The following is a 230,686-nucleotide window of genomic DNA, read 5'->3' as shown; positions in this document are numbered from 1 at the left end:
TATCATAATATTGGAAGGATTTATCTGTTCTTCACATTTCAAATCATTAACTCGAATTGATTGTCCATTTGTAAAGTGATAGCAAAATATCATCAATACAAAAAAACAGAACCTAAGAAATGCTTCTTTTTTATGTAATACTCTATGTTCTGAAATCATATGATAACATCTATAGCACCTAACATTAAATTGACTCCAATAAGTTGACAAACCAAGTCCTACAAAGTGTTTTTTTATTTTTTCTTCATTTTTGGATTCCATAATTTCTTTATCATTTACTTTTTTGGTTATTTACTAATTAAGCTGCTCCTGTTTATCCCAAAGGCTGAGGTTCAATTGTTATTTAGAGTATGCTCAAGTTAATTTTATAGCACTTTCTTACAAGGTTTGAGTTCGTCTTGTACAAATTTCTTGATTCAAAAACAACCCAAAGGGAATAGAGATTAATGCCTTAGCTTTATATTAATTCAATATCGCTACTTTGGAGATCACAATTCTCACTGGACCTAATAAACCTGATGGTAATAGTTTTGAATCTTTTTTCCAATGTTTAAAAGCTACAAAAGATATACGCTCTGTTGGGCGTTTTGTTTTATTTACAAGCCAATCGGGCCATTCGTTAACAATAGGCCCCTTATGTGTATAATCAGCGGGTAATTGTTCATCTCCAATAAGGCGATTTGGCCAAAGATTAGTTACTTTAATTTCTAGTGTATTTGTGCCCTCTACAACGGCATCATCAATATTAAATCTAAATGGTGCTTTCCATAAAACACCAAGCTTTATACCGTTTAAATAGACTTCAGCTATCTCTTTTACGTCTCCTAAATCTAACTGTAATGAGTTTTCCGATTTAATAAGTTCATTAGGAATATTAAATTGTTTTGTATACCTAGCAGTACCTGAAAAATATTGAATATCTTTTTCCATTACATTTGTCCACGATATCAATTCATTGAATGTTGTATCAATAGGAGTATTATTTATTAAGGGAAAGTTTACCTCCCAGTCACTACTTAACTCAATAGGTTGAGGAACAGATTTAACTTTTAGTAAATTTGTTTTTCCAGAAGAAGAGCGATAGGTAATTTCACCTGCAACAGGAGTTACCCATTTTACTTTTTCATCCTCGTATATCAGTTTTGATTTTGGAGTTGGTTGTGTTAATTTTATTATTTCTCCATCCGTGGCTGTAGTTATTTTTTCTTGCCCATTCGTGCAATAGACAATGCGTAAGGTATACTTTGATGGAGTAAGGTTTCCTGGAACAATACTGTTACTTACTGGAATTTCAAAAGTTCCTGAAGCTACTAGCTCCTTTATTTTATCCGTTATATCATATATCGGATTATTAGGAGGAATACCTGCTAAGCCTCTTTGAAATTTTCCAAAAACCGCTTTGATAATTTCTAATTTTTTATCTTTAGAAGGGTCAATGTCTAACCATTCCCTCTCCATAGCATTTTTTTCAAGTGTATCCTTACCTATTTTGTACAGAACACGCAACTCTTTTTTATAACCTGGAGCAGGATCTCCAATAGAAAGTTCTCGAGTTGCTTGTACTTTTAATCTATTATTTCGAATATATTTTTTTAAAGCTTCTGTTACATCTACCAAACCATCAGGTAAGAACATACCATATTGTGCTTTAATAACCTTTAAGTCTGATAAGGGCTTCTTTATTCCTTCTTTAAGCGTTATTTCAGTATGCAATATGTGTTTATTTGAATGTACAGGATGTCTAAAAACCACAAAAACAGAACCTTCTGATTTAAACGGAATAGATACAGTAGTGGTATTATCTCCATTTTCATGCCAAACGGCAGCCTTTTCTATTTCTCCAGTTTCAGCATTCCAAAGTTCAGGTTGTTTTCCTGACACCCGAAAACGACAGTCTAACACTCTAGATTCTTTTTTTGAGTTAACAACGAAATAGATATCAGTATTTTCTGTTTTTCTATGTATGTAATCTATTAATTCACCATTTTCTTTTTCTACTGAAAAATCAGGTGACATTGTGTTATTCTTTAATACATCAATGATTGAAGTATTTTTTATTTGTCCAGTACTCCATAATTTATTGGCAATTTCTTGAATATAATAATCGCTCTCCGGATAATTTTTAAGACTAGGTGATTTTCTTGGTTTATCACCTAAGACAAGCGCACCCTTATTTACTAAGTTTTGTATAACTTCAAGTGTTTCTGGTGTCATCCACTGGCTTTTTGGAAGTACCAAAGCGCTGTATTTATTACCTGTAGGTGTGCAAATCAATCCTTCACTAACCGATAATTCGTAAATCTTATTTGTACCAATTAAATCATAATCGTATCCCATAGCCTTTATTTCGGGCATTAACAAGGCATCATTAGGAGAGGATTCTCCAGTAAATACTAAAACATCAGCCACAGATTTTCCTTGTTGTAATAAAACCTGTCCCCTACTTATATAATCCACAAAATATTTACCTTGGTTCCACCAAGTATTTAAACGATTAAAGTCAGTTCCAAAAGCTTGTAATGTTAATCCAGGACCAATATTCCAAGGCTGATGTACATAACAATGAAAAACAAATCGATTAATTCCTTGGGCCCAAGCTAAATCACCGATAGCTTTTAATTTACCTGGATGTTGATCCCATCCACCTATACCTGTAAAAGATTCCGCCTCGGCAATAGGACTCCCATTTAATTTAGCTATAGATGCCACAAACTTAGGTGAATCGAAAAATGCCAAGCTTCCGCTCCAAAACTCTGACATTACAATATCCGTATTCTCGCCTACTTGCATGTTATCGAAAGGCCCCCAATAAGGTTCCGCTGAAAATAACATACCATATTGATGACTGAGTTCTTTAAAACGTCCATAATAATTTTCAGCAATTAAATCACCTATGGTACGACGAAAGTCCCAAAGGAAACGCTCCGTCTCTTCACCACTTTCCACATAATAGCCAGCTAAGGTCGGCAAATACAATTCACAGTCGTACTCACGTAGTTCACTAAATTCACTAGCAAAATTTCCAGTCCAATTTGTTGTTCCCACTTCATAACTATCGATATGGCACCTTTTCACTGTGGTGCCTATCAAAGTATCTAGTTTCTTAACTATGGGTATAATACCACCTTCCCAGAAAATATCCACGGCCTGTTTACTCATCTTATCACATTCTAATCCAAGTCCACCATCACTGGGAAAACGATTCATCTCTCCTGTCGGTGTATGTCCTAATCTCAAAACAACCCACTCACCTTCAGGCACATACCATTGTAAAGAACCATCATTTGTAAGCTTTGAGGTTAAATCGATAATGTCTGATTTTTTTACTATTGCTAAATCAGAAACATTTCTTTCAGTTGGGGTTAAATGATTTCTAACTTTATGGGAGATAGTTTTTATATCTAAATCTTTGATACGAATATCATTTTTAGGTTTTGGAAAGGCGAGTGTGACAATATCTTTATAGTACCCTAACTTGGTTTTAGGCTGCTTCAGCTTACCTCTATACTCTTGCCCTCCTTGAAGGACGGTTTCAGAAAATGTCACTTCTTGCATGGCATACTCTGGAGTAATAACCGGTCCACCAGACGACGACCAACCAGCGCCGTTATGAAACCCAAGTTCAAGCCCCAAACGTTTAGCTTCAATAGCTGCGTAATTAAATAGGTTTAACCATTCTGTGCTTAAATAAATTGCAGATCCTGGAGGGTTTCCTAAACTTACATTAAAAATTAATGCGCCCTGAATCCCTACGTTTTTCATGGCTTCTAAATCAGCAGTAATACCTTCTTTGGTAATACTTCCATTTATCCAAAACCAAATAGTAAGTGGTTTTGCCGATGATGGAGGATTTTGGAAATGCTGCTCTATGGATGCATTTTGAGCTTTTAAGTCAACTAATGTCATACTTACTAACATGATTACCAAAAGAAAACTTCTAAGTAATGCTACTAATTTCACTTTATATAACCTTCTAAATACCATATAATCGAATACTTATTTCGTTGAATCCTATAAACATTAATTGTTATAAATTTTCATCTCTGAAATTGATGGTGCCCTTTTAGCCTCCATGATAAATACTCTACATTTTGATGTAGTAACAGTTTCAAAACGATGCCTTTTATCGCTTCCGCATGCTGCACCATCCAAAAGATCGATCCAATCACCATTATCAAAATATTGAAGTTTATAATTCGTAATATTACTTCCTATCTCATCAATAATAATTTGGTTAAAGGTTTGTGGTTTTATCCATTCGACTTCTAAGTATTGTTTATTGGGAGCGTTTGCCAACCATCGTGTTTCCACATTCTCATCATTAGCTTTAAAAGCTTCAAAACCTGGTAATTTCTCAGTTTTTATAAACATAGACGAAGCATTCATTCGGCCTAAAGTTGATAAATTTTGTGTCTCCGCTATCGGGTCAGGAAAAGATACTTTAGGCAATTCTTCTACGTAGAAGTTATAAACACCCGAAGCCACATCATAAATGACATAATTACCCACAACATCACTTTTTTCACTTCCTACATATGCTATTCCTTCTGAATTATCTGCTAGTTTGTTTCCTTCCTTTATTACCTTTTTACTTGTAGCTGGTAAAAATACTTTAGCCGTTGTATTTACAGGAATTTCTATTTGAAACTTGGCACTTTCTCCATCCTTTTTCCAATTTACAACCACGTTACCATAAAGCGATTCATACTCAGTATTGGCAAAAGTTAAATCATCAATTAATGCTGGTTTTATAATTATTTGCTTCATTCCGAGATTATCGGGGTTTGGTCTTATACCTCCAAATCCCTTAATAAAATATCCTCCAATACCCGTATAACACGTGTGAATCTGACTCACTCCAACTGCAGACCAGCGCTCAGGCCAAACCGTTTTACCCTTCTCTATGAAATAACCATAGCTGGGGTGATGCTTATCTTTAAGTAACTCATAAATTAAATCCATCCGTTCACCCGATTCAATAAAATAACGTGTGTACAGGGCCTGACCAGAGCTACCCGTATCATAATAAGGAAACTTATACAACATATTATCTACTAAATTATCATATACTTTTTTCTTTTCAGATTCCGGTGTTACACCTGCTAAAAGTGCAAAAGCTTGATCTACTTGCTGCCCGTTTACATACTTACCTGTTTCTGGATTATAGGATAAATTATGTGTAGCTTTTCGCTGAATGTATAACCTTTCGGAATATAATTTAGCATCTTCTGTTTTTCCCAAAGCTTTAGCCATCTTAACAGCATTATCTAGCATATAAGCGTACGTACAGTTATTAAAATGTAATGCTTCGGGAGAATTAAAACTCGACCAGAAATTACCTCTTGGCGTACACCAATCTCCTAAGCCTGGAAACGCTCTTGTACCTTGCTCCCCTGCTTTTAAAGCCCCTCCACTGTCGTTATTTGAATTTTCATACATCCATTGCATCCACTTTTGCATTGAAGCATAATTATCTTTAAGTACTTTTTTGTCCCCTAACATTCTATAAGTTTCCCAAACGGTTAGAGGACTGTTCGCTTTCCACATTAAAAAAGGTCTATCGTTTTCGTTAATAATGGCACGTATCTGTCCATCTGGAAGTTGTGCATCGCGAGTATATTGCAGATATTGATCCATATAAGCACCACTTTCAAAATTTGGCAAGGCATCTCCATACATAGCAGCAGCCGTAACTTCTCCCCAACCTCTTCTTTCGCGATGTGGACAATCAACCAAAATACCATCCATGGTATTGGCTATATAGGTATCTAGATTAATTTTATAAATTTGATTGAGCAGCTGGCTTGAAGACTCGAATTTGCTAATTAATTTTCTATTGTTTGTTACCACATACCCTTTAACATCTTCAATTTTTGGTTTGTAGCCTAAATTATGAACCGTGATCCAACGCCCTCCAGCAACATTAAACCTATTGGCGAATGTACCTTTTCCAGAATTTCCGTAGATATATTTACTTTTCTGGTTCCAATTAGAACGTACTTCTACTCTATCACTAATATCAAATAAAACGGAATCACCTTCAACACCATTGTATAGGTTCATTTCGAAAAAGCCAGTATAATTTTCTCCCATATCTATGCGATACGTACCATCTTCATTCTCTTTTATTTCAATAGGAGTTAGTTCTCTATATCTTACTTGGGGCTCTACCATTTGAGGACTCAATTGAGCAGTTATCTCACTATAAAGTCTATTCTTAAACTTCCCTCTTCCAATTAATCTATCCTCTTTAACCTGAATAGTATCATTTATTGTTGTGCGTCCTTCATTGAGTTTTTGGTGGTTATAAATGGTAGCATTATCCCAATTACTATCATCATACCCTAAAGTGTTCCAATTATCTTCTTTTAATCTATCGTCTATGATTTCACCACCAAAATCAAGAATATCCCAATCACCATAATACGAACTATGACTTTTTTTACATTTCCAAGACTCGTTTGTTCCTATGTCCATGTGACCATTTTTGGTTATAATATTGGCTTGTGCTTTGAATGCAAATGGTGGATTTCTATACTCAATTATTCTATCCCATCGTGCCCAACCTGCCGCATGCCAAATAGCAATAACATTATTTCCTTTTTTAAGAAAGTCTGAAACATCATAAGTCAAATAGGGTATTCTTTTTTTCATGTAAGACGACACTGGATTCATTACATTGTCGGTCACTTTTTCACCATTTACATAAAGTTCATGGTAACCAAAAGAGCCAACGTAAACAAAGGCAGATTCTACCTTATCTTTTAGGGAAAAGGTTTTTCTATACCAATTATGGTCAGTTTTCCTTTGGTCTTTCTTATGTATCCATTCTGCTTTCCAATCTTCACTCTTTAAAAGACCCATTGAGAACTTTCCTGTTTCACTCCATGCTGTTGCCTTTTCTGTAACGTCCCATACTTTAACTTTCCAGAAATATAGTTTACTAGCTTCTAAAGACTTTCCAGAATACACCGTGTTTACGGATTGATTAGACGCTACTCTACCTGAATCCCATACATCTGCCTCATCGTTACTTAATTTACTTAAAGTACTTGCTACTATTACCCTATAAGACGTTTGCTTTTGCCCTCTGGATGGTGCATCCTCAATCAACTTCCAGCTAAACCTAGGTGAAGTATTATCAATCCCCAATGGGTTTGTACGATACTCACACTTTAGATCAACAACTTGTACTTTTGATTGTTTACAACTAGATACAGTTATAGAAAAGAATAGAACTAAAACTATATATTTTATTATGCGTCTTTTATTGATTTTTAATGTTTTCATTATTTGAACAATAACAAGTTTAGGATTGAGTTGGATATAAGATTGATTTTTAAAAATTTAAATTTCTATATTTAATTGATGTTTTACAATTAACAATTTGATATATTAGTTGCACAAAATGATATGACAAATCCATACAAAAAATATCTAATTGTACTCGATCAAGATAAAAAATGGGGCTTTTACATAAATAACTTAGGACGAAATGTTATTAAAAAAAATGCACCATATCCTTCGAGTGCGCATCCAGACAGTTATATGTTTTCATGGGAAAAAGGCCGTATTTTAGATGAGTTTCATTTAGTTTTAATTACCCAAGGTGAAGGTGTTTTTGAATGGAAACCCAATGGAAAAATCAAAATTTCAGATGGAGATGTTTTTTTATTACATCCAGGTATCTGGCATCGCTATAAGCCAAAAAAACAGACTGGTTGGACGGAACGTTGGGTAGGTTTTTCAGGTGAAATTGCCCATAAATTACTATCCAATAATTTTTTCAATCCAGAACATCCTGTCATTACCAAATGTAATACCCCTCAAGTATCAGATCTTTTCAATGCGCTTTTCAAGTTATTTGACGAACAGCCTTTTGGTTTTCAACGAACAGCTTCTGGTGTTTGTATTCAATTGCTAGCTGAATTACAAAACATTAAAAGTGGTGGAAACAACATTAAGCACCTTAACTCACTTATATTTAATGTTAAAAATATTATGTATAAGAACATTCATAAAACAATCGATTTAAAAAAAATAGCTTCTGATTTGGGTGTCAGTTACTCTAAATTAAGAATAGATTTCAAAAAGCAAACAGGGATATCTCCGCTACAATATTTTCTTTTGTTAAAAATTGAGAAATCAAAGGAACTCCTTGTAAATACGAATAAGTCTCAAAAAGAAATAGCCTTTGAACTAGGTTTTGAATCAGACTATTACTTTAGCCGATTATTTAAAAACAAAACGGGCTTAACGCCTAGTAAGTATAGAAAAACGAGCCTTTCATAAGTACAGATTAACTTACTGAAATAGTCATAACCAATTTTTTAGATTGCTCTTCAAAAAACACTTCAAAAGGCACCGTTTGAATTCCCGGAACCATATTAAACAATCGATCTCCATGTATAGCTTTAAGTTTTATAGGAGCATTTGCCTTTATAGTAACAAGTCCTTTTTCTTTTTGAATACTTACTTCACTCTCACTTATGAATTCTACATGCTCTCCTTTAGGTGAAGCAATGGGAAGTACAAATGCGGTAGGCTTTTTTATTTCTTCGTCTGTTGTTATCTGTATTTTCATAACCTCCTTAGAGCAACTATACTTTAAATGAAATTTTGATGCCGTTTCTAAGACAACTTCTCGAGCTTCATTTTTAAGTTCGACCTCAGAAAGCAACTCAATAATATCATTCTGATCCTTAGATTTAATACATGAAGTTAAATCAAAAAGATTTGTATACCATTTATTATCCTTATATGTTTCTATTCTAGGAGTTAGTGCGATATCCTTTCCTGGTTGCGGTTGTTGATTATTTTTTTCAACCAAATGATAAATAGCCATACTAGCGGCACATAATAACCCTACTTTAGTATGATACAACATCCCTAAACTACTTCCTGTTGCCTGCCGATAATCATACTTATAATGATACTCTGCATCATAAGCACTCACTGTACCTCTCCAATCACCACGTGCGAATAATGAAACATCTAAATCTTCAAAATGCTTTATACCATCTGCTAAAACTCTTGGCAAAGGTGTTTTTTTATTTATCTCTGGGAGGTATTTCCAATGATCTAATAATGTAGCTAATGGTTTTGCATGTGCAAACGTATGATGTACACATGGCAGAATTCCTGCAGATACATAATGAGGTCCACCGTGAATCAAGCCATTATGGGTACACTGTTTTAATAATTCGGTATTCATAACTGCTGCTGTTCCAAATGCAGGGCTTATATGAGCCATCATAGCATAAGCAGGTTGACTACCGTCACAAGTTCTGCTCCCCCAATAACTCCATTTATACATTCGGTTGCCCCAACTATTATCCCATCCACCATCTGGTAACATAAAGTCTAAATGGCTATGTAATGATTTAGTAATTAGCTGCTTCAATTCTTCATCATTATTTTTCAAAGCATACATTACCAAACTATTTAAAGTTTCTTCTACATTATATCCTAAATCTACACCATGTAATCCTTTTGCACTTAACTTACCTACTTCTGGTTTACACTCTCCAAACAATAAATGCTCTTTTTTAGTAAAATAAGATTTTACCTTATCAGCCATTTTTTTACTTTTAGCTTTAAAAGATTTATTATCTAGAACCTCTCCAATTAAATCTAACCCATATATGGCAGTTCCCCCATAATTAATGTTTGTAAAATCAATACTGAAAGTATTATATATATATTGACCGGCTTTTTCTAGTCGATTCGTCCAAGAAATACGTGTTTTATCTTCTAAAACATGCCCATGATAATGCAGGGCTTCAGCCAATGCTATAGCTCCGAAAACAGTAATTCCTTTCCATGATTTTGGGTTTGAAATAACGGTCCACGATCCATCATCTTGCGAAACATTATTTTCGGCCCAAATCATTACCAATGATGCTGCTTTTAAATATTTCTTATCACCAGTTATATCTGCCATATAAAGAAAAGGATACACTGCATCCATACATCGTCCATGGATATGTGCACAAGAAGGGCATCCCAAAGCTCCATGTTCCTTTAAATCATTCGGATTATTAATCTGGACTTTAATCATTCCGTCACACCAAACCCTTAAGAGATCTGATGTTAATTTCTTAAATTCTTGGGAATGCTCTGAATAGTCTTTACATGAATTAAAAAAACCTGTTAGAGGTAAAGATAAACCTATGCTAGATAATACAGATAATGTTATAAAATTACGTCTTTTAATTGGGGTACTCATTCTTATAAAATAATTAGTATTATATCTATGTATGGTTACTTATTTAGATTCTGAAACATATTTAATTGTATTACTTGGAAGATATCCAATTCGATGTGCCTGAACCTCAAGGATTGAGCCTTCTGGCACAGAAATTTCTTCTTGATAAATATTCCATGAATTCACATCATCTGAGCCTTCTTTTTCTACAATTCTATACCCTATTGAAGCTCCCGCTGTTGAAGATGATATATTTATTTTCCCACTATTAAGAGAAATAACTGGGTCTGAAGTTATTGGTTGCTTATCATTTCCATTCCATAGTTTTCGAATTAACTCTGATTCAGGCAAATTAGGATTATCTCCTATTTCTGCTAACCAACGATCCATTTCAAGACTCAATCTTTTCAATTCCTTTTGGTAAGCAGTATCTTCGGCCAAGTTATGTAACTCGTATGGATCAACTGAACAATCAAACAATTCTTCTTTGGGCTTACGCTCTCTAAACCACTGCATTTGAATCTCGTTAAGTTCACCTTCCTTTTTCAGCCTTAATAATTCATCCATCATTGGAATGCGCTCCCTATAAGTTATAGGCAAATAATACCCCTGTTCAGGTCTATAATTTCGAATGTATTTAAACTTCTCACCTCTTATGGCTCTAATTACATCTGTTTCTGCATCAAAACGATCGGCTGCCGCATAAATATAATCCCGTTCTGAAGCTTTAAACCCTCCTAAAAATGCTTGTCCTTGCATATAAGACTTAGGTTGCTCTCCTACTAAGGATAATAAAGTAGGGGCAAAATCCACAAAACTTATCAATTGGTCATCTTTAGTTCCTGCTTGGACTTTATTTGGAAAGCGGATTATCATAGGTGTATTTAATCCTGAGTCATAAATTAACCGCTTCTCCCTAGGTAATGGACCTCCATGGTCGCCATAAAAAAAGATGATTGTATTTTCTAAGAGTCCATCCTCCTCCAATTGATTTAATATAGCCCCAACTTGACTATCCATTTCGGCAATGTTATTATATAACTTCCACATATCTCTTTGGGCAATAGGAGTATCCGGCAAATATGGTGGTAATTTAAAATGAGTATCCTTGGAAAGGTGTTTAGGTGTCTCTTCCTCAGTCATCCTGTTATTGGCCGGTGATTCTCCTTTATTTTTCCAATTATAATTTCTATCTCCAGCATGATAATGTCTAGTTTCTATTTCTCTAAATCCATATGGCTCGAATAAACCTGATTCATGTGTTTCGGTAAAATTAAAAACAGCAAAGAAAGGTTGATCTTTTTCTCGATTACGCCAATGCGCATAGGGGCTACTTTCATCCCATGCAGTTACGGGGGCTTTAAATTGATAATCTGTTTTATAGTTATTTGTACAATAATAACCTTCCATTCGCAACCATTCGCTAATAATCTTAACTTCCGAAGGAGGAACAGCTTCATAGGCTGGAAGTCCTCTTTCTTTAGTAAAACTATCGGTTCGCATGTGATTTGCTCCTATACTTGAGGGATACATCCCTGTAGCAATAGCTGCGCGACTAGGAGCACAGACACCAGATGTAGAATATAAGTTCGGATAAATAACACCCTCATTTGCGAGACGACTTAAATTAGGTGTTACTACTGTAGAATCTCCAAATGGTGGTATATAAGCACCCATATCTTCCGTTACTAACCATAAAATATTTGGTCGCTTAGGTAATTCTTCTACTGTAGATGCTACTTTCTCTTTTATTTCCCCATTTTTTTTGTTCTTACAACTTATACATCCCAAAGAAATAATAGCTATACATGTTAACAACTTTAAATACGAAATTTTAGCCCTAGTTTTAAACATTTTCTTAATAAACTTTCATTTAGAATTAATATAATTTGAGAACTTCACTCCCGGCCATTAAAAAGGCTCCTGTACCAAAATTCTGCCAACTATCTTTTGAAGCTGGTTCTGGAGAAGCACCAATGTTTTGTACCCATCCTACTCTTCCATCTTCATGCTGACACTTAGCTATTGCTTCCCATGCTTTTTTTACTACTGGTTCGAATTTTGACTTATTTAATATACCATGATTTACCCCCCATGCTAAAGCGAATGTGTAAAACCCACTTCCACTTACTTCACCATGATCGTAAGCTTCAGGATTTAATAAACTGGTTCGCCATAAACCATCTGCTGGTTGAAGTTCTATTATTCTTGAAGCCATCTCTTTGAATAAATTTTCATAAAATGAACGATGTTCAAAATCTTTCGGCATATCATCAAGTAGTAAAGCTAAACCTGCTAATACCCAACCATTACCTCTAGACCAAAAGATTTTTTCACCATTTTCTTCTTTCTTATCTTTCGCCGAATCTTGCCATACATAACGCATATCCCTTGCAAAAAGTCGCTCTTCCTTATCGTATAATTGATTATACGTTTCCATGTAGTACTTATGCATTTCATCCAAATACTTAGGTTGATTAGAGTATTTTGCATATAAATTTAGTACAGGAGGAGCCATAAATAATGCGTCACACCACCACCACAATATAGTTTTACCTAAATCACTTTTATCTGTACCCGCTTTCCATGGGTCATCGTCGTATAAATGAGCATCTAAAAATTTTTTAGTAGGTGCTAAATCCACAAAATTCGGACGATTATCGTTCATCCCAATGTAAATATAACTGTATGAAATAGCCACATCATCTGCATGATGTAACCTGTCATACGTTTGCCAATCATTCCAATACGCTTGATTTTTTAGGGCGGCCATATACATCATATTCTGTGTAGTTTTATGCGCTCTAGCTACGCCTGTATAATAGGCTCCATTAGTCCAATCGGTAGGCGCTAAAGCCAATATAGGATGCGCTTCTTGCCATTCTAATGCTTTAATCATAGATTTTTCTATCGCTAATTTATCTAATGAGTTTTGTGCTATTATGTTTTGGTTAGATAAAAAGCCGAAAAGAATAAATATTGTAAATAATTTTATTACGAATTTTTTCATTATTTATTTTTTAAGATTAAATATTGTTTCTAAATAATTCACAGATGAAGTTCCTACCCTAACCTTATACGCACCGGGTTCTAAGATTTTTGTCATGTTAAGACCAGTAAACTTTAACATCTCAGGAACTATTTTGAAATACACTCGTTTACTTTCTCCTGCATTAAGTTCTATCTTTTCAAATCCTTTAAGCTCTTTATCAGGTCTAGTTACAGAACCTATTACATCCTTAATATACATCTGAACTACTTCTTTGGCTTTCACTTTTCCTTTATTAGAAACCTTAATACTTACCTCTATTTCTGAGTCCGGAGTAATTTCAGTATTTGACAATTTAATATCGGAATATTCAAAGTCAGCATAACTTAAGCCATAACCAAATGGATAAAGCGGTCCATTCTCCAGAAATAAGTATTCTTTTTTATAATTTATTTCTTTCATACTATAATGAAAGGGCAATTGGCCAATAGAACGAGGTACTGTTACTGGTAATTTCCCTGATGGGGATATTTCCCCGAAAATAATTCTTGCTGTGGATTCATCTCCAAATTCACTTAAAACCCATGTATCTAATATTGCATCTGCTTTTTCAGATATTTCATTTATTGCTAGAGTACGGCGATGTTTCAATACAACAATAACTGGTTTACCTAAAGCTTCTATTTTTTCTAATAATTTATTTTGTGGACCAACTGGTTCGATAGTGGCACGATCACCAATAGCATTATTAAAAAAAGCCTCCTTAGAAGTATATTCATCACCTCCTAAAAATAAAATAGTTGCATCAGCACCTTTAGCTATTTCCAACATTTTATCTATTTTCTTTGGATCAGCGTCTAATAATTTAGGAGTCCCCCTAGTTTCGTCCGTTAAATTAAAACCTTTATCTACTACAAAATCAATGTTTTTCCCTGCTACCGACTCAAACATTTCTTGAGTATTTTCTTTTACTAGAGGGCCTAAAAGGGCTATTTTTGAGGTTTGTTTCTTATTTAATGGAAGTGTTTTATTTTTATTTTTAAGTAAAATAATAGATTCTAAGTCAGATTCTTTTGCTAAGGCTAGAGAAGAATTAGCACGTACGCCCTTTTTAACTTTCTTTATATCGACATAAGGATTGTCAAATAATCCTAAAATAAATTTAGTTCTTAAAACTCGTCGTACCGAACGGTCAATGAGTCTTTCTAATTCAGGGTTTTTCTTAACCATTTCTGGAAGATACGCATATGAGTCCTCCGCGTATAAATCAATGTCAATTCCTGCCTCTAAACCCATTTGAGCTGCAGCCTCTGGTGACTCTGCAACATGCATAAAGTAATATAATCGAGCAATATCATTTGAGTCTGAAATCACATAGCCATTAAACCCCCATTGATCTCTCAGAACACCAGTTAATAATGCTGGGTTTCCATGACTCGCTATACCATTTAAATCGCCATGTGAAGCCATAATACCAAGCGTATTCGCTTCTTTAACCGCAGCTTCAAACGGCGGATAAATCTCGTCTATAAGGGTACGTTCGGAAATCTCTATAGCTGCAAAATTTGTACCTCCTAAAACTTGTCCATACCCTGCAAAATGTTTAGCAACAGCTCCAATATGTGTACCCTTGTTCAATCCCTTATAATCCCCTTGCACCCCTTTAATAGCACTAGTTACCATTTGTGTTGTTAAATAAGTATCTTCGCCAAATGCTTCGCTCATTCTTCCAAAACGAGGATCTCTCACAATATCGGCCTCTGGAGAATGGCACATGTGCATACCACGTAATCGAGCTTCTCTTCCTATAACATCCCAAATACGATAAACTAAATCTGGATTAAATGAAGCTGCAGAAGCAATAGGCCTTCCAAAACGAGTTGAACCCGCTGCATCCACTCCATTATAAGATTCAGTAACAAACAGTGCTGGAATACCCCATCTACTATTTTCAATTATGTATTTTTGAAGCTCATTATTAAATTTTGCAGCGTCAACAGGATCCATGTGCTCTGCTGGATTTTTAATCCCAGCAATTCCTAATTTCAATTTATCAATTACTTTATCCGATAATTTTAAACCTCCATCATTGTTTTCATCCACTCCTATACTAGCGTGAAAAATTCTCATTTGAGCAACTTTCTCTTCTAAAGATAATTTTGGCAGTAAAGCTTCTACCCGTTCCTCTATACTTAACGAGGAATCCATATAATCCTTAGTTTGAGATACTCCACTTTGATATGCTAAAAAAATAGCTCCTAGTGATATTAAAAATTTTTTAATCTTTTTTTTCATTTTATCTGAACTAATTTTACTCTTTTACTTCAATTATCCATTTATGATTCCAACATAGTCCCACAATTAACTTTAACAATATTGCTCTTTTCAATTGAATAAAAATTTAAGCTACACTCTAAAACAATCGCTAACAATTTTACTTATATTCCTAAACCAAAACACTAATTGATCATTTGTTTTGTTTTCAATACATCCATAAATGAATTTTTAGGAAAGATTATGTTTAAAGAGTTTTTCTAAAATGAATTTATTTTTAATTGAATAATATGTTTCCCTGGAGACAATTGAACAGTCTTAAAAGCTGGAGGAACTTTAGCCCCATTATGGATTAAATCCTTTCCTTCTATATTATTCAATGAGAATTCTGCTACCATATTACCCGGTATTTCAATTTCATAAGTTTGTAACCGTGGTCCGTTGTGGGTGTATTTTGCCTTTATAGATCCACGAACTGTAGGAACTGTAATTTCGCTAAACTTTAACTTACTCATCTGAGGCTTTATTGTAGCTATACCGAATCCTGGAGTCTTAGGTTTAATACCCCATAAACCTCTAGGAATAATATTTGCTGGCACCGCGCCCCATGCGTGATTCCAATCTAAATTATTTTTATATTTATTATCCCATGCTTCCAGTGTAATTGTAGATCCTATACGAATCATATTATACCAACTTCTCTCTGCTGTACTAGCTAATAAATTTAAAGCATAATCCTCTTCTCCTGCATTATATAGTCCATCCATTAAAAACTGTGCACCGTATACACTACATGCCATGCCACGTGACTTTACAAACTCTACGACAGATTTTTTATGCTCATCAGGTACTATATCGAATGCTAAAGGCATCATATTCGCATGTAAAGAAGCATGCTGTGTTCCTATTCCATCTACATAAACACCTCGTTTTTTATCAAACATTTGCTCATTTATCGATTTTTTAGCCTTTGCTGCTCGTAATTCGAAATCAAGTACTTCTTGCGTCTTTCCTAGGATTTTAGCAAACTCCGTCATTATTATCATGTTTTCATAAAAAAATGAATTTATAACGGTGCTGTATGGTTTAAAAACAAAACCATCTTGTTCGCCTTCCGTATTACTACCATTAAAATTCGCTGGGGGCCAATCTACGATATCTGTAAGTGGCTTTTTATAGCCCTCTTGAAATCCAAGCTTACGCATAAACTCTGCATCCACTTTTGTTGAAGTTATTAAACCATCTTCGTTGGAAAGTTCATAAAGTGATTTATGTTTTAGTGCTTCATAATAGCGTTCAATTAATTCTGTATTTCCCGTGTACATATAATCAGCATAAATCAATAATGCAACATGTTGTTGCCATTCAGTAGGCCAAGTCGGATTTTTCATAAAATACTCAATTGTCCTTCTTGCCATAGCAAACTCCCTATCTGTAGTATAATGGCTCAATTGGTTTAAATAAGCATCTGCTTCATAGGGTATACGCTCTCGATCTCCATCTACATACAACCCATTAAAGGTAGTTGCCTTTATTGTGTATTTACATAAATCCCATACTTGATTTAAAATATCATTATTACTATCGAAACTACTAGCTTTTTCATCCCAATAAGTATGGAATGCTAATTGTTTAAAATCATCACTAGAAATATTTTCTTGATTCCCCTCAATCTCAACATACCTAAAAGGTACTAATGGTGGAAATCCATCGGGTAAAGGAATCGCTTTATTAGCCCTTGTATTTCTTTCGTTTGTCTGTACAGGAATTTTATACGTTGTTTTACCTGGTACTACATCTACACTTAGTTCTTGATATCTTATATTACTTTTGGCAGGAGGAGTTCTATTAACATTTCCATTTTCGTCTAACATCTCTCCAATTCTTAATTTTAAAGTATGCGGTTTCTTTGCTTTGTATTTAAAATCCATCGTTCCAAAAGCTGCTTTACCAAAATCTATAAAATAAAAAGCACCCCTATTCTCAAATTTTTGCGGATTTATTGTATCTATTTCAAATTTATTTTCAGTTGAAATTATATAACTCTCACTTTTATCTGTTGTAAATTTTTGAGCCTTAGAGTAATCTACTAATCGATTTTCTTCATCCCAAATTCTTACTTTCCAATAATAGGTTTTATTGAGTTCTAAAGGGGTGCCTTGGTATTCTACATTTGTAGATTCTGAAATACGGACCTGACCACTATCCCAAACATCACCATTATTTGCATTAATACTAGTCTCATTAGAAGCTACTAGTATTTGATATGCGGATTGAAATTTAGCTCCTAAAGGGACTGACCATCCAAATTCAGGTTTTAAATCAAAAATCTTAACATCAGATTGAGGCTCTCTAATAAGTTCCACCGATAAATCTGTTGGAGCTGCTCTAAACTCATTACTATTAGTTTCAATTAATTCTTCTAACTTGGCACGTAATTTATCTGCAACTTCGTTATATTTCTTTTTCCCTATTAAATTATTAATCTCCTGAGGGTCTTTTTTAATATTATATAATTCTTCAATAGTTTTATCATTTACATATCTAAAATACTTCCAATCCTCTGTTCGTACACCCTCGCTAGGAGGAATATTCTCAAAATCCCATAAATGTTCAATAAGTATGGTATCTCTATTAATGGTTTTAGCTTCTTCATTAACTATAGGCATTAAACTTTTACCTTGCCAAGATTTAGGAGCCTCAATTCCAGCTATATCTGCAATTGTATATGGCACATCTATATTTAGTACCATATCATCAATATCTTGATGCTTATTTTTTCTTGGGTCATAAATTATTAAAGGAACACGAATAGAATTGTCATACATTAACCATTTTCCAGCCAATTGACGTTCTCCTAAAAAATACCCATTATCTCCCATTAAAATAATTACGGTATTCTTATCTAAACCTTTCTCCTTTAGTTTTTCTCTTATTTTTTTTATCTCTAAATCAATCCCAGAAATCATACGGTAATATCCTTTCAGACTATGTTGATATTTCTCCGGAGTATCATAACGCCATGTCCAACGTAACCTATTAAAACCATCTTTTACGGCTTGGGGTTGGGCGTTAAAATACTTGTCATCTGAAAGTTCTGCATCTGGTATTGTTGTATTTTGCAAAAGATCATCTGTTGTATCTTGCCAAAAATATTGATCTGGAGCACTATCGTGTGCATGTGGTGCACTAAAACTTAAAGAAAGACAAAAGGGCTCTTTATTTGTAGCATTTTTATCAATAAAATCAAGAGCTTGTTGTCCAGTATAACGTGTTAAGTGAACTGTATCATTATCTATTGTTTTATAATAATACCCTCTTTTATCATCATATCGATTATTTCTATCATAAGATTCATACTCATCAAATTGACTCTCTAAATCATCATATCGAACACCATATTTACCAAAAAAACCAGTGTAATATCCGTTACTTTTTAAGAGCTTGGGGTAAGAGTTTGACATATATTCTTCTCGCAAATTTCCAGTTTGAAAGTTAAAGTTGTGGGAACGCTCATGCAGTCCTGTCCACAAGGAAGCTCTACTGGCTGCACAAATGGGTGTTGTTACGATTGCTTTTTTAAAATAAGTACCCTCTTTTGCTAAATTATCCATTTCAGGAGTACTCACATACTTATTTCCGGCATATCCGATTGCATCAAAGCGTTGATCATCAGTAAGAATAAATATTATGTTAGGTTTGGAATTATCACTTTGTTGTGCTTTTAAAGTAAAAATACTTCCTACGGAAAATAAAAGCCCTACTATAATCTTAATATTTGTCATTTAAATAATTTTTAAAAAAAAGGATAGTACTAAAACTAGCTATGAAAAGACTATGAATTAAATGTTTTGATACTCTCCATCATTTCTGATGGAGAGCAACAACAAAACTCAAATAAATCAATTAGTCAAAACATTATAAAAACTTATTTTATAAATCAATTTTAGGCTCCCCAAATTTATACCTCCTTGTCATCTTTGCATTATTACCCGTTGCCAAGATATGTGCAACACAATTACCATCCGAAAAAATATAATTGTGTAAACTTACGTTTGAATTAATACTACCTAAAGTTCCGGTTGGTAGGTCTGGAGATCCATTTAACCCCATATTATAATTCCAATCCCTACTGATTGTCATTGTTTTATTATTGATGTCCTGAGAAAGAGTATTAAATGTATAATGCACATCTAGAGATACTAAGTTATCTGGTCCTTGATCTACATATTTATCTACTATTAAGTGTAGTAATGCATTTTTAACTATTTCCAAGTCTACTTTTGGATCAGCGAATACTTCTGCTGGATCTTTATCCGCAGTATCTTTCAAGTTAAACTCTTTGCTAAAAAAACCGGCACCATTATTTGTCCAATTTGCATCTTTCATGAAGAAATAAGTATAATTATAAGTCTTATTATCATATACACCTTCTAACCCTGTTTGTTTTATAGCTTCAATCATAAATCCAAATTCGCCTTTTGGGTTAGCCTCTAACCACTCCCAAGGTGTTGTTGAACCAAATGTAACTTGTGGAGACACTTCTGGATCAAATCTAAATTTTTCTTGAGGCTCTAAATCACAACTCACAAAACCTAAGGTTACTATAAAGAGCAGTAACACAGAACCCTTTTTATATATTTTTTTTGTATTCATTTAGTTAAATTTTAAAGTTAAAATAGCTAGTCTAGTTATAGGCATCATTTTGCTCTAACTTTGGATTATCTATTAGATGTCTAAACCAAATCGGCCAACTTATTGTTTGTTCAGTTTGACCATTAATAGGACCGAGAATTTCTACAGCCTTACCTGTTCTAACAAGATCCCACCATCTATTACCTTCTGCCAACAATTCTATACGTCTTTCTGATAATATAAAATCTTCAAGCTCATCTTTATCACTTACGTTAACAACATCTGGAACAGTGCCTTCATTAACTAATGGTAACTCCCTGGCTTCTCTAATTTGATTAATTATATCTATGGCCTCATTTGGTCTTCCCAACTGATTCAATGCCTCTGCTTTTAGAAGTAACATATCCGCGTATCTAAACAAAATAATGTCAGTATCATCAATACTTGGACTAATATTAGTTTTATGGTATTTTGAAACCCTTAAATCCTCTCCTGTGTCTCCTAACTCATCAATAGATTCGTAATAGCGATAATCTCCATATAGATATGTTTCCTCCTCACTGTCTTCATTTACTTGGACAACATGTGGGGGTATATTTGGGTATTTTGCTACCCATTCTGTAGAATCAATAGGAAATTTATTTTCCCATACATCAACTAATTCAGGTGAAACCCAATACGATGGCACACCAGGATAAAATAAAGTATAAATCCCTGAAGCTCTATTACCATCTTCTTCAAAATCATATCTAATAGACATAATAAGTTCTGGTCCTTCCTCTCCTTCTCCCGGATAATTTATTTCATCATTTAAAAATAAATTACGCCATTCAGTCCTACTAGTTGCTAAAGAAAACAGGTTACTATCTATTAAGCTAGTTAATACCTCATTAGCTTCTTGATAACGGTTTAAATACATTAAAACTTGCGCTTTAAAAGCTAATAAACTTGTTTTAGAAAAAGTATGTCGTGCTGAAATTACAGTAAGATTTTCTTCAGCAGAAGCTATATCGGACAATACTAAATCTAATACTTCTTGCGCTGTGGCTCTAGGCTTAATAGACTCCTCTGAAAAAGAAAGTGCTGCTTCTGTAAATAATGGAACTCCGCCCCACACTCGGTAAGCATCAAAATATGCATAAGCTCTCATTGCATACGCTTCTCCTAAGTATTGAGTTTCGTAATACGGAATCTCTTGAATTTTTTCAATGGCCAAATTCGCTCTATAAATCATAGTATATAACGCATCCCATTGTAAAAAATCTGCAGAAGATTCTGGATTTAAATTATTGTTTATCAAATCCTGAGTATTTGGCTGCGGAGCATCGGAGTCTATATAATTATCTGCTCTAAACTCACCCCAATAGAACTTTTTTGTTCTGTAGGCACTTTGCATAGCGTCATAAGCCGCCGCTACTCCTAGTGCCGCATCTTCGTTAGTTTGCCAATAAGCTTCATCTGACAACTGACTCTCAGGTTCAACTTCTAAAATATCATCACAAGAACTCAATGTTCCTATAGCTAGGAGCACACTAAATAAATATGGTACATAATTTCTTTGTTTCATCTTTAAATTTTTGAATTCACACTTCATTTTAAAATTCTAAGTTTAAGCCTAAAATAATTTCAGTCTTATTTGGGTAACGTAAACTATCCCATCCTGGTTGTAATGGATTTCCTCTATAACCTAATTCTGGGTTATAACCTTCATAATTAGTTAGCATTAATAAATTATTAACAGTAACATTTAATGATACTCTATTGATAAATCCTAATTGCTCTAAGGTTTGTTTGGATAAATCATATCCTATCCTGATATTTTTTAAGCTGATAAAATCTCCATCACTAACATAATTGGACTCAAATCCACTTCGGTTATTTGCACGACTACTCTCTAAACTTGGATATCTTGTAATATCACCTTGATTCACCCAAGCGTCATCAATTCTATCTGGAGATGGTGCGTATACCGAATTACTAGCTTTGTCTCTTCTATGATCATAGTTTCTATATATATCATTCCCAAAATTATAGTTGAACAAGAATGAAAAACTAAATCCTTTATAATCAAATCTGTTTGAAAAACCTCCAGAAAAATCAGAAAATCCATTCCCTATAATAGTTCGATCATTTGCAGCATCAATATTGAAATCTCCATTTAAATCTTTGAAAATAATGTCTCCTCCTTTTAAAACTCTATTGGAAAATGTCAATTGTTCTACATCTCCAGAATACTCTTGCCCATTTAAGGTATAGTTTACAAAATTTTGATTTTCATCAAAATTAGGTGTTAATTGAGCTCCCTCAGGTGTAAATGCATTTGATTCATCATATCTAAAAACACCTAAATTCTCATAACCATACATGTTCCCTAAAGACTCTCCTTCTTCTATCAAATAGCCACCCGTTTCAAATCCATCTTCATCTGCCAATTCTAAAACTTCATTTTCATTATATGAAATATTAAAGTTTGTTGACCATGTAAAGTTTTTTGTTCTTATAGGTTTTGCTGAAATTCCTATTTCCCAACCTTTATTTTCTACTGAACCAATATTTGATCGAATACTTGAAAAACCTGTTTCTTGAGGAATTGGCACTTGATAAAGTAAATCTTCTGTAGTTTTAATATACCTATCTACAGTAATATTTAATCGCCTTTTAAACATTGATAAATCGACACCGTAATTTTGTTGAGCCGTTTCTTCCCAACCTAAATCGGCATTACCTAACTGCGTTGGAGCAAAACCATTAACTGAATTATAGTAGTAACCTGGCTGATAAAGAGCTATACTTTCAAAATCTCCTATTCTCTCATTACCTGTTATAGCGTAACTAGCTCTCAACTTAAAGTCATCTAAAAATGTGAGCGAATCCATAAAACCTTCTTCAGAAATTCTCCAACCCGCCTGTATGGCTGGGAAATTACCCCACTTTTTATTTTGTCCAAATCTTGACGATCCATCCCTACGAATAGAACCTGATATTAAATATTTCCCATCAAAATCATATTCTACTCTTCCAAATACAGATGATAAGGAATGAACTGTAGCAGTTGTTCCTGTTGAATTAAGATTATATTCTTGTACATTATTGAAAGTATGGATATAATCATTATTAAACTCAATAGCATTTAACTCTGAATATTCGCTCCACCATTTTTGAACAGAAAATCCGAGTAGCGCTGAAACGTTATGTTTTTCGTTGAAAGTTTTTTGAAAATTAAAGAAGTTTTCATTCTGAAAATCATAAAAGGTACGATGTCTTTCACTTCCATTAATTTTACCATTATCAATATTAACGGTTTCCTGAGGATTAAATTGATTAAGTTTCTGATCTCTATAATTAAAACCTAAAGTTGTTTTAAATGTTAAAAAAGGAGCAATATTAAATTGTACATAGTTAAAAACTGAGGATCTAAATTGTCTATCGTCATTTACTTGCAGATCAGCGCGGGCTATAGGATTTGTTCTTCCGTACCTTTCTCTAATATATGAACCATCAAAATCTATTAATAATACATTTGGCTGTCTATATGATAAATTTCGAAATACACTTCCTTCATTAAGTCCATCTTGAAATTGGTAAGTACCATTAATTCTTGTTCCAGCGGTTATAAATTTATTTAAGTCGAAATCTACTTTTAAGTTGGTAGTAATCCTTTTATAGCCACTACCTCTAATTATTCCCGTTTCATCCAAATAACCACTGTTCCAATAAAACTTAGCTTTATCACTTCCTCCGCTAAATGCAAGATTTAATTGATTTTTAACTCCCAATTGCTTTATTTCATCTTGAACATCAACTACTAATTGATTTCTTATTCCAAGTGAATCCTCTACTTTCCCAGAGTCATCATCACTTCCAGTTCTCAAGGACTCAAATTTGTTCCATTGTCTTGTATTTGAAACAGGAACTAAGGTATTTAAAAAGCTTACAGAACTTATATAGTCCACAGTCATTTTAGGATGACCTGGTTTACCTTGTTTTGTTGTAATCAACACCACTCCATTTGCTGATTTTGATCCATAAATAGCTGCAGAAGCCCCATCTTTAAGAATATCCATACTTTTAACATCAGATGGATTTAAATTACTAATATCATCCACTTGTTGACCATCAACAATGTATAATGGTGTAGAACCTGCACCAAATGTAGATATCCCACGAATATAGATTTCTGAATCAGAACCCGGGCCTCCATTACTTATAACTTGCACCCCCGCTACACGTCCTTGAGCACCTTGTAACACATCAACAGGAGCAACTGTATTTAACTCCTCCGAATCAACAGAACCGACGGCACCAATAACATCTACTTTCTTTTTCTGACCATACCCTATTACAACAACTTCATCCAATCCTTGAACATCTTCCGTTAAGGAAACATTGATAACAGACTGTGACGCTACAGCAACTTCTTTACTTTCAAAACCTATATAAGAAAATGTTAAGGTTTGCTCTCCATTACTTAAATTTATATTATAGCTTCCATCAAAATCTGTAACCACCCCAACATTAGTCCCTTTTTGGATCACATTAACTCCTGGAAGAGGAACTCCCCCACCATCAGTTACTGTTCCTGAAACTTGATTTTGTGCATTCAAATTAGTTATTGAAAAACTGCAAAATATTAACATTAATAAAAAAGATAAACCAGGAGCTGAAAAGCGCCTTTGAATCTTAGGTTTCATTTTTAACTTTTGTTTAATCATATTGTTAGTTTTTATTGGTTAATCCGCTAGTCAAATTATAACTAGGTTCATTAGAACAATTTTACATCTTGTTATAATTAGTTCTATCCTGTGTTGTATGGTGACAATACTTATTAGAAACAAATAGTTTATTTTATACTAATAGGTTCAATTACTATAGTTCCTATGATTTGTTGTCAAAAATCTTCCTTAAGGGAAACATTATTACTTTTATAAAAAATAAAGAATCAGTAATGACATTAATACAACTACAATTAGAAGAAACACTTCAAGAAATTTTTCATTGTTAAATTTCATAACTTCAATTGTATATTTTATTTGTATTTGAAGTCAAAAGTACATTGCTAGAAGTGCTTTTTTGTACATAAAAAGTGTCAAATAATACGTTTTAAACAATATATATGCTTTATATTTAGATATTTACTAAATAACTAATCTTTAAAATAAATATATCTTATTTTAAACGTTAAAGGTTTTAATGTAGTCTGTAGGTGTCATTCCGAATTTTTTACGAAAACATTTACTGAAGTATTTAGGATTTTTAAATCCTACTGAATAGCTTATCTGGGAAATTGTAAATTGATCTTGCTCTAAAAGATCCGCTGCTTTTTTCAAGCGAATATGTTGTATGAAGTCTTTTGGAGTATAATTGGTCCAAGCCTTTATCTTTTTAAACAATACTGTTCTACTTACACCTAACTCTTCACAGAATAATGGTATATCAAATTGTTCGTTTGTTATGTTTTTTTCAACGATTTGAAGAGCTTTCTTATATAAGCTTTCATCAATAGACGTCAGTACTAAGTCATCAGCTTGAAGTACTTCGTTTGCATCCATTTTTTGTTTTAAACGAGAAATAGAATTTAATATATTTTTTATTCTTAATTTAAATTCTTTGATATTAAAAGGTTTACTTATATAATCATCCGCCCCACTTTCCAAACCTTCAATCTTATAAATCAATGAAGATCGAGAAGTTAATAAAATTAATGGTATATGGCTTGTTCTTATATCTTCCTTTATTTTAGAACATAATTCTGTACCTGTCATAATAGGCATGATTACATCACTAATAATTAAATTCACCTGTTCCCTTAATGCCACTTTAAAAGCAACATCTCCATTTTCTGCCTCTAAAACCTGATACTCATTTTTTAACAAACTTCGCATAAATTTTCGTAGAGGTTTATTATCTTCAACCAGTAGCACAATAGGTTTTTCTTCAGTATTTAAATTTTCAAAAATATCCTCTTCTATGACTTCTTCTGAAGTGTTTAATTGAGTAATATACTGTTCTATATCATCACTAAACTTAAAATTTTCAATAATATCTGTATCGCGAAGATGTGTTCTCCCTAATAATAATTTAACTTTGAATATGGTGCCTTGTCCATTAATATTATCTTCCACATTAATAGCACCTTTATGTAGGTCTATAATATTTTTAACAATAGACAAGCCAATTCCAGTTCCCTTATTATAATCATTATCTGGCTTTTTGTTAACGCTCAACTCAAAAAAACGTTCGAAGATTTTATCTCTATACTTTTCAGCTATACCAACTCCCGAATCTTCAACTTGAATTATAATATGGTTGTCTTCTTTAAGAACACGAAGAATAATTTTACCATTTTTAGGAGTGTACCTAAATGCATTAGAAATCAAGTTATAAATAACACGTTCCAACTTGTAACGATCATAATAAACTAGAATACTTTCCGATGGACTATAAAACTCATATTGATAATTTCCATCTTTGGCATACTCCGAAAAGGATAAGAAAATTTCTTTTAGAAATTTCACTATATTTCCCTCAGCAGTTTCTAATTTAACCAAATCATTCTCTAATTTTCTAAAATCCATTAACCTATTAATAAGCTGTAATAAATGATTAGAATTACTTTCTATAACTTTAAGTCTTTTATACATTTCGCTAGTTCCCCTATAGTTTTCTAAGATTTGACTTAAAGGGCCTAAAATTAAAGTTAAAGGAGTTCGAAACTCATGAGAAATATTTGTAAAAAATTCGAGTTTAGATTTATTATTATTTTTAGTTTGCTCAGATTCAATTTTTTCTAAAATTAATTGATTACTTAACTTTTGTTTTGATTTTAAAATATTAAGAAGATAGTATAGTATTGAAAAGATTATTATACCATAAAGTAGAAAAGCCCACCAGGTTCTCCATGGTGCAGGTCTTACACTTATTTTTAATTTAGTCGATTCATTATTTATAACACCATCATTATTTATCCCCTTTACCTCAAAAACATAACTACCAGGTTGTTGAATTGTGTATGAAACAGAACTATTTGAAGTTTCAATCCAATCATTTTCCAACCCTTTTAAACGATATATATAATGATTGCTATCTGAATTTATATAATTTGGAATTGAAAAAGATATATTAAAATTACCTTGCTTGTATGATAATTCTATGTCATTCGTAAATGCAATCGTTTTGGTTAGTAAAGATTTATCATGGTTAACACTTACAGATTCATTTTTTATTTTAAAGTCTGTTAAAATTACTTGGGGAGAATAATCATTTTTTAATAATTTTTTTGGGTTAAAACTAATAACACCGGCAGCGCCACCAAAATAAATAGTTGAATTTAATCCAATTAAACTAGCGTTGTTATTAAACTGGTTACTTATCAGTCCATGTTCTCTACCATAACTTTTTATAACATACTCATTTGTAACATCAAAATCTATTATTCCTTGATTCGTAGTTGATATCCATAATTTATCTGAATGACTTTGAACAATACTTCTAATTCCTATAACATTTTCACCATTATCAAGCTGTAAGTCAATGCTTTTAAAATCATTACCAACAAGCTTAAATAACCCGTCTACTTCGGTTCCTACCCATATGATTCCTTTGGCATCCTCAAATATACAAGTGATACCATAGCCAATTTTTAAGTCTTCATCATAAAAATACTGCTTACTATTTCCTTCAGAGTCAAGTATCGATAAACCATTGTATGTCCCAACCCACAAGTTATCTTTTGAATCAATATTTACAGCTTTTACTATGTTATGGACCAACTTACCTTTATCTGTGTCAACGCTAATAATATCATAAGACCTATCTTTAACATTAAACTTAAGCAAGCCTTTTCCTAATGTTCCTATGTATATAAGATCGTCTTTTTGGGATATACTACTAATGCCAACATCTTTAATAAATAACGCTACTTCTTTAGGTAAAATTTCAGTTATAAATTTTTCTTTCTTTAAATCAAATATTGCCAGTCCTCTATTAAATGTTCCTATCCAAAGATTATTATCATCACTACAAAACAGGGCTTTGATATTATCGGTTGGTAACGCAGGGAATTTTTTATTTCTTATATATTTATAGCTATTTGTAATAGTATCTAGAATCGAAATACCTCCTCCCTCAGTACCAAAAAATATGTGATTTTGATATTCAACTATAGAACTAACCGATTTAAAACTTAAACTTGAGTTTCCAGGTCTTTGAGTTATTTTCACAAAATTAATATTCGATTTATCCCAAATATTAATGCCTCCTAAATAGGTTCCTATCCAAATTGATCCATTTCTATCTTTAAATAATGACTTAATGAAATTATCACTTAAAGACTCATCATCATTGATATCATTACCTAAAGAGACTAAACCATTACTTTCATCTGCTATTTGAAGCCCATTATAACTCCCAAGCCATAACTTTCCTTTTGAATCAAATAGTAATTTTCTTATGTTTTTATTTTTTCCTTTTAATACTTCCTCTTTAAAATATGGTTTTACATCATCATTTATAATATCGTATTCTAAAACATGATTTTCTCTCGTTGCTAATAGCAATGTTCGAGAATCATGTTTTATCAAATCCTGCACAAAAAAATTGCTGGTTTTCTGTATTGCTTTAGTTTTGTAACTATCATCACTCGCTTTCTGTATGAGCAACAGGCCATTATTTGTTCCTACAGCTACTACATTCGAGTCAATTTGTTCAATAGAAAATACGTTGATTCCTTTTAGAATTGATTTAAAAGTCTTTGTCTCCTTATCATATATTGAAATACCTGATGCAGTCCCTATCCAAATTTCATCATTCGAAAATTCACTAATTGTCCGAATAGCATTGTGAGATATAGAAGTCTTACTATTTCCAGAGAAGTAAGTTTTAAATGTATTTGTTCTAGGATTATACTTATTTAAACCGATATTAGTTCCCACCCATATGAAACCTTCTTTATCTTCCTCAAGACACAATACATCATTATTACTTAAGGAGGTGGAGTCGTTCTTATCATGTCTATATATGGTGAAATCAGTGCCATTATATTTATTAAGACCATCTCTTGTTCCAATCCATATTTGCCCTAATTGATCTTGAGTTATTGCAATTACAGAATTATGAGATAAACCATCTGAGGTAGAAATTTTATTAAATTTATAAGTATCCCTTTGCCCTACTATAGTCCACGAAATAAAAAAGACAAATAAATAAACTAAGTTATGCATGGAGCCAAAATACAAATTCCTGAAAAATTTAAAGTTAAATTAACAAAAGTGTTATTAACATAAACTTTAATTAACATCATAGTATTTTGAAGTTAAATTAATAGTAGTTACTGTAAAAATGAAATGTTTTTTATTAAATTGATTTCCTGTCAATAAAATTGAAAGGCACTTTTATTCTTCCTGTTTGATTTTCTAAAATCATTTTAGCTGCTGTCTCTCCCATAACTTTAAAATCTGTAGACATTACTGTTATACCTAACAAATCTTTTAAGGGAGTATCATTATAAGAAATAACGCCTATATCTTCACCAAACTGAAGCTCTTGTTCTCTTATTTGATTAATTAAGTTAACAAGATCTGCTTCTTCTATAGTTATGAATAAATCCCCCTTTTTAAAAACCATGTCTTCACAAACTTCGTTCATGATTTCAAAATCCACTTCATTCTCAAGACAAAATCTTCTAAAACCTCTCAATACTCGTCTTGGATAAGGATAAATTGATTTTTCTGGATATATTAAAATTAGTTTTTGATACTTTGATATTTTACTTTTACCTTCAATCAATGCTTCATAAATATCTTTATCAAATTCTTGATATACCGCTCTTATATCTTCCTCTAAAGGGGGGATGATATTATCTAGTATTAATAGTTTATCTTTTGGTATGGTATTTATGGCTTCTAATGTCTTATCTGTAAAACTTGCATGTTGTAAATTCTCCTTTTTAAAATGCGGCATAATCACATAATAATCATATACCATTTTACTATTCTTAATAGTATTTAAAAATAGAAACTCATCGCAATGATAAATAACTAAATCAATTTTAGAATTCAATCCTATCCTATCTAGAAAAGAATTATATATTCTCATTTTATAGGTACTTAACTTATTAACTAGAAATAGAATATTTAACTTACAGCTAGTATCATTTTTTAAAACATAATAACCTCTCCTATGTATTGATTGGATTATATTCCTTTCTTTCAATACATTGTATGCCTTTTCTACAGTATCTCTAGACAAGTAAAAATCTTCACTTATCATATTTATTGAGGGCAACTTTTCATTTAGTTTTATATTTCCATTAGAAATATTTTTAATTATAGAATCAACTATCTGTTGATACATTGGTACTCTAGAATCTTTATTGATTTCTATATAACTTAAGATATCCATAAATATTAAAGTTTTAATTAGTGTAGATGCAATATCACAAATGTGAGGTGATTTATAATACCAATTAGGGTATTCAAAAATACCGATTACCATCATTTTCATAAATTACACTTATTAAAAAATATAATATCTATCTTTTAATCATATAATTTTACGAATTTGACAACCACTAAAGACTATAACAAATACTACTAATCTTGTCAATATCGATAATTGAACTTCAATATAAATAGGATAGATTGTATGTAATTTATCATCCTTTTATTTATGCCAAAAACAATAAAAATGTTAAAGTTTGTTAAAAAGAGAAACATTAGGTGTCAGTAATTTTCCGTGCTTTTCGCAGCCCTTTAAAATCAATAAAACAAACTAAAATGGTTAGTTCCTCTTTCTCCGCAAAGAAAAACCATAACGAAAGTTATGGTTTTTTTGCTTTTACATACTATTTCAATTAAGACTGGTCTAAAATAGCCATTAATCTATAATTGAGATATAATTTCTCTTTACCCACTTTTTCAGAAGTTAAAAAGCCTGCATTTTCCAAATCTTTTAAATAGTTACCTACTGTTTTTGGAGTCCCTAATTTTTCATCAATTAAAAATTGACGTTTGGTATATGGTAATCTAAATAATATTTCTACAAGCTCTTTAGTATAAACTTTTGGTAACTTTTCTTTAATTTCTGTAGCCATATGCTCCATTAGCTCGGTTACTTCTTTTAAACGCTTTAAACCTTTATTTGCAGTAAATTCCACCATTTCTAGCATGTATAGTATCCATGACTCCCAATTATTATTTTCAGTAACCTCACGTAATTTATTATAATAGTCAGCTTTGCTTTTTATTATATACTCACTTAAATAGATAGCAGGTGTATCTAATAGATTCTCTAACTTTAAATACAATAACAATAAAATCCGCCCTGTTCTACCATTACCATCACTGAAAGGGTGTATTGCTTCAAATTGATAATGCATTAGCGCCATTTTTATTAACGGATCTATAGTATTATTCTCATTAATAAAAGTTTCTAAATTGGCTAACTTCTCTCTTATAACAGCCTCTCCTGCTGGTGGTGTGTAAATAGTTTTTCCTTTAGCATTTTTTAAAGCAGTACCAGGAGTCGTTCTAATCCCCGCAGTATTCTTTTTAATATTCTGTACAATATCTATACATAAATTTGTGCTTATAAAAGGGCGTACTTCTATTTCGTGTAAACCATTCCAAAGTGCTTCTTTATAGCTTAACACTTCTTTAGTCGCTGAACTATCAAACCTTTTATCTGCAACTAACGATTTATATAAATCATCATTAGTTGTTATTATGTTTTCTATTTCTGAGCTTGCTTTTGCTTCTAACAAGTGTATGGTGTCTAAAAATAACGTTGGGTTAGGTAAATTAGTCAACATACCATTAAGGTGGGCTAATGCTCTACTAGCAACTATAGTTTTTCGTAAAACTTTAGTTGTTTCTAGCAACTTTTTTGGAGGTAATAGCGGTAAATCATTGTAAGATATGTTTCTATCAAAATTTTCCATCATAACAAGGGTAATAATTACTTACGTTTTGCAAACAAAGGTAAATATAGCTAAAAATTACTCTCGTTTAGATATTCAAGATAAAAATTACTCTCATAATATTCTTATGCTCTCAACACTAATTCACCTCAAACTCAACTAAATCGAAGGCGTACTACATAAGCCCTAGAGGGGTCAGAACACCCCTTATAGCGGTTACGGAAGACCTTATTTGGGTCGTTTTATAGCCAAACACCCCTATTAAGCCACCACATAGCCCTATCTACAACCCCTTTGCCCCCTCTCTTCATGGGGTGTTGCCCACCTCAATACCCCTAAAAGGCCATAGCAAGTGGCAAAAAAGCCTTCTTTTATCGCTTATAAGCATTAATTTAACGGTTAGAACCCATCTTAACACCCCTCTAGGGGGTATTCATAAGGGGGGAAGCCCCCTATTGCCCCCCCTATTTTCCTTTATTTATAATTATGCTTCTCCCTCTTTATTAACTTGTAAGTTAGAATATTCTTGCTCCATCCTTGAAGCTATAGTACTTATTAATAATAATTGTACAGCATGATATAACATTAAAGGCAGTAAAATCATACCTAGTACCGCCATATTTCCGAAGATTATTTTTGAGAAAACTGTTCCATGCACTAAAGATTTTTTAGTCCCACAAAATGTTGCTGTAATTTGATCTTCTCTGGAGAAAGAGAGCTTTTTTGAAATAAAATTTGTTATCATAAACATGAACATAAATAAAGCTAATACTCCTAAAAGAAGAAATGACAGGTCCTTTATAGATATAGTTTTGAAAATATCCCCATTAAAAGATTCAGCAAAACTTTTATATATAATTAATAAAATAATCGACTTATCAAAAAATGTGAGTTTTGCATTATGTTTTTGAGCAAAATCACCCAAAAAGCGCTGTAGTAAAAGTCCTAAGATTACTGGGAGGACTATTTGAATAATTAATTTGGTATAAATTTCTGTAAAATCAAATTCTGTTTGCTGTCCTTGCACAAAAAGTCCCATCCAAAGTGGAGTAATTATAATCCCGATAATACCTGAGATACTAGCATTAAAAATAGCAGCTGGAATATTTCCTTTAGCCATAGAAACCATTACTACAGAAGATGATACTGTAGATGGTAGCGCGGCTAGAAAAAAGAATGCCAACCAAATAGTTTCTTGCTCTTCATTTTTAATTAATGGTTGAAACATTAATACTATTAACGGAAATATTAAAAATGTAGATACTTGAACTAGCAAGTGAAGTTTCCAGTTTTTAAGTCCTGCTTTTAATTTCGTAGGACTTAATTTAAGTCCGTAGAAAAAGAATATTAGCGAAATTCCTATCGCACTTATTGTGTCAATAGGAATTTTACTTTCTTTTGTTCCCCATTCCGGAAAAAAATAGGCTATTATAATAATCCCGATAATAGAGAGAACAAATTTATCTATCTTAATTTTCATCTATAATTTCTTTGTCTTTATTACAAAATGGAATACTAGCGGTAATACTGTAAACGAGTTATTAACGAATATTTAATAGTACCAAAGTTAAAATATAATAAGAACAAAATTAGCAATAATACCGCAGGAACAATTGTCGTTAATCATTTACCATCTCTATTTTCACTATTAAACTCACTAATCCTTGTCCTTTATCAACCTTTGAAAGTTTAACATTTCATGTTTTTATTCACATTAAATTAACAAGGTTTTTAATTTTATTTAGTAGGTTTGCTTCTTATGAATAATGGTTATCTAAAAAATAGTATCACCTTTATATTTCTAGCCCTTTTTCTTTCTGCAAAAATGGTTGGATTACATGCGCTTACACATGCGGATGATAAAGATCATGCTATACACTGTACTATATGTGATCATGCCATTGCTCATGAATTAACTCCTGTTATAGCATCAGACTTTCAGGAAGTAAAAATTGTAAATCCACATTTTTTCGTTGAAAACGATATTATTAATCATTATGATTTTTACAATTGTGGTACCATTACTACCGATCAGCTTTTTTCACGCCCCCCTCCTTTTTTATTATAAGTAATCCTATACATTTTAAGAAACAATCAAAACAGCTTTAATTTCATTTATGGTTGCTATTTTGCGTAGACACCTTTTAATATTGTAAATTAAAACTCCTTTAATTATATCTCGTTTAATTAAGTTATATAACTATGACTTAGTGATACTAGCTAGGCTATAAAGGCACGATACGCTGTATAATTCTATGTATAGGTTTTGCAATGGTTCTGCACTTAGAACAATCATTCAAATCTTATAATATTCAATATGATAATCTCTAAAATACTGAGCTTATGGCTATGCTTTGCCATATGCTCTACAGTATTTGCACAGGAATCTTACACCGTTAAGGGATCTGTGTTGAATGCTAACACATTAAATCCTATAGAGGGAGCAACTATAGTTGGTGAAGGTTTTCAGGCTATATCTTCATCAACAGGCCAATTTATAATTAATAATCTTTCTCAAGGAACACATACATTATATGTTTCTCATGTCGGATTTAAGCCTAAAGAGCTTACCCTCCATGTAATAGAAGATATGCAAACGCCTGTAATTACTTTAAATATAGCTACTACTAATCTTGATGAAATTGAGGTACATGGCAAATCTAAAAATAGAAAACTCCAAGAAACTCCTACAGTTTCTTACGAGATAGATGAGGAGTTTTTAAAACAGAATAGGGAAAACAGCTTAATGCAAACACTAGATAAGCTACCTGGTGTGAGTACCATTAATATAGGATCTGGACAATCTAAACCCGTAATACGCGGACTTGGATTTAACCGAGTTTCTGTAGTACAAAATGGAATTAAACATGAAGCACAACAATGGGGAGGCGATCATGGATTAGAAATTGATCAATACGGACTTGAAGCTATTCAAATAATTAAAGGACCTGCATCTCTGTTATATGGTTCTGATGCTATTGCTGGTGTAGTAAATATAAAACCCTCCGCAATACCAATAAAAAATTCTTTTAAAGGGGACGTTAACCTTTTAGGAGAAAGTAACAATGACTTATTTGGAATTTCAGCAGGAATACAGACTAGAAATGATAAATGGTTTTATAATGGGCGAATAACATACCGTGATTATGGAGATTATAAAGTCCCTACGGATGAGATTAATTATGAAAACTACATCTTTGAATTGCATAAAGATAATTTAAGAAACACTGCGGGGAAAGAGGCAAATGCAAGCTTTAGTGTAGGTTTTATTACAGATAACCTTAAAACGGTTACTTATATAAGCAATGTAAATGCTAAAAATGGCTTTTTTGCCAATGCCCATGGTTTGGAAGTTAGAACATCAAACATTGATTATGATAGTTCTAATCGAGATATCGATTTGCCTTTTCATACAGTTAATCATTTTAAGTTAACCAACAACACCACAGTTTTTAAGGGAAACCATCAGCTCAATTTTGATATTGGTTATCAGAACAATTACAGAGAAGAACACTCAGAGCCAGTTCCCCATGGATATATGCCTAAACCTAATGATAGTAAGGAAAGGTTATTTAATAAAAATACGTTTACCCTAAATGCTAGAGATCAATTTAAACTAGGAGAAAATCATGAGATTGTTGCTGGTATAAATGGAGAATTTCAGGATAATAGCATTGGAGGATGGGGGTTTTTAATTCCTGCCTACCAACGATATACCGCAAGCTTGTTTGCATATGATCAATTTGAAATTGATTCAGATTTGCATTTGCAAGCAGGAGTACGGTATGATTACGGGGTTATTAACACAGAATCATATTTTGACTGGTATCCTTCTACAATTAACAATTCTGATGGCTCTACCTCTTATGTGTATTTACAAAGAGCACAGGATAAAACTTTAAACTTTGGAAATTTTAGCGGTTCTCTTGGATTGAGTTACATCAACAATAACACATCTTATAAAGTTAACCTAGGTAAAAGTTTTAGAATGCCTTTAGCAAATGAATTAGCTTCGGATGGAGTTAACTATCATATGTATCGGTATGAAAAAGGAAACTTAGATTTAGATGCTGAAGAATCTTATCAGTTAGATCTAGAAATTACCCATACTCAAGATGAGTTTTCAGTAGGAATAAGTCCATTTGCCAATTTTTTTGACAATTACATTTATCTAAATCCAACTTCCAATTATTATGAAACCTTACAAATTTATGAATATACACAAAGTAAGGTTTTTAGAATAGGAGGAGAAATTCAAGCAAGCACTAGATTGTTTAAGAATATACAACTAGATGCTGCCGCAGAATATGTGTATTCAAGACAAACAAGTGGTCCAAAAAAGGACTTTACATTACCTTTTTCGCCACCGCTATCTGGACTTTTTACGGCTAGTTATCAGTTTAAAAAATTACTTTTTCTCAGAAACCCACAAATCGTTGCAAATTATAGGGTTACTGCAGATCAAAATGAAATTGTTCCGCCAGAAGAACCTACTGATGGATATCAAGTTTTAAATATGTCATTGCTCACAGAAATCAATGTACTAAAAAACAAACTTCCACTTGATATGAGAATAAAAGTTAACAATATTTTCAATAAGAAATATTTCAATCACACTAGTTTCTATAGACTTATAGAAGTCCCGGAGGCTGGAAGAAATATATCTCTATCCCTAACGCAAACATTCAATTAATATTAATAATTAAACACAATCATTATGAATTTCAATTCTAAATTTTTAGCAGTCGTCGCATTTTCAGGAATCCTATTAACTTCCTGTAGTAGTGATGATGACAACAACATTAGCGTAGAGGCTCCTGAAATTTCCAACTTTGAATACGGAGAAGGAAGCTCACATTCTACGGATCAAGTAGCTTACAAAGGCTCCGACATACACCTGGAAGCAGAAATTAATGCTCCTGCCGTAGTAAGTAGTATTGATGTGTCAATCCACGGACACGATTTAACTCCTGAAGAAGGAGAAGTTGATTGGGATTTTGAGAAAGTTTATACAGATGAAAAATATCTGGTAATCAATCCTACATTTCATGAACATATCGATATTCCGAGTGATATTCCTGCTGGAGAATACCATGTGGTTCTTACGGTAAATGATGAACTTGGAAACAGTACTGAAGTAGAAGGGCATGTGCAAATATTAGATGCCATTGTATTAAGTAATTCCTCTATTGATGCTACTGCGGTTAGAGGTAGCGACTTCCATGCCGAATTTATGATTAATGCTGTTAATGGAGTTCATAACATTACCGTAGATATCCATGCCCATGGCATAACTCCAGGAGCTGGAGAGGCAGAATGGCATTATGAAGAAACTTTTGAAGAAGGATATCATGAATTATCAGAAGTAGAATTTCATGAGCATATAGATATTCCAGCTACTGCACCAGCTGGAGAATATCATATGGTTTTTAAAGTTGAAGACGAAGAAGGAAATATTAAAGAATACAGTTCTCACATTGATGTAACTGTTGAATAATATAAACAAATGAAATACAACTCTCTCAGGTTACTCTTGAGAGAGTTGTATTAAAACAGCTTTAACTCTATTGAAGCACCGATCGAAGAATTATAGCTTCTATAAAAGATTTAATTACTTAAATTTTCACAAATGAAATTAATTATAAAACATTTATTCCTTTTTTCATTGCTCACATTAGTCATTTCATGTACTAGTGATGATAGTATAGATAAAGATGAAGAAAAACCTTCTATCACAATTAATTATACAGAAGGATTTCCTAAAGCTTGTACGGAACTTGTAAAAGGAGAGACATACAACTTTAGAGCTAAAGTAACAGACAACATGGCGCTAGCCACTTATAGCATAGATATTCATCATAATTTTGATCATCATACACATGACGATCAAAGCGAAGAATGTGTATTAGAGTCTATTAAAGTAGCTGTAAACCCATTAATTTTTATGGAGAATTACACTATTGAAGATGCTCCGACAAATTATGAAATTAATGTTCCTATAACAATCCCAAATGATATAGATACTGGGGATTACCACTGTTCCTATTCCGTAACAGATGAAACAGGTTGGCAAAGTAGAACATCAATAGACATTAAAATAATTGACTAAAATTAGTCTGTTAACTAGTATAATTAGAGGTTAATTTTTTATGTATGATTCAGTGTCGGGTTTTGGAGTCTGGCACTGTTCCTAATTTAAAAGTATTTAACTTTATTACTATAGGATTACATAATAATTCAGTAACCAAAAAAATGCACACTCAAATACGGAAAACCGCAATTAAGTGTGCATTATATTATCTATTTATAAAGCTTATTAGCTGTTCTGAATAGCTAAAAGAAAATGTCAGAAACTAACTTCTTCCTTTTAGGCGTTTTTCTATTTTCTGCTTTTTAAGCGTGAGTCTTTTCATGAGATCCATCAATTCTTCATCCTTGGTCTCTTTATAGACTTCATTTATCCTTAAAATCAAATCTTTAGCTTTCCTAGAGGCTTCTACTCTATCGCTAGTTGACATATTAGCCATCTTTTCATTCTCAAAAGACTCTGCTTCCTTTACTAAATCCATACTAATTATCCTTTCCCTTTATACTTACTTATATTCCGAATACAGTGTTTATAACTCGTTGAAACTTTAAGGTTTCCTATATTAAATAAACGAAATTAACTCCTAAGAAAAAAATCAGTAGCAATAAATACTACGCTTCACAACTGGTACATTCTTTTCGCTGCTTGAATTTTTGAGCTGCATTCATACTATGCTGGTAGTATAAAGATTTTAATCCAAGTTTCCATGCAGTTATATGAATATTATTAATTTCTTTTACAGGCATTTCTGGGTGTATAATAATATTTAATGACTGCCCTTGATCGATAAATGGTTGTCTTGCTGCTGCTTGATATATAATATCCATCTGATCAATTTCAGAATAGGTCTTAAAAACCGACTTTTCATGATCTGTTAAAAAATCTAAATGCTGAACAGAACCGTCCATATCTCTTATACTTCTCCAAGTTTCCAGTGTATTTTGTCCCTTTTCTTCCAGCAACTCCTCTAAATATGGATTCTTTATAGTTGTTTTTATTTTGGCGATATCTTTCACATAAATATTAGACCAAATTGGCTCAATTCCCTGTGATACTTGTCCCAAAATGAATGCTGATGAAGTGGTTGGCGCTATAGCATTTAATGTAGCGTTTCTTCTACCGTACCCCTTTAATACTTTAGGTTCTCCAAATAGTTTAGCTAATTCTGCTGAAGCTTTATAAGATCTATCTTGTATTGTTTGAAAAATCTCATGATTTAGATTAAAAGCATCTTGACTTTCAAAAGATAATCTCTTAGACTGTAATAATGAATGCCATCCTAGAACTCCTAATCCTAAAGCACGATTTTCTTTTGCAAAATTATAAGCACGCTCCATAAATAAGAAAGTCTGACGGTCATCTCTATTTTCTGAATCTCGATATGTTTCTAATTTTTCTAAAAACTCCGTTATCACCGCATCAAGAAAATATATCATCGTTTCTACGGCATCAGTATCTTTCCATTTGTCATAATGCAAAACATTTAAACTTGAAAGAACACATACAAAAGACCAATCTTCATTAGAAGGCAGCATGATTTCAGTACATAAATTACTTGCTAGAATACGATGCGATTTATCTTTATAAACATCCACACTCCCATCGTTAGCATTGTCTGTAAAGAACACATATGGATACCCCATTTCCCCACGACTCTGAAGTACCTTTGCCCAAATAGTTCTTTTATCTACATCGCCTTCGATCATTTCTTCCATCCATTTACTCGTAACAGTAACCCCGTGTGTTAACTGCTGAATAGGATTTCCTTCAGAACCAATTTCCAAAAACTCTTTTATATCTGGGTGTTCTACAGGTAAATAAGGAGAGAACCTACCACGACGCACTGAACCTTGACTAACCACATCGACCATGGATTCGAATAATTGCATTATATGCACAGCTCCAGAAGCTTCACCGTTATTCTTAACAGTAGCACCTCTATGACGAAGGTTCCCAAAATACCCAGAAGTACCACCCCCAAGTTTGGACATCATTCCAACCTCTGATTGTGTATATAGAATGTTCCCCATATCATCATCCAAATGAGATCCGAAACAACTAATTGGCAATCCACGTTCTTTTCCAAAGTTTGACCATACTGGAGACGCCAAAGAAAAGAAACCTTGAGACATATACTTGTAAAACTTATCGCTATAACCAGGGATTTCTAAAATAGCTTCTGCTCTATCTGCAATTTCACGGATACGCCCCTTTGGAGTAACATCTTTAGTAAGATATCCAGATGCTAAGAACTGCTGACTGTATTCATTTAACCATTGGAAATCATCAACTTCTTTGCCAGCTGCATTAGCTTCTAGAAATTGTTTACGAGCATTTATTAATTGTTGCGTATTGGTATCTTTTTGCTGTACCTCTTGTTCTTTTAATTCTCTATTTTCCATGGTTTAAAATAAGTCGTCACTGGTTATACTTTGTGTTCTTTTACTATAATTGATAGAGCGCTTAACGAAGAAATCTCCATGCTTTGTGCCTATAATTTCATCATCAAACCATTCGGTTTCATTTAATAAAGCCTCATCAATCTCAAATATTTTTTTAATCCCTATACTTTCTAGCGATTTATTAAATCGGTTTTTTATAAATTCATTTACAACTGCCTTCGGTAAAAAGTCTAATTCTCCATCTTCAAAAATCCAATCTACCACTTGCTTTTCTGCTTCGTATGCCTCTTCACATAATTGCTGAATCATTAAATCGTGATCTTCATCAAACCAAGAAGGACGCTCTTCTTTAATGATATTTATAAGCTCAATTCCGAAATCTCCATGTATTTGCTCCTCTTTTGAAGTTGCTTCTACAACATTAGAAATCCCTTTTAATTTATTTTGGTGCTTATTAAAAGCCATAATGATCAAAAACTGAGAAAATAAGGATACATGTTCTATAAACAACGAGAATAATAATATCGATTCTGTATATTCCTTTTCGTGTTCACTTTTTGAATTTTTAAGAGCCGTTTCAAGGTAATTTACACGTCTCATAATAGCAGGCTTCTTTTTAAGTTCTTCGAACTCTTTATTTAGACCCAATATTTCCAGCAAATGTGAATATGCATCGTGGTGTCTTACCTCACTTTCTGCAAAAGTTGCGCCTACAGATCCTATTTCTGGCTTAGGAAGCTTCATGTATATATCTCCCCAAAATGTTTTAACAGCCACTTCAATTTGAGAAATTGCTAACATGGTATTCTTTACCGCATTCTTCTCAACATCACTCAGATTGAATTTAAAGTCCTGTATATCACTCGTAAAATTAAACTCTGTATGGATCCAATAAGAATGACGAATTGCAGGTACATATTCGTATAATTCTGGGTATTCATAAGGTTTCAGATTAAGACGCTTTTCAAAAATATTTTTCTTTCTACTTTGCGCCTGTTTATTTCTATAAAGAATATATGCTTTCGCTACATCGTAAAATCCACCATCCATCAATCTTTCTTCAACAACATCCTGTACCTCTTCTACCGTAGGAATGTAATCAATATGTTGTTCTTTACGCTTTAGTAATGCATCGTAAACGCTATTAGCTATATTTTGCGCATCATGAGTCTCCCCATGATTTACAGCGTTCATAGCTTTTAATATTGCGCTACTTATCTTACTGAGTTCAAAGGGCTTCTGTATGGAATTTCTTTTAGTTAAATGAGTTATGGCCATGAAAAAAATGTAATAAATTAATTAGAACAGTTCTAAATAAATAGAGAATATAAATTTCCGAAATAATTTAAAACTATATCCTCTATCACCTTTTTTGTTCTTAACATCTTATCAACATTTCAAGCTTCATGAAGTCAAAAATGAATATGAAATCTAGCATTTATCTATTAACAAAAGGCTTTTAGAGATATCTACTTATAAAGTAAGGATAAGATGAATTTATTATGCACATAAAGGCAAATCAAGCAAAAGTAAAATCGCTCAACTTTATAAATTACGCTGATGAGTACCCATTTTAAAAACTATTGTACTAACTAAACTACGTCGTAAATAAAGGCTTAAATGCCATTTAAGAGTTGACAGTGGCCTTTTTCTTAGCTTGATTAATTTGTGCTTAAATAGGAATGAAAAACAATCCCCGTTACAGAGTTTATTAATTTAGAAAAGCAAATCTCACTTTAAAACCAAAAGCAGAAAATCTAAGTTTTTCTGAGTTTTCAGATTGCGTTACTGAGTTATATTTTAAAATTACTGGAGATTCATTTGTAGGATATTCAATAACCTCCCCTTTCTTTTGAGATAGTATTGAATTAAGACCTGTGTCAAAAAATAGCCCTACATAAAAAGCATTCTTTTTATTTAAATAATGCTTTATTCCTACTTCAAATGTACTATACCAAGCCATTTTTGTATCTAGGTCTTGATTGGAGATATCTACATCTTCAAAAGTACCAAAGCCCATAAATTTAGGGTCGTTTAACAATGCGTCATATTGCTCATAATAGCCGCTAGTTTCCAACTGCTCTATATTTGTTTGATACGTACTATTCAAAATAAAACCTGCCTTAACTCCTCCTAAAGCATAGAATCTTGTATTTCCTTTTGAGGTTTCATATTGTATTGTTATCGGAAAGTTTAAATTATCTATTTCTAGATTTTCTTTGTAGTTTTTTACATTGTATCTGAATTGAAAAGGATCTCCATCAAAATCTGTTGTATTATAGCGCTCATTAACGTTATCAAAAGAAATACTAGAGCGGTAGGTTTGATAATCCACTCCAACTCCTATACTCCAATTATCATTTATATAATAGCCATAAGAGATCCCTACAATAGCTCCAAGCTTACTCCTTGTGTCATCATTATTTAAGCCATGAGAAACTAAGTTAATTGTACTCCCTCCATTTACTGAAAACTCATGTTTATTCTCTTGGGCATTGGTTAAATTATGTCCAACTAAAAAAGCAACAATGCCTATTATAAATTTAATACGGTAATTATCTAGATTCATATCTATACTTTTAATAGACGATTAATTTTAATGTTTTAGTTTGCTTTTTAGTATTTACCCGAACTAAATAAGTAGCAGACGAAAAGTTATCTGGTACTTTAATTTCTGTAGTTCTTGAAGATGATTTTACTTCTTTTATAAGTTCTCCAGAGATAGAATAAATTCCAATATTCATATCTTTAAGATCTTCGTCAGGTAAATCCACTTTTACCGTAAACATCTTTCCTTTTTGAGATGGATTAGGGTAAAGTGTCATTTTATGCGAATAATTTAAATCGATATTAAAATCACATGTTTGGTATACTTCTCCTCCAGTAGTTGTCATTTTTACATGATATGCTGCTGAAGCATCTAAAATATCATTTGCATTCTCTCCAGCAGAATAATATTGACCTGTACCTACTAGTTGTCCGTTTTTGAACCATTCATATGAAACAAATTTATAACCTCCATTTGTACTACTATTATTATTGACCAATAAAATATTATCAAACTTTTGAATTACAATATCTGAAAACTCAAATCTCCTTTCTATAATTAAAGTATATGTTTTTGAATTACTCTGATCTTCAGAGGTTATTACTACTTCTTGAGTATAGATTCCAGCTTTTGGTGTGGAAATTGTAAAATTCTCACTAGGCGATACAGAACCTTTGTCTTCTGTTACTATGGAAACATCTACACTATCATCACCAGAAGAACAATCCATAAGGTAATATATTTCTTCTCCTGGGTTTGTATAGGTTTGGTTTCCTAAACTGATACTTTCAATTGAAGCAACATCACTTTTATTTTCAACAATAACAGTTTGCGACTGTGTAGTTGTATTTCCACTAGCATCTTCATAGAACCAATCTATAATAAAAGTACCTGGTGTATTGTATGTAAGAGGGTCTGTAGTTGTTGCAGTTAGAGTTCCTATACAATTATCTGTAGCAGTTGGTGCAATAACTGTAACACTAGATATTCCTGATACTTCTGGTAAAGGATTTATATTTGGAACTGGTGCTAAATCATCTATAATAGTTACAATAGCAGTACAACTACTAGTGTTTCCTCCTTTATCTTCAACAGTTAATACTACATTATTAGCTCCAATATCAGTACAAATAAAATTCGTTTTGTCTATAGTAATTGAAGCTATTTCACAATCATCATAACTACCATTATTTATATCGTTTGCAGTAACAAGGGCAGTTCCCGAAGCGTCTAATGCTACCGTTATGTTTTTACAAATAGCCACTGGATTCTCATTATCCTTAACCGTTACTGTAAAACTACATGTATTTGTATTTCCAGCGTTATCTGTAACCGTCCAAGTAATTACAGTTCCATCAGGAATCTGTGAGCCATCTAAAGTGCTTAGATTATTAAAATCGTTTGTAATACTTGCTATTCCGCAATTATCTGTTGCGGCTGGATCAAATTCAGTTGCAACAACCGTATAAAAACATTCCCCTACATTCGCTGTTTTACTTTGATCGCTAATACAACTAATTGTTGGATTCTCATTATCGGTAACCGTTACTGTAAAACTACAATCTTCCGTATTCCCTACATTATCAGTAACCGTCCAAGTAATTACGGTTCCATCAGGAATCTGTGCGCCATCTAAAGTGCTTAAACTATTAAAATCGTTTGTTACAGAAGCTATTCCGCAGTTATCATTTGTAGCCGTTGGATCAAACTCTACGCCAACAACTGTATAAAAACATTCCCCTGCATCCGCTGTTTTATTTTGGTCGCCAACACAGCTAATCGTTGGGTTTTCATCATCAGTAACAGTTACGGTAAAACCACATGTATTTGTATTTCCAGCATTATCTGTAACCGTCCAAGTTATTACGGTTCCATCAGGAATTTGTGCGCCATCTAAAGTACTCATACTATTAAAGTCGTTTGTAATACTTGCTATTCCGCAGTTATCTGTAGCGGTTGGATCAAATTCAGTAGCTACAACCGTATAAAAACATTCCCCTACATTCGCTGTTTTACTTTGATCGCCAACACAACTAATCGTTGGGTTTTCATTATCGGTAACAGTTACGGTAAAATCACATGTATTTGTATTTCCAGCATTATCTGTAACCGTCCAAGTAATTAGAGTTCCATCAGGAATCTGTGCGCCATCTAAAGTGCTTAAACTATTAAAATCGTTTGTTACAGAAGCTATTCCGCAGTTATCATTTGTAGCCGTTGGATCAAACTCTACGCCAACAACTGTATAAAAACATTCCCCTACATCCGCTGTTTTATTTTGGTCGCCAACACAACTAATCGTTGGGTTTTCATCATCAGTAACAGTTACGGTAAAATCACATGTATTTGTATTTCCAGCATTATCTGTAACCGTCCAAGTAATTACAGTTCCATCAGGAATCTGTGCACCATCCAAAGTACTTAAACCATTAAAGTCGTTTGTAAGAGAAGCTATTCCGCAGTTATCATCAACAGAAGTTGGATCAAATTCTGCTCCAATAGCAGTATAAAAACACTCACCTGTATCTGCTGACACACTTTGATTCGCTAAACAACTAATCGTTGGGTCTTCATCATCAGAAACCGTTAATGTAAAACTGCATGTATTTGTATTCCCAGATAAATCTTCAACAATATAATTTACTGTCGTTACTCCAATATTGAAAGCCTGACCGCTAACATCATTAATTCCTGTTGAAGGACTACTTCCTATAGTGTCTCCAGATAGAAACCAAACAAGCGATGAGATTCCACAATTATCATTTATAGTAGCTCCTAAGTTATTTACAACTGTTGAACAGCTCCCTGTATCATTAAAAACAGAGACATCTGAAGGACAGGTAATTGTTGGTTGTTCAGTTTCCCTTCCTGTTAAAAAGGTAAAAATGGCTCCATCTGATAATGTTAGTCCATCGAAAACTAATATGTTTGAAGTTATATCCGTAGGAATAATAGCTGTTGCTCCCGTAGTAAAATCATTATCTCCATCTGTATCAATTAACATTTTAAAATCATCAATTACAGTACCTGAAATAACTAAATCTTTTAAATCGAACGTAAGTCTTACCGTTCCAGGATCATTAGTGGTTTTAGCTTTCCATACTCTGTTTAGGCGAACAAAGCAAGATTCTGAAGCTGGTATATCTGTTGTCTGCTCTGTTAAAGTCCCATTATCGTGCCCTATAATTAAGAAATCTCCTCCTTCTAAGGATGAAGGATTGTTTATTACAATATTTCCTTTCCCACTTTGGCCAGCTCCATTACCACTCCCCGTCGCAATACTATTAGATTGAGATTGATTTAGTCCACTATCATCATCTTTTCCTATCCCAAATACATCATTCCAATATTGAGTATCATTCCATATAACTATTCCTTCTGAAGTAAGATAATTTGTTATGGAAGCATCTAATGTAATCCCATATTTTATTGCTAAATATGACTCTACTTCAATGCGTTCATTATTTGTTAATGAACTTGGAAAAGCAACAATTTCTGCAACACTTCCGTTAAGTTTTAATTTACTATTTCCACCTCCAATTACAGGTATATTAAAATTAATAGAAGTAAAATTGGCTCCTGAAATAGATACTATCGTATTTAGTGCATTGATATAAGCAAGGTTGTTATCAATATTTATAGCATTTATTGAATATGCATCACCAATATCTGAATTTGTAAATGAATTACTATTAGTGTTATTATCTGAATTACTTATTACATTATTGACTCCTGAAAAAATTGCATTCTGAGACGTATCTTCTCCCAACAGCGTCCCTTGTGAAGAAGCCGACTCATATTTATAAACTGCAAAAAATTCATGGACTTCTATTTGTTTATTTCCAGTAAGTCCATTCTCTGGAATACCAAAATTAGTAGTATTAGAAAAACTAACTACAGGATTAAAGTTAAGAGCGTTATTCTCATATACTGGCTGACCTAAAACAGTAAACGAGTTCAATCCTGATTGATCTGCCCAATTGGTTAAATCGCCATTATTTAATCTTACTCCAGTATCTGCTTTAAGCCATAAAGCCTCATTTCCAACAGCTCCAATAGTAGGAACTTCGGTAATAAGTGAAAACGCTTGATTATTAGGTAAATCTAAGGCCGTAAAAGTAATTATTCCACTTGTAATGTCGTCAGGCTCTATAATAGTTAATTTTCCTGTTGTTAGATCTCCATCACTGTCATTATCAATAATTAGCCTAAAATCGGAAGCCGTAGTCCCAGTTACCGTTAGTCCATTTATATCAAGTTTTAAATCCACTTCTCCTACATCTCCAGTTTCCTGCACCCACCACTCTCGATCGAGCCTTTTAAAATTTGAAAAGTTAATAGGTAATTGTTCTCCTGAATTTAATTGAACCAATGGATCATCATTATGTCCGATAATTAAGAAATCGCCATCCTCCAAAGAAGATGGGTTTTCCAATACTATATTTCCTGCTCCGCTTTGCCCAGTACCATCACCAGAACCAGTATCAATACTATTAGACGCACTTTGGTTTAAAGTACTAGCATCATCTTTTCCTATTCCGAAGACATTATTCCAATGCGTGGTTTTATTCCAAAGAACATTTCCTTTTGAGTCTACATAGTTTACTACTGAAGGATCGAGGCTTATTCCATATTTAACAGCAAGATAGGATTCAATTTTTAATTTATCTTCCACACTTAAGCTATTGGAATACGTAACTACTTCTGCTAATTCACCTTGACCATGTGCCCAACCATAAGGAACACTACCATTATCAGTACCTCCTATTCGTGGTACAAAAGAGATATTAGTATAGTCACCTGCTGAACCTGTGCTTAACACTTGGTCTTTTCCATTTAATTTACCAGAAACATATGGTGATGATGTAGGAGAAACATCAAGGTTTACTAAATTGTAAAAACCTGTTACACCAGATGCTGAGAAATGAGAGTATTGATTTTCTGCCCCTGAACCTATCCAAACAGAATTTTCTCCAGAACTATTAAAAAAAGCTGCTCCATATTTGTTTGATGAGGTATTCCCAATGCTCCCCAATAAAGTTGAATTATTGTTTGTGTTTTTATAAACTGCAAATGCATCTACAACCTGTATTTCTGTGTTTCCATCGAGTCTATTTGAAGGTGTATCGGTTACAGCATTAGAATTAGAAAATGATACTGTAGGGTTAAAGTTAATTGCATTGTTAATGTAACCTACTGTTCCTTGTTTTGTAAAAGTATTTTTTCCAGATAGATCTATCCAATCTGTTACATCATTCCCACTTGAGGTAATTCCTTCATCCCCTTTTAACCAAAGGTTTGCCCCTAAAACACCTGGTCCAACTCTGGTTCCAGTAAGCAATGTAAAAACAGTGTTATCTGGAATGGTTATTCCTGTAAAAGATACAATGTCATTAGAAAAAGCGTTGGCAACAATTTCTGTTAGTGTTCCTGTTGTAAAGTCTCCATCTCCATCTTGGTCTATTAATAATTTAAATTCTGAAGCTTGAGTTCCTGCAACCGAAATTCCCTCTACTGATAAATCTAAGTCTATAGTCCCAACATCTCCAGTTCTCTTTACCTTCCATGCTCTTCCAAGTCTTACTTTTCCTTTCATAGAAACCGGTAAGCTTGTATTTTGTTCTGTTACCAAATCATTATTATGACCAATCATTAAGAAATCGCCATTCTCAAGAGAAGATGCATTTTTTATTACAATATTCCCTTTACCAGATTGTCCGCTTCCATCGCCACTCCCCGTGTTAATACTATTAGATTGGGTTTGATTAAGTTTACTGATATCGTCTTTACCAATTCCAAAAACATCATTCCAATAAGTTGTATCATTCCATAAAACAGTTCCGCTAGAATTTACATAATTTACTACTGAAGGTTCTAAATTAATTCCATATTTTATAGCTAGGTAAGATTCTATTTTAATTCTTTCTTCTGCTACCAGTGAAGTAGGATAAACGATTAATTCAGCTAAACTCCCATTCAATCTTCCTCTATTTGCTCCGCCTCCTATAACTGGAGCATCAAAATTAATTGCTGAAAAATCACCTCCTTGATCTTGTGTAACACCTGTAGACAATCCATTAATGGATGCATTTGCCAAGGTAGGTGCAACGTCTACATTATTAATAGTATATGTAGTTGAAACATTCGGATTCACAAAAAATTGATCATTCCCTGCATTATCTGAATTCTTCAACCCATTAATTAGACTTGAAAAGATAGCCTCTTCTCCTGTTGTACCTCCTAAAATAGTTCCTTGACGATCAGCAGAGTTTTCGTATTTAAAAACACCGAAAGCCTCTACAGCAGTAATTGCTGTAGACCCTACGAGTCCATTATCTGGCAATGAACTATCTAATACGTTTGTGAAATTTACAACCGGATTAAAATTAACCGTATTTTCTGAAACGGTTGGACTTCCAGAAACAGTAAAAGTATTTTTTCTTGTTTGATCAATCCAATCTGTTAAATTACTTCCACTTGTAGTAACACCTGTATTTGCTTTCAACCATAAATTAAATTCCACAGGGAAACCAGTTAGTTTATCATCATCAACAACATTTATGGTATATGTTTGTTTAAACCCATCTCCATTGCTATCTGCATTCGATAAATCTCCAGTAGTAGAAGTAATATTAAGTTCCAAGGTATAATCCCCTTGACTAAGTGTATTATCGATAATAGACAACCCTATAGGAATAGAATCTGCTAATGAATAATTATTAACAGGTACGGATACAGTATTATTCGAAAATGTATAATCTCTGCCTTCGACAGCATTTGTTGAGGTTAGATTAAAAGTAATAGAAGAAGCCGTTTTTACAGAACCATTTACCAAAATAGCAGGGTTAAAACTAGCTGCTTGTGACTCATTGATGGTTATAGCGTCATTTTTAAACTCTGTAATAGCTTGCATCCCTATGGTAATATTATCAAGAAAATTACCTGTACCACCACTTACAGGCTGTACAGCTTCAAAACCAATTTGGTATACACCAGTAGTTCCTGTGAAAGTATATGATCCAGAAACCTGATCCCATGTGTTTGTACCAGATGCAGTATGCGAATCGATGGTAAATAACTTTGATAATCCATCTGTACTATAAATAGAAAACTCAACAGTTTCTGTTTGAGAATCTACTCTCTTTCTATGGTAATATTCCCAATCTATATTCTCCCCATTAACCAAATAAACTACCTGAAAAAGCCTTGATGGCTGCGTAACATTTAGTTCTGCAAAATAAACTCCCTCTTGAGCTGGAATACTATTAAACCCACTTCTCCAATGTTCAATAGGTCCTGTTGCATTTTGAAATTCTGGGTGGTTAGAATACCAACCATCTATTTGTGGATTATCTCCTGTTTGCGATTCAGGATACGCCACACCTGTATGTGGTACAATAGAACCTGTTTCGAAAGAAGGGTTTACAATAATTCTGTTTGCATTGTCTGTAGTAGCTGGAGTTCCTGACCCAGGAACATTTGGCAACCCAGATGTAACGGTAATTGTATAATCATTACCTAATGAAAGAATTGATCTCACCAAAATAAAAATAGCTTGTAGGTTGTCAGAACTCGTCCATGAAACAGAATGACTTTCACCAAATGCGTATCCATCATCAACTCCAGCTGTGGGATATACATTTACAGGAGTTTCGGAACCACTATTATCTACTGTTTGAATCTGCCAATAAGAAAATCCATCATTAGAATCTACATTAAACTCAATACTTCCAGAAGGTTTGCCAGAAACATCGATATACCAATAATCGGAATCGTCGGGTTGAGAAAAGTCAAAATCACCCGTGTAGCTTCCCTTAAACTCAATAACATTATTACTCGAAATAGCTTCTAAGCAAGTTTCATTTGGATTTATTTCAGCGGTTTGAGCACTAATTCCAAAAGGATTACAAATAAAAAATAAAATAAGTAATATGACTGCTCTACTTAAAGAACATCCTATTATTTTATTTTTAATAGTGAAAATAGTAGGTAAAAATCTTTTCATATGTCGTAAATAAAAAGACATTCGTTCTCTTTTACTAAGAACAAATGCAGTATTTTACAATAACTTCTTTAATATCAGTTGGTTTATAACACAAAAGAAGTAGGATAATTTGACCGCAATTTAACACTTTATCTTACACGTTAAGATTTTTTTATGATAAAATTCTATCTAATTACTGAATTTAGTCCTTAGGAAATAATCTTAATAAAGATCCATTATCTACTTAAACTTTTTACTTTGTAGTAAAATAAGAATCAACTTTAATGATTCACTGTCTCAGAATAAATTTAAATTTTGGAACACAAAAAAAGTGCTCAATTTCTTGAGCACTTTTGTAAGAATTAAGATTTATTTCAATCTATCCTTTACATATTCAATTTCTGTTTTATTATGTGGAAGTGGATTCTATTTAATTGTAACTTCAACTGATTTAGCTCTATAATTTCCATAAAACACTCCTCCAGCAGAAGTAGATTCCATTTCTCTTAAAACATCTTTCCTCTCTATATATAATCTTCCTGGTTGAGGATCTATTTCTCCCAATATCGTTGGATTTAATACTACCGTTTCAGCATTCTCATCTGCCTCAATAAACACTTTGGATTGCCCTAAATTATTTGGAACAACAGTTACAACTACTGAAGAATCATTACTCCCTACAGGACTTCCTCCCCAATTAATATCATAGGATTTGCTTCTATCAATAGTCATTGGAACACTTTTAGTAAAAGATATTGGATTAATAGTAAAACTGTTACTAAAAGTATTTCCTTCTAAATCTTTATAAGTAAAGCTTCCAGAGTCAACTAGTCCAGACATTTCTAATTCGTAGTTCCCTAATAAACTATTAAAAGGAATTTTTGTATTGTTAAAGGTAATAGATGCTCCTTCTGAAAGTTGAAGTCTTGTTCCTTCGCCATTACCAAAAGTGAATAAAGCTTTCGCTATTGTTTTATCTTCATCTTGGATGTATAAAATTTCGTAACTGGTATAAATTCTGTCCTGAGTTACATCTTCCGAATTTTCTGTCTCACAACTAGAGAAAAGCGACATTAATAATGTACAAATAATAAATAATTTTTTCATGGTTAAATTCGATTTTAGGGTTTTATATTATTTTTTATCAGCTACAAATTTAATATTAAAATGAAAAATCTTCATCACCTTTAATTGCTAAAATCGATAAGAACAAATTATTAAATACAAAACAAAAAAAGCGCTCAATTTCTTGAACGCTTTTGTAAGAATTTAGGTTTATTTCAATCTATCCTTTACATATTCAATTTCTGTTTTATTATGTGGAAGTGGATTACCATCTTTATCTAGATTCACCATTATAATTTTATCGATCGTAATAATAGTTTGCCTTGTCATTTTATTACGAACCTCACAACTTAATGTTAAAGATGTTTTTCCAAACTTAATAACTTCTATTCCTATTTCTATAATATCTCCTTTTTTTGCTGAAGAGATAAAATTTATTTCGGACATGTATTTAGTTACAACAAAATTATTTTCTAGCTGAATAATACTGTATAAAGCTGCTTCTTCATCTATCCATGCTAATAATTTTCCTCCAAAAAGAGTTTCGTTGGCATTTAAATCTTCGGGTTTTACCCATTTTCTTGTATGAAATCTCATGTTTTAAAAAATTACATTCTTTTTTATTTTGAAACTACTGCAGAAAACATCCAAACTAATTTTTCTTGTTCAGCAATGTAATCACTCATTAAAGATACGGTTCCCTCATCATTTATTTCTGATGCTACTCCTAAAATTTCACGTTCGATAATAAGTAATTGTCTTAATCCGTTTAAAACTGTGTTTAAAGCTTCTCCACTATCAAAAACATTTTCTGCTTCTTCAATTTTAGAAATCTTAGTGTAGGCCTTATAAGAATGTAAAGGCGTTACCCCTAACGTTAAGATACGCTCTGCTATTTCATCAATATTCTCTAGAGAACTGTTATATAATTCTTCAAACTTTTCATGTAATACAAAAAAATCTTTCCCTTTTATATTCCAATGCAAGCCTCTTACATTCATATAAAATATTTGATAGTTCGCTAAAAGCTCATTTAACTTTTCTGCTGTATTTTCAGAACCCTCTTGGGTTAATCCTATTTTATTTAACTCTTGTAAATTCATCTTAAATTATCTTTATTTTTTCTAGGTGCAAGATACTTATAGATATAATCATAATTAAATACTATCGATATCTAAAAATTATATAACGATAATCTATAACTATGCGCTGTATAAATGATGATTAAAGTTCTAGAAGTCTTTGAAATAGATACAAAACCAATAAAGCTAATTGATAAAATATTTAAAAGATAAATTAAATTACGTTTGATCATAAAATAAAAAACCTGAAGATATACTTCAGGCTTTCTAATATTATAAGTTATTTTCAATAAACTCTTTCAAAGCAATATCTGGATAATAGCCAGAATGGTGTCCTCCCCAACATGCAGTTAAAGTAAAGGTACTATCTTCTATTTTTAAAGACTTATTAGCTTCTGCATCTTCATTTGGAATACAATTAACTTCAATAGTGTTTATACTTTCTTGGATTGACTCTTTTCCTAAATCGTCCTCACATACATTTTTTATAGCATCTGTTAAACGCTGTAAACAAACACTTGGCACGAATTTAATATACTCCAATTCAAAAGTATCCCAATTAATTTTAATTGGTAATTCCTTTCCTACTGTAGTATTAATTTCATTTTGGTAGTCGCTTAAATATTGCTCTTCTACCATTCTTATCGCTTTCTTTTCTTGTAATCCCATAATATTAATGTGTTTTTAGTTTTATAATCTCTTTACAAAACTACTATACGGCACTTCCTTAAATAAGACCTGATTTGGGTAAAAAAAACACTCACTGAATTCCGTGATATAAAAAAAGAAATACGAATGTAATTTAGTGATATGGAAATAGGACTTAAACAAATCACGATTGGAATCGGAATTTTTATATTAATTGGAGGTATTGTTATAAACGTTGCGAAGTCAAAATTTATGGTATCTAAGAAGGTAGCCGCTAAGAATCTGCATTCCTTTCTAGAAAGAAACTATAACAATAAGTTAGATCACAGTGATTTAGATCGTTTTTTTAATTCGGGGAATATGAACCCCAATTGTTTTATTGCTCGAGTTTTTGAAAAAGAGAATCCGAAAGTAGAACTCATAATTACTTTTGATGCCAAAAAAATTAATGATCTGAAAGATATCCCTTCCGATTCACCTGGTGGGTTGTCTTTTAATGAGCGGTATTTAGAAAGAGTTCTAGCCGTGAGAAAGCAAAATGAGATTTCAGAATTAATGGAACCTCTTGGGGTAACTTTAGAATGGGGTTACAATGAAATTATTTTCTCATTTAAAAAAGAATATACAGAGGCTGAAATTCTAGATAAAGAAGAGTATTTTTTAACCCTTTTCAATAAAGAGAAGTCAGAAATTCTAGGGTATTATCATGAGATCCCGTTGCTATTAAATATTCCTCCAAATACTAATATTTCTCTTGAACATAATTTAGAACAAGTAGACTCAATTTGGGAATTAAAAAACTACCGGTTGCATAAAAAAGGTGAAGCTTTTAATGACATAAAAGAGACTGTTGATACTGAAATAAATAAGTACTTAAAAAAATCACATCCTAAACAAAAAACTTATGATTATTATGATAGTTACATTAATCCAAACAATTTTAACAATGTACTTTGGATAACTGCTACAGAAACGATAAAAACCAAAAAAGAAATAGAAGAACGAGAAAAGGGTGTTTGGGTTTCTCCTATTACAGGCTATATTAAAGTGTACTATAACAGCGAAACAAAAGAAGTTCATTCTATTGACTTCGTTCCTATTTCTACCCATTTATCAATGGAGGAAATGATAGCAAAAGAAGAAGAAGCATTTTTATCTACAAAGTGGTAATCACTCTTAATTGTTAATAGAGTACTTCAGAAATAAACGCTTAAACGTAAAGTTAATTAAAAGTATCCCTGTATTCAGTGATAAAAACCTCTTTTTCACCCTCTACTTTTGTATAAACAATCTTAGTTATGGAAGACAATAAATTAAATGGAGCATTTTTAGATTCGTTAAAACGCAATAACGAAAAGATTAGAGACGATCGTGCAAGAGCCATTGTTGAAGATGCACAATTGCTTTATAAGCGTGAGGCTGAAGATTTAAGCTTATTACTAAAACGCTTAAAAAGGGAACAGGAAAACATGCTTGATATGAGTCCAACAGACGCTAATAGTCTTGTGTTGGCAACAGATTTCGATGCAAAGAACTATGTCTCTAAAGATTTAGAAATGACAGTTAAGATTAGAAATTTAGAAATTAAACTAGAACTCGCTATTAAAAGGTATACATATCTATTTGGCGAAAAATTAAATATCATATAAAATGGGAGGAGGAAAATTTAGCTATGAAGCCTATACGCGCTTAAGGTTCTCAAAAGGTTATAATAACAAATCTAGAGAGCAAATATTTACTTCTCGAGAAATTGATCCGGAGATGGATCCCAGTAATGTAATTGCTAGAGAATCTAGAGATTCGGAGGAGCATCCAGAGTCATTATCTATAATTGTAGCGCTTGATGTTACAGGAAGTATGGGGTTTGTACCCGAAGTTATAGTGAAGGAAACTTTGCCAGATCTTATAAGTTCTCTAATGGAGGGTGGAATTGAACACCCACAAGTTCTATTTATGGGGATTGGAGATTTTGTTTATGATAATGCTCCTTTACAAGTTGGTCAATTTGAATCTTCGGCAGAATTATTAGATCGTTGGCTTACAAAGGTATATTTAGAAAGTGGCGGCGGTGGAAATAACCAAGAAGGTTATAATTTGGCTCATTTATTTGCTGCAAGACATACCAATATCGATTGTTGGGAAAAGAGAAAACAAAAGGGCTTCTTATTCACTATTGGAGACGAACCTGTTTTTGATAAAATACCTGCTGAAGTGATCAAAAAATATACTTCTGAAGAAGAAGCTAAAACTATTAGTACAAAAGCTATTATTGAAGAAGCTCAAGAGAAATATAACGTGTTTCATTTACATTTAGAGCATTCAGAATATTCTAAACATTCGCTACGAAAAGGAAACTGGAAAGAACTCTTAGGAGAACATTTTATTGAAATACCAGACTATATGAAGGTTGCCAAACGTATTGCCGAAATTGTAATACAACACCATAAACCAGCTTCTGGAAGTCAAACAAATAATACGCTTGATAATCCAGAAATTGAAAATATGCTTTAAATGGCAAAATGTAGTATAGTTATAGATTTAGGGTTTGGTGATGCTGGAAAAGGTTTAACGACAAGTTTTTTGGCATCCCACAGACCTAAAGAAACGTTGGTAATACGATTTTCTGGAGGCCATCAGATTGGGCATACAGTAAAAAACGAGGAGCTTTCTCATACTTTTAGTAATTTCGGTTCTGGGACTTTACAAGGTATTCCAACCTATTATTCTGAGCACACTACCCTATTTCCTCCTGCAATTTTAGAAGAAGGAAATTACTTAAATAAATACCAACCAAAACTTTATTTTAATCCGCTCGCAATGGTAACCACCATTTATGATATAGCATACAATCGTGCTATTGAGAAGCAACAACATCATGGTTCTTGTGGGTTAGGTTTTGGAACTACCATTGCTCGAAATAAGGAAGATGTCTATTTCTATGCTAACGATTTGCAATTTACCTCTATCATAAAGCAACGTCTAAATAGTATTAGAGTTTACTATAAAAAATTGATTCTTAATCAACCTAAAAGTGTCCAAGATTACTTTGAAAAGGAATTAAAAAACTATGACGAGGCTTATTATATAGAAACGTGTTTGGCTATTCAAAAGTTTTATAGATTAGAAGGTTTGTCCACATTAGCTTCTTCTTATAGTGATTTTATTTTTGAAGGCAGCCAAGGAATATTGCTGGATACACAACATGGTTTCTATCCGCATACTACGTGGAGTAATACGACTTCTAAAAATGCCATTCAGCTTATAAAAAAGCACTTGGGAAATCATGTAGAAATTGCAATCTATTATGTTACTCGTTGTTATCAAACTCGACATGGAAATGGCCCAATGGCAAACACCGAATCGGTTACCCTAGAGAATAATGAACATGAAACTAATGTTACAAATGAATTTCAGGGAGAATTCCGAGTAAAAGCATTGGATAGAGAGTTATTAAATTATGCTCTTAGCTGTGATGCAATTTATCATGAGGAACTTAAAACAACTAAAAATCTAATCATTACTTGTTTGGATCAACTCCCTGAATTTTCATCTACTGATCTGCTACAAAAAATCAAAACTAACTTCAATACTGTATATGGTAGTTATAGCCCTATGTCACAATTTATCAAGAAAATATCGGAGTAATTTCAGTCATAATATCACAATCAATCTAATGGTAAACGCCTTTAGAAGTATTCAAAATCATTAGTTTCAGTGATGAGAATTTAAATGTTCAAAGGTAATTTAACCCTATCATAGAGTTAAGAAAATGAGTAATAATATACTATATTCAGAAGGTTTTAAAGCTTTGAAATGGGATGATTTCAATTTCGATAAAATTCAAATAAATACATTTCCAGTTCTTGAAAATCCAGATCATCATAAAAACTCTTTTATATTTAGAGATGTCCTCATTAAAGCCATTGAAAGAGTTACCAATAAAAAAGTATTTAAACTCTTATTTATTACACCCGATTATAAGTCTATTACCAAATTCTACGGGATTTCCTATTCTGAGGATAAAATAGTTTTCACATTTGAGATTGAAAATACCTCCCCATTTAAAGAATGGTTTTTGGCTATAAATGATAAAAAGGAAAAGGCTACTTCAACCATTTATGAGTTTAGTCATAATAGTTTTATTTCTCAGCCAGAGTCAAATTTTAAAGACATTCATATTTATAAAGATACAGGTGCTTTTATCGAAAAGTTTATTCCTTATAGATTTATTGCTGAAGAATTAGCCAAAGAAAAAGCAGATTACCTAGTGCCTTTTATTCAGCTAAATGTGGAAGAAGATTTTGATATAATTAAAAAAGAATTTGAAAATTTATTAGTATCCAAAAATCTTAAAGTCCACCCTCCCATTACAAATGACAAGGTATATCTAGAGTTTGAGAGAGAGGCAGGTTATGCGTTCCCGAAACTTTTAAAAGATTTTTTTAAACTCCATAATGGAGTTGAAGGTTTTTATTTTTTGAATGCACAGCAAGTCCTAGAAATATGGAAAGAATGGAATATCGAATTCGAAGATTGGCGATTAAAAGAACTGCTAATTCCTGCACCAAATAAAAATAAAAGAACAACAAGGATACCCTTTGAAGGACCACACCATGTTTCGTATTTAGATTTATCTTTTACGGAAGAGAGTGACGAAAAAACACTCCCAATGTTTATGACACCTTATTGGATTCCATTTTTAAAATTAGAAGATGGAAATTATGCAGCGATAGACTTTGCCCCAAATATATTAGGGAAAGCAAGACAAGTAATCTGCTTTAGCAAGCAAAAGTTAACCGTACATCAAAAAGCGGACTCCCTGAGTGCCTTTCTAAAAAACCTTACAGATAAACGAGATTGAATAATCTAACAACTAAATACCAAATGTTAAGCTTCATTCTTCAATAACGAAGAAGTTCAATCTATTAAAAAATAATTTGACTAAGTACCGATATATGTCTTCAATTTTTAAAAATAAAGTAATTCAAAAATTAAATATCACGCTTTTAGAACCTTCAGAAGGAAAAGCATTACTTGATATTTTAGGACTAATGGATTGCGAAAAGAGCATTCTTTATAAGAATCTAGAAAATAGTATTACCAATAAAAATTGCAATTCTATTTTTTCTGAATCACTTGCAAAACAAATTTACTATCATCCAGAGATTTATGCGAATGAGAAAGAAGGTTTAGAGTTTATTGCTTCGTGGCTACCGCTATTAGAAAATGGCTTTTATCCAGATGAAAAGAGTAGTTATAAATTGACTGATTTTCTCTATTTCAGTCTTAGCTTTTTACAATCGGAAGACATTTCAGGAAATCTAAGAGATCAAATTTTTACTGTTATCAAAAAGCTAGTACATAGCGAATCTGAAGCCTCACTCCCAATTACTCGTTTTCTGATACATCGCGCATTCGATATTAGAGATTATTTGAGTTCAGATTTTATCATTCAGCAGTGTTTAAAACATACTATTTTAAATGAAACTTATGCCGTAGTTAACTCATCTAAAGAAGCCACAACACATTCCTTTAAGGTTAATAATGACTTTATTAAGCATTTTTTTAATGATGATTGGCATGAATTTATAACAGCTTTACACCAAATATTACCCGTAGGAAAAACATATCTTTTAGGTGCTTATAACTTAATCCAACCATGGCTTTCGGAAGATTTAGCTGCTTTTTATAATGATAATTTAGAATATGCTTTCGCAGCGCACAAAGCCCTTCAAGAACGCTTAGTTTTTGTAGAAGAAGAAAGTATCGATTTACTAAATATAAAAACTGCAAATGGTATTTATCCATTAATCACTTCTTTAGGACTTAAAGAGTGGAATGCTGGAGATGTTTTACTTTTTAATAACCGAAATAAAGATATTCCGACCATACAATTAGAAAAGTGCTATCTAAAATTTTTAGATTGGTTAAATGCAGATGGCGGGAGTAATTTTTTCACGGAAGCTTTCCAGGATAATGGTAAACATATTTTAGAAGACATTAATACTTCTATAATCCCAATCGATTTCTTACCATTTTGGTTCGAGAAATGTAATCAAAAGTCAGGGAACCCAGAACAAGTTAAGCTTTACAACACTATATTTTTAGGATATTTAAAAGGTTTTCAAACTGGATGTTTACCTATAGTTTTTCATGAAGGAAAAGAATTCCAAGTTACGGGAGTGTTTATAATTAGAGACTTATTTAAAATTAATAGTTCCCTAAAAAACTGGCTTGATCATTTTAAAGAGTTTGGTATTAACGATCCATTGAACCAATTCTTAGTGCTTTCGTTTTATGATGCACGCGCTTCTCTACTGGAACTTTTTGATCAAGAGGATCAAGAAACTCTGTATAAATATTTAATAGAAATGGCTTATACAGCTAGAAATACTTCAGAAGATATTAAAGTAAATAGCCTTACTCTAATTGTAGAGACACTATCGGGATTGTGTGAGCAAACAGAGAAGTTTAATATTGTTAATGAAGTTTGGGCTTTAAAAAATATTGATAGTCGTATTTCTACCGCTTGTAATGAATTTGCAAGAACTCATTATAGCAACGAAAACCGCCCTCTTTCTCTAAACCATATTGAGAGTTGGTATAATTTTTTAAGCGATTATTATTACAGCGCCCGCAGAGAAGCAGTATGGGTTTCAGCTGTTTTAAAAACGCAAGGTACACGTACAGCCAATCATTTTAATGCTATTGAAGACGATATATCTTTCTTTTTAAATAAAACATTTAATCGCCTACTCGTTTTGCATCAAAAGAGTACAATTAAAGGGGAACACATAAAAGCACTAGCGACAGTTGGTACAGAAATTGAAAAATATCTTAAAGATTTACTTCAACAGTTAAACAAAGAAAAGCTCACTAAGCCTATTGTACAGTCTCTTTATGAATATAACAATGCATCTGAAGTAAATTTTTCTAATAACAAACAACTACAAGCTATTGTAAATGAATTTTATGATTATCATTTTCAGCAAGAAATAGAAAAAGAAACAATTGTAGTTGAGGAGAAAAAGGAAAAATTAGAAGCTGATATATCTAGTTTCGAGATAAATCAAAAATACATTGAAATCCTCTTAAATAATCTTGAAAATTATAAGCAAACTAATGATTATGAGATTGAACTCCTTACTGCTTTTAACGAAAATACATCGCAATTAAAAATTTGGTTTGAAGAACACCCAGCGATAGAAATGCAACTTAACCAAGCGCTTTATATGACATTATTAGATGCAGACTTAGCTCCAGGGACAACGCTTGAAACATATGGAAGCCTCTGTAGAAATCTATTTGTTTCAGTAGCAAAAAACACTAAAATGGCAAGTTCTTATGAGTTGGGTTTAAAGGCTATGGCAAACTCGGGAGCCTACTCAAAGGAGTTAACAACAGCTTTATTAGAAGTAGTTAACGATTTAAACACATAAATAATGACGCAAGATATTACACCGACAATACAAGATCAATTAAACCTATCTGCTTTGATTTTAAGAAGCAATCATAAAAATGCAGAATTAACAAGTTGGTCTGGTTTTAATTTAGAAGATGAGATTCATGTAAAGCATGCAAAAAGATTATTAAAGCTTTATGGGATTAAATCTGGCTTACATCTACGTAACAGTTTACAACGCTATGAAAATGGCAGCATGGTCTCTAATAGTTTTGAAAAATTAGCAGCAAAATTTAGAAGTTTAACAACGCAAGATTTTGAAGCCGAATATAATAAATTGGAGAATCCAAGTACTAAAAATATCTATAAACGGGCGTGGAAATACCGCTTTAGCTTGCAAAAAGAGAAACTTATTGGTTACGAACTTGCATACTATATTTTCTTAATGCGTTTGGGTATTGTCTTAGATTTTATAACTCTTGATGAAGTTATATTAAGATTAGAGGATGTAAATACCCGCATAAAGTCTACTTTTTCTAGCTGGGGAGAATTTCACCAGAATGTATGTATTGGTGATGAGTTTGTTTCAGGAGCTAAAGAACAAGATAATAGTAGATTTCCTGGAATAGAGACTCTTTGGGAACACTACCAACGGTTATACATACAAAATGGAGAATGGTTTAAAGAATGGAAATTATGAGTTTATCAAGAGAAGAAGTAATTAAGCATATCGAAAGAGCAGAAATGCTTTATAATAAAAAGTATTATTCTAATTTAGAATCACATTTACTGGCAATTCAAGAAAACTATAGTGCTTTAGGAAATGATTCCCTTGAATGGAATGCACGTTATATTAGAATTTTCACACGCTATTTAGGGGTTTTTAAAGATGTTAATGTAGGTTTAATGCAAACATATTTAGAAGCACTAGAAAATATTAAAGAAGTTCAAGCCTCTGATTATGAATTTATTTGTAGCTATTATAAGAAATGTTCGCAAGAGGTATATGAAAAAGCGCTAATAGCGTATCCATACAACGACACATTACACATTCATTACGCGTTAAAGCTGCAAGTAGAAAAGCGTTATACAGAAGCTATTGAAGTGCTAAAATATGTGCTTGAATGTTACCCCGCAACTACAGAAGCTCGAATTTTACTATGGGAAATTGAAACGTCCTTGCTAGAAGAATTGTGTAACTCCCCTGAAGAAGCGGACTGTTATAAATTGTTGGATTTGGCATCGTCTACTCACAATCTCAAAGTTTTAAAAGGTCTTCAAATTGATAATCGCTTGGATGCAATAAATAAAAGCCTAGCCTATATACAAGTCGCTTTATGGGAAAATCGACCTGTAGAGGTTGTGGAACAATGGAATAGCGAATGGAAGAATTTAGAACTAACGGATAGAATACGTTATCTATTAGCAGATTATGCTAAGTCGTATATGAAGTATGATTTGGTTATTCAAGTTTTAAAAGCTCCAAAGAGTCCAAATTTACCTGATGAAAATTATATAGATTTTTCTGACTACAGAAATTATATGAATGCTCTTGTTTCCTCTGAATGGCAATTAGCTCAACATCATTATGTGCTATTAGGAAATGCTGCATATCACTACACAAAAAATAATAAAGATCTACGCTTCTGTGTTGAACATGGCTTAGCTATAAATCCTAAAAACCCATTGTTGTTGGTGCTAAAAGCAGAGTTTTTCTATTCTGAACTAGATTATAATGAAACGGCAGCTGCTTACCATGAAGCCTATAGAAATGGACTTTCGATAAAGGAATATTTATTTTACCTACTAGAAGTAAATAATAGAACCCAAAGTTGGCAGACAATAATAGATATTGTTGAGCAATTTCATCTAAAAAATCTACCAACACTAAAAACACTATTCTTTAAAGCGCGTGCTTTAGTGATGCTAGAAGATTTTGATAAGGCTCACGAGGTTATAAATGAAGCCTTAGAAGGTTTTCCTTTACCACCGCACTCATACGCTCCTTGGTTGTTTAATTTACGAATGATTATCCATAAAAAGAATCATAATTACAAGGCCTTTTTAGAAGATATGCAGGAAGAGGTAAATTATTACAACATTGGAGACAGTGAATATTGTAGTACTATAAACATGTGTGTGGAAACAATCTTCGAAATGGGAGATTATGAAGAATGCTATAAATTTGCTATCTATAACTATGAACAAGAACAGCTTTCACCAGAATTATATCCTATATTCCATTGGTTATGCTATTATGACTTTTTAATTGAAAAGCCAGAAGATTTAGCTGATCTTACTGAGGAAGATTTAATTTTAAATCCAGAGACATTTTCAGATTATAGAAACAACGGATTAATCTATTGGGTTTTAGAAAACCATCAGGCAGCAGCAGAAGCATTAGAACTTGCTGCCACAAAAGCTACAAACAAAGCTTACTATTTAAAATTAGCTTTTACTTGTGCTAACGAAGGCTTGCTGAAACAAAAAAGTATTGCTATTTGCGAAACTATTAAAGTAGAAACTCCAGCGGCAAGAGAATGGAAAACAGATTATTATTATGCTGGTTTATTAGTTGAAAAAGAACGACATAAAGAAGGACTCGAAGCCTATTTAAACCTAATTTTAAATTATCCAGATCGCGCATTCTATGATTGCCCTAAAGATGACATCAATTTCTTTGGTAATGCTATAAAGACCTGTGCTAAAAAATTAGACGATGTAAATCAATTTACAAAGTACAACGCAATGTTTTTGAGCAAAGACAATCCCTCTGTAAAGGCATTAAAAGAACATCAAGAAATAGCTAGAAAAGCTGGTAAAGACGACTTGTTTTTAAGACATAATTTACTAGAAGGAATAACTAGAATGGATATAGCATTGAGTGACGAAGAGCAAAAAGAATTAAAGCAACTGAAATCTATAATAAGAGAAACCTATTTTGCCTAAGTAGCTATTAATAGCTTAAAAATAAATTAAAAAACTTCTTTATGTTAAGTGTCATAAAGAAGTTTTTTTTAAGCTTTAAATATTCTTAAATCAGCTCATTTTTAAATTGTTAAGAAATACATCCTGCAAAACAGCCGTAAAGTAAGCATCATGCGCATAGGTGTTATTTTCAATGAAAGACTGGCTAAAATTACTTACTGAAGAACTTCCAAACGTAAGAGTAAGCTCTGGAGTATCATTATTTTTAAAAAATAATTTAATAGAACCAGACCAATCTCCTGGCTGATTTGAAATCCATTTTAAGAAAAGTTCTGTTATAGTAGCATTTATAGATCCCGATATGTAAACCTCTATTTGTCTATCAGAACTATCATTTGAACTACATCCTGAAGAAAAATTATAATCAAATTGACTTAGCTCAAATTTTTGGTTTGTATTCTCATCTTCATTTAAAACAAATTCTATTCGGTCTATTACATTGTTTTGTTGCATAATAATGGGTTTAAATTATAAGGTTTTTTCTATTTCAGTTTGTAATTGGTTGGCTGTTAAAGCGCTTTTTAGTCCTTTTGAAACATCTATAACTACAGAAAGTACATCGTCTTTTAAAGTACATTCATTTGTATTCTCTAAACTAAAATTAACTACTGATGTCACTTCTCTAAAAGATTCTTTAGCCAATTTATCTCCAGCTATTTTAGAGAGTGTTTCTTTTAAAAGTAACAATACTTTTGAAGCATAAAATTTATCTAAATCTTCAGGTGTTCCTTCGTATTTATAAACAATAGAAATTTCTTTATCAAATGTTTTGTTAAGATCTAATTCCAACTCTTTAATCTCTTTTTTCAACTGAAGTAATGTCGGTATGTCGCTAGTATCTGGAGTGAATGGAATTTTCCCATCAGATAGTAAATGGATGTATTTATTGAATTTCACTAGAGAAATTGAAGAAATAGCATGAGACTGCACATATTGCAATTCTGGATTATTATCATACCAATTTCCAAGAAGTATTATATTTTTACTCGTATCATAATTTATAAAGTAACCAGATACATTCCCTGTAGTCGTGCTTATTATAACTTTGGGCATATTAGGCTTCTCTTTAGTTCGCTCTTGGTCTGCAATCTCTTGAAGTATTTTTATAACCTGACTAATCTCTAAAACAGGTAACTGCAACATTGTATTAAAATCCATAATTATATTTTTTATATAACAAATATTGCCTACTAAGAAAGAATTTTAGTAACTGTTTTCAGTGATATTTTAGAATAAGGAATAAGCACGTAGGTTTTCGTAACCTTTAATATTCGTCTAATTGTAATTCTTTTAGTTGAATATTACTATTTTCATTTATAAATTGAAATGTTCCTTTACCAGTTACTTGCTGTGAAAAAATAACAACATCCTCTCCGTGAGAAACACCAAAATCTAAGTCGAAGGAAAACGTTGCGCTATTAAAAGTGAAGGTTTTATCAGTTAAGTTTACAGCTACATTTATTGGGTTTAATGCTATGTCATACATATTTGGAGCATAACTTCCTAAATCCATATCAACTAATAATTTAGACCACGAAGCGTGGCTTTCTACTATGCTTTCTACTAGCTTATCTTGTATGCTTCTTATTGTCATCTTTTGATAATTTTTAAAGTATTATTTTACCAATACGTCCCTACCAAAAATGTCATTCTTATAAATGCAATCACACTTTCTGAAGTTAATTCTAAAGGCTCTTTTAATTCGGTTACTTCATTATCATCTACAAATACAACAAAAAGCCCATCTTTAAAAGCTAACAATACATTATCTATAGCTTGTTGCAAGTTAGCTTGATCTGTATTTGATATATCGCCAAAATCCACTTTCCCACTTTGCGCTTGTTCTTGAATTTCTGACGGACTCAAAAAGCCAACTACATTAACTTCTAATCGTTTTTTATTAAACGCATCAACTTGGTTTTTCACACAAGAGATTAACAGTTCTTCTAAATTATTGGGTGTTTTAGAAAGTGTAATTGGGACTTGTTTGATCTTTTTTTTTCCTAGTTTTTTTAGCTGAAGTGTTAATTCCATTTTTTATAGTTTTTTGCGTAAAAGCTGTCGTGAGAAAGTATAAAGTCTTGCCACAAAAGCATACCCCACCGAAGTGGGGAAACGCTCTTATAATTATATGATTAACTATTTATTTGTGCCAAAATAGTTGGATCTTGTATTTTATTATCTTCGGACAGTAATTTCATTTTAGAAATGATCTCAGCAGATTTCGGATCATCGTCTACAAATGGTAAAAACATACGCCCTCGATGCTGACTATGAACAGGGATAATAGATAAAGACAGACCGTGTTTACTAACTTGTCCGCTCCCCAAATGGATGCTATATTCGCCAAGTTTCCCTTTTATAAAAATGTGTCGCTCTTTAACAGTTACATTTTTAAGCTTGAATAATCTTGCTGACTCTTCTGCTAGAACCGCACGCATCTGCATCGTACTATGACTCGCCTCAGGATCTACACCACCAACGTGAGCAACACTTACCACAAGATCTATATCTCGCATAATCTCACTAAATACCACGGAAGGAATTTCCGAAAGCGGGATAATTTGATAATCATCTATAGAATGAAAACAGATGTCTTCGAGCGTTGGAGCTTCTATATCTGAAGGAGAGTACCAATCTGCCATTGCATACATAGTGGCGATAAAACCTCGCTTATGAAATACCTTCTGCAATCCATCTTCCATACTTACCGTCCAACCGCGACCCCTTAAAAGCGCCACCGTTTTTTTAGGTTGTACTTGGTGACCTTGATAGCGTTCCGACCTATTACTATTTTCGCGCTCATCATCTGTAATTATGTATAATTCTCTAAATACCTGTTTAAATGGCTGTACGATACGCTCAGCAAAAAGGTGCTTTTGATATACATCCCACTCCACTGCTTTGTATAAATGAGAAGCGTGCATAATTTGCAATGTATCATTCTCTTCTAATAGATGTGTTTTCCCAGTAACAGCTACTAAACTTCCGTCTTTATAAAATCCTGAAAATTCTTTTTCTGGGGCGAATAAAACCAATTTACTAAGCATCACTTTTACGATAGGATGCTGCATCATATTATGAATCTCAAGAGCGGTAAATTTGTCTTCGTTTACCATTGCATTCTCAAGAGATAAGCGCGTTCTACTGTACTGTCGAGAAAGATAGTTTTTGCTCTCTTTTAACGCTAAAACTTGTTTATCTTTTCTATATTTTGCTGGAATTGATTTAAGAGATTTACCAGCTTTATTTACCTTAATTACCGTTTTACCAAGGTCATTAATTACTAATTCTATTTCTGTTTCATCAATAGTAATGACTGCATTTTTCATGATATCTTGGGTGGCTTTGGTTTCCATAGCCCAATTAAAGCGCACTCGATCTTGGTAACCTGCATTTCTGGATAAATTATCTAAAGCAATTTCTACTGCTGCAAGTTCACTTTCTTGACGTTGAGCACCAAACTGTTTACTTTCTCTCAAAAACTCTTGTAAGAGGTTGTATCGTTTAAGTAAATCTTTTTCTGGAACAGTTTTACTGAGCGGAATTAAACCTAAAGCACGAACATAATCTTTATCGCGTTTGTCTTTAATCTTCTTTAGCGTTTCAGTAATTTTTACCTCGCCTAGCATTACGCTAGAATAAAGTTTTACTTGTCTATGCCCATTCCCATCTGTAATATATTTGGCGGCATCATGAAGTATTTTCCAGTTCGTTTTACCTAAACTAGTGTATACTTTATTAAACCAATCTATATCTATTGCACCTAGGGCAAAATCAGATTTTGGGATATTAGAGTATCTTGAAATAATGGTTTCCTTTTCACTATTCATATAATCTGAAGCGTGTGCTTGAAACCACCATACGGCATTTTCTAATTTTTCTAATCCTAAATATTCTCCTACTATACCTGCCCATTGTGTGGCGTAGCAAGCAAGTTCTATTAAACGTTTTTTTGGTAGATTAGCTTCATCTGCTAATGTGGCAAAATCTAAATAACTTTCAGCATCACTAAAGGTGCTCTTTTTAAGCATAGCACTAAACTTAGACTTTTTACTGTCTCCATAATAACTATAACCACGCTCAAAATTTTCTTTTCCTAAACGCTCTAAAATTCTAAAAACATATGCTACACCTTCTACCTTGTTAATAGCATTAATATACTCCGAGGCTGGAGTTGCCAAATCTCCTCGCTCTAATTCTGTATCTAATAAATTAGCTTTTAAACTTGCAAATACTTGCTTAGGGACACTTCCTCTTTCTATCCTCTTATAATTCATCCTATAATTGAAGCCGCCATCAATGATTGTCATTAATTCATTAGAATATAATGCCTGTAACAATAGATCGTCTTCGTTAATTAAACCTTGTTTATAGAGCTTTAAAGTGACAAAAAGGTTTGGAAGTATAAGTTTGTTAGATCTATTTTTCTCGTTGGTAATAATTTTTACATCTGAAATACTATCAGGGTAACCAACATATTGTGCCATTAAATACACATATATTCCCCAATACCTTTCGAGCTGTTCGTGAGAAAGTAACTCTAAATCTGGCTCATTTATATATCCTGAATACGAAACTATTACAGTTGACCAATACTTGACTTCAGTATAATAGCTCCCATTAGATTCGAACTTATATAGCTTATACTTTTCAGGAAAATTAGCAACCATATCTTCAAACATATCTAATTTAAAGGATACAATTGTTTTTCTGTCTACATAAACATCAAATAAACGGTTTAAAATAGTGAGGTATAATCTAGACTTCGAAGAATACTTATCCTTTTCATCAAGATTTAACGCTTCTAAACCAGGAATATATTGCTTTATAAAAGGTTCTAAATCTTTATAAAATCCATAAGGAGCATCTTTACTGTTGATGTAATTTATAGCAGCATATAATTCAAAATCATTTAATTTACTCTCCTCATACCATGAGATCCATAAATTTGCTAAAGGAATATTGTTCAGATATTCTACGGCTGTTGCATCACGATCTAAGTCTTTTATATCACGAATTCCTTTTTCTAAATATATCGTTTGTATTTCCCCTTGATATCCCGCTACCTGATATTCGAAGTTTCTATTTTTATGAACGATATCAATTAATCTATTAACGGTGGTAACTATTTTTTTTACGTCAATAAAGTCTTTAAATATAAAACTTGAAGATTGCGATGTAGAAATTCCCAATTTATCAAGAAAACTATTCTTCCGTTCAAAACGAGATTGTGGATGGTATAGCGGACTTAAATTATCATAATCTACTGCTCCAAAACCATTACTAAAGTTATATTCTTCAGTATTATTAGAAAGTTTATCTAAATATACTTGCTCATTTTTAGTGATTTTAGGTCGTTTTCTATAAATATCTACTTGTTGCTCAATAAAATCTGGTTGCCTATTATCATCGTGTAAAAGAGTTAATATTTCTAACCCTGCTAAACGTTGCTCTACACTTTTTGAGGTCACCAAGTTTGTAGTACTTCCCTTTAAGCGATCTACTGGTAATTCTATTAATAATTGAATCAATGAGGTGCGTAAACCTTTGTTCTTACGTCTTAATAAGTCTTCGGCGATATGTAAATCTTCATCATAAAGATGCATTTTACTAAACAAGTTAAGTCCAGTAGTCATTAGCAATTCATTCCTATTGTAAATTGCCTTTCTTGCTAATGTTCTCTTCCATGAATTTTCATCAAAATTTAAACGTTCCTTTTTTGCTGACTTTTGATTGTAATTATAAAATGAATAACTATAATGCTTAGGAAAAACTTTACGGATATAACTTTCTCTAAATTCTGTTGGCAGCTCTTCTAAATCATCAGCCATAGATTCTAGCTGCTGCTCTGTAGCTCCATTAATAAGAAACTGATAAAAATAATATGGACTAGGAGTAAAACTCCACCAAGAGAATATTTTAGTTTCGAACTTTTTCCCGCTTTCTGAAACGTTTTTAGTAACGGTTAATAATCGTTCAAAAGTATCATTCTCTAAAGTAGTTGGAGGTAAATTTACAAGCATCCAGTGATCTAAAGCTGGATCTTTCCCCAATTCATTCACAAAATAATTTACCAAAGAATCGTTTGTGCGTTCTGTTGTACTCATAAAGTACAAAGCAAGAATCTTTTTGTCTCTACTCTGAGAATTATAAACAATCTCTAATGCTTGTTCATTGGCACGATCTACATTCAATATTCCTATCGACCATAAGCCTACAAAAACTTCTAAATTATCTTTACTCTTTAATAAAAGACCTACGTCTTTTATATTTAAAATATGAGATTCAGCGAGTTCTAAAATACGATTTATGGGTGCTTTTTTTGGAGTTTCCCAATGCAAGCCAAACCACATAGAAACAGCTCTAATCACACTACTAAAACGTGTAAGGTCATTTTTTAAAACAACACCAATCATGTACTTAAGCGCACTAAGGCCTGTTTCGTCTAAGGTTTCTAAAATTGTTTGCCTTAATCCTTCCTGACGTTGTGCTGCTAGTAATAAATTAGCGACCAACTCCCAATGTTTTTCTTCTTCTGAAAGTAATAACGCATGAATAATATCCTTGCTTACTCCTCCTATTTCATCTTCCCCTTGAAGAATATCATTCAATAACTCATCAAATAAACCTCCTGAATTATGAAGAACAGCAGCAAAAAAATAGCTATTACTTTGAGGAAAGTAAGTGCTGTATTGAAAATGTTCCTGCAATGAAAGTCCTCCAAATCCTAAACGACTATTTTTTAAAAATCTAATAAAATAGTTTATTTTATTTACTAAAACCTCTTTTGTAGGTTTTGATCTAAACGCTTTTCTATCATACCCCTTTTGGTAAGGTAACGTATTGATAAAATCCCACATCGAAGCTAGGTAAGGCGCTTGTATTACACCATATAACTGAATCCCCAATCTCATGCCTTCTTCGGTTGCCCAAGGATTTACAGTTAGGTAATCGTCAAATTCTTCTATAAAATCTTTTACATAATACCTTGAATCCTCATCTTTTTCAATACACCCTAAAATTTTACCTAGAATATTATAAGGTCTTGAGAACCGACCGAATTCAAATCTATCAACATCAGGTTTTTGATGTTTTTTTACGTATTTATTAGCTTCTTCTTCTGGAATCATAATTTTTGTTCCTTTTAATATATTGTAACTGCTCTTTGTTTATTCTTTCAATAGAGATAACTCTAAAACTTATTTATAACCATTCAGTATCAATTCCCATTTCTATAAACTCATCGTAAATAGCATCTTTTGCATAACATAATGTTGCCTTTTTAAGATTGGGAAAATGCACCATATCATCACTACTTATAATATCCCATTCATCTTCCCATCCGCCAGAAAAACGAATCAAATTCATGTAAATATCATTTCCTCCATCCTGATAGATTTCTGTAACCTCCGAAGCAAACCGTTTTGGAATTTGCAAGTCTTTAAAATATTGGGTAACCTCAGCAATTTGGTCGTACCCCTCCTCTTCAATATCTATTTCTCTGTGAGGATACCATTTTACAAATTCATACAAATCAAATTTCGGTTGTAACAATCCTTTTTCATACATAAGTACTTGAATGATGGCTACTTTAAATCCAAAATCAACAAAAGGAATAATCTCTTCATTTAATTCTTTAATAGTGTATAAATCTTTAGGAATTCCATCACTCCTATTGTAAGGCTTATATTTACTAATTTCTATAGCATCAATAGCGTTTTCCCTCACATAAAACCAAGCACTAATATTATTTAATACCAAAGCACCACTATCATCACCTTCAAATAGTTTTACATGCTCTTCCTTATAAGTTTCATAGTAATTGGTAATTTCCTTATTGTTGAAGTAAAATATGCCTGTAAATGTTTCTTTAGGACTAAATTTAAAGGTTTCTGAAGTTAATTCTATTGTTATAGACTCCACCAATTCTCCATTCTTAGAATGTGCTATCACCCCCAATTCGTCCCACGTAAAAATTGTATTATACTTTGCTTTATGTCTAATACAAGTGCTCTTTAAAATGTCTTTCAATTGATTTATTCCAATAGGAAACTCTACGGAAACCGAATTAATTTGAAAATCATTTGAAGTTAGCTGTAATACCATTTTTAGCAATATTTTAATTTTTAATTATAAAGACTCCCGTGTTTTATCGCAATTAGCATAGGTTTTAAAAATTAACTTCACCATAATTTTATCCTGAAAAATAAGATTATACTCTATATCCAAATATAAGTGATCTTCATTTTATATGCCAAGCACGATTACAAAGATGGATACTTATGTTTAAAATTTGCTAACTGTTTTCAGTGATATTATAATTCCATAAACCCAAATGTTGAAAAACATAAATCGAAGAAGAGTTCATAGCAAATAAAAAATCGGATTACTTCACTAGCTTTTAAATAACTAGTAGAAGAAATCCGACTCACAAAAAATACTTTCTTTTATTTTAACTACTATGTGTCGAATAATCCGCTTTCAATTCCATATTTCACAGCTCCTGTAGTAGTTTTAGAACCTGTTTTTAGTAATATATTCTTACGGTGTGTTTCCACAGTATTTACAGATATAAAAAGCTTTTCGGAAATCTCTTTAGAAGTAAGCTCTTGAGATAGTAATTCCAACACTTCTTTTTCTCTTTTAGAAAGCTCTATATCTTTATACTTTTTTCTTTCAAATACACTTTCCATATATTTTTGCTTAATACTTTCTGAAAAATATTGTTGACCATCAATTACAGTTTTCACTGCTTTCTGAAGTTCCTCTTTACTAGTAAATTTAGGTACAAATCCATCCGCCTTTTTCTGAATAATTTTATAAATTGTACGATGATTATCTAACATACTTAAGATAATCACTTTTGGAGGATTGCTCTTTTTCTTCAGTTCCGTTAATAGCTCCAATCCATCCATTTTAGGCATATTTATATCACTAATTACTATATCTATAGTAAACTGATCTAAAAGACGTAATACTTGTTTTCCTTCCGTAGCAATATGGATTTCGTTTACTCCTTCTATTTCAGCTAAAATGGTATTTAGACCTTCTAAAAACATTAAATGGTCGTCGGCTATTATTAGGTTTATCTGTTTCATTATCAATATTATTAAAAAGGAAAATTAATAGTTATAGAAGTCCCGTGTTGAGGAGAGCTATCTATACTAATATCTCCATCTCTCTTTTGTACACGCTCCTTGATATTTCGGAGTCCTATACCTTGTTTATTGTTTGTCTTAAATCCTGAACCATTATCACTCACTACCAAATTTAAATACGCATCGTGCTTTGTTAATTGTACTTCTACATCTGTAGCATTGGCATGCTTTAGAATATTATTAACCAACTCCTGAATGATGCGATATGTATCTGCTAATAAAGAATCTGATAGGTCGTCAATTTCTTCTTCTGGATATAAAAAGGTTGTAATAGAAAGTGAGCTATTGCTTTTAATTTGCGTTAAGGTTTCTTTTAAAAAACTACTAAATCCAATTTTAGAAAACGGTAAAGGATGTAATTGGTGCGAAAGTGAACGGATATCTTTACATGAATTCCCTATAGCATCTAATAAACGTTTTGCTTTAGGCTCCGATTTATGGTCTTCCAAATAATGTTCAAAACCAATTTTAATACTTGCTAAATCACTCCCAATTCCATCATGAATTTCTCTTGCTAAACGCGATCTTTCCTCTTGCTGTCCTTCTTGATATTTTTCAATTACAGAAAGCTTATGATCTTTAACCAATTCTGTAATCTCTTTCTTGGCATTTTCTTCTTTTTGATACGTTAACTGTTGCTGAACCTTCATCCTCTTTAAATACGAATAACGCAGTAGAATTAATACCCCAATTAATAGTATACATCCAATAATAAAAATATTACGCACCATACGTTGCTTATCCAAATCTAAAGCTGTTTTTTCTAAACTCAATGCTGTTTTCTCTAGCTCTGTTTCATTAAGTTTTTTCTCCTTCTCTAATAACTTAATTCGAGTTTCTTTTAATTCCGTTTCATAACGCTCTTGGAGGTTCGCAACATATTTTTCTTTATCAACAGAATTAATGTCATCAGAAACAATTATCCCTTTTTTGTAATAAAATAATGCTTGCTTGTAATTACCTACATCACTGTATAAGTCAGAAAGATTTTTGTAGAATTGAGAATTATAAGAAGCCAGAGATTTATCTTTTCCTATTTTTAAAGACCTTTCAAAATAGGATATAGCATCTTTGGTATTTCCTAATTTACTATGACACAATCCTAAATCATTTAAAACAATGGCTTTATCCGATATAAAATTTAATTCTTCTAATAAATCTAACGTTTCATTAAGTTTAGGAATAGCCTCCGCATATTTTTCTTGCTCCACCAATAATTGAGCAACATTTATCTTAACATAAGCAATAGCGGCCTTATTCCCTTCTTTCTCTCTATAATCTAAAACGGTTTTATAGTGTTTCAACGCTTCATCGTAGCGCTCTTGCTCCTTTAAAATATTAGCATAATTAAAAAGTGTAACTAATACTCCATCGTCATCTCCTAATTCTCTGTATAGGTTTGCAGCTCTATCCAAATTATTAGCTGCTTTAGTGTAGTCTTTTTGTAGGATGTATAGCGTTGCTATATTTTGATAAGCATTGGCTTGTTGCTGTTTATCATTCGTTTTTTCAGCATAATCTAAACATAGTAAAAAGTTATCCATTGCTTCAGGATACCGTCCTAAATTCTTATACCCCAATCCTAAAATATTATAACATGCAGCTAAGCCATTAATCATATTCTTAGCTTTTAACAATGCAATAGCCTTTGGCGCCTCTGTTACTACTTGTTTATAATTACCAGTAATATTACCGAGATTTGATAAAGAATAATAAGCTTGAGCCTGTTTTATAGAATCCTTCGACTTAATACTTAAAGCTAGCCACTCGTGCACAGCTTTTTCAGCTTTTATGGGATTGGTATTTAACTCTGACCTATAAACAGAAATTAGAGAATCGATTGAACTATTTTCTTGAGCTACGCTATATTTAATACATAGCAAGCAATAGGTGGCTAAAAGTAGGTGTTTTATACGCATATTCTAAACAAAAATAGCGCTTTTCCATGTCTTGTAAGAATAGTATTTATTAATTTCTCTGATTCCAAGCAGAACCAAAAACAATATAGTAACCAAAATCATTATTAGACCAAGCAACATCAAGTCCCATTCGTATTTTAAATTTCCTAGCTATTAGATAACGTATTCCTGTACCATAACTATAAATAAGAGAAGCATCTTTAAAATTTGTATTTTCTTCTATAGCTTTTGCCAATCCTCCAAACGCAACTCCACTCCATCTTTTTGTAAAATCATAACGCTGTTCACTTTCAAATACAAAAGTATTTTCTCCTTGATATCTGGCCATAGGCACACCCCGTAATTGCACTCCTGGTTTGGCGTAGAAAGGAGAGTCACCAAATTGCATATCTGCATGAACTCTAAAACCACTAATCCATCTACTAGTTACAGAAATATATTTTAGGGCTATAATTTCTAAATTCTGAAAATTATAATCACTCCCAGTCCATGTCCCATTTAAATGAAAATTTGTATTCATATAAAACCCTCTGTCTGGAGTAAAAACATTATCACGGTGATCATACTCAACAATTACACCTGGACTACTTATGATACTTGAAAAATCTTTCTCTTTAACAAAGGAAGGAAGTTTATCAAACTCAAAAGTGGGATCTATATTATTTTTCACAAATAGATATTCAAACCCGACATAAAAATTAGAATACTTTACTTGCTTTAAAATAGAGCCCCCAAATGCATAGGAGCTAAAATTAAAACCAAACTTCTTTTCACCAACGATAGGAAGCGTTCTATAAAAATCTAGATTAACAGAACCATAACCTAATGCTGCTGTATATTTAAACTTGTATTTAGGTACATATCCCATACGAAAACCACCTACAAGAAAAGAATTATTAGCCGTGTAAGCAGCTAATAAAGTAGTTACATTTGGAGGTGTATATCGATCTTTCTCTGGGTGCTTATTTGGTTTTATAAAAACAGGTGTTATTGCGGCTCCAATTCCCCCTAAAGCAGGTTCTGTTATCGGTTGAATTAAAGGAATAAAACCTGATGGATTTGATAAGAAATCGCTGAAGTCGACTTTATTATCTAGCGAATCTCGAAAAACTCGCTTTTTCTGCTTGTCTTGAGAATAACTAGAGAGCACTGCTATTTGAAAAATACAAAATAAACATACCCGTATACAACCCTTTATGCACAAAGCTTTTTTATTTATGAAAATAATACTTTTTTTAATATTAAGACAAAAAATAGTCTATAAAAGATAATCTAAATTACCGATATTCTTATCATTATGTGTATCAAGGCTGCAAGCTTCATTAGATGAAAGAACACTGCTTTTTAGATAAAACAAGGTAAATTTCTCTTGAATATTTTTATATTAGGGGTAAAATTTACTTTTAACCAACCACTATAAATGAAAAAAACTAATTACACTACTAACAGAAAAATCACAAAAGACTCAAGAAGGGATTTTATAAAAAAGAGTGCACTTACATTAGGTGCTTTTACTATTATCCCAAGACACGTAATGGGTAATGGCTTTCTTGCTCCAAGTGATAAAATTAACTTAGGAATAATTGGACTTGGAAAACAAGGGAATATTTTAGCTAATAAATTTATTCACAATACAGACACACAAATAGTTGCTGGTAGCGATGTTTGGGATGGAAAAAGAAGTTCCTTTCAGCAAAACATACAACAATTATATGCCGAAAAAAGAAATATTGCCAACTACAATGGCGTAAAAACATATCTTGATTATCAAGAGTTATTGGAAAGAAATGATATTGACGGAATCATTGTTGCAACTCCAGACCATTGGCATAAAATCCAAGCTGTAGACGCTATGAATTCAGGAAAAGATGTGTATTGTGAAAAACCGCTAACCAATACTATTCATGATGGAATTGAAATGGTTAAAGCAGCAAATAAAAATAATACTGTCTTCCAAACAGGAAGTATGCAACGTTCTTGGGATATCTTTAAAAAGGCTAAAGAGATTGTCGATTCTGGGAAACTAGGAACAATTAAAAAAATATTAGTTGATGTTGGAGACCCTGCTATAAGTTACAACCTACCTGCAGAACCACTTCCAAGTGGCGTGGACTGGAATAAATGGTGTGGCCCTGCTCCATTACTTGACTACAACAGTAAAATTGCACCAGAGATTGTAAGCTCCTATCCAGACTGGCGAGATTATACAGAAACTGGTGGCGGACTTCTATCCGATTGGGGAGCTCATATGTTCGATATTGCACAGTGGTGCTTAAATATGGATAATTCAGGTCCAGTAAAATATATTCCGCCAACAGACCCAACAGCTGTAAGGGGATTAAAAATGTATTATGATAATGGAATAGAAATGGTTCATGAAGACTTTGGAAGAGGTCGAGCTGTTAGATTTATTGGTTCAGAAGGAAGTATGGATGTTAGTAGAAGCTTTATAAATACAAATCCAACTACCATATTGTTCCCAACTCCTGTTGAAGATCCTAGCGGTTTATTCAAAAATCAAGGTAATCATTATCAAGATTGGATTTCTTGTATGAAAACTAGAGAGAAAACTATTTGTCCTATTGAAGTTGGTCATCGTACCGCTACAGTCTGTAACGCTGCTAATATTGCTTACGATATAGGAAGAACGCTACATTGGGATCCTAAAAAAGAACGTTTTAAAAATGATTCTGAAGCTAATAAAATGACTAAAAGAAAAGATCGCAGATATTAGAATATAATAGTTAACAGCTATATCTAAAAATATAAACCCCATTAAAATGGGGTCTATATTTATTATAAAACGAAATAAGTTTTAAAGTCTACACGTCAAGAGATTTCATGTACTTAGCATCATATTTTAAACTCTCTAATGAAGAATTTGGATATTCTTCTTGCTCCACAATAAAGTACTTAATATTGCTTTTTAATGCAGCCGTAAGCGTTTTCTCAATATCAACATTTCCTTTTCCTAAATCATTTTGATGGGGTTTACCATTTACTATTTTATAATCCTTTATATGACAAAGCTCGTAGCGATCTCCATACTTTTCAAGGTGATCTATAGTATTCACACCAGCAACATCTATCCAACATAAATCAAGCTCAAACATCACATTAGTAGGATCTGTATTTTCTAATAAATAATCTTGAGGTAGTTTACCTTCCAAAGGTTTAAAAGTGTAATCATGATTATGATACCCAAATTTTAATCCTGATTTATTCACCTCTTCCCCTACTTTATTTAACTGATCTGCTATTTTTTTCCAATCGTCCCAACTTTCTTGTGCTCCGATATACGGAGATAAAATATATTTTAATCCAGCATTTGCAGCCATATCAATATTCTTCTTCAGCTCATCAGGATTTTTAACAGCACCCATATAATCAAAATGTGTACTCACCATATCTACACCTATATCACCTAAAAATGTTTTCATCTCTTTTGGAGACAATCCCCATAAAAAACCTTCAGAACCACTATAACTTTCAAATTGCTTATAGCCCATATTAGCCAGTTTAGTCATTACACCTCGAGGATCTTTTGGTAATACATCTCTAACGCTATAAAGCTGAACTCCAAAAGGATCTATAGTCTTACTGCTTAAAACGTTAGCCATTAAATTAGTTTGACTTAGTGTATAAACTCCTGCAGTAACTAAACCAGTTTGTCTAATAAATTTTCTTCTATTCATAATTGAAATATTATTGGTAAGGTTATTAACTTAAAAATCATCGTAAGATACTCAATCTTATAAAGTTTTAAAAAAATCATGTATCTTATTTAACGAAATATAGTAGTTCTTTACTCAAAAAAAGCTCAAACTAAATGGGTTGCAATAAAATAAAATTTAAAAACATTAATTTTATAACCAATAAAAGCGAATGCACTTTTAATGATAGCTATTGATAAAACCGACATCCCAAATACTCCAGGTGTTTACTTTTTTTATGATGAAAGAGATACTCTTATTTATATTGGAAAAAGTATTAATATTCGAAAAAGGATCCAGCAGCATTTTTCTGGAAAGGATAGAAAATCAATTAAAATTCAGCTCTTCACAAAGAGAGTCTCTTTTGAAGTTATGGGTTCTGAACTCATTGCTTTACTTTATGAATCCGATCTTATAAAAAAACATCAGCCCCTATACAACCGTTCACAACGGAGAACGATTTATCAATATGGTCTTTATTTAAATGAAGATAAAAATGGCTATAAAACTTTACAAATTGATAAGATTAAACTTAAAAACGAAGAAATAACATCCTTTTCTACCCTAAAAGAGGCTAAAGATTATTTATTTCGGATTACAGAAAAATATAAACTTTGTCAGAAATTAAACGGACTCTACAAAACTTCTTCTTACTGTTTTCAGTATCATATTAAAGAATGTAATGGAGCATGCATGGAAAGAGAACCCCCAAAGTACTATAACCAACGTGTGGAAGAATTTTTAAATCGTACTAAACTAAAAAAATTCACAAAACTCTTTAATGTAGAAGGAAGAAACAAAAACGAAATAGGATTGGTTTACATAGAAAATGGAATATACAAAGGCTTTGGATATTGCTCCTTAGATACTCCAAAAAAAGATTGGAAACATCATATTTCTCCACGCCAAGATAACAAAGATGTTAGGCGGATTTTAATGAGGTATGTAATACAGAATGTTGTATAAATAATTTCATTCTATTTATCATAAATAACCATTACATTTATTAACGACTTTAACTAATTAGTTTTCTTTTTGTACTTATAAAAAATATTATCTATACCTAAATATGAAATATTACATGGTGTATAACCTTTTAATTATTTTTTTAAAGGTTAATTATTCTAATTCTAGGTATCTACCTATTTTTTTTAATCTTTCAGACTCTAAATCACTTTTATTTATATAAAATTCATTTGTTGAAGAAATATTACTTGAGTTCTTCACATTATCCTTCCAAAGTAAACCTTTACCATTAATAACGCTACCTCCTATATATACTAGTAAATGACTAATAAACAAATCTTTTTCTAATGGCTGCACTTGCAAAGAAAATTGAGAATAAGAAGTTTGATTTTTTTCATCAAACTCGGAAATTAAATAATTTTCAGTTTTAATCAATCTACCTATACCCTCAAAATTAGTATTATTGATTTTAAGTTTAATTTCTCCTAATTCATTAATAACTTCAAAAAAAATAGGTATTAAATAATCATTTTTATCCAAATAATATCCTCTGTATTTACCAATTAAAAAATTAATAATTTCCAATCGATTAATTGAAACCGATAAATCGGAATTTTTATGTGGTAAAATACCATCTACGACCAATCTTTGAGAATAAAGATAATGATGAAAAATCGGATTAATTTCATTATTCTTTATTCTAGAATTTTGTTCTTCAGCGTTGGTTACTTCTTCAAAGATAAGTTTACCAATCACAGGATTATTACTTCTGTCAAAACCACAATAAGCACCTAAAAGTATAGGCTTATTATTCATATTATTACCATAAAATAGATTTACAAAGCATTCTTTATTTAAGCTAGAATCTTCTTTACTAAAATAAAAAGATAAAGCACTATCACCAGTCGGAACACATTTACCCATATATGAATACAATGTTGCCTCTTTATTACCTTCCCAATATAAGATCTCCCATGATGCAGATTTCATTTGATAAATAGTAAATTTTGATTTTATATAATATCGTCTATCCTCTACGTAATAACCAACATAATACCAAACATGATCATCATTAATAGAGCCCTCCAAAATACCCTGCTCAACCTCTCTAACATCCGCACTTATATATATAGAATTCTGTAAATAATCATTATAATCTTTATAACCCGCAGCAATTATTAGTATTGATAAATAATCTCTTTTTATTTTAATCTTTGTTTTAAGACTTAGATCAATTTCTCTCCTTTTATTATATAAATACTTCCCATTAATCCACTTACCAGTTCTCTCCATAATAAAAGACTTAAGGTTTGGTTTTTTTTCTTCATGATTTCCAAAACCATAAAGCTGAAATACAGTTAAGGTTTTAATCTCTATGGAATTATACTTAGAAAAGAGATCTAAAAGCTCTCTATGTAAGCCTAAGTAAAAATTATTTGATAATTCAATTCCTCTTATACTCATATCATTAATTACTTAATATTAGATAATTATAAATAAATTCCTAATAAATTCCTAATAAATAAGCAAAACAATAAATTAATTGGAATAATTCCTGTTAGATTAAATTACATCTATATTGCCTAATAATAACCTAAATAAAAGCTAACAAAACAATTAGATTATGAAAAAATTAATTTTACTATTTGTTTTCATCTCACAGGTATGTATTGCCCAACAAAAGAAGGATATAGAAGGTGTTGTAGCTGATAAACTAGGAGATCCCATTGTAGGTGCAACAATAATTGATAAGTCTGAACCTACTAATGGGGTAGTTTCAGGTTTTGATGGTCAATTCACTATTTCGATAGCTGAATCATCAAAGGAATTAGAAGTATCATTCTTAGGTTTTAAAACTCAAATAATAACAATCGAAAGTAATTTTCTTAATGTGATATTAAACGAAGATGCAGAACAATTGGAAGGAGTTACTGTTCAAGGATTTGAATCTGTCGCAGGTAAAGCTAGAGTTAGAATCCAAGCAATACAAAGCTCACCTGAGACTACCGTAGCCTTGAACTCATCAAGTATTGAAACTAGTGGGATTAATAATATACAGGCTTTTACATCACAAATATCAAATGTCTCCTTTAACCAGGCACAGCAACCAGGGGTAAATTTTTTAACAGTAAGAGGAATTTCACAAATAAGAAATGGTGAATCTCCTGTGGCAGTTGTCATAGATGGAATGACATTACCCGATGCAAGCGCTATGAATATGTCATTATATGATTTAGAGTTATTAGAGTTTGTAAAAGGTCCACAAGGAACATTATATGGTAAAAATGCTATTGCAGGAGCTATAAATATTACTACTAAAGATCCTACTAATATCAATAAAAATAAATTTACACTATCAACTGGTAACGGAGGCCTTTTTGGATTGGGGTTATCCTCTTCTGGTGCTGTAGTAAAAAACAAACTTTACTATAGCATCACTGGTAGATATAAAACTTTCAATGGATTAATTAACAATACATTTCTAAATGAAAAAGTTGATTTCTCAAAAGAATATAATGTAAGGGCTAAATTAAAATATCGAATTGGGATCCATTGGTCAGCAACACTTGTACAAGATAACTTTAAGGTAAATGCTGGAGGAAATTATTATATCACTAAAACAGATATATTAGATCCCTCAATTCCTGTATTAGCAGACGATGATTATTCAAGAGAACCTTTCGGAGATATACAAGGAGATTCAGAACTTTCAAACTCATTAAGCAGTTTTAAAATAGAAGGCTCACTAGAAAACGTAAAAATCCAATCGGTAACCTCCTATAATGCTACAAAACGATACTACATTGGAGAAAATGATTATTCTCAGTATGCCTTCAGTAAAGTTTCACAACAATCAAATTCCAATACATTTAGTCAAGAAATTCGATTAATTTCTAAAGATAAAGAAAGCACAAAACTCAATTACAATTTTGGAGGTTTATTTCAGAATAGCAAAAGGTATTTAAATACTTATACTTTCTTGAATAGAACTTACTATGAAGGAGGATTTCTGGACCCCTCTGCAGCAAATGCTGATTACAGCACAGATCCATTAATTGGTAATGATGATAACAATACCATACAGACTCTTGCTGGATTTGCTTTTTTCGATTACAAGCTAACAAAGAAAATTACACTATCTGCAGGTGTCCGGATAGATTATGATAAACTTCAAAATAAATCCAAAATTAACGATTCTACCCTTAATAATAACATTACAGTATGGCAACCTAAACTATCATTATCTTATCAATTAACTGAAAAGATTTTAGCCTATGCTAATTATGGTCGTGGTTATCGCAGTGGTGGTTTTAATTCAGAAGCTACTGTTAAGTTTGATAAAACATATGACCCCGAATTCACTAATAGTTATGAGATAGGAATAAAAACAAGTTTTCTGAATAACAGAATTATTTTTAATAACTCATTATACCTTATTGATTTTGAAAACCAACAACAGTATACGTTCATTCCAGTTACTCCTTCTGTTTTGGGTATATACAATTTTGAAGAGGCTAGGATCTCAGGGTTTGAATCTGAAATAAAGTTTAAAGCAACCAATTATTTAGACTTCTTTGCAAGTTTTGGTTTTAATAGCGGTGAAATAAAGAAAGGAGTTTATAATAAATTAACTAATTCTGCAAACTTTGATTATGAAACACATGAAACTATTGATGTAAGCGGTAATGCATCTCCATATTCGGTAAAAAGTACAATTCAATTTGGTGCTAATTCATACTTTTCAATTGGAGAGAAATCAGACATGAGTCTTCATCTAAATTTAGACAGTAGAGGTAAACAATATTGGGATCCTCTAGAAGAATACGTACAAAATCCATACACCCTAGTTAATGCTAGAGTAAAATTCAATTATAATAAGATCGGACTTGCATTCTGGGCAAACAATATTTTAGATACAAAGTATAATCAGGAATTTTTTCCAACTGCTGAATTTGGTTTTAATAATATAAGATTTCCTAATGTACCTGTTACCGTTGGAATAGATCTATCGTATAAATTTTAACATCTCTCACAACTACATTTATAACAAATATTAATAGTCATTTAAAAGAAAACTAATATCTAATCTAAAAAATATCAAAATGTCATCAGGATTTTATACTATCCACCCTACTATAAAAGAACCTATAAAATCATATAAAAATGATAGCCCAGAGTTTATTGAGCTTTTGACTACTTATAAAAAAATGTATCATTCTCAAATAAATGTTCTTTTATACATCGATGGTGAGAATATGAAATCTAACAATACTATTCCAATCTATCCAACACCTGAGCATGAACATAAAATTGGAGAGCTTCATCCAGCAGCTCCCGTGATGATGGAAAATGTATGTATTTGGAAACCTTCTAATAGTCAGATTTATTCAGCCAAGGTATTAAAGTCATTATGGAAACAGATTGGAAATAATATCAGTACTTACAGAACATATCCAAAAATAGCTGGAGAAACTGGCGGAAAAGATTCTATTTGGGTACATTCCTCAGCTAATTTAAAACAAGTAGCTACTGCAATTACAAGAGGTGATTTTGAATATAAAGGACAAAAATGCTTAACAGCCTCTCGCGTATATATACCTATAAGTCTTTGCCCAACAATCAAAAAGAAATTGATATCAGATGTCAAGTCTATAACAATTGAAAGTTCCTTGAATACAAAAGCCTATATAAATGCAGTTATAAATGAAAACTCTTTTGATAGAATAGCAAGTTTAATTGAGCAGGTAAAACTGGGGTCAGCCTCTGAAATAATAGTAAGAGGCGGTTGTAATAAATCCGAAGGATGTTTTATCGAACCGACGGTAATCTTGATCAAGAATCTTAACTATACTATGTTCACTGAATTATTTGGACCTGTTATAACAATATTCGTTTATGAAGATAGTGATTGGATAAATTTATTAAAGATAATTGACCAAACTTCAGAATATGCATTAAAAGGAGCAATATTAAGCGAAGGTCGATACGTTATTGATTATGCATCAGATGTATTGGAAGATGCAGTTGGTGATTTTAATATCAATTATAAACCTACAGGAGCTTTAGTAGGACAACAACCTTTCGGGGATGCAAGAAGTTCAGTAACTAATGACAAAGCTGGATCTATTTTGAACCTTCTAAGGTGGGTATCTTCACATACGATCAAAGAAACATTCTTTGCAGCTAAAGACTATAAATACCTTTTTTTAGGATAATACTATAAATTATAAACCAAATATTATGAGAGTAGCTACAGATATAGGAGGAACTTTTACCGATCTTGTCTTCTTTGAATACGACAAAAAAAACAAAGAAGTTACAAATGTTAAAGTTTCAAAATCAAGTACAACACCAAAAGAGTTTGAAAAAGGGATTATCAATACTATTAACAAAATTAACTTAGACCTGAAAACAATTGAGTTTTTTGCTCATGGAACAACTGTTGTTATAAATGCGATTACTGAACGTAAAGGTTCAAAAACAGCATTATTAACCACTAAAGGTTTTAGAGATGTTTTAGAAATTGCCAGAGGTACTCGACCTGACCTATATAACTTTAATTTCAAGAAAAAGCCCCCCTTTGTAGAACGGTTTCTTAGACAAGAGGTAGAAGAAAGGATTAATTACTTAGGAGAAATAGTAATACCGCTAAAAGAAGACAATCTAGATGAAGTGATTCAGAAATTTAAAAAAGAAGGTGTAGAAGCTATTGCTATTTGTTTTTTACATGGATATAAAAACCCATCACACGAAAAAAAATTAGCAGAAACAATTCGTATAAAATATCCTGAATTTGAAGTCATATGCTCTCATGAAATTACACGAGAATGGCGTGAATATGAACGAACAAGTACAACAGTACTTTCTGCATATGTAAAACCGATTGCAACTAAATATCTAAATAATCTGAAAGCAAGTTTAAAAAAGATGGGATACACCCACAATCTTTATATCATGCAATCTAATGGAGGGATTACAACCGTAGAAGATGTAAAAGCAAATCCAATCACACTTATCGAATCAGGTCCTGCTAGTGGAATGCTTGGAGCTGTAGTCTTAGGTAATACTATAGGAAAAAAGAATCTAATTGTATTAGATATTGGAGGTACAACAGCTAAATGTTCACTAATTGAAAACGGAGCTTTAAAAATCGTAACTACATATAATATAGAGAAAACAAAAACTGAAGCTGGTTTTCCGATCTTAACACCTGTAATAGATATCGTAGAAATAGGAAATGGAGGCGGTAGTATAGCTTGGCTAGACGATGGAGGAAAAATGAGAGTTGGTCCTAGGAGTGCTGCGGCAAGTCCAGGCCCTTCGTCATATGGAAAAGGAGGCTTACATTTTACTACAACTGATGCAAATGTGGTATGCAACAGAATTTATAAAGACTATTTTCTTGGAGGGAAACAATTACCTGATTACGAAAACTTGAGCAATGCTATTAAACCTCTTTGTGAAAAATTAAATATGAATAAAGAAGAAGTCGCTCGTGGGGTAATCAGGGTTGCTAATTCTAACATGGTAAATGCTTTAAAAAGTATATCTGTGAACAAAGGGTATGACCCGAGAGATTTCTCATTAGTTGTTATAGGTGGAGGTGGCCCAATGCATGGTACTTATTTGGCTGAAGATCTACAAATAACAGAGGTTATTGTACCATTGAATGCTGGTGTTTTCTCTGCATTTGGTATGCTTATGTCAGATTTAAGAAGGGATTATATTCGTACTGATGTTATCGGCCTTTCTGAAAACAACAAATCATTGATTATAGATACATTCAACGAAATGAAAGACGTTGCTAGCCAAGCATACCAAAAGGATGGATATAATTTAAATGAAATTATATTCGAGTTTTATTTAGATCTTAGATATAATGGTCAAGAACATTCAGTAAAGCTAAACATTGGCAAAATATTATCGATGACAATTATAAAAATTGAATCAGATTTTCATAAACTACATCAAAGACGATTTGTTTTTCAATTGAATGATTCCGCTATCGAAATTGTAAATTTTCATTTGGTAGCAGAAGTAAAGGTCAATAAACCTCTTATTGCTAAGATTTCTCCTAAAGGTAGAGATATCAAAGATGCAATTCTTACTCAAGATATAGTTGACTTTGACGAACTTGGTATACACTCAAGCATATTCTATGATAGGGAGAAACTAGATGTAGGAATGGTACTGAATGGACCTGCAATTGTTGCTGAAAGTTCTACTTCAACAGTAATTCCCCCACACCATACTCTCAAAATAGATGAGTTTGGAAATCTAATAATCAATAAAAACGTATAGAAATGGTACTTAACAAGTTTACATCAGATATTATTCAAGATTCATTGATTTCAATTGGTGAGGCCATGTTTGAAACAATTCAAAGAACAAGCATGAGCCCTATAATTTATGAAGCCTTAGACTACGCCGTTGGGATTACAGATAATGAAGGAAAATTACTAGCGCAAGGCAATGGGGTAATAACATTTTTAGCTGCAATGAGTTTGGTCGTTGAAGAAACATTAAAACACTACGATAAGAATAATCCTTTAAAAGAAGGTGATGTTGTTATTGCTAACACCCCTTATGTTGGAGGAGGTACTCACCTTTCCGACATAGCAATAATTACACCAGTTTTTCACAAAAGAAATCTTGTGGCATTCACTGTAAATAAAGCACATTGGACAGATATTGGTGGTGCAAATCCTGGGTCAGTATCAACTGTTTCAACTGAAATCTACCAAGAGGGACTTCATTTTCCATTCATCAAAATCAAAGAAGAAGGCGTTTATAATGGTAGCATTATTAAAATAATAGAAGCTAACGTAAGACTACCTAAAAGCACAATTGGTGATCTAAGGTCTGGAATTGCTGCAAACGATGTAGGGGCAGATAGGATATTAAAATTGATTGATAAATATGGTTTAAAAGCCTATAAACAAGCTGCTATAGAGTTTATGGAATATGGAGAGCGAATAAGCTTAAAAGAATTAGAGAAAATTCCAAATGGCATCTATGAGAACACTGGATGGATAGAAAATGACGGCTTGGGTAACGGTCCATTCCCAATTAAACTTAAAGTTGAAATTAAGGACAATTTAATGATTTGTGATTTCACTGGATCTCACGAGCAATTAAAAGGTCCTATAAATCTTTCGAGGACAGGCCTTCAAACCGCTATACGAGCTGCTTTTAAAGCTATAACCACACCTACTTTGCCTGCCAATAATGGATCTTTTAAACATGTTAAGCTAATCTGTCCAGAAAATACGGTTGTAAGCGCCAGTTCACCAGCCCCTATTTCTGTATATTATGAGGTATTTCTTTCTGTCATTGATTTGTTACTACATACATTAGGGCCAATAGTTCCTGAAAAGCTTCCCGCAGGTCACTTTAGGTCGGTATGTGTGACATACATATCAGGAAAGCACCCTGTAACCAATGAATTCTATGTACAAGCAGAACCACTTTCAGGTGGTTGGGGAGCATGTGCTTTCCATGATGGAAACAGAGGTCAATTTTCTTATGCTCATGGGGAGTCCTACAATATTCCAGCAGAAACCAGAGAAAGAAAATATGGAGTCATTGTCGATGAATATGCCTTCCATAACGAAGGAGGTGGATATGGTGAATTCCAAGGTGGGAATGGTCAGTATCTAACATTTGAGATCCTTTCTGAAGAAGCATTTCTTACAGGTGCATTTTTAGGATACTCAATACCTACTTGGGGATTAAATGAAGGTAAAGATGGAAGTTATAATTACTTCATTGTTATCCGTAAAGACGGAACGGAAGAAAAATATAATATTGTCACTAATGTTAAGCTAACAAAAGGTGATCGTGTAAAATTGGTGACCGCAACAGGAGGTGGCTATGGGAAACCAAGTAAAAGAAATCACAATAAAGTAAAACAAGATATCAAGAATGGTTATATCACTTTAGAACAAGCGAAACAGAACTATAATTACAGTAATGCATAACTATTTTAATAAATAAGGTTTACAGAGATGAAAGGACTGTTCAAGGTTAGTAATATACACGAGCTGTATTATGAAATATGGGGAAATCCGAAAGGAATACCTATAATATTTTTGCATGGTGGCCCAGGAATGGGCTTTAATCATTCTGATAAAAATTTCTTTGACTGCAAAAAATATCGTGTATTGTTTTTTGATCAACGCGGAGCCGCTCGAAGTAAACCTTACGGTTGTGTAAATGAGAACACAACAAACTTACTCGTGGATGACATAAATACCCTAACCGAAGAACTCAACTTTAAGAAGTTTTATGTTTTTGGAGGTTCTTGGGGTAGTACATTAGCACTTGTTTATGCTATAAGAAATCCATCAAGGGTATTAGGATTACTACTTCGGGGTATTTTTCTTGCCAATAAAAGTGCAATCAAACACTACATAGGAGGTGGTGTAGAAAAGTTTTTTCCAAAAGTCTGGGAGCGTTTAATTAGCATAGTCCCTATTGAAAAACAAGGCGACGTAGCTGGATATTATTATAAAAAAATGTGTTATTCTGAATCTAAAACAGCTACGAAATTCGCAAAAGAATGGGCAATTTATGAGCTCTCCATATATAAAATCGGTCTAAACGAAAAAAATATTTTGGATTTAGTTAATTCCATTCCCTTTAAATCACTTTCAAAACTTGAAGCACACTTTATATCTAATGAATGCTTTTTACCAGAAAACTATATTTTAGATAATTGTTACAAAATAAAAGATATTCCAACTTTTATAGTGCATGGGCGATATGACATGATTTGCCCACCGATATATGCCTATCAGCTTCATCAAAAACTTAAATCATCAAAACTTTATATCCTAACTGCAGGACATGCTTCTTCTGAACCGGAAATAAAAAAGAAACTGACTAAAGAACTAGAGTCTATGGTAGGAACTATCATCAAATAAAGTTAAATTTTAAAAATTAATCAAATGGAGTTGAATCAAATAGAGTTCCCAAAAAGAGGAGAAAATTACCTCAAGCATATCATTCAAAAAGATCAAGATGGTATTGACGTGAAATGTGGAACCGTATTTTTAGAAAAAGGTAAGGTTTTACCTTACAAAGCTATGGATTCACATGAAATTGCTCTTCTAGTTTCTGGTAAGCTAGCCGTATCAACCAAAAAAGGGGGGAGAATTGAAATGAACACAGGAAGCTTAATTTATCTTGATATGGAAGAAAACAGAAAAACTGTATCGTTAGAAGATAGTGAGATCTTCTTCTTTTTATTTAAAAAGAAAGAATAGCCTGTAGTTATTCCAAATTCTTAATAAAACAGCTATAACTCTCTTTTTATATCAGAAAAGTGATTTCTAATCAAGAAAAACAAACCATATATTATATATCGTAAAATAGTTCATAATCATTTTATCTATTTCTAGATTAAATTCATTTATCGTACTAATTCTTTTAGTAAAGAAAAACTAGACTGTTTATTAAGCACTTATATTTTAATAAGACAATTAAAATAAATACAAATCTTATCTCAAAAAAACATAATTAAATGCAATATATCCAAGAAGAGTTTATTAAAAACAGTCTCACATATCAAGAACTAATCCATGAACTAAAACTTGCTTTCAGAACGAATCAAATTCAAAGTCCTTCGAAATCAGTTTATGAATATACTGGTATTCCAAAATTTAATAATAATTTTTTATTCATGCCTGCATGGGATAATAAAACAGTATTCGGCACAAAACTTATTACAACAACACCTAATAATGTCAAGATAAACGAACCCTACATAAAAGGCGTATATATATTATTTGATGCAAGAAATGGATCTCCTCTTGTATGTATGGACGCTAAGTTTATGACCAGTATGAGAACAGCTGCCGCTTCTGCTCTTGCAGCATCCTATTTAATCTCAAAAAAAGCGAAAACTCTTTTAGTTCTCGGTAATGGTAATTTAGCTCCCTTTTTCATTAAAGCTCACTTCTCAGTTCATGAATACAAGAAGATATATCTATGGGGTAGAAACATTTCAAAATCCAAAATAATTAAAGAAGCTTTAAAATCATCCAATAATTTAGAAATAGAATTAATAGATAATTATAAAAACATTACGGCTAACATGGATGTTATTAGTTGTATAACCTCTTCTAAAGATTCTTTATTGGAAATATCTGATATTAGTAATGGCCAACATTTAGATTTAGTTGGGTCTTACACGCCTAAAATGCAAGAAGTATCCACAAGTATCATTCAAAATTGCAGAGTTTTCACAGATAACCTGGACTCAACTCCAAATAATTCTGGTGAAATTATAAAGGCTATATCGGAACAACTTATTACAAAGCAACATATTCTCGGTGATCTTTCAAGTTTATGTCAAGATGATTTTACCAAAAGAAATTCGGAAACCGAAAATACACTTTTCAAGAGTACTGGAATGGCACTAGAAGATTTAGTAACTGCAAATTTAATTTATAAAAAATTTAAAACTAAGAATAAATAGAACATGAAGACTAGTTTTGACAATACCGAAGTGGCATTGGCTTTAAAGTCAAATTCAGAACTTAATAGAGCACTTTTTCTTTTTGAAATTATACGACGTGAGCCTTTGATAAAAATAGGAAGTGTAATTACCAAAATTTCACTTAAAGCTCATTTACCGGTTGAAAAATTGATTAGATTAACTATTTTTAATCATTTCTGCGGAGGAGAGTCTGAAGCTGACTGCTTAGCTGTAATTGATAAAATGTACTCTAAAAATGTTCATTCTGTATTAGATTTTTCAGTAGAAGGAAAAAAGGAAGAAAATCAATTTGAAATTGCAAAAAATAAAATTCTAAAAAATATAGAATTTGCTAAAAATAATCAAGCCATTCCTTTCATTGTTTTTAAACCAACAGCTTTTGGTAGTATAAATATTTTTAAAAAATTAACTGAAGGTAAACTCCTAAACTCAGGAGAAAAAAAACAATGGAATAATATCAAAAATCGTTACAATCAGGTTTGTAGAAAAGCGTATGATTGCAACGTAAAAGTATTAATAGATGCTGAAGAAAGCTGGATGCAATGCGCTGCTGATGAACTTGCTGAAACAATGATGTCTAAGTATAATAGGAAAAGTACTACTGTATATAATACTCTGCAACTATATAGACATGACCGATTTGATTATTTAATAAATCTACATAAGAGAGCAGTTAAAAGTGATTATAATATTGGAATGAAACTGGTTCGCGGAGCTTATATGGAAAAAGAACAAGAAAGAGCATTAAAATTAGGGTATAATGACCCCATTTGCAAGGATAAAGCTACTACTGACTCCCTATTTAACCAAGTTATTATATATATGATAAAAAACTTAAATAATATGTCTATTTTCACAGGTACACATAATGAAGAAAGTACTTATTTAGTATTAAAACTAATGGAAGAGAACAATATTTCTATAAAAGATAAAAGAGTATGGTTTGGGCAGCTTTTTGGAATGAGTGATCACATTAGTTACAATCTTGCTAAATGCGGATATAATGTAGCAAAATACTTACCTTATGGCCCGGTAAGGGATGTAATACCATATTTGCTAAGAAGGGCAGATGAAAATATCTCTATTACAGGGCAAACTTCAAGAGAGCTTGATTTAATAAAAAAAGAAATCAAAAGAAGGAAAGTAAAAATTAAATCCTGACAGAAAAAAACATTTTAATGTCCTAAACAATCGAATGATGATAATCATCAGATAACACTAATAAAGTGGATGTTTTCTATTCAATTATTTTTGAGACATTTGAATAAAATAATATTAAATAACTCTCCTTTTGTGACAGTATCCAAAATTTTGTGTAAACAAAACTAAACTACTCTGCACTGCAAGTGCAGAGGTTTATGATTACTGGGGACTGAAAGTCCCCTTTACTATTCCAATATAAAATTGGAATTATCACTCGAATCCCGACGATGATGTTCCAAATATTCATTGACCATCTCTTCAGTAATATTACCCGTACTCCATACACCGTAACCACTTGCCAAAAAATGCTGTCCCCAATAACGCTCTTTCAGCTTGGGGAACTCTTGCTGGAGCTTCCGAGACGTCCTGCCTTTCAGCTTTTTCAATATAGTGCTCACATTCAACCTTGGGGCATATTCAATGTGCATATGAACATGGTCCAAACTAACCACCCCCTTCAAAATCTCGATGCCTTCAGACTCGCAAATTTGGATTAAAAGCTCTCGACAACGGATTTGAATGTCACCTCGAAGCACTGTATAGCGATATTTTGTAACCCAAACTATATGACAGGTTAAATAACTTACTGTATGACTACCCTTTCTCTGATAACTCATATCCCGAAAATATAGATTTTTTCGCAATACTAAAGTGCTGCAATAAATTGCAGGGTTTAAATCCCATTTCTCAGACCAATTAAACAAAAAATTAGGCGGGGTTTTAAAACCCCGCCTAATTTCTGTTTACACAGTTTTTTGGACACTACCTTTATTCACCTATTATTTAAAAGCTAATCTATTTGCCTCCCTACTAACGGCATTTTAAAAGTAAAAGTGGTTTTATCATCATTAGATTTTACACTTACTTCACCATTGTGTGCTTTAGAAATCTCAGAAACGATATAAAGTCCTAATCCTAGTCCTGTTTCATTTTTAGGATTCTGTTCTTTATAGTAAGGTTTAAAAAGATTGTTTATTTTTAGGTCAGATATTTTTTCTCCTCCGTTACTTACAGCTATTTCAAAGTTTCTATCCACAATCCCTACCGAAACATTGATTGGCTCTTCTCTACATCCGTGTTTTAATGCGTTTCCTAAAAGATTGGATAATAATTGAGCTAATCTATGTGGATCGCACAACACACTTTCATCTAGCTTGAAGCTACTTATTATTTCCCTAGAAGGATCTAATCCCCTAGCCTCAGCAATTACTTGCTTTAATTCAGTTGTCAATTTTTTACGATTGCGATCAAGCTTTAATTTAATACCGTCACCTAAATGACCTTTAGCAAAATCTAATAAATTAGTTATCAGCTCTTGCATTCTATAAGAAGATGCTTTTATTATTTCTACTTGTCTTAATATTGGTTTTGGAAGATCTTGTTTTAAAATAATATCTGCAGATAATCTGGTTGTACCTACTGGATTTCTTAAATCGTGACCTAAAACAGCTATAAAAGTTTCTCTAAGCTCTGCTATTTTTTGTTCCTCTCTAAGCGCAAGCTTAACAGACCTAAGCTCATCTGCCATCTCTAAGTGTAAAGAAAGTAAATCAGCATACATCTTAAACATTTCTAAAACCTCAGGACTCTTTAGTTTTGTAGGTTTAGCATCTAAAGCTAATAATGTACCAAAAAAGTCTTTATTCTTACGATAAATAGGAACTGCTATGTAACTTTTATATCCATAAAGTGAAGGGCTTGGGTGTGAAGAATAATACAAATCTTCATTAGCATCTTCTATTATTACTTTTTCACCATGCTCCCTTATTTCATTACAAATCGTGTTGTTCAATTCTAATTGATCGCCAGATTTTAACTTGAAATTTATTTTGTCTATTGAACTACAAGCAACCCAATTCTTATCTGTAACTCTAGAAATTGCAGCAAATCCCATTCCTGTAGTCTTACAGATAACATTTAGAATAGAAGGAACAATTTTTATTTCCTGAATGGAATCCACATCCATTTGGATATCAATATCTAATTCTTGATACATATATTCTTTTGATGGTTAGTTTAGTGCTTAATAGGTCAAGCAAGCTAAAATAGTATTTAAATTTGATATACTTAATATGGTTTTATAATAGATTTTAAAAAACTATTAATCAATACGTATCAACTATTTAAATCAATTCCCAAAAGAGCTTAAACTCCTACTTACAGCAAAAAGCATCCATTATCTCCATGACTAACATTCCTTCATCAACAGAACACGGATTTTTATGGCCATTTAAAAAATAATTTACAGTCTTGGAAATCATCGGTTGCTGTATATGTGTCGGATTCTTATACGTAAATTTCTCATGTTTTCCATTATTCAACTCTAAACGGACAACTTCACCATAAAATGAAAATGAAATAGTTCCTTCCTCTCCATAAATATTACCAATACTTCTGTTCTATTCGAGATAAAAGCGTTCTATGTGTTTTTTATACTCGGATGTAACATCATGGATCGATATGCAATTTATATAAGCGTACATCTAGATTCTAATTTTGCCTTTTATACTATATGATTATGGTAAGAGAATTTTGTAATAATTTTATAGAAACACTAGACTCTAACAAAGGCTTATACTCACCATCAATTTGAGAATCAAAAAAATTTCCTTTTACACTTATTAAATCTAATTTTTTAGTTTGGTAATGCATTACATCCTTTAAATATATATGCTTTTTAAAAAGCATTAAAACTCCAAACAATAACAACTTAACTTTATGCATTTTAGGGACTATTAGCACATCTAACAAACCATCTTGTAAACGTGCTTTTGGTGTTAAACTAAAGTTGTAACCTAACTCATTAGAATTCGATATAAATATAAGAAGTGGTTCTTTATAGTACTTAATACCGTCAATAATAACCTCCATAGAAGCTTCATTATTATTATTGCATTTTATAAATGTTCTGAAGCATGCCTTTAAATAACTCTTTAGATTACGTTTTTTAGATTCCTCGTAACTCCTAACTACTTTAGCATCAAATCCAAAACCAGTATTGCTAAAAAAGTACATTCCATTACAACATCCAACATCTATCTTTGTTGTTATTTGGTTTTTGATCACAGTCAAGGCTTTTTCAATATCCCGAGGGATTTTTATATTTGAAGCCAACCCATTCCCTGATCCTATTGGAATGATTCCTAGGATGACATCTGTATTTACCAAGATAGAAGCTACCTCATTAACAGTTCCATCTCCACCACACGCAACAATAATTGTTGCTCTCTCTTCTACAGATGCCTTAGTCAGTTCTATTGCTTCTTTCTTATAGCTTGTATATTTAATCTTTATGTCATACATATCCATAGGGAAATAAGCTCTTAAAAGATTCTCGCTAATACAATTATTTCCTTTACCAGCAATCGGGTTTATTATAAAGTGAATACTTTTCATTCCGCCAAACTTTTTAAAGTTAGCTTCCCGCTAGTATATAATTCGTCTGCCGTTTGGTAATAGGAAATTGTTTTATCTAAAAAAGAATTTGACAGTTTTTGCTTTGAAAGTTCATTGGTATTATTATCCCATTTATAGAAGTTAGCTGTCTTTTGATCTCCAAGTATCATTACATCATCTCCATTTAAAAGTCCTAGCTTTCTATAGTTACCTATAAATGCTCTTCCGTCTTCTAAAGAATCTTTAATTATATCTTTACCAAAAAAATTCGAAGTATACTCCCAATCTAGATATCCGAATAGAGTTGGAAACAGATCGATTTGGGAACATAACCTTGATATTTCTTGTGGTTTTGTATTCGGAAGATTGTATATCATTGCTGGTATATGATAATTATTTATGTCCAACTCCCATCTGCCTGCACTACTCGCGCAATGATCACTCATAATAACAAATACTGTATTTTTAAACCAAGGTTTTGATTGTGCTTTTTTTATGAATTCTCCGATGGCATAATCAGTATATTTCACAGCACCGCTTCTACTACTTCCAGAAGGAATATCAATTCGCCCGTCTGGATACGAATATGGTTTATGATTAGAAGTGGTCATTATAAAATCAAAGAAGGGCTCCCTTTTTTCATAGTATTGATCTGCAACTTTCAATACTATATTATAAATATCTTCATCGCAAACTCCCCAAGCATTTTCAAAAGTTACTTCATCATCCTCAATATTTGTTCTTGTCGTTTTTATATCATCTCCAATAAGAAATCCACGTCCTCTATCCACTATATTAAATCCATTTCCACTAAAAAAAGTGTTCATATTATCAAAATAACCATCGCCCCCATAAAAAAAGTTACGTTGATATCCCTTTCCTTTAAATACTTCACCAATTGTAAACATCCCAGTATTGTTCTCTCTTTTCACGATACTTCTACCAGGTGTTGGCGGTATTGATAAGGTAATAGCTTCCATTCCTCTTACCGTTCTAGTCCCTGTAGCATATAAATTAGAAAATAAGATGCTCTTTTTAGAAAGCGCATCTAAATTGGGCGTAATAGGTTCTTCATGTCCAAAAATCCCTAAGTATTTAGCACTTAAGCTTTCTATACAAATAAAAATCACATTCGGTTTTAATATTTTTTCGATTGTATCGTTAACTTCAATAGTTCTATAAAGAGGATTCTTTTGTTTATTTATTACTTTTCCTGACCTAGCATATTCTTCTGTAATAAGACCATATGTTTGCTCTTTAGATAAGGTTTTATAGAATTCTGTAAAAGATAATTCATTATTTCTAAAAGCAGCAAAGAAAGAATAGATTCCTGATTTTGAAAGCTCGTTATTATATCGATTAACTGACCAATCCGCGTCTTCATTAGAGATGAAAATTGTAAAAAACAAAGCAATTACTACCCATGGAATTGCGATCAGTAATTTATTTTTCAGAAGAATTTCAGAAGAAAACACATCGTTAAAGACTCCTAACTTATGAACTAAATAAAGAGTCGCTACAACTAATAATAACATCGCAGTTATTAATAATGGCAACGGATAGGATTCATTGATGTTTTGTACCACCTCATAAGTGTAAATAAGATAGTCTACAGCAATAAAGTTAAACCTTCTATGGAACTCATCCCAAAAGGTAAATTCAGCAAAAAAAGAAAAATATAAAGTTAATATGCCAATCGAAAAGCCCACGTAGGTAGCTATACGATCAAGAAGACTTCCTATCCAATTATTTGGGATTATAAGTAAGTATACCGAATATGGAATTACAAAAAATGAAATCGTTCCAATATCAAAGAAAAGTCCATTAACAAATACTTTTAAGAGGTCTAAAAGACTTTTATCTGTTTCTGAAAAATTCCAAATGAGAAAACTTGCTCTCACCAAGAATGAGAGAATTAAAAATATTAACACGAAAGTTTTTAATAACTGAAAGCGTTTGGGGAAAATTTTATACTTCATAATTTATTGTTTCTTCTAAATTTATGAGGTAAAAATATGTGCAGAATCTAAAGGAAATTTAAAGACGTATTTACTATCATAGCATTACTAAAATGTAGAATCTTATTCCCAGAAAAATAATATCAAGCTGAATATTGTTTAATGACAACGTAAAAAAGTATTTGCTATAAAAATTGAGAAGGAATAATCTGTTATAAAGGAAACTAATTGAAGAAATTAACAGAAAAAACATGTAATCCGCTTCTAAAATGGTAGCTAACTTTAAAATTGTATAGATCACATATTTTCTTAACGATAGCTAAACCTAAACCTGTAGATTTAATACTTTCATTTTCCCTATAAAAACGATTAAATATCTGATCCGCATTTAATATCGAATTTGTTCCTTGGTTGCTTATAAATAAACTATTAGATTTAGTTTCTATAATAATTTCTCCAACACCCGAATTGTGTTTTATTGCATTAGATATTAAATTATTACATAAAATTTGTGCTAAATATAAATCCATAGTGACTAATAATTCATCCTCCTTATTATACTGAATCACTTGGGGAGAAATCTCTTTGAAATTTTTCAAACTTTCCTCTATCAGAAAAGCGATAGAAATCTCTTTAGCATTTAGAAACTGATTATTCTCAATCTTGGTTAATAATGTTAGTCCCCTATTCATTTGAGTAACTCTTTTTATATCCCTCTGAATCGAGGTCAATTGAGTGTATTGTTCATCGCTTAATGGATCTCCATTTATTATATTATCAACTTTTACTTGCATAATTGATAATGGAGTCTGCAGTTCATGAGATACATCTTCGGTAAATTGCTTTAAATTGTTGTAATCGGCACGTACTTTACCCGTTAACTCTTCTATTTGATAGTTTAGTTCGCTAAACTCTTTTATGTCTGTCGATTCTAACATTATTACTTCTCTATTAGTAATAGAAAACTTTTTAATTTCTTGCAGCGTACTAAAAAATGGCTTCCATAGGTATGAATTTCCTACTCTATTGAAGTAGAAAAGTATAATAAAAACTAGTAAAATAATAACTATATAAGAAACGATGATAGCTATTAATATGCCTTCAGATTCTACCACTAAATCTCTGACAACTATCTTATAATTTATTCCTTTAATTTCTTTAAAGCTTGTGAGCTCCCTAAAAACCTCGTCTTCATTCTGAGATGGATCAAATATTAGTGTATCCTTAATCGTTTCTTTAGAAAGTATAGGCGTAGAGTTTACTTCAACTACTGGGGGTAAAGAAAACGGTGCAGCTCCTTGTGCTAACAAATGTTCAATTCTGGCTGTAGTAGAATACAACTCCTCTTCAATTTCTTCCCGTAAGATACTACGAACATAAAAATAAAGCAAGACTGCACTAAGACTCATCAGTACAATACTAGATATAATAAATATACCTGAAGTCTTTTGTATGAGTCCTATTTTATTTTCTTTACTCATTCATCTATAAATTTATAACCACTTCCATAGGCAGTTTTAATATATTTTGCTCCTTCTTGAGTAAGTTTCTTTCGTAAATTATTGACATGAACATATATAAAATCAAAATTATCTATTAAATCGCTATTATCCCCCCATAAATGCTCTGCAATAATTTCCTTAGACAAGACCTTATTTTTATTAATTATAAAAAATAATAATAAATCGTATTCCTTCTTCGTCAACACAACCTCTTCTTTATCTACGGTGACTACATGACTATCAGTATCTATTTTAATTTCATTAAACATAACAACATTGCCACCCCCAAACTTCTGCCGTCTTAAAATTGCTTTTACACGAGAATTTAGTTCTGCTAAATGGAATGGCTTTGTAAGATAATCATCCGCTCCAAGATCTAAACCTTCTAGTTTGTCATCTAATGAATTATTAGCTGAAATAATAATTACCGAAGTAATAACACCTTGTTTTTTCTTTAATTCCTTTAAAATATCAATTCCGCTCCCCGTTAATAAGTTAATATCGAGAATCACAATATCATATTCATATATAGCTATTTTATAAGAAGCTTCATTAAAATCTGAAGCAACTTCACAAACATTACCTTCCTTTTCAAGATATGTGGCGATAGATTGTTGTAAAGAAAACTCATCTTCTGCTACTAATATTTTCATAATACTAAATTTAGCATTTCATTTAAAAAAAGACCTCTTAAATAAACTTTATATTTCACCCTATACTAATAATATAAATTTAACTATCATAAACAAAGAACCTTATATCACCCCAAATATATTCCTGAATTCTAAAGCTAATTTAAAGAATACTATATTTTTAATATATATAACTTAATTACCCAACTTATAACTTAAAATCTAAACCCCCAATCCGTTAAAAATTATACAAATAAACTACATCAAAGTATTTTTTTATACTTTTGCAGTAATATGAAGAGTTTTTCACATAAAATATTAGCAATTTCCTTGGCGATTTTAGTGTTTCTCACTACAACGTCATTCCAAATGGATATGCATTATTGTGGAGATACTCTAGTAGATTTTTCTTTATTTCATGGTACTAGTTCATGTGGAATGGAAAAACACCAACAATCGAAAACCGATTGTGATATTGAAATTTCTAAAAAATCTTGTTGTTCGGATCAACAAATAGTGAACAAAGGGCAAGATAATTTTAAAGCTTCCTTTGATAATCTAACTTTCGAGCAGCAGACTTTTATTGCTTCTTTTTTCTATTCTTACCTTAATTTATATAATAGTTTAGAAGAAAAAATTATTCCTTTTAAGGATTATACTCCTCCCCTTATTATAAAGGATGTACAAAAACTACACGAAACATATTTAATCTGATTTTTTTAAACAGTATCCCCATAATTTATGGGGCGATTTTACCTTAATGGCTCTTATCATTAGGGAAACTATATTGTATTTGAATTTTTGACACTTCATAAATTCATTGTTTTATAACTGTTTAATTATCAACTTATATGCTAAATAAAAGCATTAAATTTCTTATAGAAAACAAACTAGTAGCCGTATTATTATTGGTTCTCTTTGTTGGCTGGGGGATTGTAAACGCCCCTTTTAACTGGAATACTGGTATCCTCCCTTCAGATCCTGTAGCTGTTGATGCTATTCCTGATATTGGTGAAAACCAACAGATTGTATTTACAAAATGGGAAGGACGGTCTCCTCAGGATATCGAGGATCAGATAAGTTATCCGCTTACTTCTACTTTATTGGGTATTCCTGGTGTAAAAACAATAAGAAGCTCTTCCATGTTTGGGTTTTCTAGTATCTATATCATTTTTGATGAAGATATAGAGTTCTATTGGAGTAGAAGTCGAATTCTCGAAAAACTAAATTCACTTCCTAGTGGATTACTTCCTACAGATGTAAATCCAACACTTGGCCCAGATGCTACAGGATTAGGTCAAGTGTATTGGTATACTTTAGAGGGGCGAGATAAAGACGGTAACGTTACTGGAGGATGGGACTTACATGAATTAAGGAGTGTTCAAGATTATTTCGTTAAATATGCCCTTTCCTCTGCTAGTGGTGTTTCCGAAGTTGCTTCAATAGGTGGTTATGTACAAGAATATCAGATTGATGTAGATCCAGAATTAATGCGTCAATATAACGTACAATTAAATGAAATTGTAAACGCTGTTAAGAATAGTAATAAAGATATAGGAGCGCAAACATTAGAAATTAATAAGGCGGAATATTTAGTACGCGGATTGGGATACGTGAAGTCGATTTCAGATATTGAAAATGCCGTTGTTACTTCTGAAGATTATGTATCTATAAAAATTAAAGACATTGCTAAGGTAAATTTAGGTCCTGCTCCTCGTCGTGGGGTTTTAGATAAAGAGGGTGCAGAAGTTGTTGGCGGTGTTGTGGTAGCAAGACATGGTGCCAATCCTATGGAGGTAATCAATAATGTAAAAGATAAATTACAAGAAATTAAGGCTGGCTTACCTTCTAAAACGCTGCAAGATGGGCGTACTTCGCAACTTACAGTTGTTCCTTTTTATGATCGATCTGAACTTATTCAAGAAACATTAGGAACTCTCAATGAAGCGCTCACTTTAGAAATATTAATTACCATTTTAGTAATTCTAGTGATGGTTTTTAATTTACGTGCTTCCATACTTATTTCTGGATTACTCCCTGTTGCAGTACTAATGGTTTTTATTTCCATGAAACTTTTTAATGTAGATGCCAATATTGTGGCACTTTCTGGAATTGCCATTGCTATCGGTACTATGGTAGATGTTGGAGTGATTCTCGCTGAAAATATGATTCGTCATTTTGAGGAAGATAAACTGTGCTTTGATGATGACGGAAGGAGATATACAACTAACGAAGTGGTTTACAATGCAACTTCAGAAGTTTCTGGAGCCATCTTAACTGCAGTACTAACTACCATTATCAGTTTTATTCCTGTTTTTACAATGATAGGTGCAGAAGGAAAACTGTTTCGTCCCCTTGCGTTCACCAAAACAATGGCGCTAGCAGCATCATTAGTAATTGCACTATTTCTAATCCCTCCCTTTGCAGCCTTTCTATTTAAGAAAAGAGAAGTAAGGAAATTTACAAAATATGTAATCGGGAGTATCTTAATTCTTTTAGGACTTACCGCTATTTTCTACGGATATTGGTTAGGACTTATATTAATAGCTTTTGCAGGGATCGACATATGGTTTATAAAAAGTAATAAAAAAGAATATGATTTACAGTTCTTTAAATACAATTTAAAACTAAATCAGAATATTTTTAATATTATAATATCTGTTCTTGCTATTGTTTTTCTTCTTGCTGAATATTGGAGACCGCTAGGATTTGATAGAAGTATTGTTATGAATCTCATTTTTGTTTCTATAATATGCTTCGGACTTTTAGGTGTGTTTTCCATTTTTAGAAAGTACTACGTAAGTATTCTACAATGGGCACTAAATAATAGAATCTTGTTTTTAATAGTTCCAACAACAGTATTGATTCTAGGAGCTATTATCATGAGAAATACAGGAAAAGAGTTTATGCCAGCTCTCAATGAAGGTTCCTTTTTATTAATGCCAACCTCATTACCTCATGCTGGTGTTGAGGAAAATAAGCGGGTTTTACAAAATCTCGATATGGCGGTTGCTGGTATTCCTGAAGTGGAAACAGTGGTTGGTAAATCTGGTCGTACAGAATCTGCCCTCGACCCTGCTCCTCTTTCCATGTACGAAAACATGATTCAATATAAATCTGAATACATGCGCAATCAGGAAGGGGAACTTCAGCGCTATAAGGTGAATGAAGATGGGCTTTTTATATTGAAAAATGGAAAACTTGTTCTCAATCCAAATAGTAAAGAAAATACTGAAACGACATATAAAGCTTCAGAAATTGAAAATCCTAAATATATAGACAATACAGACCTTGTTCCTGATGATGATGGTGAGTATTATAGAAATTGGAGGCCTCACATCAATAATCCTGATGATATTTGGAACGAAATTATCAAAGTCACAAAAATCCCTGGGGTTACTTCTGCTCCAAAACTTCAGCCAATAGAAACCCGATTGGTAATGCTCCAAACTGGAATGCGTTCTCCAATGGGTATAAAAGTTAAAGGTCAAGATCTAAATGAAATCGAAGCTTTTGGAAAGAAACTAGAAACTATTATTAAGCAAGCTGAAGGAGTAAAAAAAGAAGCTGTTTTTGCTGATAGAATTGTTGGAAAACCCTATTTATTAATTGATATAGATAGAGCACGATTATCTCGATACGGAATTACCGTTGAAGATGTTCAACAAGTATTGCAAGTTGCTGTTGGTGGAATGCCCTTAACACAAACCGTAGAAGGTCGAGAACGTTATGGCATCCGAGTAAGATATCCAAGAGAACTCCGCGGAAACGCTGATGATATAAAGGATATCTATGTTCCTGTGGAAAAAGGGAGTCCAGTGCCGCTGGGAGAGCTCGTAAATATTAAATATGAGCAAGGGCCACAAGTAATTAAAAGTGAAGACACTTTTTTAATTGGTTATGTTCTGTTTGATAAAATAGATGGTTTTGCTGAAGTCAATGTCGTTGAGAATGCTCAAAAATTGATAACTAGTAAAATTGAAACTGGAGAACTTAGTGTTCCAAAAGGAATTACGTATCAATTCACAGGAACTTATGAAAACCAAATACGGGCGGAAAAGACATTGTCTATCGTTGTTCCTTTAGCACTACTAATCATTTTTATGATTTTATACTTTCAGTTTAAATCTGTTTCTACATCACTTATGGTTTTTACGGGAATTGCTGTTGCATTTGCTGGAGGTTTTATAATGATTTGGCTCTATGGGCAAGATTGGTTCTTAAACTTTAGCTTTTTTGGAGAAAATCTCCGGGATCTCTTCAATATGAAAACTATAAATCTTAGTGTTGCCGTTTGGGTAGGTTTTATAGCGCTATTTGGAATTGCAACTGATGATGGCGTTGTAATGGCGACTTATTTAACACAAACATTTGAGCGTAAAAATCCTGTGGATAAAAAAGAAATCCGTTTGGCAGCATTGGAAGCTGCAAATAAGCGTATTCGTCCTTGTTTGATGACTACCGTTACCACAATATTAGCGCTCTTACCAGTTTTAACTTCCACAGGAAAAGGAAGTGATATTATGATTCCAATGGCTATTCCAATATTTGGTGGAATGGTTATCGATGTTACCTCCTACTTTATAGTCCCTGTATTGTATAGCTGGAAAAAAGAGTTTCAATTAAAAAGACAAAACGCATGAGATATACATTCATAATAGGAGCCTCTTTGTTGATTATGACCAAGGTCTCTGGGCAAGATTTAAACGCTTATATCGAAGAAGCGATCGATAATAATCCTGAGATACAGAGTTTTGATTTACGTTATCAGATTGCTGAAGAAAAAATAAATGAAGTAAATAATGTTCAAAATACAGAATTCAGCGCTGGTTATTTTGTTAGTGAACCAGAAACTAGAACTGGACCACAACGTGCAAAATTATCAGTAAAACAAATGCTTCCATGGTTTGGAACTGTTGGTAAGAGAGAAGATTATGCTGCTGCAATGGCAGATTCTGAATATGTAGAAATGGTTATCGCAAAGCGAAAATTAGCTCTTTCTGTGTCTAATTTATATTATATATTATATGGAATTAGAGCTAAACAAAATGTATTAGATGATAATTATAATTTACTAAAAACCTACGAACAGCTGGCTTTAACTGCTACGGAAGTAGGAAAAGCAAGTGCTGTGGATGTTTTACGACTACAGATAAGACAAAATGAAGTTCAACAAGAGAAAGAAGTGCTCATGCAAAAATCTAAGGGAATTCAAGCTGCTTTAAATAACTTGCTGAATAGAAACTATGATGAAGAAATCCTTGCCGTTTCTGATTTAGAAATTCCTGATGAAGATCCCATTCTTGGCTATGATGCTCTTTCTTTAAATCCAGAATTACTAAAATACGATAAGCTTTATGAGTCGGTTACGCAATCGGAGAAATTAAACCAAAAGGAAAGTGCTCCAAATATTGGTTTCGGACTCGATTATATTGCAGTTTCTGAGCGTACCGATGTAGATCTTTCTGATAACGGTAAAGATGTTGTTATGCCGATGGTTTCACTATCTATTCCTATTTTTAATAAAAAATATAAATCCATCAGTAAGCAAAACGAACTCCGTCAGCAGGAAATTAAATCTCAAAAGGATAGCAAGTTAAATGTATTACAGTCTACATTCTCTAAAGCTATATCGCAGAGAAATGAAGCTAGAATTAAATTCAATCTTCAGAAAAAAAATCTTAAGCAAGCAAAGTATGCGGAAGATATATTAATTAAAAATTATGAAAATGGTACGATCGATTTCAATGATGTTCTCGACATTCAAGAGTTACAATTAAAATTCGGAATCAATCAGATTGAAGCGATTCAGGAATATTATACCGAGTCAGCACTCATTAATTATTTAATAGACTAAAAAATAAATCACAAGAAATAATCATAAATCAAATATAAAATCATGACACATTTTAAAAAACAAATCGTAGTATTATTAGCATTAGGTGTTTTTACTATCTCCTGTAAAGAAGCAACCGATAAAAAGCGTGACGATGCAGAAATAGCTTCAATTGCTTTTAAAAATGATATCGCTGATAAAGTATTTCAGCATTACAATCATATTAAAACTGCACTTACTAAAGGTGATGTTCAAGAGGCAAAAAGCGGAGGTAAAATGCTTTCGGAAACCATCAGCAATAACTATTTAGATATTTCTAATTTAAGTAAAGAAATTGCTACTAGTGAAAATATTGAAGCTCAACAAAAAGCCTTTTCTAAGCTTACAGCAGCAATACAGCCATTTTTAGAGTCTAATATTTCAGAAGGAGAGATATACAAACAATTCTGTCCGATGGCATTTAATAACGAAGGAGCATATTGGTTTTCAAAAGAAGAAAATATAGTAAATCCATATTTTGAAGGAAAAATGCTAACATGTGGTTCTGTAAAAGAAGTTATTAAATAAATCTAAATACCATCATCAGTAAAATCTAACAAGATAAAAAGAGTAACTAATACAAATAGTTTTCTCTTTTTATCTTGAAATTAATAGCTATTTAAAAAGTAAATCTGAATAATATGGAGGTTACCTTACACATAGAAAATATGGTTTGCAATCGGTGTATCAAGGTCTTAAAACAAGAATTTGAGCAACACCAACTTGCACTTAAAAACATTGAGTTAGGTAAAATAACTTTAGATATTAATGAAGATACTGATTTAGAAAAAGCTAAAGATATCGTTGATAGAAATGGTTTTTCGATAATAAATACTCAGAAGCAAAAAATTATTGAGAATGTAAAAATTTCGCTTATTAAGTTATTGGATAAGCTTCCTTTAAAATTAGATAAAAAACTCTCTGCTTATTTAGAAGAAGCTATACATCTAGAGTACTCAAAAATTAGCAAAACATTCTCTACCGTTGAAACAATAACCATAGAAAAGTATTTTATAAGACTTAAAATAGAGAAATCTAAAGAACTCATACAGAGCGACAAATACAACTTTACTGAAATAAGTCAGTTATTAGATTATAACAACATAAATCATTTTAGCAGGCAGTTTAAAAATGAAACTGGAATGAGTCTGACCGATTATAAAAAAGATCAAAGAAATACAAGAAAGTCACTAGACCAAATTATATAACTAATAACCATAATTATGACACTGTAAAGGAATTATATATTATAATTTTATAGTACTTAATAATTTACAATAAAGGCATCATAAAATGAAGCATATATATCACATAAATGGAATGAGTTGCAATGGCTGTCGCGGTCACGTGGAAAAAACCCTAAATCAAATTGAAGGGGTTACCAATGCTTCCGTAGATTTAGAAAAAGCGGAAGCAACCATTGAAATGGAAAACCATATTACTCTTGAGGCGTTGCAAGCTGCCATGAAAAAGGACGGTGGTTCGTACAGTATTCATAATCTTGAAGATAAATCGAAAGTTACAGCCACTGCTAAGAAAAATAAAGCCGCTAAAAAGTCAAAAACTGGTAATGAAACAGGAACATATTATTGTCCTATGCATTGTGAGGGTGATAAAACTTACGATAAAACTGGTGATTGTCCTGTTTGTGGGATGGATTTGGTAGCAGAACAAAGTCTTACAACTTCTAATTCGGAGCAATGGACATGCCCTATGCATCCTGAGGTTATAGAAGATGAGCCAGGGGATTGTCCTATTTGTGGAATGGATTTAGTTCCTATGCAACCTGAGATTTCTTCAGAAGAAAAGACTTATAAGAAATTACTCAAAAAATTCTGGATTGCACTCGCATTTACAGTACCGATCTTTCTGATTGCTATGAGTGAAATGATTCCAAACAATCCATTATATGAAATAATGAATCAAAAGTGGTGGAACTGGGTACAATTTACTCTTTCTATTCCTGTAATATTCTATGCCACTTGGATGTTTTTTCAACGTGCATATAAATCGATCATAACTTGGAATTTAAACATGTTCACCCTTATCGGAATTGGGGCAAGTGTAGCGTGGTTATTTAGCTTCTTCGGAATGCTATTTCCAGATTTCTTTCCTACACAATTTAAAACAGATTCTGGAGCTGTACATGTCTATTTTGAAGCTGCTACGGTTATACTAACCTTAGTATTAATGGGACAAGTATTAGAGGCAAGAGCACATAACAAAACAAATAGCGCTGTAAAAGAATTATTAAAATTAGCTCCTAATAAAGCAATCCGTGTTATTGATGGAAATGAAGAAGAAGTTGCTATCGATAAAATTAAAAAGGGAGATATTTTACGAGTTAAACCAGGAGATAAGATTCCAGTTGATGGCGTAATAACAGAAGGAAATTCTACGGTTGATGAATCTATGATTTCTGGAGAGCCTATTCCTGTTAATAAAGAAGTAGAAGATAAAGTGAGTAGCGGTACTATTAATGGAAATCAATCTTTCTTAATGAAAGCAGAAAAAGTAGGAAGCGATACCCTCCTATCTCAGATAATTCATATGGTAAATGATGCTAGTCGCAGTAGAGCTCCTATCCAAAAGTTAGCAGATACTATTTCTAGATATTTTGTTCCCGTAGTAGTTCTTATTTCCATTATAACTTTTATTGTTTGGGCAATTTGGGGGCCAGACCCAGCCTATGTTTATGCGCTAGTAAACTCCATTGCTGTATTGATTATTGCGTGTCCGTGTGCGCTAGGCCTTGCCACTCCAATGTCGGTTATGGTTGGTGTTGGTAAAGGTGCTCAAAACGGGGTTCTTATTAAGAATGCAGAAGCATTAGAACAGATGAATAAGGTAAATGTTCTGATCGTTGATAAAACGGGGACTATTACAGAAGGGAAACCTACAGTTGATAAAATTGGAACTTTTGGTTCTAACCATGAAGAAGATGAAATACTACATTTTATTGCTTCTTTAAATAGTTCTAGTGAGCATCCGCTAGCAGAAGCTACTGTGAAATTTGCCAAAGAGCAACATGTGAAAATTTCAAAAACAGACAAATTTAATGCGGTTACAGGAAAAGGTGTAGAAGGAATTGTTGATGGAAAGAAACTTGCTCTTGGAAATGCTAAAATGATGGCATATGCAAATGCTGATTTATCGTCAGAAATAAAAGAGGAAGCACGTTCTTATCAGCAAAAAGGAAAAACAGTTTCCTACCTCGCTATTGATGGAAATATAGAAGGTTATGTTGTAATTGGTGATAAAATCAAGAAAACGAGTGCAAAAGCTATTAAAAATCTTCAGGGAAAAGGAATTTCTGTGATTATGCTTACTGGAGATAATCAAGATACAGCAAAAGCAGTTGCAGAAGAACTTAACTTAACGGACTTTAAAGCTGGAATGCTCCCAGAAAACAAATTAGAAGAAGTTAAGAAGTTACAAGACGAAGGAAATATAGTAGCCATGGCCGGTGATGGAATTAATGATGCACCAGCATTAGCAAAAAGTGACGTTGGAATTGCAATGGGAACAGGAACAGATGTAGCTATTGAAAGTGCGATGATTACTTTAGTAAAAGGCGATTTACATGGAATTGTAAAAGCAAGAAACCTTAGTGATGCTGTTATGAAAAACATCAAACAAAATCTATTTTTTGCATTGATATACAATACATTAGGAATACCAATTGCCGCAGGTGTGTTATTTCCTTTCTTCGGAATATTACTCTCACCGATGATTGCAGCATTAGCTATGAGTTTTAGCTCAGTTTCTGTAATTGCAAATGCTTTAAGATTGAAGAATGTTTCTATTGATTAATTATTAGTTTGAAATAAAACTTTGCCTATTCTGATTATAAAAAAGGAATTATGAAAAAAAATGTATTGTTTATTGGCCTTGCTGTTGCTATTGGGGTCTTACTGGGTTGGTTAATTTTTAGCAACCCAACCAAGGAAACCAATACTTCTGCACATGATCATGAAAATGAATCTGTAGAGCAGCTATGGACGTGTTCTATGCATCCGCAAATTATGCAGCATGAACCTGGCGATTGTCCTATTTGTGGAATGGATCTTATCCCTGCGGAATCTAGTTCAGATGACCTCTCCCCCAATGAGATTTCTATGACTGAAAATGCAATGGCATTAGCAAACATTCAGACCAGTATCGTAGGAAGTAAACAATCTGAAAATTCGATTTTAAAACTGTCTGGAACAATTAAAGCTGATGAAGACAAAACCCATACGCAATCTGCTCATTTTAATGGTCGAATTGAAAAGTTATATGTAAAATCTCTTGGAGAAACAGTAGATAAAGGCCAAGCTTTAGCTGTTGTTTATGCTCCTGAATTAGTTAGTGCTCAGCAAGAATTAATTACAGCATATAAAATCAAAGATGTGCAACCTGGGCTGTATAATGCCGTAAGAAATAAGTTGAAAAACTGGATGATCTCAGATAAATATATCGATGAAATTATAAGCTCTGGAACTGCTAAAAGTAGATTTACATTACATTCCCATGTTTCTGGAGTTGTTACTAGTTTAAATGTATCTGAAGGAGGACATATGATGGATGGAATGGCAATATTTCAAACTGCAAACCTTAATACTGTTTGGGGAGTTTTTGATGCTTATGAAAAGGATATTCAGTCTCTAGAGAAAAATCAGAATATAATTATCACGTCTAATGCATTTCCTGATAAAACTATCGAAGGAACAATTTCTTATATCGATCCTATTTTAGATAATGATACCCGTACTGTCGAAGTTCGTACCGTTATTAACAACAAAGACAACAAGTTGAAGCCAGGAATGTTTATCGAAGCTTCGGTGAAAATAGATCCTAAACTATCTGAAAATTCAGAAATAAAGGTTCCTTCTTCTGCGGTTATGTGGACAGGGAAACGGTCTTTAGTATATGTAAAAACAAGTACTGATAAACCCATTTTCGAAATGAGAGAAGTGTCCTTGGGAAAAAAATTCGGAACTGATTACGCCATAACAAGCGGTCTTGAAAGTGGGGAAGAAATTGTTACCAATGGTACTTTTACCGTAGATGCTGCTGCTCAATTGCAAGGCAAAAAGTCTATGATGAATAAAGAAGGTGGCAAAACAACAACTGGTCATGAAGGTCACTTAGGAATAGAAACTGATAACAGTAAAACTAAAAACTTAGAAACACCTTCATTTCAAAAGTTTCAAAATCAGCTTTTAATAGTTTTAAATTCTTATATAGTGTTAAAAGATGCTTTAGTAAATGATGACTACAATAATGCAAAAGATGCAGCATATAGCATTGAAAATAACTTAAATAAAATAGATTTAGATCTTTTAGAAAATAAAGATGCTCGAAATACATGGACACCTATCCAAAAAGAGCTACAATCTTCTGTAAAAGCTATTGCTGATGCTTCAGAAATCAAAGAGCAAAGAAAGTATTTTAAAGAGCTCTCTGATGATATGATTAAAAGTTTAACGCTGTATGGAGTTCATAAAAAAGCCTATACTCAATTCTGTCCAATGGTAGATAATAATAACGGCGCTTCTTGGCTTAGTTTCAATCAAGAAATAAGCAATCCCTACTATGGAAAAGAAATGTCCAACTGCGGTGAAATCATCCAAACATTTGAATAATACATTATATTTCCACAAACAAAGGCTCAGAAAACACTTATTTTTGAGCCTTTGTTTTAATTAAAAAAGGCTAAAACATAGTTTATTTCTTCCGTAATTTAATTTTCATACTTGATTCTTCTTAAAATTGAGTCTAAACTATATTTAGAAAATACTCGAAAATAAACGTAAGGTATCGGTATGTAAACCGACTGATATTGTATGTAATAATCATTTATAAAACAACTTCTTATAAGTGATTTCTATATCGGGAATTTCCCCGAAATCAATTAATATTTTAATAAAATGAGTCCATTCAATTTAATCATTGGCCTTTTCGCTATGCTTATGGTTTGTTCTGATTATACAAATGAAATTTCAGAAATGCCATTACAACATACGGAAAAAGTCAAGCAAAACAAGGAAGATAAAATTATGAACATCACACAAAATACTATGATGAATCACTTTTTGAATTTGGTGATTTCTAAAGATAAAAAGGTATTAGAAAATGCAATTACTGCTATTGATGAAAACTGGCAAGAAGGATATGAAATCATGCTTATCGAGTCTATCTACTTCTCAAGAAATTCTGACCTTATATTAAAGTTAATAAGCTTGCTAGAAGAAAAGACAGATCAAAAATTTGGTTACGATTTCGATAAGTGGTTCCATTGGCTTTGGAATAAAGATGCTAATTATCAAGATGAATATTTCGAATACAAAGCAAAAGTACATTCGCTAATAGACCTAAAATTTAGAGGCTATTTTGAAGATAGAGCTTCAGAAAGTACAATCCGATTGGATGAGGTACGTTGGGGAGGTGTAAAACAAGATGGTATTCCTCCACTTCGCCAGCCAAAAATGATTACTAAAAATGACGCTAACTATTTAAATGATAGTGATATTGTATTCGGAATTGAGGTAAATGGAGATGCTCGTGCCTACCCAAAACGAATCTTAGCATGGCATGAAATGTTTGTAGATAATGTAGGTGGTATTGATGTTGCTGGAGTCTACTGTACTCTCTGCGGAACTGTTATTTTATACGAAACAGAAGTAAATGGCGTAAATCATGAAATTGGAACAAGTGGCTTTCTATATCGATCTAATAAATTAATGTACGATAAAGCAACCCAATCTTTATGGAGTACCTTAGAAGGAGAACCCGTAATTGGCCCATTGGTTGGTAAAGGCATTAAATTACCCTATAGAAGTGTTGTTACAACCACATGGGGCGAATGGAAAAAGCGACATCCAGCTACGCAAGTTCTATCATTAGATACAGGCTTTGAAAGAGATTATGGAGAAGGAAAAGCATATAATGATTATTTCTCTACTGATAAATTAATGTTTACCGTTCCTAATGAAGATACTAGTGAACTTAAAAATAAAGACGAGATTTTATCTATTAGACATGCTAGTTTCCCAAAAGAGAACATAGCCATTTCTAGCAAGTTCTTAAAGAAAAACAGCATTTATGAAACTAGCATTGGGAATATTGAATTAGTAGTGCTAACAGACAAATCTGGAGCACATCGTGCATACCAAACAAATGGTTTAAAGCTAGTAAACTTCCAATATGAAATGAGTGTAATTGATGTTACAGGGAAAATTTGGAATATTACTGAAAATAAATTAATTGCTGAAGATGGTAGTATTTTAACACGTTTTGCTACACATAATGCTTTTTGGTTTGGATACAAAGCTGCTTTTCCAAACGTGAAATTAATTAAATAAGTCAACAAGTAATAGTAGATAATACTATGTAAAAGCCCTTTAAAGCTACATGCCTTAAAGGGCTTTCTTTTTATATTAATTTTAATACATATAGCAGCCAATCTATATTGGTATGCCAAAAAAAGAAGATTGTACTCTAATATGCACCTTTGATTATACGCTCTATTTTGATGTAAGATTATAAAATTTACCCAAGATAACTGATATTAAACAGCAATTAAATAGTAAATAAGTACATACGATGGCAAAAAAAGAACAACTATAAATAGTATTTAATTTCTATTTTCAAAAAATATTTAATCTGAAATTAAATAATATAAGGAAGGGAGTCAACTAAAGTATAGTATCAAGCTTATAAATTGGTTACATAACTATAAAACAAAAATCACATGAAATATTCATTTAAGTACGTATTAATTCTGGCTGTAGTGGCTATTGTAAGTGTCATCTCTTGCAAAAATAAAGAACAAGTGTCTGTAAATTCAAATAGTGATGAAACTAACTTCGATGAGAAAACAAATTGGATCTTACTAGATATAGAAGATGCATTAGAAAATGAAAACGCTTATACTTGGGATTTTCAATCAAAACACTTAGGCCTTTTCAAAGTTCAAATCCTTTATAATGGAGATATTCCTTTAAAAGATACTTTGGTAAGCATGTCTTTTAATGAAAAAACATATGAAGCATCTATCAAAAAAACTCGTGTCGATTACGCTAATAATTCAATTTTTGAGTTTAGAGCACCTATTGACTTTAACCAAAGAGGTTCACAACAAATTGAAATAAAAACAAGAGCCCCATTCAAGCAACTTAGAATTGTCCCTGATGTCAAGAATCAAATAGGCTCAGGGAAATATCATAAGGAATGGTTACAAATGCATCAATCCCCAGAAAAGCAAAAAACCTTAAACTGGTTTAAAGAAGCTAAATTCGGTATGTTTATACATTGGGGCTTGTACTCACAAACAGCAGGAGTATGGAAAGGAACACAAATTAAAAATGCTCCATACCCAGGACCAAAGCCGTCAGAATGGCTAATGCATTCTTTTAGAATTCCTAGAGAAGAGTATAAAGAACTAGTAAAAACTTTTAAACCAGATAAATCCTTTGCAGAAAACTTTGCAAAACTTGCCAAAAATGTTGGTATGAAATACGTGGTAATTACATCTAAACATCACGATGGTTTCGCTATGTTTGATTCTGAAGTTTCTGACTATGATATCACTGATGCTACTCCTTATGATGGAGATATTATTTTAGAATTATATGAAGCGTGCTTAAATGAAGGTATAGAATTTGGAGTTTACTATTCTCTTGGAAATGATTGGTTTAATGGTAGTGATGGCAATTATAATAATACTAAGTATATTAATGATTCTTTAGGTTTACTAACTCACAAAATGGGTAAGAACTTATGGGATCCAAGCCCAAACACACATGCTGAATATCTAGAAACAAAAGCATTGCCACAAATAACCGAGCTTATTAAAAGCATGCCTAAACTACGCTTAATTTGGTTTGATGGTACTGGATTTATAAATGAAGATCAATCGTTTAAATTTTACAAACAGGTCTATAATTCTAATCCAAATATACTCGTTAATAGAAGAATTGGTTGGGGTTTTGGAGATTATACAGATACAGGTGATAACAATATTCCCGCTTCAGGTAAAACTTTAGAAAAATACTTTGAAACCTGTGGCACAACAAATAATTCTTGGGCATATAAAGTCTATGACAAAGACTGGAAGTCTCCTGGTGAATTACTCTACTATTTTGTGGATATTTTATCAAAAGGCGGTAACTATCTACTTAATATTGGACCTGATGAACTTGGTAATGTTCCAAAGGAGAGTAAAGTACGTTTGCTCGAAATGGGTGACTGGATTAAAATTAATAGTGATGCTATTTACGGAACAACTCCTTGGAAAATAAAGCGAGAAGGCCAATCAGAAATTCTACTAGAGGGAACAAGACATAGAGAAATAAAAGGTTTTTCTAAAACTTTTACTGAAAATGACTTCTGGTTCACTGCCAAAAAAAATAAAGTGTATGCAATTTCTTTAGTGAATCCCAAAGAAAAAATTTCTATTAAATCATTAAAAAAAGATAATGGCTCTATAAAAAGTGTTAGAATGTTAGGAACTGATAAGACCATTTCATGGGAACAAACAGATTCCGCTTTAGAAGTTGATTTGAATAAAATAGAAACTAATAAAAATGGATATGCTCTTGAAATACAATTTTAAAAGCTTAAATTTTTTTCTAATTACCATTACTGCCTTAATTAGTATTACTGCATATTCTCAAAATGTTGAGGATAGACCTAATATTATTTTAGTAATGACAGATGATCAGGGATGGTTTGATGTAGGTTATAATGGAAATAAAGTTGTAAAGACTCCGTTTTTAGATGAAATGGCTGCTCAAGGAATTATACTTGATAGGCTCTATTCAGCATCAGCTGTTTGCTCCCCTACCCGTGCCAGTGTTTTAACAGGGAGAACTCCATTTAGATTAGAAATTCCATATGCAAACCAAGGTCATTTAAAAGAGAAAGAAATTACACTTCCAGAAATCTTAAAAAATAAAGCCCAATACACTACTGGACATTTTGGAAAATGGCACTTAGGCACCTTGACTAAAACAGTTAAAGATGGTAATCGTGGAGGAACAATAAAAGGAGAGCAAGAATATAGCATTCCAACTATGCATGGATACGATACTTATTTGTCTACAGAATCTAAAGTTCCAACATATGATCCAATGGTTTACCCAGCAGTATTTGAAGATGATGAGAATATGATCGATGGATGGAGAGCAGTAACGAAAAATGAAGCTACAAAAAATTATGGTACAGCATACTGGGTAAACGAAAATGAAGTTGTTAAAGACAATATTGAAGGATCGGATTCTAGAGTTATAATGGATCGAGTAATTCCATTCATTGAAAACGCAGTTAGCAAAAAAACACCCTTTTTCACTACAATATGGTTTCACACGCCTCACAGACCATTAGTTGCAGATGATGAACAACGAAACCAATACAAAAATTTAAGTTTAAAAGAACAACTATACTACGGATCAATATCAGCAATGGATACACAGATGGGAAGACTTTGGCAAACTATTAATAAGCTCGATATTGATGAAAACACAATCATTTGGTTTTGTAGTGATAATGGACCTATACATCTTGAAAATAGTGCAGGTGAATTTAGAGGAGGCAAAAGAGATTTATTTGAAGGTGGCGTAAGAGTTCCAGCTTTTGTTTTTTGGAAAGGGCATTTTAAAACTCCTAAAAGACAATATTCCCCAATGATAACTAGTGATTATTTACCAACTATTCTAGATATTTTAAATATAGAGTATCCTGATAATAACCGAGTTTTAGATGGAGAAAGCATGCTAAATATTTTGGATGGAAAAGAGAACGTAAGAAAGGAGCCTATTGGTTTCCTTATTAAAGAAAAAATGTCATGGGTAAACAGTCAATATAAATTATACAGTCCAGATAATGGAAAAACCTATGAACTCTATGATTTATTAAATGATAAATCTGAAAAAAATAACATCATAAATGAAAAACCGTTAGTTGCCTCAAAAATGAAACAAGAATTGAGTGCATGGAGAGCATCGGTAGGAAAAAGCATTAACACAGGAAATTAATCCAAAATATTTTTATTTATAATTATGAGTTTAAAGACATTATCTATAGCCATACTTTATCTTCTAGTTACAACAAGCTGTAACGAAACTAATAACCAAAAACCGAAAGAAAAATTACCAAATATCGTTATCATATATGCTGATGATATGGGTTATGGAGATTTAGGAATCCAAAACAAAGACTCCAAAATATCAACTCCAAATCTTGATCAATTAGCACGTGAAGGGATGCGTTTCACAGATGCCCATAGTTCCTCTGCGATATGTTCTCCAAGTAGATTTGCTCTATTAACTGGGTCTTATCATTGGCGAAGACAACATGGTATTGTTCAAAGTTTTGGCAAGCCTTTCTTTAAGGATAGCGATTATACGCTACCACAAGCACTTAAAACTAAGGATTACACTACCGCTTGTATTGGCAAATGGCATTTAGGATGGGATTGGGAATTCAATAATGAGCCTACTAAAATAAAAAGAGGAACACGTTTTATTGATTTATATGCTGTAGAAGATGTAGATTGGGAAAAACCTATTGCAGGAGGACCACTGGCTAGAGGTTTCGATTACTATTTTGGTGATGGAACCATAAATTTCCCTCCTTATGCTTGGGTTGAAAATGATCGTATAATAGAAGCTCCTACTGAAGCCATGAAGGATCCTGAAGTTTTACCCAAAGAAGGTGTGTGGGGATTTAGACCAGGACCTAAAGCAAAAGAATGGAATCCTTTTGAAGTACTACCTAAACTAACAAAAAAAACCATAGAATGGATTGGTAACCAAGATAAGAAAAAACCATTCTTTTTATATCTATCACTTCCTTCTCCACATGAACCGATTGTACCTAATGATGAATTTGATGGAAAATCAAAAGCGGGAGCATACGGTGATTATATGGTTCAAACAGATTGGGTAGCTGGAGAAGTTTTAAAAGCTATTAAATCAAATGGATTTGAAGAAAATACCATTATAATATTTACTTCTGATAATGGACCGGAAAATACAGCATGGAAACGTGCCGAAGAATATGGACATTTTAGCATGGGAGATTTTAGAGGTCTAAAACGTGATGTATGGGAAGGCGGTCACCATGTTCCCTTTATAGTTAAATGGCCAGGTAAAGTAAAAAAAGGAACGGTTTCTAATGAAGTAATTTGCCAAACAGATATCATGGCTACTTTAATGAATATTACTGAAGTAGATATGCCAGAAAATGCTGCCCCAGACAGTTATAACTTCACTCCAGTATTAGAAGGTAAAACATATAAAAATGAACCTTTAAGAGAAGCAACTGTTCATAACACTCTTAAGTCTAGATGGGCTCTTAGAAAAGGAAACTGGTTATATATAAATAATAAAACAGGTAGTCAAGTGCCGATGCCTGTATCCTTTAAAAAGTTAGGAGGATATTCAGATTTTGATACTGAAGAATTACTTTTTAATATGAAAGATGATCAGGAGCAAAGGGTTAATTTATATAATGAACATCCAGAAAAAGTTAAAGAAATGAAAGACTTGCTAGAAGAGTATAGAACAGGAAAACAAACTAGAAAAGCGCCTTTATAGCGAGCTATCTATATACAGATGTTACATATCAATTGATACAAAATAAAACAATATGAACAAACTCTTTTCTATAATCACAATTTTAATCTTGCTTACTTCGTGTAATTCGAAGCAAAAGAATACAAGAGATAAGGAAAGTGAAACAATAACAAACATACAACGTCCTAATATTATATTAATTTTCGCTGATGACTGGGGCTATGGTGATTTAGGAATTCATGGAAGTAGTTTTTGTAAAACTCCCAACCTTGATAAAATGGCAGCTGAAGGGATTGACTTTCAAAATTTTTCTGTAGTTAATCCAGTTTGTTCCCCTAGCAGAGTTGGAGTTATTACGGGGCAGTATCCAGCGAGACAAAGTGTGCATGGCCATTTTGCTACTGTTGCATCACATATAAAAAGAGGAATGCCAGATTGGTTAGATCCAAAAGCTCCATCCTTACCTCGTATGCTTAAAAGTGCAGGGTATAAAACTGCTCATTTTGGGAAGTGGCATTTAACAAATACGCACGTAAAAGATGCTCCATCTCCCTTAGAATATGGTTATGATGAATATGGAGCTTTTAATTTACCTAGTAATTTACATCAAATGCATGTAGATTCTACATTATATAAAACCATAGATTTTGCCAAACGTAATAAAGAGCAACCATTTTTTATTAATGCTTGGATTCATGCAACTCATACTCCACACTATCCAAAGAAAAAATACATGGATAAGTTTTCCCATCTAGATGAACAAAAACAAGTTTATGCTGCTGTAGTTGCAGAATATGATGATCGTATAGGAGAACTTTTTAAAACTTTAAAAGAAATAGGAGTCGATAATAACACTTTAGTTCTTTTTTCATCAGACAATGGTCCAGAAATAACTGGAAATCATCTCAAATCTGATGATAATTCTACAGGCCCAGGCTTAGCTACTTACTATTCAGTAGGAGAAACAAATGGGTTAAGAGGACAGAAACGCTCTCTATTTGCAGGGGGAATACGTATTCCATTTATTGCAAGATGGCCTGGCACTATCCCTGCTGGGGTAATTGACAAAACAACAGAACTCACTACGGTTGATTTATTACCCACTTTTTTAGATTTAGCAAGTGCAAAGTTTCCAAAAGGCTACGAACCTGACGGCGTTAACATTGTAGATGCCTTAAAAGGCAAAGGCTTTAAGCGAGATAAAGCTATTTATTGGAACTGGTTGTTTGCCCCTAATAAACCTAATTTTTGGCCAGAAGCTGGAATTCAAGAAAACAATTGGAAGTTGTTAGTAAGTTATAAACTAGGAAAAACCGAACTTTATAACATTACTTCTGATTGGGCAGAACAAAAAGATGTTTCTCTAGAATATCCTGAAAAGGTAGAAGAATTATTAAAAAAACTTAAAACTTTTGAGAGTACATTACCAAAAAACCCACCTGCCAATACGTTTTCCAAAGAGAGAGAAACACTATAATCAATTTTCAAATTGTATCTTGCTTACTAATTAAACTTAAAAATGAAAACAACATTAGTATACCTTTGCATTATGATATCACTATTTGGAAAAGCTCAAGAGCCTGTAACACCTACAGAATCGATTTACGATATTTCGATTAACAGTATTGATGGCAACAAAATTGATCTAGGTGTTTATAAAGGAAAGAAAATACTATTTGTAAATGTAGCTTCAGAATGTGGTTTTACTGGTCAATACAAAGGGCTAGAAGAATTATATGAAACCTATAAAGATAACCTAATGATTATAGGAGTTCCTTGTAACCAATTTGGTGGTCAAGAACCTGGTAATGCTGAAGAAATCCAAAGCTTTTGTCAAAAAAACTATGGTGTACAATTTCTAATTACTGAGAAAGTGGATGTAAAAGGTAGTAATCAACATCCACTTTATAGATGGCTTACAGAAAAATCTGTAAATGGATTGAAAAATTCTTCTGTAAAATGGAATTTCCAAAAATATCTTGTTGATGAACAAGGAAGATTAATAGATTACTATATGTCGACTACCAAACCGTTAAGTACTAAAATCACTAAAAACTTAACGCTCTAGAGTAACGTCACTTTCTATTACACCATTTTTATCAAAAATTTCATCTTTATGGCATTTCATAAAATGATCACAGTATAAACAGATGTTTTTGAGTTCTTGGTTTTTGGCCTCGGCTTCCGATTTAGAAACTCCCAATTCGATTCCCATTTCCAAAGGTTCTCCTGCATTTAAAGCTTTAAAAACTGCATTATTAGAAGCCCTTTTAAGAACCTCAGATACTTTTTCTTTGCGGGCATCTCCCATTGGAAAATGAGTTCCTGGGCAACATGGATTTATTCTCCAGAGTTGAATACTTATCTCCTGAGGAATATCATCATATCCACCTAGAAAATTTCGTGCACCAGAAAGTATAGAACAGAAGTTATGATTGGGATCTTTAAGGTAAATATCATTTTTCATGGCCTTTCCTCTAGCCCAATTTCCTCCTAGCCACATATCTTCACTAGCGCCCCAATATCCCCAACTCAATGGATTTTCTGTTAAATAGTGACCACCTTCTATTAAAGGGTCTTTTTCTGTTCCAATAACTCCATGCCTTTCAAAAATGTCTGAAAGCTCCATCAAACGACTTCCAGCCTTTTTGTGATACCTATCAATACTTGCAATATCAAAGCGCTTTACTCCCTTTTTTATAAGTGTTGCTAACTTTTCATCCGTCATTAAATCTCCATTGGTTTGCAACATTATCTGAGTCTCTTCCCCATATTTTAAAGCAAGTTTATCAAGTACTGCATACAACAATTTAATATCAGCCATAGGCTCTCCCCCACTTAAAATCAGTCGATCTATTTTGGCAGGCATATTATCGATTATCTTCATGCAATCTTCCTCACTAATTCTGCTACCAAAAGGGCTAGAGTCATTATAGCAATGGTCACAATCGTCGTTACATAGTTGAGTAAACACCCAATAAACAGATTGCACATGATTAAAATCTTGTAACATATAATAGTCTATTTTTTACTAAATTGACCTCATTAGGTACAACTTTAGCTTCTTTAAATTATAATTTTCAGCGAAACAATCAGATAATAATTAATTAAATTGTTTCCAAAAGTCAATTTCTTTTTTAACTCCAGAATCATCATCATTATAAAAATCTTCTTTCGTTGCATATTGTTTTAATTTACCTTTCTTAATTCTTGCTATTTCATCGCCCATTACAATAGCCTCTTTGAGATCATGCGTTACAAATAAAGTAGAAACATTCATTTTTTTTGCTAATGCTTTGAAAAGCACTTGCATTTTACTTCTAGTAACTCCATCTAAAGCTCCAAAAGGCTCATCTAGCAATAATAATTGTGGTTCTATAACCATTGCCCTACCAAAAGAGATCCGTTGTTTTTGACCACCAGATAATTCTGTACTCATCTTTTTGGCGTGTGCTTTCATTTCAAGTTTATCAAGCATATCCCAAACGTTCTCTTCGATAATAGCTTTATCCATATTTCTTAAACGCAACCCAAAAGCTATATTTTCAAATACATTTAAATGCGGAAATAAAAGCGCGTCTTGAAATAGGTAAACAATATTTCTATCTTGAACTTTTGTATCGCTAATATCTTCGTCGTTAAGAATAATAATTCCTTTATCTTTTTTTTCAAGACCAGCAATTATTTTTAATAAAGTTGTTTTTCCACTTCCAGAATACCCCAATAAACTAAGGACTTCTCCTTTATTCAAATTTAGGTTTACATCTTTCAGAATCGATTCATTCTTAAAAGATTTATTAAGATTTTTAACTTCTAAAATACTACTCATTCTACTGTGGATTCAGAAAACATTAAAAGCATCTTATTTATATAAATAAGAAACATAGGAGGTAAAACTAGTAAACAACACGCTACTGATGCATAAAACAAATTAGCTTCATTTATATAGGTAAATACCTGTACTGTTAAGGTTTTTATTTTTCCTGTGCCTATTAAATTCGTTAGCCCATATTCAAACCAAGAGATTAAAAAGACTTGAAAAAAACATAATAGAATAGCGCTTTTTGATAGCGGAAAAAGGACTCTCTTAAATGTCTTAAAATTACTTCCTCCTAAAGTTTTACTTAACTCTTCTAAATGTTTTAAATTAGGATTCCAAAAATTACTATATATAATAATTCCAAACGGAAAAGCTATTAAAAACTGCGCTATTATTACTCCTAGCAATGTGCCTGTTAATTCTGTTATTACAAAATAATATTGAAAAATAACAGCCATTATAACTGGAGAGAGTAAATATGGGATATAAGCTAGCAGCAAGAAAATATTTTTGTACTTACTATTACAGATATGTTTTGATACTATAAAAGCAGTAATAGTAACCATAATTGCTACAGAAAGTGAAATTACTAACGAAGTAAAAAATGTTATAAATAATTCTGCATCTGTTTGTAGCAATGACTCCCAGTTAGTTATTGTAATCTCCTCTGGAAAAATACTAGGATACTGCCACTTTCTTCCGAAGGATAATATTAATAAAAATACAAGCGGAAAGCCTATAGATATAAAGAATATGTATTGAAGCACCCTTTTAAACATCACTTTTTTGAGTTTTAAAAAGGGTTATGTTCTTTAGATAAATAAAAACTAATGCAACTGTGATTATAAGTACATATAAAACGCTCATTGCATAACCCGTTGGAATATCATAAAGATTAAATCGTTGTATTTTTTGGAGAATTGCCACAGAAATCATTTGTGGGTCTTGGCGTCCTAGAAGCAAGGGCACTTCGTAACTTCCCATTACAAAAATGATAAATAGATAGATGGTGCCTGAAGCTTTTTTTAATAAAATCGGCAGGGTAACCTTTAGCAAGGTCTGTTGTTTTGAAGCTCCAAAACTCTTAGACAATGTAATAAAAGAACGCAAATTCTCCGTTTGGTATAAATTAGAAAATAAAATGATAAAAAAAGGTGTTATTAGCAATACTGAAGTAAAGATAATTCCTATTCCATAACCATCATTTATCCACTCTGGAAATGAGTTTAAACTGTCTATAAAGTCAAAATTAAAGGCAACTCTAGATAAGAACCCTGAACGAGATAAAAGTTGAAAACTAAAAAAAGCCATCACTGTAGCTGGAAAACATAGCGGAAGATAAATAGCATAAGATAGGAAGCCTTTTTGTAAGCTCTTTCTCCAACTTATAGCAATGGTAAGCGCTAATATTATTGCAGTCGTAACACTCGTTAAGGCTATATAAATGCTAAAAAGTAAAGACTTCCAAAATGGCTCTGTAGTAAAAATTGTTCTCCAAACTTCCGTAGACAAACCATCATTTAAAATTCCTATAAGTCCTAAACTATAAAATACAGCATATAGCAACCCTGAAAATACGGGCAGTAAAACAATACCTAAAAAAAATAGTTTGCTTATATGATTACTGGTTATCTTCAATAAATTACTTATTAATTATTTCTGTTCTAAAATCCTCTGCCAATCTAATCATATATTCGGGAGCAAGTTCCATATGCGCTCGATTTTGAATTTCACTTCTATCTGGAGCATGTTCTCTAGATGGAATATTCATAAATTTCTGTTTAATATCTTTCGGTAGCTTTTCTAAATCTAAAACAGTGCCGTCTCCCCATACTGAAGGCTTCATTTTCTCTAACTGAGCCTCAGGAGTGCTTAAAAAATTTGCTGCTACTAATGCGGCTGCTTTATTTCCTGATAATTTTGGGATCCCCAAATAATGTGAATTCTGAATAGTCCCAAATGCAGGAACATAAGCTCTTGTTGTTTCAGGAAACAACCCTTCCATTGTCTTACTATCTACCTCAGCATCATTATTACTCATTGTAAAAAGCAACTCTCCATTGGCAAAAAGCTGATGCATTTGCGCTACTCCCTCAGGAAAAACTTCTCCTTTACGCCATAAATAAGGCTTTAATTCATTTATATAACTCCAAAGTTCAGAACTATATTTTTTATACTTAACCTCATTAAATGCTCCAGACAAAGATTCGTTTCCACCAGCAATATCAATCAATAAAGATTTTAAAAAAGTAAGTCCTGTAAAGTGGTTATCGAAAGTGAAAGTCCCTGGGTGTTCTTTTGCAAAATTAAGTAAAGATGTTCGTGTCATCGGAGGATTCTCAACCTTAGCACTGTCGTAAATCAATGTCATTTGTACATTTCCCCAAGGAAGTTCAAATCCTTCTATTGGTTGCTGAAAATCCATTCCTATAAAAGGATTTTCAAAATCTATATATTCACCATTTGGAATTTTGGCAGTCCACGGTCCATATAAAGCTTTTATTTCTCGCAATTGAAAAAAGGTCTCTCCATTGATCCAAACTAAATCTACATCACTTCTATTCTTCGATGCTTGAATTTCTGTCATTAATAGCTGAACAATTTTTGATCCTTGCCCGCTTACAATTTCAAAATCGATGTTATACTTTTCCTTTAAATTAGGCGCAACATAAGATTTCATATACCTATTTATCTTAGTATCGCCATTCCACATCATCATAGTAAGAGTAGTTCCATTCGCTTTGCTTAAAACTTCTTCCCAGGATGCATTAGTTATATCTTCTTGTGCCTCTCTCTTTGTTGTATTACAGGAAAGGAAACAAAAAAGTAGTGTTATATATATTATATTTTTCATTGTCTATACTATTTATAGCTACTTAGATGGTTACACCCATTAATCAAAACAAATATCGTACTCCAAACTGGAACTGTCTAGGAGGCCCTGCATTTTTTTGCACAAATCTCCCTGAAGAAGCTGGTCCTACTTGAATCTGATTACTTTGTGTTGCATTATTACTATATCCACTTAAGTTTTCAACATTAAAAACATTAAAAACATCTGCTCTTAATTCCAATTTATTACTTCCTAATTTAAATTGATGTTGCAATCCTAGATCGAAGTTAAAAGACCAAGGCAACCTATCATCATTTCGAGCTTCCCCTGGTGAACGATCGCTATTACCAACATAAGAATCTCCAAAAGCAGAACCATCACCATTTAAATCTGTAGTTCCATAAATTAAAGCATCTGGAATTCTGTTTATTGGTTGTCCGCTTTGTAATAATGAAGCCAATGTAATTGTACTTCCTTTAAATGGATAGAAATTAAAAATTCCATTAATATTATGACGTCTATCATTAATGGAAGGCCCCCATTCCGCACCATAATTATTTGCATCTTGTGGACGGAAATTAATATCCTCAGTATTATTTTCTAGAGAAGATAGAGTGTAGTTAATACGGTAAGAATAATTATCTTCTCCCCTTACCTTTTGAAGGTTTAAACTCATCGCATAATAACGAGATTTCCCTTTGCTTTCTGTCATTACTACATTTCTTGCAACACCACTAACAGATTGTCCATTAATAATCCCTTCCCCATCAATAATTGGTACTGGTCTTGTAGCATCTGCCTCTGCAGGGGTTCTAACATCTTCTACTGTGAAATTCTCATCTATTGGAAACTCTTCAGCAGCATTTAAATTTTTAATTCTGAATAAATCTACTCCTCGATTATGGAACAAATCAACAAAAAACAACTTATCATCGGCTACCTGTAATTGATATCCTAAAGAAATCTGGTGTGAATATGGGTTATCATATCCGTTAGGGTTTAAGATTCTACGCTCATTAGAAAAAGCAGTTTCACGCTGCCCTTCCAATTCTGAAGCTGGTGGTCCTTGCAAATAATCTACACCTGTAATATTAGCACTTAAATTTCCATCATATGTAACGGCACTAATATCTGTATCTGCTGGAAGAATTCCTTGATCTATAAAAGCTTGTATTTGCTGTTTATAAGCATCAGAAGTAGTATTCTGTTGAAGCGCATCACTATAAATTGCATAATTTACCTTATCATAGGCAATAGCATATCCTCCACGGATGATACTATTTGGTGTTAATTCATAATTAAAATTAAAACGAGGAGCTAGATTGTTATAATCCCCTTTATTACCACCCCCTTTAGAAAGGTTATCATAGTCGTAACGCAGTCCAAAAGTTAAGTTCAATTTTTCTGAAACCGACCATAAGTCTTCCATATAAAAACTTGTGATATTCTGAGTTTTTCCAAAAGAATTAGGGCGTAATTCAACACTGTAATTAACGACCTCAACATCATTCGGGATATCATTTATATCAAGACTTCCTCCAACTCCACTCGCTGCAAGATCATTAATTTGACTTTGGGTTAAATCTACCACGTAATTCCCAACAGGGTTTCCGCCACCAAACAATTTATGATCGCCACTAATAAAATTAACTCCAGCTTTTATGGTATGGTTGTCTATATAGTATTTAAACTTCTGTTGAAACTGAAATGTGTTCTCAATCTCATTAAACGTACCTCCTGGATTCCCTATAACACCAATAGTTTCATCGGAAGGATTTCTCAAAGTTACTTGTGATTGGTTAGGGTTTTTAGCATCCGAATAATCCCATCTAAAACGACTATATTGAAAATTGGTTTCTGCACTAATTCCTCCAAATTTATAGGCGTTCTTAAGTGCCAAATTCAAACTGTTTCTTACCTGTTTAAATCCCGCTGACGGAAAAGTAACTCCTCCCTCTAATCCACCTCCTTGACTTTCTATGCCAACAACTCCTACATTCGCACGAAGAGAACTTCTAAAATTGCGACTCCATAATTGATCTAGTTTTACAGAGAAATAATCGAAGTTATTATTACCCCGAATAGTTTCATTTACTCCAAGATCATCTACATTTAATAAATTGTCTTTTACATCTGTGGTATGTTCAAAATTAAAATAATAGAACGTTTTGTCTTTTACAATAGCTCCACCTATTCCAACTCCCGTTTGATAACGAGCAAAACCATTCTTAACTTGATTCCCAGAAAGGTCTCTTTGCGCATACGGACTTTCACCATCAATAACAGGTCCTGGACGGGTTACAAAAAAAACTTCCCCTGTTAAATCATTGCTTCCAGATTTAGTAGTAATATCTATAACTCCATTTCCAGTAAGACCATATTCCGCAGAATAATTACTCGTAAAAACAGAAACGTCTTTTACGAACCCAGCAGGAATATTAAAACGTTGACCTCCTAGAAAACGCTCATTATTATCCATCCCATCTATAGTGTAAGAAGTAAATAAGGGATTTGCCCCATTAATACTAACATTAGGAGCTTCAGGATAGAAACCAGTTGCTTGTGTTACATTTGGTAATCGATATAAAACTCTAGTAATATCTCGCCCTTCAACAGGAATTTCTGTAATTTCTTCTGCTTTTAACTCAAAAGAAACTTCTGCATCTCTACGGTTAATTTTTGCAGACGTACTATTATAAAGCACTACCTCATCTAACTGCTGCTCATTTGCTATACTTGTATCTAACGGCAACAATAAATTTGCATTCTGGTTGGACCGAATATCTATATTATCTATGCTTGCACCTGCATAATCACCATTCCCTGTAAAGTATACCTGATAATCGTTAAGCGATGGAATTCCTCTGAAAACTACTTTTCCTTGTGTACTGCTTATATCTTTTAATGTGATTCCTTGACTTTGATTACTTAAAACTACTTCTACCCCAGAAACTGGAATGTTACTTTGAATATCTATCACAGAGACTGTGATGTCTTGTTGAGAAAATGCTGATATAGTTATAAATAGCATTCCCCAGAACAATAAATTTTTCATATAAAATTTAAGTTGTTGGCTATAATATTTCTTAAGATTGATTTCCACTATGATTTTAAAATCACTCATTATAAAGTGATTAAATCATAATAGTACATGTAAGTATTATGCCAACAAAGGAGATCCCTTATTAAAGTAGCGTTGTGATTTTCTGTTCTCGAAAAACTGAAGGGATTGATAAAAAATAGTGGTACTCTCTGAAAGAATAGCGAGAATAATAAGATGTAAAACTCTAGATATTTTACGATGAAAACTGTGGATTCTCTTTATATCTAATTCCTTATCAATATCAATAAGAGTTTCTAGTTTGAATATACTCTCTTTGGATTCTCTTATAAGTGTTTCTACTTCTTTTAAAACCTTATTAGAGTTCCATGATATATTTAAAAACTCTTTTTTATTGAAAAGTTCCTTCTGAATTCCCATAAGGTAAAATCCACCGTCCGAAGAAGGACCTAAAACAGTTTCTCCTCTCTCTAACCTTTTTGCTGTAGCTAGAAGATGCTTCGTTTTTAACTGAGGGGAATCATTCCCAATAGTTATTACATTCTTATAACCATTATTAAAAACTGTTTGGATTGCATTTGTAAAGCGCTCTCCAAAAGAATTACCTACTTGTTCTTTATCAGTAATTAAAAAATAGGGAATGTTAGAGTTCTTAACTATTTTAAGAACATATTTATTGAGCTCGTTGAATAAAATTTCACTTTTACGTATCGACTTATTGGCTTTTTCAGCACTTCCAGAATTAGCAAAAATTAATATCGCAGTATCTTTGAACATTCGCTCGTAAAATGAATTTTTCTTGTAGTCTCAAAAATATCAAATTCATTACAGAGTTGTTAACTTTTTTGGGAAATAAAAAAGTTCTATATAATAATATCCTATTATAAATTGATTCTTAAAGCCTTATATGATGAGCTAGATGTAAATACATATTTTGAAAGATTCCTAAATCTATCAAACCATGTATTTCTTCATGCTCTTCTACTGTATTATTTTTTAGTAGCATTACTGGGCCGTCATTTAAAGTATTTTGCAAATCAGCAAAAGAAATATTTTTAGCTTGAATTTTATAAGTAGGTTTAGAATTACAAGTATTTGGCACTATAAGAATAGGAAGTTTATTAATGTTTTTAATAATCGTTTTAGTATTTCGACCTAAAATTTTATTCTTTCTATTTGAATCCCCTTTAGCTGCAATTAAAATTTCATCTATATCTAATTGAGAAATTAGCTTTTGAGTTGCATTTAATAAGCTTCCTGATTTAGCTATCATAAAATATTCATGCGCTGCATCAGTATCAAAGAAAGCTAGCTTATTGAGTAATTGCTCTAACTTTTCGTTAGAATTATTTGCTGATGAATTATGGAATGCTTCATAAGGATCTAAATAGTTTAAAGAATCAAGACCATGCTTTTCTTCTGAAAAAGAGTTTAAAATATAAAATTTACATGGGATATTCTCATATAACGATATGGTATATTTTAAAGCGTTCCATGCATTTTCGGAAAAATCAGTTAAAAATAAAATATTTTTCATCGTTATATATTTTAGGTTTGTTTTAAATCACTTATAAACTCTTTACATCATTATCAATTTATTACAGTCTTGTATAGATCAACATTTTTGAATAGAAAGTAAGCTTAAACGTCTTTACACGCTCTATAAAATCGAGATATACCTTTCTACATTTCTCATGATTCCCCAAATAAAATGTGTCACAATCTACCGTATCACACTCTATACTCATCCCTAAACTTACATCATATCGATACAAATCTTTAAGTACAATTGCGTTACTCCTTCTTAACTCCTTTAAAGCATTACTTATGTTTATATCTTTAATTAATTGCTCCTCTATTTTTATGAAATAGTTTAATTCTGAATTGATAAACTCTAAATGATCTGTCCAGTTCCCTACTTCTTCTTTATCCTTTTTCTTCATTATAAAGGAGTCGTCTTCGTGATTATAAAAAAGTTGTTCTCTCATTGTTAGCTATTAATGTTTGATAATTCTTGTTGCGCAACGTATGTTACTGTAATTTCTTTCTTGCCAGAAGGGAGTTCCCAATAAAAAACATCACCTAAAGCATGTCCCATTACAGCGGTTCCCATTGGAGATAAAACGGAAAGTTTATTGTTCTTTAAGTCGGCTTTATTAGCCACTACTAATTGAAATTCTTTTGTCCATCCTCCTTCTAAAGAAACCCTTACTATAGAATTAAATCTAACTACATCATCAGGTAAATCCGTTTCATTACTAATTATGGCAGTCTCTAATTCATCCATTAATTGCTTAATAGATTTTTTAAATATTACATCTTGATAATAATTGGAAAGGCTAAGCATCTGCTTTAAAAGCACATATTCCTTTTTTTCTATGATTAACTGTTTATACTTCATTTTTATACGCTTTATAGGAAAAGCAAACTGCTAAAACACCATGAACGCTCGGTGTAATAGCAAATGCTTTTCTTCAGTCTAAAACTTTATATCTAAATCCTATGGGAAAATCCCTCTTTGAATATATGCCTGCTCCAATCTTTCTATTGCTATAATAAAAGCAGCTGTTCTTCTATCTACTCCTCTTTTTTCTGAAACATTTATTACTTTAGTAAAAGACTCCTTTAGCTTTTTCTCAAGCTTTTCCATTACTTCCTCTAAAGACCAAATCTCTCCATTTCTATTCTGTAACCACTCAAAGTAGCTTCCAATAACCCCTCCTGAATTACATAAAATATCTGGAAGAATATCTACACCTCTAGCAAGCAACATCTGTTCTGCCTCTACATCTGTAGGTCCATTTGCACCCTCTGCAATAACGGAAGCTTTTATACTTGATGCATTCTCTACCGTTATCTGGTTTCCTAGTGCAGCAGGAATACATATATCACAATCCAATGCAAAGAAATCTTCTGATGGAAGGCTACTGCTATCTTTAAATCCTACAATGTTTCCTTGACTCTTATTATAAGCAAATAGAGACTCAACATCTATTCCTTCTGCATTTGAAATACTTCCAAAAGCATCTTGAACTCCTACCATTTTTGCTCCTTCATTCTCTAAAAAGTGAGCTGCCCAATAGCCTACATTCCCAAAACCTTGAACTATAAATTTCTTTCCGCTTAAATCCACTTTGTTGTGAGCCGCCCAGAATTTAATACATAAAAACACTCCATATCCTGTTGCACGATCTCTCCCTTCAGAACCACCAGCTCCAATAGGTTTTCCCGTAACAACATGCATATTTGTAGAACGTTCATTTGGAGATTTTGTAGACATAAACGTATCTAAAATCCATGCCATTGTCTGCGGATTCGTATTTACATCTGGCGCAGGAATATCTAATTCCGGACCAATATTATCTCCTAGCGCATAGGTAAATCTTCTTGTAATTCTCTCTAATTCTGATGTAGAATATTTAGAAGGGTCTAATTGTATCCCTCCTTTTGCTCCTCCATAAGGTAATCCTGCAAGCGATGTTTTCCAGGTCATCCACATTGCTAATGCTCTTGCGGCATCAATATCTACTGTAGGATGATATCTTAGTCCCCCTTTATAAGGCCCTAATGCGTTGTTGTGTTGCACACGGTATCCTGTAAATACCTCTACATCTCCATTATCCATTTTTACTGGAAAATGAACAACCAACTCATTATTTGTAATACTTAATATCTTGCGGATATTTTTATTAAGATCAATAATATCTGATGCGTGGTTAAATTGTCGCATCACATTATTTAACATCCCTTGTTTCTGAGGTGCTTTCTTATTTATTTCTTTTGTAACCATTTTGTTGTATTTCTATTTTTAATAAAGGCTGTAAGCTTTCTTAATTAGTTTAAAAATTAACTTGCCAAGACTGTTCTATAATCGTTCTTGTTTTCATGTTCACTACATGTTATAACAAATTGCTTATTCAATGTAAGCACGCAATTGTTTAAAAATTTACATGTAGAGCATATACTTTTGCTATAGTTTTCCATTGTTATAAATATTTCTACAATACACTTGGCAACAGCTGTGCCAATAATAACAAAAGACTTTAACTTAAGAATTAAAGTATTGAAATACATAACGTTATGTTGTTTTTATAAATGAATGTAAAAAAGTGTATTGGGGAAGGAATCCCCAAGTGGGAACGAATGCCCCAGGGTATTTTCTGACGTTAAATTGAAGAGGTACTATTGCACTTCTTATAAACTGAAAAATTAGAGATTATTAGTCTAATTTATTACGAAGTGTTTTTCGATCAATTCCTAGAATCTCTGCAGCCTTCGTTTTATTATTAGCAACAGAATCAAGTACTCTTTTAATGTACCTTTTTTCCATCTCTGCAAGGGTGACTAATTCTTCTTCAGGAAAATCTATTTTATACTTTAAAGTATCTGGCACATGTGATAATTCTATACTTTTATCACACATAATTACGGCTCTTTGGATACAGTTTTCTAGTTCACGTATATTTCCAGGCCAAGAATATCTTAAAAACAAATCTATTACATTCGGACTTATTGTAACATATCTGTCTTTGTACTCCAAGCCATATTTCCTAACAAATTTGTCTACCAATAATGGAATATCACTTTTACGATCTCGCAATGGTGGAGATTTTATATCGACAACTGCTAATCTATAATATAAATCCTCACGGAACTTTTCTTGACGAAAAAGCTCCATTAAATTACTATTTGTTGCTGCAATTACCCGCACATCTATCTCTTGAGGCTTTTGAGATCCTACTCTAATGATTTCCTTTTCTTGTAAAACTCTCAATAAACTATTTTGAACTTTTGGAGAAGCGTTTCCTATTTCATCTAAAAAAATAGTTCCGCCATTTGCAGCTTGAAAAAAACCATTTCTCGATTCATTAGCGCCTGTAAAAGCTCCCTTTTCATAACCAAAAAGTTCTGCTTCCAAAAGATTCTCTGGGATTGCTCCACAGTTTACAGCTATAAAAGGAGCTCTAGCATACTTTCCATGATAATGAATCGCTCTAGCAATAACCTCTTTTCCTGTTCCACTTTCTCCCTGTACAAGTACTGTTGCCTTTATATCTTTTACACGCCCTATGATATCTTTTATTACATTAAAAGCTTCAGACTGCCCTATGAGTTCATCATACTTTGGAGCTGTTTTAGAATCAATTTTTTCTTTTCTAACAAGCTTGGTATTCACTAACGATTTATCAATAGCATTTTTAAGCTCCTCTTTTGTAAAAGGCTTCACTAAATAATCTACCACTCCAGATTTCCCCATTTCCAAAGAACCTTTAGCAGAAATATATCCTGAAACTACTAAAACAGGCATCTTAGGATAATGTTCAGACACATATTTTATAAGCTGAAAACCATCTACTTCTGGCATCTGTAAATCTGTTACCAATAAATCGATTGTATTTCCTTTTAGAATAGTTACAGCTTCCTTTACTGAAACTGCTTTAAAAATATAGAAATTTAAAGCGTTTAGTTGACGCTGAAGCAATTCTAAAATATGAATATCGTCATCTACGATTAATATGTTCTCTTTTTGGTATGACATGATTTAACTTTCAGGGAAATTTATAGTAAAAATAGTTCCTTTTGGAGTATTTGGAGAGTGTTTTATAGTTCCTTTATGACTATTTATTATTCCATGAACAACACTTAACCCCAATCCTGATCCATCTCCTGTAGGTTTAGTTGTAAAAAAAGGCTCATATACTTTGTCTTCAATCCCTTCAGGAATTCCAGCCCCCTCATCGATAATTTCTATTTGAACTCCAGAATTAACCCTTTTAATAATAATATCGATTGTACTCCCTTCCGGAGAAGCATAAATAGCATTCATTATAAGATTAAATAATACCTGAGTGAGTTGAATCTCATCTGCACCAACTTCTATTTCTGAAGGTTCAATAACAAGTGTGCGTTGGATATTCTTATTTTTAAAAGATGGCTTTAATAAATTTAAAACATTCTCAACAATAGGTTTTAAAGCTACTTTCTCCATCTGCTGAGGAACTTCACAAGCAAAAAACATAAGCTTCTTTACTATTTCTCGAGAGAAAATAGCACTCTCTTTAATCCTTCCTAAATCCTGCAAATGCTGTTCATTCTTTATCTCATCTTCCAAAAGCTCCGTAAAACCTAATATATTGGTAAGCGGTGTATTTAATTCATGGGCTATTCCTGCTGTAATTTCACCCAAAATATTCAACCGATCCGTACGCTCCATCTGCTTTTTCATGAGGGTTTCACTATCCCTTATCTGTTTCCTTTCAAGGAGATTTCCTATTTCAAGACTTATATTATTAAGGAGCTGCTTCTCTTCTTCTAAAAAATCTTGCTCAGAAAATTTTTCAGAAGGATACCCTATTACAATTTCTCCTTCAACTTCATTAAAAACCTTTATTGTTGCTTTAAGATAAACAGCATTTTTAACGGAATCACCTTCTTTCAAGAAATGATCGGCAGTTTTAATCCACACAAAGCTATCATTTTCATATTGAACAGCACGCTTTAAACAATGCGTAATCGCCTGTAGAGAGATCTCTAACTGGCTATAATCACAATTTACTATAATGGAAGTTACCTCATATAAACATGTGAGTTCCTTTATCCTTTCCCGTAATTTATCTTCAACTGTATTCATAAGAATATATGGTAATTTGCATGTTTTAAAATTCATCATTTAACATTACAAACAATGAATCTGTCCTAAATATAGTTATTGAATTATTCCTAAAAAATGTATTCCAATAATAAACAATTATTAATTTATCGCCTATAAAAAAACTACTTATAAAGTATTTTTATACTTTTGAAAGTACTAAATACTAACTATTTTACGCAATTATTATGAAATCAAACCTATTTATGGGTGCTTTCAAAGCATTCACAGTCGCTTCTGCGGCATTATTAATGTCCTGCCAAAGTGGTGGAGACAAATTTGGAGGATTAGCACTCTATACCCTTAGAGATGATATGGGTAAAAATACAGAAGCTACGTTAGATTCTGTTGCCAAAGCTGGTTATAAAAACATTGAAGCCGCTGGATATAGCGATGGAAAGTTTTATAACATGACTCCTGAAGACTTTAAAAACCTTTTAGATGAAAAAGGACTTAAAGGAATTAGCACACACCAAGGAAGTGCAACATTAGACAACATCGATGAAGAAATTGCTGCAGTAAAGGCTGCTGGCTTTACCTATTTCGTTATTCCAGTTCCTCCAATGGGACATTTTAAATATGATGAAAAAACGAAGACACTGGGAATGGATCCAGACTTAGATTTCATGATTAATTTCTTAAATACCGTTGGGAAAAAATGTGCTGATGCAGGATTGCAACTCCTTTATCATAATCATGATTTTGAATTTAAGAAGGATGTAAATGGAATCGTTCCTATAGAATATTTCTTAGAAAAAACGGATCCTAAATACGTTAATTTCCAAATGGATTTATATTGGGTTACCAAAGCGGGAGCAGATCCTATTGCTTATTTCGAGAAGTATCCTGGGCGTTTTAAATTATGGCATGTAAAAGACATGAGTAAAGACGGTAAATTTGCTCCTGTAGGCGAAGGAACAATTGATTTTCAAAGAATTTGGGAGAAAAGAGACCTTTCTGGGATGAAATATTATATGGTAGAACAAGATCAGACTTTTCATCACACGCCACTTGAAGCTATTAAAGTAAGCCATGAAGGACTTAAAACATTTGGTTTTAAATAGTCCTTTTTAATGCATTTTAATTAACAATCGGCTATCTAAAAGATCTGCTAATCTGTATTTTTATTCAAGATTAGTTTCTATAAGCTTTTAGATAGCCGATCATTAATTTTTTATTTTTTACAAACCCAAGAACTTACTCTGAATAACTATGGAAACTACTAATACAAAAAACTCTCCGTTTGCTACGCTTACTCTCATTTATACAGCATTAATATTTGGACAAATAGTCTTCCTCGGAATTGCCTTCTATAATATTCAAAGTATAAAAATTGATATTTCAGATACTAGCGATCCCTTTTTATACATAGTTCCTAGTGTAGGAATACTTGCTATTTTCTTATCTAACTTAACATACAATAGGTTAATTCTCAGGATAGACAACAAAGATCTTCCCTTTAAGCAAAAGTTTGCAAATTATCAATCTGCTTGTATAGCGAGGTATGCTTGGGTTGAAGCAGCTACTTTATTTGCCATCGTTAGCTATTTTATATTACTAAACTTTGTTTTTCTAATCTTTGCTACCATTCTAATTTTATATTTTATAACACTAAAACCTAATAAAAATAAAATAATAGCAGCATTAAAATTAAATCCCACAGACCAATCACTACTATAATTATACTATTTGACTCAATCAGATCCGATTATATTATAACATATACTCTAGTTGACTAACATTTAGAACCAAAAAATGAGCAAAAAAAATTTTTATTTCTTATCTCTCTATTTACAATTTCATCCGTCCTGTTTTTACAATCTATGGAAGTTGCTTTAATAATTTAAGTTATATTTATAGAAAATAACTCATACATCATGGCGTATATAATAAACATTCTTATTGCAATCATTGCATTATTACACTGCTATATCATGTGGTTTGAAATGTTTGCTTGGGAAACTAAAGGAAGAAAAGTATTTAAAAGCTTTCCCGATGATTTATTCCCAAGAACAAAAGCTATGGCTGCTAACCAAGGACTTTATAATGGTTTTTTAGCTGCGGGACTTATTTGGACATTCTTTATTAATAATGCTGAATGGAGAGTTAATATTGCTTTATTCTTTTTAGCTTGCGTTGCTATTGCTGGGATTTACGGTGCTCTTACTGCGAGTAAAAAAATATTATTCGTACAAACAGTGCCAGCAGTAATTACTATTATTCTATTACTAGCTAAATCCTATTTTTAAATAGGAAGACTATAAATCCACACTGAATTAAAAAGGGTATCCAAAAGCAAAATTCAAGATAGGGTCTTTTAAATCAAAATTGTAGCGATCTTCATAAGGTTTATGAATTGGAGCTGCAAAATCAAAACGAATTACAAAGCTCTGAATATCAACACGCAGTCCAGCTCCCACACCCACTCCAAGCTCTTTCATAAAACCAGATGAGAATTCTCCTCCTGGAATTGCATCATTTGTATTAAGTAACCACACGTTTCCTGCATCTGCAAACAATGCTCCCTTTAAAAAAGAAACAATAGGAAAGCGATATTCTAAATTTGCTTCCAGTCGTATATCTCCTGTTTGATCTAAATAAGAACTACTTTCTTCATCTGTTAATTGGTAAGTACCAGGTCCCAAAGATCTAATTCTAAAAGCCCTTACACTAAAAGGACCCCCAGAATAATACTGCTTAGAATAAGGTAAACTAACAGAGTTACCGTATGCATAACCAATCCCCCCGAATAAACGAGCCACCAGAGCTTGCTCATTTCCTAAGGAATATCGATATCTAAAATCTACATCTGTTTTTGCAAATTGAGCATATTCTAATCCTAGTACCTTTTTTACGCCATCTTCATTTGGTTCTCCACTAATTAAATCTAAAATATTACCTGCTATCTCAAAATTGGCTGCAAAGTAAATAGGATTTTTCTTTTCAGTATCTGAAGTCTCATTATAAATAAAACTATAGGTAAGTCCTGCAATAAATTTTTGCTCAAAGCTGTTCGCCAAGAACTCGTTATCAGCTAAAAGCTCATCAAACTCTTCAGAAGTATTAGACAAGCTACTGTAATTAAAACTTATTGGAGACAATTCATGATAAACATATTTATTGGCATTCCATGTATACCCAAAAGATGTTAATAGCGATGTTGAAGTATATAAATCTTGTCTGTCAAGGTATTCTATCCCGGCACTAATTTTTGTTTTTGGAACTTCATATCTAAATCCGAAATCAATTTTAAATGGAAATAAAATCCTCGGAAAAATCAAGTCCCCTTTTAATCCTAGCTGTGTACTTGTAGCTCCAGTATTATCATCTCCTCCCCCAATTTGTTTCTCATAACCTAACTTTGCAGAGACATTAAAGATCTCTCCTCCATTAAAAAAATTTCTATTAGTATAGGTTAATGCTAAAGCGGGACCAACGTAGTTATTAGACTTTGAATTGGCTTGTATTTCTGCTCTTACCGATTGCTTATTCATGGGAGATAGATAGATTTTTGCATCTAAAAGCCCTATAGAATCTCCCTCCTGAAAGGGTTTTGTTTTATCAAAACGTATCGTTGTATACTTATAGGTTCCTATTTTTGACAATCGGTTACTAGTAAATTTAGACCATTGAGGATTATAATATTGTCCTTTTTTAAATAAAATAAAAGGGGCTAAACGCTTTGCCTTAAAAAAATCGGTGCTTTGAATATAATCAATACCATTATAACTAATTGTATCTTTGGGAACACTATCGTTTTCTATTGAATAGTCTGAATACACAGAAATCGAATTCAATTTATAGGGAATCTTAGATTTTTCTGGAGTCTCTGTTTTTAATCGCAGGAAAAGATCATATTTCTTTTCTTCATATTGATTTGTATCGGCCTCAAAAATTAAAAAGTCTTCATTAAAATTATAATAACCACGTGCTTTTAAATAATCATCAATACGAGACCTTTCTTCTTTAAAACTCGCTAGATCGAAACGCGTATCATTATTTAAGACGGTTTCTGATAATGACTTCTGAATAGAGTCGTATATTTTTAAACTGTCTTTATCAAGTTCATATGTTTCTAGTCGGTATGGCTCTCGTAAAGTAACCTCATAATGGGTATTAGCAGTTTTCTTTTTTTTATTTACTGAAGAAGTAATTGTGTTTTTAAAAAATCCTCGATTCTCTAATCGGTTATTTATAAGATCTTCCGTTTTAGTAACATCTACATCAGATAAATATACAGGCTCCTCACCTATTTTCTTATTTAAGAATTTGTTTATAAAGCCTGGCTTTTCTCTTTGTGCTTTATAATGTGTTAATAGTCCCCATCGAACTCCAAATAATTTAGAATTTGGCTCAGGACGGAGTAAACCATCCAATTCATCCTCAATAGTCCCAAGATCTTTAATTTTGGTTTCGGTAGTAACATCAATATCTCCGCCCGTATATAAAACCTCATTCTCAGGAATAAACCGTTTTACATTACATGCAGTTAGGCATATAAAGGAAATCAATAAGAAAAGTATCTTTTTATATTTTACAAATGAATTCTTCAACTATTCTTCTTTTAGCTCTTGTTCTTTTAACTTCTTTTCTTTGGCTACTTCTTCTCGGACTTTACGCTCCCAAAGTTCTTTAAACTTATTGAATTCTTTATTAAAAATAATTGAAATCCCGGTAACTATAAGCTCCCCATCAATAATACTTTCAAATTTATTTTTTCGATATCCCCTTAAACGATAACGTCCATCTTCAGTTACCAAATACTCAATCCCCACATTCCCAATGGCAGGAGCATTTCCATCCGAAGTCTGGCTACTCCCCTGAATATCTACCTCGCTACCAACCTGAACAATGACACGATCATCAAACAAACTTTTACTAGCATTTATATCTAATTCCGTTCTTTCCTGTGGAGAAGCCGATTGGTAGTCTGTATAACTATCCAATCCAAAATCTAACTGCACACCTGTATCTCCCAAAATCTTGTCTGAAAATGTATTTAATTGATCTGATAGTACATCGTTAACATTGTCTCTAGCTATAGAAGCAGGTCCCCCTGCACTACCATCACTTCCTGAGGTTGGAAAAAACCGATTCATAACTAATAAGGAGAAAACTTGCTTATTAAGCTCCTCTTCTTGCTCATTTAATTGCTGAACAGCGCTATATATATTTCCGCTAGCAGCACTTTGCTCATCTTCTGGCATATCCAACTGAAAAGCTAACTCTGGTTCCAAAAGCTCTCCATCTATATTTAAATAAACCAAGAACGGATATTTCTGTCGGTATGTATTTATAATATCACTACTAGAATTAGAAGTCTGAGTCGCCATAAGCGCAGAAGCCGATGTTTCTACATTATATATCGCCTTTATATCTAATGATGCATCCAAAGGATCACCATTCCAAGTAATCTTGCTCCCTTTAGAGATATCGAACTTTCTTTTTACAATGTTGTATAAGCTAGCTTCATAATGTCCATTATCAACTTCATATTGACCAGAAAGCGTAGTCCTTCCGTTCGTTTCCATTTTGAAATTAAACTCTCCTGTACCAGAGACCTCTAAATTATCTCCAGAACGCTCATTGATAACAATTCGGAAAACAGAATTTTTATCTACTGAAATTAAAGCATCAATATCAAAATTTTCAAACATAGAAGGCGCCGTTGTTTGCTCTTCTCTTCGAGTTAAAATATCATTTTCATTTTTTCTATTCACAAATAAAACAACTCCTTCTCTTTCGTTTATATCTAACTCTGACTCAGGAACGATTACCGTAAATTTAGAATCTTCTTTGATTTTTAGTTTCCCATTTATTCGAGGCACTTCTAAATCTCCTTTTATGGTGATATCTGTGTTTAAACTTACATTCCCATAAAATAAATCGTTGTCCTCTCTTGTGGAGTTTAATACTTTAAAATTATCTGCTTTTAAAGTTAAATCGAAGGCAGGATTTGCAATATCTTCTGTTGAAATTTTTCCGTCTAAAACAAAAACGTTTTTATCTTCATCTTGAATAGATAGCTTATTTAAAGTAAACCCATTATTATCAAAAGAGAGCTCTTCTTGATCTATACTAAAATTAGAGTTCAATTGATTTACTAGCATCTCTACACCGTCAAAATTTAATTTTCCACTATAAATAGGATTGGCTGTAGTTCCTGTTAGTTTAGCTCTTCCGCTGATACTTCCCTTAGTATTTGTAATTTCTTCACCTGAAAAACCTTCAATAGCTTTCATTTTTAATCCATTCAGAAGCAAGTCTAAATCTAATTTAGAATCTTCGCCCTCTGCAATATAACTCCCTGTTAAATCTAAATCTATATTTCCTTCTTTTAAAGCAAGTGCAAACTCATAGTCACTATAATTTTGTGAAGAAGCATTGATTGATAAATTTCCTAAAGGCACTTTTAAAGCCTCTAAATTTGTAACCTTAAGATCTGCCTGTATTCCTGCATTATTAAAAGGATCTTCAATATTAAGAACTCCCTTTGCAACACCTTTTGCAATTGGCTCGTCTGGATTTAAAAAACTTAAAATAGTATTGAGTTTGAAGTTATCAAACGATACTCCCACTATATCTTTTTCTTCTGAAGTTGTAGATTTTATTAATGCTATTTCCTGACCGTTATTACTAAAAACGAAGTCTTTAATTGCAATAAAATTAGGAGCATATAAAATCTCATTACTATTAGGAATATCCCATTTTTTTCTATTTAAAATAAGTGTACTCGGATCGATATGATATTGAATTGTATCCCCTTTAAAAAGAACTTCAGAATTAACTTGTACTAAATTTTCTGTTTCAGCTTTACTATTAAAATCTAATAGCAGTCTCTTAGCTTTTAGAGTTCCTTTAAGCGCTGTTTTATCTATAGAAATCGAATTAGATTCAATTCCACTCCACCCTAAATTAAAAACTAAATCTTCTTCCTTACCATCTAAATAAAGGTGCAAGCTATCTATTACATTACTATTATAATTTACATATGGCGCATTTATATCTGCATTGATTGTTTTCTGAGCTTCTTTAAAATCTACAACTATTGCTACAGAATCCATTTCCTCTAAACTAGGGAAATAAACCTCGCTTAAAGCTGGTGTTTGTCTTAATAACACCTTCATCTTCATGGTTGTATTCGCTGTCCTTTTAGATACAATGCTATCATTTAAAGTTACATTTGGATTCGCTTCCCAATAACTAGATAATTGTGTTTCTAACGCCTGAGCTAATACATTTGGAGTTGTATTCGCTTCTAAATCTGCTTCCAACATATTACTCTTGATCTTTAAGAGCGTGCTATTCTCTTTTAGTGCTGCATTAAAATTAAAAGCATCTATGTTATAAGATTTATTACGATAAATTGCTATTCCTTCTGTAATACTTCCGTCGAGAATAAAATTAGAAAAATCACCCTCGTAATCAGCTTTCAGCTTAAAGCCTGTACGAACATCGCTTTTTGTAATCCCCAGCTTATAAAGATCGGCTCCATTAAGATCAAGAAAAAAACTAAACTTAGAGTTCAGCGAATCTAAAATCATATGGGTATCCATATTGAAGTCTAAATTATCATCTTTAAAAGCTATAGTTACATCTCCAGTTCCGTTCTTAATATTACCATTTAATTTAAGCTTTGAGAAATCATAATTAGCATACGCTAACGAATCAAATTCCGAAGTTAATTTAGCATTCAAAGTATTTATACTATTCCCACTTCCTGAAGTTTTCACCCTAAAAGAAAGGGCTCCAATTTCATCATTCTTAAGAATTTTTCCTAAATGTAGTTGATCGACATTCAAATCTGCATCAAAAGCAATTTTCTGCTCATCGCTATATTTACCGTTCAGTTTTACAATACCATCGGAAGTTTTTAATACCGCTTTAGTATTTATATTATTAAGACCTCCATTTAAACTTCCTGCTAAATTCAGGGAATCTGGAATAGAAATACCCAAAGAATCTTCACTTACAAAGCTAGCCAAAGCCTGCTTTTGCATTTTTATATTAAAATCTGGTATGTATAGTTTAAGACTATCTGCATTAGTTGGAGATTTGATGCTTCCATTTAACGCTATTTTTGCTTGTTTTCCCCAATTTAAAGAAGTGTTTTTTAAATGTAAACTATCTAATGTCCCCGTAAGAGTCAAAGCTCCTTTTATATTATTTGATCTTAAAGAATCTATATATTTATTCTCTGCTAAGTCAGGTTGAAAATAATAAGCGTCTTTTATATTGATATTAAAATTAGGAAGTCTAATATCCATAACGGAAGCTTCAAAATTATTTATAAAATCTTCAACGGAAGAATACTTCATCGTAGCAGATCCTGTGACGTCACTATTCCCTGTAATAACATGTAGTGCATTAATACCTAGAGACTTATCATCAATACTCAATTCGAAATTCAAATCTTTAAGATGAAATATTCCATGCTCTAAAAAAGACAACTCATTTAAAACAACAGCTGCTTTTCCTGGTTGATAAGTAATATTCTCTGAAGCAAAATTAAGTTGCTTTAACTCTAAATTACTAGCATTAAAACCATTGGGAACAATTGTATCTGTGGGTATTATAAAAGTTAGCTCACTATCTTGAATTTCAATATTGTTGGTTGTTATTTTCCAATCTGGCCAATTAAATTCGGTTGGAGAAGAACTAGGAATAGTATCTGTTACACTGATAAATTTACTAGCATCATTATAGGTGAATTTTGTCTTCTCAAGAATAAATTTGTCCACAACAATTTCTTGAGAATTAAGATTTAACTTAGGAAGTTCTAAAGACAAAGCCTCTAAATTAACAGCCATCGTTGTATTATCTTCAATGACATTATAATACGCTTCTACATTTTTAAAATCTACATTATCAAACCTAATAAAAGGCATTGTAGCTGTAGATGTGGTATCTGTATCTTCTTCAAAAGGTATTCCTTGTGTGTAGTTTATAGTACCATCATTAAATTCAAAGTCAGAAACCTCAAATCTCATTTTGTCCAAATCAAAAACATCAACATCTAATAATAACTCCCCTAATTTAGTTTCTAAATCTATTCCTGTTAATTGGTCATTATAACGAAGATTGATAGCTTCTAATTTAATTTTCCCCAAGCTAATTTTCATAGATCCTGAGGTTGTGTCTACTTGGGTGGTATCTGCGGAAGCAAAAGCATCTACAATATAATCGAAATTAAATCTCCCTAGAGTATCGCGCTCAATATTAGCTTTTAAACCTGACCAGTCTACTAAATTAAGATCTATTTCCGTTCCTTGAATTAATGGCAGTAAAGAGGTAGAAAGCTCTAGTTTTTCGGAGTATACCAAAGTATCTCCTTTTTCATCTTCTATATAAAAACCATTTAAAGATGCATTCCCCGAGAACGTTATAAAAAGCTTTTCTATTTTTACTTCTGTACCAATTTTGTTAGACAGAAAATTAACCGCCTTCCCTACAATTAAATTCTGTCCCCAAGGGCTTCTAATTACCAATACGAGCACAAAGAATAAAAGCAATAGAATTGCAACTATTCTCAGTGCAATTCTAAGGAAACGTGATTTTATAAATTTCTGTTTTTGCGGCATAGATATTCCTCATATAATTGAGGTTTAAAAACAAAGATACGTTGTAGTATGTAGAATAATTATAAAAGTATTTTAAAATAACATCTTTAAATTAGCGCTTATAATCTAAGAATGCCGTCTGGTATTTTAAATTATTACTATAAATACAAGACGACATCCGCTTTTACTATTCCAAAATTAATATAATAGAGATCAACGCATATTTAAGATTATAAATTCTGACCTTCTATTTAAATCATGTTCTTCTTCAGTACATTGGACTCCATTACTACATCCATTTAACAACCTAGATTCCCCGTAACCAATAGCACTTTCTATACGTGAAGCGTCTATTCCTTGAGAAACGATATAATCTCTAGTTGATTTTGCTCGTTTATCTGAAAGTTGCATATTGTAAGCGTCTCTACCTCTAGAATCTGTATGTGATTCTATTTTAATAACCATATTAGGATACTCATTCATAATATTCACAACCTTATCTAATTCTATTGTTGCTTTAGAAGTAATATCCCATTTATCAAAATCAAAATAAATAAGTCCAATCTTAATTTTTAAGTTCCCTCCCTCTTCTACAATCAAGTTATGCTTTATTTCTAAAGGTATTTCATTAACAAAGCTATTTTCTTTGGTCGTCAAGAATAATACTTCATCTCCTGTATAATCGTCTTTAGAGACGGTTACTTTATAATTCTCCTCACAAATAAGCGGTGTTTCAAAACTATATAAACCAGCTGCATCAGAAAGGGTACTATCTAATACCTTTTCATTTAAATACAATTTGACAACAGCATTAGCTTCTGGCATGCCATCCTCTTTATTAGTAACAGTTCCTCTTACCAACTGATCACATTTCTGACTTCTTTGAAAAGAATAAATATCATCATCTCCAGCACCTCCAGGTCTATTTGAAGACACATAACCACGTTGTGTATTTTCGTCTACTATGTATGCAAAATCGTCTAGATTACTGTTTAAAGGACGTCCTAAATTTGTAGGCTTAGAAAAATTATCTCCTTCAATTTTAGCTTCAAAAACATCAAGACCTCCGTATCCTAAAAGCCCATCCGTGGCAAAGTAAATTTTAGTATCGGTTACAAAAGGAAACATTTCTCTTCCGCTGGTATTAATCTGTGACCCGAGATTTCTAGGTGTTGAAAAGGTTCCATCAGAAAGAATATCTACAACAAAAATATCTGAACCTCCGAGAGTTCCAGGCATATCTGATGTGAAATATAATTTTTTACCATCTGGACTAATACAAGGATGCCCAACTGAATATTCATCACTACTAAAAGGCAACTCTTCTATCTCCTTCCAACTGTTATTTTTAGAAACTGCTCGGTAGATTTTTAAGTTATTTGTTCCTTGAGCATCTCTTTTAAGTCCATCTTTCAGGTAATTATTTCTAGTAAAATAAATAGTATCGAAGCCTCTAGTAAAGGCTGCACCAGCTTCATGATACTTACTATTTATAGATTTTGAAAACGATTTTACATTGGTTAAATCTGTTCCTCCAACCATGGTATCAGCAATAAAAAGATTTAAAAATGGCTGATCATTCCAGTGATATTTTCTTGTAGTTACAACACTAGAATCTCTTGTGGAAGCAAAAACCACATGATTACCATAAAATACAGCTCCAAAGTCTGACAAGGAAGAATTTGATGAAAGATGTGTTACATAAAATTCAGGTTGTAAATTTCTTAAAGCATCGATCCGCTTATCGTTATCTTCTAATTGCTCTACATTGAATGTAGAATCGTTAAGCTTCTCAGTATATATCTTCATAACTCCTTTTGCAAGCAGGTAATCTCCTGTTCCCTCGAGGGATTGGATGTATCTAAATGCATAAACTGGCTCTAGATCATTTTCATATTTAGAAAATAACTCCCCATACCATTTAGCTGCATTTTCCATATCGGAATTAAAAAAATAAGAATCTCCTAAGCGCATTAAAGTCTCTTTAGAAGTGTCTCCATGCTTTACTGCACTTTCATATTGCAGCGCTGCTTTTTTGTACCACAATCGGTCAAAATTCTTATCAGAAGCTCTATTTTTGGTTTGTGCATATGAAACTACACTAACCAAAGTAAAAAACACTATATATATATTCTTCATGTACTTCATATCTAAAAGAATCTCGGTGATTTTAATTTTTCTTTATCTGATTTAAATTCAAAGCGAACAAAAACTTCATGAGTTCCAGAGCTATAGTTTTTTAAGTTTGTAGTTGTCATATCATATGAATATCCTAAACCAATAGCGTCTGTTATTTGAAGTCCTAGAAGTCCACTAAACGAATCTCCCCAACGGTATGCAGCTCCTAAACTAAATCTTTCATAAAATAAGAAATTAGCTGAAAAATCTGCAATTACTGGAGCAGCAGGAACATATTTAACCATAAATGCAGGTTTGAATTTCACATTATGGCTAAGGTCAAAAATACGCCCTCCAATAAAATAATAATGCATTCTTTCTGCTCCAATCTCTTCTTCAACATCATCATAATGATCTTCAGAAAAGAAGTTCGGAATTGATAATCCTAAATATCCTTTTGAAGTATGGTAATAGATTCCAGCTCCAATAGTTGGGTAAAACTTATTGATATCCCCTTGAAAAGCTATATCAGGATTTTGATAAATTCCTTTGCTAAAATCAGCGTCAAAGAAACGTCCTCCCGCCTTTAATCCAAATGATAAACGTTCATCTTGATTGTTTAAACGAACGGTATACGAAAAGTTAGCATCGATATATAATTCGTTTGTTGGGCCTAAGGCGTCATTCACAATATTAAGCCCTAAACCAACATTTTTTCCAACAGGAGTATCTATTCCAAAAACCTGTGTTTCTGGAGAACCTTCTAATCCTACCCATTGCGATCTGTACAAACCTATAATAGACATATGTCCACGAGAACCTGTATAACCAGGGTTTACACTCATTGTATTATACATATATTGTGTGTATTGTGGATACTGTTGGGCAAAAGAAATCCCGCTACAGATAAAAGCGACCACAAATACTATATTTTTAAAATTACTTTTCATTCTAATGCTTCTTTTTATGTTTGGCATTGATACGTTCATTTTATCTGTTAAGGTATAACCATCCTGATTTAGGTTCAGATCCATCTTTAAGATCCAACACATAATAATAAGTTCCTATAGGCAATACTTTGTCGGTAGATTTACCGTCTGTTGTACCATCCCAATCATTATTATATCCATCTTCAGCATGAACTAAACTTCCCCAACGGTTGTAAACTTCCAACCTATTATTTGGATACTGACTAATACAATCAATATAGAAGTAATCATTTGTACCGTCTCCATTTGGAGAAAATTCATTGTAAATAGTTAAACAATTTGGTGTAACAGTTGCTTCTGCTGTATCGTTATCTGGATTTATATCCAACTGATCTAAATAAGCTAAGGAAACCACATTTACATAATCGTTAACATCTAAAACAGTAGCTGTGATCTCTAATGTAGCATTTGCATTTCCTGCTAAAGAAGTTATTGTCCAAATTCCTGTACGCTCGTCATAAGTACCCGCAGAGGCTATTGCATTCACAAAATTATATCCGCTAGGTAATACATCTTCTATACCGATATTAGTAGCTTCAGTTGCACTTAAATTTGTTACTGTCATGGTAAATACAACATCGTTTCCTATAGTAGGTTGCGTATCATTTACAGTTTTTTCTAATCCTAAATCTACACTCAATGCACTTACAATTACACTTGCTTCGTCATCATCTTCAATCCCATCATTTAAATCATCTTCTGTTTCATCTGTGTTCGGATCACTATCAGGATCTTCAGTATCACTTGCTGTAATTAGCGCCCAATTTGTAAAGTCTTCAATATTTCCTGTAGGCTCATTTACCGTTACATTTATACTTAACACTTCGGTATTTCCATCAATAAGCTTCGTATTTAACTTCCAAATACCTGTAGTTTCGTTATAAGTTCCCGCAGTTGCAAAAGAGCTTACATATGTAAATCCTGCAGGTAATATATCTGTTACTTCCACGCCACTAGCATCACTTTCTCCATTATTTGTCACCTGAATTACAAACTGTATTTGCTCTCCAACATTCGGCATAGCATTATCAACTTCTTTAGTTAGTGATAAATCTGCTAATCCGATAGCGAATGGACTTACAGACGATTGATCATCTTCTGACTCAACTCCATTGTTTGGAGTAGAATCTGGATCGTAAGTATCTAATGCTATTAATTCTGCTGTATTTGTATAACGTCCACTTCCTAAAACTTGAGCCACGATGGTTAGCGTTTGAATATCTTTATTTGGCATCACTCCGATATCCCAACCTCCTGTAGCTTGATCATAAGTTCCAGTTGATTGCGTAGAACTAACATAAGTATATCCAGAAGGCAATAGATCTTTAACTACAACGCCCGTAGCGGTACTTGGACCATCATTAAGTACATTAATGGTAAAAGTAATCTCATCTCCAACAGATGGTTCTGTAGAGCTTACTTCTTTTAATACGCTAATGTCTGTAGTTACTCGTGCTAAAATTTGCGCTTGATCTTGGTCATTTTCATCAGGATCATTATTTCCAGGAGTAGAATTAATATCCTCTTCATTAGCTGCACTTACTTCTGCAATATTTAAGTATTCTCCTTCTAAAACCTCAACAGTAATAGTAAGAATTGTTTCACTACCGCTAGCAAGGTCTCCAACACTCCATATTCCTGTTGTATTATCATATAATCCATTGCTATTATCTGAAACGTATAAATATCCATCTGGAAGCAGATCTAATACTTCTATTCCGCTTGCATTGCTAGGCCCAGCATTTTCGAGTGTAATAGTAAACACTATTTCCTCTCCTGTACTTGGCACCAATTTACTTACCGTTTTAGTTAGAGCAAGATCTATTTGCGGTATTGGAGTAACTAATACCTCAGCATAATCATCTTCTGTAACAACTCCATTATTTGGTGTAGAATCTGGATCTTTATTTGCAGAAGCTGTAATTTCTGCAGTATTTAGATATTCGTCTGTTACTGCTGAAGAAGGATTTACCCGTGCGATAATCGTCAAAGTTTCTGAATCTCCGCTGAGTAATAATCCGTTTAATGTCCATATTCCTGTTGATGAATCATAAGAACCATAACTTGAAGAACTTGTTTCATAAGTAAATCCAGCAGGTAAAATATCTGTCACTTCAATGCCTCTAGCAACCCCAGGACCATCATTTGATACTGTAATTCCAAATTGAATCAACTCACCGACTTTAGGGGTTGCATTCCCTACCGTTTTTGTAAGCGATAAATCTGCGGCTACAACAGGTGTAACATCCACAGTTGAAATATCATCTGGACCAATTCCATCGTTTGGAGTAGAATCTGGGTCATTTGTATCCGAAGCAATAAGTTCTGCTGTATTAGTATAATTTCCTGCTGCTCTAACTCTCGCTTCCATTGTCATTGTAGCCGTTGCCCCATTTGCAAGATCTCCAATATTCCATACGCCCGTAGTTTCATCATAAGTACCGTCGGAAGTTGTTGCTTCCACAAAACCTAATCCAGATGGTAATACATCTTCTACAATAATCCCTGTAGCATCACTAATATAAGTTCCGTTATTAGGATTGTTATAAACTGATACCGTAAAGGTTATTACCTCTCCAATACTAGGCGTTTCATTATCAACTATTTTTTCTACTTCTATATCTGAAGGAGTACGAGGTATAATTTGTTTTTCAGCATAATCATCTTCTGAATCGATTCCGTTATTTGGAGTAGAATCTATATCATTCTGATCGGCAGCTGTTACTTCAGTAGTATTTATATAAGTTCCTGAAGTATTTACCGTAACATTCAACTTTAAGAAAACAGTTTCATCTACGCCTAGGGCTGAAACATTCCATATTCCAGTTCCTTCATCATAGCTACCAGTTCCTGAATAAGAAACGAATGTAACTCCTGATGGAAGCATATCTGTTACTTCAATATTAGTAGCCTCATTTGGCCCATCATTGGTTAATATTAATGTATAATAAATTCTTTCTCCAACATTAGGAAGCAATTTACTTACTTGTTTATCTAAATTAAGGTCTATTAACAAATTAGGGGTTACTATAGCTGTATCATAATCATCTCCCGCTCCATCATTTGGTGTAGAAGTAGGATCCACTTGATCGGAAGCTGTTACTTCTGCCTCATTTAAATAAGTGCCAGAAGAGTTTACACGAGCTACTAATTCTAATGTTTCTTGTGCTCCAACAGGTATTTCTGTGCTTAAACTCCACAATCCTGTAGTTTCATCATAACTTCCTTCTGAAACTATCGCACCAACAAATGTATATCCATCAGGTAATAAATCTGTAACCGTTACCCCTGTAGCGCTTGATGGCCCGTTATTGGTTAATACAAGTTCAAAATTCACTAATTTTCCAACATCTTGAGTTGGGTTATTCACTGATTTATTCAATGTTAGATCAGCTTCGAAAACTGGAGTTACTATTACTGTATCGTAATCGTCTTCTGCTGGATCGTTATTTGAAGGTGTAGAATCAAAATCCAACTGATCTTGTCCTGTTACCTGGGCTGTATTTACATAAGACCCCGTTTGTTCTACAGTAGCAGTAATCGTTAAAGTCTCTGTCGTACCCAATGGTAAATCCCCAACACTCCATGCTCCAGAATTAGGCACATAATTACCAACAGTTACAGTATGACTAACATATGCAAAGCCTGGCTGATTTAATTTATCGGTTACAATTACTCCTGTTGCATCTTGAGGTCCATCGTTTGTAACATCAATAGTAAAAGTTATATTATCTCCAACAGAAGGAGTTAAATTATCTACTGTTTTTTCTACTGAAAGATCTACTTGCGTAGGATTAGGAGTTACTTGCAATTCATCATAATCATCTTCAGAATCATCACCGTTATTTGGTGTAGAATCAACATCATCTTCATTTGCACTAAACACTTCTGCACTATTGAAATAGTCTTCTAATGGAATTGGTTGTGTATCATCATACAATAAAACTTTTGCTGTAATTTCTATCGCTGATGTAGCTCCAGCTGCTGCTAAAGAGCCTACTGTCCAAATTCCAGTAGCTTCATCATAATTACCTCCACTATTATCTGATACATATTCTAATCCATCTGCTAATAAATCTTTAACAGTTACATCTGTAGCCTCACTTAAACCATCATTGGTAACCGTTACAGTAAATATTACTTCATCTCCAATATTTGGAGTCGAATTATTAACTGTTTTAGTCAATGAAAGGTCTATGGAAGGAATTGGTGTTACTTCTACTTCTGCTTCATCATCATCTGCAATACCATCTACTAAATCATCAACATCAAAACTAACAGAAACATCAGAATCAGAATCTGGATTAGCCGACGCTATAATCTCTGCTCGATTTAAATAATCTCCAGTTGATAAAACAGTTGCTCTAATTTGTAAATTATCTACTTCTCCAACACCTAACGGACTCGCTAAAGCCCAATCCCCTGTATTTTGATCATAAGTTCCTTCCGTAGCAGTAAAACTAACAAACGCATATCCGGTAGGCAATAAGTCATTTATTACAACCCCTGATGTGCTATTTGGGCCTTCATTGGTTACCGTAATTGAGAAAGTTACATCTTCACCAACAACTTGCTCCGATAAATCTACTGTTTTTGTAAGGTTTAAATCTGAAACCAATGTAGCACTTAAATCAACTTCATCTTGATCATCTTCACTCGGAATATTATTATCTGGAGAAGAATCTACATCAGTCTCATTAACTTCCAAAAGTTCTGCTATATTGGTATAATCTCCCGCAACATTATTGTTCACTGTAGTTGTGATTGTTAATGTTTCTGATGCACCTGCTGCAAGATTTCCAACATCCCAATCACCTGGAGGGCCAACGGTATAAGTCCCTACTGATTCTGTATGAGAAACATATGTTAGATTAGTTCCCATACGATCTTCAACTTTAACTCCCGTAGCATTTCCTGGTCCATTATTTGCAACAGTAATTGTAAATACAACGGTACTACCATTTACCACCGTTTGAACATCTGACACTTTAGTTACTTCAATATCAACTAAATTTTGTGGAACTGTATTCGCTATGGCCTGATCATCTTCATTTATAATATTATTATTTGGTGTAGAATCTGGATCGTACTGATCGCTTGCAGTAACTTGAGCTGTATTTGTATAGGCTAGTATAGATCCATCACCTTCTATAACCGTTGCTGTATAAGTTAATGAAACAGTATTTCCATTAGCAATGGATAAATTATTCCATGTTGCAGTATTCCCACTAGCAAAACCACCATTATTTACAGTTTGTAATGTATATCCAGATGGAAGAATGTCTACTACATTAACGCCTGTAGCATCATTTGGCCCATCATTTGTTACCTCTACAGTAAATGTTACTACATCACTTAATACTGGAGTTAGATCATTCACCACTTTTGTAAGACTTAAATCTGCAACTTCTGGAGTAACTACTGCATTATCTTCATCATCTTCACTCTGGTCACCATCATCATTATCAGGAGTACTATCACTATCCGCTTGATCCATTTCTGTAATCTGCGCTATATTTAAATACTCATCTGTTGTTCCTTCTGGCGCTTGAACTTCAGCAGTAAAAGAAGATGTTAAAGATGCTCCAGCAGGAATGCTAAAGCCTGTCCATCTAATTGTATTTCCTATTTTTAATCCGCTATTATTTATGGTTATAATTTTATATCCACTTGGAACATAATCTTCTACTGTAATATTTGTAGCATCTGTAGTTGTACTTTCATTTGTTACCGTCAATGTAAAAACAACTATATCTCCTACATTTGGAGTAGTGTTATCTACTGTTTTTGATAATGAAAGGTCTGTGTAGGAAATTGGAACCGTAAGTGATACTTCATCATCATCTGCAATTCCATCATTTAAATCATCCTCATCAAATCCTGTCTCTGGATCACTATCTGGATCCTCATTACTTGAAGCAGTAATTTGAGCTATATTTGTATAATCTGTTCCTGTACTATTTGGAATTGCTTTATAAAGTAAGCTGCTTGTAAAACCACTATTTAAAGAGATATCATCCCAAACAATAGTATTATCTCCAGCATTATAAACTCCATTATTGGAAGCACTTCCGCTAACAAAAGTATATCCGCTAGGAATTGAATCTAGCACAGAGATATTAGAAGCACTTCCTGGTCCGTTATTCACTAAATTTAAACGAAAAGTTACTTCTTCACCTACATTAGCTTCTGTTTTATTTGCTGATTTTGTAAGTTCCAAATCCGCAGGTTCCACTACAACTAATGCAGTTGCTTCATCATCATCTGCAACTCCATCATTTAAGTCATCTACTGAAAAACCTGTGTCTGGATCACTATCTGGATCTTTTTGATCTGAAGCAGAAATTAAAACCTTATTTTCATAATCTCCAGTTTTATTAACTGTAGCTTCAAATGTTAGGTCCATTGTTTCTCCTAAACCAATAGAAAGTCCTTCCCATCTTACTACCGAGTTTCCTGAGTAATAGATTCCTCCATCAGAAATAGAATTATTTACAATAGTATATCCATCAGGAAGAAGATCACTAACAGCTACATTTGTAGCATCTGATGTTCCTGTAACATCATTATTAAATACCTCTATCGTGAAAGTAATTACATCTCCTGGCGATACAATTTCTGGAGTTACACTTTTAGAACTCGCTGTTTTTGATATTTCTAAATCTGCACTTCCAATAACTTCTATCTTAACGAAATCTGTAGAATCTTCACAAGAACCATTGGTGATAGTCCAAACAAAAACATACGTACCTTTCGATATATCATTAACAGAAGTAGATGGATTATTAGCATTTGTAAAAATTGCATCCGTAGGCCCGCTAATTTGCGTCCATGTACCCTCTCCTACAGTTGGTGTATTCCCAGCTAAAACTAAAGGTGTAAACTCTGCTATTGTTTGATTAGGACCAGCTTCTGCTTCTGTAGGGCTTCCATATACAGTAACTAAAACTGTATCACTATCTGTACAGCCTCCTTTTTCTGTAGTCCACATAAATTCATAATCCCCACTTACAAGTCCTAAAACATTTGTGTTTGGATTATTAACATCAGCAATATTCGGTGTATTTGGCCCACTAACTAACGACCATGTACCTACAGTTAAATCTCCATCTGGAAAATCTTCCGCATCTAAAGTAACTGGTGTTGTTGTAGCTGGAGCTATTAAACATATTTCTTGATCTACTCCTGCATCTGCCACATATGGTGGTTCATCTGTAAAAGTAATAGCTACAGTATCTTCTGTTGGCGCACAACTTGTATCTGTTCCGAAAGGACCTGTAGAAACTGTCCATTTTAATGTATAAGTCCCTAAAGCAGTAATATTAGATATTGTTGTAGTTGGTGAATTTGGACTATCAATAATAGCATCTCCATTGGAAGGATCTACATCAAATGTCCATTCTCCCACACCTGCCGTTGGAGCTGTTGCAGCCATTTGTGCTGATAAAACACATGCATTATCTTGGTTAGGACCTGCTTCAGCTTGAGATGGTGGCTGAAGAACAGTTAATCGAAGAACATCCGATTCTGTTGTACAATTCCCAACACTAAAATTCCATTCTAAAATATAAAACCCAGGAACATCTAATCCTGTAATTGTTGTAGTTGCTGAACTAGGATCTGTAATTGTTGCACTTCCGCCATCAGGCTGATCTGCAATTCTCCACTCGGGAGTTACTCCAGATGGTGGTGTATTTCCACTTAAAGAATACGTATTTGTTGGCACTAAATCCGCTTGACAAACAACGGCATCATCTCCCGCTATTGGTTGATATTCTGGAAGTCCGCTATTAGTAATTGTCACCTGATCTGTAGTAATACATCCTGGTGTGTCTGTAGTAAATTCAAATACATAATCTACTCCAGGAACGATTTCTACGTTTGCTATATTGCTATTATTTGGAATTTGAGAAATAACAGCATCTGCCCCTGTTGAAGATATTTGAGACCATGTTCCAGTAGAACCTTCTTCTGCCTCTAGTAATACACTAGTTGCATTACATAAGCTTTGATCGGATCCTGCATTTGCTGGAGTTCCAATACGAACTTCAACATCATCCGTACTTGCATCACAATTAGGGTCTCCTTTTATAGACCAAGTAAATGTATAAATACCAGTAAGAAGTCCAGTTACTGTTGTATTAGGGTCATTAGGATCTGTAATTGTTGGAGTTACTCCAGAAGATGAAGTACTCGTCCAAGTTCCCGTTTCTGTATCTGCATCAAAATCATTAGCAGCTAATGTTATTGAATTACCTCCATTACAAACTGTTTGATCAGGACCAGCAACAGCAGTTGTAGGTGGTAATCCTACATTTATAGTTACTTGATCTGAAGCTGTCGAACATTCCCCAGCGGATACCGTCCATTCAAAAACATAAGATCCTGAATATGTAAAATTAATATCTGTTGTTGGACTCGTTTCATCAACAATGGTAAATCCTCCAGGTCCAATAACTTGTGTCCACATTCCAGTGGCACTTGTTGCTTGAGCAGCCATAGTAAAAGTATCTGAACACCCTGTCTGATCTGGCCCAGCATCTGCCTCCGATTCTGTATCAACTACAATTAAAACATCGTCTGAAGTTATTTCGCAAGAATTTGGAGAATCAATGGACCACGTGAATGTATAAGAACCATCTCCTGGAACAGTTACAGATGTTGTAGGATCATTTACGTCCGAAATAACAGGACCTGCAGGAGTAACCGTCCAAGTTCCTGTTTCTAATAATTTTGGTGAATTCCCTTCTAAAGAAAATTCCGTTGTGCCTTCTGCATAACATCTATCCTCTCCAGCTTCTGCTGGTGTAGGAGCTTCAGAATCAGAAGTTATAATTGCAACTTCGTCTACACTGGTTGTTGTACAGCTTCCACTTTCGCTAGTTATTAACCACTGAATAGTATAGGTTTGATTTTTTTCATCAAAACCAGTTGCCTTAGTATTTGGATCATTTTCATCTTCGAAAGCTACTGTCATCGGAGCTCCATCATCTACTTGTGACCATGTTCCTTTTTGACCATCTTTCGGCTCATTACCTGCTAAAAACACACTTCCATCTGCACATATTCCAGATTGATCTGGACCCGCATCAGAATCATCTGTTAGGACATCATCAGAAACTACCACTAACACATCTGATTGTGTATTTTCTTCTGAAACACAAGCACCTCCTATTGCAGTAACCATATATCTAAATACATAATTACCAGGAACCAATCCTGATACTCCTGTTACCCTTGCATATGGGTTGTCTATACTTGCTTGATTAGGTCCCGTAATTTGTGTCCACAAAGATTTTCCAGATTCTATTTCGTTTCCTGTAAGCTCTGTGGTTGTATTTCCACATTCTAAGACTTGATTCGTTCCCCCATTCGCTGGAGTCGGAGATTTAGAAATCGTTATATTAATACTAGTACTAGAAATATCACATTCTGATAAAATATCTCCCGTAATTTTTCTTCTTAAAACTACATTATAAGTTCCAGATCTGTCAAAAGTTAGTGTTAATGGAGATTCATCTGAAAAAGTTTGATAATCTGTAGGATAAGTAAAAGCTCCAATTGGTCCGCTTACAATACTATATTCATTAACACCACTTCCTGTTACTACAAATGGAATATCTATACTCTCTTCTCCACATGCACCAATAATATCTGCTCCTCCATTTGCTTCAATTGATAAATTATTATCATTATAACTTACTGTAACAGTTCTTGATGTTGAACACCCTGTATCTTCATTAATAATTGAATATCTAAACTTATAAGTATTATCGTAAGACAAACCACTAACAATTGTAGTCGGACTGTATGGATCAGATATTGCAGCAGATGGACCACTTGTTTGTGTCCACTCTACTGTTTCTCCCGCAAATTCTGGCTGATTCCCAACCAAAGTTGTTTGTGTAACTCCCTGATCACAAAACACTTGATCGCCATTGGTTACAGAAGCTTTCGTAACGTCTTGAGTCGCTTCTTGCACTGTTATCTCTACTGTATCTGAACCCGTTACACAAGGGCCACTTACTGTCCATCTAAAAACATAAGTCCCTTCATATAAACCATTAACTTCAGTGTCATTGTCATTAGGACTAACAATATTAGGTTGTCTGGGACCACTTACAAAGCTCCATGTTCCTTGCTGCCCTCCTAGTCCATTTCCCGCAAAACTACCATCCAAATTAGTAGATTGCGAGACTGTATAGCAGCTATTAAGATTTTGATCCTCACCAGCATCAACAGGATCAACACCGCCATAATTGGTAATCGTTATTTCATCATAAGTTTCACAATATAATCCAGGAGCATACTCTGGACCAGTTATTGTCCATCTTAGCGTGGTAGTCCCCGCATTTCCCTCAGATAAATCAATCGTAGAATTACTAGAACTAGGTGTATTAATTGTAACACCAGCACTATTACTCCCTACAATACTCCATGTACCAACTTCTCCTGTGTAGGAAGGTGTGTTACCAGATATTAAAACACTCCCAGAGCTATCTGGACAAGTTTCAATATCACTACCAGCATCTGCTATCGTAATATTTTCTACAGTTATAGTAACATCTTGAGATACAGTAACCCCATCGCTACATTCTCCTGTATACTGAAAAGTATACTCATTTCCTCCAACAAGTCCGGTAATCTCAGTTTCTGCATTTTCACTATCAACAATTGTCACCGATGGCCCTCCTGTTTGTGTCCAAACTGCTTGAGGACTACCTGGGAAATTTCCGGCAAAAGAACCAGAAAGATTATAGGTAGTAACATCACCACAAATGGTTTCATCGATTCCTGCATTAACACTACAATCCTGAGCATTTGCAGTAAATACACACAAAACAATGAAAAATAAAACACATAATTCGTTTTTAAATTTAAAACGATTACTATACGGTTTATTGAACTTAGAAAATAAGAGCAAAAAAGAAGAGTAATATTTAACCATGTAAATAATATTGATCTGTTAGTTTGAACACTGAAAATTAAATAGATAGCTGTTAAAATAAAAAAAAATAACTTTTAAAAACAAAAGAAATTATTTTAAAATACTACTATCTAGAAAATTATCGTTGATAAATTAGTTTCTATTTATTAAAAAATATGTTCAGGGGAAGGGGAACACTAACGTAGTATAAAATTATATAATTTTAACATGTTATTATAATTTAAATCGACTTTTTATTTGTTTCTCATACCTATATTTGGAAAAAATCAACGATTAACAATTATTACGAATGAAAAAAATAATATATGCAGGGCTTTTCTTTGCGTTTGCTTGTAACAGTGCACAACAAAACGGTAGCACTACTTCAAAAGATACAACCGAAGAAAAATCTGATCGAGTTTCTTATGCCAATACCATAACGGAAGGTGAGTTAAAAGAACATCTATATACCTATGCTTCAGATGAATTTGAAGGAAGAAACACGGGAGATGAAGGACAAAAGAAAGCTGTAGAGTATTTAAAAAACGAGTATCTAAAGTTAGGAATTCCTGCTGCAAAAGGTGGCGATGATTATTTCCAAAATGTTCCTTTAGAAATTAGTGGAACTCCAGAAGGAACAATTTCTTACGGAGGTGATGATTTTGAGCTAGGAAATGGAATTATTACTTTTTCTTCTGTTGCAAATAAATCTTATGAATTGGTATATGCTGGTTTTGGTATCGATACTGACAAATATTCGGATTATAAAAATATTGATGTAAAAGGTAAATATGTCCTTATAAAAATTGGAGAGCCAGTAACCGATTATGGTTCTTATATTCTTACAGGAACTAAAGACCCTAGTGTTTGGTCTAATTGGAGAGAGACACTTTCTAAAAGAATAAAAATTGCGAAAGAAAAAGGTGCAGAAGGTGTTATTTATTATGATGATGCATACTACAATCGCTCTTTAAGAAGGTACAATCATTATCTAGAATCTGCTGACGGTGGAAGTATGAGTCTTAAAAGTGACGATGATAAACTAGCTACTTTCTTTGTTGACAAAAAAGCCGCTAAAAAATTATATGCTGATATCGATTCTAAAAATGACGCTAAAGTTTTAGATTCCAAAATATCTTTAAATATTGAAAATAAAACTGTAGATAAAAATTCTGAAAATGTAGTAGCTATTATAGAAGGAAAAAGTAAACCTGACGAATATCTTGTTATTTCTGCTCATTTAGATCATGTTGGTGTAGATGCAGATGGAAATGTTTTTAATGGTGCTGATGATGATGGAAGTGGTACAGTTGCTATTTTAGAAATTGCTGAAGCCTTTAAAAAAGCCGCTGACGAAGGAAATGGTCCAGAAAGATCAATCGTGTTTTTACATGTAACAGGAGAAGAAAAAGGACTTCTTGGTTCTGAGTATTACTCTGAACACCCTATCTTTCCGTTAGAAAAAACTGTTGCCGACTTAAATATAGACATGATTGGTAGAATTGATCCAAAAAGAGATGGAGACAGAAACTACATCTACTTAATTGGTTCTGATAAATTAAGTACGGAGTTACATGAAATTTCTGAAGAAGTAAATAAAAAGTACGCTAATATCGAATTAGATTATACTTATAATGATGACAATGATCCAAATCGTTTTTACTATAGAAGTGATCATTACAACTTTGCAAAGCATAATGTTCCTATTATATTTTACTTCAACGGAACACATGCAGATTACCATAAAATATCTGATACTCCAGACAAAATAAATTACGATTTACTAACAAACAGAGCTAAACTTGTATTCCAAACAGCATGGGAGGTTGCAAATAGACCTGAAAGAATTAAAGTAGACAAAGCAATGCCTACTAAATAATAATAGATAAACACATAAAAAAATCCCGTTGACTTTATAACCAACGGGATTTTTTATGCTCTAAACTTAAATTATATTTTAAATTCCCAACGTAGGTAAATGTTTTACCTTATGGTACGTTAATGCAGCTTTTATACAGCACTTTAATTCTTCTTCTGGTATCTTATCTTCCAATTTAAAAATAATTGCTCTATTGCCTTCAAATGTAAGCGTATTTCCAAAAAGTAACCTAAAAGTAGATACTAAACTACTACTACATTGAAAGTACATAGCATATTGGTCTGGAGATTTAGATTTCCAATCCATCCTAAGTGTGCTTCCTATCTTGGTAACATAACTAGGCTCCCCCCATTTTAAAGTCTCCTCTAACTTATCTATTGCCTCAACGCTATTTGCTGTATCTAATACTAGCTCACGAAGTGCTAGCATCTTACTTTTAACGGAAGCGGGATACTTATTAAAAACATTTTTAACTGCTGGATCAACGATAACTTCTAAATTCTCCATTTATTAATATTGAAAGAAACTATAAAAAACTATTCTCTTAAACTGAAGATTTAAATATACGGAAGCTTTTAAAATAAAGGTACAAAAAAAGGCCTCCTTTTAAGGAAGCCTTTTTGCTTTTGGGTGGAAGACCGGGTTCGAACCGGCGACCCTCGGTACCACAAACCGATGCTCTAACCAGCTGAGCTACAACCACCGTTTATTTCGGATGCAAATGTAAATCATTTTATCCCTTTTGCAAAGAAAAAATTATCTTTTTTACAACAAATTTCCTAACTCATTCACTCCCAGTAATCTTTCTGCAGTAAAACCTTCCGCATGCTCTACTCCTATTAACCTTCCTAAGTCTCTAGCACGATAATCTACACTATCAAAAAAGTTTTTACTGGTAATTGGTGTTTCTGGCTCTTTACTATTAGGATCAAAAAACTGAGAACTATATGCTTTAATGGCTTCTATTTTAATATCAATAAATCCATCTACATTCACTACAAAATCAGGAGTTATATTTTTCCATTGTATATAATGGTAAACAACTTTAGGTCTCCACGCTTGTTGAGTCTTTCCATCGATTGCTGTTTCTATCCTTTTTAAACCGCTTAAAAAGCATGCATCACTTACTAACTTGCTTCCTTTACCATGATCAATATGTCTATCGTCTACCGCATTACACAACACCATTTCTGGCTTGTACTTTCTAATCATTTTAATAACTTCCAACTGATGGGCTTTATCATTTACAAAAAAACCATCTGAAAAACATAAATTCTCACGAACTTCAATCCCAAGAATTTTAGCGGCATTAGCAGCCTCTTTATCTCTAATTTCCGCTGTACCTCTAGTTCCTAGTTCTCCCCTAGTTAAATCTACAACTCCTACGGTTTTCCCTAGTTTTATTTCTTTTGCAATTGTGGCCCCACATCCTAATTCTACATCATCAGGGTGAGCGCCAAATGCGAGTATATCTAATTTCATCTGTAATTCTTTTTCAATAAATTATAATTCAAAAATACATCAATCAATTCAAAGTGTAAGTTTTTATGGCTTAATTTAGTAACGGGTATAATAGAAAAGAGAAACCGCTTAAAGATGAAATGTGATTTTTCACTTTTAAGCGGTTTCTATATATTGATCTTAATAATTTTTTTTACAGCACAAACTTAACAAGCTTTGTCTTTCTCTTAAAAGGCTTAAGTTTCTTCTTCATTGACTTCTTGTAAGACTTAAAATTATCTTCTCCAAGAATATCAATTCCTTTCTTTTTGGTATCACTTTTAATATTCTTCAATTCAGAAATCTTACTTTCCTTATCCTTATCGCTATTTAGAACACTAGAGACTTTATCTACCATTCCAGAATTTAAATCTTTAAGTTCACTTGATTGGTCTGATGATAAGTTCAGTCCAATATCATCGAAACTATTCATAGTATTTAAAAAATCGGCTTTAGGGAAATCTGACTGAGCCTCGCTAGTGTTTACAAATAAAATACTGGCGACAAAAGCTAAAATAAGTGCTAAATTTTTCATTTTAAAAGTTTTATGTCCAACATTAATGTCAAATAAATATACAACATTATAGAATTATTTTCACCATAAGAGTAAAAATAATCATCAGATAAAACTTACAAAGAATATAAATTACTTAAAGACCTTTTTATATCTCCAATAACTTACGCCTCCTAAAACAAATACAAAGAATACTGTATAATAAACAAATATTGGCGTAATTACTTTATCTCCACTTGCATATGAATGTAATCCTGAAAGGTAAAAGTTAACACCAAAATATGTCATCATGATACTCGCAAATGCCAAAATACTAGCAAAGTTGTAAGCCCAACGACCACGTAAACCTGGTACAAGCCTCATATGAATTACAAAAGCATAAACCATAATACTTATAAGCGCCCATGTTTCTTTTGGATCCCAGCCCCAATATCTACCCCAACTCTCGTTAGCCCATTGCCCTCCTAGAAAGTTTCCAATAGTTAACATAACAAGACCTACAGTAAGCGCCAGTTCATTAATAATAGTAAGCTCTTGAATACTGAGCTCCATTTTAGATTTATTCTTCTTTGTAGTAAAAGTTATTAATAATAACGTTACAACACCTAAGATCATTCCTAATGTAAACGGTCCATAGCTTCCTACAATTACTGCTACGTGAATCATTAACCAATAACTATCTAAAACAGGTTGTAGATTTTCTATGGCAGGATCTATCCAATTCATGTGTGCTCCAAACAGTATAATTGCTGTTACAAAAGCTGTTGATGCAAGTGTAAGGTTACTTTTTCTAGCAAATAACAACCCTAATCCTATTGTACTCCAAGCCACATACAACACACTCTCATAAGCATTACTCCACGGCGCATGTCCACTAATATACCATCTTGCTGCTAATCCTAAAGTTTGTAGAGCAAACATGATAAAGATAGCTACTTTACATACGTTAATAATAATTCTGAGTGCTTTAGAATCTCTAAAAATCTGAATAATAATAGCGGTGAACATCACTAAACCTATAACCATATACCAGATTAAAAGCTCTTCGAAAATATTTAACTTATTATAAATAATCTCCGTTTGTATTTTTGTTTCTGAAGGCAATACCTCAGAACCATAGTTTTTTTGATTCTGTTTGAAAGCTTCTATAATTTTATCTGCTTGGGTATAATCTCCTGTGCTTTTAGCTTGTTGTAAAGCCATCACATAGAAAGATAAAGACTTGTTTATAAAATTAGCATAAAGTGAATCGTTAACTTTATAAGATTCATTTTTAAAAGCTGTTGCAGAAATCCATTTATTATTTTCATTGTCTGGCAACGGATAGATTCTAAGAATCTCCCCCCCTAGCGCTTGATTAACCAATCCTAGCTTTAAATCAAACTCTCTAAAACCTTTTTGAAATTGATTAGGTGTATTTGTAGCATATGCATCTTGAAGGTATGGAGACAATTTATATTCTACTCCATCGAAAAAGTCGACCGCTTTTACATACTCTTGATCTTTAGGAACGTCAATAACAGTTCTAATACTATCATTCTTACTGGTTATATATAGTAAGTCTACATTATACCATAATGCAGGATTCTGGATCATAGACACCAATACTTGATTAGCATCTAAATCTTCAAACGTATCAGACTTTCTTAGTTTTCTAAGCAATTCAGAAGCAAATGTATTCACAGGCTTCATCCTTCCTTTACTATCTTGAATAATTAACTCCCCAAACTTAGCTGCATGTTCTTTTGGAACTATTGTAGTTTGTAAAATAGAATCTATTTGGTGTTTTGTTGGCGGAGTAACATGTATGTGTTCTTCTTCTTTTACTTGCTGATCTTCTGGGTGGTCTATCGTTCCATGCATTGGAATGTTTTGAGTAAACCCACTAAAAACTGTAAAAAGGATTACAATAGTTGATAAAGTAGCTTTCTTTGCTTTTACTTTTTCTAACATCTCTCCTAATTTTATAAATCGCGTTTTTCCGAAGAACATAATTCCCATAAGTCCCGTGTATAATAAGAAATACCCTAAATAGGTAATCCAAGTTCCCCAATAATCATGATTTACAGAAAGTATTGTTCCCTTTTCATCTGGATCAAATCCTGACTGAAAGAAGCGATACCCGCCATGATCCAATACATGATTCATATAAATATCATAATCAAAAGTACGCTCGTCATTTACGGTAACTTTACTCATAAATGAAGAATATCCCTTCTCTGTACCTGGGTATTTTTCAGCAATAAAATCATTTAAAGTAATACTAAAAGGAAGGTCTTTTTTAATAGAACCAAAAGAAAGATGAAAGTCAAAATCACCAACGGTAACAGTCTTAGGGTTTGTAAGATGTCCTGATCCTCCTAAAACTTTAACTTGTTTCGTTTCTCCACCAGTAGTAATATCTAATATAATTGCGTCTTGCTGATTTTCATTTTTCTCTTTCGTTTCTACAACACCATATTCACCTTTTATCATTTGATCAGGAAAAACAAATTGCATTCCCGCTGTGTTATAAAGAGAACGATACATTAATTCTTGTACGCTGTCTTGAACTACAGTTCCTTGAAACTGATCTGCCATTCTCATAAAAGTACCTTCAAAAGGTGATTTTATAGTGCTCGCAGAATCGTTAACCGTAATATTTACAGCTCCTGGAGTTTCTTTATTTAAGGCGAATAATATATTATGAATATTGGCTACTTCTCCATCTTTCAAATAATGATCATGTCTGTTTCCTCCACCTGCTTCTACGATCTTAAGATAGTTATCACCATTCTCGGTTTCAATAAGTCCTTCTTCTGCTCCTTCAATAAAACCTGCGTAAGAAATTTTAAAAGGTTCTCCTTTAAAATCTGATTTCCATGGAAGCGAAGATTTTATAGCCTCACTAGTTACCATTATTTCATCTTGAAGAGGTTTTCTTAGTGGCTCACCATCTACATCTCCATCAACAAAAACACTAAGGTATTTTTGTTGCGTAAGAATATAATCCACTGAAGAACCTTCTCTAATAGGCATTGCCCCTTCGTAACCAATGTAACGGGTAACAAAAGCTCCCATTATGATCACTATAAAAGATAAGTGTAGTAAAAGTACTGCCCACTGTTCTTTCTGAAATAAACGATAACGCTTAATGTTACCAAGAAAATTTATAACAAAAAATAACATGATGAGTTCAAACCACCAAGTGTTATAAATCCAAATTTTAGAAGTTTCTGTACTGTACCAGTTTTCAATAAAAGTTCCTAGCGCCATTGATACTGCAAATGCAACAAAAAGGATAGCCATTAAACGAGTAGAAAATATAATTTTTTTAAGAGAATCTAACATCAGTATTATAGAGTTTTACCAATTGAATTTCAGTTCGCAAAAATAAGTCCTTTTTGTGATTTAAAACGTTAATTTAGAAGAATTATTAAGAACTTATAATCTACACTTAGTAATATTATAGCTTTATTTCTTTACAAAGACGATAACCGTCTATACAAATAAGCTTAAGAGACCTATTACCACTCATAGACTGCATAATAAACGTTTTGATAGTATGTTTAATACAGCTCACATTTCTTACATATAAATCTATCTTTAGAAAACGACATAGTGCTAATAATCGGCATTAAAAACTTCAAAATATTGGTGATAACTTTTATAATAACTAACTTTTTCTCCTTTTTAATCTCCAAAATGGTCACCATTACGTAATTTAGCAACATGTTAAAAATTGTGCTCCTAGGAGGAGGAAATATAGCGCATCATTTGTTTAGAGTTTTTAATGAAAATAACTCTATAAACGTAGTACAATGCTACAATCGATCGCTTTCTGCTATCAAAGTTTTCGAGGATAAAACACGTGTAACTAATGAGCTAGCAGACATTATTGAAGCAGATATTTATGTGATCGCTGTAAGTGACAATGCTATTGCTGATATTTCTAACGAGCTTCCTTTCTCTAACAAACTGGTTGTACATACTTCTGGCAATGTTTCTATGCTGGATTTAAATGAAAAGAATAAACGAGGTGTGTTTTATCCGTTGCAGTCTTTTTCTATTGATAAAGAGGTGAATTTTGAAGAAATCCCTATTTGTATTGAAGCTGAAAATGATACAGACCTAAAAATGCTACAAACATTAGCAGCATCTATTTCTAATAAAGTTTATAAAATTGATTCTAAACAACGAAAAGCTATTCATCTTTCCGCTGTATTTGTAAATAATTTTGTGAATCATATGTACCAAATAGGAAATGAAATCTGTAAGCAGAATGATATCCCTTTTGATATTCTACAGCCTCTTATTGAAGAAACTTCAGAAAAAATAAAAACACTTACTCCTGAAGAATCTCAAACAGGACCCGCAAAAAGAAACGATACAAAAACCATAAATTCGCATCTCGAATTACTAGAAAAAGATGCGCATAAAGAAATATACAAACTACTAACAACATCTATAATTAATAGCTATGGAAGAAAAGAGTTATAAAGAATACCTAGAACACATTACTACTTTTGTTTTTGATGTAGACGGCGTTTTAACAGACGGAATTATATCAATCACTTCAGACGGGCAATTACTAAGAACCATGAATGTAAAAGATGGTTATGCTATGAAAACTGCCTTAGATAAGGGTTATAATATTTGTATTATTTCTGGTGGAAGTAACGAAGGTGTTCGCTCAAGATTACGAGGATTAGGGATTACTGATATTCATTTAGGTGTGAGCAATAAAATAGATACACTTGATGAATATTTTGATGTCTATAATATTAAATCTGAAAATGTTCTTTATATGGGAGATGACATTCCAGATTACCATGTTATGAAAATGGTAGGAATGCCTTGTTGCCCAAATGATGCAGTTGCTGAAATTAAAGAGATTTCAAAATATATTTCTCATAAACAAGGTGGAAAAGGATGCGTTCGAGATGTGATTGAGCAAGTCCTGAAAGTACAGGGTAAGTGGAAAGATAGTTTTGATGCAAAAACCGACTAAAAAATTGTAATCGATAGGTTTTTATTTTGTAAAGCTTCAAACATTTTACTTTGTTCACTTTAATTAAATAATTAAAAATGATTTTAAACGACAGACTTAAAGATTATAACATTATCCTGGCTTCTGGTTCTCCTAGAAGGCAACAATTTATAAAAGACCTAGGTATTGAATTTGAGATCCGCTTAAAAGAAGTTGAAGAAGTATACCCTAAGCGATTATATAAATACGAAATTTCTGATTATCTAGCTCAGCTAAAATCGTTACCACATAAGGAGACACTCAAAGAGAATGATATTCTAATAACTTCGGATACTATTGTTTGGCACAACGAAGAAGCCCTTGGAAAGCCAAGAAGTAAAGAGGAAGCCATGGCTATGTTGAGATCGCTTTCTGGAAATATGCATGAAGTAATTACCTCTGTCTGTTTTACTACTAAAAAAATAGAAAAAACTATCAATCATATTACCAAAGTATATTTTAAAGAGCTTACAGAAGATGAAATTGAGTATTATGTAACCAATTACAAACCTTATGACAAAGCTGGTGGTTACGGAATTCAAGAATGGATTGGTCAAATAGGAATTATTAAAATTGAAGGTTCCTATGCAAATGTTGTTGGCTTGCCTGTTTATGAAGTTTATAAAGCTTTAAACTCCCTAGTAATAGAATAGTTTTTTGTAATTTTAAATTAAAGTAGGTTCAGATGAAAACAACAAAGTACTTATCTTTATTTTTAATTATAATTCTTGCTATCTCTGCCATTTATTGGGGATTTACAAGTACAGATACTAAAAAAGTTTCTCGAGAATTAACTGACGATTTCCGAAAATATTGGTTTTCTGGAGAGGCAGAAATCACCTCTTACGAGTTATCTCAAGCACGCTACGGAGAAGTTAGAGATGGAAAATCTGTACTTATTTTTGTGTCGGAGCCCTTTTTAAAAAATAAGCAAGTAAAAGCTGATAATCCATCTGACAATGATGTTACCGTTTTAAAGCTTAACAGTACTAAAAATTATATAACAGGCATTTATCCGTACTCAATAATGACGAGTACTTTTTTTCCTATTAGCTATCAAGATCATGCCATTAAAGTAACCAATACCGTTACAGAATGGTGCGGACAAGCCTATACACAAATTAACAATAGAGATAGATTTGAAGTTACTTCTCATTCTTATTTTGAAAATGAAGCTGACCAAAACTATAAAATAGAAGAAAGTCTTTTGGAAGATGAAATTTGGACACAAATAAGAATCAATCCTCAAGATTTACCAATAGGAAATATAGATCTTATCCCTTCATTAGAATACACCCGACTAAAACATATACCTGTTAAGAAGTTCAAAGCAGAAGCTTCTCTCGACAAAAAGGGCGCTTTATCTTCTTATAAAATCTATTATCCTAATTTAGAGAGAACACTTGTTATCAACTTCGAAACAAAATTTCCACACACTATTGATAATTGGCAAGAAACTTACAAAAGTGGCTTTGGAAAAGATGCTAAAAAACTGACATCCACAGCTAAAAAAATCAGAACAATTAAATCTGCTTATTGGTCAAAAAAATCTATAACTGATGTATCTTTGCGGGACTCATTAGGTTTATAATTTTATGACAGAATACTTAGTAATATACAAAGACGAAATAATAAGAACGCTTGTCGTTATTCTTATTCTATTTCTAGTTCGATTCTTACTTTTTAAAGCCATAAAAAAGGTAGGAAAAATTGGTGACATAGACAGAAATAGAACCTTACTTATCTTAAAGTATTTTAATACATTTATATTCATTGTTGGTGCCATTGTAATTAGTTTTATTTGGGGCTTAGACTTTAAAGATTTGGGTCTATTTTTCTCTTCCGCTTTTGCGGTAATTGGTGTTGCTTTTTTTGCTTCATGGTCTATATTAAGTAATGTTACAGCCGGAATTATTTTATTCTTTTCATTCCCTTTTAAAATTGGAGATCGTATTAGAATTCAAGATAAAGACTTCCCTTCAGAAGCAATTATTGAGGATATAAAAGCATTCCATTTACATTTACGCACAGATGACGGAGAACTTATTACCTACCCCAATAGTTTAATGCTACAAAAGGGAATTGTTGTAATTAACAAACCAGATCGTGAAGATGATGGTGCCAGTACGCTATAATAATTTGCTTATTAACTTTCAACAACAGTTTAAAAATTTATAACTGCTAGTTCTGTTCTTCCTATTATAACAAATGATTATATTTGGTTTTTTCAATAATCATAACATTTATAATGAAAAGAACTACACTTCTAAGCTTACTTCTATTAACAAGTTTTTGCTTCACGCAAGCACAAAAAAATAACAATTCTAAATTATCTATCAAGCAGATTATGCAAGGGGACAATTTTGTTGGTCATTTACCTTCAAATGCCCATTGGTCTGCTGACGGAAAAAACATCCTCTTTAATTGGAATCCAGAAAATGCATTCAGCGATTCGCTATATACATATAATACAGCTTCAGAAACAACAAAAAAAGTAGGTTTTGAGGCTTCTTATAACCTTCCTTCTCCTTACGGGATTTATAACAACGATAAATCAAAAAAAATATACAGTAAGAATGGTGATGTTTATATGACGACAATCGCTTCCGGAGAAATCATTCAAATTACCAATACTCAAGATTACGAAGGGAATGTTCATTTTACTAACAATGAACAGCAAATAGCATATGTCAGTAATAAAAATATTTATACCTGGGATATAAAAACTGGAGTAACAAAACAAATTACCGATTTCAATAACGGAAAAGAGAAAGACGGGAATAAAAGAGATGAAAAAGATGAATGGCTACACCAAGACCAATTAGCTCTTTTCGATGTTTTAAGTGAACGCAAAGCTAAAAAAGATAGACAGGATTATTTTGATAAAAAGGAAGCTCTAAAAGCTCCTCTTCCAATTTATTCTGAAGGTAAATCTATTCAAAACCAACATATAAGTCCAGATGGGAAGTATGTAAGCTACTTAATGGTAGAAAGGGAAGACAATAAAGGGACTATTACCCCACATTACGTTACAGAATCTGGCTATACTGAAGATCAACACACACGATCTAAAGTAGGAAATAAGCCCGATACATATGAGCTTTTTATATATGATATTGAAAACAGAAAAACATATCCTGTTGCATTAGACAATCTTGAAGGATTGGATTATATCCCTGAATACACTAAAGATTATCCTGATAAAACATATAAAAATGATAATAGAATAGGATATATAAGTGGCCCTATTTGGAATAAAGACGGTAGTAAAGCTGTTTTAGACATCAATACGAACGACTATAAAGACCGATGGATTGTTTTATTAAACACGGAAGATGGTACAGTAACTAATTTGGATCACCAGCATGATATCGCTTGGATTGCAGGACCTGGAATTGGTGGTTATCGAGGTGGTGAACTAGGATGGATGCCAGATGATAAAAGTATATGGTTTCAATCGGAAAAAACTGGATATTCACATCTTTATACTTTAAATACAACTAATAAAAAATCAAAAGCGCTAACTTCTGGGGATTTTGAAATTTATAACCCTAAAATCGCTAACGATAAGAAGCATTGGTATTTTACAGCAAACAAAACGCATCCTGGAGATCGTCAATTTTATAGAATGTCTTTAAATGGCGGGAAAATGGAGCAATTAACTTCCAAGACAGGAAGAAATGATGTCACGCTTTCTCCTGATGAAAAGCAAATGGCTATCCTCTACTCTTACGCCAATCAACCTACGGAATTGTATATAAAGGAAAATCCAATTTATAATAAAAATGCCGTTGCAAAACAAGTAACACATTCTACAACCAAAGATTTTGAAGCGTACGATTGGAGAGCTCCAGAGTTCATAACTTTTAAAGCAAATGATGGTGCTAACGTACACGCAAGAATCTACAAACCAGCTACAGAAGTAAAAAATAAAGGGGCAATAATCTTTGTTCACGGTGCTGGGTATTTACAGAATGCACATAAATGGTGGAGTTCTTACTTTCGTGAATATATGTTTCATAATATTTTAGTTGATAACGGATACACTGTTTTGGATATTGATTACCGTGGAAGCGCAGGATATGGTAGAGATTGGCGTACAGGCATCTACAGACATATGGGAGGAAAAGATTTAAGCGATCAGGTAGACGGTGCGGCTTATTTGGTAAATGAACATGGAATTGATAAAGATAAAATTGGAATTTATGGAGGTTCTTATGGTGGATTTATTACACTAATGGGAATGTTTAATGAAGCTGATACTTTTACGGCTGGTGCTGCAATAAGATCTGTAGGAGATTGGGCAGCTTACAATCATGGCTATACAGCTCGTATTTTAAATACTCCAACAACAGATAGCCTTGCATACAGAAAAAGCTCTCCTATATATTTTGCTGATGGTTTGGAAGGAGATTTACTTATTTTACACGGAATGGTAGATGATAATGTGCATTTCCAAGATATGGTACGCCTTTCTCAAAAACTTATCGAGCTAGGAAAAACCAATTGGGAAATGGCTGTTTATCCAGTAGAAAGGCATGGTTTTGTAGAGCCTAGTAGTTGGACAGATGAATATACTAGAATTTTCAACCTGTTTAATGAAAGTCTTTTAGGAAAGAAAAACTAAATTATTTCTGTCCTGAATAAAAAAAGGATTCGATTTCTCAGCTATTAGAGAGATCGGATCCTTTTTTATTGATACTAAAATTACTTAGCTGAATCTTGATTTGAAAAAATCAGAAAGCTTCTTTATTAATAGATTTTAAAATCTGCAATACGCACTGTATTATGTTGTTTTGATACTTTATTAATTTCAACTTTAATAGCTTTTGTTTCTACTGCGTTTTTAAAAGTCACCTTTCTTTCTATCGGATTGTTATCTATATTCCCAAACGAACCATTTGCAAGAGCCTTCCACTCTCCACTTTCATCGAGACCATAAATTACATACTCCTCTATTCTACCTCCAACTGATGGATCTTTAGAAGGAGGGACGTATCCAAAACCACTAACCGTTGTGCTTCGAGGAAAATTAATAACAAAAAAGGTATTCCCTTTTTTACTTTCAGGTAGTTCCGCAACAGTATCAGGGTTATCATCTAAACAATAATCCATATTTTTCCCCTTAGAAATATCCCATTCATCAGGTAAAATACTAAAGGTTTTTCTCGTCTCTTGAATAAAGTTATCTTTTTCAGAATTTACAGCTATTGCTCTTACTACTCCGCCATTTCGCAATTCGAACGGCGACTCATAAAGCACTCCACTCTCTTGCGGACTGCTTCCATCTACGGTGTAAAGTACTTTCGTAGAAGCTCCATCAATTGAAACTCTCCCTTTTTTATCTCTATCCACAGAAACCAACGGAGACAATGGTGGAGCTACGTATAATCGTACAGTTGATAAACTTGGACTATTTCTGCTATCTGTTATTCTAATTCGTAAGCTATCCGTTTGGGTATTTGGAACTTTTAAGAAACGACGAATCCCAATAGTAGTTCCATTACCAATAGTCTCCCATTTATCATTTATATAAGCGTCAATCTCAAATTTTTCTACACGTTGTCCAAAATCTACAACATTCTCCTGTAATTCTACAACATTAAAATTTTGACTACCATAAAGTTTTAATGTAATTGTTCCTGTACTTTTACCTTCTGGTGCAACCCAAGATGTTCTTATATCATCATCAAAAAGATAATTTCCAGCATATCCTCCTTCTCTAGTTTCTGTTGCAGACGCAACTGCTCCATTAGCATAGTTATGCTTTTTCATCTCTTTAATATATTCTCCAAACTTCGTAAGTAAAAGAACATCTTCATCTGGAATCAGACCTCTATTATCTGGAGATAAATTAACTAAAAGATTACTATTCTGACCAACAGTTTCAAAATAGGAATTAATCATATAATCCAAGCCTCTATTGTGTTGACCTGGTTTCCAAAACCACTGTACTCTAACAGGCAACCCTCCCCTTGCAGGATACCATGCTAATTGCTCATAATTTTTAATTTCTTCTACACTTCCTAAAGTTGGTTTTGTTAATGGTACGCCACTGTCGTATCCCGAAAAATCGGCTTCCATACTCTCTATTCCTTGAACGCTCCATTCGGTAAAGCGTCCTTTTCCTGCCTCATTACCAACCCATCTAATATCTGGGGCAGCACCAGAAATTAATGCTTGCGGTTGTATATCTCGAATAAGCTTATAAACTCTAGGCCAATCAATTTTCATTTTTACTCCACTTGTCTTTTCATCGAGTCCAGCTCCATCAAACCATACCAAGTCTATATTTCCATAATTGGTTAATAATTCTGTTAATTCATTAACCATAAGATCATTATAAGAGTCTTCACCATAAGGTGCTTGTTTATCCCAAGGTGAATAATAAATACTTGTTTTAATTCCCTGTTTTCTACAAGCGTCCATAAATTCTTTTACTACATCTCCTTTTCCATCTTTCCATGGAGTTTTCGCTATGGTACGTTCTCTAAATTTACTTGGCCATAAAGTAAAACCATCATGGTGTTTACAAACCAAAATAACAGAGGTGATTCCAGCACTTTTAAAAGTACTTACCCATTGGTCTGTATCGAGTTCTTTAGGATTAAATATATTTAAATCCTCTTTTCCTGAACCCCATTGCATTCCTGTAAACGTATTTAAGTTGAAATGTACAAAACCTAACATTTCATAATTTTGCCATCTCAATTGACGAGCAGAAGGTCTCACCATAGAGGACAATTTAGATGCTTCAGCTTCCGATACATTCTTTGGAACAGCAACAGAGACTCCATCGTAATATGAATTCTTTATTAGGTTTGTAGTCTCATTCTCAACTTTAGATTGTGAAAATCCTCCAAAAAAAGACAGGAAGATTAATAATGTAGAAATAGATTTAAACATGTATAGTAATTGGTTGATTTATATTTGAAGCAATTTATAAAATTAAAGTTACAATTACTTTTATAAAGTCTGTAATACTAAACTCATTCATATAAACTATTTGACGTCTATGCTATAAATTATAAATCTTAAAATAGTAATTTCCTACCGTAATAAATGGTTATTCTCTAACGAAAACAGTAATTTTATACCCTAAACCTGAACAGATGTCAGTAGCAAAAAAAGAATACAAAAGAATTACAGTAAAGTCGTTGGTTGAAATGAAGCAAAACGGCGAGAAAATTTCTATGCTAACGGCCTACGATTATTCGATGGCAAAAATTGTAGACGGCGCTGGTATCGATGTGATTTTAGTTGGAGATTCTGCTAGTAATGTTATGGCTGGTCATGAAACTACACTTCCTATCACATTAGATCAAATGATATATCATGCATCTTCTGTTATTAGAGCTGTAAATAGAGCTTTGGTTGTTGTAGACCTCCCTTTTGGAAGTTACCAATCGGATCCTAAAGAAGCATTACGTTCTGCTATTAGAATAATGAAAGAAAGTGGTGCTCATGCAGTAAAGTTAGAAGGTGGTAAAGAAATTAAAGAATCTACAAAGCGAATTTTAAATGCTGGAATCCCTATCATGGGGCATTTAGGACTCACTCCACAATCAATATATAAATTTGGAACATATACCGTTCGAGCAAAAGAGGAAGAAGAAGCCAAAAAGCTAAAAGAAGATGCTAAAATGCTTGAGAAAGCTGGTTGCTTCGCTATTGTTTTAGAGAAAATCCCAGCAAAGCTTGCAAAAGAAGTGGCAGCATCTGTTTCTATTCCTATTATTGGAATTGGAGCTGGTAATGGTGTTGATGGACAAGTATTAGTATTGCATGATCTTTTAGGGATGACACACGAATTCCATCCACGTTTTTTAAGACGTTATTTAAATCTATATGATGATATGACAAATGCTATATCTCAATATGTTGACGACGTGAAAAGTAAGGATTTCCCTAACGACGAAGAACAATATTAAACTTGAAGTGATAGGCCGTTATATTTAAAAATAACTTCACAATCATCTCAATAAACCTAATCTTCATCATTTAAAAGCTAATACGAAGCGAATGAGTAAGCATTCAACCAAAGAAAATCTCCAAGTTCTTTACGAAGACAACCATGTTATTATTATTAATAAGCGTGCAGGAGACATTGTTCAAGGTGATAAGACTGGCGACAAACCACTTTCTGAAGTTGTAAAAGAATATATAAAAGATAAATACAATAAACCTGGAAACGTATATTTAGGTGTGGTACACCGCTTGGATAGACCGACCAGTGGTATTGTTTTATTTTCAAAAACGTCCAAGGCATTACCAAGACTAAATAAGCTTTTTAAAGAGAAAGATGCTAAAAAAACATATTGGGCGATTGTAAAAAATAAACCTGAAAAAGAATCTGATAAGCTGATACATTGGATGAAACGAAATCCAAAGCAGAATAAGTCTTACGCTCATAAAAATGAGGTTCCAGACAGCAAGAAAGCAATTTTAGATTATACCATCATAAAAAGCCTTAACAATTATTATTTATTGGAAATTAACCTAGAAACGGGACGTCATCATCAGATAAGATCTCAACTTTCTTCTATTGGCTGCCCTATAAAAGGCGATTTAAAATACAATTTCGACCGAAGTAATAAAGATGGGAGTATAAGTTTACACGCTAGAAAACTAGAGTTTGAACACCCTGTTAAAAAAGAACTTATAAGTGTTACCGCTCCCCTACCCAAAGATCCATTATGGGATGCATGCACATAGATTTTTTTACTATCTTTAAGAAAATATCTTATCATGATTAGAAAAATTCTATTTGCTGGACTCGTTCTTTTATTAACTTCTTGCGGTAGTTCTGTAGAAAGTTTTTATGATGCACATAAAAATGATACGAACGTAACTGCGGTACAGGTGCCTAAATTTATGTATTCTCTAATTGGGAATCTTTCTCCAGAAGTAGATGCTCTTATAAATAATGTTTCTGATATTAGATATATGAATATCCCTGGAAATACTGCACTAAGAAATCAGCAGATAAACTCAGAAATTGACAAAATTACTAAGAGTGGTTATTCAGATATTTTCAGAAAGAATACTACCGATACTCAAAGCCTTTTAACCGTAAAAGAAAAAGGAAATACCATTAAAGAAATTATTCTCCACAACAATAAAGGTGCTAATAATTCTTTACTTTACCTGAAAGGAAACTTTGATGCCGATAAAATCAAAAAAATGGCAGAAAATGATGACTTTTCTAATTTCAATAACCTCCTCGATCAAAAATATTAAATTATTCAACTATTACTCAGCGAAAAAAAAGTTAAGAAAATAAGCTAAACTCAATATAACTAGAGAGTTAAAAAATTTTAGCTTTAAATTTTTTTGCTCCCTATACAAACTAGCTAAACTACTATAAATAAAACAGCTATCCCATCTAGTTTTAGAACTACACTTTATATCAATTTATCTTTCTTTATAAAAAGTTAAACATTTGGTATTGTAATATAATTTTAATCTTTTTGAAACGTTTTATCCATATTGGGTATAACAATATTAAAACGCAATGCTATAAACAAAATAGTATTTGCTTGAACTTATTTAAAATAAAAATGAAGCACATGAAATTAATTAAAACAATATTTAGTGTATTATGTCTTGTAAGTCTATTTTATGCTTGCGGATCTTCTGATGACGATTTCTCATCAGGATCTGGTGTAGATGACTGCCTCGGTTTGGGAGAAGAGCAATTATCTCTAACCATACAAGAGACATTTACCACATTACCAGGAAAAGTTTCTGTTTTCTTTAAAGTGAATACTAAAGATGGAGAGCCTGTTTCTAATTTAGAATCTAGCAATTTTAATATTTTTGAAAAAGGAAGAAATGACAATTGCTACAAACCAATTTCACCATCTGAGTCTAATGGAAGAATTTCTCCCGATACTCAGATATTCAATACAAATACATTACTTGTTTTAGACTTAAGTAATAGTGTGTTAAGTACAAGTTTAGAAGAATTAAAAGCAGCTTCTGTTAGTTTTATAAATGAAGTAATGCCTGCAGATGCAGACGAGCAATACAAAATGGCAATTTACTGGTTTGACGGAGAAGATGTTTTACACGAGTTAAATCCTCTTACTTCTAGCAGAGCAGAACTTACAGCAGCTATTGAAGGAATTACTGATAATATTAGCAACGACCCTTCTACTGATTTATATGGTGCTGTAATTAAGTCTACAGAAATTGCAACAGGAATTCTAAATGAGAATCAAGAAAATGATATTCTTGCTGCATCTTCAGTGGTCATATTTACTGATGGAACCGATCAAGCTGCACGTTACAAAGAAAGTGATGCTACTAATGCAGTTAAAAACGCAAATGAAAATATATCTTTCTTTACCATTGGTTTAGGTGATGAAATAGACAAGAATGTTTTAGAGGAAATAGGAAAAACAGGATATGCTTTTGCTAATGATAAAGATGATTTAGAGGATACCTTTGAAGAAATTTCTGATAATGTTGCTGGACAAGCAAGTAGTTATTACTTATTTGAATACTGTAGTCCTAAAAGAGATGGAAGTGGACTTAATCTATTGGTTATCCAAGCAGTACAAGGAGAAAACCAAGGAGCTGTACAAACAGAGTTTAACGCTGAAGGATTTACTGGAGGTTGTGAATAAACATTCCTTAACCAATATTTAAAAAAATAGGCTACCCAAAAAGGCAGCCTATTTTTTTTGAATCCTACACATTTATGAGTAAGAACTCATACACTAACTTTCACTGATAATTCTAAAACCTTATAATTAGTAATTACCTATAATAGCATCTTACCCATACAACTCACTAATAGTTTTAGTATTAATACTTAAAGTGATTACATATTTCTCATTACAGAAAGCACCGTATTTAATTATAAACTTTATCCTGACACAATCCAACTAAAAGAAAAAAGTGCATTAAAAAGCACTCCAAATTAGCTTAAATCAATGGCAAGAACATTCTATACAACATAGAAATATCGAACAGACCAAGTAGCTGTTTTCGTTCAAACGTCACAGAAAATTACACTCCACCAATAAATAAGAATTACTAGCTAAAAAGTCTATTCAAAAAAAATCGCCTAAAAAATTAATTTTAGACGATTCTCTTATTATTTCTTGAAAAATTTTACTGCTCTAAAGCCGCAAGTCTTTCTTTCATTTCAGTAAATTTTGCCTGCTCACCAATTGTACCATAGATATTCATAAGTGTTCTTATTGCATCTACGTTATTAGGATTAACAGTTAATAGCTTCTCTAAATAAGGAACAGCAGATTTGTAAATAGCTTCACGCTCAGCTTTTAACTCATCATAACGTTTGTTATCAGCGGCACTGTTACCTAAACCATTCATTTCTTCTACCATTTCTCTCTCTCCAGAAAGAATTAATGAAGACATATTTAAATATACATTTTCATTTTCTGGATCTAATTCTAAAGCTTTCTCATAGTATTCTTTAGCCTTTTCTTTATTACCTTGCTCCGCAAGAATAACTCCTAAGTTGTAATAAAGAGTAGGGTTTTTTGGATCTTTCTGAATAGCCTCTTCCATTAAAGATTGGAACTTAGCCTTATCTCCCATTTTGATATACATATTAGCTTCCGTAAGTAATAAGTTTATATCATCAGGATTAGCAGCACGCGCATCTTTAATAGCTGCAGCAGCTTTTTCAGTCTCACCCTTTTCATTATAAATTAAAGCGATGTTTTTAACGATCTCTGGCATTCTAGATTCTGTTTTCTCCTCAGTAGGATCAGAATACTCTCCAGTTTTAACCATTAAATCACGATTTTGCTCAGAACCTAGATTTTCAACTTCTCCAGTTTCTTTGTTAACCGCCATATAAGCTGTACTTTCTCCTGTATAACCAAGCTCTTTAAGTTTTTCGTAATAACTTAAAGCAGTGTCATACTCACCACCATTTACAGCACTAGATGCAGCGAAGTATAAATAATCTTCATTATCTGTCATCTCATAAGCCATATAAAGCTTATTTGCAGCACCAGCAAAATTTTCATTCTTGTTATCTTCAACAGCAGCATTTACAATGTCACCAGAAAGATTATTAAGAATCTCTTTAGCATCATCAGTATATTTAGTTTTGTATTCTTTTTCAAACGCTATCAATTCGTTTAAAGAAGCAACTGCTTTCTCATAATCTGCATCAGCTCCACCTTTCTTTGCAAGATCTGCATAGGTTTTACCAGTTAAAAAGTAATACTCCGCTTTATATTTATCATCTGCAGATTCAATTGTAGATGATAAACTTTGTAACGTAGTTTTTGCTTCAGCAGCACTTCCATTATCTAAGGCTTTTTCAGCATCTCTAAGTTCGCTTTTCTGCGCAACAGCAAAAGATGATGCTAATATTGCAGATGCTAATAGAACTTGTTTTTTCATTGTTTAAAAAATTTGTGTTAAATATTATTCTTTCTCATTATCAGATTCGGTATCGACATTAGGGGTATCGATATCGCTTTTGTTAGAATCAACATCTGTGCCATCCTCTACAACTTCGATGTCATCTATGTCTTCTATATCATCCTCTTCTTTCATAACTTTAGCTACAGCGGCAATAGAATCGTTCTTCAGATTGATTAGTTTCACCCCTTGTGTAGCACGCCCCATAACTCTTAAATCTTCAATTGCCATACGAATAGCAACTCCAGATTTTGTGATAATCATAAGATCATCCTCGTCGGATACGTTTTTAATAGCTACAATAGCTCCAGTTTTTTCTGTAATAGACATTGTTTTAACCCCTTTACCTCCTCTATTTGTAATTCGGTAAACTGGTTCTCCATCTTCAGGATCGTCTAAATAAGTACGTTTTCCATAACCATTTTCAGAAACAACAAGTATGTTTTCTTCTAGGTTATGTACAGATACCATTCCTACAACCTCATCATTATCATCTGCAAGAGTAATACCACGAACTCCAGAGGCATTTCTACCCATCGGACGTGTTTTACCTTCTTCAAAACGAATCGCTTTACCAGATCTAACAGCTAATAATATCTGACTGTTACCTGTTGTTAGTTTAGCTTCAAGCAATTCATCGCCTTCACGAACTGTAATTGCATTAATTCCGTTTTGTCTTGGACGAGAATATTGCTCTAAAGAAGTTTTCTTAACAACACCTTTTTTAGTTGCCATAATGACAAAATGGCTGTTTATATACTCTTCATCTTTTAAATCTTGAGTACAAATAAAGGCTTTCACCTTATCATCTTGCTCAATATTTATTAAATTCTGAATAGCACGTCCTTTAGAAGTTTTACTTCCTTCAGGAATTTCGAAAACACGCATCCAGAAACATTTTCCTTTTTGCGTAAAGAATAACATATACTGGTGGTTTGTACCAACAAATAAATGCTCTAAGAAGTCTTCGTTTCGTGTAGAGCTTCCTTTTTGTCCTACTCCACCTCTATTCTGAGTTTTATATTCTGTTAAAGGCGTTCTTTTAATATAACCCGCATGAGAAATAGTAATTACCACTTGCTCATCTGGAATCATATCTTCCATACTAAGGTCTCCCCCAGCATATTCAATTACAGAACGTCTATCATCTCCATACTTTTCTTTAACCTCAAGAAGTTCTGTTTTAATGATCTCCATTCTACGCTCTTTATTAGCAAGAATATCTTTACATTCTTCAATAAACTTCATGATTTCATCGTACTCTGTACGTAGCTTATCCTGCTCAAGACCTGTAAGTTGTCTTAATCGCATTTCTACGATTGCTTTCGCTTGGATTTCACTAAGTTCAAAACGCTCAATCAAACGCGTACGCGCTTCATCTGCATTACCAGAACCACGGATAATTGCAATCACCTCATCTATATTATCAGAAGCAATAATTAATCCTTCTAATATATGAGCACGCTCTTCAGCTTTACGCAGTTCATATTCTGTTCTTCTAACTACTACCTCATGGCGATGCTCCACAAAATAATGGATCATTTCCTTTAAGTTAAGTAATTTTGGTCTTCCGTTAACCAATGCAATGTTATTAACACTGAAAGAAGATTGTAGCGCTGTATACTTATATAATGTATTAAGAACAATGTTAGGAATAGCGTCACGTTTAAGAATATAAACGATTCTCATTCCATTTCTATCCGACTCATCACGAATATTAGAAATCCCTTCAATTTTCTTATCATTAACAAGATCGGCAGTCTTTTTAATCATGTCTGCCTTGTTAACTTGATATGGAATTTCTGTAACTACGATAGATTCACGTCCGTTAACCTCTTCTGTAGTAGCTTTGGCACGAATAACAACACGCCCTCTACCAGTTTTAAAAGCCTCACGAACACCATCATAGCCATATATAGTACCTCCTGTTGGAAAATCTGGAGCTTTTATATGTTCAATTAATTCATCAATCTCAATATCGTTATTCTCAATATAAGCTACAGTACCATCTACAACCTCAGAAAGGTTATGAGGAGGCATATTTGTAGCCATACCTACTGCAATTCCTGAAGCTCCATTAATCAATAAATTAGGAACTCTTGTAGGAAGTACTTTCGGCTCTTTTAATGTATCGTCAAAGTTTAACTGATGGTCTACAGTATCCTTATCAATATCAGCAAGCATGTCTTCAGATATCTTACGCATACGTGCCTCGGTATAACGCATCGCTGCAGGGCTATCGCCATCCACAGAACCAAAGTTACCTTGCCCATCTACCATCATATATCGCAGACTCCAATGCTGAGCCATACGCACCATTGCGTCATAAACAGAAGTATCTCCATGTGGGTGATACTTACCTAATACCTCTCCTACAATTCTTGCAGACTTCTTATAAGAACTGTTAGATCTAACTCCCAATTCATGCATTCCGAATAAAACGCGGCGGTGAACTGGTTTTAATCCGTCCCTAACATCTGGAAGAGCACGTGACACAATGACCGACATTGAATAATCAATGTAAGCCGATTTCATCTCGTCCTCAATATTAATAGGGATCAGCTTTTCTCCTTCTGCCATATTAAATATAAATTATGTTTTAATTATAAATCGAGCCAATATACACATTTTAAAGACGATTTCACCTTACTCTAAAAGGTTTTTTAATGTTTTTATCAACAAAAAAAGCCCCTTGAAAGGTTAATAAAATCAATGTTAATTTTTTTGTTTTTGATACTTTTTTTTGTCTATTAGCTGAAAGTAGCCTCAAAGAAGAAGAATTAAGGTACAGTTTTTGTCTACTTATAGTTGTTTTACTATTTTTAACTGAAGAAAGGAAAAAAGTATGGATGATAATTTTTCACCAAGAGTAAAAGATGTAATTGCTTACAGTAAAGAAGAAGCCTTAAGATTAGGGCACGATTTTATTGGAACGGAACATCTTATGCTCGGACTTTTGCGTGATGGAAACGGAAAAGCAATAGACATATTAACAGCATTAAGTATAGACCTTGAACATTTAAGAAGAAAAGTAGAGATATTAAGTCCGTCGAACCCTGCTAGTGGTATAAATGCAAACGATAAACGTAATTTACACCTTACCAGACAAGCCGAACGCGCTTTAAAAACTACTTTTTTAGAAGCTAAGTTGTTTCAAAGTTCTTCTATAAACACAGCTCATTTGTTGCTTTGTATATTAAGGAATGAGAACGACCCAACAACAAAACTTCTTAACAAGCTTAAGATTGATTACGATAATGTTAAAGAACAATTTAAGCTTATGATAACTAGCGATGACGATTATATAGACGCACCTTCAGCTGAATCTTTTTCAGATGAAACTGGCGCTGGAGAAGAGCCTCGAGACAATCCTTTTGGAACTACAGGAGGCGCTCCTAAGTCTAATAAAAAGTCTAAAACTCCTGTTTTAGATAACTTCGGACGTGATCTTACACAGATGGCTGAAGAAGATAAATTGGATCCTGTAGTAGGAAGAGAGAAAGAAATTGAAAGAGTTTCTCAAATCCTAAGTCGTAGAAAGAAAAACAATCCGCTATTAATTGGAGAGCCTGGAGTTGGTAAAAGTGCCATCGCAGAAGGACTTGCCTTGCGTATTGTTAAAAAGAAAGTTTCAAGAATTCTTTATAATAAAAGAGTCGTTACTCTAGACCTTGCCTCTCTTGTTGCCGGTACAAAATACCGAGGACAGTTTGAAGAGCGCATGAAAGCTGTAATGAACGAACTTGAAAAGAATGATGATATTATTCTTTTTATTGATGAAATTCACACTATTGTCGGCGCTGGTGGAGCTACTGGAAGTTTAGATGCTTCTAATATGTTCAAACCTGCATTAGCACGTGGAGAGATTCAATGTATAGGAGCTACTACTTTAGATGAATACAGACAGTATATCGAAAAAGATGGCGCCCTAGAAAGAAGATTTCAAAAAGTAATTGTTGAGCCTACAAGTGTTGAAGAAACTATTGAAATCCTTAACAACATTAAAGATAAGTATGAGGAGCACCATAATGTAACTTATACTGACGAAGCAATTAAAGCTTGTGTTAAGCTTACCAACAGATATTTAACAGATCGTTTCCTTCCAGACAAAGCTATTGATGCCTTGGATGAAGCTGGATCGAGAGTTCATATCACAAACATGGAGGTTCCTAAGCAAATTCTAACGCTAGAAAAGCAATTAGAAGAAGTTAAAGAACTGAAGAATTCTGTTGTTAAAAAGCAAAAATACGAAGAGGCTGCTAAACTTAGAGACGATGAAAAGCGTATCGAAAAAGATTTAGCTATCGCTCAAGAAAACTGGGAAGAGGAAAGTAAATTACATCGTGAGATTGTTACAGATGAAAGTGTTGCAGATGTAGTTTCCATGATGAGTGGCGTTCCTGTAACTAGAATTGCACAAGCAGAAAGCTCGAAATTAGCAAAGCTACCTGAACTTATTAAAGGGAAGGTAATTGGACAAGATAACGCTGTTGCCAAAGTGGTAAAAGCCATCCAAAGAAATAGAGCCGGATTGAAAGATCCAGATAAACCAATTGGTTCTTTTATATTCTTAGGGCAGACTGGTGTTGGTAAAACGCAATTAGCAAAAGTTCTTGCTAACATGATGTTCGACTCTGAAGATGCGCTTATTCGTATCGACATGAGTGAATACATGGAGAAATTTGCTATCTCTAGATTGATTGGAGCACCTCCAGGATATGTAGGATACGAAGAAGGTGGTCAACTTACCGAAAAAGTAAGAAGAAAACCATATTCTGTAATTCTTTTAGATGAGGTAGAAAAAGCACATCCAGATGTATTTAATATGCTTTTACAGGTATTAGATGATGGATATATTACCGATAGCTTAGGAAGAAAAATTGATTTTAGAAATACTATCATCATTATGACTTCCAATATTGGAGCTCGCCAATTAAAAGACTTCGGTCAAGGAGTTGGTTTTGGAACATCGGCCAAAAAAGCGCAAGCAGATGAACACTCAAAAAGTGTAATCGAAAATGCCTTGAAAAAAGCATTTGCTCCAGAGTTCTTAAACAGAATTGATGATGTTGTTGTGTTCAACTCTTTAGAGAGAGAAGACATTCACAAAATTATCGATATCGAATTAGAGAAACTCTATAAACGTATTGAAAGCCTAGGCTTCAATTTAAAATTAGCCGAAAAAGCAAAAGATTATATTGCTGATAAAGGTTTTGATAAACAATACGGAGCTAGACCTCTAAAAAGAGCTATTCAGAAATATATTGAAGATGCTTTAGCTGAAGAGATTATCACTTCAAAACTATCTGAAGGGGATAGTATTTTTATGGATCTAGACAAAGAAAAAGATGAACTTACTATAACTATCAGTAAAGCTGAAAAGTCAACTGAATCATAAGTTTATATTAATTTTACAATAATTAAAACGTGCGGTATAACTATCGCACGTTTTTTTATTTAATTTTACTGGCTCTAAAATTCTTCTTAACTTAGAAGAATTGGGAACTCTCTTTTTGCTTTTGCTTAAGTTTGTCCTGTAAATAACCTATCCTTAGCCTTATAGCTTCGGAAGATCACTTAGAGTAAACTCTAAGCTTAAAAATAACTCTATTCGACACTTTCTTTTAAAACACATAGGAAGTCGAACAAATAAACCCTAGGATTAGAACCTAAAAACATTTAAATGAGTAACAAAACGATTATTGGTAGCCAAGAATGGGTATCATTACCAGATTTAGATATATCAACCATCAAAGTACGTGTAGATAGCGGTGCTAAAACGTCTGCGCTACATGCTGTAAATATTCAGCCATTTCAGCGAAATAACGATACATGGGTAACTTTTGATGTGTACCCTATTCAACATAACGGCAAAAAAGTAATTCATTGCGAAGCTGTTGTTGTTGATAAAAGAGTTATTAAAAGCTCTACAGGTAACCGTGAAAATAGATATATCATAAAAACTACGCTTAATCTCAACGATACTTCTTGGGATATAGAAGTTTCTCTTACCAATAGAGATAGCATGGGATACCGTATGCTTTTAGGAAGAGAAGCTATGATGGGAAGACTTATTGTTGATCCAGAAAGTAGCTTTATGCTTGGCGACCTCAGCGATGAAGATGTTAATAAAAGATACAAAGCTAACGTTCAAATTCAAGGTGGCTTAAAGATTGGACTTCTTGCTAGCAATCCAAATTTATACAGTAACCGAAGAATTATAGAAGCTGGAGAACGCATGGGACACGAAGTTGAATTTTTCAACATCCGCCAATGCTACATGAAATTAGACGCCGAAACTCCAGAAATACATTATCGTGGAGGTAGAATTCTAAACGACTTAGACGCCATAATTCCTAGAATTCGTCCGAGTATGACTTATTACGGATGTTCTCTAGCAAGACATTTTGAATCTATAAATATTGCCTGTTTAAATAAAGCGGAATCAATTCGTCAGTCTAGAGACAAACTATTTTCATTACAATTATTACTGAAAAATGGAGTGAGCATTCCTACAACTGGTTTTGCGAACTCTCCTTTAGACACCAACGACCTTATAAAAATGGTTGGAGGCTCTCCTCTTATCATAAAACTTCTTGAAGGAACTCAAGGAAAAGGCGTTGTTTTAGCTGAAACAAAAAAGGCAGCAGAGAGTGTTATCAATGCATTTAAAAGCCTAAATGCATATATATTAGTACAAGAATTTATTAAAGAAGCCGACGGAAAAGACCTTCGTATTTTTGTGATCGACGGAAAAGTTGTTGCAGCAATGCAAAGAGAAGCTCCTCCAGGAGAATTTAGAGCAAATATGCACTTAGGAGGAACGGCATCATTGGTAAAACTTACGGCAGCAGAAAAGAAAATAGCTATTAAAGCTACAAAAGCAATGGGGCTCGATGTAGCTGGAGTAGATATAATAAGATCCGCAAAAGGTCCTTTATTACTTGAAGTAAATTCTTCTCCTGGATTAGAAGGTATTGAAACTGCTACAAATATTGATATTGCAGGACTCATGATAAAATCCATCGAAAAGAAACTAAACTGGAAACCATAAGGGAATCTATTTTATAAAATCATTAAACCCGAAATACCTTACGTTAAACTAAAGGCATTTCGGGTTCTTTTTTAATCTTATACTTTACTAATTCTTCAATATTACAGTATCTTTTTGAATATTTTTCATTTCTATCCTTCAATAAATATTCAATTCGGCTAACAATTAATGTACTTAATCTAATATTCTTTCATAAAATAAATTAAGAATGCGATTAGATTTATTTTTGCTGCATGACAACGCTCGTTAGTAAACATAAACTAATTAAATCTTATAAATTAGATTTTGGATATATAGAAATATACCCAAAGTTTGTCATAGGTATAATTAATGATGGAATCGATTTGTCATTAGAGAATTTATCCGATTTAATAGCTATTGCAGACATTCATTATCGCAACAAAAACTATAGCTATATTTCTTACAGGAAAAATGCATACGCCATTAACCCTACACTCTACGAATACATAAAAGATATTGATAATTTAAAATTATTAGCTATTGTATCTAGTAAAGAACTTTATAGACATAATTTTAAGATCGAGAAGTATTTTTATGGTAAAGAAATGAAGCTCTTCAAAAACTTAGAAGACTCCGTAAAGTGGGTGCTAAAGAAAATGGATTAAATCACTTTCTCATCCCTAATTTTAAAACTTTTTAAATACTTAGGCCCTTCTCAAACCTAAATCCTATTACTCTTAATCTTTAAACATTTCAGGAGATACTTTTGTCGTTCCCATAAATTCGATAGTTTTCTTAATATCGTCATGAAAAACTCTATCCTTATCAACAAAAGGAACTACTTTAGTATAAGCCTCAAAATAGTCTTCTATTATTTCTGACGATTTTGCCGGATGTCTAAAGGCCAATGCTTGAGAAGCATTTAAAAGTTCGATTGCCAGAATTGATTTTAGATTTTCTAAGATTCTAAAACACTTCGTTGCTGCATTTGCTCCCATACTTACATGATCTTCTTGACCGTTAGAAGAAACAATAGTATCTACACTTGCAGGAGTTGCTAATTGCTTATTCTGACTCACAATACTAGCGGCGGTATACTGCGGAATCATCAATCCAGAATTCAATCCAGGATCATTCACCAAAAATGATGGCAATCCTCGTTGTCCAGAAATTAACTGATAGGTTCTTCTTTCAGAAATACTTCCCCACTCTGCCAATGCAATTCCTAAATAATCTAAGGCCATCGCTAGTGGCTGACCATGAAAATTACCTCCAGATAAAATCTCATCTTGATCAATAAATATATTTGGATTATCGGTAACCGAATTAATTTCAGTCTTAAAAACTTTTCTTACATGCGCCAAAACATCTTTTGAAGCACCATGAACTTGCGGCATACATCTAAAAGAATATGGATCTTGAACCTGTGTTTTAGGAAGTTCAGAAATCTCACTTCCTTCAATAAAACTTAAAATTCTAGCAGCAGTTTTTATTTGTCCTCTATGCGGTCGCACTAAGTGTATTAATTTATTAAATGGTTCTGTAAGTCCGCCAAAAGCGTCTAAGGACATCGTTCCCACTAAATCCGCTAAATAGGAAAGTCTATACCCATTTATTATACACCACACCCCATATGCACTCATAAATTGAGTTCCATTTAAAAGCGCTAGTCCTTCTTTTGACTGCAAAGCTATCGGCTCCCAATTTTTCTCTTTTAATACAGTTGCAGTTTTTACCGTTTTTCCGTTATAATAAACTTCTCCCATTCCTAATAAAGGAAGTGAAAGATGTGCAAGCGGAGCTAAATCCCCTGATGCACCTAAGGAACCTTGGGTATATACAACAGGGATTATATCTTCATTATACAAATCTATCAATCTACAAACTGTAGCGAGTTGCGCCCCACTATGTCCGTAACTTAAAGATTGTATTTTAAGTAACAACATTAGTTTTACAATCTCCTTTGGCACCGCTTCACCCGTACCACAGGCATGAGACATCACCAAGTTTTCTTGAAGCTGACTCAAATGATCGTCAGCAATTTTTACATTACATAAAGATCCAAATCCAGTATTAATACCATAAACTGGTTTTTTATCCGCAGCTATCTTTTTATCTAAGTACTTTCTGCAATTATCTATATTAACTTTAGCCTCATCAGATAGTTTAAGCTTTAACTTATTATCTATTACATTAGAAATCGTTTCAATATCTAATACTTCTGAGCTTATATAGTAAAAATCGTTCATTCTCTTTATGTAGTTAAAAGTCCAAAAATCTGCATTACCGACTAATTTTACAAGGAAATACAAACAATTAACCTAATCCTTATTTTATATTAAGCATTATCTTGATTTTCTTGATAATCTTTCGTGTTTTTCTTCAGCAAATCAATAAAGGCATCTCCTGTAAAATCAATAATATCTGTTGCTGTTAGCGCTTCTACGCCAGAACGCAACACAGCTAGATCTCCAGCTCTTCCATGGATATACACTCCCATTATCGCAGCTTCAAACAAACTATATCCCTGCGCTAAGAGTCCACAAATAACCCCTGTTAGCACATCTCCACTTCCCCCTGTTGCCATACCAGGATTTCCTGTGGAATTAAAATACAATTCTCCTTTATTTATAGTAACCGTATATGCGCCCTTTATCAAAAGCACCAATTCATTTTCTTTTGAAAACTGCTTCGCTTTTTCTAATTTATCAAAGTCGTCTTTCCAGCTTCCTATTAGCCGCTCCAATTCCTTTGGATGTGGTGTCAAAATAGCATTTCCTTTAATCGCTTTTAAAAGATGTTGATTTTCAGAAATAATATTTAGAGCATCAGCATCTACCACTAAAGGTTTTTTATTCTGAATAATAAAGTCAGAAAAAGCTTTTACAGTATCTGCGTGCTTCCCTAATCCTGGTCCGATTGCAATAGCGGTAGGCGTGATATCAAATTTTATATTAGAAATATGTGTTTCCTCGGAATCTGTTAAAACCATCGCCTCAGGAAAAGAAGCTTGTATTGTTTGATATCCACATTTAGGAATGTAAGAAGTAACCAATCCAGCTCCAGAATGTAATGCAGCTTCGCTACACATAAGAGCAGCGCCAATTTTACCATAGCTACCTCCAATTATCAAAGCATGACCAAATGTGCCTTTATGAGAGAATCTTCCACGTGGTTTATAAACCCCAAGAACATCATACTTTTCTACATAAAACATATCTGTAGGCTCTTTATACAAGTGTTCTGCATCCTGACCAATATCTAGAACCTCCCAATATTCGGTATAAATCCCAGACTGCGGTAATAAGAAAATTAATTTAGGCAATTGAAATGTAAGCGTATAATTTGCTCTTATAACTGTATCTTTTTCTGTAATAGCCTTCTCCATATAAAGGCCCGAAGGAATATCTACAGAAAGAACAAAAGCACCACTTTTATTTATATGATTTATAATAGCAGCTACCCAGCTAGCAGCTGGTCTATTTAAGCCGATTCCAAAAATAGCATCTATTACTATATCATTAGCACCAATTCTGGGAAGGTCATTATCTTCTGTAAGTAACTCCGGCCAATATTTTAGGTTTTTTATCCTATCAAAATTCAGCAAAAAATCTTTAGAACGTTTATCACTATAATTCACAACATAAGCAGAAATATCATACCCTTGTTCCAATAATAGTCGAGCTACAACCAAACCATCTCCTCCATTATTTCCTATTCCACAGAAAATATGAATCTTAACTTTTGAATTTACTAATTGTCTATTTATCCAATTAAAAACTGTTTTACCAGCCCTCTCCATCAATTCATCACTGGTAATATTTTGCCTCTCAATTGTTAATTTATCAGCAAGGCGTATTTGTTTAGTAGAAAAAATCTTCATTTTACAACAATTCTTTAGTTAAATTATTAAATTCTTAATAATAACTTTTATGTTTTTTTAATACTATAAAAGTACTACATTTGAATACTATTACGAATAAACACATGCAAAGTTTTAATAACATACATACTACTTCTATATTCTCCACGGAGAATACATGTATTGTTTCTATTATTCGTAACACTACTATTATTACCCCTTTTGGGGTATAAATTTTCACATATCGTCCGTATATTATATTTGTTTAAATCCAAACAAAGGAGATTCCTTTTATAGATTATAAAAATGCAACAATACAAGCAGTACTATATAAAATTAGCCCATTGTTGTATTATATGCAAAAATATAAAAGCGATTACTCGAGGTTTTAGCAAGCATAATTTTCACATAAACAACATCCAACTAACTTTAAAAGAACTATTAAACATTATTATGGATCTCAATTCACACAAACACTCCATAATAGAAAAAACTAACAAATGAAAGTATTAAAATTTGGCGGCACTTCGGTTGCTAATGCAGAGAATATAGAAAAAGTAAAAGATATAGTCGTCAATAGCTCAAAAGAGGAAAAAACTACCATTATAGTTTCTGCCTTTGGAGGTGTTACAGATATGCTTGTAAAAGCCTCTCTCCTCGCTTCTTCACTAGATGAAGATTACAAAAATGTATTAGAGGAAATAGAAGAAAGACATATTAAAACCGCCCAAGAACTTATCTCTATAAACAACCAAAGTAAAGTTATAAGCAATATAAAAAGAGAGCTAAATGTTCTTGAAACTTTACTAGAAGGTGCTTTTTTAATCGGAGAAATCACTCCAAAATTACTAGATAAAATTGTTGGCTACGGAGAACTTCTATCTTCATTTATTATCAACGAATATTTTGTAAAAGAAGGTTTAGAGAGTGTACATAAAGACAGTAGACTTCTTATAAAGACAGACGATTCTTTCGGGAAAGCTATCGTTGATTTTAAGACTACTAATGAGCTTTGCGAAAACTATTTTGGTACTGTTAGTTATCAGGTAATTGTAGTTCCTGGTTTTGTTGCTTCTTCTGCAAAAGGAGAATCTACAACATTAGGTCGTGGAGGTTCCGATTATACTGCAGCCATAATTGCTGCGGCTATAAATAGTGATGCCTTAGAAATATGGACAGACGTTAGCGGAATGTACACTGCCAATCCAAAACTTGTAAAACAAGCGTTTGCAATTCCACATATCTCGTATCAAGAAGCAATGGAACTGTCTCATTTTGGGGCTAAAGTTTTATATCCGCCAACAATACAACCTGTTTTATCAAAAGGAATTCCTATTCATATAAAAAACACCTTCGCTCCTAATGAAGAAGGAACACTAATCACAAAAAACAACAACGGAAAAGCTCGCGCTGTTAGAGGAATAAGTCATGTAGAAAGTATTTCCTTAATTTCTTTAGAAGGAAGTGGAATGGTAGGTATTCCTGGAATTTCAAAACGCTTTTTTGAAGTTCTTTCTGAAGCAAAAGTGAGTGTTGTTTTTATTACTCAAGCCTCTTCAGAGCATTCTATCTGTATTGGAGTTGCTTCTGCTGATGCTGAAAAAGCTAGAACTGCACTTAATAAAGGGTTTGAATATGAAATGACACTCAAAAAAATAAACCCTGTTATTGTTGAAGATGATTTAGCAATTGTAGCTTTAGTTGGAGACAATATGAAAAGTCACCAAGGACTTAGCGGGCGTATGTTTAGTGCATTAGGAAAGAATAATGTCAATATCCGTGCTATTGCTCAAGGTGCTTCTGAAAGAAATATCTCTGCTGTAATCAATAAAAACGATGTTAAAAAAGCTCTGAACACACTCCATGAGCAGTTTTTTGAAGATAACATAAAGCAACTCAACCTATTTGTAATGGGAGTTGGAAATGTAGGAGAGAAATTCCTAGCTCAGATAGAAAAGCAGCGCAAGTTCCTTAAGAAGCAATTAAAATTAAACATCCGTGTTGTCGCTCTTTCTAATTCTAGAAAAATGATCTTTAATGAAAACGGAATCGATCTTAAGAATTGGAAAACGCTTTTAGATGAAGGTGAAAAAACAGGATTAGAAGCATTTTATGATAAAGTAAAAGAGTTAAATCTTAGAAACAGTATTTTTGTTGATAATACTGCAAATGAAGTAGTTGCAAACACTTACGAGAACTATTTAAACGACAGTATTTCTGTTGTTACTTGTAACAAAATCGCTGCCTCTTCTCCGTATAAAAATTACATCCACCTAAAAGAGCTTTCAAGACAATACAACGCTCCATTCTTATTCGAAACGAATGTAGGTGCAGGGTTGCCTATTATAGATACCCTTAAAAATTTAATTGCCTCTGGTGATAAGATTACAAAAATACAAGCGGTACTTTCCGGAAGTTTAAATTTCGTCTTCAATAATTTTAACGACAAAACAGATTTCCATGAAGTTGTAAAAGAAGCTCAAGATGAAGGATACACAGAACCAGATCCTAAAATTGACTTAAGCGGAATTGATGTAATGCGTAAAATATTAATTCTTGCTCGTGAAAGCGGTCATGAAATAGATATTGAAGAGATAGAGAATGAAGCTTTTCTTCCTCAAGAGAGTTTAGACACAAATAGCGTAGAAGATTTCTACAAATCTCTTGTGAAAAATAAAGCTCATTTTGATAAAATCTATAATGATGCTGCTAGCAAAGACTGTAGACTTAAATATGTTGCACAATTTGAAGATGGAAAGGCTAAAGTAGGGCTGCAACACATTCCTAAAGACCACCCTTTCTATAACCTAGAAGGAAAAGATAATATTGTTCTTTTCTTTACAGAGAGATATACTGAGCAACCGTTAATTATAAAAGGTGCTGGTGCTGGTGCAGATGTAACAGCTTCAGGAATTTTTGCAGACATCATAAGAATTGGTAATTTTTAGACCATGAACGAGATAAAATTATTCTGTCCAGCAACAATAGCAAATATCTCTTGTGGATTTGATGTTCTAGGATTATGTTTAGATAATACTGGAGATGAAATGCTGGTTCGAAAAACAAAGAAAAAAGGTGTTCGAATCACTAAAATCATTGGTCAAGAGTTGCCGTTAGAAACAGAGAAGAATGTTGCGGGAGTAGCTGTATTAGCTATGCTTAAAGAAACGGAAACCGATTATGGTTTTGAGATAGAAATCACTAAAAAAATAAAACCCGGAAGTGGAATTGGCAGCAGTGCTGCTAGTTCTGCTGGGGCAGTATTTGGTGTAAATAAATTACTTGGAGAGCCTTTTTCTTTAAATGAATTGGTAAAATTCGCTATGAAAGGTGAAGAGCTAGCTAGCGGAGCTCCGCACGCAGACAATGTGGCTCCTGCCCTACTTGGCGGCTTCACTTTAGTAAAAGGCTACTATCCTTTAGAAGTTATAAAGCTACATTCACCAAAAGAGATCTATGCTACAGTTATTCATCCGCAAATAGAGGTGAAAACTGCTGATGCTCGCTCGGTAATTAAGCAAACTATTCCTCTTAAAAAAGCTATTATCCAATGGGGTAATCTAGCAGGATTGGTAAGTGCGCTCTATACCGAAGATTACGAATTGATAGGACGCTGCTTACACGATGAAATAGTAGAACCTATGAGGAGTCCGCTAATACCAGGCTTCCATAAAGTTAAAGAGGCAGCCATAACAGCAGGTGCACTTGGCGGCGGAATTTCAGGTTCAGGGCCGTCAATATTTGCTTTATCTAAAGGCAAAGAGACTGCAGAAAAAGCAGCAAAAGCAATGGCAGAAATTTATAAAGATTTTGGTGTAGATTATGATATTCATGTATCCAAAATCAATACTGAAGGAGTAAAAGTACTTTAAAAAATAGTTATAACGTTATGGAGTTACCTAGACATACATTAATTGAAAGCTTCGTAAAAACATAATAGCTTAACAGCATTAACAATCAAGAGAATGAAATATTATAGTCTTAACGACAACAAAAGCAACGCCAATACTAGCTTTGAAGAAGCAGTAGTAAGAGGTATTGCTCCAGATAGAGGTCTTTATTTTCCAAATGAAATAAAAGCATTAGATAAGGATTTTATAGAAAACATTGAAAACTATAGCAATGAAGAAATTGCATATAAGGTCATCAAGCAATTTGTAAACAACGAAATTCCAGAAGATATTCTAAAGGGAATTATCAAGGAAACATTATGTTTTGATTTTCCTACCGTAAAAGTAGAAGACGATGTTTATTCTTTAGAGCTTTTTCACGGTCCTACAATGGCATTTAAAGATGTTGGAGCTCGATTTATGGCGCGTTGCTTAGGATACTTTAACCGAGATAAGGCTGATGAAACAGTAACAGTATTAGTTGCCACTTCTGGAGATACAGGTGGTGCTGTAGCTAGTGGTTTTTTAGGCGTAAAAGGAGTTGAGGTTGTTATTCTTTATCCTAGCGGAAAAGTAAGTGATATTCAAGAGAAACAACTCACAACACTTGGTCAAAACATTACTGCTCTTGAAGTAGACGGTGTTTTTGATGATTGCCAAGAAATGGTGAAAACTGCGTTTTTAGACTCAGAACTCACCGAAGAAAACTTAACTTCTGCTAACTCCATAAACGTTGCTAGATGGCTACCACAGATGTTTTATTTCTTTTTTGCTTACAAACAGCTAAAGTCACAGAACAAAGAATTAGTTTTCTCTGTTCCAAGTGGTAATTTTGGAAATATTTGTGCTGGTATGATGGCTCATAAACTCGGGCTTCCGGTAAAACAATTTGTTGCCTCCACAAATATAAACGACACGGTTCCACAATATATGGCTACAAAACAATACTCTCCAAAGCCTTCAAAGCAGACAATTTCTAATGCTATGGACGTAGGAAACCCAAGTAATTTTATTCGTATTCAAACAATATTTAATAATGATTTTGAGGCGCTAAATGAGTTATTCTCATCTTTCAGCTATTCTGATGAGGAAACAAAGGAGGCAATGCTTTCCATATGCAATAACACTAAATATGTTGCAGATCCACATGGAGCAGTAGGCTATTTAGGTTTAAAAAAATACCAAGAAACACATCCAAATACATTAGGAGTTTTCTTAGAAACAGCACATCCTGTAAAATTCTTAGATGTTGTAGAGAGCACTTTAGGAGTTACAGTTCCTATTCCGGAGCAAATAAAAGCCGTAATGAACAATAAAAAAGAAAGTCTTTTAGTAAGCAATTATGAAGGTTTAAAATCCTATTTAAAGAGCAGATAACTTCTTTTTTTACATAAAACAAAAACTGCTGATAACATTTAAAAGCAGAATTACAGGGATAGAAATGAGTCGGAAATTGTGAATTTAAAAGCAAATTTTTGACTTATTTCTATCCTTTTTTTCGGTTGATTATGAAAAATAGAATGATGTGTTTTTATAATTTTAAATCAAGAAAGCGTGTTTATTTTTAGTCAGAAATCATCATTAAAAAAGTCTCATTTTTCAGAAATAAAAAAGCTTTTTTTTCAACCATAGAAAACTATAATTTTTAAGTTAATTTCAAAGAGAAAAACCTTGCATTTGTCCTCAAAAAAAGAACTGAAATTTAGCTTCAAAATAGCATCGTAAAATTAAAAATAAACGCTATTCTTACTTGCGTTATATTCCTTATAATTCAATTTCCGAACAAGAAATCATACTTTTTAGTAGTAATTATCAGTGATTTACAACTTAAAAAAACAAATTAAACCAAAAGCTTATATAAATAATCTTAAAATACTGATTAATAGACTTTAATGTAAATAAATTGACAAGATGTCATGCTTGTAAAATCTATCAAAAAGAAGATATTTCAACGTAAGGAAAAAAGTCAATTTCGGTCTTTATTATTTTTTCTCCCTTCTTCAATATCGGATAAATGCATTCCCTTTTCTTTATCATAAAAAGCACTCTTAGGACTGCCAATAATCTGCGAAGAATAAACACCAGAATGACCCGAAAATAAGTAAGCGGTACTACATGCTAAAGCTATAAAAACTCCAGCTTCAATTCCGAATAATTCTATCCCCATAACAGTACATGCAATTGGTGTATTTGTAGCTCCAGCAAAAACAGCAACAAATCCCATTCCTGCCAATAATCCCATCGGTAACGGAATGAACCAAATCAATACATTTCCTAAAGCGGCTCCGATATAAAATAAAGGTGTTACCTCCCCTCCTTTAAATCCAGCTCCCAAAGTAAATGAGGTAAACAATATCTTCAATAAAAAATCATAAGAGTTTAAATTCACATTAAAAGCATCCACAATAGTTGGGATTCCTAATCCGATATATTTTGTAGTTCCAATAGCATAAATCGAAACTGCTAAAATCGCACCTCCTATAAATGGTCTTAAAGGCGGAAACTTTACATGCTTTTTAAATAAGTTGCTCCAGAAGTGAGTAGATTTAGAAAACAACATCGCCACCAAACCAAATATAATTCCAGCTAAAAGCGTCCATAATAAATTAACAGGTGTCATTTCTGCAACAGTATCTATATGATAATGTGTGTGACTAACGTTCCAAACTTCACAAAAGTAATCTGCAAACACTGCCGCCATAAAACTAGGAACAATAGCACCCAAACGGATCCGCCCCAAAACGAGAACTTCTAATGCAAAGATCCCTCCCGCCAATGGAGTTCCAAAAACAGAAGCAAAACCAGCGCTAATACCAGCAATGAGAACAATCCTTCTATCGCTATCCGATAATTTAAAAAGCTTTGTAAATCTATCTGCAACGGCTCCACCAACTTGCACCGCTGTTCCCTCTCGACCAGCAGAACCTCCAAAAAGATGTGTTACAATCGTTCCAAATAACACTAAAGGAGCCATTCTAAAAGGAATTATTTTTTTTGGTGAATGGAACTCTTCAAGTAGTAAATTATTCCCTTTTACAACGCTATCGCCATAAAGGTAATACGAATAACCAATAATGAGTCCACCTATTGGCAGCAACCAAATAATCCATAAATGAGCCTCTCTCCAGTTTGTAGCCCAATCTAGGCTCAAAAGAAAGAAAGCAGAAATACTCCCTACTATGCTTCCTATGAGGAGACAAATAAAGATCCATTTAAAGAGATAAAGTAATGTTGGAATTTGCTCTAATGAGAGCAGGAATTGCTTGATTTTTTTATTATTCATTTTGACATATATAAATGATTCTACTGTAGCATAAGCCATTAAAAGTAGAAGTCATCAGCTCAAAACGGAGCGGTTAAAGGCAGACCTCATTGCCAAATGTGAAGCAAATATAGTAAAAAAGATAAATCTAGAATTGAGAATTCCAAAGTATACTAAATTTCTCTCACACAACTGTATTTTTAATCGCTCTTTTTCGTACTTTGGTAGCAAATAGTCTATATAAAACTTTTTAAATGACAATGACAAAAAATCGCTTAGAAGCGTTCAGCGATGGTGTTTTAGCTATTATTATTACAATAATGGTATTAGAATTAAAAGCACCCGAGGGAACTGATCTAAACTCTCTACTCTCTAAAACCCCTATATTTTTAAGTTATATAGCCAGTTTTATCTATGTAGGTATTTATTGGAATAATCACCACCACCTCTTTCAGATAACAGAAAAAGTAAACGGAAAAATCCTTTGGGCAAACCTACACCTCTTATTTTGGCTCTCGCTTATTCCGTTCACGACATCATGGATTGGAGAACATTACGATGCTATACTGCCAGTAATTGCATACGGAGCTGTTCTGCTCTTATCGGCAATAGCATATTATATATTACAAAATGAAATTTTGAAAGCACATGACGAGAATTTTGCTCTTAAAAAGGCTGTTGGGAAAGACGGAAAAGGGAAACTCTCCATTGTTTTTTACCTTATCGGAATAGCATTATCTTTTATCTCTCCATGGATTGCAATTGCTTGTTATATTCTCGTAGGAATCATGTGGCTTATTCCTGATAAAAGAATTGAAAAAAGTATATAATTACTTTAACCCTTTCAGCATTCTATAGTTTCCAAAAAGATCTTTTCTAAGCTCATTATCACGAAAATTATGTTTACCCATCAATTGAAGCATTTCTTCCCCCAGATATTGATTGATTTCAAAATACAGTTCACCGTTTTCTACCAAAAAATCTGATGCTAATGCTGCTATCTTATTATAAAAAATAAGGGCATTATCATCAGCAACAAATAAAGCAGTTTCAGGCTCATATTGTAAAACATTATTCTTGATTTCTACTTTTTCAAGATTCCGAACATACGGCGGATTAGAAATAATCACATCATACTTATCAACTTTTGGAAATATATCAGCCAAATTAGACGCTTTAAGAATATCAACTTCAGAAAAAGATACATTTACGTTATTATTTACAGCGTTTAATTTTGCCACTTCCAACGCTTCCTTAGAGATATCTACAGCATAAACATTAGCTTTAGAGACGTTTTTAGCAATAGCGATCGGAATACAACCAGATCCTGTCCCAATATCAAGAATATTAATCTCTTTATTTGTTTTTACATTTTCTAGCACCCACGAGACTAACTCTTCTGTTTCTGGGCGCGGAATTAGCGTATGTTTATTAACTGCAAACTCTAATCCGTAAAAATGAGCATTCCCAAGAATATACTGGATTGGCTTTTCTGCTTTTAAATCTATTAATGCAGCTTTAAAACTAGATACAGACTCTCCCGATACAACTGTTGTATATTCTTGCTGAATTTGATACGGCTTTAATTGTAAATATGATTCGCAAAGCCAATTAAAAAAAGTCGTAATCTCTGCTAAAGGATATAGGTCTTTTAACTCGCTTTGGTACAATTCTTTTATTTCCTTTAACTTCATTATTAACAGGTCTAATTATTAAGTATGTATATTAATTACAGTTACTCAAATTCATTACAAATCCAACTTTACAAATCCTTTAACATCCAAACAGGACAAGAATAATGCCCTGTATTTCCCATTGGAGCGTCTAAATAGCGAAATCCTGCCTTTTTATACAACTTCTGAGCATCCGTCATATATGGCATCGTTTCAATATAACACTGCTTATATCCAAACTTTTTAGCTGTTTCCAAACAGGTTTCCATCATCTTCATACCTAATCCCTTTCCGCGGGTAATCCCTAAAAAATACATCTTCTGAAGCTCACATACCGTTTCAGCCTCATTTGTTAAATGAGCAATTCCAGCACCTCCAACAACAACGCCATCCTCTTCTAACACAAAATAACTCGCTTTCTCTTTATTATAGGTTTCGTATAAATCTTCTAGAGCTACATCCTCATAGGCGGTGCCCACTTTTGGCGCCCCCATTTCTACAATCACTTCTCTAACAATTTCGGCCATCCTCTTATTATCAGTTGGCTTAATTTCTCTTATATTCATGAAATATTATGATGATTTAATAGTATTTTTGTTTTGATAATTTTGGGGATGAATATACACGAATTCTACATAAAAAGATGCATCAAACTAGCTAAAAATGGCTTAGGAAACACATACCCCAACCCGATGGTAGGTAGTGTTATTGTTGCTGACGGAAAAATAATAGGAGAAGGATACACCAGTCCAGCAGGACAAAATCATGCAGAAGTAAATGCTATCCAATCGGTTAAAGACACCTCTCTCTTGAAAAATGCTACAATATACGTTACTTTAGAGCCTTGCTCTCACTTCGGAAAAACACCTCCTTGCGCCGATTTAATTATCAAAAATAAAATTCCGAATGTCGTTATTGGAGCTTTGGACACAAATGAAAAAGTTTGCGGGCGTGGAATTCAGAAACTGATGGAGGCTGGCTGCAATGTAACGATTGGAATCCTTGAAGACGAATGCAGGGAAGCTAACAAAAGGTTTTTTACATTTCAAGAAAAGAAAAGGCCTTACATAATTTTAAAATGGGCCGAAAGTGCAGATGGTTTTATTAGTCCGCAGCAACTAGCTGAAAAGCGTGAACCAGTTTGGATTACAGGCAAAACTTCCAGACAATTAGTCCATAAATGGCGCGCTGAAGAGCACGCTATCTTAGTTGGCACCACCACTGTTATAAAAGATAACCCGAAGTTAAACACAAGAGACTGGAAAGGGAATTCACCTACACGATTTATAATCGACCGCAAATTAAAAACTCCTGAAGATTCTTTTGTTTTAGACGATACACAACACACTGTTTTTATTGTTGATAAAAATACAAACACCCCTTCTACGCTCTTTAAAAACACCTCTTTTGAAAAAATAGATTTTGAGGAAGATGTAACTAAGCAGATTATAAATGTGCTACACAAAAACAACATCCAAAGTATTATTATTGAAGGAGGTTCTAAAACACTTCAATCGTTTATAAATGTAGATTTATGGGACGAAGCTCGCGTTTTTAAAGGTAAAGTAATCTTTAATAAAGGCACCGAAGCTCCTGACATTAATGTTTCTAAACTTTTTTCAGAAGAAAAAATTGCTAGCGATATTTTGAAAATATATAAAAATACTGAAGATGAAAAAGAATAAAGAGGAGCAAAATACTATAAAGAATATCGTATTCGATTTTGGAGATATTTTTGTCGATCTAGACAAACCTGCTTCCATGAGGTTGATTTTAGAAAAGCAGCCCGATTTTATACTCACTGAAGAGATTATAAAAATAAATAACGATTATGAAAAGGGATTAATTACCACAGAAGCATTTACAAATTCTTACCAAAAGCTTATTCCAAATATAGACAGTAATACGCTTCAAGAAATATGGAATGCCATAATTCTAAAAATTCCACCACACCGATTGGATTTTATAGAAGATTTATCAAGCAAAAAAAAGTATCGTTTATTGTTACTTAGCAACACCAATGAGCTACATATTCAGCAGGTAATTAAAAATAATAGTTTAGAAAACTACAATCGATTTAAAAAGTGCTTTGACAAGTTTTATCTTTCCCATGAAATAAACTTAAGAAAACCAAACAGAAATATCTTTGAGTTTGTTTTGAATGACAACAATATTATTGCTGAAGAAACGCTTTTTATTGATGATACTTTAGAACATATTGAAACCGCAAAACAACTTGGTTTCCATACATGGAATTTGATTCCGGGGAAAGAAGATATTACAGAATTATTAAAAAAAGAGTTTCCTTTTCCGCAGTAATAAATGCTAGTAACTATTATATAGACTATCAACAATTACTATGTTTGCAACAATCTAAGAAGTCAGAAATATTTTGGAAGACATATATAAAACAATAGCAGCGCCCACCAATGAAGTACTCTTTAAAGACAAAGGGAGTAAATTTTTTGGTTATGGATTTCCTATTGAAAGCGAAGAAGATATTAAAGAAGCATTAGAGGAGATCAAAACTAAACACAGCAGCGCCCGCCACCACTGTTATGCATGGCAAATTGGAATTGACCAAGATAAATTGCAATACAGAGCTAATGATGATGGAGAACCCTCAAATACAGCGGGAATGCCTATTTACGGACAAATTCAATCGTATGATGTTACTGATGTACTGATTATTGTTGTTCGCTATTTTGGAGGCGTTAAACTTGGTGTTGGCGGACTCATTAACGCATACAGAACTACTGTTCAATTGTGTTTAGACGAAGCTTCCATTGTTGAAAAAACAATCGATACTCATTTTTTAATTTCCTTTGAATACAAACACATGAATAATGTTATGCGTATTATAAAAGAAAAGAACTTATCGATAGAAAGTCAAAAAATGGAACTCTCTTGTGAAATTACCGTAAGCATTAGAAAAAGTAAATCCGAAGAAATCGAAAAAGCATTTGAGCAGTATTACGAAGTAGAATTATCAATATTGTAGTATTTATTATAATTTATTGAGAATATAATCAGGGCATCGCATAGGCCTAAAAGTTTCACTATTTATGAAAGCCAAAGTTGTATTCGCTTCAGCTATTATATCGCCCTTTTCATCGAAAATTGTGTAATCAAATTCTATCCTTACGGTAGGCGTCTTTTTGAGCCTCGCTTCAATTGTTAATAAGTCGTCGTACCTCGCTGATTTCTTATAATTTATCTGCAAAGACACTACTGGAAGCATCACGCCGTTGTCTTCCATCCAACGATAAGACACTCCTAAATCACGTAGCCACTCAACTCTCGCAATTTCAAGATATTGAGCATAATTTCCATGATAAACCACTCCCATTTTGTCTGTTTCACTATATCGAACTCTTATGTTAATTTTATTTGTTTTCTCCATTAAAAAATGTATTTTACGTGTGTTATTAAATTATGAACAAAATGTTACCAAGCATGCGAAAAAAAAACAATAAATTCAACCTCCATTCATTTTTTTTTTCAATTTTTTGTTCACATATTTGCTTAATCTTAAATGATAGTTGATTTCTAAAATTCTATTCACTATCAAACCTGACTAACGAAAAAAATTATATCAAAGAATGAACGTAACTGCGGAATCCGTATGGGAAAATTGTCTACACTTTATAAAGGACAACATACAACCTCAAGCATATAAAACTTGGTTTGAACCCATAAAGTCTGTAAAGTTAACGGATAATGCTTTGAGTATTCAGGTTCCTAGCAAATTTTTTTATGAGTGGTTGGAAGAACACTATGTTAAACTTCTAAAAGTTGCCTTAACTAAAGAGTTAGGTGAAAATGCTAAGTTGGTATATGTAATAAGAATGGAGAATACCTATGGCAACAAACAACCATTTACAGAAAGCATTCCTAGTTCGAATAGAGCTACTATGCAGCCTCAAGAATTAGACGTACCAGTTAAACATAAGAATCCAGAATTAAAAAATCCTTTTGTAATTCCTGGAATCCGTAATATTAAAATCGAATCTCAACTAAACCCTAATTACAGCTTTGATAATTTCCTAGAAGGAGACTCTAACAGATTGGCGCGTTCTGCTGGTTTAGCAGTAGCGAATAAACCTGGAGGAACTTCTTTTAATCCATTACTTGTGTTTGGTGGTGTTGGTTTAGGTAAGACGCATTTAGCACATGCTATTGGTGTTGAGATTAAAGATAAATATCCTGAAAAAACAGTTCTTTATATTTCAGCTGAAAAATTTACACAGCAATATATTGAATCCGTTAAGAAGAATACAAGAAATGATTTTATCCATTTCTATCAACTTATAGATGTTCTTATTATTGATGATGTTCAGTTTTTCTCTGGAAAATCTGGAACTCAAGATGTATTTTTCCATATATTCAACCATTTACACCAAAATGGGAAACAAGTAATTCTAACTTCTGATAAAGCTCCTGTAGACATGCAGGATATCGAACAACGCTTACTTTCTCGTTTTAAATGGGGATTATCTGCGGAATTGCAGAATCCTGATTTTGAAACACGAATTTCTATACTTAAAAATAGACTTTATCGTGATGGTGTTGAGATGCCAGACGAGATTATAGAATGTGTTGCAAGAAACATAAAAAGTAATGTTCGTGAGTTAGAAGGTGCCATTATATCTTTAATTGCTCAGTCTTCTTTCAATAAAAAGGAAGTTACTATTGAACTTGCAAATCAGATTGTAGAGAAATTTGTTAAGAATACAAAACGTGAAGTTTCTATCGATTACATTCAGAAAGTAATTTCAGATTATTTCCAAATGGATGTAGAAACACTTCAGTCTAAAACTAGAAAACGTCATATTGTTCAAGCTAGACAACTAGCTATGTTCTTTGCTAAAAAATACACTAAAGCATCTTTAGCGAGTATTGGTTCTCAAATAGGAAAGAGAGACCATGCAACGGTATTACACGCCTGTAAAACTGTTGATAACTTAGCAGAAACTGATAAACAATTTAGAAAGTACATTGACGATCTCAGTAAAAAATTCGCACAATAATGCAGGTTAAAGTTCTTATGGTTTGCTTAGGAAATATATGCAGGTCTCCACTTGCAGAAGGAATCCTAAAAGCAAAAGTAAACCCTAAAGATGTATTTGTAGATTCAGCAGGAACTTCAAATTACCATATTGGCGACAAACCAGATCCTAGATCTATCCAAATCGCTAATAAGTACAATATTGATATTACAGATCAGCGTGGCCGACAATTTACTGCAAAAGACTTTGATAACTTCGATTTAATTTTCGCTATGGATAATAGCAATTATAAAAACATTATCCAGCAAGCAAGAAATGAAAACGATAAACAAAAAGTACACCTTATTTTAAATAAATTAACTCCAGGTGAAAATCTTGATGTTCCAGATCCATATTATGGCGGAGCAATGGGCTTTGAAAACGTATACAAAATGCTCGATCAGGCTACAGATGTTATCGTAAAAGAAATCTCTAATTTATAGTTTCTTCGTATCTTAGCGCCATAAAATTCATACATGGCTACAGATAACAACACTGGAAAGTTATATTTAATCCCAACAACACTTGGTGAAGTAGAACCACTTGAAGTACTCCCTCTTTCTATAAAAAGAGCGATTGAAAATCTTGATTTTTATATTGTGGAGAACGAAAAGACCGTTCGTCGGTTTATTAAACGAATTAGCCCTAAAAAATCACAGCCCAGTTTAAAAATTCAAGTACTTAATAAATATACATTACCAGAGGAAATTCCTACTTTCATCACTCCGTGTTTAAACGGCCATGATGTAGGTATTATTTCTGAAGCTGGCTGTCCTGGTGTGGCAGATCCTGGAGCTGATGTTGTTGCTATAGCGCATGAAAAAGGCATTAAAGTAGTTCCTCTTGTTGGCCCCTCCTCTATTCTACTAGCTCTTATGGCAAGCGGAATGAATGGACAGAGTTTTGCTTTTAATGGTTACCTACCAATCGATAAAGCGGATAAAAAGAAAGAGTTGAAAAATCTCGAAAAGAGATCTAAGGAACTAGATCAATCGCAGATATTTATGGAAACTCCATACAGAAACGACAAACTGCTGGCAGACATCACTGCAATGCTTTCTCCTAACACATTACTTTGCGTAGCATGTGACATCACATTACCTACAGAAACCATTAAAACGCAAAGCATAGCGCAATGGAAAGGAGCAAAAATAGATTTACACAAAAGACCTACTATTTTTATTCTGCACGCTCAATAAAAATATACTAGAGTTATAAAATACAAAAAGCCTCAAAACACAATCGTTTTGAGGCTTTCTTATAACATTATAAAACTACTAAATCTTAGCAGCTTTATTAGCTTTCACATGAGATACATCGTATCCAGAGAACTTACGCATATAATAACGGATAGAAGCTCCATTTGCATCTGCAAACCCGGAAGCTCCATGCGTACGTAAGTAGCGTTTTACATTACCAGGACCTGCCAAATGAGCGGCAGCTAAAACCCCTGATTCTGTAACTTTAACACCGTTAAATACTCTTCCTACATACCACTCCAAATCTCTTCTTAAAACCCATTTGTTTCTTTCAAGATTAGCTATAAAAGCACGTTCTTGCAATTCTGGGTCGTTAAGGAAATCTGCACTAGAATGTATTCCTATCGTCTTTAGAGTAGAATTACCAAATTGGTATTTCCCCATATATCCTAACGGATTTACAGTAAAATAATCCCCTCGAGACTCTTTAAAAGCTAATGCTTCTTTGAAACCATTAAAAGACTTTCCTAAAAAAGGAGTTCTAATAACTTCTTCCACTTCCACATCTTCTTCTAAAGGAACAGAATAAGCTAAAGGCTCTGTTACGCTATTAAAATTAAGAACATTTTCTTCGGTTTTTTTTGTAGCAGTAAAACCTAAACTTGCAACGATTACGAAAATCAAAACTCCTACTAAAACATATAATTTTAATACTTGTTTTTTCATACTTATCTATTTCTTTAAGCTTTACATCAAATGAATGATTACTTAAAATTTAGCGTGCAAATATACGACTTTTTTAATAACCACAAAATCAAATAGTTAAAGTAATCTTAAAGTGTAAATTAACGTTTTATAGCCTGAGAATTAAGCCATCTTACGTACTCTTGCTTGTTTCTATTGTGCTGAGATAAGGTTTTAGCAAACTTATGATATCCAAAATCCTTCACGTTCGCAACAAAATAGAAGTAGTCATTTTTTTCATAATTTAACACTGCATCGATTGCAGAAATATCTGGCATCGCAATCGGACCTGGAGGCAAGCCTACATATTTATAAGTATTATATGGAGAGTCTAATTCCAAATCTTTATACAATACTCTTTTAATTACTTTATCGAAATCTCCAGCATGTTTCTTAACAGCATAGATAACTGTAGGATCTGCTTGTAATAACATCCCTTTATTAAGTCTATTCATATAAACTCCCGCTACTCTTGGGCGTTCATCTACCATAGCTGTTTCTTTATGTACAATAGAAGCAAGCGTTATCACTTCCAACGGAGTTAAACCAATCGCTTCAGCTCTTTTCATGCGTGTTTCATTCCAAAAGCGCTTATACTCCTTCAGCATACGATCTCTAAAGCCTTCTCCTGAAGTATTCCAAAATAACTCATAACTATTAGGAATATACATAGCAAGCGCTGTATCTTCATTAAAATTAGCTTCCTTCAGAAAGGCTTGATCATTAAAACTATTCAGTAATGAAACACTATCTGCTTCAATCTGCATAGCAATACGCCCTGCAAGCTTACCCAATGTTTCTTGATTATTAAAAGAAATATCTACTGGTAAATTTCTGCTTCTTAAAGAATTAATAATCTCATTATTATTCATTCCTTTCTTTATGGCATATTTACCAGGCTTAATATTATTTACATATCCTTTACGCTCAGCAATTCTTGTAAAAGTAGTCATGTCTTCCAACAATGGCTCTAATTGATCTTGGACATCATTAAAAGTGCCATCTGACTCTACATAAACATATGCTTCTTCATTCTGAAAAGTTGTATTTGGAGAGAATACTGCATTATAGACATAATACATAAAACCAAAACCTACAACAGCGCCCATAAGAGCTATAATTACTAAAATCTTTCTTATATACATTATTTATTGATCTTTTGATAAAGGATTTCGTCATGGAATTCTCCAGAAGTATAATTCCAATCTTTTTTAACTCCGACTCTTTCAAAACCTAAATTCGAAAAAAGATGAATACTAGGTTTATTATTTTCTGATATGTTAGCGTACAACTGATGCAAGTCTAAATGCTTAAAGGCATAATCAATAAGTAAAGACAATGCCTCGCGACCTACGCCTCTATTACGATTTCCTTCCTCTAAGACAACTATACCTACGCCAGCTCTTTTATTTTTAGGATTAAAATCGAATAAATCGATCAAACCCAAGATGTTATTATTATAATCTGAAATTACTAATCGCAATTGTTTTACCTCAAAAATGTCTCTGTGGCTATTTGCTAAATATTCTTTAAGGATATACTTAGAATAAGGAGTAAGCGTTTCACTAACTTCCCATATTTTTTCATCATTTTCTAAGGCATATAGAAAATCTAAATCCTCAGCTTCTAACGCTCTTAAGTAAATAGTATTTCCAGATAGTGTTATCATTATATTTTTATTAATCCTGAAAATACTTGTGTAGCAGGTCCTACTAAATGAATGTTTTTATAACCCACACCATTTTTTTCAAAAGATACATTTAGAGTTCCTCCAGGTGTAGTTAATGCAACTTTGTTTTCTTTTGTTTGCCCATTTGCATGCATTGCTAAAGCCACAGCAGTAACACCAGTTCCACAAGAAAGTGTTTCATCTTCTACTCCCCTTTCATAGGTTCTAACAGCAAAAGCTGCATCACCTTCTTTAGACACAAAGTTAATGTTACTTCCTGTGCTACCGTATTTCCCATAACGTAATTTTGCTCCGTTACTTTTCACATCTAAAGCAGCAAGATTCTCCACCAATTGTACATGATGAGGCGAACCTGTATTTAAAAAAGTATAACCTTCAAAAGTAGCTATCTCTGCAACATCTTGCATTGCTAAACTTACAGTTCCATCTTTAATGCTAGCACTGTGTAATCCATCAACTGCTATAAAAGTACACTCTTCTTTTACCACATTTAAAAAATTAGCAAAGGCTACTAAACACCTTCCTCCATTTCCACACATGGAACTCTCATTCCCATCAGCGTTATAATAAACCATCTTAAAATCGGTAGCATCATCATCTTCTAAGAGAATAAGACCATCTGCACCAACACCAAATTTTCTATCACATAAAAAATTTACGAGTTTAGTATCATTCTTAGGAAAAATTCCTTGGCGATTATCAACCATAACGAAATCGTTCCCAGTACCTTGGTATTTATAAAAGTTAAGTTCCATCTGTTTTTTTGATTCAGTAAATTATAATTATAAATTTTATGTTAAAAATTAACATGCTTATAACTAATCCGCAAATATACAATAATAGAAGCGTTTAATCCATTGTTAAAGTGCGTTAAAGTTGATAAAAAACAGTTGATTATAAAGTAATTTTAAATGTTAATTAAAATAAATAAGTTTAAAAGTTATGAAAAAATTTATGAGTCTTTTACTAGTTTCAATACTAGGTGGGGCGATTACATTAGGGATCTATAAAGTAGCTTTTGAAAAGGAAGTTCCTTTAATAGAAACACAGGAAAATCCTTCTAAATTCGTCACAGCAAATTACAATCCATCTTCATTAGCCGTTGCCGATAACATAAACTTTACGGATGCCGCAGAGAAAACTGTTCATGCGGTAGTACACGTTAAAAACATGACTATTAGTAGAGGGCCATCCAACATTATGGAATATTTTTATGGTTCTGGCGGACACTCCAAAGCGCAAATAGGAACTGGATCTGGTGTTATAATTTCTCCTGATGGATACATAGTTACCAACAATCATGTGATTGAAAATTCTAGTGAACTTCAGGTAACATTAAATAATAATAAAACTTACAGAGCAGAACTTATAGGAACGGATACAGAGACTGATATTGCATTATTAAAAATAGATGCTGAAAATGATTTACCATACTTAGCTTTTGGAGATTCTGATTTCACTAAAACTGGAGAATGGGTACTAGCTGTTGGAAATCCATTTAATTTAACATCAACAGTTACAGCAGGAATTATAAGCGCTAAAGCAAGAGATTTAAATGAAGATGACGGTAAATTTCAATCGTTTATTCAAACAGATGCTGCTGTAAACCCAGGAAACAGCGGAGGTGCATTGGTAAACACAAATGGAGAATTGATCGGTATTAATACTGCAATTACTTCTCAAACTGGGTCTTATATAGGTTATTCTTTTGCCGTACCAAGTAATATTGCCAAAAAAGTCGTTAATGACATCATGGAATTTGGAAACGTACAAATGGGAACCTTGGGTATTAAAGGCCAAGATTTAGCTGTCATAAATGGTAGAGTTGAAGGAATTAATGAATCTGAAGGAGTTTTAGTTGCTGAGGTATATAAAAAATCTGGAGCCTATAAAGCTGGATTGAAACCTGGAGACATTATTAAAAAGATTGATAATATTAAAATTTCTAAATTCTCTGATTTAACAGGTTATCTAAGAAGTAAAAGACCAGACGATCAAGTTAATCTTTCTGTTTTAAGAAATGAAAAAAACGTAGAACTCCCAGTTACATTAATAGACAACAGCACATACATATACACTATTGAAGAGGTAGGTATTTCTTTGCAAGCACAAACGGAATCAGACAAAAAAAGATTCAATAATCAAGACGGAGTTATTATCTATAGCTCTAACGAATATAATCGAAGATTAGGACTAAACGGAAAATTATTAATCGGTATTAATGACCAAAAAATAAAGACCGTTGAAGATGCTAAAAATGCAGTTGCTAAAGCCAAAGAATATGGAATGATGAGTATCGTTACTATTAACGAACGTGGAGAAAGAGAAAGACTTATTTTTAGAGAATAACAAAACACTTCCCCTAATATTAAAGAGCTTCTATACGGAGCTCTTTTTTTTTGATAAAATTCTTTACGAAAACGTTTGAAATATATACTTTTGCCGATAATTATAAAAAACTACAAACTAAACACAAACTAGAATGACTGTTACAAATGAAACTTACGAGAAAGAACTTGCCTTTCAGGCTGATCGTAGAAGAGCTACTGTAGAGTTTATTAAAATTGTAAGCGATCTTTGGTATGATAACGCGATTGAATTAGTATTCTTTCGAAACCAATTAATTGATAAAAGTGTAAGTGAAATTATGAACTTACATAAATATGCTGGAGAGTTTGTACAGAAACCAATCTCTATTTTTGATTCTGTAGATATTGCTAGAGCCATAAAAAATATGAGCCTCCCTCCTGCTAAAATCGATATCGGTAAATTGACGTACGAATTCCATTTAGAAGAATCTATCCACACAAGTACAACTTCTTTTGTAATAGATAAACTTAAAGACGCTCATAAATCGGATAATATTAAACCCAAAGATGTTGTTCTATATGGTTTCGGGAGAATTGGAAGACTTGTTGCTAGAGAATTAATGACCAAGACTGGAGTAGGATCTCAACTCCGATTAAGAGCCATTGTTACCCGAGGAGAGATTACTGCTGAAGTGCTTGAAAAAAGAGCTTCACTGCTAGAAAACGATTCTATCCATGGTTTTTTTCCTGGTACAGTAACAACAGATTTAGAAAAGAAAGCACTTATTATTAATGGTACAACAGTTTACCTAATCAATGCTGCGAAGCCAGAAGATATTGATTATACAAACTACGGAATTAAAAATGCGCTGGTTATAGACAATACAGGTGCGTTTAGAGATGACAATGAATTGTCGAGACACTTAACTTCTATAGGTGTAGATAAAGTACTTTTAACAGCTCCAGGTAAAAATATCCCAAACATTGTTCATGGAGTTAATCATACTCATTATGACCCAGACAAAATAAATATTTTTTCTGCTGCCTCATGTACCACCAATGCTATTACTCCAATTTTAAAAGTTATAGAAGATTCTCAAGGAATAGTAAAAGGACATATTGAAACTATTCACGCATATACCAACGATCAAAATTTGGTAGACAATATGCACTCTAAATACAGAAGAGGAAGAGCAGCAGCATTGAATATGGTAATTACAGAAACTGGGGCTGGTAAAGCAGTAGAAAAAGCGCTTCCAAAATTAGCTGGAAAACTTACTTCTAATGCTATTAGAGTTCCTGTACCAAATGGATCGTTAGCTATTTTAAATCTAGAGTTAGAAAAAGAAACCTCAAAAGATGCGCTAAATGCTATTGTAAAAAAATATGCTTTAGAAGGGGACCTTGTAGAGCAGATTAAATACTCTTTAAATAACGAATTAGTCTCTTCAGACATTGTTGGATCCTCAGCTCCTTCAATATATGATAGTAATGCTACTATTGTATCTGCAGACGGAAAAAACATTGTTATATACGCTTGGTATGATAATGAATACGGTTATAGTCACCAAGTTATGAGACTTGCTAAGTATATTTCTAAAGTAAGAAGATTCACCTATTATTAGAATTAAAACAAAACAACTCTCATTAAAAAAATATAATGAGAGTTGTTTTTAATAAATAGAAAATATTGGTTATTTTAGTACCAAATTTTCACAACATACATGAGATTTAGTACAAAAAGAAGTTTGATTCTGAAGCTTGCATTATTGCTTGCTTTTGTATGTTGTTTCAACACATCATCTTACGCTCAAACTACTGATACCGAAGAAAATGATTCCATCAGTAACAACGACATTACTCGTCAGCTTTGGGTTCACTTTAGTCCTTCATGGAAGATAAATGATAGAGTTAGGCTTAATGCTGATTTAAGCTACCGAACAATCTCTCCAAACGACTGGACGCGACTTACTTCTAGAGCTGAGATTTCTTATAGTTTAAATGATATAGAGCTTAATAATTTTAATTTTAGTCACAGTTTAATTCAAGGTGTCGGTTATTTTTATATTCATAATTACGACATCGATGATGTTTTTGAGTACAGAATTTATCAAGGCTATAAAATAGGTTTTAATGTTACGAATAGAGTTAATATCCAGCAATATCTAAGGCTTGAAGAGCGATTCACAAACCTTTTCAGAAAGGATACACGATCTTTCGGACTTCGCTTTCGCTATAAAATTTCTGCGGTTTTAGACCTACAGAGCCTATTCACTTCCAAGCATAGAGGATTTTATGTTCCTGCGGATATAGAATTTTTCTTGAATATTAAATCATCGAAACAAATAAACGACATTATAAGAGTCTCTCCAGGATTAGGTTATGTTATAGATCCTAGCTTTAAAGTGCAATTCAACCTTTCTTACCACTACACAAAACAAGAGTTTGACGATAGTATAAAAACAAATGATATTGTATTTAGGATAAAAGTTTATAAAACATTTCCTTTCAGAAAAGTAAAGAGTCCTAATGAACTCTAGAAGCTTTCATTGTCACCTCTAATTCTAATAACTTTTAATATTCAGTCGAATAAAATTATAGCCAACAACTACGTATTTTCTTCTTTAAACAATACAAAACAAGATATTTAGAAACTAATTCCAAAAAAATTAGCTTTTAAGAAGTCTAAAAGCACCACTTATACCGTAAGTAAAACATATTTTATAGACATTGTAAAAAAATAATGGGTTCGGTTAATTTACAAAGTCGCATTTTTTCAGAGTAAACGTAACTATAAAAGAAGGCTTAATCCCTAATATAGGTTACGCAATCATATTGTATTTATTATAATTTTTTATGCGATTTACTTCTGAAAAAACAAGTAAATAGAGGCTTAATGAGTGATAATCTGTGTATAAATAAAAAGTGACATTTATTTCGCAATTAAAAACAATAACTTATTATTGTGCTCGTTAGCAGTAAAAACATAACTTTGCAACCCCAAATTAACATTTTTAACGAATGAAGATGACGATAAAGACATTTTTAACAGCAACAGCATTATTTATTTTTTCAATCTCAGTAGCTTTTGCTCAAGAAAAAGAAGATAAAGAACTATCCTTAACCGAAGGAAGTATAGATAATCAGTTTGAATACATTTTCGAGAAAGCAAATAATTACCAAGATTACAAAGTAGTTAAAATTAACTGGCTTCAGCTACTAAAGAAAAACACATTAGACTCCGTTGCAAGGTTAGAAAAAGAATTACATACTTCAGAAGAACTTACTTCCAATCAGAAATCTACTATAGATAATTTAAATAAAGAGCTTGCCTCTACTAATGAGCAACTCGCTACCGTTACCGAACAAAAGGACAGTATTTCTTTTTTCGGGGCACTCATCAATAAACCTGCCTATAAAGGTATCATGTGGGGTATTGTTGCACTATTAGCTCTTATTTTAGGATTCTTTGTATACAAATATAAAAACGCAAATACTGTTACTCAAGAAGCTAGAAAATCTTTAGCAGAACTAGAAGAAGAGTATGAAGAGCACAGAAGAAAAGCTTTAGAAAGAGAACAAAAAGCTAGAAGACAACTTCAAGACGAAATTAATAAGCAGAAACTTGCAAAATAAAATAACATACGTCTTACTTTAAGAGGCTAGCTAAAAAGTAAATAAATCTATTCTTAAACAATTAAGTGCATTACAGAAGCAGATGTTTCAGTAATTTCTTACTAAAATTGTGATAGTATTCAGATTAAAAACTTACTTTTTAACTAGCCTCTTTGTATATTTAGTTTCAAAATAACACTATGTCTAAGCGAAAAAAAGCATCCTATACTCTTCTTATAATCGTAGTTGTATTAGTTATCATTAGATTACTACTTCCATCTATTGTAAAAAGATACGTAAACAATACATTACAAGACATTCCTGGCTATTATGGGCATGTTGAAGATATTGACCTAAATCTGTTTCGCGGAGCTTATGTAATTCATCAGCTAAAACTAGATAAGATTAATGGAGATAATAATATCCCCTTCTTAAATTTTGAAAAGTCTGATATTTCTATTCAATGGAAATCACTTTTAGATGGAGAGATTGTAAGTGAAATAGCGCTCTACAGACCAAAAATCACCTATATTTTTGAAGAACAAGTAAACGATACTGTAAAAACAACAAATAACGATTGGAGTGAAGCCTTAACAGACCTTGTTCCTATCGACATCAACAGGCTTAGTATCACAAAAGGAAAAGTTGGATTTATTGAGTTTAATAAAAGTCCAGATGTAGATCTATATATTGATCAAATAAATCTTGAAGCCACTAACTTGAGGAATGTAGAAGATAAAGAGCAAAAATTACCTTCTAGCATACATATGGATGGAATTAGTATTGGTGGAGGAAAAGTAAATCTTGATGGTAGGATGGATTTAGTTCAACAAATTCCAGATGTAGACTTTGACTTCTCATTAGAAAAAGCAGATATAAAAGCATTAAACTCTTTTACATTAGCCTATGTAGGTATTGACTTTGAAGAAGGTAGTTTTGATTTATTTAGTGAGCTAGTCATCAATGACGGCTATTTGAAAGGTTATTTCAAACCAATTCTTACAGACACTAAAATTGTTGACTCCTTCGACAAAGAGAATAGTAGTATCTTTAAAAAAGCATGGGAAGGGTTTGTTGGATTCTTTAAATTTATCTTCAAAAATCAAAAACAAGGAACGCTCGCTACAAAAATACCCCTTGAAGGTGACCTTAATAACGTAGATTCAAACATTTTTAGTACTATTGCAGGTATCTTTAAAAATGCTTTTATAAAAGCCTATAAAGGAGAAATTGATAAATCCGTTAAATTTAAAGATGCTAAAGAAGAAGAATAATTCTTTAAACTCTATTTCTAAGATGCGTATAGATATAATAACCGTACTTCCAGAATTATTAAAAAGTCCTTTTGAAGCTTCTATTTTAAAGAGAGCAATAGACAAAGGAATTGTAGAAGTTCACACGCATAATCTAAGAGATTATGTTACTAACAATTACAAAACTGTAGACGATTACCAATTTGGAGGTGGCGCAGGAATGGTAATGATGATTGAGCCAATAGACAAATGTATTAGCAGTCTTAAAGCTGAAAGAGATTATGACGAAATTATTTATATGACTCCAGATGGCGCTACTTTAAATCAAAATATTGCGAATCAACTTTCTTTAAAAGGAAACCTAATCATATTATGTGGTCATTATAAAGGAGTAGATCAACGGGTGCGTGATATATTTGTTACAAAAGAAATTTCGATAGGAGATTATGTTCTTTCAGGTGGAGAATTAGGAGCTGCTGTTTTATGTGATTCTATCATAAGACTCATTCCAGGGGTTTTAAATGATGAAACCTCTGCCCTAACCGACTCTTTCCAAGACAATTTATTAGCGCCTCCAGTTTACACAAGACCATCGGATTATAAAGGTCATAAAGTGCCTGAAATACTTCTAAATGGAAACTTTCCGAAAATTGAAAAATGGAGAGAAGATCAAGCTTATAAGAGAACAAAAGAGAGAAGACCTGATTTATTAGATGAATAATTCATTTTTTAATTAAAAATAAGTTACAAAATATTGTGTATTAATTAATAATAATTAATTTTGCATCCAATTTCAGATTAACCTCTGACGATAATCGTGAATGTTAACTTGAATCAACACATTATATAAAAATATCGCAATGGAATCTTTAGTAAAATTTGTACAAGACCAATTTGTAGAAAAAAAAGACTTCCCTGAATTTTCAGCAGGAGATACAATTACTGTATACTACGAAATTAAAGAGGGAGAAAAAACGCGTACTCAGTTCTTTAGAGGAGTAGTTATTCAAAGAAGAGGTACAGGAACTTCAGAAACATTTACTATCAGAAAAATGTCTGGAACTGTTGGTGTAGAAAGAATTTTCCCAATCAACATGCCTGCTTTACAGAAAATAGAAATCAATAAGAAAGGTAAAGTTCGTAGATCTCGTATCTATTACTTTAGAGGTCTTACTGGTAAGAAAGCAAGAATTAAAGAGGTTAGAGCATAACCAATTTATTATAGCAAATAGAAAAGCCTGCATATTGCAGGCTTTTTTTATGAACAATTGTTAACAACTCATGTTTATAATGTGTTGATTACTAATTTGTTAAAAACTTGCAATTACAGAACATATAGCTTACTTTTATATAACAGATTTAAGACAGATAAGTTCTTAATTCTATGTTTTTAATAAGTCGCTACCATTTTGAATTAAAACTTAAAATGAATAGAGAAAGTTTGAACTCAGTATTACATACTAAGTCAGTGCCAAAAGGAATTAATTTTTATAATTAATCTTAGTAGGAATTAAAAACAAAAATCGAAATATTACAGTTAGGTCTTGATTACATTATTAAGAAAACTTAATGTTTCAAGAAATAGTGAATTAGTAAGTTTTTCTAAATGAAGAACATCTTTTTAAGAATTATTAATGCAGCTATTTCTAAGAAAGCCATATCAAAACATTTACTGTATTGATATGGCTTTTATTTTATCACTTTTTTTATAGAATTGGTTACCATTCTATTATAGAAAAACTGTTTTAAATTGTATATTTGTGAAGTTTAATTTAAAATTAGTTCTTCAAATAAATGTCACAAAAACCGAAAATTCTTTACACTAAAACAGACGAGGCTCCTGCATTAGCCACTTATTCTTGGCTTTCAATCGTAAAAGCATATACTTCAACATCAAATATCGATATTCAAACAAAAGACATCTCTCTAGCTGCTAGAATTTTGTCTGTGTTTCCAGATATGCTAACTAAAGAGCAACAAGTTCCTAATGATTTATTAGAATTAGGTGAAATAGCTAAAACTCCAGAAGCAAATATTATTAAGCTTCCTAATATTAGCGCATCTATTCCTCAGTTAGAAAACGCTATTGAAGAGTTGCAAGAAAAAGGATTTAATATTCCTAACTATCCTCACGAACCTAAAAACGATGAGGAAAAGGAGATTAAAGCTCGTTTTGATAGTATTAAAGGAAGTGCTGTAAACCCAGTACTTAGAGAAGGTAATTCTGATAGAAGAGCTCCAAAAGCGGTTAAAAATTACGCAAAAAAGAACCCACATTCAATGGGTGCATGGTCTGCAGATTCAAAGTCGCATGTTTCAACAATGAGTCATGGAGACTTTCGTTCAAATGAAAAATCAATTACCGTAACTAACGACCAAGAATTAAAAATTCAGTTTGTTGGTAATAACGGAGAAACTAAAGTTCTTAAAGATCATCTTAAAGTTTTAGACAAGGAAATAATTGATGCTACTGTATTAAGCAGAAAAGCTTTAGTTAACTTTCTTGAAGAACAAGTTGCAGACGCAAAGAAACAAGGAGTTCTATTCTCTGTACATTTAAAAGCAACCATGATGAAAGTGTCCGATCCAATTATATTCGGACATACTGTGAAAGTATTCTTCAAAGAGCTTTTCGAAAAGCATGGCGCTATATTAGATAGAATAAATGCGGAAGAAAATAATGGTCTTGGAGATTTATTAGAAAAAATTGACGAGCTACCAGACGCAGAGAAAAAAGAATTACAAGTTACAATAGCAACTATATTAAAAGAGCAACCAGATCTAGCAATGGTAAATTCTGATAAAGGAATTACCAACTTACACGTGCCTAGTGACATCATTATTGATGCTTCTATGCCAGCTATGATCCGTAACTCTGGACAGATGTGGAATAAAGAAGGTAAAAGTCAAGACACTAAAGCCGTTATTCCAGATAGCAGTTACTCTAGCGTTTACCAAGCAACTATAGATTTCTGTAAAGAAAATGGCGCTTTCGATCCAACTACAATGGGAACAGTTCCTAATGTAGGTTTAATGGCTCAAAAAGCTGAGGAATATGGTTCTCATGACAAAACTTTTGAAATCTCTGGTAATGGTGTTGTTCAGGTTTTAAACGGAGCTGGAGACGTTATTATAGAACACAAGGTAGAAGAAGGAGATATCTGGAGAATGTGTCAGGCTAAAGATTTACCTATTCAAGACTGGGTAAAACTTGCCGTTAATAGAGCACGTGCAACGAACACTCCTACTATTTTTTGGTTGGATAAAGAAAGGGCTCATGATGCAGAATTGATTAAAAAGGTAAACTTTTATCTTAAAGATCATGATACTGCTGGCTTAGATATAAAAATTATGTCTCCAGAAGAGGCTACTCATTACACACTAGCAAGGTTAAAAGACGGAAAGGATACTATTTCTGTAACAGGAAATGTATTGAGAGATTACCTAACTGACCTCTTCCCTATTTTAGAAGTTGGTACAAGTGCAAAAATGCTTTCTATCGTTCCTTTAATGAATGGTGGTGGTTTATTTGAAACTGGTGCTGGAGGTTCTGCTCCAAAACACGTTCAACAATTTCTAGAAGAAGGACATTTACGTTGGGATTCTTTAGGAGAGTTCTTAGCGCTGGCAGTTTCTCTAGAGCATTATGGTAATGTTAATAATAATAGTAAAGCTATTGTTTTAGCAAATACGTTAGACGAAGCTACTGGTAAATTCTTAGAGTTAGATAAATCGCCTTCTAGAAAAGTTGGAGAAATAGATACAAGAGGAAGTCATTTTTACTTAGGAATGTATTGGGCAGAAGCATTAGCTAAACAAAGCCAAGATACAGAGCTGAAAGAAGTATTTACTCCTATAGCAACAGCGCTTACAGAAAAAGAAGCAGAGATTGTTAAAGAACTTAGCGATGCGCAAGGACAACCTGTAAATATAGGTGGTTACTATTTGCCAAATGTTGATAAAACAAAACAGGCAATGCAACCTAGTGAAACATTTAATAGCATTCTTGCAAAATTATAATGCTACTTAATATATATTATTATAAAGCCTCCTTTTTGGAGGCTTTATTTTTTAATCACTTTTTTATGTGATTCAACAGAATTCCTATTATTTTTATTAAAAAAAATAGAATGACCAACTTCTTAAAAATCTGCTTGTTTTTTTTCTGTGGGATTTCAATATCCTATGCACAAGATCAAGTAATCCTCAGCGGAACTATTACAGAAGCTTCAAGTAATGAAACACTCATTGGAGTTAATATTATAATTCCAGAACTACAAACAGGAACTACAACTAACGAATACGGGTTTTACTCCATTTCTGTACCTGCAGGCACTTATAATGTTGAAGTAAGTTATATCGGCTTTCAAAATATTGTAGAAGAAGTTGACCTAAGTGAAAGCACCAAAAGAAATTTTAGCTTAATAGATGCTGCTGAAGAACTGGACGAAGTTGTTTTAGAGCAAGACATTGAAAAAATAAATATTAAAAAACCAGAAATGAGCGTTAACAGCCTTAACGCTGCAACCATAAAAAAAATTCCTGCTGTACTCGGGGAAGCAGATGTTATAAAATCGATTTTACTCCTTCCTGGAGTTAGTAATGCTGGTGAAGCTTCTTCTGGTTTTAACGTCCGAGGAGGCGCTGCAGACCAGAATCTTATCTTATTAGATGAAGCCATAATTTTTAACTCATCACATTTATTTGGATTCTTTTCAGTCTTTAACCCTGATGCTATAAAAAATATAAAACTTTATAAAGGAGGAATTCCATCCAGATATGGAGGGAGAATCTCTTCTGTACTAGATATTTATCAAAAAGATGGAAATAGTAAAAAGTTCCATATGACAGGTGGAATTGGTGCCGTTTCCAGTAGAATTTTAGCGGAAGGGCCAATTGTAAAAGACAAAGGCTCTTTTCTTATTGGAGGAAGAAGTTCTTATGCTCACTTATTTTTAAAACTTACAGACAATGATAACTCTGCTTATTTCTATGATCTTAATACCAAATTATCATATAAATTGAATGATAATAATAGTATCTATATGTCTGGATATTTTGGTCGAGACATCTTTGATATTAGTGATAGCTTTAATAATGTTTATGGAAATTCGGTAATCAATTTACGATGGAATCATTTATTTTCTGATAAGTTATTTTCAAATCTTTCAGTAATTTATAGTGATTATTACTACGGACTAACATTAGATTTTGTTGGATTTAATTGGAATAGCGGTATTAAAAACTTCAATGTAAAATACGATTTCAAGCATTATCTATCAGATAAATTAAAGCTTAACTACGGAATCAATAACGTTTATTATAAATTCAATCCTGGAGAAATAGAACCTGAAGGAGAAGATTCTGGTATTAATTATTTTAAACTTACCGATAAATACGCAAATGAAGCTGCAGCTTATATAGATGTAGAACAAGAAATTACAGAAAATCTATCCGTTGAATATGGACTTAGGTTAAGTCATTTTAATAGATATGGTCAAGATGAAATTAATGTCTACGAAGATGATAATCCTGTAGTTTACAATCAACAATTGGGAATTTATGAAAAAGCAACTCCAATAGACACTATTAGCGTTAGCAGAAGTAAATCTGTTAAAACTTACACTAATTTAGAACCAAGAATAGCTGTTTCTTACACCTTAGACGATACGCAATCTATCAAAGCGAGCTATAACAGAATGACACAGTATTTGCATTTAATTACGAATACGAGCTCTCCTACTCCCTTAGATATATGGTCTCCTAGTGGCTCTTTTATTAAGCCTCAAATTCTAGATCAATATGCGGTAGGGTATTTTAAAAACATTAATAACAACGCCTATTCAATAGAAACAGAACTTTTCTATAAAAAAATAGATAACAGAATCGATTATATAGATGGTGCAGATCTAATTGCTAACAATGCTATTGAGCAGGTTATATTAAATGGAGAAGCAAAAGCATACGGTATGGAAGTCCTTTTCAGAAAAAACATAGGGAGATTTCAAGGTTGGTTAGCGTATACTTTATCAGAATCTCACCAAAGAACTCCTGGAAGAACTAGTATTGAACCTGGAATAAATAACGGTAAATGGTACCATACTCCATATGATAAAACACACGATATCTCTCTTACCGCATCATACACGCTAACTCCAAAATGGAGCTTTGGAGGGAATTTTATATTCCAAACGGGAAGACCGGCTTCCTTTCCTTCTGGTCAGTATGAATATGAAGGGGTTACCGTTCCTAGCTACGGCGAAAGAAATAATAATAGACTTCCTTCTTACAACCGTTTAGATGTTTCCGCAACATACATTCCAAATCCTAAAAAGACTAAAGGCTGGCAGAGTGAATGGGTGTTTAGTATTTATAACATCTACAATCGAAAAAATGCAGCTTCTATCAGTTTTAGGGAAAACGTAGAAGAACAACGAAATGAAGCCGTTAAACTCTCTATTTTTGGGATTATTCCATCTGTAACCTACAATTTCAAATTTTAAGAACATGAAAAAAATACTTTTAATAATCATACTCACCAGTTTCATTTCATCTTGCGAAGAAGTAATAGATGTAGATTTAGAAACTGCTCCACCGAGATTAGTGGTAGAAGCTTCTATAAACTGGGTTAAAGGAACAGATGGTTCTTTACAAGAAATAAGACTCACAACAACAGCGCCGTATTTTGATACTGAAGTTCCTCCTGTTAATGATGCTCAAGTATATATTGTTGATGAAGAAGGCAATCAATATGACTTCATTGAAAATGGAGATTCTGGATTTTATCAAACAGATAATTTTAAACCTGAATTAAATAGAACCTATTACCTAACAATAATTTCTGAAGGAGAAACGTATACCGCTGAAGAAACACTATTACCCGTTTCTGAAATAGAATACATAGAACAAAGCACCACTACTTTTTTCTCTGATGAATACATAGAGCTTAAAGCTTACTTTCAAGACCCTATTGATGAAGAAAATTATTACCTATATAAGTTTGATGCTGAAAAAGACAATACTATAAGTGTAATTGAAGACAGGTTACTAAACGGAAACGAAATATCAGCCTACTTTACAAGTGAAGATATCGAGCCTGGAGACGATGTAGAAATCAACTTATATGGTATTTCAAAAAGGTATTTTACTTATATGCAAACCTTACTTTCTCAAACAGGAGAAAATGGAGGACCTTTTGAAACGCAACCGGCTACAGTTAGAGGTAATATTGTAAACGAATCAGATTTAGATAATTTTGCCTTCGGATACTTTAGATTATCGGAAACTGATAATTATACATACACTATTGAGTAATAATTTTTACTTTTGACGAATGGATTTTAAAAGAACAACAGAGCAAGCATCAAAATACAATCATCTAGAAAAGATGACCGTAAAAGAGCTCCTTACCAATATCAATAAAGAAGACTTAACAGTACCTGAAGCAGTTTCTAAAGAATTATCTTCCATAGAAGCTTTAGTAAATGCTATTGTCCCTAAATTAGAAAATGGCGGACGTCTATTCTACATGGGAGCAGGAACAAGCGGTCGTTTAGGAGTTGTAGATGCTTCTGAGTGTCCTCCCACTTTTGGAGTTCCTTATGATTTGGTTATCGGAATTATAGCTGGTGGTGAAATTGCAATTAGAAAAGCAGTTGAATTTGCAGAGGATAGCGCTAATCAAGGTTGGGAAGATTTACAAGAATATAATGTTTCTGAAAAAGATGTAGTAATTGGTATTGCAGCCTCAGGAACTACTCCCTATGTTATTGGAGCTTTAGAAATGTGTAATAAAAACAATATTACCACAGGAAGTATTTCTTGTAATCGCAACAGTCCCCTCTCTCAAGAAGCTCAATATCCTATCGATGTTGTTGTTGGTCCAGAGTTTGTTACTGGAAGCTCAAGAATGAAAGCTGGTACGGCACAGAAATTAGTACTAAATATGATTTCAACGGCTGTTATGATTCGCTTAGGTAAAGTTATAGGTAATAAAATGGTAGACATGCAGCTAAGCAATCATAAGTTAGTTGATCGAGGAATAAGAATGATTATGGACGAGATTCCTGTAGATGAAGCTAAAGCTAAAGAACTTTTAGAAAAGAATGGAAGCGTACGTAATTCCATAAATGCATATAATAATGAGACACACGGATAAAGAGTTATTTTTTAAAAGCTTAAAATATTTCGCATACACCGTGATGCTAATGTTTCTAGCTCCTACAGTTATTTATCAGGCTTTTAAAAATCAAACTCACCCTTGGTATATGCCTGTATTGATTATAGGAATAGTATTAGCAATAGGAGCCATTGCAATGGGGTTTTACAGCCTAAGAGTAATTATGAGATCATTTTTTGGAGATAAATAAGTCGAATACTAAAATATAGACACTCCTTTATTACTACAATTTTATATAAACTAAAGAGCCGACCGTAAAAGTGTGGGCTTTTAGATCGACTCCGTCGCATTAATTAACAAATTGAATTATCAATCCATCTTCTAACTCTAGAAGATTTGGATTATATTTTAAAGCTCTTTTATATTAATATTTTTCCAATAAACTTTAATTCCACCACCATCGTGAATTTGCAAAGCAATTTTTCCAGTAGCTTCCCCTATTTTCTCATCTGTTAAACTAATCATCTCCTGACCGTTTAACCAAGTTGTTACATGGTTTCCTACAACTCGAACCTTCATTCTGTTCCACTCACCGTACTTTAAGTAAGCATCTTTTGCAGCATCAGGTTTAATAAGCCATCCTCTACCATACGATTCATATATACCACCCGTATCATGTCCAGGAGGAGCAACTTCTGCTTGCCAACCGCTTATTTTAGTTCCTTCAATATCAGATCTAAAAAAGATACCACTATTTCCATCAGCATCTTGCTTAAACTCTGCTGTTAATTCGAAATCTTTAAATGTTTTCTCTGTTGCTAGGTATCCATATTGTTTATCAGGTCCACTTTCGGACACTAATAAGCCTTCCTCATTAACATACCATTTCTCGGTACCATAGATATCCCAACCATCTAAATTAGTTCCGTTATAAAGAGAGGTACTTGAACCACAACTTATACAAACCAAAAGAATTGTAAATACTCCTAAATAAAATGACTTCATAATTTTCTTACTTTAATATTTTTAAACCATATGTAACTTCCGTGATCTTGTAGTCCTATATAACCACTTTTTGCTTTACCGTAGTCTGGAAAATCTTTCCATTTACCACTTTCCTTTCTTTCTTTCCAATCATCACTCCAAGGAACAAACGATACGGTCATTTTTCCATTTAACCAATATTCAACCTTTTCATTGGTAAAAACTATACGGGTAGTATTCCACTCTCCAGCCTTTTTAATGGCTCCTTCATAATCTGGATTATACATACCGTAATCTGCCCCTAAAGACTGCCAAGGCTCAAGTTTCTGAGGAAATCCAATTTGATCTATCATTTGATATTCTGGCGCATTGTAATATGGAGCATCATACTTCTCATCCTCGATAACGTGATAAAAAAGTCCACTATTTCCACCTTCAGAAATTTTCCACTCAATAGAAATTTCAAATTCTCCATATTGCTCTTTATCATATACAATATCTCCTCCTATATCACCCCCTTTTCCAAGAGATTTAAGCATGTCTTCCTCTATAACCCATCCATCAGGCAATGAGGTTCCGTTATAACTTCTCCATCCGTCTGTAGAGGTACCATCGAAAAGATATTCCCAGTCACTACTTTTCTCTACTGAAGCAGTTGTTTCCTTAGCATCGTTAGATTCTACGATTTCTGTTTTCTTAGTTTCTTTACAGCCTAATATAAAAGCTGATAAAGCCATAATTAAGTATACTTTTTTCATTTTATTAATTTTTAAACTAATTTCATTTTAATTGGATCCCAATCGATAAATTTATTCTGTCTGTAACTGTCATTACATAATAATGCAGGTGCTGCTGCTCTAAACGCAAATTCTGGATCTTCGACAACACTTCCATTAGTTCTAATTGCATTAAAGAAGTTAGCAAAATGATCATAATGGGCTCCCTTATAGCCTTTCTCAGCAGTATAAGTTGTTTCTAATGGAGCAACAAGTTTCTTTCTATCTGATCGTTGATTTTGTCCTTTCATTTTTTCAGCAAGAAATGGATCATCATCAAAAGTATTTGCATTTCTTTTTAAAACTACTTCTTCCCACTTAACATCCATAGACCCCTTGCTTCCGACTATTTTTAAATACGTACTTCCGCTAGTTCCATCAACAAAATTACAGCGTAGTGATAAATTAAATCCAGGGTGTTGAGCAGAATCAGGATAATCAAACATTCCTAATAATACATCAGGAACTTCACGCCCATCTTTCCAATATCTCAACCCACCAGTTGCAGATATTTTATTTGGCCCATAAGAATTAGTGATAAAATGAAGACTTGAGAATAAATGAACAAATAAATCTCCAGACATTCCTGTTCCGTAGTCTAAATAATTACGCCATCTAAAGAATCTAAGCGGATCAAATTCACGATCTTTAGTATTAGCAATATATCTATTCCAATCTACAGTACTTGTAGAGGCATCTCCCGGAATTGGATACTGCCATGCTCCTTGCGGAGAATTTCTAGCCCAAAAACCCTCTGCATAATTAAGCTCTCCAATAGCTCCAGCTGCTAAAAGTTCCTTTGCTTTTTCATTCCCTAAAGAAGACAACCCTTGACTCCCAACCATAAAAATCTTTCCAGATTTTTTCCAAGCTTTTATTAAATCCATTCCCTCATCAACAGAATGCACCATAGGTTTTTCACAATAAACATGCTTCCCTGCACTCAATGCATCTATACCTATTTGTTTATGCCAATGGTCTGGGGTACCAATTATCACAGCATCTACGTCCTTTCTCTCTAATATTTTTTTATAATCCTTTGTAGTAAACAGACTGTTTCCCCATTTGTTTTTTGCTTCTTCTATTCTTCCATCATATAAATCACAAACAGCAGTAATAGTAATATTTGGGTTTTGTAAAGCAGTTAAAGCATCGGCAGTTCCCATACCTCCTGCTCCAATTAAAGCAATACGAATTGTATCTGCATTAGGTGTTGCTATTGTTCTTTTTAGATATTCAAAAGGTTTTGTTTCTCCAGCAAATGCCATTGGCGCAACAGTTGCTGCAGCTCCAGCTACACCAAGTTTTTTTAAGAAATCACGTCTCTTGTTGTTTTCCATAGAAATGTAGTATTAGTTTATTAATTGCTCTAATCTAACAACATAGGATGTACTAAGAGGGGTAATAAAAGGGGTAATAAAGTCGAAAAATTATGATTGAAGTAGATTTATATCATAATTTTCCTTGTAGAATGCCTCATATAGCTTTTTATAATTTTCCATTATTTTTTGAGCTGTCATTAGCTTTCCCTCCTTCATGTAGAGTTGCACCTTCTTTTTTACAGCAGTTTCATACAAAGGATCTACTGCTAAAATAGCATTACAAACAGTCACCAAATTACAATCGCTATTATCTCTTTCAAGATACGGAGTAAGAATATCTAGCACAGCACTTTCATATTCAGCCTTAAAACTATCTATCCATTCTATATCTATCTGCGGAAGTAAAGCTCCCTTTGTTACTATGCTTGAAATTTCAAGATAAGAACAGTCATAATTAGTATTATAATTCCCAGAAAATAGTTCAGGAATATAATTCTTCAATAAAATAACATCTACTTTTATATCTTCAGGCACAATTACTTTCCACTTTTTCTCAATAAAAACAATTGTAATAGGAAGTTTACCTTCAAATGTTTTACGTAGCTCTTTAATCTGTGTACTACGATTATTTTTCACACGTTCCGACGAAAAATTAGGCCAAAGAATCTCTCCCATCTTTTTAGATGATATCCCACCGCTCTTAATTGTATAAAGTAATAAGAGCAAAAATAATTCTTTCCTTTTAGGAGAAAGTAAATGTGTTATTTCAACACCATCTTTATCAGTTAAAACAAAGCCACCTAAACAACGAATATTAAAAGCTGGCAGCACAAGTTCTTTTTTATTCCCTTCTTGCGTTAAAGGCAAACTCGCTCCTTTTTTTCTTGAAAGTAAAAAATACAATAAAATCCCTATTGGGATTATCAATAACAGCCACCACCATAACGAATATGATTTTGATTGCTCCTGTGAAACTGGAATCCCTTTTTCAAAGACTTCATGTACTTCATCATCACTTAAAGCTCGATTCCATAAAGCAAAGTCGCTCATATATCCTTCGTAATATTGCCCCCATAAATTACTTCCAATTAAAATAGAATGATCAGTATTTGCAATCGTAGAGGCCGTAATCTGATCTTTCAATTCACCATTTAAGTAAAAAAATAATTGATCGTTAGGCATGAATACGAATGCCAAATGCACCCACTTATTAGGTTCTATAGTAATTGCTTCACTCACATGATCTTTTATCCCAGGTGTTGTAAATTGCGGATGTCCATCAAATATTTTAGCTGAAAAAACTTCTCCTTTTCCAATAATACTATTACTCCCTGTTACTTTCTCAGGATTTATCCATACGGATAATGTTAATTCTTGAAAATCTGTATTATCAGAACCAAAATCAATATAACTAGTCGCACCATTAAAATAGGCAACATCATTTCTCTCACTATCTCTATACTGAATATCAATAAGCGTAACCCTTTCGTCATTATTTACATTCTGTAAAGCGTCTCTCTTAAAGGGAAGGTGTAGTTTTAATCTATCCGATATATTATATTTATAAGCTCTAAAGATTTTAGTTGAGGAAGTTTCAAAATCGTTAAAATTAAAAATATCAGGAGAAAATCGGTATCCCCTCTTTTGCGGAGACAATGTCTTAAGACTGGATATAAACGTACCAGTTGTTATCAATGCTGGATCTTCTTTCCATTTGACATCCTTCAAAGGAATCCCTTTAATCTCCACCGTTACAGAATGCTCTTCATTAACTATATCATAGCCTTGCGCCAATCCAGAGGCTGCATAAAATAGTATTAGAGTTACATTTAGGATAAATCCTTTAAAAAACATTCATGGTTGATTTAATACATCATCTAAAATAGAAAAAACATTTGATGATTCCACTATCATACAAACTAAGCTTACACTTAAAATCTAATTTATTCTACTGAAGAAGCCTTATAAAATACTTGCTGAAGTGAAGGTCTTATATTTAAACTATACAAATTTCTATTATCTCTTGTTGGATATACTCTATTTGATAGAAAAATAAACATCAGTTTATTTTCAGGATCTGCCCAAACATAGGTCCCAGTAAAACCACCATGTCCAAAACTTTTTGGACTCACTTCCGGCGCAGGAGAAGCATGCGATATGTCTAGGTTTGCATTATTAAGCAAAGGCTTATCAAATCCTAAACCTCGTTTATTATCATTCTCAGGATATTGAACTTTAGAGAACTCTTTAAGTGTTTTTTCTGAAATATAACGTTTCCCTCCATAAGTCCCCATATTCTGGTACATCGCAATTAATTTAGCAAGATCATTAGCTGTTCCAAACAAACCTGCATTTCCAGAAACACCTCCCAATAAACTAGCATTTTCATCATGTACCCATCCTTTTACAAACTCTTTTCTATAAATCGTATCTAATTCCGTAGGAACTATTAGATCTTCAGAATATTTCCCTGATGGATTAAACATTAAATTTATAGCCCCTAAAGGGCTATAAATACTATCTGTTATGTATTTTTCATATGAAACTCCTGTAAGTTGTGATATCATCTCTGGATATAAGAGAAATGTAAGCCCTGAATACTTATATTTCTTAACAGTAGAAACTGGAGTTTTATTTATAATGCGATACATCTTTTTATGAAACCTATTATTCAAATATAAGTTCTTATAAATCTGAATAGAGAACTTTTTACTAGGCTCATTTCTAACAAATCGTTTTACAAACTCCTTGTCTTTTATTATTTCATTCAAAAAGATAAAGTAAGGTTCTAAACCAGCTTGGTGAGCCAAAACCTCACGCACAGTAATATCCTTTTTGTTTTTAATTTTACGCCATGGTTTCCAATAATGACTAAACCTCTCATCTATATCAATAACTCCTTTATCAACTAATTGCATTAAAACGGGAAGAGGACCAGTTATTTTAGTTACGGAAGCCAAGTCATATAAATCATTATTGGTAACTTTATACTTCTTATCATACGTATGATAACCAAACGCTTTATGATAAATAATTGTATTGTTTTTAGCAACTAGAAGTTGAGCCCCAGGAAAAGCATGTTTATCTATAGCTTTAGACATAATAGAGTCTACCTTTCTATCGATATATTCACTATTTAAACCTTCTTCTTCTGGGTTACCATATCCCATTCTTATCTTATTTTCTAAAGATATTCCAAAATTAGCTTCATATCTTCCTTCTATAGGATTAACTAATTTTCCATAACATGATTTACCACCAAAGATTATTTCGGAAGCATTACGCATTGAAACACTATCTAATTTATCAAACTGAATTAAAACATCACTCTCGAAGATATAGTCATTAAATTTTATGGATGACAAAGGGATAAAAGAAACTAGTATTATCTTCTTTTTAGGAGATAATTTTAATACCCTATACAATAATTCCCAATCTATATTCTTAGAAGTTATTGTACAGATAAGTAAATCTTGTTCAAAGGCATCCCCACTAGTCACGTTCTTTACTTCTGAATATTTACTAAGTGCATTTAATAATTCATCTGATGATTTATTACTATTAGCATTTATGCTAAAATCTAATAAACCAATATTGTATTGCAATAAATCTTTTATAGGCAATAGCTGATTCTCATTTTTTAATATAACACAAGAGTCTTCTGAAGTAGACTGCGCTAATACAGGGTAAGAAATTGTAAGTAATAGGAATATGAATGATATATAAATTCGCATTTTCTAAGTATAAAGTTGAAAATGCAATTTAGTAAAATAGTTTATTAGGGAAGGAAGTTAAAGTAGGTAAAAATTATAAATAGAAGAAAGTATTTTAAAGCAAAAAATCAGTTAGAAAATCAATCTATTATTAAACACAAAAACAATTAAACAATATAATCATTTAAGTATATACCAAAAAAAAATCCTCATCAAATACATGATGAGGATTCTAAAGAAGGCGGCGACCTACTCTCCCACTTTCGTAGTACCATCGGCGCTGGCGGGCTTAACTGCTCTGTTCGGAATGGGAAGAGGTGAGCCCC

Annotated in this window: 156 protein-coding genes, 1 tRNA gene, 1 rRNA gene and 1 riboswitch (1 of these 159 cut by a window edge); of the genes, 75 read left to right on the top strand and 83 right to left on the bottom strand. The window is 32.8% G+C overall.

All coding sequences use genetic code 11. The features are described 5' to 3' along the window. From ACN0TY_RS08490 to ACN0TY_RS08480, 3 genes are all read right to left on the bottom strand, one after another. Positions 1 to 261: the beginning of a hypothetical protein gene (locus ACN0TY_RS08490; RefSeq protein ID WP_417444137.1), read on the bottom strand. Its footprint begins 2,205 nt before the window's first position; 261 of the gene's 2,466 nt are visible here — the first part of the coding sequence; it begins with the start codon at positions 259 to 261; the stop codon falls past the left edge of the window. Positions 262 to 462: 201 nt separating this feature from the next. After that, entirely contained in the window at positions 463 to 3,906 is a 3,444-nt protein-coding gene (locus tag ACN0TY_RS08485; protein WP_417444136.1) for a glycosyl hydrolase, read from the bottom strand. A 114-nt stretch (positions 3,907 to 4,020) separates the two neighbouring features. Beyond that, entirely contained in the window at positions 4,021 to 7,290 is a 3,270-nt protein-coding gene (locus tag ACN0TY_RS08480; RefSeq protein WP_417444135.1) for a family 78 glycoside hydrolase catalytic domain, read from the bottom strand. A 123-nt stretch (positions 7,291 to 7,413) separates the two neighbouring features. Here ACN0TY_RS08480 and ACN0TY_RS08475 point away from each other — a divergent pair, with 123 nt between their 5' ends. Further along, positions 7,414 to 8,292: an AraC family transcriptional regulator gene (locus ACN0TY_RS08475; protein WP_417444134.1), complete on the top strand. Its 879-nt coding sequence runs from the start codon at positions 7,414 to 7,416 to the stop codon at positions 8,290 to 8,292. Between the two features lie 7 nt (positions 8,293 to 8,299). Here ACN0TY_RS08475 and ACN0TY_RS08470 read toward each other — a convergent pair whose 3' ends face one another. The 12 genes from ACN0TY_RS08470 to ACN0TY_RS08415 form a co-directional block, all read right to left on the bottom strand. Continuing rightward, on the bottom strand, positions 8,300 to 10,228 hold the full coding sequence (locus tag ACN0TY_RS08470; RefSeq protein WP_417444133.1) for a hypothetical protein: 1,929 nt from the start codon (positions 10,226 to 10,228) through the stop codon (positions 8,300 to 8,302). A 39-nt stretch (positions 10,229 to 10,267) separates the two neighbouring features. Continuing rightward, positions 10,268 to 12,025 (bottom strand): sulfatase, encoded by a 1,758-nt coding sequence (locus tag ACN0TY_RS08465; RefSeq protein ID WP_417444132.1) that lies wholly within the window; start codon positions 12,023 to 12,025, stop codon positions 10,268 to 10,270. A gap of 61 nt (positions 12,026 to 12,086) precedes the next feature. Further along, a complete protein-coding gene (locus ACN0TY_RS08460; protein ID WP_417444131.1) occupies positions 12,087 to 13,217 on the bottom strand; it encodes a glycoside hydrolase family 88/105 protein in 1,131 nt (376 codons plus the stop codon). A 3-nt stretch (positions 13,218 to 13,220) separates the two neighbouring features. After that, positions 13,221 to 15,491, bottom strand: coding sequence for a glycoside hydrolase family 3 N-terminal domain-containing protein (locus ACN0TY_RS08455; protein WP_417444130.1), 2,271 nt, complete (start codon positions 15,489 to 15,491; stop codon positions 13,221 to 13,223). 239 nt (positions 15,492 to 15,730) lie between these two features. Continuing rightward, on the bottom strand, positions 15,731 to 19,255 hold the full coding sequence (locus tag ACN0TY_RS08450) for a family 78 glycoside hydrolase catalytic domain (RefSeq protein ID WP_417444129.1): 3,525 nt from the start codon (positions 19,253 to 19,255) through the stop codon (positions 15,731 to 15,733). 148 nt (positions 19,256 to 19,403) lie between these two features. Further along, on the bottom strand, positions 19,404 to 20,126 hold the full coding sequence (locus tag ACN0TY_RS08445; RefSeq protein ID WP_417444128.1) for a hypothetical protein: 723 nt from the start codon (positions 20,124 to 20,126) through the stop codon (positions 19,404 to 19,406). Positions 20,127 to 20,157: 31 nt separating this feature from the next. Further along, a complete protein-coding gene (locus tag ACN0TY_RS08440) occupies positions 20,158 to 21,672 on the bottom strand; it encodes a RagB/SusD family nutrient uptake outer membrane protein (RefSeq protein ID WP_417444127.1) in 1,515 nt (504 codons plus the stop codon). Positions 21,673 to 21,700: 28 nt separating this feature from the next. Next, positions 21,701 to 24,817, bottom strand: a complete 3,117-nt coding sequence (locus tag ACN0TY_RS08435) for a SusC/RagA family TonB-linked outer membrane protein (RefSeq protein ID WP_417444126.1) — start codon at positions 24,815 to 24,817, stop codon at positions 21,701 to 21,703. 459 nt (positions 24,818 to 25,276) lie between these two features. After that, positions 25,277 to 29,323, bottom strand: a complete 4,047-nt coding sequence (locus ACN0TY_RS08430) for a two-component regulator propeller domain-containing protein (RefSeq protein ID WP_417444125.1) — start codon at positions 29,321 to 29,323, stop codon at positions 25,277 to 25,279. A gap of 133 nt (positions 29,324 to 29,456) precedes the next feature. Further along, positions 29,457 to 30,503, bottom strand: coding sequence for a GntR family transcriptional regulator (locus ACN0TY_RS08425; RefSeq protein WP_417444191.1), 1,047 nt, complete (start codon positions 30,501 to 30,503; stop codon positions 29,457 to 29,459). A 451-nt stretch (positions 30,504 to 30,954) separates the two neighbouring features. Further along, the gene (locus ACN0TY_RS08420; RefSeq protein WP_417444124.1) at positions 30,955 to 32,043 is read right to left on the bottom strand and encodes a Fic family protein; all 1,089 of its coding nucleotides are present in this window, start codon (positions 32,041 to 32,043) and stop codon (positions 30,955 to 30,957) included. Positions 32,044 to 32,503: 460 nt separating this feature from the next. Next, on the bottom strand, positions 32,504 to 33,499 hold the full coding sequence (locus ACN0TY_RS08415; RefSeq protein WP_417444123.1) for a bile acid:sodium symporter family protein: 996 nt from the start codon (positions 33,497 to 33,499) through the stop codon (positions 32,504 to 32,506). 270 nt (positions 33,500 to 33,769) lie between these two features. Here ACN0TY_RS08415 and ACN0TY_RS08410 point away from each other — a divergent pair, with 270 nt between their 5' ends. The 4 genes from ACN0TY_RS08410 to ACN0TY_RS08395 all read left to right on the top strand — a co-directional run bounded on the left by ACN0TY_RS08410 (position 33,770) and on the right by ACN0TY_RS08395 (position 38,128). Next, positions 33,770 to 34,087 carry a hypothetical protein gene (locus ACN0TY_RS08410; RefSeq protein WP_417444122.1) on the top strand — a complete coding sequence of 106 codons (318 nt, stop codon included), beginning with the start codon at positions 33,770 to 33,772 and terminating at the stop codon, positions 34,085 to 34,087. A 249-nt stretch (positions 34,088 to 34,336) separates the two neighbouring features. Next, positions 34,337 to 36,712 carry a TonB-dependent receptor gene (locus tag ACN0TY_RS08405; protein ID WP_417444121.1) on the top strand — a complete coding sequence of 792 codons (2,376 nt, stop codon included), beginning with the start codon at positions 34,337 to 34,339 and terminating at the stop codon, positions 36,710 to 36,712. A gap of 24 nt (positions 36,713 to 36,736) precedes the next feature. Further along, the gene (locus ACN0TY_RS08400; RefSeq protein WP_417444120.1) at positions 36,737 to 37,516 is read left to right on the top strand and encodes a DUF4625 domain-containing protein; all 780 of its coding nucleotides are present in this window, start codon (positions 36,737 to 36,739) and stop codon (positions 37,514 to 37,516) included. 132 nt (positions 37,517 to 37,648) lie between these two features. Beyond that, positions 37,649 to 38,128 carry a DUF4625 domain-containing protein gene (locus ACN0TY_RS08395; RefSeq protein WP_417444119.1) on the top strand — a complete coding sequence of 160 codons (480 nt, stop codon included), beginning with the start codon at positions 37,649 to 37,651 and terminating at the stop codon, positions 38,126 to 38,128. 244 nt (positions 38,129 to 38,372) lie between these two features. Here the strand turns inward: ACN0TY_RS08395 and ACN0TY_RS08390 are convergent, their stop codons facing one another. The 9 genes from ACN0TY_RS08390 to ACN0TY_RS08350 form a co-directional block, all read right to left on the bottom strand. Next, positions 38,373 to 38,588 carry a hypothetical protein gene (locus ACN0TY_RS08390; RefSeq protein ID WP_417444118.1) on the bottom strand — a complete coding sequence of 72 codons (216 nt, stop codon included), beginning with the start codon at positions 38,586 to 38,588 and terminating at the stop codon, positions 38,373 to 38,375. A 130-nt stretch (positions 38,589 to 38,718) separates the two neighbouring features. Then, complete coding sequence (locus ACN0TY_RS08385) at positions 38,719 to 40,509, bottom strand: ribonucleoside-diphosphate reductase subunit alpha (protein WP_236959639.1); 1,791 nt, start codon at positions 40,507 to 40,509, stop codon at positions 38,719 to 38,721. A gap of 3 nt (positions 40,510 to 40,512) precedes the next feature. Continuing rightward, positions 40,513 to 41,787 (bottom strand): ribonucleotide-diphosphate reductase subunit beta, encoded by a 1,275-nt coding sequence (locus ACN0TY_RS08380; RefSeq protein WP_417444117.1) that lies wholly within the window; start codon positions 41,785 to 41,787, stop codon positions 40,513 to 40,515. Positions 41,788 to 42,220: 433 nt separating this feature from the next. Then, on the bottom strand, positions 42,221 to 43,078 hold the full coding sequence (locus tag ACN0TY_RS08375) for an outer membrane beta-barrel protein (protein ID WP_417444116.1): 858 nt from the start codon (positions 43,076 to 43,078) through the stop codon (positions 42,221 to 42,223). 10 nt (positions 43,079 to 43,088) lie between these two features. Then, the gene (locus ACN0TY_RS08370) at positions 43,089 to 51,062 is read right to left on the bottom strand and encodes an HYR domain-containing protein (protein ID WP_417444115.1); all 7,974 of its coding nucleotides are present in this window, start codon (positions 51,060 to 51,062) and stop codon (positions 43,089 to 43,091) included. 405 nt (positions 51,063 to 51,467) lie between these two features. Then, positions 51,468 to 52,148, bottom strand: a complete 681-nt coding sequence (locus tag ACN0TY_RS08365; RefSeq protein ID WP_417444114.1) for a hypothetical protein — start codon at positions 52,146 to 52,148, stop codon at positions 51,468 to 51,470. Positions 52,149 to 52,316: 168 nt separating this feature from the next. Further along, entirely contained in the window at positions 52,317 to 52,703 is a 387-nt protein-coding gene (locus tag ACN0TY_RS08360; protein ID WP_236959642.1) for an acyl-CoA thioesterase, read from the bottom strand. 23 nt (positions 52,704 to 52,726) lie between these two features. Continuing rightward, the gene (locus ACN0TY_RS08355; protein WP_417444113.1) at positions 52,727 to 53,209 is read right to left on the bottom strand and encodes a Dps family protein; all 483 of its coding nucleotides are present in this window, start codon (positions 53,207 to 53,209) and stop codon (positions 52,727 to 52,729) included. 252 nt (positions 53,210 to 53,461) lie between these two features. Further along, positions 53,462 to 53,857, bottom strand: a complete 396-nt coding sequence (locus tag ACN0TY_RS08350) for a hypothetical protein (protein WP_417444112.1) — start codon at positions 53,855 to 53,857, stop codon at positions 53,462 to 53,464. 141 nt (positions 53,858 to 53,998) lie between these two features. Between ACN0TY_RS08350 and ACN0TY_RS08345 the strand changes: the two genes are divergently transcribed. The 8 genes from ACN0TY_RS08345 (at position 53,999) to ACN0TY_RS08310 (ending at position 64,187) form a co-directional block, all read left to right on the top strand. Continuing rightward, positions 53,999 to 55,006 (top strand): hypothetical protein, encoded by a 1,008-nt coding sequence (locus ACN0TY_RS08345; RefSeq protein ID WP_417444111.1) that lies wholly within the window; start codon positions 53,999 to 54,001, stop codon positions 55,004 to 55,006. Between the two features lie 128 nt (positions 55,007 to 55,134). Then, positions 55,135 to 55,485: a hypothetical protein gene (locus ACN0TY_RS08340; RefSeq protein WP_236959646.1), complete on the top strand. Its 351-nt coding sequence runs from the start codon at positions 55,135 to 55,137 to the stop codon at positions 55,483 to 55,485. A gap of 1 nt (position 55,486) precedes the next feature. Next, entirely contained in the window at positions 55,487 to 56,347 is an 861-nt protein-coding gene (locus ACN0TY_RS08335; RefSeq protein WP_417444109.1) for a hypothetical protein, read from the top strand. Further along, complete coding sequence (locus ACN0TY_RS08330; protein WP_417444108.1) at positions 56,348 to 57,481, top strand: adenylosuccinate synthetase; 1,134 nt, start codon at positions 56,348 to 56,350, stop codon at positions 57,479 to 57,481. It abuts the gene before it with no gap. 124 nt (positions 57,482 to 57,605) lie between these two features. Further along, a complete protein-coding gene (locus ACN0TY_RS08325) occupies positions 57,606 to 58,697 on the top strand; it encodes an SMI1/KNR4 family protein (protein WP_417444107.1) in 1,092 nt (363 codons plus the stop codon). A 94-nt stretch (positions 58,698 to 58,791) separates the two neighbouring features. Beyond that, entirely contained in the window at positions 58,792 to 61,275 is a 2,484-nt protein-coding gene (locus tag ACN0TY_RS08320) for a hypothetical protein (protein WP_417444106.1), read from the top strand. Positions 61,276 to 61,278: 3 nt separating this feature from the next. Further along, a complete protein-coding gene (locus tag ACN0TY_RS08315) occupies positions 61,279 to 61,938 on the top strand; it encodes a DUF1266 domain-containing protein (RefSeq protein WP_417444105.1) in 660 nt (219 codons plus the stop codon). Next, positions 61,935 to 64,187, top strand: coding sequence for a tetratricopeptide repeat protein (locus ACN0TY_RS08310; RefSeq protein ID WP_417444104.1), 2,253 nt, complete (start codon positions 61,935 to 61,937; stop codon positions 64,185 to 64,187). Before ACN0TY_RS08315 ends, ACN0TY_RS08310 begins: the two co-directional genes overlap by 4 nt. Before the next feature lie 90 nt (positions 64,188 to 64,277). On the opposite strand, the gene ACN0TY_RS08305 is transcribed toward ACN0TY_RS08310, so the two are convergent. The 9 genes from ACN0TY_RS08305 to ACN0TY_RS08265 form a co-directional block, all read right to left on the bottom strand. Then, the gene (locus ACN0TY_RS08305) at positions 64,278 to 64,679 is read right to left on the bottom strand and encodes a hypothetical protein (RefSeq protein WP_417444103.1); all 402 of its coding nucleotides are present in this window, start codon (positions 64,677 to 64,679) and stop codon (positions 64,278 to 64,280) included. A 15-nt stretch (positions 64,680 to 64,694) separates the two neighbouring features. Continuing rightward, positions 64,695 to 65,384, bottom strand: coding sequence for a hypothetical protein (locus tag ACN0TY_RS08300; RefSeq protein ID WP_417444102.1), 690 nt, complete (start codon positions 65,382 to 65,384; stop codon positions 64,695 to 64,697). A gap of 106 nt (positions 65,385 to 65,490) precedes the next feature. Continuing rightward, positions 65,491 to 65,820, bottom strand: coding sequence for a hypothetical protein (locus tag ACN0TY_RS08295; RefSeq protein ID WP_417444101.1), 330 nt, complete (start codon positions 65,818 to 65,820; stop codon positions 65,491 to 65,493). Positions 65,821 to 65,846: 26 nt separating this feature from the next. Further along, positions 65,847 to 66,260, bottom strand: a complete 414-nt coding sequence (locus ACN0TY_RS08290; RefSeq protein ID WP_417444100.1) for a hypothetical protein — start codon at positions 66,258 to 66,260, stop codon at positions 65,847 to 65,849. 101 nt (positions 66,261 to 66,361) lie between these two features. Next, positions 66,362 to 71,359: a DUF5724 domain-containing protein gene (locus ACN0TY_RS08285; RefSeq protein ID WP_417444099.1), complete on the bottom strand. Its 4,998-nt coding sequence runs from the start codon at positions 71,357 to 71,359 to the stop codon at positions 66,362 to 66,364. Positions 71,360 to 71,432: 73 nt separating this feature from the next. Further along, a complete protein-coding gene (locus ACN0TY_RS08280) occupies positions 71,433 to 72,335 on the bottom strand; it encodes a DUF6892 domain-containing protein (protein WP_417444098.1) in 903 nt (300 codons plus the stop codon). Between the two features lie 353 nt (positions 72,336 to 72,688). Further along, positions 72,689 to 73,327 carry a response regulator transcription factor gene (locus ACN0TY_RS08275; protein WP_236959659.1) on the bottom strand — a complete coding sequence of 213 codons (639 nt, stop codon included), beginning with the start codon at positions 73,325 to 73,327 and terminating at the stop codon, positions 72,689 to 72,691. 11 nt (positions 73,328 to 73,338) lie between these two features. Continuing rightward, positions 73,339 to 75,306: a tetratricopeptide repeat protein gene (locus ACN0TY_RS08270; protein ID WP_417444097.1), complete on the bottom strand. Its 1,968-nt coding sequence runs from the start codon at positions 75,304 to 75,306 to the stop codon at positions 73,339 to 73,341. Between the two features lie 49 nt (positions 75,307 to 75,355). Continuing rightward, positions 75,356 to 76,456: a BamA/TamA family outer membrane protein gene (locus ACN0TY_RS08265; protein ID WP_417444096.1), complete on the bottom strand. Its 1,101-nt coding sequence runs from the start codon at positions 76,454 to 76,456 to the stop codon at positions 75,356 to 75,358. Positions 76,457 to 76,726: 270 nt separating this feature from the next. Between ACN0TY_RS08265 and ACN0TY_RS08260 the strand changes: the two genes are divergently transcribed. Beyond that, positions 76,727 to 78,040, top strand: coding sequence for a Gfo/Idh/MocA family protein (locus ACN0TY_RS08260; RefSeq protein WP_417444095.1), 1,314 nt, complete (start codon positions 76,727 to 76,729; stop codon positions 78,038 to 78,040). Positions 78,041 to 78,128: 88 nt separating this feature from the next. Here ACN0TY_RS08260 and ACN0TY_RS08255 read toward each other — a convergent pair whose 3' ends face one another. Beyond that, positions 78,129 to 79,001, bottom strand: a complete 873-nt coding sequence (locus tag ACN0TY_RS08255) for a sugar phosphate isomerase/epimerase family protein (protein WP_417444094.1) — start codon at positions 78,999 to 79,001, stop codon at positions 78,129 to 78,131. Between the two features lie 201 nt (positions 79,002 to 79,202). Between ACN0TY_RS08255 and ACN0TY_RS08250 the strand changes: the two genes are divergently transcribed. Further along, positions 79,203 to 79,985 (top strand): GIY-YIG nuclease family protein, encoded by a 783-nt coding sequence (locus ACN0TY_RS08250; RefSeq protein ID WP_417444093.1) that lies wholly within the window; start codon positions 79,203 to 79,205, stop codon positions 79,983 to 79,985. A 153-nt stretch (positions 79,986 to 80,138) separates the two neighbouring features. Here the strand turns inward: ACN0TY_RS08250 and ACN0TY_RS08245 are convergent, their stop codons facing one another. Beyond that, positions 80,139 to 81,449, bottom strand: coding sequence for a hypothetical protein (locus ACN0TY_RS08245; RefSeq protein WP_417444092.1), 1,311 nt, complete (start codon positions 81,447 to 81,449; stop codon positions 80,139 to 80,141). 160 nt (positions 81,450 to 81,609) lie between these two features. On the opposite strand from ACN0TY_RS08245, the gene ACN0TY_RS08240 reads away from it, so the two are divergent. The 8 genes from ACN0TY_RS08240 (at position 81,610) to ACN0TY_RS08205 (ending at position 92,649) form a co-directional block, all read left to right on the top strand. Next, positions 81,610 to 84,009: a TonB-dependent receptor gene (locus ACN0TY_RS08240; protein ID WP_417444091.1), complete on the top strand. Its 2,400-nt coding sequence runs from the start codon at positions 81,610 to 81,612 to the stop codon at positions 84,007 to 84,009. A 79-nt stretch (positions 84,010 to 84,088) separates the two neighbouring features. Then, positions 84,089 to 85,201, top strand: a complete 1,113-nt coding sequence (locus ACN0TY_RS08235; protein ID WP_417444090.1) for an aldehyde dehydrogenase family protein — start codon at positions 84,089 to 84,091, stop codon at positions 85,199 to 85,201. A 25-nt stretch (positions 85,202 to 85,226) separates the two neighbouring features. Then, on the top strand, positions 85,227 to 87,287 hold the full coding sequence (locus tag ACN0TY_RS08230; protein WP_417444089.1) for a hydantoinase/oxoprolinase family protein: 2,061 nt from the start codon (positions 85,227 to 85,229) through the stop codon (positions 87,285 to 87,287). Between the two features lie 2 nt (positions 87,288 to 87,289). Beyond that, on the top strand, positions 87,290 to 88,966 hold the full coding sequence (locus ACN0TY_RS08225; protein ID WP_417444088.1) for a hydantoinase B/oxoprolinase family protein: 1,677 nt from the start codon (positions 87,290 to 87,292) through the stop codon (positions 88,964 to 88,966). A 27-nt stretch (positions 88,967 to 88,993) separates the two neighbouring features. Then, positions 88,994 to 89,911 carry a prolyl aminopeptidase gene (gene pip / locus ACN0TY_RS08220; protein ID WP_417444087.1) on the top strand — a complete coding sequence of 306 codons (918 nt, stop codon included), beginning with the start codon at positions 88,994 to 88,996 and terminating at the stop codon, positions 89,909 to 89,911. Between the two features lie 24 nt (positions 89,912 to 89,935). Next, complete coding sequence (locus ACN0TY_RS08215; RefSeq protein WP_417444086.1) at positions 89,936 to 90,253, top strand: hypothetical protein; 318 nt, start codon at positions 89,936 to 89,938, stop codon at positions 90,251 to 90,253. 257 nt (positions 90,254 to 90,510) lie between these two features. Further along, entirely contained in the window at positions 90,511 to 91,467 is a 957-nt protein-coding gene (locus ACN0TY_RS08210; protein WP_417444085.1) for an ornithine cyclodeaminase family protein, read from the top strand. 3 nt (positions 91,468 to 91,470) lie between these two features. Continuing rightward, the gene (locus tag ACN0TY_RS08205) at positions 91,471 to 92,649 is read left to right on the top strand and encodes a proline dehydrogenase family protein (RefSeq protein ID WP_417444084.1); all 1,179 of its coding nucleotides are present in this window, start codon (positions 91,471 to 91,473) and stop codon (positions 92,647 to 92,649) included. 227 nt (positions 92,650 to 92,876) lie between these two features. On the opposite strand, the gene tnpA is transcribed toward ACN0TY_RS08205, so the two are convergent. The 6 genes from tnpA to ACN0TY_RS08175 form a co-directional block, all read right to left on the bottom strand. Beyond that, entirely contained in the window at positions 92,877 to 93,308 is a 432-nt protein-coding gene (gene tnpA, locus ACN0TY_RS08200) for an IS200/IS605 family transposase (RefSeq protein WP_417444083.1), read from the bottom strand. Between the two features lie 173 nt (positions 93,309 to 93,481). Then, positions 93,482 to 94,687 (bottom strand): ATP-binding protein, encoded by a 1,206-nt coding sequence (locus tag ACN0TY_RS08195; RefSeq protein ID WP_417444082.1) that lies wholly within the window; start codon positions 94,685 to 94,687, stop codon positions 93,482 to 93,484. Positions 94,688 to 95,199: 512 nt separating this feature from the next. After that, positions 95,200 to 96,087 (bottom strand): diacylglycerol/lipid kinase family protein, encoded by an 888-nt coding sequence (locus ACN0TY_RS08190; RefSeq protein WP_417444081.1) that lies wholly within the window; start codon positions 96,085 to 96,087, stop codon positions 95,200 to 95,202. Beyond that, a complete protein-coding gene (locus tag ACN0TY_RS08185) occupies positions 96,084 to 98,066 on the bottom strand; it encodes an LTA synthase family protein (RefSeq protein WP_417444080.1) in 1,983 nt (660 codons plus the stop codon). The genes ACN0TY_RS08190 and ACN0TY_RS08185 overlap by 4 nt, the downstream gene beginning before the upstream one ends. 203 nt (positions 98,067 to 98,269) lie before the next feature. Beyond that, the gene (locus ACN0TY_RS08180) at positions 98,270 to 99,526 is read right to left on the bottom strand and encodes a sensor histidine kinase (RefSeq protein ID WP_417444079.1); all 1,257 of its coding nucleotides are present in this window, start codon (positions 99,524 to 99,526) and stop codon (positions 98,270 to 98,272) included. Next, positions 99,523 to 100,200, bottom strand: a complete 678-nt coding sequence (locus ACN0TY_RS08175) for a response regulator transcription factor (protein ID WP_236959670.1) — start codon at positions 100,198 to 100,200, stop codon at positions 99,523 to 99,525. The genes ACN0TY_RS08180 and ACN0TY_RS08175 overlap by 4 nt, the downstream gene beginning before the upstream one ends. Positions 100,201 to 100,473: 273 nt before the next feature. Here ACN0TY_RS08175 and ACN0TY_RS08170 point away from each other — a divergent pair, with 273 nt between their 5' ends. From ACN0TY_RS08170 to ACN0TY_RS08110, 13 genes are all read left to right on the top strand, one after another. Beyond that, positions 100,474 to 100,893: an HYC_CC_PP family protein gene (locus tag ACN0TY_RS08170; RefSeq protein WP_417444078.1), complete on the top strand. Its 420-nt coding sequence runs from the start codon at positions 100,474 to 100,476 to the stop codon at positions 100,891 to 100,893. Between the two features lie 137 nt (positions 100,894 to 101,030). Beyond that, entirely contained in the window at positions 101,031 to 104,822 is a 3,792-nt protein-coding gene (locus ACN0TY_RS08165) for an efflux RND transporter permease subunit (protein WP_417444077.1), read from the top strand. After that, a complete protein-coding gene (locus ACN0TY_RS08160) occupies positions 104,819 to 106,036 on the top strand; it encodes a TolC family protein (RefSeq protein WP_417444076.1) in 1,218 nt (405 codons plus the stop codon). The genes ACN0TY_RS08165 and ACN0TY_RS08160 overlap by 4 nt, the downstream gene beginning before the upstream one ends. A 42-nt stretch (positions 106,037 to 106,078) precedes the next feature. Further along, the gene (locus ACN0TY_RS08155; RefSeq protein WP_417444075.1) at positions 106,079 to 106,582 is read left to right on the top strand and encodes a DUF3347 domain-containing protein; all 504 of its coding nucleotides are present in this window, start codon (positions 106,079 to 106,081) and stop codon (positions 106,580 to 106,582) included. Positions 106,583 to 106,695: 113 nt separating this feature from the next. Next, a complete protein-coding gene (locus ACN0TY_RS08150) occupies positions 106,696 to 107,262 on the top strand; it encodes a helix-turn-helix domain-containing protein (RefSeq protein ID WP_417444074.1) in 567 nt (188 codons plus the stop codon). Positions 107,263 to 107,347: 85 nt separating this feature from the next. Next, positions 107,348 to 109,867, top strand: a complete 2,520-nt coding sequence (locus ACN0TY_RS08145) for a heavy metal translocating P-type ATPase (protein WP_417444073.1) — start codon at positions 107,348 to 107,350, stop codon at positions 109,865 to 109,867. Positions 109,868 to 109,917: 50 nt separating this feature from the next. Continuing rightward, positions 109,918 to 111,681 carry an efflux RND transporter periplasmic adaptor subunit gene (locus tag ACN0TY_RS08140; protein ID WP_417444072.1) on the top strand — a complete coding sequence of 588 codons (1,764 nt, stop codon included), beginning with the start codon at positions 109,918 to 109,920 and terminating at the stop codon, positions 111,679 to 111,681. 285 nt (positions 111,682 to 111,966) lie between these two features. Beyond that, positions 111,967 to 113,400 carry a DUF3179 domain-containing protein gene (locus ACN0TY_RS08135; protein ID WP_417444071.1) on the top strand — a complete coding sequence of 478 codons (1,434 nt, stop codon included), beginning with the start codon at positions 111,967 to 111,969 and terminating at the stop codon, positions 113,398 to 113,400. 389 nt (positions 113,401 to 113,789) lie between these two features. After that, positions 113,790 to 115,652, top strand: coding sequence for an alpha-L-fucosidase (locus ACN0TY_RS08130; RefSeq protein WP_417444070.1), 1,863 nt, complete (start codon positions 113,790 to 113,792; stop codon positions 115,650 to 115,652). Then, positions 115,636 to 117,072 (top strand): sulfatase, encoded by a 1,437-nt coding sequence (locus ACN0TY_RS08125; RefSeq protein ID WP_417444069.1) that lies wholly within the window; start codon positions 115,636 to 115,638, stop codon positions 117,070 to 117,072. The genes ACN0TY_RS08130 and ACN0TY_RS08125 overlap by 17 nt, the downstream gene beginning before the upstream one ends. Positions 117,073 to 117,096: 24 nt before the next feature. Continuing rightward, entirely contained in the window at positions 117,097 to 118,635 is a 1,539-nt protein-coding gene (locus ACN0TY_RS08120) for a sulfatase family protein (RefSeq protein WP_417444068.1), read from the top strand. A 52-nt stretch (positions 118,636 to 118,687) separates the two neighbouring features. Next, positions 118,688 to 120,091: a sulfatase-like hydrolase/transferase gene (locus ACN0TY_RS08115; RefSeq protein ID WP_417444067.1), complete on the top strand. Its 1,404-nt coding sequence runs from the start codon at positions 118,688 to 118,690 to the stop codon at positions 120,089 to 120,091. A 72-nt stretch (positions 120,092 to 120,163) separates the two neighbouring features. Then, positions 120,164 to 120,682 (top strand): glutathione peroxidase, encoded by a 519-nt coding sequence (locus ACN0TY_RS08110; protein WP_417444066.1) that lies wholly within the window; start codon positions 120,164 to 120,166, stop codon positions 120,680 to 120,682. Here the strand turns inward: ACN0TY_RS08110 and ACN0TY_RS08105 are convergent. From ACN0TY_RS08105 to ACN0TY_RS08045, 13 genes are all read right to left on the bottom strand, one after another. Continuing rightward, entirely contained in the window at positions 120,671 to 121,627 is a 957-nt protein-coding gene (locus ACN0TY_RS08105; protein ID WP_417444065.1) for a radical SAM protein, read from the bottom strand. The genes ACN0TY_RS08110 and ACN0TY_RS08105 overlap by 12 nt on opposite strands. Before the next feature lie 90 nt (positions 121,628 to 121,717). Beyond that, positions 121,718 to 122,443, bottom strand: a complete 726-nt coding sequence (locus ACN0TY_RS08100) for an ABC transporter ATP-binding protein (protein WP_417444064.1) — start codon at positions 122,441 to 122,443, stop codon at positions 121,718 to 121,720. Then, positions 122,440 to 123,213 (bottom strand): ABC transporter permease, encoded by a 774-nt coding sequence (locus ACN0TY_RS08095; protein ID WP_417444190.1) that lies wholly within the window; start codon positions 123,211 to 123,213, stop codon positions 122,440 to 122,442. Before ACN0TY_RS08095 ends, ACN0TY_RS08100 begins: the two co-directional genes overlap by 4 nt. After that, positions 123,206 to 124,072: an ABC transporter permease subunit gene (locus ACN0TY_RS08090; RefSeq protein ID WP_417444063.1), complete on the bottom strand. Its 867-nt coding sequence runs from the start codon at positions 124,070 to 124,072 to the stop codon at positions 123,206 to 123,208. Before ACN0TY_RS08090 ends, ACN0TY_RS08095 begins: the two co-directional genes overlap by 8 nt. Positions 124,073 to 124,076: 4 nt before the next feature. Further along, entirely contained in the window at positions 124,077 to 125,288 is a 1,212-nt protein-coding gene (locus ACN0TY_RS08085) for an ABC transporter substrate-binding protein (protein ID WP_417444062.1), read from the bottom strand. 43 nt (positions 125,289 to 125,331) lie between these two features. Next, positions 125,332 to 128,322 (bottom strand): TonB-dependent receptor domain-containing protein, encoded by a 2,991-nt coding sequence (locus ACN0TY_RS08080; RefSeq protein WP_417444061.1) that lies wholly within the window; start codon positions 128,320 to 128,322, stop codon positions 125,332 to 125,334. A gap of 105 nt (positions 128,323 to 128,427) precedes the next feature. After that, a complete protein-coding gene (locus ACN0TY_RS08075) occupies positions 128,428 to 129,105 on the bottom strand; it encodes a TIGR04282 family arsenosugar biosynthesis glycosyltransferase (RefSeq protein WP_417444060.1) in 678 nt (225 codons plus the stop codon). A 118-nt stretch (positions 129,106 to 129,223) separates the two neighbouring features. Beyond that, the gene (locus ACN0TY_RS08070) at positions 129,224 to 129,865 is read right to left on the bottom strand and encodes a universal stress protein (protein WP_417444059.1); all 642 of its coding nucleotides are present in this window, start codon (positions 129,863 to 129,865) and stop codon (positions 129,224 to 129,226) included. A gap of 61 nt (positions 129,866 to 129,926) precedes the next feature. Then, positions 129,927 to 130,316: a hypothetical protein gene (locus tag ACN0TY_RS08065; RefSeq protein ID WP_236959687.1), complete on the bottom strand. Its 390-nt coding sequence runs from the start codon at positions 130,314 to 130,316 to the stop codon at positions 129,927 to 129,929. Positions 130,317 to 130,318: 2 nt separating this feature from the next. Continuing rightward, entirely contained in the window at positions 130,319 to 130,729 is a 411-nt protein-coding gene (locus tag ACN0TY_RS08060) for a GreA/GreB family elongation factor (protein WP_236959688.1), read from the bottom strand. A 99-nt stretch (positions 130,730 to 130,828) separates the two neighbouring features. Further along, positions 130,829 to 132,118 (bottom strand): Glu/Leu/Phe/Val family dehydrogenase, encoded by a 1,290-nt coding sequence (locus ACN0TY_RS08055; RefSeq protein WP_417444058.1) that lies wholly within the window; start codon positions 132,116 to 132,118, stop codon positions 130,829 to 130,831. 429 nt (positions 132,119 to 132,547) lie between these two features. Continuing rightward, a complete protein-coding gene (locus ACN0TY_RS08050; protein WP_417444057.1) occupies positions 132,548 to 133,867 on the bottom strand; it encodes a sigma-54-dependent transcriptional regulator in 1,320 nt (439 codons plus the stop codon). Between the two features lie 3 nt (positions 133,868 to 133,870). Further along, on the bottom strand, positions 133,871 to 134,959 hold the full coding sequence (locus tag ACN0TY_RS08045) for a sensor histidine kinase (RefSeq protein ID WP_417444056.1): 1,089 nt from the start codon (positions 134,957 to 134,959) through the stop codon (positions 133,871 to 133,873). A gap of 206 nt (positions 134,960 to 135,165) precedes the next feature. Here ACN0TY_RS08045 and ACN0TY_RS08040 point away from each other — a divergent pair, with 206 nt between their 5' ends. The 3 genes from ACN0TY_RS08040 (at position 135,166) to ACN0TY_RS08030 (ending at position 137,226) form a co-directional block, all read left to right on the top strand. Then, the gene (locus ACN0TY_RS08040; RefSeq protein WP_417444055.1) at positions 135,166 to 136,041 is read left to right on the top strand and encodes a sugar phosphate isomerase/epimerase family protein; all 876 of its coding nucleotides are present in this window, start codon (positions 135,166 to 135,168) and stop codon (positions 136,039 to 136,041) included. Between the two features lie 148 nt (positions 136,042 to 136,189). After that, complete coding sequence (locus ACN0TY_RS08035) at positions 136,190 to 136,657, top strand: hypothetical protein (protein WP_417444054.1); 468 nt, start codon at positions 136,190 to 136,192, stop codon at positions 136,655 to 136,657. A gap of 197 nt (positions 136,658 to 136,854) precedes the next feature. After that, positions 136,855 to 137,226 carry a DUF1304 domain-containing protein gene (locus ACN0TY_RS08030; RefSeq protein ID WP_417444053.1) on the top strand — a complete coding sequence of 124 codons (372 nt, stop codon included), beginning with the start codon at positions 136,855 to 136,857 and terminating at the stop codon, positions 137,224 to 137,226. Between the two features lie 27 nt (positions 137,227 to 137,253). On the opposite strand, the gene ACN0TY_RS08025 is transcribed toward ACN0TY_RS08030, so the two are convergent. The 5 genes from ACN0TY_RS08025 to ACN0TY_RS08005 form a co-directional block, all read right to left on the bottom strand. Next, positions 137,254 to 139,530 carry a BamA/TamA family outer membrane protein gene (locus ACN0TY_RS08025; protein WP_417444052.1) on the bottom strand — a complete coding sequence of 759 codons (2,277 nt, stop codon included), beginning with the start codon at positions 139,528 to 139,530 and terminating at the stop codon, positions 137,254 to 137,256. Then, positions 139,531 to 144,558, bottom strand: coding sequence for a translocation/assembly module TamB domain-containing protein (locus tag ACN0TY_RS08020; RefSeq protein ID WP_417444051.1), 5,028 nt, complete (start codon positions 144,556 to 144,558; stop codon positions 139,531 to 139,533). A gap of 192 nt (positions 144,559 to 144,750) precedes the next feature. Further along, positions 144,751 to 146,676 carry an OmpA family protein gene (locus tag ACN0TY_RS08015; RefSeq protein WP_417444050.1) on the bottom strand — a complete coding sequence of 642 codons (1,926 nt, stop codon included), beginning with the start codon at positions 146,674 to 146,676 and terminating at the stop codon, positions 144,751 to 144,753. Between the two features lie 11 nt (positions 146,677 to 146,687). Beyond that, positions 146,688 to 147,605 (bottom strand): type IX secretion system membrane protein PorP/SprF, encoded by a 918-nt coding sequence (locus ACN0TY_RS08010; protein WP_236959754.1) that lies wholly within the window; start codon positions 147,603 to 147,605, stop codon positions 146,688 to 146,690. 40 nt (positions 147,606 to 147,645) lie between these two features. Then, positions 147,646 to 158,484, bottom strand: a complete 10,839-nt coding sequence (locus ACN0TY_RS08005; protein WP_417444049.1) for a PKD domain-containing protein — start codon at positions 158,482 to 158,484, stop codon at positions 147,646 to 147,648. A 397-nt stretch (positions 158,485 to 158,881) separates the two neighbouring features. Here ACN0TY_RS08005 and ACN0TY_RS08000 point away from each other — a divergent pair, with 397 nt between their 5' ends. Next, complete coding sequence (locus ACN0TY_RS08000; protein WP_417444048.1) at positions 158,882 to 160,450, top strand: M28 family peptidase; 1,569 nt, start codon at positions 158,882 to 158,884, stop codon at positions 160,448 to 160,450. A 78-nt stretch (positions 160,451 to 160,528) separates the two neighbouring features. Here the strand turns inward: ACN0TY_RS08000 and ACN0TY_RS07995 are convergent, their stop codons facing one another. The 5 genes from ACN0TY_RS07995 to ccsA all read right to left on the bottom strand — a co-directional run bounded on the left by ACN0TY_RS07995 (position 160,529) and on the right by ccsA (position 165,794). Next, positions 160,529 to 160,957: a DUF1801 domain-containing protein gene (locus ACN0TY_RS07995; protein WP_417444047.1), complete on the bottom strand. Its 429-nt coding sequence runs from the start codon at positions 160,955 to 160,957 to the stop codon at positions 160,529 to 160,531. Positions 160,958 to 161,078: 121 nt separating this feature from the next. Further along, positions 161,079 to 161,154: transfer RNA gene (locus ACN0TY_RS07990), tRNA-His, on the bottom strand. A gap of 61 nt (positions 161,155 to 161,215) precedes the next feature. After that, positions 161,216 to 161,932 carry a bacillithiol biosynthesis deacetylase BshB1 gene (gene bshB1 / locus ACN0TY_RS07985; RefSeq protein WP_417444046.1) on the bottom strand — a complete coding sequence of 239 codons (717 nt, stop codon included), beginning with the start codon at positions 161,930 to 161,932 and terminating at the stop codon, positions 161,216 to 161,218. A gap of 172 nt (positions 161,933 to 162,104) precedes the next feature. Next, complete coding sequence (locus tag ACN0TY_RS07980) at positions 162,105 to 162,485, bottom strand: hypothetical protein (protein ID WP_417444045.1); 381 nt, start codon at positions 162,483 to 162,485, stop codon at positions 162,105 to 162,107. A gap of 111 nt (positions 162,486 to 162,596) precedes the next feature. Further along, on the bottom strand, positions 162,597 to 165,794 hold the full coding sequence (ccsA, locus tag ACN0TY_RS07975; RefSeq protein WP_417444044.1) for a cytochrome c biogenesis protein CcsA: 3,198 nt from the start codon (positions 165,792 to 165,794) through the stop codon (positions 162,597 to 162,599). 381 nt (positions 165,795 to 166,175) lie between these two features. Here ccsA and ACN0TY_RS07970 point away from each other — a divergent pair, with 381 nt between their 5' ends. The 6 genes from ACN0TY_RS07970 (at position 166,176) to ACN0TY_RS07945 (ending at position 172,099) form a co-directional block, all read left to right on the top strand. Then, a complete protein-coding gene (locus ACN0TY_RS07970) occupies positions 166,176 to 166,943 on the top strand; it encodes a Rossmann-like and DUF2520 domain-containing protein (protein WP_417444043.1) in 768 nt (255 codons plus the stop codon). Beyond that, on the top strand, positions 166,924 to 167,454 hold the full coding sequence (locus ACN0TY_RS07965) for a KdsC family phosphatase (RefSeq protein ID WP_236959703.1): 531 nt from the start codon (positions 166,924 to 166,926) through the stop codon (positions 167,452 to 167,454). The genes ACN0TY_RS07970 and ACN0TY_RS07965 overlap by 20 nt, the downstream gene beginning before the upstream one ends. A 77-nt stretch (positions 167,455 to 167,531) precedes the next feature. After that, positions 167,532 to 168,125, top strand: a complete 594-nt coding sequence (locus tag ACN0TY_RS07960; RefSeq protein WP_236959704.1) for a Maf family nucleotide pyrophosphatase — start codon at positions 167,532 to 167,534, stop codon at positions 168,123 to 168,125. A 32-nt stretch (positions 168,126 to 168,157) separates the two neighbouring features. Continuing rightward, positions 168,158 to 169,063, top strand: coding sequence for a septum formation inhibitor Maf (locus ACN0TY_RS07955; protein WP_417444042.1), 906 nt, complete (start codon positions 168,158 to 168,160; stop codon positions 169,061 to 169,063). Between the two features lie 4 nt (positions 169,064 to 169,067). Continuing rightward, on the top strand, positions 169,068 to 169,607 hold the full coding sequence (locus ACN0TY_RS07950) for a mechanosensitive ion channel domain-containing protein (RefSeq protein ID WP_236959706.1): 540 nt from the start codon (positions 169,068 to 169,070) through the stop codon (positions 169,605 to 169,607). A gap of 113 nt (positions 169,608 to 169,720) precedes the next feature. Then, on the top strand, positions 169,721 to 172,099 hold the full coding sequence (locus ACN0TY_RS07945; protein WP_417444041.1) for a prolyl oligopeptidase family serine peptidase: 2,379 nt from the start codon (positions 169,721 to 169,723) through the stop codon (positions 172,097 to 172,099). A 125-nt stretch (positions 172,100 to 172,224) separates the two neighbouring features. Here the strand turns inward: ACN0TY_RS07945 and ACN0TY_RS07940 are convergent, their stop codons facing one another. Next, a complete protein-coding gene (locus tag ACN0TY_RS07940) occupies positions 172,225 to 174,378 on the bottom strand; it encodes an alpha-L-fucosidase (protein ID WP_417444040.1) in 2,154 nt (717 codons plus the stop codon). Between the two features lie 206 nt (positions 174,379 to 174,584). On the opposite strand from ACN0TY_RS07940, the gene panB reads away from it, so the two are divergent. The 4 genes from panB to ACN0TY_RS07920 all read left to right on the top strand — a co-directional run bounded on the left by panB (position 174,585) and on the right by ACN0TY_RS07920 (position 178,103). Continuing rightward, positions 174,585 to 175,403 (top strand): 3-methyl-2-oxobutanoate hydroxymethyltransferase, encoded by an 819-nt coding sequence (gene panB / locus ACN0TY_RS07935; protein WP_236959709.1) that lies wholly within the window; start codon positions 174,585 to 174,587, stop codon positions 175,401 to 175,403. Between the two features lie 91 nt (positions 175,404 to 175,494). Continuing rightward, entirely contained in the window at positions 175,495 to 176,187 is a 693-nt protein-coding gene (locus ACN0TY_RS07930; RefSeq protein ID WP_417444039.1) for an RluA family pseudouridine synthase, read from the top strand. A gap of 33 nt (positions 176,188 to 176,220) precedes the next feature. Next, positions 176,221 to 176,712 (top strand): DUF4252 domain-containing protein, encoded by a 492-nt coding sequence (locus ACN0TY_RS07925; RefSeq protein ID WP_417444038.1) that lies wholly within the window; start codon positions 176,221 to 176,223, stop codon positions 176,710 to 176,712. Positions 176,713 to 177,041: 329 nt separating this feature from the next. Beyond that, the gene (locus tag ACN0TY_RS07920) at positions 177,042 to 178,103 is read left to right on the top strand and encodes a vWA domain-containing protein (RefSeq protein ID WP_417444037.1); all 1,062 of its coding nucleotides are present in this window, start codon (positions 177,042 to 177,044) and stop codon (positions 178,101 to 178,103) included. Positions 178,104 to 178,593: 490 nt separating this feature from the next. Here ACN0TY_RS07920 and ACN0TY_RS07915 read toward each other — a convergent pair whose 3' ends face one another. Beyond that, entirely contained in the window at positions 178,594 to 179,865 is a 1,272-nt protein-coding gene (locus tag ACN0TY_RS07915) for a tetratricopeptide repeat protein (RefSeq protein WP_417444036.1), read from the bottom strand. A gap of 24 nt (positions 179,866 to 179,889) precedes the next feature. Continuing rightward, positions 179,890 to 182,466, bottom strand: a complete 2,577-nt coding sequence (gene gyrA, locus ACN0TY_RS07910; protein ID WP_417444035.1) for a DNA gyrase subunit A — start codon at positions 182,464 to 182,466, stop codon at positions 179,890 to 179,892. Positions 182,467 to 182,731: 265 nt separating this feature from the next. On the opposite strand from gyrA, the gene ACN0TY_RS07905 reads away from it, so the two are divergent. The 3 genes from ACN0TY_RS07905 to ACN0TY_RS07895 all read left to right on the top strand — a co-directional run bounded on the left by ACN0TY_RS07905 (position 182,732) and on the right by ACN0TY_RS07895 (position 187,566). Next, entirely contained in the window at positions 182,732 to 185,284 is a 2,553-nt protein-coding gene (locus ACN0TY_RS07905; protein ID WP_236959715.1) for an ATP-dependent Clp protease ATP-binding subunit, read from the top strand. A 285-nt stretch (positions 185,285 to 185,569) separates the two neighbouring features. Continuing rightward, positions 185,570 to 186,940, top strand: coding sequence for a 30S ribosomal protein S6--L-glutamate ligase (rimK, locus tag ACN0TY_RS07900; protein ID WP_236959716.1), 1,371 nt, complete (start codon positions 185,570 to 185,572; stop codon positions 186,938 to 186,940). Between the two features lie 233 nt (positions 186,941 to 187,173). After that, a complete protein-coding gene (locus ACN0TY_RS07895) occupies positions 187,174 to 187,566 on the top strand; it encodes an STAS/SEC14 domain-containing protein (RefSeq protein ID WP_236959717.1) in 393 nt (130 codons plus the stop codon). A 72-nt stretch (positions 187,567 to 187,638) separates the two neighbouring features. Here ACN0TY_RS07895 and hutH read toward each other — a convergent pair whose 3' ends face one another. After that, a complete protein-coding gene (gene hutH / locus ACN0TY_RS07890) occupies positions 187,639 to 189,150 on the bottom strand; it encodes a histidine ammonia-lyase (RefSeq protein ID WP_417444034.1) in 1,512 nt (503 codons plus the stop codon). 89 nt (positions 189,151 to 189,239) lie between these two features. Then, positions 189,240 to 190,784, bottom strand: a complete 1,545-nt coding sequence (locus ACN0TY_RS07885) for an NAD(P)H-hydrate dehydratase (RefSeq protein WP_417444033.1) — start codon at positions 190,782 to 190,784, stop codon at positions 189,240 to 189,242. 479 nt (positions 190,785 to 191,263) lie between these two features. Here ACN0TY_RS07885 and thrA point away from each other — a divergent pair, with 479 nt between their 5' ends. The 3 genes from thrA to thrC all read left to right on the top strand — a co-directional run bounded on the left by thrA (position 191,264) and on the right by thrC (position 196,030). Continuing rightward, on the top strand, positions 191,264 to 193,711 hold the full coding sequence (gene thrA / locus ACN0TY_RS07880) for a bifunctional aspartate kinase/homoserine dehydrogenase I (RefSeq protein ID WP_417444032.1): 2,448 nt from the start codon (positions 191,264 to 191,266) through the stop codon (positions 193,709 to 193,711). A 3-nt stretch (positions 193,712 to 193,714) separates the two neighbouring features. Beyond that, entirely contained in the window at positions 193,715 to 194,635 is a 921-nt protein-coding gene (locus ACN0TY_RS07875; protein ID WP_417444031.1) for a homoserine kinase, read from the top strand. A 93-nt stretch (positions 194,636 to 194,728) separates the two neighbouring features. Beyond that, positions 194,729 to 196,030, top strand: coding sequence for a threonine synthase (thrC, locus tag ACN0TY_RS07870; protein ID WP_417444030.1), 1,302 nt, complete (start codon positions 194,729 to 194,731; stop codon positions 196,028 to 196,030). A gap of 589 nt (positions 196,031 to 196,619) precedes the next feature. On the opposite strand, the gene ACN0TY_RS07865 is transcribed toward thrC, so the two are convergent. Beyond that, positions 196,620 to 197,936: a voltage-gated chloride channel family protein gene (locus ACN0TY_RS07865; protein WP_417444029.1), complete on the bottom strand. Its 1,317-nt coding sequence runs from the start codon at positions 197,934 to 197,936 to the stop codon at positions 196,620 to 196,622. A 38-nt stretch (positions 197,937 to 197,974) separates the two neighbouring features. Next, positions 197,975 to 198,039, bottom strand: a riboswitch (Fluoride riboswitch). A 136-nt stretch (positions 198,040 to 198,175) separates the two neighbouring features. Here ACN0TY_RS07865 and ACN0TY_RS07860 point away from each other — a divergent pair. Next, the gene (locus tag ACN0TY_RS07860) at positions 198,176 to 198,745 is read left to right on the top strand and encodes a TMEM175 family protein (protein ID WP_417444189.1); all 570 of its coding nucleotides are present in this window, start codon (positions 198,176 to 198,178) and stop codon (positions 198,743 to 198,745) included. Here ACN0TY_RS07860 and prmC read toward each other — a convergent pair whose 3' ends face one another. Both prmC and ACN0TY_RS07850 read right to left on the bottom strand, forming a co-directional pair. Next, on the bottom strand, positions 198,746 to 199,609 hold the full coding sequence (gene prmC / locus ACN0TY_RS07855; protein WP_417444028.1) for a peptide chain release factor N(5)-glutamine methyltransferase: 864 nt from the start codon (positions 199,607 to 199,609) through the stop codon (positions 198,746 to 198,748). Positions 199,610 to 199,677: 68 nt separating this feature from the next. Then, on the bottom strand, positions 199,678 to 200,154 hold the full coding sequence (locus ACN0TY_RS07850) for a GNAT family N-acetyltransferase (protein WP_417444027.1): 477 nt from the start codon (positions 200,152 to 200,154) through the stop codon (positions 199,678 to 199,680). A gap of 48 nt (positions 200,155 to 200,202) precedes the next feature. Here ACN0TY_RS07850 and ribD point away from each other — a divergent pair, with 48 nt between their 5' ends. The 3 genes from ribD (at position 200,203) to ACN0TY_RS07835 (ending at position 202,589) form a co-directional block, all read left to right on the top strand. Further along, a complete protein-coding gene (gene ribD, locus ACN0TY_RS07845; RefSeq protein ID WP_417444026.1) occupies positions 200,203 to 201,273 on the top strand; it encodes a bifunctional diaminohydroxyphosphoribosylaminopyrimidine deaminase/5-amino-6-(5-phosphoribosylamino)uracil reductase RibD in 1,071 nt (356 codons plus the stop codon). Then, a complete protein-coding gene (locus ACN0TY_RS07840; RefSeq protein ID WP_417444025.1) occupies positions 201,260 to 201,907 on the top strand; it encodes an HAD family hydrolase in 648 nt (215 codons plus the stop codon). The genes ribD and ACN0TY_RS07840 overlap by 14 nt, the downstream gene beginning before the upstream one ends. Positions 201,908 to 201,980: 73 nt before the next feature. Next, positions 201,981 to 202,589, top strand: coding sequence for an IMPACT family protein (locus tag ACN0TY_RS07835; RefSeq protein ID WP_417444024.1), 609 nt, complete (start codon positions 201,981 to 201,983; stop codon positions 202,587 to 202,589). Positions 202,590 to 202,595: 6 nt separating this feature from the next. Here the strand turns inward: ACN0TY_RS07835 and ACN0TY_RS07830 are convergent, their stop codons facing one another. Then, complete coding sequence (locus ACN0TY_RS07830) at positions 202,596 to 202,991, bottom strand: acyl-CoA thioesterase (RefSeq protein WP_236959728.1); 396 nt, start codon at positions 202,989 to 202,991, stop codon at positions 202,596 to 202,598. A 199-nt stretch (positions 202,992 to 203,190) separates the two neighbouring features. On the opposite strand from ACN0TY_RS07830, the gene dnaA reads away from it, so the two are divergent. Genes dnaA through ACN0TY_RS07815 form a run of 3 tightly spaced genes read left to right on the top strand, consistent with a single transcriptional unit; the run spans position 203,191 to position 205,835 of the window. After that, on the top strand, positions 203,191 to 204,618 hold the full coding sequence (gene dnaA, locus ACN0TY_RS07825; RefSeq protein ID WP_236959729.1) for a chromosomal replication initiator protein DnaA: 1,428 nt from the start codon (positions 203,191 to 203,193) through the stop codon (positions 204,616 to 204,618). Beyond that, a complete protein-coding gene (locus ACN0TY_RS07820) occupies positions 204,618 to 205,079 on the top strand; it encodes a low molecular weight protein-tyrosine-phosphatase (RefSeq protein ID WP_417444023.1) in 462 nt (153 codons plus the stop codon). The genes dnaA and ACN0TY_RS07820 overlap by 1 nt, the downstream gene beginning before the upstream one ends. A gap of 33 nt (positions 205,080 to 205,112) precedes the next feature. Further along, complete coding sequence (locus ACN0TY_RS07815; protein WP_236959731.1) at positions 205,113 to 205,835, top strand: SAM-dependent methyltransferase; 723 nt, start codon at positions 205,113 to 205,115, stop codon at positions 205,833 to 205,835. A gap of 78 nt (positions 205,836 to 205,913) precedes the next feature. Here the strand turns inward: ACN0TY_RS07815 and ACN0TY_RS07810 are convergent, their stop codons facing one another. From ACN0TY_RS07810 to dapF, 4 genes are all read right to left on the bottom strand, one after another. Next, positions 205,914 to 206,561 carry a peptidoglycan-binding protein LysM gene (locus ACN0TY_RS07810; RefSeq protein ID WP_236959732.1) on the bottom strand — a complete coding sequence of 216 codons (648 nt, stop codon included), beginning with the start codon at positions 206,559 to 206,561 and terminating at the stop codon, positions 205,914 to 205,916. A 119-nt stretch (positions 206,562 to 206,680) separates the two neighbouring features. Further along, complete coding sequence (mltG, locus tag ACN0TY_RS07805; protein ID WP_236959733.1) at positions 206,681 to 207,724, bottom strand: endolytic transglycosylase MltG; 1,044 nt, start codon at positions 207,722 to 207,724, stop codon at positions 206,681 to 206,683. Then, positions 207,724 to 208,248, bottom strand: a complete 525-nt coding sequence (locus tag ACN0TY_RS07800) for a GNAT family N-acetyltransferase (RefSeq protein ID WP_236959734.1) — start codon at positions 208,246 to 208,248, stop codon at positions 207,724 to 207,726. The genes mltG and ACN0TY_RS07800 overlap by 1 nt, the downstream gene beginning before the upstream one ends. Next, positions 208,248 to 209,024, bottom strand: a complete 777-nt coding sequence (gene dapF / locus ACN0TY_RS07795; RefSeq protein ID WP_417444022.1) for a diaminopimelate epimerase — start codon at positions 209,022 to 209,024, stop codon at positions 208,248 to 208,250. Before dapF ends, ACN0TY_RS07800 begins: the two co-directional genes overlap by 1 nt. Before the next feature lie 187 nt (positions 209,025 to 209,211). Here dapF and ACN0TY_RS07790 point away from each other — a divergent pair, with 187 nt between their 5' ends. From ACN0TY_RS07790 to ACN0TY_RS07735, 12 genes are all read left to right on the top strand, one after another. Further along, positions 209,212 to 210,618 carry a S1C family serine protease gene (locus tag ACN0TY_RS07790; RefSeq protein ID WP_417444021.1) on the top strand — a complete coding sequence of 469 codons (1,407 nt, stop codon included), beginning with the start codon at positions 209,212 to 209,214 and terminating at the stop codon, positions 210,616 to 210,618. A gap of 133 nt (positions 210,619 to 210,751) precedes the next feature. Continuing rightward, positions 210,752 to 212,203 (top strand): glyceraldehyde-3-phosphate dehydrogenase, encoded by a 1,452-nt coding sequence (locus ACN0TY_RS07785; RefSeq protein WP_417444020.1) that lies wholly within the window; start codon positions 210,752 to 210,754, stop codon positions 212,201 to 212,203. 99 nt (positions 212,204 to 212,302) lie between these two features. After that, positions 212,303 to 213,118: a DUF2490 domain-containing protein gene (locus ACN0TY_RS07780; RefSeq protein ID WP_417444019.1), complete on the top strand. Its 816-nt coding sequence runs from the start codon at positions 212,303 to 212,305 to the stop codon at positions 213,116 to 213,118. A gap of 487 nt (positions 213,119 to 213,605) precedes the next feature. Beyond that, positions 213,606 to 214,214, top strand: a complete 609-nt coding sequence (locus ACN0TY_RS07775; RefSeq protein WP_417444018.1) for a tRNA (guanine-N1)-methyltransferase — start codon at positions 213,606 to 213,608, stop codon at positions 214,212 to 214,214. 179 nt (positions 214,215 to 214,393) lie between these two features. After that, positions 214,394 to 215,467, top strand: coding sequence for a DUF748 domain-containing protein (locus ACN0TY_RS07770; protein WP_417444017.1), 1,074 nt, complete (start codon positions 214,394 to 214,396; stop codon positions 215,465 to 215,467). Positions 215,468 to 215,489: 22 nt separating this feature from the next. Next, on the top strand, positions 215,490 to 216,167 hold the full coding sequence (gene trmD, locus ACN0TY_RS07765) for a tRNA (guanosine(37)-N1)-methyltransferase TrmD (protein ID WP_236959757.1): 678 nt from the start codon (positions 215,490 to 215,492) through the stop codon (positions 216,165 to 216,167). Between the two features lie 139 nt (positions 216,168 to 216,306). After that, positions 216,307 to 216,657 (top strand): 50S ribosomal protein L19, encoded by a 351-nt coding sequence (rplS, locus tag ACN0TY_RS07760; protein ID WP_236959741.1) that lies wholly within the window; start codon positions 216,307 to 216,309, stop codon positions 216,655 to 216,657. A gap of 583 nt (positions 216,658 to 217,240) precedes the next feature. Continuing rightward, on the top strand, positions 217,241 to 219,466 hold the full coding sequence (locus tag ACN0TY_RS07755) for an NADP-dependent isocitrate dehydrogenase (RefSeq protein ID WP_417444016.1): 2,226 nt from the start codon (positions 217,241 to 217,243) through the stop codon (positions 219,464 to 219,466). A gap of 110 nt (positions 219,467 to 219,576) precedes the next feature. Beyond that, positions 219,577 to 221,949: a TonB-dependent receptor gene (locus tag ACN0TY_RS07750; RefSeq protein ID WP_417444015.1), complete on the top strand. Its 2,373-nt coding sequence runs from the start codon at positions 219,577 to 219,579 to the stop codon at positions 221,947 to 221,949. 4 nt (positions 221,950 to 221,953) lie between these two features. Continuing rightward, entirely contained in the window at positions 221,954 to 222,760 is an 807-nt protein-coding gene (locus ACN0TY_RS07745; RefSeq protein WP_236959744.1) for a DUF4249 domain-containing protein, read from the top strand. 19 nt (positions 222,761 to 222,779) lie between these two features. Beyond that, complete coding sequence (gene murQ / locus ACN0TY_RS07740; protein ID WP_417444014.1) at positions 222,780 to 223,604, top strand: N-acetylmuramic acid 6-phosphate etherase; 825 nt, start codon at positions 222,780 to 222,782, stop codon at positions 223,602 to 223,604. Further along, a complete protein-coding gene (locus tag ACN0TY_RS07735; RefSeq protein WP_417444013.1) occupies positions 223,588 to 223,815 on the top strand; it encodes a DUF6095 family protein in 228 nt (75 codons plus the stop codon). The genes murQ and ACN0TY_RS07735 overlap by 17 nt, the downstream gene beginning before the upstream one ends. 158 nt (positions 223,816 to 223,973) lie before the next feature. On the opposite strand, the gene ACN0TY_RS07730 is transcribed toward ACN0TY_RS07735, so the two are convergent. From ACN0TY_RS07730 to rrf, 6 genes are all read right to left on the bottom strand, one after another. Next, positions 223,974 to 224,570 (bottom strand): 3-keto-disaccharide hydrolase, encoded by a 597-nt coding sequence (locus tag ACN0TY_RS07730; protein WP_417444012.1) that lies wholly within the window; start codon positions 224,568 to 224,570, stop codon positions 223,974 to 223,976. After that, positions 224,567 to 225,307: a 3-keto-disaccharide hydrolase gene (locus tag ACN0TY_RS07725; RefSeq protein WP_417444011.1), complete on the bottom strand. Its 741-nt coding sequence runs from the start codon at positions 225,305 to 225,307 to the stop codon at positions 224,567 to 224,569. The genes ACN0TY_RS07730 and ACN0TY_RS07725 overlap by 4 nt, the downstream gene beginning before the upstream one ends. An 11-nt stretch (positions 225,308 to 225,318) precedes the next feature. Next, the gene (locus tag ACN0TY_RS07720; RefSeq protein ID WP_236959749.1) at positions 225,319 to 226,665 is read right to left on the bottom strand and encodes a Gfo/Idh/MocA family protein; all 1,347 of its coding nucleotides are present in this window, start codon (positions 226,663 to 226,665) and stop codon (positions 225,319 to 225,321) included. Between the two features lie 90 nt (positions 226,666 to 226,755). Continuing rightward, positions 226,756 to 228,501, bottom strand: coding sequence for a LamG domain-containing protein (locus ACN0TY_RS07715; protein WP_236959750.1), 1,746 nt, complete (start codon positions 228,499 to 228,501; stop codon positions 226,756 to 226,758). A gap of 89 nt (positions 228,502 to 228,590) precedes the next feature. Then, positions 228,591 to 230,381, bottom strand: a complete 1,791-nt coding sequence (locus ACN0TY_RS07710) for a serine hydrolase domain-containing protein (protein WP_417444010.1) — start codon at positions 230,379 to 230,381, stop codon at positions 228,591 to 228,593. A gap of 215 nt (positions 230,382 to 230,596) precedes the next feature. Continuing rightward, positions 230,597 to 230,686: ribosomal RNA gene (gene rrf / locus ACN0TY_RS07705) — 5S ribosomal RNA — on the bottom strand; the annotation flags it as partial.

It is taken from the genome of Joostella sp., assembly GCF_048266025.1.
Classification (GTDB): Bacteria; Bacteroidota; Bacteroidia; order Flavobacteriales; family Flavobacteriaceae; genus Galbibacter; species Galbibacter atrarenae.
The sequence above is the reverse complement of the archived record's forward strand: the minus strand, read 5'-3'. Positions and strand labels throughout refer to the sequence as shown.

What these genes read in the sequence shown, in the direction of transcription:
- ACN0TY_RS08485 (WP_417444136.1), bottom strand. Translation starts at nt 3,906, where the DNA reads ATGACATTAGTTGACTTAAAAGCTCAAAATGCATCCATAGAGCAGCAT.
- ACN0TY_RS08480 (WP_417444135.1), bottom strand. Translation starts at nt 7,290, where the DNA reads ATGAAAACATTAAAAATCAATAAAAGACGCATAATAAAATATATAGTT.
- ACN0TY_RS08475 (WP_417444134.1), top strand. Translation starts at nt 7,414, where the DNA reads ATGACAAATCCATACAAAAAATATCTAATTGTACTCGATCAAGATAAA.
- ACN0TY_RS08470 (WP_417444133.1), bottom strand. Translation starts at nt 10,228, where the DNA reads ATGAGTACCCCAATTAAAAGACGTAATTTTATAACATTATCTGTATTA.
- ACN0TY_RS08460 (WP_417444131.1), bottom strand. Translation starts at nt 13,217, where the DNA reads ATGAAAAAATTCGTAATAAAATTATTTACAATATTTATTCTTTTCGGC.
- ACN0TY_RS08455 (WP_417444130.1), bottom strand. Translation starts at nt 15,491, where the DNA reads ATGAAAAAAAAGATTAAAAAATTTTTAATATCACTAGGAGCTATTTTT.
- ACN0TY_RS08450 (WP_417444129.1), bottom strand. Translation starts at nt 19,255, where the DNA reads ATGACAAATATTAAGATTATAGTAGGGCTTTTATTTTCCGTAGGAAGT.
- ACN0TY_RS08445 (WP_417444128.1), bottom strand. Translation starts at nt 20,126, where the DNA reads ATGAATACAAAAAAAATATATAAAAAGGGTTCTGTGTTACTGCTCTTT.
- ACN0TY_RS08440 (WP_417444127.1), bottom strand. Translation starts at nt 21,672, where the DNA reads ATGAAACAAAGAAATTATGTACCATATTTATTTAGTGTGCTCCTAGCT.
- ACN0TY_RS08435 (WP_417444126.1), bottom strand. Translation starts at nt 24,817, where the DNA reads ATGATTAAACAAAAGTTAAAAATGAAACCTAAGATTCAAAGGCGCTTT.
- ACN0TY_RS08430 (WP_417444125.1), bottom strand. Translation starts at nt 29,323, where the DNA reads ATGCATAACTTAGTTTATTTATTTGTCTTTTTTATTTCGTGGACTATA.
- ACN0TY_RS08425 (WP_417444191.1), bottom strand. Translation starts at nt 30,503, where the DNA reads ATGGATATCTTAAGTTATATAGAAATCAATAAAGATTCTAGAGTACCA.
- ACN0TY_RS08420 (WP_417444124.1), bottom strand. Translation starts at nt 32,043, where the DNA reads ATGATGGAAAATTTTGATAGAAACATATCTTACAATGATTTACCGCTA.
- ACN0TY_RS08415 (WP_417444123.1), bottom strand. Translation starts at nt 33,499, where the DNA reads ATGAAAATTAAGATAGATAAATTTGTTCTCTCTATTATCGGGATTATT.
- ACN0TY_RS08405 (WP_417444121.1), top strand. Translation starts at nt 34,337, where the DNA reads ATGATAATCTCTAAAATACTGAGCTTATGGCTATGCTTTGCCATATGC.
- ACN0TY_RS08400 (WP_417444120.1), top strand. Translation starts at nt 36,737, where the DNA reads ATGAATTTCAATTCTAAATTTTTAGCAGTCGTCGCATTTTCAGGAATC.
- ACN0TY_RS08395 (WP_417444119.1), top strand. Translation starts at nt 37,649, where the DNA reads ATGAAATTAATTATAAAACATTTATTCCTTTTTTCATTGCTCACATTA.
- ACN0TY_RS08390 (WP_417444118.1), bottom strand. Translation starts at nt 38,588, where the DNA reads ATGGATTTAGTAAAGGAAGCAGAGTCTTTTGAGAATGAAAAGATGGCT.
- ACN0TY_RS08385 (WP_236959639.1), bottom strand. Translation starts at nt 40,509, where the DNA reads ATGGAAAATAGAGAATTAAAAGAACAAGAGGTACAGCAAAAAGATACC.
- ACN0TY_RS08380 (WP_417444117.1), bottom strand. Translation starts at nt 41,787, where the DNA reads ATGGCCATAACTCATTTAACTAAAAGAAATTCCATACAGAAGCCCTTT.
- ACN0TY_RS08375 (WP_417444116.1), bottom strand. Translation starts at nt 43,078, where the DNA reads ATGAATCTAGATAATTACCGTATTAAATTTATAATAGGCATTGTTGCT.
- ACN0TY_RS08370 (WP_417444115.1), bottom strand. Translation starts at nt 51,062, where the DNA reads ATGAAAAGATTTTTACCTACTATTTTCACTATTAAAAATAAAATAATA.
- ACN0TY_RS08365 (WP_417444114.1), bottom strand. Translation starts at nt 52,148, where the DNA reads ATGAAAAAATTATTTATTATTTGTACATTATTAATGTCGCTTTTCTCT.
- ACN0TY_RS08360 (WP_236959642.1), bottom strand. Translation starts at nt 52,703, where the DNA reads ATGAGATTTCATACAAGAAAATGGGTAAAACCCGAAGATTTAAATGCC.
- ACN0TY_RS08355 (WP_417444113.1), bottom strand. Translation starts at nt 53,209, where the DNA reads ATGAATTTACAAGAGTTAAATAAAATAGGATTAACCCAAGAGGGTTCT.
- ACN0TY_RS08350 (WP_417444112.1), bottom strand. Translation starts at nt 53,857, where the DNA reads ATGGGATTACAAGAAAAGAAAGCGATAAGAATGGTAGAAGAGCAATAT.
- ACN0TY_RS08345 (WP_417444111.1), top strand. Translation starts at nt 53,999, where the DNA reads ATGGAAATAGGACTTAAACAAATCACGATTGGAATCGGAATTTTTATA.
- ACN0TY_RS08340 (WP_236959646.1), top strand. Translation starts at nt 55,135, where the DNA reads ATGGAAGACAATAAATTAAATGGAGCATTTTTAGATTCGTTAAAACGC.
- ACN0TY_RS08335 (WP_417444109.1), top strand. Translation starts at nt 55,487, where the DNA reads ATGGGAGGAGGAAAATTTAGCTATGAAGCCTATACGCGCTTAAGGTTC.
- ACN0TY_RS08330 (WP_417444108.1), top strand. Translation starts at nt 56,348, where the DNA reads ATGGCAAAATGTAGTATAGTTATAGATTTAGGGTTTGGTGATGCTGGA.
- ACN0TY_RS08325 (WP_417444107.1), top strand. Translation starts at nt 57,606, where the DNA reads ATGAGTAATAATATACTATATTCAGAAGGTTTTAAAGCTTTGAAATGG.
- ACN0TY_RS08320 (WP_417444106.1), top strand. Translation starts at nt 58,792, where the DNA reads ATGTCTTCAATTTTTAAAAATAAAGTAATTCAAAAATTAAATATCACG.
- ACN0TY_RS08315 (WP_417444105.1), top strand. Translation starts at nt 61,279, where the DNA reads ATGACGCAAGATATTACACCGACAATACAAGATCAATTAAACCTATCT.
- ACN0TY_RS08310 (WP_417444104.1), top strand. Translation starts at nt 61,935, where the DNA reads ATGAGTTTATCAAGAGAAGAAGTAATTAAGCATATCGAAAGAGCAGAA.
- ACN0TY_RS08305 (WP_417444103.1), bottom strand. Translation starts at nt 64,679, where the DNA reads ATGCAACAAAACAATGTAATAGACCGAATAGAATTTGTTTTAAATGAA.
- ACN0TY_RS08300 (WP_417444102.1), bottom strand. Translation starts at nt 65,384, where the DNA reads ATGGATTTTAATACAATGTTGCAGTTACCTGTTTTAGAGATTAGTCAG.
- ACN0TY_RS08295 (WP_417444101.1), bottom strand. Translation starts at nt 65,820, where the DNA reads ATGACAATAAGAAGCATACAAGATAAGCTAGTAGAAAGCATAGTAGAA.
- ACN0TY_RS08290 (WP_417444100.1), bottom strand. Translation starts at nt 66,260, where the DNA reads ATGGAATTAACACTTCAGCTAAAAAAACTAGGAAAAAAAAAGATCAAA.
- ACN0TY_RS08285 (WP_417444099.1), bottom strand. Translation starts at nt 71,359, where the DNA reads ATGATTCCAGAAGAAGAAGCTAATAAATACGTAAAAAAACATCAAAAA.
- ACN0TY_RS08280 (WP_417444098.1), bottom strand. Translation starts at nt 72,335, where the DNA reads ATGGTATTACAGCTAACTTCAAATGATTTTCAAATTAATTCGGTTTCC.
- ACN0TY_RS08275 (WP_236959659.1), bottom strand. Translation starts at nt 73,327, where the DNA reads ATGAAACAGATAAACCTAATAATAGCCGACGACCATTTAATGTTTTTA.
- ACN0TY_RS08270 (WP_417444097.1), bottom strand. Translation starts at nt 75,306, where the DNA reads ATGCGTATAAAACACCTACTTTTAGCCACCTATTGCTTGCTATGTATT.
- ACN0TY_RS08260 (WP_417444095.1), top strand. Translation starts at nt 76,727, where the DNA reads ATGAAAAAAACTAATTACACTACTAACAGAAAAATCACAAAAGACTCA.
- ACN0TY_RS08255 (WP_417444094.1), bottom strand. Translation starts at nt 79,001, where the DNA reads ATGAATAGAAGAAAATTTATTAGACAAACTGGTTTAGTTACTGCAGGA.
- ACN0TY_RS08250 (WP_417444093.1), top strand. Translation starts at nt 79,203, where the DNA reads ATGATAGCTATTGATAAAACCGACATCCCAAATACTCCAGGTGTTTAC.
- ACN0TY_RS08245 (WP_417444092.1), bottom strand. Translation starts at nt 81,449, where the DNA reads ATGAGTATAAGAGGAATTGAATTATCAAATAATTTTTACTTAGGCTTA.
- ACN0TY_RS08240 (WP_417444091.1), top strand. Translation starts at nt 81,610, where the DNA reads ATGAAAAAATTAATTTTACTATTTGTTTTCATCTCACAGGTATGTATT.
- ACN0TY_RS08235 (WP_417444090.1), top strand. Translation starts at nt 84,089, where the DNA reads ATGTCATCAGGATTTTATACTATCCACCCTACTATAAAAGAACCTATA.
- ACN0TY_RS08230 (WP_417444089.1), top strand. Translation starts at nt 85,227, where the DNA reads ATGAGAGTAGCTACAGATATAGGAGGAACTTTTACCGATCTTGTCTTC.
- ACN0TY_RS08225 (WP_417444088.1), top strand. Translation starts at nt 87,290, where the DNA reads ATGGTACTTAACAAGTTTACATCAGATATTATTCAAGATTCATTGATT.
- pip (WP_417444087.1), top strand. Translation starts at nt 88,994, where the DNA reads ATGAAAGGACTGTTCAAGGTTAGTAATATACACGAGCTGTATTATGAA.
- ACN0TY_RS08215 (WP_417444086.1), top strand. Translation starts at nt 89,936, where the DNA reads ATGGAGTTGAATCAAATAGAGTTCCCAAAAAGAGGAGAAAATTACCTC.
- ACN0TY_RS08210 (WP_417444085.1), top strand. Translation starts at nt 90,511, where the DNA reads ATGCAATATATCCAAGAAGAGTTTATTAAAAACAGTCTCACATATCAA.
- ACN0TY_RS08205 (WP_417444084.1), top strand. Translation starts at nt 91,471, where the DNA reads ATGAAGACTAGTTTTGACAATACCGAAGTGGCATTGGCTTTAAAGTCA.
- tnpA (WP_417444083.1), bottom strand. Translation starts at nt 93,308, where the DNA reads ATGAGTTATCAGAGAAAGGGTAGTCATACAGTAAGTTATTTAACCTGT.
- ACN0TY_RS08195 (WP_417444082.1), bottom strand. Translation starts at nt 94,687, where the DNA reads ATGTATCAAGAATTAGATATTGATATCCAAATGGATGTGGATTCCATT.
- ACN0TY_RS08190 (WP_417444081.1), bottom strand. Translation starts at nt 96,087, where the DNA reads ATGAAAAGTATTCACTTTATAATAAACCCGATTGCTGGTAAAGGAAAT.
- ACN0TY_RS08185 (WP_417444080.1), bottom strand. Translation starts at nt 98,066, where the DNA reads ATGAAGTATAAAATTTTCCCCAAACGCTTTCAGTTATTAAAAACTTTC.
- ACN0TY_RS08180 (WP_417444079.1), bottom strand. Translation starts at nt 99,526, where the DNA reads ATGAGTAAAGAAAATAAAATAGGACTCATACAAAAGACTTCAGGTATA.
- ACN0TY_RS08175 (WP_236959670.1), bottom strand. Translation starts at nt 100,200, where the DNA reads ATGAAAATATTAGTAGCAGAAGATGAGTTTTCTTTACAACAATCTATC.
- ACN0TY_RS08170 (WP_417444078.1), top strand. Translation starts at nt 100,474, where the DNA reads ATGAAGAGTTTTTCACATAAAATATTAGCAATTTCCTTGGCGATTTTA.
- ACN0TY_RS08165 (WP_417444077.1), top strand. Translation starts at nt 101,031, where the DNA reads ATGCTAAATAAAAGCATTAAATTTCTTATAGAAAACAAACTAGTAGCC.
- ACN0TY_RS08160 (WP_417444076.1), top strand. Translation starts at nt 104,819, where the DNA reads ATGAGATATACATTCATAATAGGAGCCTCTTTGTTGATTATGACCAAG.
- ACN0TY_RS08155 (WP_417444075.1), top strand. Translation starts at nt 106,079, where the DNA reads ATGACACATTTTAAAAAACAAATCGTAGTATTATTAGCATTAGGTGTT.
- ACN0TY_RS08150 (WP_417444074.1), top strand. Translation starts at nt 106,696, where the DNA reads ATGGAGGTTACCTTACACATAGAAAATATGGTTTGCAATCGGTGTATC.
- ACN0TY_RS08145 (WP_417444073.1), top strand. Translation starts at nt 107,348, where the DNA reads ATGAAGCATATATATCACATAAATGGAATGAGTTGCAATGGCTGTCGC.
- ACN0TY_RS08140 (WP_417444072.1), top strand. Translation starts at nt 109,918, where the DNA reads ATGAAAAAAAATGTATTGTTTATTGGCCTTGCTGTTGCTATTGGGGTC.
- ACN0TY_RS08135 (WP_417444071.1), top strand. Translation starts at nt 111,967, where the DNA reads ATGAGTCCATTCAATTTAATCATTGGCCTTTTCGCTATGCTTATGGTT.
- ACN0TY_RS08130 (WP_417444070.1), top strand. Translation starts at nt 113,790, where the DNA reads ATGAAATATTCATTTAAGTACGTATTAATTCTGGCTGTAGTGGCTATT.
- ACN0TY_RS08120 (WP_417444068.1), top strand. Translation starts at nt 117,097, where the DNA reads ATGAGTTTAAAGACATTATCTATAGCCATACTTTATCTTCTAGTTACA.
- ACN0TY_RS08115 (WP_417444067.1), top strand. Translation starts at nt 118,688, where the DNA reads ATGAACAAACTCTTTTCTATAATCACAATTTTAATCTTGCTTACTTCG.
- ACN0TY_RS08110 (WP_417444066.1), top strand. Translation starts at nt 120,164, where the DNA reads ATGATATCACTATTTGGAAAAGCTCAAGAGCCTGTAACACCTACAGAA.
- ACN0TY_RS08105 (WP_417444065.1), bottom strand. Translation starts at nt 121,627, where the DNA reads ATGTTACAAGATTTTAATCATGTGCAATCTGTTTATTGGGTGTTTACT.
- ACN0TY_RS08100 (WP_417444064.1), bottom strand. Translation starts at nt 122,443, where the DNA reads ATGAGTAGTATTTTAGAAGTTAAAAATCTTAATAAATCTTTTAAGAAT.
- ACN0TY_RS08095 (WP_417444190.1), bottom strand. Translation starts at nt 123,213, where the DNA reads ATGTTTAAAAGGGTGCTTCAATACATATTCTTTATATCTATAGGCTTT.
- ACN0TY_RS08085 (WP_417444062.1), bottom strand. Translation starts at nt 125,288, where the DNA reads ATGAAAAATATAATATATATAACACTACTTTTTTGTTTCCTTTCCTGT.
- ACN0TY_RS08080 (WP_417444061.1), bottom strand. Translation starts at nt 128,322, where the DNA reads ATGAAAAATTTATTGTTCTGGGGAATGCTATTTATAACTATATCAGCA.
- ACN0TY_RS08075 (WP_417444060.1), bottom strand. Translation starts at nt 129,105, where the DNA reads ATGTTCAAAGATACTGCGATATTAATTTTTGCTAATTCTGGAAGTGCT.
- ACN0TY_RS08070 (WP_417444059.1), bottom strand. Translation starts at nt 129,865, where the DNA reads ATGAAAAATATTTTATTTTTAACTGATTTTTCCGAAAATGCATGGAAC.
- ACN0TY_RS08065 (WP_236959687.1), bottom strand. Translation starts at nt 130,316, where the DNA reads ATGAGAGAACAACTTTTTTATAATCACGAAGACGACTCCTTTATAATG.
- ACN0TY_RS08060 (WP_236959688.1), bottom strand. Translation starts at nt 130,729, where the DNA reads ATGAAGTATAAACAGTTAATCATAGAAAAAAAGGAATATGTGCTTTTA.
- ACN0TY_RS08055 (WP_417444058.1), bottom strand. Translation starts at nt 132,118, where the DNA reads ATGGTTACAAAAGAAATAAATAAGAAAGCACCTCAGAAACAAGGGATG.
- ACN0TY_RS08050 (WP_417444057.1), bottom strand. Translation starts at nt 133,867, where the DNA reads ATGTCATACCAAAAAGAGAACATATTAATCGTAGATGACGATATTCAT.
- ACN0TY_RS08045 (WP_417444056.1), bottom strand. Translation starts at nt 134,959, where the DNA reads ATGAATACAGTTGAAGATAAATTACGGGAAAGGATAAAGGAACTCACA.
- ACN0TY_RS08040 (WP_417444055.1), top strand. Translation starts at nt 135,166, where the DNA reads ATGAAATCAAACCTATTTATGGGTGCTTTCAAAGCATTCACAGTCGCT.
- ACN0TY_RS08035 (WP_417444054.1), top strand. Translation starts at nt 136,190, where the DNA reads ATGGAAACTACTAATACAAAAAACTCTCCGTTTGCTACGCTTACTCTC.
- ACN0TY_RS08030 (WP_417444053.1), top strand. Translation starts at nt 136,855, where the DNA reads ATGGCGTATATAATAAACATTCTTATTGCAATCATTGCATTATTACAC.
- ACN0TY_RS08020 (WP_417444051.1), bottom strand. Translation starts at nt 144,558, where the DNA reads ATGCCGCAAAAACAGAAATTTATAAAATCACGTTTCCTTAGAATTGCA.
- ACN0TY_RS08015 (WP_417444050.1), bottom strand. Translation starts at nt 146,676, where the DNA reads ATGAAGAATATATATATAGTGTTTTTTACTTTGGTTAGTGTAGTTTCA.
- ACN0TY_RS08010 (WP_236959754.1), bottom strand. Translation starts at nt 147,605, where the DNA reads ATGAAAAGTAATTTTAAAAATATAGTATTTGTGGTCGCTTTTATCTGT.
- ACN0TY_RS08000 (WP_417444048.1), top strand. Translation starts at nt 158,882, where the DNA reads ATGAAAAAAATAATATATGCAGGGCTTTTCTTTGCGTTTGCTTGTAAC.
- ACN0TY_RS07995 (WP_417444047.1), bottom strand. Translation starts at nt 160,957, where the DNA reads ATGGAGAATTTAGAAGTTATCGTTGATCCAGCAGTTAAAAATGTTTTT.
- bshB1 (WP_417444046.1), bottom strand. Translation starts at nt 161,932, where the DNA reads ATGAAATTAGATATACTCGCATTTGGCGCTCACCCTGATGATGTAGAA.
- ACN0TY_RS07980 (WP_417444045.1), bottom strand. Translation starts at nt 162,485, where the DNA reads ATGAAAAATTTAGCACTTATTTTAGCTTTTGTCGCCAGTATTTTATTT.
- ccsA (WP_417444044.1), bottom strand. Translation starts at nt 165,794, where the DNA reads ATGTTAGATTCTCTTAAAAAAATTATATTTTCTACTCGTTTAATGGCT.
- ACN0TY_RS07970 (WP_417444043.1), top strand. Translation starts at nt 166,176, where the DNA reads ATGTTAAAAATTGTGCTCCTAGGAGGAGGAAATATAGCGCATCATTTG.
- ACN0TY_RS07965 (WP_236959703.1), top strand. Translation starts at nt 166,924, where the DNA reads ATGGAAGAAAAGAGTTATAAAGAATACCTAGAACACATTACTACTTTT.
- ACN0TY_RS07960 (WP_236959704.1), top strand. Translation starts at nt 167,532, where the DNA reads ATGATTTTAAACGACAGACTTAAAGATTATAACATTATCCTGGCTTCT.
- ACN0TY_RS07955 (WP_417444042.1), top strand. Translation starts at nt 168,158, where the DNA reads ATGAAAACAACAAAGTACTTATCTTTATTTTTAATTATAATTCTTGCT.
- ACN0TY_RS07950 (WP_236959706.1), top strand. Translation starts at nt 169,068, where the DNA reads ATGACAGAATACTTAGTAATATACAAAGACGAAATAATAAGAACGCTT.
- ACN0TY_RS07945 (WP_417444041.1), top strand. Translation starts at nt 169,721, where the DNA reads ATGAAAAGAACTACACTTCTAAGCTTACTTCTATTAACAAGTTTTTGC.
- ACN0TY_RS07940 (WP_417444040.1), bottom strand. Translation starts at nt 174,378, where the DNA reads ATGTTTAAATCTATTTCTACATTATTAATCTTCCTGTCTTTTTTTGGA.
- panB (WP_236959709.1), top strand. Translation starts at nt 174,585, where the DNA reads ATGTCAGTAGCAAAAAAAGAATACAAAAGAATTACAGTAAAGTCGTTG.
- ACN0TY_RS07930 (WP_417444039.1), top strand. Translation starts at nt 175,495, where the DNA reads ATGAGTAAGCATTCAACCAAAGAAAATCTCCAAGTTCTTTACGAAGAC.
- ACN0TY_RS07925 (WP_417444038.1), top strand. Translation starts at nt 176,221, where the DNA reads ATGATTAGAAAAATTCTATTTGCTGGACTCGTTCTTTTATTAACTTCT.
- ACN0TY_RS07920 (WP_417444037.1), top strand. Translation starts at nt 177,042, where the DNA reads ATGAAATTAATTAAAACAATATTTAGTGTATTATGTCTTGTAAGTCTA.
- ACN0TY_RS07915 (WP_417444036.1), bottom strand. Translation starts at nt 179,865, where the DNA reads ATGAAAAAACAAGTTCTATTAGCATCTGCAATATTAGCATCATCTTTT.
- gyrA (WP_417444035.1), bottom strand. Translation starts at nt 182,466, where the DNA reads ATGGCAGAAGGAGAAAAGCTGATCCCTATTAATATTGAGGACGAGATG.
- ACN0TY_RS07905 (WP_236959715.1), top strand. Translation starts at nt 182,732, where the DNA reads ATGGATGATAATTTTTCACCAAGAGTAAAAGATGTAATTGCTTACAGT.
- rimK (WP_236959716.1), top strand. Translation starts at nt 185,570, where the DNA reads ATGAGTAACAAAACGATTATTGGTAGCCAAGAATGGGTATCATTACCA.
- ACN0TY_RS07895 (WP_236959717.1), top strand. Translation starts at nt 187,174, where the DNA reads ATGACAACGCTCGTTAGTAAACATAAACTAATTAAATCTTATAAATTA.
- hutH (WP_417444034.1), bottom strand. Translation starts at nt 189,150, where the DNA reads ATGAACGATTTTTACTATATAAGCTCAGAAGTATTAGATATTGAAACG.
- ACN0TY_RS07885 (WP_417444033.1), bottom strand. Translation starts at nt 190,784, where the DNA reads ATGAAGATTTTTTCTACTAAACAAATACGCCTTGCTGATAAATTAACA.
- thrA (WP_417444032.1), top strand. Translation starts at nt 191,264, where the DNA reads ATGAAAGTATTAAAATTTGGCGGCACTTCGGTTGCTAATGCAGAGAAT.
- ACN0TY_RS07875 (WP_417444031.1), top strand. Translation starts at nt 193,715, where the DNA reads ATGAACGAGATAAAATTATTCTGTCCAGCAACAATAGCAAATATCTCT.
- thrC (WP_417444030.1), top strand. Translation starts at nt 194,729, where the DNA reads ATGAAATATTATAGTCTTAACGACAACAAAAGCAACGCCAATACTAGC.
- ACN0TY_RS07865 (WP_417444029.1), bottom strand. Translation starts at nt 197,936, where the DNA reads ATGAATAATAAAAAAATCAAGCAATTCCTGCTCTCATTAGAGCAAATT.
- ACN0TY_RS07860 (WP_417444189.1), top strand. Translation starts at nt 198,176, where the DNA reads ATGACAAAAAATCGCTTAGAAGCGTTCAGCGATGGTGTTTTAGCTATT.
- prmC (WP_417444028.1), bottom strand. Translation starts at nt 199,609, where the DNA reads ATGAAGTTAAAGGAAATAAAAGAATTGTACCAAAGCGAGTTAAAAGAC.
- ACN0TY_RS07850 (WP_417444027.1), bottom strand. Translation starts at nt 200,154, where the DNA reads ATGAATATAAGAGAAATTAAGCCAACTGATAATAAGAGGATGGCCGAA.
- ribD (WP_417444026.1), top strand. Translation starts at nt 200,203, where the DNA reads ATGAATATACACGAATTCTACATAAAAAGATGCATCAAACTAGCTAAA.
- ACN0TY_RS07840 (WP_417444025.1), top strand. Translation starts at nt 201,260, where the DNA reads ATGAAAAAGAATAAAGAGGAGCAAAATACTATAAAGAATATCGTATTC.
- ACN0TY_RS07830 (WP_236959728.1), bottom strand. Translation starts at nt 202,991, where the DNA reads ATGGAGAAAACAAATAAAATTAACATAAGAGTTCGATATAGTGAAACA.
- dnaA (WP_236959729.1), top strand. Translation starts at nt 203,191, where the DNA reads ATGAACGTAACTGCGGAATCCGTATGGGAAAATTGTCTACACTTTATA.
- ACN0TY_RS07820 (WP_417444023.1), top strand. Translation starts at nt 204,618, where the DNA reads ATGCAGGTTAAAGTTCTTATGGTTTGCTTAGGAAATATATGCAGGTCT.
- ACN0TY_RS07815 (WP_236959731.1), top strand. Translation starts at nt 205,113, where the DNA reads ATGGCTACAGATAACAACACTGGAAAGTTATATTTAATCCCAACAACA.
- ACN0TY_RS07810 (WP_236959732.1), bottom strand. Translation starts at nt 206,561, where the DNA reads ATGAAAAAACAAGTATTAAAATTATATGTTTTAGTAGGAGTTTTGATT.
- mltG (WP_236959733.1), bottom strand. Translation starts at nt 207,724, where the DNA reads ATGTATATAAGAAAGATTTTAGTAATTATAGCTCTTATGGGCGCTGTT.
- ACN0TY_RS07800 (WP_236959734.1), bottom strand. Translation starts at nt 208,248, where the DNA reads ATGATAACACTATCTGGAAATACTATTTACTTAAGAGCGTTAGAAGCT.
- dapF (WP_417444022.1), bottom strand. Translation starts at nt 209,024, where the DNA reads ATGGAACTTAACTTTTATAAATACCAAGGTACTGGGAACGATTTCGTT.
- ACN0TY_RS07790 (WP_417444021.1), top strand. Translation starts at nt 209,212, where the DNA reads ATGAAAAAATTTATGAGTCTTTTACTAGTTTCAATACTAGGTGGGGCG.
- ACN0TY_RS07785 (WP_417444020.1), top strand. Translation starts at nt 210,752, where the DNA reads ATGACTGTTACAAATGAAACTTACGAGAAAGAACTTGCCTTTCAGGCT.
- ACN0TY_RS07780 (WP_417444019.1), top strand. Translation starts at nt 212,303, where the DNA reads ATGAGATTTAGTACAAAAAGAAGTTTGATTCTGAAGCTTGCATTATTG.
- ACN0TY_RS07775 (WP_417444018.1), top strand. Translation starts at nt 213,606, where the DNA reads ATGACGATAAAGACATTTTTAACAGCAACAGCATTATTTATTTTTTCA.
- ACN0TY_RS07770 (WP_417444017.1), top strand. Translation starts at nt 214,394, where the DNA reads ATGTCTAAGCGAAAAAAAGCATCCTATACTCTTCTTATAATCGTAGTT.
- trmD (WP_236959757.1), top strand. Translation starts at nt 215,490, where the DNA reads ATGCGTATAGATATAATAACCGTACTTCCAGAATTATTAAAAAGTCCT.
- rplS (WP_236959741.1), top strand. Translation starts at nt 216,307, where the DNA reads ATGGAATCTTTAGTAAAATTTGTACAAGACCAATTTGTAGAAAAAAAA.
- ACN0TY_RS07755 (WP_417444016.1), top strand. Translation starts at nt 217,241, where the DNA reads ATGTCACAAAAACCGAAAATTCTTTACACTAAAACAGACGAGGCTCCT.
- ACN0TY_RS07750 (WP_417444015.1), top strand. Translation starts at nt 219,577, where the DNA reads ATGACCAACTTCTTAAAAATCTGCTTGTTTTTTTTCTGTGGGATTTCA.
- ACN0TY_RS07745 (WP_236959744.1), top strand. Translation starts at nt 221,954, where the DNA reads ATGAAAAAAATACTTTTAATAATCATACTCACCAGTTTCATTTCATCT.
- murQ (WP_417444014.1), top strand. Translation starts at nt 222,780, where the DNA reads ATGGATTTTAAAAGAACAACAGAGCAAGCATCAAAATACAATCATCTA.
- ACN0TY_RS07735 (WP_417444013.1), top strand. Translation starts at nt 223,588, where the DNA reads ATGAGACACACGGATAAAGAGTTATTTTTTAAAAGCTTAAAATATTTC.
- ACN0TY_RS07730 (WP_417444012.1), bottom strand. Translation starts at nt 224,570, where the DNA reads ATGAAGTCATTTTATTTAGGAGTATTTACAATTCTTTTGGTTTGTATA.
- ACN0TY_RS07725 (WP_417444011.1), bottom strand. Translation starts at nt 225,307, where the DNA reads ATGAAAAAAGTATACTTAATTATGGCTTTATCAGCTTTTATATTAGGC.
- ACN0TY_RS07720 (WP_236959749.1), bottom strand. Translation starts at nt 226,665, where the DNA reads ATGGAAAACAACAAGAGACGTGATTTCTTAAAAAAACTTGGTGTAGCT.
- ACN0TY_RS07715 (WP_236959750.1), bottom strand. Translation starts at nt 228,501, where the DNA reads ATGTTTTTTAAAGGATTTATCCTAAATGTAACTCTAATACTATTTTAT.
- ACN0TY_RS07710 (WP_417444010.1), bottom strand. Translation starts at nt 230,381, where the DNA reads ATGCGAATTTATATATCATTCATATTCCTATTACTTACAATTTCTTAC.